This is a genomic window from Thermosynechococcus sp. (assembly GCF_025999095.1).
Lineage (GTDB): Bacteria > Cyanobacteriota > Cyanobacteriia > Thermosynechococcales > Thermosynechococcaceae > Thermosynechococcus.
On record NZ_AP024678.1, the window covers coordinates 2,045,983 to 2,276,668 of the forward strand.

At 54.1% G+C, this 230,686-nt stretch carries 213 protein-coding genes, 5 tRNA genes, 1 other RNA gene and 2 pseudogenes; 125 read left to right on the plus strand and 96 right to left on the minus strand.

The window, feature by feature from the left end:
* Nucleotides 1-79 precede the first annotated feature (79 nt).
* Both petJ and Q0W94_RS10075 read left to right on the plus strand, forming a co-directional pair.
* The gene (gene petJ, locus Q0W94_RS10070) at nt 80-418 is read left to right on the plus strand and encodes a cytochrome c6 PetJ (protein WP_297758576.1); all 339 of its coding nucleotides are present in this window, start codon (nt 80-82) and stop codon (nt 416-418) included.
* Nucleotides 419-621: 203 nt separating this feature from the next.
* Complete coding sequence (locus tag Q0W94_RS10075; protein ID WP_297758578.1) at nt 622-4,683, plus strand: GAF domain-containing protein; 4,062 nt, start codon at nt 622-624, stop codon at nt 4,681-4,683.
* Between the two features lie 8 nt (nt 4,684-4,691).
* On the opposite strand, the gene Q0W94_RS10080 is transcribed toward Q0W94_RS10075, so the two are convergent.
* The 3 genes from Q0W94_RS10080 to rpsF are packed head-to-tail and all read right to left on the minus strand — an operon-like array spanning nt 4,692 to nt 7,610.
* Nucleotides 4,692-5,561: an S-methyl-5'-thioadenosine phosphorylase gene (locus Q0W94_RS10080; RefSeq protein ID WP_297758581.1), complete on the minus strand. Its 870-nt coding sequence runs from the start codon at nt 5,559-5,561 to the stop codon at nt 4,692-4,694.
* Nucleotides 5,562-5,612: 51 nt separating this feature from the next.
* Nucleotides 5,613-7,226 (minus strand): ABC transporter substrate-binding protein, encoded by a 1,614-nt coding sequence (locus Q0W94_RS10085; RefSeq protein ID WP_297758584.1) that lies wholly within the window; start codon nt 7,224-7,226, stop codon nt 5,613-5,615.
* A gap of 39 nt (nt 7,227-7,265) precedes the next feature.
* A complete protein-coding gene (gene rpsF, locus Q0W94_RS10090; protein WP_297758587.1) occupies nt 7,266-7,610 on the minus strand; it encodes a 30S ribosomal protein S6 in 345 nt (114 codons plus the stop codon).
* 115 nt (nt 7,611-7,725) lie between these two features.
* On the opposite strand from rpsF, the gene Q0W94_RS10095 reads away from it, so the two are divergent.
* The 4 genes from Q0W94_RS10095 (at nt 7,726) to pgsA (ending at nt 12,783) form a co-directional block, all read left to right on the plus strand.
* Complete coding sequence (locus Q0W94_RS10095) at nt 7,726-8,535, plus strand: fumarylacetoacetate hydrolase family protein (protein WP_297758590.1); 810 nt, start codon at nt 7,726-7,728, stop codon at nt 8,533-8,535.
* 273 nt (nt 8,536-8,808) lie between these two features.
* The gene (locus tag Q0W94_RS10100; RefSeq protein WP_297758593.1) at nt 8,809-11,043 is read left to right on the plus strand and encodes a glycoside hydrolase; all 2,235 of its coding nucleotides are present in this window, start codon (nt 8,809-8,811) and stop codon (nt 11,041-11,043) included.
* 111 nt (nt 11,044-11,154) lie between these two features.
* The gene (glpX, locus tag Q0W94_RS10105; protein ID WP_297758598.1) at nt 11,155-12,198 is read left to right on the plus strand and encodes a class II fructose-bisphosphatase; all 1,044 of its coding nucleotides are present in this window, start codon (nt 11,155-11,157) and stop codon (nt 12,196-12,198) included.
* A gap of 78 nt (nt 12,199-12,276) precedes the next feature.
* A complete protein-coding gene (gene pgsA / locus Q0W94_RS10110; protein WP_297758601.1) occupies nt 12,277-12,783 on the plus strand; it encodes a CDP-diacylglycerol--glycerol-3-phosphate 3-phosphatidyltransferase in 507 nt (168 codons plus the stop codon).
* On the opposite strand, the gene Q0W94_RS10115 is transcribed toward pgsA, so the two are convergent.
* Nucleotides 12,768-14,438 (minus strand): alpha/beta hydrolase, encoded by a 1,671-nt coding sequence (locus Q0W94_RS10115; protein WP_297758604.1) that lies wholly within the window; start codon nt 14,436-14,438, stop codon nt 12,768-12,770. The two genes, pgsA and Q0W94_RS10115, sit on opposite strands and share 16 nt — an antisense overlap.
* Nucleotides 14,439-14,661: 223 nt before the next feature.
* Here Q0W94_RS10115 and rpiA point away from each other — a divergent pair, with 223 nt between their 5' ends.
* On the plus strand, nt 14,662-15,369 hold the full coding sequence (gene rpiA / locus Q0W94_RS10120) for a ribose-5-phosphate isomerase RpiA (protein WP_297758607.1): 708 nt from the start codon (nt 14,662-14,664) through the stop codon (nt 15,367-15,369).
* A 129-nt stretch (nt 15,370-15,498) separates the two neighbouring features.
* On the opposite strand, the gene Q0W94_RS10125 is transcribed toward rpiA, so the two are convergent.
* The 3 genes from Q0W94_RS10125 to Q0W94_RS10135 are packed head-to-tail and all read right to left on the minus strand — an operon-like array spanning nt 15,499 to nt 19,386.
* Nucleotides 15,499-16,431, minus strand: a complete 933-nt coding sequence (locus tag Q0W94_RS10125) for a 5'-nucleotidase (protein WP_297758610.1) — start codon at nt 16,429-16,431, stop codon at nt 15,499-15,501.
* Nucleotides 16,415-18,289 (minus strand): tetratricopeptide repeat protein, encoded by a 1,875-nt coding sequence (locus tag Q0W94_RS10130; RefSeq protein ID WP_297758612.1) that lies wholly within the window; start codon nt 18,287-18,289, stop codon nt 16,415-16,417. Before Q0W94_RS10130 ends, Q0W94_RS10125 begins: the two co-directional genes overlap by 17 nt.
* A gap of 2 nt (nt 18,290-18,291) precedes the next feature.
* Entirely contained in the window at nt 18,292-19,386 is a 1,095-nt protein-coding gene (locus tag Q0W94_RS10135; RefSeq protein WP_297758614.1) for a glycosyl transferase, read from the minus strand.
* Nucleotides 19,387-19,651: 265 nt separating this feature from the next.
* Between Q0W94_RS10135 and Q0W94_RS10140 the strand changes: the two genes are divergently transcribed.
* On the plus strand, nt 19,652-20,149 hold the full coding sequence (locus Q0W94_RS10140) for an orange carotenoid protein N-terminal domain-containing protein (RefSeq protein ID WP_297758617.1): 498 nt from the start codon (nt 19,652-19,654) through the stop codon (nt 20,147-20,149).
* Between the two features lie 78 nt (nt 20,150-20,227).
* Entirely contained in the window at nt 20,228-20,644 is a 417-nt protein-coding gene (locus tag Q0W94_RS10145) for a nuclear transport factor 2 family protein (protein ID WP_297758620.1), read from the plus strand.
* Here the strand turns inward: Q0W94_RS10145 and Q0W94_RS10150 are convergent.
* From Q0W94_RS10150 to Q0W94_RS10160, 3 genes are all read right to left on the minus strand, one after another.
* Complete coding sequence (locus Q0W94_RS10150; RefSeq protein WP_297758623.1) at nt 20,613-20,987, minus strand: hypothetical protein; 375 nt, start codon at nt 20,985-20,987, stop codon at nt 20,613-20,615. The genes Q0W94_RS10145 and Q0W94_RS10150 overlap by 32 nt on opposite strands.
* Before the next feature lie 90 nt (nt 20,988-21,077).
* Nucleotides 21,078-21,596: a phosphohistidine phosphatase SixA gene (gene sixA, locus Q0W94_RS10155; RefSeq protein ID WP_297758624.1), complete on the minus strand. Its 519-nt coding sequence runs from the start codon at nt 21,594-21,596 to the stop codon at nt 21,078-21,080.
* A 34-nt stretch (nt 21,597-21,630) separates the two neighbouring features.
* Entirely contained in the window at nt 21,631-22,890 is a 1,260-nt protein-coding gene (locus tag Q0W94_RS10160; protein ID WP_297758625.1) for a bifunctional oligoribonuclease/PAP phosphatase NrnA, read from the minus strand.
* Between the two features lie 137 nt (nt 22,891-23,027).
* Between Q0W94_RS10160 and Q0W94_RS10165 the strand changes: the two genes are divergently transcribed.
* On the plus strand, nt 23,028-23,906 hold the full coding sequence (locus Q0W94_RS10165; RefSeq protein WP_297758627.1) for a ChaN family lipoprotein: 879 nt from the start codon (nt 23,028-23,030) through the stop codon (nt 23,904-23,906).
* 6 nt (nt 23,907-23,912) lie between these two features.
* On the opposite strand, the pseudogene Q0W94_RS10170 reads toward Q0W94_RS10165, so the two are convergent.
* A pseudogene (locus tag Q0W94_RS10170) lies at nt 23,913-24,594 on the minus strand (response regulator transcription factor).
* Nucleotides 24,595-24,668: 74 nt separating this feature from the next.
* On the opposite strand from Q0W94_RS10170, the gene Q0W94_RS10175 reads away from it, so the two are divergent.
* Nucleotides 24,669-25,115, plus strand: a complete 447-nt coding sequence (locus Q0W94_RS10175) for a hypothetical protein (RefSeq protein ID WP_297758628.1) — start codon at nt 24,669-24,671, stop codon at nt 25,113-25,115.
* Nucleotides 25,116-25,119: 4 nt separating this feature from the next.
* The gene (locus tag Q0W94_RS10180) at nt 25,120-25,419 is read left to right on the plus strand and encodes a hypothetical protein (RefSeq protein ID WP_297758629.1); all 300 of its coding nucleotides are present in this window, start codon (nt 25,120-25,122) and stop codon (nt 25,417-25,419) included.
* A 9-nt stretch (nt 25,420-25,428) separates the two neighbouring features.
* On the opposite strand, the gene Q0W94_RS10185 is transcribed toward Q0W94_RS10180, so the two are convergent.
* Nucleotides 25,429-26,121 (minus strand): hypothetical protein, encoded by a 693-nt coding sequence (locus Q0W94_RS10185; protein ID WP_297758631.1) that lies wholly within the window; start codon nt 26,119-26,121, stop codon nt 25,429-25,431.
* Between the two features lie 542 nt (nt 26,122-26,663).
* On the opposite strand from Q0W94_RS10185, the gene coaD reads away from it, so the two are divergent.
* A complete protein-coding gene (gene coaD / locus Q0W94_RS10190) occupies nt 26,664-27,170 on the plus strand; it encodes a pantetheine-phosphate adenylyltransferase (protein WP_297758633.1) in 507 nt (168 codons plus the stop codon).
* Nucleotides 27,125-27,757, plus strand: coding sequence for an ATP synthase F0 subunit B (locus Q0W94_RS10195; protein ID WP_297758635.1), 633 nt, complete (start codon nt 27,125-27,127; stop codon nt 27,755-27,757). Before coaD ends, Q0W94_RS10195 begins: the two co-directional genes overlap by 46 nt.
* A gap of 101 nt (nt 27,758-27,858) precedes the next feature.
* Here the strand turns inward: Q0W94_RS10195 and Q0W94_RS10200 are convergent, their stop codons facing one another.
* A complete protein-coding gene (locus tag Q0W94_RS10200; RefSeq protein ID WP_297758637.1) occupies nt 27,859-28,818 on the minus strand; it encodes an alpha-E domain-containing protein in 960 nt (319 codons plus the stop codon).
* 57 nt (nt 28,819-28,875) lie between these two features.
* Here Q0W94_RS10200 and Q0W94_RS10205 point away from each other — a divergent pair, with 57 nt between their 5' ends.
* The 4 genes from Q0W94_RS10205 to murQ all read left to right on the plus strand — a co-directional run bounded on the left by Q0W94_RS10205 (nt 28,876) and on the right by murQ (nt 32,194).
* A complete protein-coding gene (locus Q0W94_RS10205; RefSeq protein ID WP_297758640.1) occupies nt 28,876-29,208 on the plus strand; it encodes a DUF565 domain-containing protein in 333 nt (110 codons plus the stop codon).
* A 403-nt stretch (nt 29,209-29,611) separates the two neighbouring features.
* Nucleotides 29,612-30,640: a pyruvate dehydrogenase (acetyl-transferring) E1 component subunit alpha gene (gene pdhA, locus Q0W94_RS10210; RefSeq protein ID WP_297758642.1), complete on the plus strand. Its 1,029-nt coding sequence runs from the start codon at nt 29,612-29,614 to the stop codon at nt 30,638-30,640.
* A gap of 58 nt (nt 30,641-30,698) precedes the next feature.
* On the plus strand, nt 30,699-31,271 hold the full coding sequence (locus tag Q0W94_RS10215; protein WP_297758645.1) for a glyoxalase-like domain protein: 573 nt from the start codon (nt 30,699-30,701) through the stop codon (nt 31,269-31,271).
* The gene (gene murQ / locus Q0W94_RS10220; protein WP_297758648.1) at nt 31,268-32,194 is read left to right on the plus strand and encodes an N-acetylmuramic acid 6-phosphate etherase; all 927 of its coding nucleotides are present in this window, start codon (nt 31,268-31,270) and stop codon (nt 32,192-32,194) included. Before Q0W94_RS10215 ends, murQ begins: the two co-directional genes overlap by 4 nt.
* Here the strand turns inward: murQ and Q0W94_RS10225 are convergent.
* Entirely contained in the window at nt 32,191-32,487 is a 297-nt protein-coding gene (locus tag Q0W94_RS10225; RefSeq protein ID WP_297758652.1) for a hypothetical protein, read from the minus strand. The two genes, murQ and Q0W94_RS10225, sit on opposite strands and share 4 nt — an antisense overlap.
* A 536-nt stretch (nt 32,488-33,023) precedes the next feature.
* On the opposite strand from Q0W94_RS10225, the gene Q0W94_RS10230 reads away from it, so the two are divergent.
* Genes Q0W94_RS10230 through Q0W94_RS10265 form a run of 8 tightly spaced genes read left to right on the plus strand, consistent with a single transcriptional unit; the run spans nt 33,024 to nt 38,807 of the window.
* Entirely contained in the window at nt 33,024-33,473 is a 450-nt protein-coding gene (locus Q0W94_RS10230; protein WP_297758655.1) for a hypothetical protein, read from the plus strand.
* A 12-nt stretch (nt 33,474-33,485) separates the two neighbouring features.
* Entirely contained in the window at nt 33,486-33,662 is a 177-nt protein-coding gene (locus Q0W94_RS10235; RefSeq protein WP_297758658.1) for a hypothetical protein, read from the plus strand.
* Entirely contained in the window at nt 33,613-34,248 is a 636-nt protein-coding gene (gene menC, locus Q0W94_RS10240; protein WP_297758661.1) for an o-succinylbenzoate synthase, read from the plus strand. The genes Q0W94_RS10235 and menC overlap by 50 nt, the downstream gene beginning before the upstream one ends.
* Nucleotides 34,227-34,478 (plus strand): hypothetical protein, encoded by a 252-nt coding sequence (locus Q0W94_RS10245; protein ID WP_297758664.1) that lies wholly within the window; start codon nt 34,227-34,229, stop codon nt 34,476-34,478. Before menC ends, Q0W94_RS10245 begins: the two co-directional genes overlap by 22 nt.
* A gap of 24 nt (nt 34,479-34,502) precedes the next feature.
* Nucleotides 34,503-35,816 (plus strand): nicotinate phosphoribosyltransferase, encoded by a 1,314-nt coding sequence (locus tag Q0W94_RS10250; protein ID WP_297758667.1) that lies wholly within the window; start codon nt 34,503-34,505, stop codon nt 35,814-35,816.
* Entirely contained in the window at nt 35,813-36,373 is a 561-nt protein-coding gene (locus Q0W94_RS10255; protein WP_297758669.1) for a nicotinate-nucleotide adenylyltransferase, read from the plus strand. Before Q0W94_RS10250 ends, Q0W94_RS10255 begins: the two co-directional genes overlap by 4 nt.
* A complete protein-coding gene (locus Q0W94_RS10260) occupies nt 36,370-37,071 on the plus strand; it encodes an NrtR DNA-binding winged helix domain-containing protein (protein WP_297758671.1) in 702 nt (233 codons plus the stop codon). Before Q0W94_RS10255 ends, Q0W94_RS10260 begins: the two co-directional genes overlap by 4 nt.
* A 17-nt stretch (nt 37,072-37,088) precedes the next feature.
* Nucleotides 37,089-38,807 carry an NAD+ synthase gene (locus Q0W94_RS10265; RefSeq protein WP_297758674.1) on the plus strand — a complete coding sequence of 573 codons (1,719 nt, stop codon included), beginning with the start codon at nt 37,089-37,091 and terminating at the stop codon, nt 38,805-38,807.
* Between the two features lie 122 nt (nt 38,808-38,929).
* Here the strand turns inward: Q0W94_RS10265 and Q0W94_RS10270 are convergent, their stop codons facing one another.
* From Q0W94_RS10270 to murC, 3 genes are read right to left on the minus strand one after another with little or no spacing between them, the layout of a single operon-like run.
* Nucleotides 38,930-40,027 (minus strand): glycosyltransferase, encoded by a 1,098-nt coding sequence (locus tag Q0W94_RS10270; protein WP_297758676.1) that lies wholly within the window; start codon nt 40,025-40,027, stop codon nt 38,930-38,932.
* 5 nt (nt 40,028-40,032) lie between these two features.
* The gene (gene murB, locus Q0W94_RS10275; protein WP_297758679.1) at nt 40,033-40,938 is read right to left on the minus strand and encodes a UDP-N-acetylmuramate dehydrogenase; all 906 of its coding nucleotides are present in this window, start codon (nt 40,936-40,938) and stop codon (nt 40,033-40,035) included.
* The gene (murC, locus tag Q0W94_RS10280; RefSeq protein ID WP_315863124.1) at nt 40,935-42,359 is read right to left on the minus strand and encodes a UDP-N-acetylmuramate--L-alanine ligase; all 1,425 of its coding nucleotides are present in this window, start codon (nt 42,357-42,359) and stop codon (nt 40,935-40,937) included. The genes murB and murC overlap by 4 nt, the downstream gene beginning before the upstream one ends.
* Before the next feature lie 382 nt (nt 42,360-42,741).
* Between murC and Q0W94_RS10285 the strand changes: the two genes are divergently transcribed.
* The 5 genes from Q0W94_RS10285 (at nt 42,742) to fba (ending at nt 47,430) form a co-directional block, all read left to right on the plus strand.
* On the plus strand, nt 42,742-43,773 hold the full coding sequence (locus Q0W94_RS10285) for a Ycf66 family protein (protein WP_297758682.1): 1,032 nt from the start codon (nt 42,742-42,744) through the stop codon (nt 43,771-43,773).
* A gap of 538 nt (nt 43,774-44,311) precedes the next feature.
* Complete coding sequence (locus Q0W94_RS10290) at nt 44,312-44,515, plus strand: DUF2811 domain-containing protein (protein ID WP_011056228.1); 204 nt, start codon at nt 44,312-44,314, stop codon at nt 44,513-44,515.
* A gap of 24 nt (nt 44,516-44,539) precedes the next feature.
* On the plus strand, nt 44,540-45,943 hold the full coding sequence (gene hemG, locus Q0W94_RS10295) for a protoporphyrinogen oxidase (protein WP_297758685.1): 1,404 nt from the start codon (nt 44,540-44,542) through the stop codon (nt 45,941-45,943).
* 2 nt (nt 45,944-45,945) lie between these two features.
* Nucleotides 45,946-46,191 carry a type II toxin-antitoxin system HicB family antitoxin gene (locus tag Q0W94_RS10300; protein ID WP_297758688.1) on the plus strand — a complete coding sequence of 82 codons (246 nt, stop codon included), beginning with the start codon at nt 45,946-45,948 and terminating at the stop codon, nt 46,189-46,191.
* Between the two features lie 159 nt (nt 46,192-46,350).
* Nucleotides 46,351-47,430 (plus strand): class II fructose-bisphosphate aldolase, encoded by a 1,080-nt coding sequence (gene fba / locus Q0W94_RS10305; RefSeq protein ID WP_297758691.1) that lies wholly within the window; start codon nt 46,351-46,353, stop codon nt 47,428-47,430.
* Between the two features lie 187 nt (nt 47,431-47,617).
* On the opposite strand, the gene Q0W94_RS10310 is transcribed toward fba, so the two are convergent.
* Nucleotides 47,618-47,691 (minus strand) — tRNA-Arg (locus Q0W94_RS10310).
* Between the two features lie 113 nt (nt 47,692-47,804).
* Here Q0W94_RS10310 and Q0W94_RS10315 point away from each other — a divergent pair.
* Together Q0W94_RS10315 and Q0W94_RS10320 are read left to right on the plus strand one after the other, a co-directional pair.
* Complete coding sequence (locus Q0W94_RS10315) at nt 47,805-49,466, plus strand: hypothetical protein (protein ID WP_297758694.1); 1,662 nt, start codon at nt 47,805-47,807, stop codon at nt 49,464-49,466.
* A gap of 23 nt (nt 49,467-49,489) precedes the next feature.
* Nucleotides 49,490-49,571 (plus strand) — tRNA-Leu (locus Q0W94_RS10320).
* Between the two features lie 5 nt (nt 49,572-49,576).
* On the opposite strand, the gene Q0W94_RS10325 is transcribed toward Q0W94_RS10320, so the two are convergent.
* A complete protein-coding gene (locus tag Q0W94_RS10325) occupies nt 49,577-51,016 on the minus strand; it encodes a TldD/PmbA family protein (RefSeq protein ID WP_297758697.1) in 1,440 nt (479 codons plus the stop codon).
* A gap of 45 nt (nt 51,017-51,061) precedes the next feature.
* Here Q0W94_RS10325 and Q0W94_RS10330 point away from each other — a divergent pair, with 45 nt between their 5' ends.
* Complete coding sequence (locus tag Q0W94_RS10330; protein ID WP_297758700.1) at nt 51,062-51,697, plus strand: TMEM165/GDT1 family protein; 636 nt, start codon at nt 51,062-51,064, stop codon at nt 51,695-51,697.
* A gap of 46 nt (nt 51,698-51,743) precedes the next feature.
* On the opposite strand, the gene Q0W94_RS10335 is transcribed toward Q0W94_RS10330, so the two are convergent.
* The 6 genes from Q0W94_RS10335 to Q0W94_RS10360 all read right to left on the minus strand — a co-directional run bounded on the left by Q0W94_RS10335 (nt 51,744) and on the right by Q0W94_RS10360 (nt 58,617).
* On the minus strand, nt 51,744-53,261 hold the full coding sequence (locus tag Q0W94_RS10335) for a hypothetical protein (RefSeq protein WP_297758703.1): 1,518 nt from the start codon (nt 53,259-53,261) through the stop codon (nt 51,744-51,746).
* Between the two features lie 439 nt (nt 53,262-53,700).
* On the minus strand, nt 53,701-54,750 hold the full coding sequence (locus Q0W94_RS10340; protein WP_297758706.1) for a SpoIID/LytB domain-containing protein: 1,050 nt from the start codon (nt 54,748-54,750) through the stop codon (nt 53,701-53,703).
* 74 nt (nt 54,751-54,824) lie between these two features.
* Nucleotides 54,825-55,814 (minus strand): glycosyltransferase family 4 protein, encoded by a 990-nt coding sequence (locus Q0W94_RS10345; protein WP_297758709.1) that lies wholly within the window; start codon nt 55,812-55,814, stop codon nt 54,825-54,827.
* Between the two features lie 91 nt (nt 55,815-55,905).
* Nucleotides 55,906-56,853, minus strand: coding sequence for a F0F1 ATP synthase subunit gamma (locus tag Q0W94_RS10350; protein WP_297758712.1), 948 nt, complete (start codon nt 56,851-56,853; stop codon nt 55,906-55,908).
* A gap of 62 nt (nt 56,854-56,915) precedes the next feature.
* A complete protein-coding gene (locus Q0W94_RS10355; protein WP_297758714.1) occupies nt 56,916-57,941 on the minus strand; it encodes a hypothetical protein in 1,026 nt (341 codons plus the stop codon).
* Between the two features lie 91 nt (nt 57,942-58,032).
* Entirely contained in the window at nt 58,033-58,617 is a 585-nt protein-coding gene (locus Q0W94_RS10360) for a GerMN domain-containing protein (RefSeq protein WP_297758718.1), read from the minus strand.
* 152 nt (nt 58,618-58,769) lie between these two features.
* Here Q0W94_RS10360 and Q0W94_RS10365 point away from each other — a divergent pair, with 152 nt between their 5' ends.
* The gene (locus Q0W94_RS10365) at nt 58,770-59,015 is read left to right on the plus strand and encodes a DUF6439 family protein (RefSeq protein ID WP_297758720.1); all 246 of its coding nucleotides are present in this window, start codon (nt 58,770-58,772) and stop codon (nt 59,013-59,015) included.
* Here the strand turns inward: Q0W94_RS10365 and Q0W94_RS10370 are convergent.
* Nucleotides 59,012-59,503 carry a metal-binding protein gene (locus tag Q0W94_RS10370; RefSeq protein WP_297758723.1) on the minus strand — a complete coding sequence of 164 codons (492 nt, stop codon included), beginning with the start codon at nt 59,501-59,503 and terminating at the stop codon, nt 59,012-59,014. The genes Q0W94_RS10365 and Q0W94_RS10370 overlap by 4 nt on opposite strands.
* 273 nt (nt 59,504-59,776) lie before the next feature.
* Between Q0W94_RS10370 and Q0W94_RS10375 the strand changes: the two genes are divergently transcribed.
* Entirely contained in the window at nt 59,777-61,582 is a 1,806-nt protein-coding gene (locus Q0W94_RS10375) for an N-acetylmuramoyl-L-alanine amidase (protein WP_297758726.1), read from the plus strand.
* Here Q0W94_RS10375 and ssrA read toward each other — a convergent pair.
* The 9 genes from ssrA to mrdA form a co-directional block, all read right to left on the minus strand.
* Nucleotides 61,580-61,965: a transfer-messenger RNA gene (ssrA, locus tag Q0W94_RS10380) on the minus strand. The genes Q0W94_RS10375 and ssrA overlap by 3 nt on opposite strands.
* Before the next feature lie 54 nt (nt 61,966-62,019).
* Nucleotides 62,020-63,723 carry a helicase HerA domain-containing protein gene (locus Q0W94_RS10385; protein ID WP_297758728.1) on the minus strand — a complete coding sequence of 568 codons (1,704 nt, stop codon included), beginning with the start codon at nt 63,721-63,723 and terminating at the stop codon, nt 62,020-62,022.
* Between the two features lie 91 nt (nt 63,724-63,814).
* Entirely contained in the window at nt 63,815-64,624 is an 810-nt protein-coding gene (locus Q0W94_RS10390; protein WP_297758731.1) for a TPM domain-containing protein, read from the minus strand.
* A 120-nt stretch (nt 64,625-64,744) separates the two neighbouring features.
* On the minus strand, nt 64,745-64,873 hold the full coding sequence (locus Q0W94_RS10395) for a hypothetical protein (RefSeq protein ID WP_297758734.1): 129 nt from the start codon (nt 64,871-64,873) through the stop codon (nt 64,745-64,747).
* 9 nt (nt 64,874-64,882) lie between these two features.
* Complete coding sequence (locus Q0W94_RS10400) at nt 64,883-65,332, minus strand: SufE family protein (protein ID WP_297758736.1); 450 nt, start codon at nt 65,330-65,332, stop codon at nt 64,883-64,885.
* 112 nt (nt 65,333-65,444) lie between these two features.
* A complete protein-coding gene (locus Q0W94_RS10405) occupies nt 65,445-66,488 on the minus strand; it encodes a 1,9-bis(guanidino)-5-aza-nonane synthase (RefSeq protein ID WP_297758738.1) in 1,044 nt (347 codons plus the stop codon).
* Between the two features lie 471 nt (nt 66,489-66,959).
* Nucleotides 66,960-69,062 (minus strand): M3 family metallopeptidase, encoded by a 2,103-nt coding sequence (locus tag Q0W94_RS10410; RefSeq protein WP_297758741.1) that lies wholly within the window; start codon nt 69,060-69,062, stop codon nt 66,960-66,962.
* Nucleotides 69,063-69,074: 12 nt separating this feature from the next.
* A complete protein-coding gene (locus Q0W94_RS10415) occupies nt 69,075-70,034 on the minus strand; it encodes a M23 family metallopeptidase (RefSeq protein WP_297758744.1) in 960 nt (319 codons plus the stop codon).
* A 77-nt stretch (nt 70,035-70,111) separates the two neighbouring features.
* The gene (gene mrdA / locus Q0W94_RS10420; RefSeq protein WP_315863125.1) at nt 70,112-71,890 is read right to left on the minus strand and encodes a penicillin-binding protein 2; all 1,779 of its coding nucleotides are present in this window, start codon (nt 71,888-71,890) and stop codon (nt 70,112-70,114) included.
* A 137-nt stretch (nt 71,891-72,027) separates the two neighbouring features.
* Here mrdA and Q0W94_RS10425 point away from each other — a divergent pair, with 137 nt between their 5' ends.
* Nucleotides 72,028-72,687: a hypothetical protein gene (locus Q0W94_RS10425; RefSeq protein WP_297758749.1), complete on the plus strand. Its 660-nt coding sequence runs from the start codon at nt 72,028-72,030 to the stop codon at nt 72,685-72,687.
* A gap of 15 nt (nt 72,688-72,702) precedes the next feature.
* Nucleotides 72,703-73,518, plus strand: coding sequence for an imidazole glycerol phosphate synthase subunit HisF (gene hisF, locus Q0W94_RS10430; RefSeq protein ID WP_297762422.1), 816 nt, complete (start codon nt 72,703-72,705; stop codon nt 73,516-73,518).
* Between the two features lies 1 nt (nt 73,519).
* Here hisF and Q0W94_RS10435 read toward each other — a convergent pair whose 3' ends face one another.
* Nucleotides 73,520-75,958 carry a phosphoketolase gene (locus tag Q0W94_RS10435; protein ID WP_297758752.1) on the minus strand — a complete coding sequence of 813 codons (2,439 nt, stop codon included), beginning with the start codon at nt 75,956-75,958 and terminating at the stop codon, nt 73,520-73,522.
* Between the two features lie 246 nt (nt 75,959-76,204).
* On the opposite strand from Q0W94_RS10435, the gene Q0W94_RS10440 reads away from it, so the two are divergent.
* From Q0W94_RS10440 to Q0W94_RS10450, 3 genes are read left to right on the plus strand one after another with little or no spacing between them, the layout of a single operon-like run.
* Nucleotides 76,205-76,891 carry a DNA methyltransferase gene (locus Q0W94_RS10440; protein WP_297758755.1) on the plus strand — a complete coding sequence of 229 codons (687 nt, stop codon included), beginning with the start codon at nt 76,205-76,207 and terminating at the stop codon, nt 76,889-76,891.
* Nucleotides 76,866-78,392, plus strand: a complete 1,527-nt coding sequence (locus tag Q0W94_RS10445; protein WP_297758757.1) for an Eco57I restriction-modification methylase domain-containing protein — start codon at nt 76,866-76,868, stop codon at nt 78,390-78,392. The genes Q0W94_RS10440 and Q0W94_RS10445 overlap by 26 nt, the downstream gene beginning before the upstream one ends.
* Nucleotides 78,385-80,892, plus strand: coding sequence for a GIY-YIG nuclease family protein (locus Q0W94_RS10450; protein WP_297758760.1), 2,508 nt, complete (start codon nt 78,385-78,387; stop codon nt 80,890-80,892). The genes Q0W94_RS10445 and Q0W94_RS10450 overlap by 8 nt, the downstream gene beginning before the upstream one ends.
* On the opposite strand, the gene Q0W94_RS10455 is transcribed toward Q0W94_RS10450, so the two are convergent.
* The 7 genes from Q0W94_RS10455 to Q0W94_RS10485 are packed head-to-tail and all read right to left on the minus strand — an operon-like array spanning nt 80,889 to nt 90,356.
* The gene (locus tag Q0W94_RS10455) at nt 80,889-81,698 is read right to left on the minus strand and encodes a TatD family hydrolase (RefSeq protein WP_297758763.1); all 810 of its coding nucleotides are present in this window, start codon (nt 81,696-81,698) and stop codon (nt 80,889-80,891) included. The two genes, Q0W94_RS10450 and Q0W94_RS10455, sit on opposite strands and share 4 nt — an antisense overlap.
* Nucleotides 81,699-81,703: 5 nt before the next feature.
* Complete coding sequence (gene rpsT / locus Q0W94_RS10460; protein WP_297758765.1) at nt 81,704-82,000, minus strand: 30S ribosomal protein S20; 297 nt, start codon at nt 81,998-82,000, stop codon at nt 81,704-81,706.
* Between the two features lie 42 nt (nt 82,001-82,042).
* Nucleotides 82,043-82,804 (minus strand): nickel pincer cofactor biosynthesis protein LarB, encoded by a 762-nt coding sequence (gene larB / locus Q0W94_RS10465; RefSeq protein WP_297758766.1) that lies wholly within the window; start codon nt 82,802-82,804, stop codon nt 82,043-82,045.
* Nucleotides 82,805-84,271, minus strand: coding sequence for a site-2 protease family protein (locus Q0W94_RS10470; protein ID WP_297758769.1), 1,467 nt, complete (start codon nt 84,269-84,271; stop codon nt 82,805-82,807). It abuts the gene before it with no gap.
* Between the two features lie 25 nt (nt 84,272-84,296).
* The gene (gene htpG, locus Q0W94_RS10475) at nt 84,297-86,225 is read right to left on the minus strand and encodes a molecular chaperone HtpG (protein WP_297758771.1); all 1,929 of its coding nucleotides are present in this window, start codon (nt 86,223-86,225) and stop codon (nt 84,297-84,299) included.
* Nucleotides 86,226-86,262: 37 nt separating this feature from the next.
* The gene (hemW, locus tag Q0W94_RS10480) at nt 86,263-87,462 is read right to left on the minus strand and encodes a radical SAM family heme chaperone HemW (RefSeq protein WP_297758774.1); all 1,200 of its coding nucleotides are present in this window, start codon (nt 87,460-87,462) and stop codon (nt 86,263-86,265) included.
* A 23-nt stretch (nt 87,463-87,485) separates the two neighbouring features.
* Nucleotides 87,486-90,356, minus strand: a complete 2,871-nt coding sequence (locus Q0W94_RS10485) for a UPF0182 family protein (protein ID WP_297758776.1) — start codon at nt 90,354-90,356, stop codon at nt 87,486-87,488.
* An 84-nt stretch (nt 90,357-90,440) separates the two neighbouring features.
* Between Q0W94_RS10485 and Q0W94_RS10490 the strand changes: the two genes are divergently transcribed.
* The 6 genes from Q0W94_RS10490 to Q0W94_RS10515 all read left to right on the plus strand — a co-directional run bounded on the left by Q0W94_RS10490 (nt 90,441) and on the right by Q0W94_RS10515 (nt 96,501).
* Nucleotides 90,441-90,992 (plus strand): peroxiredoxin, encoded by a 552-nt coding sequence (locus Q0W94_RS10490; protein ID WP_297758779.1) that lies wholly within the window; start codon nt 90,441-90,443, stop codon nt 90,990-90,992.
* A gap of 171 nt (nt 90,993-91,163) precedes the next feature.
* Nucleotides 91,164-92,264 (plus strand): glycosyltransferase, encoded by a 1,101-nt coding sequence (locus Q0W94_RS10495; RefSeq protein WP_297758782.1) that lies wholly within the window; start codon nt 91,164-91,166, stop codon nt 92,262-92,264.
* A complete protein-coding gene (locus tag Q0W94_RS10500; RefSeq protein WP_297758784.1) occupies nt 92,261-92,581 on the plus strand; it encodes a hypothetical protein in 321 nt (106 codons plus the stop codon). Before Q0W94_RS10495 ends, Q0W94_RS10500 begins: the two co-directional genes overlap by 4 nt.
* A complete protein-coding gene (locus Q0W94_RS10505; protein WP_297758787.1) occupies nt 92,568-93,470 on the plus strand; it encodes a glycosyltransferase in 903 nt (300 codons plus the stop codon). Before Q0W94_RS10500 ends, Q0W94_RS10505 begins: the two co-directional genes overlap by 14 nt.
* Nucleotides 93,458-95,431, plus strand: coding sequence for an asparagine synthase (glutamine-hydrolyzing) (gene asnB, locus Q0W94_RS10510; RefSeq protein WP_297758789.1), 1,974 nt, complete (start codon nt 93,458-93,460; stop codon nt 95,429-95,431). The genes Q0W94_RS10505 and asnB overlap by 13 nt, the downstream gene beginning before the upstream one ends.
* Before the next feature lie 53 nt (nt 95,432-95,484).
* Nucleotides 95,485-96,501, plus strand: a complete 1,017-nt coding sequence (locus Q0W94_RS10515; RefSeq protein ID WP_297758791.1) for a glycosyltransferase family 4 protein — start codon at nt 95,485-95,487, stop codon at nt 96,499-96,501.
* Nucleotides 96,502-96,686: 185 nt separating this feature from the next.
* Here Q0W94_RS10515 and Q0W94_RS10520 read toward each other — a convergent pair whose 3' ends face one another.
* On the minus strand, nt 96,687-97,496 hold the full coding sequence (locus Q0W94_RS10520) for a lipopolysaccharide assembly protein LapB (protein WP_297758794.1): 810 nt from the start codon (nt 97,494-97,496) through the stop codon (nt 96,687-96,689).
* Between the two features lie 122 nt (nt 97,497-97,618).
* Between Q0W94_RS10520 and Q0W94_RS10525 the strand changes: the two genes are divergently transcribed.
* From Q0W94_RS10525 to Q0W94_RS10535, 3 genes are all read left to right on the plus strand, one after another.
* Nucleotides 97,619-97,846, plus strand: a complete 228-nt coding sequence (locus Q0W94_RS10525; protein ID WP_297758797.1) for a hypothetical protein — start codon at nt 97,619-97,621, stop codon at nt 97,844-97,846.
* Between the two features lie 12 nt (nt 97,847-97,858).
* A complete protein-coding gene (locus tag Q0W94_RS10530; protein ID WP_297758800.1) occupies nt 97,859-98,884 on the plus strand; it encodes an ABC transporter permease in 1,026 nt (341 codons plus the stop codon).
* 72 nt (nt 98,885-98,956) lie between these two features.
* The gene (locus tag Q0W94_RS10535; RefSeq protein WP_297758803.1) at nt 98,957-99,394 is read left to right on the plus strand and encodes a peroxiredoxin; all 438 of its coding nucleotides are present in this window, start codon (nt 98,957-98,959) and stop codon (nt 99,392-99,394) included.
* An 89-nt stretch (nt 99,395-99,483) separates the two neighbouring features.
* Here the strand turns inward: Q0W94_RS10535 and Q0W94_RS10540 are convergent.
* The 8 genes from Q0W94_RS10540 to Q0W94_RS10575 all read right to left on the minus strand — a co-directional run bounded on the left by Q0W94_RS10540 (nt 99,484) and on the right by Q0W94_RS10575 (nt 109,412).
* Nucleotides 99,484-99,570: transfer RNA gene (locus tag Q0W94_RS10540), tRNA-Ser, on the minus strand.
* Between the two features lie 93 nt (nt 99,571-99,663).
* Nucleotides 99,664-102,018: a polysaccharide biosynthesis tyrosine autokinase gene (locus Q0W94_RS10545; RefSeq protein ID WP_297758806.1), complete on the minus strand. Its 2,355-nt coding sequence runs from the start codon at nt 102,016-102,018 to the stop codon at nt 99,664-99,666.
* A gap of 19 nt (nt 102,019-102,037) precedes the next feature.
* Nucleotides 102,038-103,054: an NAD-dependent epimerase gene (locus Q0W94_RS10550; RefSeq protein ID WP_297758809.1), complete on the minus strand. Its 1,017-nt coding sequence runs from the start codon at nt 103,052-103,054 to the stop codon at nt 102,038-102,040.
* An 18-nt stretch (nt 103,055-103,072) separates the two neighbouring features.
* A complete protein-coding gene (locus Q0W94_RS10555) occupies nt 103,073-104,356 on the minus strand; it encodes a nucleotide sugar dehydrogenase (RefSeq protein WP_297758812.1) in 1,284 nt (427 codons plus the stop codon).
* A gap of 1 nt (nt 104,357) precedes the next feature.
* Complete coding sequence (locus tag Q0W94_RS10560; RefSeq protein ID WP_297758815.1) at nt 104,358-105,518, minus strand: glycosyltransferase family 4 protein; 1,161 nt, start codon at nt 105,516-105,518, stop codon at nt 104,358-104,360.
* A 19-nt stretch (nt 105,519-105,537) separates the two neighbouring features.
* Nucleotides 105,538-106,587, minus strand: coding sequence for an EpsG family protein (locus tag Q0W94_RS10565; protein WP_297758818.1), 1,050 nt, complete (start codon nt 106,585-106,587; stop codon nt 105,538-105,540).
* Nucleotides 106,588-107,007: 420 nt separating this feature from the next.
* Nucleotides 107,008-107,256 carry a FeoA family protein gene (locus tag Q0W94_RS10570; protein WP_024124507.1) on the minus strand — a complete coding sequence of 83 codons (249 nt, stop codon included), beginning with the start codon at nt 107,254-107,256 and terminating at the stop codon, nt 107,008-107,010.
* Nucleotides 107,253-109,412 carry a CHASE2 domain-containing serine/threonine-protein kinase gene (locus Q0W94_RS10575; protein WP_297758822.1) on the minus strand — a complete coding sequence of 720 codons (2,160 nt, stop codon included), beginning with the start codon at nt 109,410-109,412 and terminating at the stop codon, nt 107,253-107,255. The genes Q0W94_RS10570 and Q0W94_RS10575 overlap by 4 nt, the downstream gene beginning before the upstream one ends.
* A gap of 405 nt (nt 109,413-109,817) precedes the next feature.
* Here Q0W94_RS10575 and Q0W94_RS10580 point away from each other — a divergent pair, with 405 nt between their 5' ends.
* From Q0W94_RS10580 to Q0W94_RS10610, 7 genes are all read left to right on the plus strand, one after another.
* Nucleotides 109,818-110,858: a LysR family transcriptional regulator gene (locus Q0W94_RS10580; RefSeq protein ID WP_297762424.1), complete on the plus strand. Its 1,041-nt coding sequence runs from the start codon at nt 109,818-109,820 to the stop codon at nt 110,856-110,858.
* 105 nt (nt 110,859-110,963) lie between these two features.
* Nucleotides 110,964-111,233 carry a 30S ribosomal protein S15 gene (gene rpsO, locus Q0W94_RS10585; RefSeq protein WP_024124510.1) on the plus strand — a complete coding sequence of 90 codons (270 nt, stop codon included), beginning with the start codon at nt 110,964-110,966 and terminating at the stop codon, nt 111,231-111,233.
* Nucleotides 111,234-111,238: 5 nt separating this feature from the next.
* Entirely contained in the window at nt 111,239-111,703 is a 465-nt protein-coding gene (locus tag Q0W94_RS10590; RefSeq protein ID WP_297758825.1) for a PAM68 family protein, read from the plus strand.
* 290 nt (nt 111,704-111,993) lie between these two features.
* Complete coding sequence (locus Q0W94_RS10595; protein WP_297758828.1) at nt 111,994-112,566, plus strand: methanogen output domain 1-containing protein; 573 nt, start codon at nt 111,994-111,996, stop codon at nt 112,564-112,566.
* A 28-nt stretch (nt 112,567-112,594) separates the two neighbouring features.
* Entirely contained in the window at nt 112,595-113,605 is a 1,011-nt protein-coding gene (locus Q0W94_RS10600) for a sensor domain-containing diguanylate cyclase (RefSeq protein WP_297758831.1), read from the plus strand.
* Nucleotides 113,606-113,752: 147 nt separating this feature from the next.
* Complete coding sequence (gene petH / locus Q0W94_RS10605) at nt 113,753-114,922, plus strand: ferredoxin--NADP reductase (RefSeq protein ID WP_297758834.1); 1,170 nt, start codon at nt 113,753-113,755, stop codon at nt 114,920-114,922.
* 211 nt (nt 114,923-115,133) lie between these two features.
* The gene (locus tag Q0W94_RS10610; protein WP_297758836.1) at nt 115,134-115,418 is read left to right on the plus strand and encodes a hypothetical protein; all 285 of its coding nucleotides are present in this window, start codon (nt 115,134-115,136) and stop codon (nt 115,416-115,418) included.
* On the opposite strand, the gene Q0W94_RS10615 is transcribed toward Q0W94_RS10610, so the two are convergent.
* Complete coding sequence (locus Q0W94_RS10615; RefSeq protein ID WP_297758839.1) at nt 115,415-116,791, minus strand: isochorismate synthase MenF; 1,377 nt, start codon at nt 116,789-116,791, stop codon at nt 115,415-115,417. The genes Q0W94_RS10610 and Q0W94_RS10615 overlap by 4 nt on opposite strands.
* Nucleotides 116,792-116,919: 128 nt before the next feature.
* Between Q0W94_RS10615 and msrB the strand changes: the two genes are divergently transcribed.
* From msrB to Q0W94_RS10645, 6 genes are all read left to right on the plus strand, one after another.
* Nucleotides 116,920-117,327 (plus strand): peptide-methionine (R)-S-oxide reductase MsrB, encoded by a 408-nt coding sequence (gene msrB, locus Q0W94_RS10620; protein WP_297758842.1) that lies wholly within the window; start codon nt 116,920-116,922, stop codon nt 117,325-117,327.
* 607 nt (nt 117,328-117,934) lie between these two features.
* Complete coding sequence (locus Q0W94_RS10625) at nt 117,935-118,501, plus strand: cell division protein SepF (RefSeq protein WP_297758845.1); 567 nt, start codon at nt 117,935-117,937, stop codon at nt 118,499-118,501.
* On the plus strand, nt 118,476-119,297 hold the full coding sequence (gene proC, locus Q0W94_RS10630; RefSeq protein ID WP_297758849.1) for a pyrroline-5-carboxylate reductase: 822 nt from the start codon (nt 118,476-118,478) through the stop codon (nt 119,295-119,297). Before Q0W94_RS10625 ends, proC begins: the two co-directional genes overlap by 26 nt.
* Before the next feature lie 6 nt (nt 119,298-119,303).
* The gene (locus tag Q0W94_RS10635; RefSeq protein ID WP_297758852.1) at nt 119,304-119,744 is read left to right on the plus strand and encodes a hypothetical protein; all 441 of its coding nucleotides are present in this window, start codon (nt 119,304-119,306) and stop codon (nt 119,742-119,744) included.
* Nucleotides 119,741-120,631 carry a 4-hydroxy-tetrahydrodipicolinate synthase gene (dapA, locus tag Q0W94_RS10640; RefSeq protein WP_297758855.1) on the plus strand — a complete coding sequence of 297 codons (891 nt, stop codon included), beginning with the start codon at nt 119,741-119,743 and terminating at the stop codon, nt 120,629-120,631. Before Q0W94_RS10635 ends, dapA begins: the two co-directional genes overlap by 4 nt.
* A 60-nt stretch (nt 120,632-120,691) precedes the next feature.
* Nucleotides 120,692-122,437 (plus strand): ribonuclease J, encoded by a 1,746-nt coding sequence (locus tag Q0W94_RS10645; RefSeq protein ID WP_297758857.1) that lies wholly within the window; start codon nt 120,692-120,694, stop codon nt 122,435-122,437.
* A 52-nt stretch (nt 122,438-122,489) separates the two neighbouring features.
* On the opposite strand, the gene Q0W94_RS10650 is transcribed toward Q0W94_RS10645, so the two are convergent.
* Nucleotides 122,490-123,788, minus strand: coding sequence for an AMP-binding protein (locus Q0W94_RS10650; RefSeq protein WP_297758860.1), 1,299 nt, complete (start codon nt 123,786-123,788; stop codon nt 122,490-122,492).
* 50 nt (nt 123,789-123,838) lie between these two features.
* On the opposite strand from Q0W94_RS10650, the gene rsfS reads away from it, so the two are divergent.
* The 3 genes from rsfS (at nt 123,839) to Q0W94_RS10665 (ending at nt 127,580) form a co-directional block, all read left to right on the plus strand.
* Entirely contained in the window at nt 123,839-124,258 is a 420-nt protein-coding gene (gene rsfS, locus Q0W94_RS10655) for a ribosome silencing factor (RefSeq protein WP_297758863.1), read from the plus strand.
* Between the two features lie 3 nt (nt 124,259-124,261).
* Nucleotides 124,262-124,636: a hypothetical protein gene (locus Q0W94_RS10660; protein ID WP_297758866.1), complete on the plus strand. Its 375-nt coding sequence runs from the start codon at nt 124,262-124,264 to the stop codon at nt 124,634-124,636.
* 118 nt (nt 124,637-124,754) lie between these two features.
* Complete coding sequence (locus tag Q0W94_RS10665) at nt 124,755-127,580, plus strand: cation-translocating P-type ATPase (RefSeq protein ID WP_297758869.1); 2,826 nt, start codon at nt 124,755-124,757, stop codon at nt 127,578-127,580.
* Nucleotides 127,581-127,585: 5 nt separating this feature from the next.
* Here Q0W94_RS10665 and thrC read toward each other — a convergent pair whose 3' ends face one another.
* Nucleotides 127,586-128,674, minus strand: a complete 1,089-nt coding sequence (gene thrC, locus Q0W94_RS10670; protein ID WP_315863068.1) for a threonine synthase — start codon at nt 128,672-128,674, stop codon at nt 127,586-127,588.
* Between the two features lie 123 nt (nt 128,675-128,797).
* Here thrC and Q0W94_RS10675 point away from each other — a divergent pair, with 123 nt between their 5' ends.
* Nucleotides 128,798-129,412 (plus strand): histidine phosphatase family protein, encoded by a 615-nt coding sequence (locus Q0W94_RS10675; protein WP_297758875.1) that lies wholly within the window; start codon nt 128,798-128,800, stop codon nt 129,410-129,412.
* An 86-nt stretch (nt 129,413-129,498) separates the two neighbouring features.
* Here Q0W94_RS10675 and Q0W94_RS10680 read toward each other — a convergent pair whose 3' ends face one another.
* The 3 genes from Q0W94_RS10680 to Q0W94_RS10690 form a co-directional block, all read right to left on the minus strand.
* Entirely contained in the window at nt 129,499-129,768 is a 270-nt protein-coding gene (locus Q0W94_RS10680; RefSeq protein ID WP_297758877.1) for a hypothetical protein, read from the minus strand.
* Nucleotides 129,769-130,097: 329 nt separating this feature from the next.
* Nucleotides 130,098-130,712, minus strand: coding sequence for a hypothetical protein (locus Q0W94_RS10685; protein WP_297758880.1), 615 nt, complete (start codon nt 130,710-130,712; stop codon nt 130,098-130,100).
* 11 nt (nt 130,713-130,723) lie between these two features.
* Entirely contained in the window at nt 130,724-132,478 is a 1,755-nt protein-coding gene (locus tag Q0W94_RS10690; RefSeq protein ID WP_297758883.1) for an RDD family protein, read from the minus strand.
* A 219-nt stretch (nt 132,479-132,697) separates the two neighbouring features.
* Between Q0W94_RS10690 and Q0W94_RS10695 the strand changes: the two genes are divergently transcribed.
* From Q0W94_RS10695 to Q0W94_RS10710, 4 genes are all read left to right on the plus strand, one after another.
* On the plus strand, nt 132,698-133,750 hold the full coding sequence (locus tag Q0W94_RS10695; protein WP_297758886.1) for an adenosine deaminase: 1,053 nt from the start codon (nt 132,698-132,700) through the stop codon (nt 133,748-133,750).
* A 9-nt stretch (nt 133,751-133,759) separates the two neighbouring features.
* Nucleotides 133,760-134,350, plus strand: a complete 591-nt coding sequence (gene leuD, locus Q0W94_RS10700; RefSeq protein ID WP_297758887.1) for a 3-isopropylmalate dehydratase small subunit — start codon at nt 133,760-133,762, stop codon at nt 134,348-134,350.
* A 376-nt stretch (nt 134,351-134,726) separates the two neighbouring features.
* A complete protein-coding gene (locus Q0W94_RS10705) occupies nt 134,727-135,467 on the plus strand; it encodes an FHA domain-containing protein (RefSeq protein WP_297758891.1) in 741 nt (246 codons plus the stop codon).
* 242 nt (nt 135,468-135,709) lie between these two features.
* On the plus strand, nt 135,710-136,036 hold the full coding sequence (locus tag Q0W94_RS10710) for a 2Fe-2S iron-sulfur cluster-binding protein (RefSeq protein WP_297758894.1): 327 nt from the start codon (nt 135,710-135,712) through the stop codon (nt 136,034-136,036).
* 124 nt (nt 136,037-136,160) lie between these two features.
* Here Q0W94_RS10710 and glmS read toward each other — a convergent pair whose 3' ends face one another.
* On the minus strand, nt 136,161-138,041 hold the full coding sequence (gene glmS / locus Q0W94_RS10715; protein ID WP_297762426.1) for a glutamine--fructose-6-phosphate transaminase (isomerizing): 1,881 nt from the start codon (nt 138,039-138,041) through the stop codon (nt 136,161-136,163).
* A gap of 40 nt (nt 138,042-138,081) precedes the next feature.
* Nucleotides 138,082-138,387, minus strand: a complete 306-nt coding sequence (locus tag Q0W94_RS10720) for a hypothetical protein (RefSeq protein WP_297758897.1) — start codon at nt 138,385-138,387, stop codon at nt 138,082-138,084.
* A gap of 351 nt (nt 138,388-138,738) precedes the next feature.
* On the opposite strand from Q0W94_RS10720, the gene Q0W94_RS10725 reads away from it, so the two are divergent.
* On the plus strand, nt 138,739-140,232 hold the full coding sequence (locus Q0W94_RS10725) for a UDP-N-acetylmuramoyl-L-alanyl-D-glutamate--2,6-diaminopimelate ligase (protein ID WP_297758900.1): 1,494 nt from the start codon (nt 138,739-138,741) through the stop codon (nt 140,230-140,232).
* Nucleotides 140,233-140,273: 41 nt separating this feature from the next.
* Nucleotides 140,274-141,746 carry a helicase C-terminal domain-containing protein gene (locus Q0W94_RS10730; protein ID WP_297758903.1) on the plus strand — a complete coding sequence of 491 codons (1,473 nt, stop codon included), beginning with the start codon at nt 140,274-140,276 and terminating at the stop codon, nt 141,744-141,746.
* Here the strand turns inward: Q0W94_RS10730 and larE are convergent.
* Nucleotides 141,718-142,530 (minus strand): ATP-dependent sacrificial sulfur transferase LarE, encoded by an 813-nt coding sequence (gene larE, locus Q0W94_RS10735; protein WP_297758905.1) that lies wholly within the window; start codon nt 142,528-142,530, stop codon nt 141,718-141,720. The two genes, Q0W94_RS10730 and larE, sit on opposite strands and share 29 nt — an antisense overlap.
* Nucleotides 142,531-142,682: 152 nt before the next feature.
* Here larE and psb30 point away from each other — a divergent pair, with 152 nt between their 5' ends.
* Nucleotides 142,683-142,823, plus strand: coding sequence for a photosystem II reaction center protein Ycf12/Psb30 (psb30, locus tag Q0W94_RS10740; protein ID WP_011057084.1), 141 nt, complete (start codon nt 142,683-142,685; stop codon nt 142,821-142,823).
* Here psb30 and recJ read toward each other — a convergent pair.
* A complete protein-coding gene (recJ, locus tag Q0W94_RS10745; protein WP_399372410.1) occupies nt 142,786-145,113 on the minus strand; it encodes a single-stranded-DNA-specific exonuclease RecJ in 2,328 nt (775 codons plus the stop codon). The genes psb30 and recJ overlap by 38 nt on opposite strands.
* Nucleotides 145,114-145,283: 170 nt before the next feature.
* Here recJ and Q0W94_RS10750 point away from each other — a divergent pair, with 170 nt between their 5' ends.
* The 3 genes from Q0W94_RS10750 to Q0W94_RS10760 all read left to right on the plus strand — a co-directional run bounded on the left by Q0W94_RS10750 (nt 145,284) and on the right by Q0W94_RS10760 (nt 148,681).
* The gene (locus Q0W94_RS10750) at nt 145,284-146,885 is read left to right on the plus strand and encodes an iron uptake porin (protein ID WP_297758912.1); all 1,602 of its coding nucleotides are present in this window, start codon (nt 145,284-145,286) and stop codon (nt 146,883-146,885) included.
* Nucleotides 146,886-146,958: 73 nt separating this feature from the next.
* Nucleotides 146,959-147,699 (plus strand): DUF561 domain-containing protein, encoded by a 741-nt coding sequence (locus Q0W94_RS10755; RefSeq protein ID WP_297758915.1) that lies wholly within the window; start codon nt 146,959-146,961, stop codon nt 147,697-147,699.
* Complete coding sequence (locus tag Q0W94_RS10760; RefSeq protein ID WP_297758918.1) at nt 147,659-148,681, plus strand: RsmB/NOP family class I SAM-dependent RNA methyltransferase; 1,023 nt, start codon at nt 147,659-147,661, stop codon at nt 148,679-148,681. Before Q0W94_RS10755 ends, Q0W94_RS10760 begins: the two co-directional genes overlap by 41 nt.
* On the opposite strand, the gene Q0W94_RS10765 is transcribed toward Q0W94_RS10760, so the two are convergent.
* On the minus strand, nt 148,603-149,712 hold the full coding sequence (locus Q0W94_RS10765; RefSeq protein ID WP_297758921.1) for a hypothetical protein: 1,110 nt from the start codon (nt 149,710-149,712) through the stop codon (nt 148,603-148,605). The two genes, Q0W94_RS10760 and Q0W94_RS10765, sit on opposite strands and share 79 nt — an antisense overlap.
* 144 nt (nt 149,713-149,856) lie before the next feature.
* Between Q0W94_RS10765 and Q0W94_RS12415 the strand changes: the two genes are divergently transcribed.
* The 12 genes from Q0W94_RS12415 to Q0W94_RS10825 all read left to right on the plus strand — a co-directional run bounded on the left by Q0W94_RS12415 (nt 149,857) and on the right by Q0W94_RS10825 (nt 165,275).
* A complete protein-coding gene (locus Q0W94_RS12415; protein WP_399372412.1) occupies nt 149,857-150,039 on the plus strand; it encodes a DUF3417 domain-containing protein in 183 nt (60 codons plus the stop codon).
* Nucleotides 150,040-150,092: 53 nt separating this feature from the next.
* Nucleotides 150,093-150,398: a nucleotidyltransferase domain-containing protein gene (locus tag Q0W94_RS10775; RefSeq protein WP_297758926.1), complete on the plus strand. Its 306-nt coding sequence runs from the start codon at nt 150,093-150,095 to the stop codon at nt 150,396-150,398.
* Nucleotides 150,392-150,868: a hypothetical protein gene (locus tag Q0W94_RS10780; RefSeq protein ID WP_297758930.1), complete on the plus strand. Its 477-nt coding sequence runs from the start codon at nt 150,392-150,394 to the stop codon at nt 150,866-150,868. The genes Q0W94_RS10775 and Q0W94_RS10780 overlap by 7 nt, the downstream gene beginning before the upstream one ends.
* A gap of 7 nt (nt 150,869-150,875) precedes the next feature.
* Nucleotides 150,876-153,341: an ATP-binding cassette domain-containing protein gene (locus Q0W94_RS10785; protein ID WP_297758933.1), complete on the plus strand. Its 2,466-nt coding sequence runs from the start codon at nt 150,876-150,878 to the stop codon at nt 153,339-153,341.
* Between the two features lie 127 nt (nt 153,342-153,468).
* Nucleotides 153,469-155,655 carry an amylo-alpha-1,6-glucosidase gene (locus Q0W94_RS10790; protein ID WP_297758936.1) on the plus strand — a complete coding sequence of 729 codons (2,187 nt, stop codon included), beginning with the start codon at nt 153,469-153,471 and terminating at the stop codon, nt 155,653-155,655.
* A gap of 78 nt (nt 155,656-155,733) precedes the next feature.
* Nucleotides 155,734-158,451, plus strand: a complete 2,718-nt coding sequence (locus Q0W94_RS10795; RefSeq protein WP_297758939.1) for a bifunctional acetate--CoA ligase family protein/GNAT family N-acetyltransferase — start codon at nt 155,734-155,736, stop codon at nt 158,449-158,451.
* Between the two features lie 84 nt (nt 158,452-158,535).
* A complete protein-coding gene (locus Q0W94_RS10800; protein WP_297758942.1) occupies nt 158,536-159,660 on the plus strand; it encodes a 5-(carboxyamino)imidazole ribonucleotide synthase in 1,125 nt (374 codons plus the stop codon).
* A 12-nt stretch (nt 159,661-159,672) separates the two neighbouring features.
* Complete coding sequence (locus Q0W94_RS10805) at nt 159,673-161,208, plus strand: hypothetical protein (RefSeq protein ID WP_297758945.1); 1,536 nt, start codon at nt 159,673-159,675, stop codon at nt 161,206-161,208.
* Nucleotides 161,209-161,210: 2 nt separating this feature from the next.
* Nucleotides 161,211-161,504: a DUF2103 domain-containing protein gene (locus Q0W94_RS10810; protein ID WP_024124554.1), complete on the plus strand. Its 294-nt coding sequence runs from the start codon at nt 161,211-161,213 to the stop codon at nt 161,502-161,504.
* Between the two features lie 3 nt (nt 161,505-161,507).
* Nucleotides 161,508-162,506 (plus strand): ABC transporter permease, encoded by a 999-nt coding sequence (locus Q0W94_RS10815; RefSeq protein ID WP_297758948.1) that lies wholly within the window; start codon nt 161,508-161,510, stop codon nt 162,504-162,506.
* 94 nt (nt 162,507-162,600) lie between these two features.
* Entirely contained in the window at nt 162,601-162,963 is a 363-nt protein-coding gene (locus Q0W94_RS10820; RefSeq protein WP_297758951.1) for a single-stranded DNA-binding protein, read from the plus strand.
* 68 nt (nt 162,964-163,031) lie between these two features.
* Complete coding sequence (locus Q0W94_RS10825) at nt 163,032-165,275, plus strand: transglycosylase domain-containing protein (protein WP_297758954.1); 2,244 nt, start codon at nt 163,032-163,034, stop codon at nt 165,273-165,275.
* On the opposite strand, the gene Q0W94_RS10830 is transcribed toward Q0W94_RS10825, so the two are convergent.
* Together Q0W94_RS10830 and Q0W94_RS10835 are read right to left on the minus strand one after the other, a co-directional pair.
* Complete coding sequence (locus tag Q0W94_RS10830) at nt 165,272-166,342, minus strand: ABC transporter ATP-binding protein (protein ID WP_297758956.1); 1,071 nt, start codon at nt 166,340-166,342, stop codon at nt 165,272-165,274. The genes Q0W94_RS10825 and Q0W94_RS10830 overlap by 4 nt on opposite strands.
* A 167-nt stretch (nt 166,343-166,509) precedes the next feature.
* Complete coding sequence (locus Q0W94_RS10835) at nt 166,510-166,977, minus strand: DUF4079 domain-containing protein (protein WP_297758959.1); 468 nt, start codon at nt 166,975-166,977, stop codon at nt 166,510-166,512.
* A 263-nt stretch (nt 166,978-167,240) separates the two neighbouring features.
* On the opposite strand from Q0W94_RS10835, the gene Q0W94_RS10840 reads away from it, so the two are divergent.
* Nucleotides 167,241-168,173, plus strand: coding sequence for a DUF1517 domain-containing protein (locus Q0W94_RS10840; RefSeq protein ID WP_297758962.1), 933 nt, complete (start codon nt 167,241-167,243; stop codon nt 168,171-168,173).
* A 3-nt stretch (nt 168,174-168,176) separates the two neighbouring features.
* Here Q0W94_RS10840 and Q0W94_RS10845 read toward each other — a convergent pair whose 3' ends face one another.
* Together Q0W94_RS10845 and purC are read right to left on the minus strand one after the other, a co-directional pair.
* Nucleotides 168,177-169,160: a glucokinase gene (locus Q0W94_RS10845; RefSeq protein WP_297758965.1), complete on the minus strand. Its 984-nt coding sequence runs from the start codon at nt 169,158-169,160 to the stop codon at nt 168,177-168,179.
* 13 nt (nt 169,161-169,173) lie between these two features.
* Nucleotides 169,174-169,905 carry a phosphoribosylaminoimidazolesuccinocarboxamide synthase gene (gene purC / locus Q0W94_RS10850; protein ID WP_297758968.1) on the minus strand — a complete coding sequence of 244 codons (732 nt, stop codon included), beginning with the start codon at nt 169,903-169,905 and terminating at the stop codon, nt 169,174-169,176.
* 149 nt (nt 169,906-170,054) lie between these two features.
* Here purC and Q0W94_RS10855 point away from each other — a divergent pair, with 149 nt between their 5' ends.
* The 4 genes and pseudogenes from Q0W94_RS10855 (at nt 170,055) to Q0W94_RS10865 (ending at nt 174,359) form a co-directional block, all read left to right on the plus strand.
* A complete protein-coding gene (locus Q0W94_RS10855) occupies nt 170,055-170,855 on the plus strand; it encodes a helix-turn-helix domain-containing protein (RefSeq protein WP_297758971.1) in 801 nt (266 codons plus the stop codon).
* An 8-nt stretch (nt 170,856-170,863) separates the two neighbouring features.
* Nucleotides 170,864-172,951: pseudogene (locus tag Q0W94_RS12420) on the plus strand (AAA-like domain-containing protein); the annotation flags it as partial.
* Between the two features lie 414 nt (nt 172,952-173,365).
* Nucleotides 173,366-174,088, plus strand: coding sequence for a WD40 repeat domain-containing protein (locus tag Q0W94_RS12425; RefSeq protein WP_399372415.1), 723 nt, complete (start codon nt 173,366-173,368; stop codon nt 174,086-174,088).
* Between the two features lie 7 nt (nt 174,089-174,095).
* Complete coding sequence (locus Q0W94_RS10865) at nt 174,096-174,359, plus strand: hypothetical protein (RefSeq protein ID WP_297758974.1); 264 nt, start codon at nt 174,096-174,098, stop codon at nt 174,357-174,359.
* Here the strand turns inward: Q0W94_RS10865 and Q0W94_RS10870 are convergent.
* Nucleotides 174,356-174,676, minus strand: a complete 321-nt coding sequence (locus Q0W94_RS10870) for an MgPME-cyclase complex family protein (protein WP_297758975.1) — start codon at nt 174,674-174,676, stop codon at nt 174,356-174,358. The genes Q0W94_RS10865 and Q0W94_RS10870 overlap by 4 nt on opposite strands.
* A gap of 132 nt (nt 174,677-174,808) precedes the next feature.
* Here Q0W94_RS10870 and Q0W94_RS10875 point away from each other — a divergent pair, with 132 nt between their 5' ends.
* The 3 genes from Q0W94_RS10875 (at nt 174,809) to Q0W94_RS10885 (ending at nt 179,404) form a co-directional block, all read left to right on the plus strand.
* Complete coding sequence (locus Q0W94_RS10875; RefSeq protein WP_297758978.1) at nt 174,809-175,771, plus strand: Rpn family recombination-promoting nuclease/putative transposase; 963 nt, start codon at nt 174,809-174,811, stop codon at nt 175,769-175,771.
* Between the two features lie 128 nt (nt 175,772-175,899).
* Nucleotides 175,900-176,637, plus strand: coding sequence for a 3-oxoacyl-[acyl-carrier-protein] reductase (gene fabG, locus Q0W94_RS10880; RefSeq protein ID WP_297758981.1), 738 nt, complete (start codon nt 175,900-175,902; stop codon nt 176,635-176,637).
* 25 nt (nt 176,638-176,662) lie between these two features.
* Nucleotides 176,663-179,404: a valine--tRNA ligase gene (locus Q0W94_RS10885; protein ID WP_297758984.1), complete on the plus strand. Its 2,742-nt coding sequence runs from the start codon at nt 176,663-176,665 to the stop codon at nt 179,402-179,404.
* Nucleotides 179,405-179,523: 119 nt separating this feature from the next.
* Here Q0W94_RS10885 and Q0W94_RS10890 read toward each other — a convergent pair whose 3' ends face one another.
* Genes Q0W94_RS10890 through Q0W94_RS10900 form a run of 3 tightly spaced genes read right to left on the minus strand, consistent with a single transcriptional unit; the run spans nt 179,524 to nt 181,772 of the window.
* Nucleotides 179,524-179,880 (minus strand): ribulose bisphosphate carboxylase small subunit, encoded by a 357-nt coding sequence (locus tag Q0W94_RS10890; RefSeq protein ID WP_024124568.1) that lies wholly within the window; start codon nt 179,878-179,880, stop codon nt 179,524-179,526.
* A 30-nt stretch (nt 179,881-179,910) separates the two neighbouring features.
* Entirely contained in the window at nt 179,911-180,291 is a 381-nt protein-coding gene (rcbX, locus tag Q0W94_RS10895; protein ID WP_024124569.1) for a RuBisCO chaperone RbcX, read from the minus strand.
* A gap of 53 nt (nt 180,292-180,344) precedes the next feature.
* Nucleotides 180,345-181,772 carry a form I ribulose bisphosphate carboxylase large subunit gene (locus tag Q0W94_RS10900; protein ID WP_297758988.1) on the minus strand — a complete coding sequence of 476 codons (1,428 nt, stop codon included), beginning with the start codon at nt 181,770-181,772 and terminating at the stop codon, nt 180,345-180,347.
* 412 nt (nt 181,773-182,184) lie between these two features.
* Here Q0W94_RS10900 and ylqF point away from each other — a divergent pair, with 412 nt between their 5' ends.
* The gene (gene ylqF, locus Q0W94_RS10905; RefSeq protein ID WP_297758991.1) at nt 182,185-183,048 is read left to right on the plus strand and encodes a ribosome biogenesis GTPase YlqF; all 864 of its coding nucleotides are present in this window, start codon (nt 182,185-182,187) and stop codon (nt 183,046-183,048) included.
* A gap of 283 nt (nt 183,049-183,331) precedes the next feature.
* The gene (locus Q0W94_RS10910; protein ID WP_297758995.1) at nt 183,332-183,475 is read left to right on the plus strand and encodes a hypothetical protein; all 144 of its coding nucleotides are present in this window, start codon (nt 183,332-183,334) and stop codon (nt 183,473-183,475) included.
* A 21-nt stretch (nt 183,476-183,496) separates the two neighbouring features.
* On the opposite strand, the gene bchI is transcribed toward Q0W94_RS10910, so the two are convergent.
* The gene (gene bchI / locus Q0W94_RS10915; protein WP_200865518.1) at nt 183,497-184,564 is read right to left on the minus strand and encodes a magnesium chelatase ATPase subunit I; all 1,068 of its coding nucleotides are present in this window, start codon (nt 184,562-184,564) and stop codon (nt 183,497-183,499) included.
* A 340-nt stretch (nt 184,565-184,904) separates the two neighbouring features.
* Here bchI and Q0W94_RS10920 point away from each other — a divergent pair, with 340 nt between their 5' ends.
* From Q0W94_RS10920 to rsmI, 3 genes are read left to right on the plus strand one after another with little or no spacing between them, the layout of a single operon-like run.
* Nucleotides 184,905-185,384, plus strand: coding sequence for an RNA-binding protein (locus Q0W94_RS10920; protein ID WP_297758997.1), 480 nt, complete (start codon nt 184,905-184,907; stop codon nt 185,382-185,384).
* A gap of 18 nt (nt 185,385-185,402) precedes the next feature.
* The gene (gene cbiT / locus Q0W94_RS10925) at nt 185,403-186,005 is read left to right on the plus strand and encodes a precorrin-6Y C5,15-methyltransferase subunit CbiT (protein ID WP_297758999.1); all 603 of its coding nucleotides are present in this window, start codon (nt 185,403-185,405) and stop codon (nt 186,003-186,005) included.
* Nucleotides 186,005-186,850, plus strand: coding sequence for a 16S rRNA (cytidine(1402)-2'-O)-methyltransferase (gene rsmI / locus Q0W94_RS10930; RefSeq protein WP_297759002.1), 846 nt, complete (start codon nt 186,005-186,007; stop codon nt 186,848-186,850). Before cbiT ends, rsmI begins: the two co-directional genes overlap by 1 nt.
* Here the strand turns inward: rsmI and cofG are convergent.
* From cofG to Q0W94_RS10955, 5 genes are all read right to left on the minus strand, one after another.
* On the minus strand, nt 186,831-187,790 hold the full coding sequence (gene cofG / locus Q0W94_RS10935; protein ID WP_297759005.1) for a 7,8-didemethyl-8-hydroxy-5-deazariboflavin synthase subunit CofG: 960 nt from the start codon (nt 187,788-187,790) through the stop codon (nt 186,831-186,833). The genes rsmI and cofG overlap by 20 nt on opposite strands.
* A 38-nt stretch (nt 187,791-187,828) precedes the next feature.
* Nucleotides 187,829-188,068 carry a hypothetical protein gene (locus Q0W94_RS10940; RefSeq protein ID WP_297759009.1) on the minus strand — a complete coding sequence of 80 codons (240 nt, stop codon included), beginning with the start codon at nt 188,066-188,068 and terminating at the stop codon, nt 187,829-187,831.
* 11 nt (nt 188,069-188,079) lie between these two features.
* The gene (locus Q0W94_RS10945) at nt 188,080-188,325 is read right to left on the minus strand and encodes a ferredoxin-thioredoxin reductase variable chain (protein ID WP_297759011.1); all 246 of its coding nucleotides are present in this window, start codon (nt 188,323-188,325) and stop codon (nt 188,080-188,082) included.
* A gap of 119 nt (nt 188,326-188,444) precedes the next feature.
* Nucleotides 188,445-189,437 (minus strand): CHAD domain-containing protein, encoded by a 993-nt coding sequence (locus Q0W94_RS10950; protein WP_297759014.1) that lies wholly within the window; start codon nt 189,435-189,437, stop codon nt 188,445-188,447.
* Between the two features lie 204 nt (nt 189,438-189,641).
* Entirely contained in the window at nt 189,642-190,244 is a 603-nt protein-coding gene (locus tag Q0W94_RS10955) for a superoxide dismutase (RefSeq protein WP_297759017.1), read from the minus strand.
* Nucleotides 190,245-190,435: 191 nt separating this feature from the next.
* Between Q0W94_RS10955 and Q0W94_RS10960 the strand changes: the two genes are divergently transcribed.
* The 3 genes from Q0W94_RS10960 to folP are packed head-to-tail and all read left to right on the plus strand — an operon-like array spanning nt 190,436 to nt 194,220.
* A complete protein-coding gene (locus Q0W94_RS10960; protein ID WP_297759019.1) occupies nt 190,436-191,914 on the plus strand; it encodes a phosphoglucomutase/phosphomannomutase family protein in 1,479 nt (492 codons plus the stop codon).
* A 33-nt stretch (nt 191,915-191,947) separates the two neighbouring features.
* A complete protein-coding gene (locus Q0W94_RS10965) occupies nt 191,948-193,381 on the plus strand; it encodes an MFS transporter (RefSeq protein ID WP_297759022.1) in 1,434 nt (477 codons plus the stop codon).
* A complete protein-coding gene (gene folP / locus Q0W94_RS10970; RefSeq protein WP_297759024.1) occupies nt 193,378-194,220 on the plus strand; it encodes a dihydropteroate synthase in 843 nt (280 codons plus the stop codon). Before Q0W94_RS10965 ends, folP begins: the two co-directional genes overlap by 4 nt.
* Here folP and Q0W94_RS10975 read toward each other — a convergent pair.
* Genes Q0W94_RS10975 through Q0W94_RS10985 form a run of 3 tightly spaced genes read right to left on the minus strand, consistent with a single transcriptional unit; the run spans nt 194,217 to nt 195,545 of the window.
* Nucleotides 194,217-194,687 carry a hypothetical protein gene (locus tag Q0W94_RS10975; protein WP_297759027.1) on the minus strand — a complete coding sequence of 157 codons (471 nt, stop codon included), beginning with the start codon at nt 194,685-194,687 and terminating at the stop codon, nt 194,217-194,219. The genes folP and Q0W94_RS10975 overlap by 4 nt on opposite strands.
* 11 nt (nt 194,688-194,698) lie before the next feature.
* Complete coding sequence (gene gatC / locus Q0W94_RS10980) at nt 194,699-194,992, minus strand: Asp-tRNA(Asn)/Glu-tRNA(Gln) amidotransferase subunit GatC (protein ID WP_297759029.1); 294 nt, start codon at nt 194,990-194,992, stop codon at nt 194,699-194,701.
* A gap of 31 nt (nt 194,993-195,023) precedes the next feature.
* Complete coding sequence (locus tag Q0W94_RS10985) at nt 195,024-195,545, minus strand: photosystem I assembly protein Ycf3 (protein WP_297759031.1); 522 nt, start codon at nt 195,543-195,545, stop codon at nt 195,024-195,026.
* A gap of 176 nt (nt 195,546-195,721) precedes the next feature.
* Between Q0W94_RS10985 and Q0W94_RS10990 the strand changes: the two genes are divergently transcribed.
* Both Q0W94_RS10990 and Q0W94_RS10995 read left to right on the plus strand, forming a co-directional pair.
* Nucleotides 195,722-196,576 (plus strand): universal stress protein, encoded by an 855-nt coding sequence (locus Q0W94_RS10990; protein WP_297759033.1) that lies wholly within the window; start codon nt 195,722-195,724, stop codon nt 196,574-196,576.
* A 15-nt stretch (nt 196,577-196,591) separates the two neighbouring features.
* Entirely contained in the window at nt 196,592-197,155 is a 564-nt protein-coding gene (locus Q0W94_RS10995; protein ID WP_297759035.1) for a DUF4129 domain-containing protein, read from the plus strand.
* 102 nt (nt 197,156-197,257) lie between these two features.
* Here Q0W94_RS10995 and Q0W94_RS11000 read toward each other — a convergent pair whose 3' ends face one another.
* Nucleotides 197,258-197,584: a 2Fe-2S iron-sulfur cluster-binding protein gene (locus Q0W94_RS11000; RefSeq protein WP_297759039.1), complete on the minus strand. Its 327-nt coding sequence runs from the start codon at nt 197,582-197,584 to the stop codon at nt 197,258-197,260.
* Between the two features lie 189 nt (nt 197,585-197,773).
* Between Q0W94_RS11000 and psbB the strand changes: the two genes are divergently transcribed.
* From psbB to Q0W94_RS11020, 4 genes are all read left to right on the plus strand, one after another.
* The gene (gene psbB, locus Q0W94_RS11005; RefSeq protein ID WP_024124590.1) at nt 197,774-199,306 is read left to right on the plus strand and encodes a photosystem II chlorophyll-binding protein CP47; all 1,533 of its coding nucleotides are present in this window, start codon (nt 197,774-197,776) and stop codon (nt 199,304-199,306) included.
* A 19-nt stretch (nt 199,307-199,325) separates the two neighbouring features.
* The gene (locus Q0W94_RS11010) at nt 199,326-199,424 is read left to right on the plus strand and encodes a photosystem II reaction center protein T (protein ID WP_011057371.1); all 99 of its coding nucleotides are present in this window, start codon (nt 199,326-199,328) and stop codon (nt 199,422-199,424) included.
* Between the two features lie 147 nt (nt 199,425-199,571).
* Nucleotides 199,572-200,978 carry a histidine phosphatase family protein gene (locus tag Q0W94_RS11015; RefSeq protein ID WP_297759043.1) on the plus strand — a complete coding sequence of 469 codons (1,407 nt, stop codon included), beginning with the start codon at nt 199,572-199,574 and terminating at the stop codon, nt 200,976-200,978.
* 3 nt (nt 200,979-200,981) lie between these two features.
* Nucleotides 200,982-202,247: a dihydroorotase gene (locus Q0W94_RS11020; protein WP_297759046.1), complete on the plus strand. Its 1,266-nt coding sequence runs from the start codon at nt 200,982-200,984 to the stop codon at nt 202,245-202,247.
* Here Q0W94_RS11020 and fumC read toward each other — a convergent pair.
* Complete coding sequence (gene fumC / locus Q0W94_RS11025; RefSeq protein ID WP_297759047.1) at nt 202,199-203,602, minus strand: class II fumarate hydratase; 1,404 nt, start codon at nt 203,600-203,602, stop codon at nt 202,199-202,201. The genes Q0W94_RS11020 and fumC overlap by 49 nt on opposite strands.
* Nucleotides 203,603-203,787: 185 nt before the next feature.
* Between fumC and hisH the strand changes: the two genes are divergently transcribed.
* Nucleotides 203,788-204,411, plus strand: coding sequence for an imidazole glycerol phosphate synthase subunit HisH (hisH, locus tag Q0W94_RS11030; protein WP_297762428.1), 624 nt, complete (start codon nt 203,788-203,790; stop codon nt 204,409-204,411).
* Nucleotides 204,412-204,472: 61 nt separating this feature from the next.
* On the opposite strand, the gene Q0W94_RS11035 is transcribed toward hisH, so the two are convergent.
* Entirely contained in the window at nt 204,473-205,762 is a 1,290-nt protein-coding gene (locus Q0W94_RS11035; protein ID WP_297759050.1) for a PrsW family glutamic-type intramembrane protease, read from the minus strand.
* Nucleotides 205,763-205,992: 230 nt separating this feature from the next.
* On the opposite strand from Q0W94_RS11035, the gene Q0W94_RS11040 reads away from it, so the two are divergent.
* A tRNA-Ala gene (locus Q0W94_RS11040) sits at nt 205,993-206,065 on the plus strand.
* 462 nt (nt 206,066-206,527) lie between these two features.
* Here Q0W94_RS11040 and Q0W94_RS11045 read toward each other — a convergent pair.
* Together Q0W94_RS11045 and chlG are read right to left on the minus strand one after the other, a co-directional pair.
* Nucleotides 206,528-207,463, minus strand: coding sequence for an RluA family pseudouridine synthase (locus tag Q0W94_RS11045; protein ID WP_297759053.1), 936 nt, complete (start codon nt 207,461-207,463; stop codon nt 206,528-206,530).
* A gap of 9 nt (nt 207,464-207,472) precedes the next feature.
* On the minus strand, nt 207,473-208,468 hold the full coding sequence (gene chlG / locus Q0W94_RS11050) for a chlorophyll synthase ChlG (RefSeq protein ID WP_297759055.1): 996 nt from the start codon (nt 208,466-208,468) through the stop codon (nt 207,473-207,475).
* Nucleotides 208,469-208,680: 212 nt separating this feature from the next.
* Between chlG and Q0W94_RS11055 the strand changes: the two genes are divergently transcribed.
* The 5 genes from Q0W94_RS11055 to Q0W94_RS11075 all read left to right on the plus strand — a co-directional run bounded on the left by Q0W94_RS11055 (nt 208,681) and on the right by Q0W94_RS11075 (nt 212,441).
* Nucleotides 208,681-211,614: a CHASE2 domain-containing protein gene (locus tag Q0W94_RS11055; protein WP_297759057.1), complete on the plus strand. Its 2,934-nt coding sequence runs from the start codon at nt 208,681-208,683 to the stop codon at nt 211,612-211,614.
* Between the two features lie 139 nt (nt 211,615-211,753).
* Entirely contained in the window at nt 211,754-212,008 is a 255-nt protein-coding gene (psbE, locus tag Q0W94_RS11060; RefSeq protein WP_011057381.1) for a cytochrome b559 subunit alpha, read from the plus strand.
* 7 nt (nt 212,009-212,015) lie between these two features.
* Nucleotides 212,016-212,153 (plus strand): cytochrome b559 subunit beta, encoded by a 138-nt coding sequence (gene psbF, locus Q0W94_RS11065; RefSeq protein WP_011057382.1) that lies wholly within the window; start codon nt 212,016-212,018, stop codon nt 212,151-212,153.
* Nucleotides 212,154-212,165: 12 nt separating this feature from the next.
* Nucleotides 212,166-212,279, plus strand: a complete 114-nt coding sequence (locus tag Q0W94_RS11070) for a photosystem II reaction center protein L (protein ID WP_011057383.1) — start codon at nt 212,166-212,168, stop codon at nt 212,277-212,279.
* 42 nt (nt 212,280-212,321) lie between these two features.
* Entirely contained in the window at nt 212,322-212,441 is a 120-nt protein-coding gene (locus Q0W94_RS11075; RefSeq protein ID WP_071823295.1) for a photosystem II reaction center protein J, read from the plus strand.
* Here the strand turns inward: Q0W94_RS11075 and Q0W94_RS11080 are convergent.
* The gene (locus Q0W94_RS11080) at nt 212,438-213,334 is read right to left on the minus strand and encodes a carbohydrate ABC transporter permease (RefSeq protein WP_315863126.1); all 897 of its coding nucleotides are present in this window, start codon (nt 213,332-213,334) and stop codon (nt 212,438-212,440) included. The two genes, Q0W94_RS11075 and Q0W94_RS11080, sit on opposite strands and share 4 nt — an antisense overlap.
* 74 nt (nt 213,335-213,408) lie before the next feature.
* Between Q0W94_RS11080 and Q0W94_RS11085 the strand changes: the two genes are divergently transcribed.
* The 4 genes from Q0W94_RS11085 to Q0W94_RS11100 all read left to right on the plus strand — a co-directional run bounded on the left by Q0W94_RS11085 (nt 213,409) and on the right by Q0W94_RS11100 (nt 218,357).
* On the plus strand, nt 213,409-214,443 hold the full coding sequence (locus Q0W94_RS11085; RefSeq protein ID WP_315863069.1) for a ribose-phosphate pyrophosphokinase: 1,035 nt from the start codon (nt 213,409-213,411) through the stop codon (nt 214,441-214,443).
* A gap of 35 nt (nt 214,444-214,478) precedes the next feature.
* Complete coding sequence (purH, locus tag Q0W94_RS11090; protein ID WP_297759068.1) at nt 214,479-216,035, plus strand: bifunctional phosphoribosylaminoimidazolecarboxamide formyltransferase/IMP cyclohydrolase; 1,557 nt, start codon at nt 214,479-214,481, stop codon at nt 216,033-216,035.
* A 9-nt stretch (nt 216,036-216,044) separates the two neighbouring features.
* Nucleotides 216,045-217,139 carry a metallophosphoesterase gene (locus Q0W94_RS11095; protein ID WP_297759071.1) on the plus strand — a complete coding sequence of 365 codons (1,095 nt, stop codon included), beginning with the start codon at nt 216,045-216,047 and terminating at the stop codon, nt 217,137-217,139.
* A 78-nt stretch (nt 217,140-217,217) separates the two neighbouring features.
* Entirely contained in the window at nt 217,218-218,357 is a 1,140-nt protein-coding gene (locus Q0W94_RS11100) for an AI-2E family transporter (protein WP_399372420.1), read from the plus strand.
* 1,252 nt (nt 218,358-219,609) lie between these two features.
* Here the strand turns inward: Q0W94_RS11100 and apcD are convergent.
* Nucleotides 219,610-220,095 (minus strand): allophycocyanin subunit alpha-B, encoded by a 486-nt coding sequence (apcD, locus tag Q0W94_RS11110; protein WP_164920894.1) that lies wholly within the window; start codon nt 220,093-220,095, stop codon nt 219,610-219,612.
* Between the two features lie 196 nt (nt 220,096-220,291).
* Between apcD and serS the strand changes: the two genes are divergently transcribed.
* From serS to Q0W94_RS11125, 3 genes are all read left to right on the plus strand, one after another.
* The gene (gene serS, locus Q0W94_RS11115) at nt 220,292-221,584 is read left to right on the plus strand and encodes a serine--tRNA ligase (RefSeq protein ID WP_297759081.1); all 1,293 of its coding nucleotides are present in this window, start codon (nt 220,292-220,294) and stop codon (nt 221,582-221,584) included.
* Nucleotides 221,581-222,924 carry a UDP-N-acetylmuramoyl-tripeptide--D-alanyl-D-alanine ligase gene (gene murF / locus Q0W94_RS11120; RefSeq protein WP_297759084.1) on the plus strand — a complete coding sequence of 448 codons (1,344 nt, stop codon included), beginning with the start codon at nt 221,581-221,583 and terminating at the stop codon, nt 222,922-222,924. The genes serS and murF overlap by 4 nt, the downstream gene beginning before the upstream one ends.
* Nucleotides 222,925-222,972: 48 nt before the next feature.
* Nucleotides 222,973-223,044: transfer RNA gene (locus Q0W94_RS11125), tRNA-Asn, on the plus strand.
* A 1-nt stretch (nt 223,045) separates the two neighbouring features.
* Here Q0W94_RS11125 and Q0W94_RS11130 read toward each other — a convergent pair.
* From Q0W94_RS11130 to Q0W94_RS11170, 9 genes are all read right to left on the minus strand, one after another.
* Nucleotides 223,046-223,660 (minus strand): hypothetical protein, encoded by a 615-nt coding sequence (locus Q0W94_RS11130; protein ID WP_297759086.1) that lies wholly within the window; start codon nt 223,658-223,660, stop codon nt 223,046-223,048.
* Between the two features lie 119 nt (nt 223,661-223,779).
* A complete protein-coding gene (locus Q0W94_RS11135; protein ID WP_297759089.1) occupies nt 223,780-224,688 on the minus strand; it encodes a MoxR family ATPase in 909 nt (302 codons plus the stop codon).
* Entirely contained in the window at nt 224,681-225,586 is a 906-nt protein-coding gene (locus tag Q0W94_RS11140; RefSeq protein WP_297759091.1) for a bifunctional riboflavin kinase/FAD synthetase, read from the minus strand. Before Q0W94_RS11140 ends, Q0W94_RS11135 begins: the two co-directional genes overlap by 8 nt.
* A gap of 148 nt (nt 225,587-225,734) precedes the next feature.
* The gene (locus Q0W94_RS11145; RefSeq protein ID WP_297759094.1) at nt 225,735-225,995 is read right to left on the minus strand and encodes a 2Fe-2S iron-sulfur cluster-binding protein; all 261 of its coding nucleotides are present in this window, start codon (nt 225,993-225,995) and stop codon (nt 225,735-225,737) included.
* A complete protein-coding gene (locus Q0W94_RS11150; protein WP_297759097.1) occupies nt 225,992-226,987 on the minus strand; it encodes an aspartate carbamoyltransferase catalytic subunit in 996 nt (331 codons plus the stop codon). The genes Q0W94_RS11145 and Q0W94_RS11150 overlap by 4 nt, the downstream gene beginning before the upstream one ends.
* A complete protein-coding gene (locus Q0W94_RS11155; protein ID WP_297759100.1) occupies nt 226,984-227,502 on the minus strand; it encodes a phosphoribosyltransferase in 519 nt (172 codons plus the stop codon). The genes Q0W94_RS11150 and Q0W94_RS11155 overlap by 4 nt, the downstream gene beginning before the upstream one ends.
* A 5-nt stretch (nt 227,503-227,507) precedes the next feature.
* Nucleotides 227,508-228,443, minus strand: a complete 936-nt coding sequence (locus Q0W94_RS11160; protein WP_297759103.1) for a phytoene synthase — start codon at nt 228,441-228,443, stop codon at nt 227,508-227,510.
* Nucleotides 228,427-229,860, minus strand: a complete 1,434-nt coding sequence (gene pds / locus Q0W94_RS11165; protein WP_297759106.1) for a 15-cis-phytoene desaturase — start codon at nt 229,858-229,860, stop codon at nt 228,427-228,429. The genes Q0W94_RS11160 and pds overlap by 17 nt, the downstream gene beginning before the upstream one ends.
* 108 nt (nt 229,861-229,968) lie before the next feature.
* A complete protein-coding gene (locus Q0W94_RS11170) occupies nt 229,969-230,604 on the minus strand; it encodes a chorismate lyase (protein WP_297759109.1) in 636 nt (211 codons plus the stop codon).
* Nucleotides 230,605-230,686: the final 82 nt, after the last annotated feature.

The following is a 230,686-nucleotide window of genomic DNA, read 5'->3' on the forward strand; positions in this document are numbered from 1 at the left end:
GACCTTTGATGAATCTTGCACCCCTTGATTTTTGGGGCTTTATCCATACCCTGACGCATTCCATGAAAGGAGAACTCCATTGAAAAAGCTATTCATTAGTGTTTGCGCGATCGCAATAGCTCTGTTTGTCAGCCTTACTCCTGTGGCCTTTGCGGCAGATTTGGCCAATGGTGCCAAAGTCTTTAGCGGTAACTGTGCCGCCTGTCACATGGGGGGCGGCAATGTGGTGATGGCGAACAAAACCCTGAAAAAAGAAGCCCTTGAGCAATTTGGCATGTACTCCGAGGATGCCATTATCTATCAAGTGCAGCACGGCAAAAATGCGATGCCGGCTTTTGGCGGTCGTCTCACCGATGAGCAAATTCGCGACGTGGCCGCCTACGTCCTCGATCAAGCCGCCAAGGGTTGGGCAGGTTAGGATTGCCACCGTCTGAAAATAACGATTATGAAGGGTGTAGGCCTCGCGTCTACATCCTTTTTTTGTCCTATCTTACTGCCCTACAAATCCTGGAAAGACTGGAAAGATAGATGTTGTGTTTTGTAGGGGATCCTCTCTAGGGCCAGTGCAATTCCTATAATGATGAAAGATTTGCTCCTACGAGAAGGCGGTACACTTGGGCTATGCCTGCTGCTCCATTGCCCGCAAATGAATCGGAACGGCAACGTGCCCTTGAGCAGTATCGAGTCTTAGATACGCCCCCGGAACCGATCTTTGACGAGATTACCAATCTGGCGGCAGCAATTTGCCAAACTCCCATTGCCCTCATTAGTTTGGTTGACCGGCGGCGGCAGTGGTTTAAGTCCAAAGTGGGCATTGATGCCTGTGAAACCCCAAGGGACGTGGCCTTCTGTGCCCATGTCATTCTGCAAGATGAACTAGTGGTTGTGCCAGATGCTCGCCTTGATCCGCGCTTTGCCGATAATCCCCTGGTTACAGGCCCCCCCTATATCCGCTTCTATGCCGGGATGCCCTTGGTGACGCCGCAGGGCTATGGGATTGGTACCCTTTGCGTCGTGGACTACCAGCCGCGGGAGCTAAACCCTGTTCAACAGCAAACTCTTCGCACCCTTGGCCGCCAAGTCATTAATGAGCTGGAAATCCGCCATCACTTAGAGGTTACCCAGCAACAACTGGGCCACATCGAGCAGATGAGCAGTCTCCAAGGGGCGATCCTCAATAGTAGTAACCATGCCATTATTGCCACCCGTACCGATGGCATCATCACCTTGATGAATCGAGCTGCCCAGGAATGGCTGGGGTATAGTGCCTCAGAACTTTTGGGCAAAGCGACTCCCGCATGTTTCCATGATCCCCAAGAGGTGGAACGCTATGCTGAGATTCTCAGTGCGCAATTGGGAGAACCCATTCCTGCGGGGTTTGAGACAGTGGTGGCGCGGGCGCGGCGAGGCTTGGTGGATGAGCAGGAGTGGACATTTGTACGGCGGGACGGCTCTCGTTTTCCCGTCTCCGTTTCGGTCACCCCAATTCATGATAGCCAAGACCAGCTAATTGGCTTTTTGGAGTTGGCAGTTGATATTACTGACAAGAAAAAAATCGAGGCAGAGCTGCGACTGCGGGAGCGTGCCATTGTTGCCAGCACCAATGGCATTGTAATTACCGACTACCGCCAACCAGACAATCCAGTGATCTACGCCAATCCCGCCTTTGAGCAAATGACGGGGTACCGTGCCACGGAGGTGATTGGTAAGAATTGCCGCTTTCTGCAGGGGCGCGATCGCCAGCAGCCGGGGTTAGAAATGCTCCGCAAGGCAATTCGAAAGGGTCAATCCTGCCGTGTGGTGCTGCGCAACTACCGCAAAAACGGCCAGCTTTTCTGGAATGAACTGGCCATCTCACCGATTTATAACGAGTTTGGCGAAATTACCCACTACATTGGCATTCAAAGTGATGTCACCGAACGGCAGCGGGCACAACTGTTTTTACAGCAGCAGGTGAAGCGCACGCTGCTTCTCAATCGCATCACTGAGGAAATTCGCCAGCAAATCGAGCGGGAAAATATCTGCCGTACAGCAGTTCAGCAGGTAGGAGCAACCCTCAATGTCAGTCGTTGCCTTTTGTTTGTCTATCAGGAGAATGCCCCGGCGCCGATGCAACTGGTGGCAGAGTACTGTGCGCCGGGAGTGCCCTCTGTCAATGAGTGCGACCTTGATTTGGCACAGATGCGTGCCCCGTTTCTAGCCTCGGTATTTGCCTCTGATGAGGTATTTAGCTGCGACGATGTGCCAAATGACGATCGTCTCGCCCCACTGCATGCCTACTGCGAAGCCCTGAGTGTGAAATCTGCGCTGATTGTGCGCACAGCCTATCGCAATCAAGCCAATGGTTTACTCATTTTGCACCAGTGCGATCGCCAGCGACGGTGGACAGGTGCGATTAAAAGTCTTGTCAAGAGTGTAGCGGCCCAGGTGGGTATTGGCCTTGCCCAAGTGCAGCTCCTAGAACAGGAAACGCGCCAACGTCAGCAACTGCAACAGCAAATGCAGCGGGCACTGCTCCTCAATCAAATCACCGAGCAGATTCGCCAAAGCCTTGATACGGAAACGGTCTTTGAAACTACTGTGACTCAAATTGGTCAGGCCTTTGGTGTTAATCGCTGCTTGATTCATCGCTATGACCCTGGGCCGCCCCCCCGCATTCCAGATGTGGCTGAGTATCTGCAACCAGGCTACGTTTCCATGAGAGGCATCAGTATACCAGTAGCGGATAACCCCCATGCCTTGGCCGTCCTGAGGGAGGATACTGCCGTTGTTTCCAATGATGTGACTCAGGATCCCCTTTTGGCCAATGCCATACACCTGTGCCATCAGTTCCAGATTCAGTCCATGCTGGCCATCCGTACCTCCTATAAGGGGGTTCCCAATGGCATTATTGGTCTGCATCAGTGCGATCGCCAGCGGCAGTGGACCCCTGAAGAAATTGAGCTTCTGGAAGCCGTGGCAGCGCAAGTGGGGATTGCGATCGCCCAGGCGGAACTCCTACGCCACGAACAGCAGCAGCGACAATTACTCGCTCAGCAAAATCAAGAACTTGAACAAGCCCGCCTGCAAGCCGAACTGGCCAACCGCGCCAAGAGTGAATTTTTGGCGACCATGAGCCATGAAATTCGCACCCCCATGAATGCAGTTTTGGGCTTTACCAACTTACTTTTGGATACCCCCCTCAATGAGCAGCAGCGGGACTTTTTGCAAACCTTGCATCAAGCTGGTGAAGCGCTCCTCACGATTATTAACGATATTCTTGACTTTTCGAAAATTGAATCCGGCAAATTGGTGCTGGAGCAACAACTCTTCGATGTCCGCGAGTGTGTTGAGGACGTCCTCAGTCTGCTTGCCAGCAAAGCCGAGGAGAAACAGCTAGAACTCCTCTATACCTGCACCCCCGAAACGCCAGCGCAAATCAAAGGAGACGTGACACGGCTGCGGCAGATTCTTGTGAACCTCGTGGGCAATGGCATTAAGTTTACCCATGAAGGCCAAGTCGCTGTTCACGTAGGGGTGGTGAAGTGCGCGGGCAAGGATTTTCTGCAATTTCAAGTTCAAGATACAGGCATTGGTATTCCCAGCAATCGCCTAAATCGGCTCTTTAAGCCCTTTAGCCAAGTGGATGCCTCTACGACGCGCGAGTATGGGGGTACAGGTCTAGGGCTAGTCATTAGCAAACGCCTCTGTGAGCTAATGGGCGGCGATATGTCCGTTGAGAGTACCGAAGGTCAAGGCACGACGTTCACATTTACGATCCTCGCTGAGGGAGCAAAACCCTATGTGCCGCCACCGGTTCATCCGGCTTTGGCAGGCAAGCGTGTCTTAGTTATTGATGACAACGCCGCTAGCCGCGAGCATCTCTGCACACTGCTGCAAAACTGGGGCATGTTGCCCATTGGCTATCACGCTCCCCAACTGGTTTTGGAGGCTCTACCCCAATGGGATTTGGCGGTCATTGATTTGAATATGCCCCAAATGACCGGGCTTGAGCTGGCGGAGCGGTTGCAATCTCAGCCGTCCTTTCAGCAACAACCGCTCGTGTTGCTCACACCCCTGAGTTGGCTGGAACCCCCGAGTCACAAAGAACTGATTGCTGCTCACGTGCCTAAACCTATTCGCCACTTGACCCTGCGGCAAACCCTGATTAAGGTACTCAGTTGTGAACCGGGAACCCAGCCCGCCCTGCCTAAAACAGGCATTGATCCTAACTTGGGCACTCGTTTCCCCCTGCGTATTCTACTGGCCGAAGATAATGCGGTGAATCAGAAAGTGGCCTTGCACCTCCTCAAGCGGATGGGCTACCGCGCCGATGTGGCTGCCAATGGGCTGGAGGTGCTTGAAGCTCTGCAGCAGCGTCCCTACGACGTGATCCTCATGGATGTGCAAATGCCGAAAATGGACGGACTAGAAACAACCGAACGCATCTGTGCTCAATGGCCTCCCAGTCAGCGCCCTTGGATTATTGCCATGACTGCCAATGCCCTTGCTGGCGATCGCGAGCGCTGCTTTGCAGCCGGCATGGATGACTACATCAGTAAACCCATTAAAATTGAAGCCCTTGCCGCTGCCCTCAACCGCTGCCGCTGTCTCAATCCCAAGACCACCTATCCGCAACTGTGTGATCAGACGCACTTTGATAGCGACCATGATCATCAGAGTGCTACCCAATCAATGACCTAGAGATATTTCTAGAGATATTTGGCTAAGAGCAAGTGGAGTTTCTCCTTAGTGGCTGTGGGTACTTTGTCAAGGGGAGTGAGGATAGCATTCTGCAAGGCACGGTGGGCCTTAGAGACCGGTGGGTGGGCATGGACACGTTTGACGGTTTCACAGATAATCGCTTGGGCATTTTTGACGTTGCGCTGCAAGTGACCCATAATCATCTCCACCGTTACGGAGTCATGCTCTGGGTGCCAGCAGTCGTAGTCGGTAACGAGCGCTAGCGTTGCATAGGCAATCTCCGCTTCACGAGCCAACTTTGCTTCTGGGAGATTGGTCATGCCAATGACAGTTCCCCCCCAAGAGCGATACAGATTGGACTCCGCCAAGGTTGAGAAGGCAGGGCCTTCCATACACACGTAGGTACCTTGGCGGTGAAGGGTGACATCGGGTAGGTTCAGATCAGCAATGGCATCCGCCAGAAGGCCAGCAAGGGCAGGACAAACGGGGTCAGCAAAGCCAATGTGCGCCACAATACCGTCCCCAAAGAACGTAGAAATGCGGTTGCGCGTGCGGTCAATGAACTGATCCGGAACCACAATATCGAGGGGCTTGACTGCTTCCTGGAGGGAACCCACCGCCGAGGCAGACAGGAGGTACTCGACCCCAAGGGATTTGAAGCCATAGATGTTGGCACGAAAGGGAATCTCCGTCGGCAGTAGATGGTGATGGCGGCCATGGCGTGCCAAAAAGACAACGGGAACCCCAGCAATCTTGCCGCAAATAAAGGCATCGGAAGGATCACCAAAGGGCGTAGTCAGGCGTACCTCTTCGACATCGGTAAGAGCGTCCATCTTGTAGAGACCACTACCGCCAATAATGCCAATTTTTGCAGTCATGGAGATTCCTAAAACAGCAATCGGCAATAGCTTAGCATTAGTTGGACGGTTTTAGATGCCACTGAGGGGATTGAACTGGTACCTGGAGCCCTTAGGGCCATTGGGCCCCGGTGCCGCTTGGACGAGAGGAACCCGATCAAAGGTACCACTGGCGGTTTGCCCCTGAATTTGCACTCCTTGGCGCAGGAGCTGTTGGGTGCTGGCGCGATCGCCCCCTTTGGCCATGGCTTGGGCTAGGGCTTGGGTGGCATCGTAGGCCGTCGTGGTGCGCCAACTAATTTGCCCCCGCCATGCTTGTGCCGCCTGCTGCGCAAAGGGATCACTGGGATTGGTACGCCAAGGCACCGCCAAAATCATGCCATTGATGGCACTATCTCCCTTGATCAAGAGATCGGGACCATAGAGTTGATCACTACCAAAGAGTTGCAGCGGCGAGGTCTGGGTTTGGTTAGCGATCGCTAGGGCAATGGCCTGGTTTACCCGGCTGCGGCTGAGGGCCAAAACCACCACATTGGCTGCCGCTTGACGGGCAGTAGTCATGACGGTATTGGCATTAAAACCAGCGGCGGCCACATCTCTCTGTTGTACCACTTGCACACCAAACCGTGGGAGGGCGGCTAGCAGCTTGTTTTTTAGTTCATTGCTATAGGGGCTGTCGCTGTTGTAAACAAGAGCTGCCTTCCCATTGGGCACTTTTTTCGCCACCGCTGCCGCTAAGGTCTGAGCCGCATTATCAAGGTAGGTATCGAGGAGTTGTTGCCCTTTTTCATTCAGGGAGAGGGTTTGCACTTGCACTGTGCCATTACCTTGGGGGGTAACGTTGGTTGTCAATGGTGAGAGGACCGGCATCCCGACTGGTTCATAAACCTCTAGGGCGGCACGACTGTTGGCGTCGGTGCCGTGACCCACTACCCCTTGGATTGAACTGTTGATTAAATCCTCGGCCAAGCTGGTCACCCCGTTGGGGCTGTTTTCATTGACAATGACGACTTCGAGGAGACGATTAGGCGCACTGGCATTAAACTGTTCTTGGTATTGAGCCACGCCCCGCAGCACTTCCTTGGCGGTATCGGGACTGCTACCAATAGGAACAACGGTGGCCATCGTCATAGGGTTGCCAGCTTGACGAGCACGGGCATTGTTGAGATAAATGCGTGCTTCTGGATCATTGGGATCGAGGGCAACCAGTTCTTGATACTTGGCGATCGCCAGCGCCCAGTCTCCCCGATCAAAGGCAAGGGCGGCCTCCTGCTTGAGGGCGACTCGCTGGGGATTGGGTTCACTGATGAGAATGCGTTCCCCTTGGCTGATGTAGGCGGCGTTGCGGGCGGTGGTTTGGCTCACCAGTTGGCTGCCACTGGTCGAGCCGCCCGGCAGCGATGGCGGGTTATTCTCACGGTTGGTCAAGAACAGCCGATAGCTCAGGAAGCCAATGCCGCCCATGAAAAGTAAAGCCACCCCCAGGGCCACAGCAGCGAGGGGCAGGCGCGATTTTTTACTGCTGTTGGCACTGTTCCCTGGCTCCATGGCCTCACGGGGGAGTCCACACACTGCACAGTCGGGACCAAAATTTTCGTAGGGCGGATGGGCACCGCTGGCATTGGGGTAGGTTCTGCCGTTTTTAGGCACACCGTCGCAGATCCAAGAACTGGGAGATGGTGCCATGGTGCCCCCCTTCAAGGGAATTTGAGTCAGTGTACTGTTTTAGGCACGGGCAAGAACAGGATTTTCCGCTTCTGCCTCTGCAGTTTCAGTCTCTTCTTCGAGGACAATCGTCATGAAGCGCAGAATATTTTCATTGAGGCGCATGGCGCGTTCAAGGGGGGCGATCGCCGTCCCTGGAGCGCTATAGGTCATCAGAATGTAGTAGCCCTCCCGCAGTTTCTTGATCGGATAGGCAAACCGACGCTTACCGCGATTTTGCACCTTGATCTTTGTGGCGCCCTGTTCTTCTAAGAAAGTGCGAAATTGGCTAATGGTTTGTTCCAATTGCTCTTCGCCTACATCAGGACGAATAATATAAAGCGTTTCGTAGTTACGCACGATCATTTAGGTCAACTCCCTTTGGACAAATGGCCTTTTGACGGCTGCAAAAAGCAAGGCTTTATAATTCTAGCACCGCAGTTTGCCCTTCTGGGCAAGGAGAAAAGGGGACTCATTCGCTATGGTGGAACGGTTTGTGCGGGTGCAGACGACGGGGGGACAAATTCATTACGGCACACTGCAACTCAATCGTGAAGTGATTATTTGGGATGCAGCACCGTGGCTCCACGGCCAACCCACTCACCAAGTCCTCAGTCCCGACAGCTACCAACTGCTGGCTCCCTGCTCTCCCTCGAAAATTGTTGCTGTGGGGCGCAACTATGCCAAACACGCTGCGGAAATGGGCGATAGTGTGCCCCCTGAGCCATTGATTTTTCTGAAACCACCGACAACGGTTCAAGCCCCCGGCTGTCCCATTTGGTATCCGCCCCAAGTGCAGCGCCTGGACTATGAGGGGGAATTGGCGGTGATCATTGGTCGCCGTACCCGTGCCTGCCCTGAAGGCGAAGCCCTTGAGCATATTTGGGGCTACACGATCGCCAACGATGTCACCGCTCGGGATCTCCAACAGCGGGAGCAGCAATGGACACGGGCTAAGGGGTTTGACACATTTTGCCCCCTCGGTCCTTGGGTTGTGCGAGAGGTTCCCAGTGATGCGCGGTTGCAAACGTTTATCAATGAGGCGGCGCAACCCGTCCAATCAGCAACAATTGATCAAATGGTGTTCTCACCCGCCAAGTTGGTGAGTTTCATTAGTTATGTGATGACGCTGCTGCCGGGGGATGTGGTATTGACGGGAACACCTGCAGGCATTGGTCCATTACAGGTGGGCGATCGCGTGCGCGTCGAGATAGAGGGCATTGGCAGCCTGCTTTCAGTAGTCACAACACCTGAGACCCCTTGGACCCCCGCCTTGGGTCGCGCCTACTAGGAATAACTGGCTCAACGCCACCAATTCAATGCAAGAGATTCAACCGACTAGAAAACAGGTTAGGCGGGATTGCAGTGCTTCAGAGCTTTCTGTCTTTCTGTAATGGTGAGGAGGAGCGGGCGAGCCATGGCCCATCCCTTTGCAGCAATGACATTAAGATTTTTGCGGCCTTTGACATTTTACGTAACAAAGTGGTAGGGAAAGAAACTCCCCTGAAATACTTGAAATACTAAATACTAGACGAAGAATCCTAAATACGGGGGCAAGTTTGTTGTGGCGTATCCTTTGCATGTAGCCTTCATTTGGCACCAGCACCAACCCCTCTACAAAAGCTGCCGCACGGGTCAATACCTGCTCCCTTGGGTACGGCTCCACGGCACTAAGGATTACTTAGACCTGATCCTCGTCCTCGCCAACTATCCCCGCCTCAAGCAAACGGTCAACCTTGTGCCCTCCCTGTTGCTCCAAATTCAGGACTATGTCAACGGTACGGCTCTGGATCCCTACCTGAGGGCTACACTGACCCCGGTCGAGCAACTCACGGATCAACAGCGCTGGTTTATCATTGAGCATTTCTTTGATGCCCACCACCGCACCATGATTGATCCCCACCCCCGCTATCGTGAACTCTACGAGCAACGGCAAACTCGCGGGAAAACATGGTGTTGGCAAAATTGGCAGCCCCAGGATTATGGGGATTTGTTGGCCTGGCACAATTTAGCGTGGATTGATCCTCTGTATTGGGAGGAGCCAGAGATTGCCCAATGGTTCTCCCAAGGGCGAGATTTTAGCCTTAGCGATCGCCAGCGAATCATTGCCAAACAGCGGGAAATTCTTGGCCAAATTATCCCCCAGCATCGCGCCCTGCAAGAGAGGGGTCAAATTGAAGTCACCACCACCCCCTACACCCACCCAATTTTGCCCCTCTTGGTGGATACCGATGCCGCAAAAGTGGCGGTTCCTAATATCGCCTTGCCCCAACAGCGGTTCCAATATCCCGAAGATGTTCCTCGGCATCTGCGGCGGGCGCGAGTTCTTTATGAACAATGCTTTGGGCGATCGCCCCGCGGCCTGTGGCCGTCAGAGCAATCCGTCAGTCCAGCCATCCTTGAACCAATTGTCGAGCAAGGATTTGAGTGGATTTGTTCCGATGAAGCGATCTTGGGCTGGACAACGGGAACCTATTTTCACCGCAACGAAGCTGGTGTGGTCCAACAGGCGGATGTTCTTTACCAACCCTACCGCCTGACCACGGCCAAAGGGGATCTCAACATTGTCTTTCGGGATCATCGCCTCTCGGATTTGATTGGCTTTACCTACGGTGCCATGGCTCCCGAAGCCGCGGCAGCAGATCTACTCAAACAGCTTGAGGGCATTCGCCAGCAACTCATTGCCTATGAAGACAGCGGCCAGACCACTTTACAACAGCCATGGCTAGTGACCATTGCCCTCGATGGTGAAAACTGTTGGGAGTACTATCCCCGGGATGGCCTGCCATTTTTGCAAGCCCTCTACCGGGGCTTGAGTGCAAGTGAGCACTTTGCCTGTGTTTCTGTGGCGGAGTATCTGCAACAATATCCCCCGCGGGCAGTGATTGCGGGTGCGGCTCTCCACAGTGGCTCTTGGATTGATGGCAATTTCTGTACGTGGATTGGCGATTCGGTAAAAAACAAAGCTTGGGACTATTTAGGGGCGGCCCGCCAAACCCTTGAACGCCACCCCGAAGCGACAGAAACAAACAATCCAGCGGCATGGGAAGCCCTTTTGGCGGCTGAAGGCTCTGACTGGTTCTGGTGGTTTGGTGAAGGCCACTCCTCAAACCACGATGCCATGTTTGATCAGCTTTTCCGTGAGCATTTGATGGCCCTCTACACAGCATTGGGGGAGCCGATTCCTGAGGTTCTCAAGGAGCCCTTAGAAGTTCACGAAGCCAAGGATACCTACCCGCCCCAAGGCTTTATTCACCCTGAGATTGACGGGGGCGGTGATGAGCAAGACTGGAACTTTGCTGGCCGGATTCAAATTGGCGGCAGCCGAGGGACGATGCACCGCCAAACCCTGATCAATCGCCTCTGGTATGGGGTGGATCACCTAAATATCTATCTACGTCTTGATGCCCCTAGCCAGAAACAGCCCTTTGGCCATGAGATCAGTGCCATTCATTTTTGTTGGTACTACCCCAACAGGGTGACGTACAATAGCCCCCTCTCGGATCTGCGCGATTGCCCCGATGAAGCCCCCCTGAACTACCTGTACCACCATCAACTGGTCATTGACTTTGAAAACCAACAGATGACCTTCAAGGAGGCGATCGCCAACTACCAGTGGGAAGAGCGCCCCAGCCATGCCCGCTATGCCTTGGGCATCTGCCTAGAAGTGGCGATTCCCTGGGCGGATCTGCACCTGCATCCCGATTGTGGTCTTCATCTGTTAATTGTGCTGGCGCAGGATGGCTATTACTTGGATCACCTGCCCCCAGAGCAGCTCCTATTTTTGACCACGCCATAGTCTTTGATGGGTCAATAATTTGCAGCCAGAAGTTATTTTCTGAACCCCAAAGTTCTGTAAGCTCAGATAGGAAACCTCTACGGGATCAACTTGTGCAGTTAGGAGGGTTGTGTGGATAACGTCATTGGTTTAGAGATTATTGAAGTTGTCGAGCAGGCGGCGATCGCCTCAGCGCGGTGGATGGGCAAAGGTGACAAACACATGGCGGATCAGGCGGCCGTCGATGCCATGCGCAACCGCATGAATCAAATCCATATGCGTGGTCGCATTGTCATTGGTGAGGGGGAACGGGATGAAGCCCCAATGCTCTACATTGGCGAAGAAGTGGGCATTTGTACCCGTCCCGATGCGGCCCAATACTGTGACCCTGAAGAGCTCATTGAAATTGACATTGCCGTTGACCCCTGCGAAGGGACAAACCTGTGCGCCTACGGTCAACCAGGCTCGATGGCAGTGCTGGCCATTTCTGAAAAAGGGGGCTTGTTTGCCGCTCCCGACTTTTATATGAAGAAATTGGCAGCGCCCCCGGCTGCTAAGGGCAAAGTGGATATTCGCAACTCCGCGACAGAAAACCTGAAAATTCTCTCTGAATGCCTTGACCGCGCCATTGATGAATTGGTGGTGGTGGTCATGAAGCGCGATCGCCACAATGACTTGATTCAAGAAATTCGCAATGCGGGTGCCCGCGTTCAACTGATCTCCGATGGGGATGTCTCCGCAGCTCTTGCCTGTGCTTTCTCTGGTACCAACATTCATGCCCTCATGGGGATTGGCGCGGCGCCCGAAGGGGTGATTTCTGCTGCTGCCATGCGCGCCTTAGGTGGGCACTTCCAAGGGCAATTGGTCTATGATCCCGCTGTGGTCATGACCAAGGAATGGGCCAATCGCACCCGCGAAGGCAACCTTGAAGAGCTGAAAAAAGCGGGCATCACCGATCCCGATAAGGTGTATGAAGCCGAAGAATTGGCCTCTGGGGAAACGGTGCTCTTTGCCGCCTGTGGCATTACCCCCGGCATGCTCATGAAAGGGGTGCGTTTCTTCAAGGGAGGCGCCCGTACCCAATCTCTGGTTATTTCCACCCAGTCGAAGACCGCACGCTTTGTGGATACCATTCACATGTTCGATCAACAGTTGAAGTCGCTCCAGTTGTACTAAGCACTGACTGCGATCAACGACAATGAACTCCCTCCCTGTGGGGGGGGTCTTTTCCATGAGTGCAGCCTGTACAGTGCCATGCCTTTGAACCTCGCCACCACGATTACCTTTGCTCGCCTGTTGATCGTGCCCGTGATCCTAGGTTTGCTCTCCTTCAATGATGGACCGGTCTACCGTTGGTGGGGGGTGGCTCTGTTTCTGGTGGCCGCCCTCACGGATTGGCTGGATGGCTACATTGCCCGCCGTTGCAATCAGGTGACGGAGTTGGGCAAAGTGCTTGATCCGCTGGTGGATAAGCTGCTGATTCTTGTGCCGCTTTTGCTCTGCATTGAGTGGGGAGAGGTGCCTGCCTGGTCAGTGGCGGTGATCCTCTTTCGGGAACTAGGAATTGCCAGTTGGCGGGTTCAGCAAGCTCACATTCAGGGGGCGAACCTTTGGGGGAAAGCCAAAACCCTTAGCCAGATTGTGGCCGTGGCGTTGCTTCTGGCTCCCTTACCTCCTACTTGGCAGGGGGGAATACTCATTGCTTATGGGGGGGCGATCGCCCTCACCCTGATTTCGGGGGCCCTTTATCTTCGCGGTTGAGCGCCAATGCGCCCTGCCAGCACCTCCTGTAACTGCTGCGGATTCATGCGGTCGACCCAATAGGCTTGAAAGGCGGGCTGCGCCACTTGGCTAACAAACGTTTGACTCAAGAAGGGACGCAACTGCTCATTGTGTTGATTAAAGACCCCAAAGAAGGCTGCACTCACCCCCTTGAAAAAGGGCTGTGCCAACTGGGGATTGGGGCCAATGAGATCATTAGGTACTGGCAACACCCCCGCTTCGCTGACGCCCAGGGCCGAGAAGTGGGTACCAGGAACGAGCATGGCAAGATACTTGGGCTCGGCCTGCAACCATGTAAAGGGCAAAATCTGCTCCTCCAGTGGTGGCGCAAAGACATCTTTGCTACCGGAAACAATGAGCACAGGCACCTTGATATTGGCCATACCCCGTTCGCCAATCAGGATACTGCTCACTGGATTGACGGCAATCACAGACTTGACCCGTGGATCCGCTAACGTAGAGGGCGGATTGGCAAGACCGAGACTCCGGCATTGCAGCGGCAGTGAGATATTAAAGATAAACAGATCATTCGCTGCTGCTAAGCAGCGTTGCTTGACAGCATCCCAATCAACGGTACCCCCCGCCGCGGCCAGTACCGTAAAGCCCCCCATTGAGTGACCAAAGAGGCCAACATTGTTGGTGTCAATCTTGAGGGCAGGGTTTTTCTGAACCAAGGTGGCCACGGCATCCACCCCAAATTTCAAATCGAGGGGACGCTGCCCCCAGTCCTGCGGTAAGCCCTGATAGTCCAGGGGAGCTCCTGAGAGGAAACTGCCAATCCGACTGGCATCGGAACCGGGGTGAGTGACTGCTAAAACCGCTAGCCCATAACTAGCCAAGTGCTCTGCTAAGTAGGCAAAGGTCCTGCGATCTGAGGCTAAACCATGGGAAATAACAATCAGAGGCGCAGGCGCCGTGATTCCCTTTGGGACATAAAGATCCGCAGGAATGGCGCCCGTGGCGCGATTGGGATTGGTAAATGTAATCTTTTGCTTTTGCCACTGGAAGGGCCCTTTTTGGGCAGGATAAAGACCACTGGCTGGCAGCGGCGTTCTTGGTTGCAGTTGCGCCAAGCGTTTGATAAAGTCTTGTGCCTGCTGTTGTTGATTCACTGCACGGATAAAAGCACCCACCGCCTTTAGGCCCAACTCACCATTGACTCTCACACCCTTGCCGGGAAAGGCCTGTAGCACTGCAAGTAGGGTAATGCCTGAGGGAGAACCAGCAGCGGTTTTCAGGGCTTCCCCAAGGGCCTGGCCACCATTGACATCATTATCTGCACGAATGACTTGACCGATACGCTCTAAAAAGCTTTGGCCAAGGGGACTGTTGACAAACTGGCTGACGGTGGTGGGTTTTAAGTCCATGCGGGTGGTTAAGCCTTCCCGCAGGTTAGCCCGTTGATCACTGGGGAGGAACTGAATTAAAACTTTCAGATCTGAGCTGGCCTGACCGGTTGTGGCAAATGTGGCAAGGTCGCTCACTTGAATGTTGAAGGTACCAAAGGGTGGATAAACAAGGCTAATTTGTTCGGCAGCAAGTCCAGTCTGTGTCCAAATGGTTGCAGCTGCCCCCAAGAGGGAGAACCACTGCCACTTTTTCTTTATGCCTTTCTTTGTGGGCGCGATCGCCATTTCTAAAACACCTTTGACTCCCGCAACATCACTTACTTACTGTATTATCGTGGTCTACAAACCAGTTTAATCCTCGCTTTGACAATGAAACTGAAGCCTCAATCCACTCCATTAAGGCGAGGATGAAAAAGTACAGGCGAGTCGTGCCGTACCTGACGAGCGCCCTGAGGGAGAGGTTCCATGCTGTGGTATCGTGCTTTTGGAAAAATAAGGGAACCCGCGCATGAGTGATAATGCAATTCAACAGATGAAGCAGGCTGTGGCCAAAGCCGCCGCCGATCGGGTGAAGTCGGGAATGGTGGTGGGTTTGGGGACAGGGTCAACCACGGCCTTTGTTATTCAATTTTTGGGCGATCGCCTGCGCAATGGCGAACTCAGTAACATCGCCGGTGTGCCCACTTCCTTTCAGGCTTCTGTCCTGGCCAAAAAGCATGGCATTCCCCTCGTCACCCTCGATGATGTGGAGAAACTCGACATCGCCATTGATGGCGCCGATGAAGTGGATCCCGCCAAAAACCTGATTAAAGGGGGCGGGGCAGCCCATACCCGTGAAAAAATCGTTGATTCCCTGGCAGAGCAGTTCTTGGTGGTGGTAGATAGCAGCAAACTGGTGCAGAAATTGGGTTCTACGTTTCCCGTACCGGTGGAAGTCTTACCCCTTGCCGTTACTCCTGTCAGCCGTGCTCTGCAGGCCCTGGGGGGGCGGCCAGAACTACGGATGGGGGTAAAAAAAGACGGCCCGGTGGTCACCGATCAAGGCAACCTCATTCTCGATGTTAAATTTGACGACATTCCCAACCCTGCTGAACTAGAGAAAACCCTCAACAACATTCCCGGCGTTGTCGAAAATGGTCTTTTTGTCAACCTTGCCGACGTAATTCTCATTGGTGAAATAGTGGATGGCCAACCCTGTGTGCGGGAAATGCGCTAACCCAAGGCCGTTTGTTCTCTGTCATTAGCGGCGGTCAACAGCAGCTAGTAACGGAGTGTCTCGCTCCCAGACCCTAAGTGCCAGTTGGGAAATCACACCCCCCATCGTTCCAAATAGCTGCCATGGGCCTCAGGTCTGTCCATGGTTGCGCACGCCAAAGGGCACGTGCACAGAGGGAATTGCTCCCGCTGCCGATTCCAGGTGTGTCCGTTGATCGTCGAAGAAAATGTGGGGTTTGAGTTGCCCAAGAATGCGCCCTTTCTCGATACCCCCTAGGAAAAAGGTTTCATCGGGCATGACTCCCCAACTGTTGAGTGTGGTAACCACCCGCTCACTGGCCAGGATATTGCGGGCAGTGACAATGGCAATTCGCAATAGCCTCCGATAGTTAGCATCCTGTTGCTCTTTGACCATCTCTAACTGTTGAAAGGCCGACAGTTTTTTGAAGAGATCACTCAAGGGGCCTGGATTGTGGGGAATGTCTGCCTTTTGCAACTCATGGGCTTGAAACTGCTCTAGATCTCCTTGGCGATAGACTGCTTCGGCCTCATCGTCCGCCAGTACGCCATCAAAGTCAAAGGCAATGCGCAGTTCGGCGTCGTCTTCGTGATCGGTAATGGCAGAGGGAATGACCATCCCTGCGGGATAACCGGCCGCGATCGCCTGCTGCACATCGGTGGCATTGGCAGAAAGAAACAGAGACACATTAAAAGCAGGGATATAGGGGTGGGGAGATTTTCCCCCTAAAAAGGCGGCGCGGGTAATATTGAGACCATAGTGTTGAATTGAATAAAAAACCCGCTGGCCCGTATCGGGATCGTTTCTGGACAGCAGCACCACCTCCACCGGCTCCTGTTCGGGATAGGCGCGATTCAGATTCAAAAAACGACGAATAAAGGGAAAGGCCACCCCCTTGGGCAAGACCTCATATTTCCTTTGCCGCTGAAATTGGCGGTACTTTTCGGTCCCTTCGTTGCGAAAGACCGCGTCGGACTCAGTGAGGTCAAAGAGGGCACTGGAGGCCACAGCAATCACCAATTTACTCTCAATTGGATACCCCATTCCTCGGCGTCCAATAGTGGGATTGAAGGGCAGTGCGCAGTTGGGCGATCGCCCCCGGCCAATCCCCCCGCCGGGGCTGACGAATGAGCCGCGCCGAAGGATACCAAGGCGATCGCGATCGCTGCCAGAACCACCGCCAATCTGCCACAAAGGGTAACAGAATCCACAGGGGTTTCCCCAGGGCACCCGCCAAGTGAGCCACGGCGGTGTCAATCGTAACCACCGCATCCAACGGCTGGATCAAAAGCGCCGTATCCAGAAAATCCCCCATGTAGGGCTGGCAGTCAATCACCCCCGCCTGCCGTAGTTGTTCTGCCTCCGTTGGCGATCGCTCCTTTTGCAGGCTATACCATTGGACGTCGAATTCCCGCAGCAGGGGCAGGAAGTACTCAAGGGGACAAGACCGCTGCGCTGCGGTGCGGGTTTGACTATGGCTGGCCCAGACCAGACCAATCCGGGGTTTGGCCACATTAAACATGGGATGGGCTGGGGAGGCGGGTAACTGAAAATAGGGACTGAACTTGGGAAAGTAGTCTTGATCAATGCCCAAGTAGCCAGGCAAACTCAACAGGGGGGTGTGGTAGTCAAACGCCGGCGGGAGATCCTCAGTACTGATCACCTGAATAGCGGGCAGGGTTTGACAGAGGCGCAGCAAGGGGGGGTAGGCGGCAAAAATCACCCGTTGGGCATGCTTTGCCATCAAGGGCAGCAAGCGCACAAACTGGATGCAATCTCCTAGTCCCTGCTCACTATAGACAAAGAGGGTTTTCCCCTTTAGGGATTGACCTTGCCAGCGGGGTTGCCGATAGCTGCGTAATCCGCCAGTGGGTTGCTGCCACCGCCATTCATATTCCTGCCATCCCTCTCGGAACTGTTCCAGCATCAGGAGAACAAGGGCAAAGTTGAGCCGTACGTCCACTGCCCCCGGGTCGAGGGTAACCGCTTGGCGAAAGGAGTGGAGGGCAGCTTGGGGATCGCCGCTTTCCAGAAGCGCTGTAGCCAAGCCGGCTTGGGCAGTACCGTTGAGGGGATCAACACTGAGACAACGTTGGTAATAACTAATTGCCCCTGCCAAGTCTCCTTCCGCAAGGCAAATTTGCCCCAGTTGTAACAGCGCCTGGGGATGCTTGTGATCCCGCAGCAGCACTTCTTGGTAGCGATCGCGAGCGGCTGTGAGGTTCCCCTGTAACTGGAGGGCATAGCCCAGGTTGTAGTGGGCGGCCAAAAATTCTGGATTAGCATCTAGGGCAGCTTGAAACTGCCCAGTGGCGGCTGCATAGTTCTTCAGTTCTAAATAGGCACTGCCCAGATTGTTGTGGACATCGGCTTGACCCGGTTCAAGGTACAGGGACTGTTCATAGCAAGCAGTCGCTTCTGTGAGTTTGCCCTGGGCGTGCAGGCACAGTCCCAAGTTATAAAGGGTTGTGGGCAAGTCAGGATTCAAGGAGAGGGCTTTTTGGTAACAGGCGATCGCTCGCTCAGTATCCCCCAAGTCCAGATAGGCATTTCCCAAGTTGCTATGGGCTTCCACCCACTCCGGGTGCACTTCAAGAGCACGTTGATAGTGGGGTAAGGCAGCCGCCGGTTGGTGCAGCAGATCATGGAGAACAACTGCCAAGCGATAATGGGAAAGGGCATGCCACGGATCAAGGGCGATCGCCTGCTCGTAGGCTGTCCGCGCCTCAAGGGGCTGTGCCCGTTGTTCAGCAATTAACCCCAATAGATAATAGGCCTCTGGCTGCGGAGTCTGTTCAATAACCTGACGTGCACACTGCTGTGCTTTGCTCCAGTGCTGTTGTTGATACAGTTGCCAAGCCTTTTTTAGCAGCGAGGCGGTCCGCCACCCAAAGATACCCACGGCTATTGTGATGAGCAGTTATTCAAATAATAGGCAACGGCGGTGGCGATCGTAGAATTCCCGTTGAGATCCAAGGGCGTGGGGTCTTGGGGCGGCTGCGGTTCTATTCGCAAAAAATCCCAATGACCACTCAAAAACTCTTCATGGCTGAGGATTTGATGGTAGTGGTGTGCCTGTAATCCCGCTACCAAAAGGGGGCCTTCAGCAAAATCATCACGCCGAATCGTTGCCACCGGTACCCCCAAGCGACAGGCCTCCGCGTAGGTGCCATAGCCGGGCTTGGACACAACTCGACCACAGAGGGGCATCACATCCACCGGCCGCAGTTGACGACCACAGAGCCTCAGTAAGTTTGGCATATTCTCGGGTGCAGCTCCATCAAAAGTGAGAAACTGCCAATCGGGAAACTCCTTGAGGGCTTCGTAGGGAATGGCTTGCAGGCTCAAACCACCAAAGGTCAATAGAGCCGTGCGCTCGCGGGGGGTAGCAAGGCCAAGGCGCTGCCGCAACTCCTCTGGTTGAAAACGCGGTTCGGCTCCCGTTAGGCCCACCGGTTCCTTGCGAGGAAACGCGTTGAGGGGTTCAGCAAAGGGCAGTTGAAACAGGCGATCGCACCCGCTATAAAGATCACTCACCCAATCCGCAATCTCAATAAAATCATCCCCAAAGGAGCGATAGATAAAATCCCAGCCAAAGTTACTGGCCATCCAACAGGGCACCCCGGCCGCGTGGGCGATCGCCACCGCCAACGGCGGAACATCCGCCAGCACCAACTGCGCCCGATTCTGTTGAATAAAGGCCACCTCGGCGCGGATTAACTCAGGGGCTGCCGCCTGCAGGGCTAAGAGCTTGGCATGGGTTGCGGTCAAATCCATCTGCAGACTATCTGCCTGGACCACGCCGCAGTCAAGGGCACGGGGACGGTGAATAAACTCGCCTTCCAGGTTCGTCTGCAACAGCCAATAGGGGGCAGCCGTCACTATGAGCGGCAAAAGATCCGGCACTTGGCGGCGGATCGCATTCACCAGCGCCGTTGTCCGCACTACATGACCAAAGCCATGATTTGTGATTGCCACGTAGAGAGTCGGTCGAGCCACCGGGGTGTTTTTACCAAAACCGATGCAATTTTAACATTTGTAACAACTCGCCAGTAGTATTCCCAGCGTCTTTTTCTGAATCACCCGTCTGCCTCTGGGGACCTAGAATGGATTTAACTCAATCTATTCAAATAAAACATAAGATAGATTTATTGGCGGTATTTATGAATTTATGTTGCTTTCTATAAAGATATGTAACATACTATTGACTAGGAGGCAGAGATAACTTTAGCAACCCGCTAGATATTTAACATCTCTGAAGCATATGACCTACACCACCGATACTCGTTTCACTCCCTCAACACTAGCCACAGCCGTTCAAGAGGTCACCACGCTTTTCAACTGCCTGAGCGTGGATGACAAATTGGGACTGCTGTGGTTCCTCTACACTGAAACGGGTCGTTCAATTACAGCCGCCGCCCCCGGTACGGCTCGCCTACAACTGGCGGAAGGGCTGCTCAATCAGGTCAAAGCCCTCAGTTTTGATGAGCAACTGCAATTCATGCGTGACTTGGTGGCCAATGTGGATACCCCTCTCACCCGTGCCTACGGCGTCTTTAGCCCCAACACCAAGCTCGCCTTCTGGTACCAACTGGCAGAACTGATGAAACAGGGGTTTGTGGTGCCTGTGCCCCCCGGTTATACCCTGAGCCGCGATGCTGATCGCGTCTTTGCAGCCATCAAAGCCCTTGACTTTGGTCAACAGATTACCGTCCTGCGGAATGCGGTGGTTGCCATGGGTGTGGATCCCCTTGCCATCTAATTGAGATGCCATGGGTTACGCAAGGGGGCAACTTGCTCCCTTTTTTTTCTTGATTCAAACCCCTGAGGACCTGAAAATATGACCCATCTTGTTCAAGGGAGCCCCATTCTCACCATTGACGAACCGACCCTGATCGCCTACTTTGCTGCCCTCAATGACGAACGCTACGAGGATGTGGCTAGCCTGTTTGCTGAGGAGGGAGTGCTCTATCCACCCTTTGAGGATCCCGTCATTGGCCGGGGGGCGATCGCCCATTATCTCCACCTGGAAGCCGTGGGTATGCGAGCAGAACCCCGCACAGGAGAACTCCTGAGCACAGAGGGCACAGAACGTCGCTACCGCCTCATCGGTAAAGCGAAACTCCCCCTGTTTAGCGTCAATGTCGCTTGGCAATTTGGCCTCAACCCTGAGAATCAAATCACGTTTGTGAAAGTGGATTTGCTAGCAACCTTGGCGGAACTCCTCAACTATCAGCCTCTGCGTCAGCAGCGCTAGGGTGACCGGAAAACACCTCGGACTCTAAGGCCTCTACGCGATCGCGCAAATTGTGGAGAATGCCAGAATGACTCAGGCGTACCGCTGCTAACTGTTCCCGCAGACGATCGTAGTTCTCGGACAGTTGTTGGCGCAGATAAATCACTTCACGGCTGAGGGCATGGACCCGTCGCTCTAGATTCGCCACCTGTTCAGACAAATGATTTGCTTGGGTATAAAATTTGCAAACAATGTCAACAATTGCCGCTTCAAGGCTAGCCAATTGATGCTCCCGCTGATAGGCATACAGCCAACTAAGAACTTCTGGCGGTAAATGTTCCGTAATTGGCGACTGAGGATTCACGATTCCATCCTTTGGCAGGCTGTATTTCTATTCTGTCGCTTTAGGGAAAGTCGTGGGAGAGGGTCGAAGTATGGGAACAGACGCTTGTAGTCAGGCAAGGTCACGGCCATTGAGCAACAACTTGGGAGAGGTCAGCCAAAAGAGTTGACTATTGCCCAGGGGATCGTTTTCTGGAATCCTCAAGCCAATGATGCCTGCCTTCTTGAGTTCGAGGTGTCCCAAGGCTTGGCCCCAGATCAGAAGTTCTGCCCAGTGACTGAGATTGGGTTCATGACCCACCGCCATTAGGGCACCCTCATGTTCTTGACGCCAGTGGCTGAGCCAACGGAGCCATTCTTGCAAGCTGCCACTTGGAGCTAGCAGGTCAGAAATGATCAGCTCGGAAGCAACCCCCACTTCAAGGAGAATTTCTGCCGTTTGCCGTGCCCGCACCAGTGGGGAGGAGAGAATGAGTTCTGCCTCAATGCCTAAATCGAGTAACCGCCGCGCAATCTGCTGGGTTTTCTTTTCCCCTTTGGCGGTGAGGGGGCGATCGCTATCACTGCCTGCAAACATCTCCCGTGCGACCGCAATCCCGTGGCGGAAAAAAAAGACTGTTAGCGCCGTCATAAAGACCTAAACGTTGACTACTGCGAACAGGGCCTCACTCCGTACCGTGGAGGACATTGTTCTTCGGATTGACGAGGTGGAGGAGCTTCTGCTTAATCTGGGTATCGTAAACGTTCCACTTGAGTTTAGCGTATTCTGGATTCTCATTAAGCCCCGACAAGAAGCCCACGGGAATTTCAAAACCGCCGGCTTGGGAGCGACCACCCCCAAAGAAGCGCCCTTGACTATCCTTACCAAAGGCCTCTTTGATAAACTCATCGGGGTCAAGGGTAATTTTTGTCGTGCGCAGTGAGCCGATAATCAGTTCTACTTCTTCATCTTCGTCGTGGACAAGGCCATAGACAACGGCGGTGTGGACGTTCTCTTCGGTCACCAGAAAATCTGCGGCTTGGGGAATGGCATCGCGGTCTTCGTAGCGGATGTAGCCCACGCCAGAAATTGAGAAATTGTTGTGAATAGAGCGGTTTTTCAGCGATCGCTCGATGACATCCATCACCTGCTTCGAGCGGTGGGACTGCAAAATGGTGTTCAGCAGTGGGTAGTCAATGAAGCGACTCAGAAAGGCTGCTGCTAGAAAGTCCTCTTCTTTGGCCTGTTTGAGGCAATCGGTGTCGGAGCGCAGGCCATGCATCAGAGCTGTGGCACATTTCACATGGACCGGGTTGCTGCTATCGAGGGTGAGCAGCCCTGCTTGCAGGTATTGGGTAAAGATGGTGGCGGTGGCGCGGGTCGTTGGCCGAATATCGGTAAACTCAGCCTGAATGGAGTCCTGAAGACTGTGATGGTCAATGATAGCGATCGCTGGCAGTCCTGCCTCCTGCACCATTGGCAGCAATTGACTGGTGGTGCCTTGGTTGTCAATGAGGACATAGCCGTGGTAGCAGCTACAGTCCCGCTGATCCTTATTTTTAGTTCCCTGCACCGCCCAGCGCACCAGGGGCATTCCCGTCAGCCGCACGAGGGTAATATTTTCCTGATGGCTGAGGGCACCGGCATAGGCAATATCGCACTGAATCTCAAACTGCTCAGCAATCAACTTATAGGTCCATGCCGAAGAGAGGGCATCTGGGTCAGGAAAATCTTGGAGAATAATCAAGTGACGCGTCCCACGATGGCGTTCTAGCATTTGTCGCAGCGCTTCGGCACGGGGGTCACTCAAGCGAACTTCCGCCTTCACTAAATCCGTTTTGGTCGTCTCTGCTTTTACCAGTGCGTTACCATTCAGTTCATGGTGTGTCGCCTCAACGTCACTGACAGCAGATTCACTGACTTCAAGTGGATAGGGAGAGTGCATAGTTGTTTCAGGGTTGGATAGCAAGGTTAAACCCAATGGGGAACGTGCAGAAGAGAATTGTCGTCACTACAGCGTTAACGACTCTATTTCGATCTTGGCAGATATTTTATCGTTTGCCATCCCCCCTTGGGCAGGGTGTGGGTCGCTTCGCGGTGCGGTGGTCTTGGCATCCCTTAGCATTGAGCTTGGCGATCGCCCTCTTTTTCGCAGGACCCCCCAGCGGCAAAGCGCAGCAGGTGTGGCGAGGCACTGAGGCAGTCACCCCACAGCGAGCCTATGGCGAGTGGCAGCGGCAGCACATCCTCTACCTCGGTGAAACCCATGACAGCGTTGCTGACCATGCGGCACAGTTGTTGATTTTGCAGGAATTGCAGCGGCGCCGCCCCCTGGCGATCGCCCTAGAAATGATTCAACGCCCTTTCCAAGCCGCCCTGGATGCCTACATTGCTGGTGAAATCACAGAGATGGAATTGCTGGAGCACACCCAATATGCCCAGCGCTGGGGCTTTCCTTGGTCGCTGTATGCCCCCATTTTTCGCTTTGCCAAGGCGCAGCAGATTCCCCTGATTGCCTTGAATACGCCCACCGAAGTCACTCGCCAAGTGGCACGCCAAGGTCTAGAGAGCCTAGGGGAAGAGGATTTTCGCTATATTCCGCCCCTGGCAGATATTGACTTGAGTAACACCGCCTATCGCGATCGCCTGCAGGAGATTTTTATTGCTGCCCATCAAGGGGTAAGCCACAGTATGAATTTTGACTTCTTTTACCAAGCCCAAGTCCTTTGGGATGAAACCATGGCCAAAGTCGTTGCTCAACATCATCAGCAGCATCCCGAGCGCCTGATTGTCGTGCTGACGGGGCGGGGTCATGTTTATTTTGGGGATGGCATTCCCCGGCGGGTACAGCGACGGCTTTCCCCCAACCTCCGCCAAGCAATTATCCTCCTGAATCCCACAGCAACCGAAAAAGCCAAACCCGGCATTGCCGACTGGTTCTGGCAAAGTGATTCACCCTAGCCTCTCTTAGTCAGCTAGGCCATGTTCAAGGGCAAAGCGCACGAGTTCTGTGCGGCTACTAGTACCCGTTTTCACAAAAAGGCGACTGACGTACTTTTCAATATTGCGAACACTGGTATTTAGTTGGCTAGCAATTTCCTTATTCATCAGACCCTTAACCACCAGTTGCAGGACACTGGCTTCACGGGGGGTGAGATCCAGTTGAATCGGGGGAGCCGTAGGATAACCTTTGCCCTGTTGGAGGAGCATTGCCCGCAGTTCAGCAATTTGTTGGGCTAGGTTAGCCAGATTAGGTTCTGCCTCATCCCGGGCAGCCGCTTGCCGCCGCAGCACGATTTTTAATAATGGCCACCAGTTCCTCGGGGTCAAAGGGTTTGGCCAGGTAAGCATCACAGCCAGCATCATAGCCTTGGATGCGATCGCGCGTCATGCCCCGCGCTGTGAGAAAGATGACGGGAATATGGTTGAGATGGGGCTGTTGGCGCACCTTTTCCAAAAAGGCATAGCCATCCATGTGCGGCATCATAATGTCCGTAATTATCAGGTCGGGTACATTGGTTTCTAGGTACTCTAGGGCAGCTTGGCCATTGGCCACTGCTGTCACCTCAAAGCCACTATCCTCTAAATAGGCTGTCACTGCCTCCCGTACCCCTGGTTCATCATCCACTAGCAGTAATTTTGCTGTCATTGGCTGTCTCCCGTGCCCGTAGGACTTCACTTTATGCTCTAACATAATTGCCAGTATCTAGGTGGAATGATTGAATGGCAATTATTGTGCTGCGGGCGTGGTACCTGCCGCAGTATGAACCCCTCGAACGGCTCGAGCAACGCCCCCACGATCTGCGGCTCAACAAGAGCAGCCTGCTGAAAACGGCCCTGCGGGCTGACTTTCTCGATGACTTGGAAACAGTCCAGCGTTCGGAGTGGTTTCAGCGCTATCGCCTCGGCGAAACGGTGGAATTTTATATTGAGGGCAGTGGTAGCTATACGATTGCCAACATTGATATTCTTAGTCATGAAATCTACTTCATCAAGAGCGATCGCCAGGCTTACTTAGAACCGATTCTCTTTTTCAGTGCCGCAGATAGCTCCAGTAGTGACGAGATTCGCACGGCTCTCAAAGCATTTGTGGCCAATACCCCCAGCCGCTTCCCCTTAGGCGCTGGTCGAACGTCCGCGCTCAGCCACTGCCCCTCTGCGTCTCGATAGTCCTGTGATCAGCCAATTGCGTCGCTCGCTCCTGTTCATTGCCGATGGCACGGCAGTTGAGAATGGCCAGTTGCCCACCATGATTGCGCTGGAATTAGGCTATGCCCTTGCCAGCAAACGCCCCAATCAAATCCTTGTTATTGAGCAGGAGCAGCCAGGCCAGCGGGCACTTCTACCGATTGAAGTGCCCAGTCGTCAGCGTTTTGTCTATGACACTCCCCAAACGCTAGATGCAAACTTGGCAACTGTGCTGCACAGACTTTTAGAACCCTTTGCACTCTTTCGAGGGCAATCCCTCAGATAATTGCTGCCCTCAATGAACGAGATCGTAGAGCAAGTAGGAAGGAATCCCCACTTCTAAAAGAAGGTGAGGAAAAGTTGGCAGCACCCGAGAGCAATGCTGAATGAAATTATGGATCCACTGTTTTAGGGTTTTGGCCTCCTGGTTGGTGAGCAATCGCTCTGGGGGTAAAAAGTTGCGGTTGTGGAACTGCTCCACTTGAATAGGCGCCAGGGAACTGTCACGGGGACGTGTCAACAACCAATAGTTGGTGACAATCATCTTCCCTAGGTAGCGCACTGCTGTTTCTGTAATGCGTTGGAAGAGTTCATAGTATTCGGGGAGTGTGGTGGCTTCTTGGTTCGCGGCAGGAACAGGACGTTTATTATCTGTGCTAGCTAGCTGTTCAAAGAAGGATAACAGCTCTGTAATTGCATCCTGGGATACTCGCAGGTGAAGACCAAGGAGATCAAAAATCCTTTTCTCAATGTGTTGTAGCTGATAGGTTTGATGGGGCTCGTTGGCTTTTATTTTTTGGTGTAGCTGAATAAGAAATTCTAATTGATTCAGCTGTGGATAAGTGAAATGATCTAAATTGATGTGACGCTCTAGCTCTTCCTCATCGATCTTATTTGGAGAGCGATCGCAACCCCCATAGGAGAGAATCGCAGGATGCTCTGCTAGTAAGCGCCGCACATAGTAGCGAATCATGGGAGAAATTTGCATAGCAGGAATCCTCAAACTCAGGACAGTACAGAGCAACGAAAAGCAAAGACGCACGCGACATGAGCATGGTTTCGGGTGTGCAAGGAGTAAAAAAAATTAAAAATATCTTTAAAAAAAATAACTGCTACCCTCAGGGAAATGCCAACCACTTCAGGTTTACAAGTAAACCTAAGGCACTGAAGTTGACTTAAGCTAAGCTTAAATTGAAGGAAAACCCAACTCCATTGGATGAAGTATGCTTCATTTTATAAGGTCTGAAATCTGAGATCGTCAAGTATTCATGATTACATTCTGATTAAAATTCTTTACATCAATTTTATTGATTGCAGCAGCTCCATGTCTGTAGGCGGGTGGGGATCATTTATTGCTCTTGCTTCCAGGGTTGCTTAGCAAAGATACCGTCCGTTTCAGAGAATTTCTGGGCGATCGCCGAGGGTCTGCCATCCAGCCCTGGCATGTGCTGTTCCGAGGAATGAGCGATGATCGTCTGACCCTGATATTGTTTAAACTGTTTAACTTCTCATCCCCCTATTGAGCCACCTATGCTTGCTGTTTATCCCGGCAGTTTTGATCCCATTACCCTAGGGCACTTGGATATTATTGAGCGGGGTGCTCGTCTCTTTAGCGAAGTTATTGTGGCGATCGCCCACAACCCTCAGAAAAAAGCCCTCTTTAGCGTCAGCCAAAGGATCAAGCAAGTACAGGCGGCTACCAGCCACCTAAAAAATGTGCGGGTGGATACGTTTGATGGCCTGACCGTTGAGTACGCGCGATCGCAGCGGGCAAAGGTTCTTCTGCGGGGGCTGCGGGTTCTGTCGGACTTTGAATACGAGCTTCAGATGTCCCACACCAATAAAAGCCTTTGGCCAGAAATTGAGACGGTGTTCCTCACCACGTCCAATGAGTATAGTTTCTTAAGTAGTAGCTTAGTAAAAGAAATTGCCCGATTTGGCGGTAATGTCCGTCATCTTGTACCAGCCAGTGTTGCAAAGGATTTAGAAGCATGCTTTACTCAAACACCAATCCCATCTCAACCACCACTGGAGTAAACGAAACCCTCGATGCCCCCTCTGCTGCACTGCAACTGTTGCAACAACTACAAAAGCTGGAAGAACTCCTGATTCTTGAAGGAACGAAGATTCCGCTGACAGGGCGCAAGCTCATTGATGAAGAGCAGCTCCTTAACCAGCTTGCCCAGATTGAACAGGCGATCCCTGAATCAGTGAGGACGGCGCAACGAATTCTCAATCAGCGTGAGGAGATCATCAAACAAGCCCAGTACCGCGCCCAAGAAATTCTCCGTGCCGCAGAGCAACGGGCTGTCCAAATAAGCGATGAGTTGCGGATTCGCCAGCAGGCAGAACTAGAAGCTCAGAAAATTCGCCAGCAGGTGCAGCAAGAGGTGGAACTGATGCGCCAGCGGGCGCTCGAGGAAATCAATCTGCTACGGCAAAATACAGAAAAAGAACTCGCCCACCTGCGTCAACTGACCCGCCATGAATGTCAGGAGCGGCAACAAGAAGCGGATGCCTACGCCGATCGCACCCTTGCGGAAATGGAACGGCAACTCAAGGAAATGCTAGCGGTGATTCAAAACGGGCGCCAATACCTCAAGCAGCACCAAGCCCACCATTAACCCTAGGAAATTCTCCAACGTCAGTTTGTCAGTGCTTGGATCAGGGGGGGGCGATCGCCCAAGAACCGATACGGCCACCTAGACCCAAGGGAATTCTCACACTAACGGGCTTTCACAGGCTCTAAGGTAAAGAACGTTTGAAAAATTTGCGTATCCACCTCATTCATTTGCTGCTGCAAGTAATCGAGGAACTCGTGCATGCCTTGACTAATAATTTCATCAATTGTCAAATAGTCCAGTTGCGATCGCAGGCGTCCCAGTTGGCGTTCCACAGGCTGGTGCCAACTCCCCAAGGGAGTCCCTGTAATCCTGTAGAGGGATTTTTCCACCTGCAACAGACAAAAGCGAATCGCGCGCGGAAACTCGCCATCGAGAATCAAAAACTCTGCTACCCCTGCGGGTGTAATCCGATGGGAACCGCGTTTACGGTACATCTCATAGGCACTGGCAGATTTCAGGAGCGCAATCCAGCCCAACTCATCAATGGACGTGCCCACATCTTCCACTGAGGGCAACAGCAAATAGTATTTCACATCGAGAATCCGCGAGGTTTTATCGGCTCGCTCCAGTAACCGTCCCATTTGGCCAAAGTGCCACGCTTCATTGTGGCTCATAGTGCTGTCCATCACGCCAGCAAAAAGGTGACTGGCCTGTTTCACTTGTGCCAAAAAGCTGGCAATCTCTAAGCCCTCAGGGGCTTTAGCTGCCTCGCGCACCATGGTGTAGAAGGCATTCACCTGCTGCCACATTTCTGAGGAAATCACCTCGCGAATGGATGTGGCATTCTCCCGTGCCGCCCGCAGACACGAGATGATGGAGTTGGGATAGGTGGTGTCAAAGATGAGGAACTGAATCACATTTTCAGCCGTAGCAGTGCCGTAGTGCTTCTGAAAAAAAGGCAAATCCCCCGTTGTTAGCACGAGGGGATCCCATTGACTGGAAAGACTCGTGGGCAGATCTAGCAGCATATTCAAGTTGACATCAACAAAACGAGCAATATTCTCTGCCCGCTCAATGTAGCGATTTAACCAATAGACCGCATCGGCAACACGACTTAACATATACTGGCAAGCATTCACTCTCTGCCCACTCTAGCAATCTTGGTCGGTCTTGAGTATATGCAGCGAACCCGTCTTAATACCCTGCTTGATCGCCTCGGTGCTGGAATTCAGGAGCAGTTAAAAAATCCGTGGCGACGGCTAGCGACACTGGGTATTGCCTTTCTCTTTGGGGTGTTCTTGGGCTTGGCAATTTCCTCTAGTGCGGGTCAACTGGGCTATTTAGATATTGTTGCCTCAAGCATTGTGGCGATCGTTGCCGAAGTGATTAGTGCCATGTTCTATAGCGATCGCTGGCAGCTGCGGCAAACCCTCTTTGGCGAAATGCTCAATGCCCTGAAGTTTGGTTTGCTCTATGGCTTGTTGCTCGTTGCCTTCCTTCTGGGAAGTTAGTTGCTGATGCAATTGGGAACACCTGAATGAGCATCGCTGCAATTTTGACCGCGATTCCCGACCAGGAAGCGCTCATTGCAGCGGCAGAAACGGGAGACTGGCCAGTTGGATCGTAGAAACCCCATGGCACGATTTGGATTGATGGCTGCTGCCCATAGCTCCCCTTTCTTTGGAGCCGCAGCAACCAAGAGGCTTGGCGATTTCTCTAGCACTGCGATCTACGGGACTTGTCAGCCAACCGGCAAGGGGCAGGAATACCCATTTAGTTCGATTAGGAGAGGCTGGGATTCCCTTGTCACTCCCCTGTTTAAGAAAAAGGCTGTAATTTGAGTACAATAATGGGATGCCAAGGGCAGCTTGCCCTGTTGGTATGGCGTTTACCCTAAGTTAATCACTGCCTGCTATGGTTCAAGAGCGTAGTCTGCCCTCTTTGTCCATTCCCCAAACAACCATTACCCGTGAGCAAGGGTTAATGCTCTATGAGGATATGGTACTGGGGCGCACCTTTGAAGATAAGTGTGCCGAAATGTACTATCGGGGGCGGATGTTTGGCTTTGTGCACCTCTACAACGGTCAAGAAGCTGTCTCTACGGGCGTGATCAAGGCCTTGCGTCCCGATGACTACGTCTGCAGTACCTATCGCGATCACGTCCATGCCCTGAGTGCTGGTGTGCCTGCCCGTGAAGTGATGGCCGAACTCTTTGGCAAGGCCACAGGGTGCAGCAAAGGCCGGGGCGGCTCAATGCACCTGTTTTCTGCCAAGCATAATTTCTTGGGGGGCTTTGCCTTTGTTGCTGAGGGGATTCCTGTGGCTACGGGGGCTGCCTTTCAGACAATGTATCGCCGTCAAGTGATGGGCGATGCCAAAGCTAATCAGGTCACCGCTTGCTTCTTTGGCGATGGGGCCAGCAATAATGGCCAGTTCTTTGAGTGCTTGAATATGGCAGCTCTTTGGAAATTACCCATTCTCTTTGTTGTGGAAAATAACAAGTGGGCGATCGGCATGGCCCATGAGCGTGCCAGTTCTGAAACAGAAATCTACAAGAAGGCCAAGGTCTTTGGCATGGTGGGTGAGGAAGTAGATGGTATGGATGTGTTGGCGGTGCGTACAGTAGCCGAAGCGGCGATCGCCCGTGCCCGTGCCGGTGAAGGCCCCACCCTCATTGAAGCTTTGACATATCGTTTCCGGGGTCACTCCCTTGCGGATCCTGATGAACTGCGCTCCAAGGAAGAGAAAGAGTTTTGGCTGAAGCGGGATCCTATCAAGAAGCTGGGTGCCTACCTCGTGGAGCAAGAACTCGCCACTAGCGAAGACCTGCGTGCTATTGAGCAAAAAGTACAGGCGATTGTGGAGGATGCTGTGACCTTTGCCGAGGAAAGTCCGGAGCCTAAACCTGAAGAACTCTATGACTACATCTTTGCGGATGAGTAATTGCAGCTCAATTCGGTTGACCACATTACAATAGAAAAAACTCTCCTAGAGCATTGGCATGCTGTTGACGCCTCACCTCCTATTTGCTTGGCTGGATGGTCTTTGGGATGGGATATTCTCCACCCAAGGAATTATGATCCTGCTGCTGATGGGCTACGCAGGGGCAATGTGGCTCTTTTTGTCCAGCGCTCCCAAGGTTTACACCATCATGGTCTCGGATCTAGAGCACGCACGACAGTTCTATGAGCAGGAATTGGGTTTACCCATTGCCGATGTGCCCCTACACTACTACTACAACTATGAGCAAACCCTTGGGGTGGCCTCGATGGATCCCCTCTATGTACCCTCAGCCCTGAGCTACAGCAGTTCCAAGCGCCCCAGTCCCAGTGATGGTTTGTGGTACCAACTCAAGAAAAATACCCAACTCCATGTCATTAGTGGTGCTAGCAAGGGGGAACGCAATCGCCAGCGCCATGTCTGCTTTGACCGTGAGTGCCTTGAACTCCTGTTGTTGCGGATTCAGCGGCGGCAACTACGCTACAAAATGCGGAGCGATCGCCCCCTCAATTTCCTTGTTAAGGACTACGACGGCACTGTGATTGAAATGGCAGAAATTTCGGCGCGGCCATGACAAATCTCCAAGAGCTCCCTAGTCGTGGCCATCTCTTGACAGAGCAGATCAATCCCGCCAGTCAAAACCTCGATCAGCTCACCCCCTTGGAACTGGTTGATCTTTTTAATCGGGAAGATGCCCAGACCCTGCGAGCGATCGCCCAAGCCCGCGAGGCCTTAGCCCAAACCATTAGTGCCACAGCAGCCCGCCTCCGCCAAGGGGGACGGCTTTTTTACATTGGTGCTGGCACCAGTGGTCGTTTGGGGGTTTTGGATGCTGCCGAATGTCCACCCACCTTTTGTACACCGCCCCATTTAGTTCAAGGTATTCTCGCTGGCGGTGACGCAGCCCTGGTGCGCAGTTCCGAAGGGCTAGAGGATCGCTACGAAGACGGTGCAGCCGTGGTGGGCGATCGCCAGATCACGGCTCAAGATGTGGTAATTGGCATTACCGCTGGCGGCACAACTCCCTATGTCCATGGAGCACTAGATGCTGCCCAAGAGGTGGGGGCGCTGACTGTGTTTATGGCCTGCGTTCCCGTGGAACAAGTGCAGCGCAGTGCTGACATTGATATTCGCCTGTTAGTGGGGCCTGAACTTCTTGCTGGATCCACCCGCTTGAAGGCGGGTACCGCAACAAAAATGGCACTGAATATCATTTCCACAGGGGTGATGGTGCAGTTGGGCAAAGTCTATGGCAACCGCATGGTAGATGTGGCCGTCACCAATCGTAAACTTCTGGATCGTGCCCTGCGGATTCTCACTGATCTCACAGGAATTGATCGCGCAGCGGCAGCGGCCCTTCTCGAGCGCAGTGGCTACCAAGTGAAGCGTGCCCTGCTTATGCACTGGACAGGCCTGGACGCCCTTGCTGCCCAAGCCCTACTGGCGCAACATAATGGCCAACTGCACGCGGCCAGAAGTGCTGCCCTTGGCCCCTAGATGCCCACTTTGAAGCCGAAACCACGACCATTGCGGGGTTCCTCAAACTGCCTGTACACCCTGGGTTCTGGGCGGGCAGGCACAGGGGAAATCTCTAGGCTGTTTTCAATCTCCGCCATACTACTTACAGGCTGGACGGCATTGGGACTGGCCCCAGGATTGGCGGCCGATTGCAGTGCCGATCGCAACTCGGGACTCACTTGAATCGTGCCAATGGCAGCAGAATCAGCAAAGGCAGGTAAAGCACTCACCATGCTGGCAACCATCGCCCAGGTGAGGGTGGAAAGACGCATAGGGAGAGACCTCAAAGGGGGTAAAACTAGGTATTTATAACCCCTAACTGCGTTGGGAGCATTCTCTATGTGCTCTATTTTAGCGATTGGGTAGGCAGCCTTGCGCTTTACGGTTGGCGCAGCCTCGGTGAGTGTCGGGATGAAAGCCGTGCTGGCTGCGTGGAGTACTGCTAGCTACATGTGCGCAGCAGTAAGCCATCTCTGTTACCAGGGGTGTCTTAGTTTTCGATGTATTTTCGTAGGGTTAATACCGTGACACCTCCCGATGACGCAGTGAAATGCAACTCATACCAAAGCACATTTTTCCACTAGAGCTGATTCATCCTGATTCATTAATGGGGTAACCCCTATGAGACAGGGGGCGGTGGGGCATCCCGCCCTTAAAGCTCAGGAAAGGCCTGATGCAGGGGCAGAGGTCACGCAGAAGCCTGCACTTTAGGCGTCAGCATGGGCGTTGGAAGTATGTCACAAAAATTTCTGCTGATCTCTACCCCTACCCATAGGGTAACGATACAATCAGGACAGCCATTGGGGGTATGAGAAACGTGAATCATACATTTTTAGTGGATGGCGGACGGTGGCTGCTCAAGGGCACCTGGCTAGAGGCCAATCAAGAACCCCTTCCAGTGACGGGGAGGATTCTTGTCTCCTACAGCCAAGATGACTGGTTTTCAATGGCGGCCAAGATCACATTTCCCGATCAAGTTAAGCCAGAATTAGTGTTGCAGTCGCGGGGAAAGTTGGAACTGGATGAGCAGGTGTTTACCTATGTGCTCCAACACAGCCTCTTGGGTCGGCTAGAAGGGGAGGGCTGGATTACCCCCCGTGCGATCGTGCAGCAGTTTATTTTGCTGGGGGATGTCAACCGCTGTACGGGTTTTGAGCACTACTGGCAGTTGGATGCCAATCACTACACCCTTCTTAGCGGCATTCACAACAACCATAAGCTCAAACATTTGCTTGAGGCCACCCTCGAGCGGGTTTAGTGGGGGCTAGGGATGCGCTGGCAATGGCGTATCTATGAGGAACCTCTGCAGGAACCTTTGACAACGGCGCAGGGGATCTGGCGATCGCGCTCAGGGATTTATCTGCGTCTCGAAGATGAACAGGGTCAAGTGGGCTACGGTGAAATTGCCCCCCTCCCCGGCTGGGGCAGCGAAACCCTCGAGTGCTGATATTGCCCTGTGTGAGCAACTCCCTGGCTACCTGACCCCAGAGATCATGGCCACGATTCCAGAGGCGTTACCGGCTGCCCAGTTTGGTTTTGCCACCGCATGGCAGAGTGTGGGGCGATTGCCCTATAGAGCGCGTCCTTGGCCAATCTGCGCACTTTTAGGGAGTGGTCAGGCCGCCCTTGAGCAGTGGCAGCAGCCTTGGCAGCGGGGACAGACCACCTTCAAGTGGAAAGTGGGTGTCCTGTGCCCAGAGGCGGAGCAAGAAATTCTCAAGGCGTTACTGGCAGCCCTGCCCCAAGGGGCCAAATTGCGCCTTGATGCCAACGGTGGCTGGGATGTGGCAACTGCAACCCGCTGGTTGACTTGGCTGGATCGCCATGGGAACGGCAAAATTGAGTATGTGGAGCAACCGCTACCCCCTGACCAATGGCAAGCTCTATTGAGCCTTGCCCAAACGGTGACAACAGCGATCGCTCTCGATGAAAGTGTGGTCAATGCTGCGCAATTGCAGCGTTGGGTCGATCGCGGCTGGCCAGGACTCTTTGTGATTAAGCCGCGTTCTCTTTGGCTCCTCCAGAAGCGCTGAGTCTCTTGTTGCGTCGGGGTTTAGAACCGCAGCAGCTAGTCTTTTCCTCTGCCCTCGAAGGGGCGATCGCCCGCACAGCAATTTTTCATCTTTTGGAAACATGGCAACCCTGTTATGCCCTCGGCTTTGGCGTTGACCGCTGGCGATCGGCACCCCTGCTGACCACCTTGGCTGACTACGACGCAGCATGGCATCGCCTTGCCAATTATGGTAAAACTTACTATAAGTAAAACATCCCTTGACATCCCAGAGCAATGACAGGCTTCACCTTGGCCACCAGTGACTACAGTTTGTTGACGGATCTCTATCAACTGACAATGGTGGCCACCTACGCCGGCGAAGATTTGGCTTGGACACCCGCCAGTTTTGAACTCAGTGTGCGGCGATTGCCCCGCGGCTATACGTATCTGGTGGCGATGGGGTTGGCTCAGGTGCTGGAGTATTTGCAACAGCTGCGGTTTACGCCTCAGCAAATTGATTACCTCAGAGGTCTGGCGGTTTTTGAACGTGCACCGGCAGCATTTTGGGAGCTATTGAGCCAGAGTGAGTTCCGCGGCGATGTCTGGGCGGTTCCGGAAGGCACAGTCGTCTTTGCCCAGGAGCCCCTGCTGCGCATTGACGCCCCCCTCTGGCAAGGCCAGTGGATAGAAACTTGTCTGCTCAATATCGTCAACTACCAAACCCTTGTGGCCACCCGTGCTTCCCGGCTGCGACAGTTGGTGGGGCAAGAGGTGGATCTCCTGGAATTTGGCACGCGGCGCGCCTTCAGTCCCCAAGCGTCCCTGTGGGCAGCCCGCTCCGCCCTAGCGGCAGGATTTACGGCCACTTCCAATGTCCTTGCTGCGCAGCAGTTGGGGGTGGTTCCCGTAGGTACCATGGCCCATTCCCTAGTAATGGCGATCGCCACCCTCAAGGGGACGGAACAGGAGGCCTTTACGGTTTTCTTGCGCTACTACTCTGAAGGGGCACTCTTAGTAGATACCTATGACAGCCTTGCCGCCATTGTCACCCTTGCTGATCGCCAAGCCGCTGGCGAGATTTTGGTCAAGGCGGTGCGCATTGATTCAGGGGATCTCTTGAGCCTCTCCCAAAAAATCCGTCAACTGTTGCCCCAAGTAAAAATCATTGCCAGTGGCGATCTCGATGAGGGGGAAATTCGCCGCCTGCGGGCAGCGGGTGCCTGTATTGATGCCTATGGCATCGGCACGAAGCTGGTTACGGGAGAACCGGTCAACGGTGTCTATAAGCTGGTGGAGATCAATGGTCAGGGGGTAATGAAGATCGCCAGTGGCAAAATGACCCTCCCCGGACGTAAGCAAATTTATCGCCGCCCCAGTGGGGATTGCCTGGCCCTTGCCAGTGAGGAACAGGTTTGGGGTAAACCGCTCCTTGAACCGGTTATGAAGGAAGGGTGCCCCCTTTATCCGCCGGAGTCGTTGCAGACCATTCGCGATCGCCACCGCGCCAGCCTCGCGGAATTGCCAGAGACTCTCTTGGATGTGACCCAGCCCGTGGTTTATTCCCCTGCCCTTGACGCCTTGATCCAGGAGTTACGACAGCGCCCATGACTATTGCCCTCTTTGGTACCAGTGCCGATCCACCAACAGCCGCCCACGGAGAGATTCTCCAGTGGTTGAGCGATCGCTATGACCGTGTTTTCGTGTGGGCAGCGGATAACCCCTTCAAGGGGCAGCAAACCCCCTTGCCCTATCGCCAAGCCATGCTGAATTTACTGGTGCGCAGTCTCAACCGCCCCAATGTCGAGCATCACCCCGAACTCAGCCACCCTTACACCCTCTATTCCGTTGAGCAGGTGAAGCAGCAGTGGCCCCATGAACCGCTTACCCTGGTGATTGGCAGTGATGTCCTTGCGAAGCTACCGCAGTGGTATCAGGCGGCGCGACTCCTTAAGCAGGTAAAGCTCTTGGTTTTGCAGCGTCCCGGCGTTATCCTTGACCCCAAGGACTGGCAAGCCGTGCAGCAACTGTGTCCCCAGATGGAACTGGCAGACTATCGCGGGCCGGCGGTTTCTTCTAGCACCTATCGGCAACAGCGGGATACCCAACAACTCCTGCCAGCGATCGCCCAGTATATTCAGGAGCAAGGACTTTACTCGCACCCATGACGGTCTCCCCTTTGCCCCTGGCAGAATTTGTCGTTGGCGTGGACAATGTCATTTTCTCCGTGGATACGGAGCAAAATCGCCTGCTGGTGCTCCTGGTGCAGCGACAACAGCCTCCCTTTGCCGGTTATTGGAGCCTCCCCGGCACCCTGGTGCGGCAGGGGGAATCCCTTGAAGCCGCTGCCTACCGCACCCTAGCGGAAAAAATTCACGTCAATAACCTCTATCTGGAGCAACTGTACACCTTTGGCGAATCGGACTGGAATCGCACCTATGGCAAACGCTATCTGTCTGTGAGTTACTTTGCCTTGGTGCGCTTTGCCGATGCCGAACTCATTGCTCCCGGGGAGTTGCCAGTGCAGTGGTTTGCCCTGAGTGCCTGTCCTGATCTGGCCTTTGATCACAGCAAAATTTTGGCCTATGGTCACCGCCGCCTCTGCAATAAGCTGGAGTATAGCCCTGTGGCCTTTGATGTGCTGCCGGAGTATTTCACCCTCAACGATCTCTATCAGTTCTACAGCACCGTTTTAGGGGCTAACTTTTCCGACTACTCTAACTTCCGCTCCCGGCTTCTGAAATTGGGTATCTTGCAAGATACGCACCAGAAAGTCATCCGCGGGGCGGGGCGACCGGCAACCCTCTACCGCTTCGATCGCGAGGCCTTTGCGCCCCTGAAGGATAAGCCCCTTGTTTTTGTCTAACTTTTGAGGAATTGTCTATGGCTGTGCATCTGTGGATTGCACAACTGAACCCCACCGTCGGCAGTCTCAGAGCCAATGCAGCAGCGATCGCCAGCGCCGTCCAGGAGATCCGCAGCCAGCACCCTGTGGATTTGGTCATTACCCCTGAGCTGGCCCTCTGTGGCTATCCCCCCAAAGATCTGCTGCTCAACCGCCATTTTGTTGAGGCGATGCAGCAGGAACTGCACCACCTGGCCAGTGCCCTGCCCCCAGAGGTGGCGGTACTGGTGGGAACCGTTTTGCCCAACCCCGATGCTGGCGTCAAGGGTCAAAAGCCGCTCTACAATGGCGCTGCTCTCCTGCAGGCAGGTGAGGTGCAACAGGTCTTTGCCAAGCAGTTGTTGCCCACCTACGATGTCTTTGATGAGTGCCGTTACTTTGCCCCCGGCAGTACAGAGAATCTCTTGACACTGACGACGGCCACCGATCAGCTCAAAATTGGCGTCACGATTTGTGAAGACCTGTGGAACAATGAGCAGTTTTGGGGGCAGCGGTACTACGAGCGCAATCCCGTTGCGGAATTGGTGGCACAGGGAGCGGATCTGATTGTGAATCTCTCGGCCTCCCCCTACTGTGTGGGCAAACCCAAGTTGCGGCAGGCGTTGATTGAGCACACAGCGCGGCAATATAACTGTCCCTTGATCTACGCCAATCAGGTGGGGGGCAATGATGACTTGGTTTTTGATGGCACCAGTTTAGCGGTGAATCGGCAGGGGGAGGTGGTGAGCCGCGCCCAGGGGTTTCGTGAGGACTACCTAGCCGTGCGCTGGCGAAATGGCGATTTGCAACCCACCGCCATGATTGCCGCCTTGGCCAGAGGTGAAGCGGCGGAAATTTGGCAAGCCTTGGTTCTGGGGGTGCGGGATTATGCCCGTAAATGTGGCTTTCGGCAGGTGGTGATTGGTCTCAGTGGCGGCATTGACTCAGCCTTGGTGGCGGCGATCGCGACCGCTGCCGTTGGCAACCAACAGGTGCTGGGGGTGCTGATGCCCTCGCCCTACAGTTCCGCGGACTCAATGACCGATGCCAAGGACTTGGCAGCAAACTTGGGCATTGCCACGCAGGTCTTACCCATTGCCCCCCTGATGCAGACCTACAGCGAGGTGCTGGCTCCCCTTTTTGCCGGCACTCCCAGCGGCGTGGCCGAGGAAAATATCCAAGCCCGCATTCGCGGTACCCTGCTGATGGCGATCGCCAACAAGTTTGGCCACTTGCTCCTTTCCACCGGCAATAAATCAGAACTAGCAGTGGGCTACTGCACCCTCTACGGCGATATGAGTGGCGGTCTGGCCGCCATTGCCGATGTTCCGAAAACCCGTGTTTATGAGCTGTGCCATTGGCTCAATGGCCAGGCAGCGCAGGGTAGTCCCATTCCCGATCTGCCAATCGCTGGCCCCGTCGTAATTCCCCCCCCCATTCTCAGCAAGGCCCCCAGTGCTGAACTACGGCCCGGCCAACGGGATCAGGATAGTCTGCCGCCCTACGACATTCTTGATAGCATTTTGGCACGGATGATCGATCGCCACCAGTCGGATCAAGAAATTGCCGCTGCCGGATACGACCTGAACCTTGTGCAGCAGGTACGGCGCATGGTTCAGCGGGCAGAATTCAAGCGCCAGCAGGCGGCACCGGGCTTAAAAATTACCGATCGCGCCTTTGGTTCCGGTTGGCGGATGCCGATCGCGGCCCAGTGGTAGATTGGCGGCAGCCTCCAGAGTCGGGCGCAAGAAGATGGGCTCACCACCAAAGGAATGATTGAGTCAAGCGCCTTGGGATGGGAAAACGAGAGAATTGGTACAGGCAATCCCCCTGGTCGGCCCTACAAACATTCCGAGCTTGCCAAGGAGAATCCCATGGCCTGGAGTTCTTGGGTCAGGCGTTGGGCCTCTGCTGGATGTTGATCCCATAGCAGGGCAATTGCTTGCCGCAGTTTGTCTAAGCCAGCACTGACCTGTCCTAACCGCAGCAATAGCGCTCCCTGATTTTGATAGGCAAAGGGACAGGTGGGATCTAGCCTTTGGACGCGATCGTAGGTGGCCAGGGCCTCCCCCCAGCGTTTCAGTTGCTTTTGTGCCTCCGCCAGCCGCAAATAGGTTGCAATGGGCATGGCTTCAGGAGGAGAGGTTCTAAGGGCCGTTTCATAGACGTGGATGGCTTCCTGCCACTGACCGCGTTCGGCAAACAGATTGCCTTGCTGATAGCACAGTTCATAGGCAACCACCGGCGGCAGAGTGTTCACTTTAAATCCCTGCGCCAGACAGTACTCAGCTTGATCTAAAGCACCGGCTGCTAAATAGACACCTGCCAATTTACTCCAGAGGTAGGCATCCTCGGGGTGCTGCTCAAGGTAGCGGCGCATGATGCGCTCCGCCCGTTCCTGCTTTTGCTGCCGCTGATCGCCCAGATAGCCACTGTGGACAATGGCAACACCATTGACATGACCAATTTGCCAATGGGGTTCTCGCTGTTGGAGCGCCAAAACGCTGTCATCAATGGTTTCGTGGTAGGGGCGCTGAAAGGAGATGGCGGGATGACGGCGAAAGAGACGCGCTACGGGCGTATAGGGGGGAATGACCCCCAGTTCCTGCCGCAGCAAGGTCACCACCAGCCAGTTGGGTTGTTGGCAAATTTGGGGGAGGAGCGCCGCAAAGGCAGGGGTGAGGGTTTCATCGGCATCCAGCACTAAGACCCACTCAGTGGTCACATACCCTAAGGCAACATTGCGGGCAGCGGCAAAATCATCTTGCCAAGGAATTTCATAGACCCGTGCCCCCCAAGCGCGGGCGATCGCCACCGTTTCATCCTGAGACCCCGTATCCACAATCACGGCCTCATCAACAACGCCGGCAACACTGGCTAGGCACTGGGGTAAGCGTGCCGCCTCATCCCGCACAATCATGCAGAGGGTAATGGCCATAGACCCTAGGCAAAGTCACCAATCAGCTTTACTTCCGGGTGCAACCACACCGCCCAGCGATCGGCCACCGCCGTTTGCACATAGCGGATCAGATGATAGACATCCATGGCTGTTGCACCACCACAGTTAAGGATAAAGTTGGCGTGTTTTTCGGAAACTTGGGCATGTCCAATCTGGTAGCCCTTCAGGCCCGTTTGCTCAATTAGCCAACCTGCTGTCCACTCTTGGGGATTGCGGAAGACACTGCCACAGTTGGGGAAATCGTAGGGCTGTGTCCGCAGGCGATCGCTCAGGTGTTTTTGGGTATCTGCTTTCACTTGGGCGGGATCATGGCCGGGTTCCAACTGCCATGTGGCCTGCAGTACCAGGCGCTGCGTATCCTGAAGGCAGGAAGTGCGGTAGCCATAGCCCAACTCCCGTGCCGACACCACTGCCAAGGTGCCATCGGGTTCTAAAATCACGGCTGAGACCAGCCGCTCCGCGGTACAGCCGCCATGGGCACCGGCATTCATCACCACTGCCCCTCCGACGGTGCCGGGGATGCCAACAACCCACTCCAGACCGCGCCAGCCGAGTTTGGCGGTATGGTGAGCCAACTTGGGCAAGGGATAGCCTGCACCCACCGTCAGTTGTCCCGTCTCTAGATCAGTTGTGAGATAGCGCAGATGCTTAGTGGAGATCACTAGCCCCGGCACACCGCGATCGCTCACCAACAGATTAGACCCTGCCCCCAAAACCATAATCGGCAGTTCCTCCTCCTGTGCCCAAGTATAGGCCGCTTGCAGTTCCGCAATCGTACGCGGTTCCACAAACCATTCAGCACAGCCCCCCACATTCAGGGTCGTAAACTTCGCCAGGGAGACTTGACGTTGTAGGGGGCACTGGGTTTGGGGCAAGCAGGACAAGGTCATAGGGCGATCGCCTCAGTGAGGGAAGCAACACTTAATTGTTCCTGGTCCGCCATGACAGATGGAATCAGTTGATTGAGGTTGCCAGCCCCCAGGAAGATGACCAAGTCTCCCGGCTGCAGCAGATGCGCCAAGCGAGTTTGTACCGCCTCAAGGGTGGGGCAGTAATCCACTGAAGCATGATACTGACGGGCACAGGCGGCAACATCGGCACCACTAATTGTGCCAGGATTGGGTTCGCCGGCACTATAAATATCCGTGAAGATCACGTGATCCGCTGTGGTGAAGCACTGGCCAAAGGCCTCGAGAAAGGTTTGGGTACGGCTATAGCGGTGGGGTTGAAACACCGCCACGATCCGTTGCCAAGGGGCTTGAGTGCCCACTTGGAGGCGGGCTGCCTCTAGGGTAGCCATAATTTCACTGGGATGGTGGGCATAGTCATCAATGAAGCGAATTCCATTCACCTGTCCCCGTTCTTCAAAGCGGCGGCGGGCACCGCGAAACTCTAAAAGGGCCGCCGCAATGGTGGCAAAGTCAATGCCGAGATACCGCCCCACTGCAATCACCGCTAGGGCATTTTGCAGGTTGTGGGCACCCAAAACATTCAGTTGCAAAATGCCAAGGGAGGTGCCTCGCTCCCAAACCCGTGCCGTCGTTCCCTCAGAGGTGTATTGAATATGATCCACACAGTAGTCGGCCGCTGCTTGCCGTTGTAGGCTATAGGTCAACAAGCGCGGATGATGCAGGCGATCGCGGATATTCGGACAATCGGCACAAGCAATAACAATGTCTGCTTGATCAGCAAACTGCTGAAACGTGGCCACCACCTCTTCCAGGGAATTGTAGTGATCGGGGTGGTCAAGTTCAATATTGGTAATGACGCCAATATGGGGATGGAATTTGCGCAGGGAGCCATCAGACTCATCAGCTTCAGCCACAAGGTAAGGACTTTGACCCACGCGGGCGTTGCCCTGCCATGCCGCCACTTCACCGCCGACGATAATTGTTGGATCCAGCCCGGCCTGTAACAGCAAATAGGCAATCATACTGCTGGTGGTTGTCTTACCGTGGGTACCGGCAACGGCAATACTTTGGCTGCGGTCCATCAGCGCCGCCAGTACATCGGAACGGTGAAAGATTGGACAGCCTAAGTGTTGAGCTGCTTGATATTCAGGGTTATCGCTGCGAATGGCGGTGGAGCAAATGACCTGAGGCAGTGGGGTAAAAGGATACATTTCAAGGTTAGCAGCACTCTGGCCAATAAAAATCCGCACCCCTAACTCAGCCAGTTGCTCGGTCAAACGATTGGGACGCAAATCGGATCCAGACACCCTAAAGCCCTTTTTGGCCAGAATGTAGGCAAGGGCTGACATCCCAATACCGCCAATGCCAATGAAGTGGAATGGACGTCCGTTAAACTCCATCACTGGCCGATTTGCCACAAGCAACTCCTTTACTCCGGCAAAAGAAAATCTTTAGAACCAAAATAATAGTATCAATAGACTCAAATCAATGGATTGAATATCAACTTAGGCATGAACTAGGTATAAATTCTTAGGCTAATCATAGCAGGTTACCTTGAAGCTCCATGGGCTAATACTGGCAGATCTGGGGTGAATATGTCACCTTGAGCGAAAAAATTTGTTGCAGGCAGTTTATTGAGCATAGCTCAGCCTAGGGTTGATTTCAGCAGTGGCTCAAGACTTCGACAAAGAATAAACTCTGGCAGAGATAAATTCGGCGGGGTGTATGGTAGAAGGTTGATACCGCCTTGTCGGTGTGCCGTTATCTTGCTGAGGACTGGGAATGCTGACGAATTTGCTAGCTTGGAGTATGGCGATCGCTAGTTTAGGCTTGTATCTGTTGGGCTTCTTCCTGCCGGAACTGTACCGTAGGTTTGATCTGGTGGCCAGTGGCGCGGGATTATTTTTTGCTTTGACCCTGTGGATCTATGGCGATCGCATTGGCGGTGGCTTGCTTTTGGGAACGACAGCCGCAGTGGCTTTAATTCTTTGGTTGGGCGGGCAAACCCTGAGCTATCGCTGGCAACTTACCCACCCCGGCGATCGCACCGATACCCAAAAAGCCCAAGCCCTCTGGCAAAAAGTCCAGTCTCTGCTGCCCGAAGGTACCTTTGCGAAAATTAGTGAGCCACTCAAAGGCCTGGTGAGTCGCTTGGGCAGTGGCTTCCGCAAGCAGCCCGATCGCCCCCAGCCTGCCGTGGATACCCCACCACCACCGATGGATACTGGCAACATCAAAGCAGATCTGTGGACAGCAAGCACCCCCAGTACCGTTGCTGAACAACCCACCCCAGCCACTGAGGAAGCGGCCGCAGTCCCAGCAGACTCTGCCGAAGGTGAACCAACGGTCAGCCCAACTGCAGACACACCGGCTAATCACGAAGGGGCTACCGAAATTACCGCTCCAGCAGAGGCAGAACCCGCAACGGTTACTGCTCCAGAAGCAGCGGTGGCCCGCTCGGAAGAGCCAGCCCCTCCTGAAAAAGGGGTTGAGGCTCCAGAGGCCACAGTGACCGCCGCAGCACCAGAAGAACCCGCATCTCCTGAAACAGTCGTTGATGCTCCAGAACCCACGGCAACCCCTGGGGCAGGGGCAGAACCACCTCTAGTCTCTGAAGCGGCTCCCGCTGCTCAACCCACAGAAACGATGCCTCCAGCGCCGCAATCGCGCAGCTCTGCCGCTGCTCCCCTAGGGGATATTCCTGAAAATAGTGATGCTGAGGACGAGGCCATGGCAGAGGGGATAACCATTGAAAATCCAGAACCTATTCCCCCTGAGGACAGTGACTGGCCCCCGCCCGAAGCCCGTCTGTAAAATCTCACGCCAGTGGGTACAGGGCAGGACTAATCCCTGCAAAAGTTAATAAAGTCAGGAATTCATAACTTTTGCTGCTTTTATTTTCTCTGAAGCAAAGCTTAATAGAATCTTAATTTTCCCCTAACTTTCCCCAAAAATTCCCCAATTTTCCCAGGGTTTTCCACAGATGGGGGCAAAGTTTTCCACAGGACTTTGCGGTGTGACTAGGGTTCAAGACATTTCTGGGGATAACTGCCGCTGCCGCCTTGGGGAAAACGTAAGGAGTGCCAAAAGTCTGGAAATGCCCATTCTGTCGTGGATTGCCATTGCCAAGATGGGTGAAAACAAGGATTGACAGCCCCTAGGATAACCCAGACAATGGAGTTCCACCGATAGAGATGCACTTGCTCTGAAACCTTGGGAGTGTAAGGCTAAATCCCCCTCTGAATCAGCGGTTTGGGGATTTGGTCAGAACTTTTATGGGAGTTTTCCACAGGTTTAGCCAGGGCGAGCTGATTCTGCCTGGAATTTTGTTTTTATTGAGGTAACTGACGGTATGAACGCTCAAGCCACGATTAGTATTCTTGCCGAGATTCCAGAGGAGCTACACGAAACCCTGAAATACTACCTCGAGCGGCATCCCGATTGGGATCAAGATCGCGTATTTGTGGCCGCACTGTCACTCTTTTTGCTGCAAAATGGAGAATGCGATCGCCGCACGGCACGGGTCTATCTCGACTCGTTGTTTAAGCGATCCTAAACACTTTGGAGGGTAGCAAAACGGGTGAGTGAGGTAGATGTCGCAATTGTTGGGGGTGGTCTCAGTGGCCTGAGTGTTGCTTGGCGGTTGCAGCAGAGCGCCCCACAGTACAGTGGGGTTCTTTTAGAGGCCAGCGATCGCCTGGGGGGCAATATCACGACGCAGGCGGCGGAGGGCTTTGTCTGGGAACTGGGTCCCAATAGCTTTGCCCCGACCCCTGCCCTCCTACAACTGATTGCTGAGGTGGGCTTGCACTCAGAGCTAATTCGGGGCGATCGCCACCTACCGCGCTACATCTACTGGCGGGGGGAACTCTACCCCCTCGAACCCACCCGTCCCCTTGCCTTAGCCACCTCAAATTTACTCAGCCCTTGGGGAAAAGTGCGGGCAGCCCTTGGTGCCTTGGGGTTTGTGCCCCCCTATCTAGGCAGTGGGGATGAGTCAGTTAATTCATTTTTCCGTCGCCATTTGGGGCAAGAGGTGGCTGAGCGCCTAGTGGCCCCCTTTGTCTCTGGGGTTTACGCCGGTGATCCCCAACAATTAAGTGCCACGGCGGCTTTTCGTCGTATTGCCCAACTGGAAAAACTAGGGGGTGGCCTCATGGCCGGTGCCCTGCGCCTGCGGCGTCAACAACCTCCCAAACCAAGGCCGCCTGCAGAGGTGCAAATGCGACCAGGGGAACTGGGCTCCTTTAGGGAAGGCTTGGCTGCTCTGCCGCGGGCGATCGCCCAACAATTGAAGGCACCCATTCACCTGCAAACCCCCGTTGAAGCAATCACCCCAGAACCCAGTGGTGGCTATCTGCTGCGCAGTGGTGAGCAAAGGTGGCATGCCCGCAGTGTGGTCTTGGCCACGCCTGCCTATCAAACCGCAGAGTTGGTCGCTCCCTTTCAGCCAGCGATCGCCCGTGTTTTGGCTGCCATCCCCTATCCCACCGTGGCCTGTGTGGTCTTGGCCTACCCCGCGGGACTGGGACGCAGTGTCCGCCCCGGATTTGGCGTACTGATTCCCCGTGGTCAGGGCATCCGTACCCTTGGCACCATTTGGTCGTCCTGTCTTTTTCCCCAACGTACCCCCGCCGGTTGGCAAGTCTTTACAAGTTTTATTGGCGGTGCTACGGATCCTGATTTGGCTAGCCTAAAGGAAGAAGCCATTGTCCAGCAAGTGCAGCAGGATCTGACCCACCTCCTTGATTTACCCGCCGCCAAGGCACGATTACTCGGTATGAAAGTTTGGCGACGGGCGATTCCCCAATATATTGTGGGCTACCCTCAGCAGTGGCAGCAGGTGACCCATGCCCTCAGTCAAACCCCTGGGCTTTTCCTGTGTAGTAACTATGCTGAGGGTGTGGCCTTGGGCGATCGCGTCGAACATGGCAATCGAACCGCGGCTGCTGTTGCTGCCTACCTTTCAGGAGGCCAGTCCTAGGGATGTCGCTGTCGGACTATATGAATGCGGCTCTTGAGCGGGCGGTTTATCACTTCAATGCAGAGGATGGGCTGATTTACGGTGAAATTCCTGACCTTGAGGGGGTCAAGACCAATGGCAAGACCGTACTTGAATGCCGCGAGCGTCTTTCCGAACTCTTGGAGGATTGGATCTATTTCCATGTCTCGCGAGGGATTCCGGTACCAGTGATTAACGGCATTGACGTTCCCATACGCGAGATTTTCTGAGCCTTAGCCTCTTGGGATACCGCTTATCTATAGGAAAGGGTTGTATTCTCAATAGGCCAGCGATCGCTGCCCCGTAACATAAACGAGCAAACATAGCATAAGATTATCGGTAAGGTTAACGAAGCGATACATCCGCTCTACCAAGGAGGATATAACCCTATGGCACTCGTACCCATGCGCTTGCTGCTGGATCACGCCGCCGAAAATGGTTACGGCATTCCCGCCTTCAACGTCAACAACATGGAGCAGATCCAAGCCATCATGCAGGCAGCTCACGAAACCGACAGTCCCGTGATTTTGCAAGCCTCGCGGGGTGCCCGTAAGTATGCCGGGGAAAACTTCCTGCGCCACCTGATTTTGGCTGCGGTGGAAACCTACCCCCACATTCCCATTGTGATGCACCAAGACCATGGTAACGAGCCTGCCACCTGCTACTCCGCCATTCGCAATGGCTTTACCAGTGTGATGATGGATGGCTCCCTCGAAGCCGACGCCAAAACCCCCGCTAGCTACGAGTACAATGTGGCTGTCACCAGTGAAGTGGTCAAAGTCGCGCACTCCATTGGTGTCTCTGTGGAAGGCGAGCTGGGCTGCCTTGGGTCCTTGGAAACCGGTAAAGGGGAAGCTGAAGATGGTCACGGATTTGAAGGTGCCCTCGATCACTCGATGCTCCTCACCGACCCCGATCAGGCTGTGGACTTTGTGGAGCGCACCCAAGTGGATGCCCTGGCGGTGGCCATTGGAACCAGCCATGGTGCCTACAAATTTAGCCGCAAACCCACCGGCGAAATCCTCGCCATCAGCCGCGTGGAAGAAATTCACCGCCGCTTGCCCAATACCCACTTGGTGATGCATGGCTCTAGCTCGGTGCCCCAAGAATTGATTGACATCATTAACCAGTACGGCGGTGCGATTCCCGAAACCTACGGGGTCCCCGTGGAAGAAATCCAAAAAGGCATCAAGAGCGGTGTGCGCAAAATCAACATTGACACCGATAATCGCCTAGCCATTACCGCTGCGGTACGCGAAGCGCTGGCTTTGGCACCCAAGGAATTTGACCCTCGTCACTTCCTCAAGCCATCTATTAAATACATGCAAAAAGTGTGTGCCGATCGCTATCAGCAATTTGGTACCGCTGGCAACGCTAGCAAAATCAAGCAACTCAGCCTCGATGACTATGCGGCCAAATACGCCAAGGGTGAACTGAAGCAAGTAACTCAGAAAACCGTGGTGGTTTAGGAACTCTGCGATCGCTGAGAAACGAATCACTGAGAAACGATAAGTCATGTGAGAGAGGGTGGCTACGGTCACCCTTTTTCGTTTGAATATGTTTGAATGTGAATAAAAAACAATACTTCTATAGCTTCTATATTCTTGTTCAATATTTTTAATATTCAGTATCAATATTCAGTATAGTTTCACTCAACGGGCTTGGAGGGACTCGAACCCCCGACCTGCTGATCCGTAGTCAGCCGCTCTAATCCACTAAGCTACAAGCCCAAGTCAGGAACACTATACTAGCATGAATTTTTCAAGATCTCAAAGGGGGAACAAAAAAGTTGCCCACTGGTGTGCCATAGTCGGGAGCAGAGACCATTGACCCAAATAGATAGATGCCGCAGAAATTCCACCGCTGGTGCTTGACCACTCCTCATCTGCCGCGATCGCTGGTGGCCTTTGCTGTCAGTCTGGCCACCCTTACCCTTTTAGATAGCGGTGCTCAGGTTGTCGTAGCTCACCTCAAACGCACTGCGCCAACCCTCTTTGCTTGGGCAGGCACCTTTGACACCAGTTTTGCCCCAGAGGTGTGGCTCTCGGTGATTGGCCTCACCCTCGGCACCTTAATCATTGTGATTTCCATTGCCGCCCAAAATATTCCCAAGATTACGGAACTGTACATGCAGGACTGGATCAGCCTGATCTATGTCTGGAGCCTAGTTTTGGGGGGTGCCCATATCTTCTACATCAAGGTTTTGCAGGACTTGGGGAGGCAGCCCGTTGGCAGCATTCTCTTGAATTTGTATGGACTGTTGCCCTTGGCCATTTTGACAGTGCTGCCCTACATCTTCTATATCCTTCAGTCCATCCAACCGGAAAGTGTGGTGCAGCAAATTTACCGCCACCAGTCTCGCTACATGAGTCAACTTGCCGTCATCCTCAAGGAGGGATCTCCCCAGCAACCCCAGTTTCTGCGCCGTTGTCAAGCCCACCTCATTGCCGGGCTAAACCAATTGGATGATTTGCTGACCTATGTGGCATTTCCTGGGATGCAGGCAGAAATTATTACTGCTGTCAGTGAGCTTCTTCAGCACTACATCAGTTGCAAGCCGCACTATCCAGCCTATTTCTTTCGCCTCAGTGGCGCGGTGATGGCGGATATTGCCTTCAAGACCATGTTTGATCAATTTAGCCAGATTGAAGAGAAGCATACCTTCTACGAGCAAAAGTGTTTTCGGCTCCTAGGGAATGCCTATGTGCGCTTTTTGGAGGAGGGACAGTTTCCTCTGGCGTCGTTGTGTGGCTCTGAAATGTGCGCGATCGCCCAACGCATTCTCAGTAGGGGCGATGACATTTTGCTGGACTTAATCATTATTCGCTTCAATACCATGATGCGCTTTGCCATTAAACACGGTAGTCGTCACAATGAGGCACGCAACCTCTATAACTTAGCCTTTCACTATCGGCGGTTTATTGAGAGTCTTGTCCATTACCAGCAGACCCACTTCACGCAAAAATGTGTGAATTATCTGCGGGCCTATGGCAATGAGGTGTATACGCTGGCGGAAAGTAGCCCTGCTCTTTACTTCATTGTGGATGTCTTTGCCGCGGAGCTAAAAAAGGTCTTAATCCTTGTCAATGAGCAGCGGTGGCAAGAACCCCTCCAACGGGAACTTCTGGAGCAAATGCTCCGCTTGGATCATCCCCAAGAACTCAAGCAAGCCGAGAGGGACGATCGCCCCTATGGGAAAAGGACAGGTGTCCGCCTTGTGCAAATGGGTCTAGCCCTGTTTTATCTCGCACGGCAGCAACCGCAGTTTGCCCAGCGCATTGTTGAAGATATGGTGGAAGATGCAGCAGTTCTTGGCCTGTCGGGGTTCAAGCGCCTCTTTCGTCAAAATTGCGATCGCCTGCGCCAAGCGGAGCCACGGTTTTGGGAAGACACCGATCGCGGCAATGCCAATTTGTACTATTCAGAGCACACAGCGTACCTAGGTGACCTGGAAGCCCTTGTGGACCGCGCCTGTCAGCTGCTTGAGATTGCTCAGGAGTCTTAAAAATGGTATAGTAGAAAGACTGAGGGCGAGTGGCGAAATGGTAGACGCACTACACTCAAAATGTAGCGGGGTTTCCCCATGTCAGTTCGAGTCTGACCTCGCCCATGGACTCAACCTCCTCCAAACACTTGGATATTGGCAAAGGCACAAACCGGTGAAGCGTGGCCAACCCGAATCGCTTGGTTGGGTTCGCCCTTGCCACAAAAGGGTGTACCAAAGATGCCAACGGTGGAGGCATCGCCTACAGCAATCAAACTCTGCCAAAATTCTGGCGTCGTGCCGCGATAGTTGGGATTGCGTAGTGTGCGGGTGAGGCGGCCATTTTCAATCAGCTTGGCATATTCACAGCCAAACTGAAATTTGAGGCGATAATCGTCAATTGACCAAGAGCGATTGGATTCCATGTACACCCCTGCCTCGATGTTGCTGATAATCTCATCAAAGGATTGTGTCCCCGGCTCGATATTCAAGTTGGCCATACGATCAATGGGGGGACGATTCCAAGAACAGGCACGGGCATTGGCCACACCATCAACCCCTGTGCGCTGCTGACTTTCAAGGCTCCCTAGACCCCGCAGCAGGCGTCCTTCCTTGATCAGATAGAGGCGTTTAGCCGGCACCCCCAAGTCATCAAAGGCATAGCTGGCCAGTTCACCACTAACGGTCGGATCAAACGTCACATTCAAGAGGGGAGAACCATACTGCCGCTGCCCAAAGTCCTCAAGGCGAATAAAGCTGCTGCCGGCGTAGTTACGCTCATCCCCCAGGATGCGGTCCAGTTCCAGAGGGTGGCCAATGCTCTCATGGATTTGCAGCATCATTTGGTCAGGGGCAAGGACCAGCGTTGTGGTTATTTCTGGGCACTCTTGGGCACTGAGGAGTTCAACGGCCTGCTCGCCAATGTGACGGGCGCGATCGCTCAACTGATCAGCACTCAGCCACTCTAGCCCGCCTTGATAGCAGCGGGCTAACCAACCGTGATCTGTCCGTTGCTGCACGACCCCTGCCTCCTGAGCCGTGGCACTCATATCCGTGAGCACTTGATAAAATTGCTGTTCAATTTGACTGCCATCACTGCTGAACCACTGGCTGGTGGTCTCTACGGTTTGGACAAAGGCGCGGGTTTGTATAATCTTGTCACTCACCTTGAGGCTATGGCAAATATCCTTGAGTAGGTGATTCACCTCCGCCGCTGAAAGGTAGTCAAAGGGTTGCTGTTGGGGCGATCGGTAGTGCCCCTTACCCTTGCCCCGGGCGGCTGGTGTAAAGTTAAAGACTCGCCAATGGGCGGCCGTTTTCGCCTGTCGATAGGCCTGCTGAATCGCCCCATGGATGGCGCTGGGGTGCAAATCTGGGGTTGCTGTATAGGCAAATTGACCATCGACAAGTACCTCTACCATGACACCCCGTTGGCGCGATCGCTGGTTCATTTCAGGATGTCCATCCCGAGCACTGCGAGTGGTGACAATTTCCTCAACGTAACGTAGGCCTAGCCAATCGAGGGGTAAATCAATCTGATTCAAAATAGCAGTAAAGTTCGGTGCACTCATGCCAGCGTGGTACTTTAGGGAATGGTAAAGTTTGAATCTTTTCCTATGCTAACGGCTTTTACTGCAGGGCTAACCCTAATCACAATTTCTGAGCTAGGAGACAAGACCTTCTTTATCGCCATGATTTTGGCAACTCGTCATAGCAAGCGGTGGGTCTTCCTAGGATCATGGGCGGCTCTAATTGTGATGACGCTGCTTTCAGTGGCCGTGGGCAAGGTCTTTCAACTTTTACCGCGAGAGTTCACCTTTGCCGCTACAATTTTGCTCTTCACCGTTTTCGGTCTCAAGATGCTGATTCAAGGCTGGCGGATGGGGAATAGTCCCTGTGAGGACGAGTGTGAAGCGGCAGTGGAAACAGTGGAAAAAGCGGAAGCCAATCTCAGCCGTTGGGGCAGTAGCCCTGCTTGGGCAGCATTTGTGGAAGCCTTTAGTTTGACCTTTATGGCCGAATGGGGCGATCGCACCCAAATTGCCACCATTACCCTTGCGGCTGCCAGTCATCCCCTAGGGGTTGCCCTCGGTGCCATTGCTGGCCACGGGATTTGTGCCGCGATCGCCGTCTTGGGTGGCGGCTTGATAGCTGGCCGCATCTCAGAACGGACACTGACCTTGGGGGGTGGTGCTTTATTTTTACTCTTCGCGATTGTCACCGCCTTACAAGGGATGCCCACGCTGTCTTAGGTTCGATCTATCTTGCTCTCAATCAGATGCTCTCAATCAGAAGCACCTATAGGAGACGGCCAGAGGTGGAAAACTCCTGCACCGCAGCACAAATAAACTCCTCAAGGGAGCGCACTCCCGCCTGATCCTCAAACACGTTTGGCAGATTGTTTTGGATTTTGGCGCGAATCCACTGGCGATAGTCAGCATTTTGACCCAGTTCGATCGCTTTTTGAACATAAGCAGATGCATCCGGAGCAATTAACTCGGGTATCCCCAACAGCGTCAGAATAGCAGCTGTATGCCGCCCCCGCATAAAGCGTCCCGGTGTGGTCACCATCGGTACTTGGGCATAGTAGAGCGCTTCTAGGGTTGAATTGCCCCCTGACCATTCTAAACTGTCTAGGAAAATATCCAGACAGTGCAACATTGAGGTGAAGCCATAGAGGTTTAAGGGGCGAGAGAAAAAGCAGTACTCCCGATAGTCAAGATTTTTGGCAGCAAAGGCCCGTTCTAGGCGCTGTTCAAACCGTTGGCGGCTCTTTCTAGTCATAAAGTCGGTAATAAAGACAAATTGGCAATTTCCCACGGCTGCGGCAATTTCTGGATAGATATAGTCAAACTGTGGCAGATACTTGAAGACACTCTGGAGGCAGCCGTAGATAACCGCATCACTTTTGAGGCCAAATTCCTCGCGGGTAATGGGCGATCGCGAGTCCGGCGGCATGGGACTAAAGGCAATCCCCAAGTTTTTTAGCCTAATGAGTTTTTCGGCGTAATACTTTTCGCCATCGGCTGGTTCCATCAGCTCACTACTGAGGAAATAATCAATTGTGGGCAGGCCAGAGGTGTCGGGATGCCCCCAAGACATACATTGAATAGGGGCCAATCTTAAAGCAGCAATCTGAATCACTTCTAAATCCATCCCCAGTTCGGGAAAAATCACTAAATGCAATTGATCAGCACGAATCTCCTCAAACCATTCTTGAGGGGATTTGCTGCCCATAACAAAACGATGACAGTAGGTTTTTGCTTGCTCTGTGCAGCGATCGCTGAAATCCCGCACATAGTAACCGTACATCTGAAATTTTTCTCTATCGAGATGTTTGAGCCAGCCATGGAGCATCAGTTTCCAAACCGTATGCTCAAAAAAGTGACCGGAGACCAACCCAATCCGCAGTGGCTCATTGGCCTTAACCGCTGGCATCTGTGGCCGTTCCCAGGCAGATGGAATAATACTCATCATGACTTCATGGACCATCTGGCCATATTTTTGTTGCAGATCGCGGGTTTCATCCCCCTGATAGGGCAGTAAAAATGTCCCCACCCTCCTCAACCACTGATACAGATATTTTTTCTGATCCAAAGGGAAGCTTTGAAACCGTTGATAGAAATCGGATATCGATTCCCTAATTTTTTGGCGACATTCATTTAGCTCTTCTACATCTTTATAAACGTAGAGGAGATAACTTAGAGATTTGAGAAAATCAATGCCAATTTGCCAGTCGGGTCTGAGTTCAATGGCTCTTGCGTAGGCCCTAAGGCACTGTTGCAAATCACTATCAGCACCACTGAGCAGTGCCAAACGATACCAAGATTCTGCTAGGTTAGGATCTATTGCTAGCGCATGATTGAGAGCGGAGATGGCTGCTTGATAGTTTTTGTCCTTTCATTTATTTAGCGCCAGTTTTTGCCATCCCTGGACAAAGACAGGATGGGTTTTTTGCTCAGCAGTTTGTTGAATAAATTCCTCGATACACCCCATAATTGAGAGCCTAGCGCAATGACGATGGTAGAGGTTCAGATTTAGGCATGCTCTCCCTTGCTTTGGGACACAATCTCACTATGGTTGTAGATTTCTGCCTATCCGCTTTATAGCTTGCCACACGGCGCACCCACTCCGAGCACTATTCTATTTGTGTTTCCTTGGGCTGCCACAGGAGCGGGCACCCTGGCGATCGCCCGACTTAGCACGTTCCTAAGTGAGACTTAGAACAGGCACCCCCTACTGCGATGCAAAATCGTTATTGGGTTCGAATTTGGGACAAACCGGCCCCCGGGTAGTAGGTGCCTAAGATTTGCAAATAGTTATAACCGCGCTTACCCAGTTCATAGGCGCCGGTCTGACTCATGCCACGCCCGCCAAAGACGTCCCGCACAATGTCGTCAGTGGCAGCATACATTGAAACTATAACGCGGCCACTTTTGGTGAGGACAATACCCCGCGTGGCTTGCACTGCCGCTTGAGTGGTTGGCCACTCGGTTTCAATGCCGCGATACACCTGCCAGCGTTCGTCATTTCCTAGATCAAAAAAGCGGCTGGCGGGCTGGAACATTTGAGCAAGGGCGTAGGAACGGGCGGCGATCGCCTGGGCTTTGAGGGTCTCCATTGGCCAGTCGGGATACACCTCTGAACCGACCACACTCACCAAGTACTCTTCTAAGTCCACTTGATTGACAGCTGTGATGGCATTGCCCTGGGCAATGAGGCGCACCACACCGCGATACCACTTATCGCCCACAAAGGTGAATTGGTTATGGGGGCGGACCCACAGGGAGGGAGCAAGGGGCTGGCCATTCCACAGCAGGACACCTCCACGGGCGGTCACCATGACTCCCTGAGAAGGGGCTAACTGGGTCATCACTTGCTGTTGATCATTCGTCACTGCAGTGGCGACTGCGGTACCAACGATTAGTTGCGGTTGATCGCGGGCGATCGCCACCCGCACTTGAGGGGCAGGGCCTTGGCTCGGAGGCACGGGTTGCAGGGCAGGAGAGGCCACTGGGGGCAACATTGCCTTGGCGTGGGTAGAGGCAGCCACGGGTGGCTGGGGGGCTTTCTTGGGGACAGTCGCCAGTAGGGGGTCGCGGCCATCCAAAATTCGCCGCGGTAGAGGTCGTTCGAGCTTAACCGCATTCGCTAAAGGAAGGGGTTCTGACAGCGCAATAGGTGGCGGTGATAAGCTCCGCAAAAACCAGACTCCCAGACCGCCACTGGCGATCGTGGCCATCGTAAAGGAAATGAGCAAGGGTGAGTGTCCCCGTTTTGTCCCTTGGAACAGAACCCAGCTCATTCAGGTGTCATCTCCGCTAGCACCTTGCCTATTGTATAGGGGAGCACGGAATTTGCTATGCAACATTTGTTGATTTAGGACAGCAAGGAAGCGGCGATCCGCTGTAGCCATTGCTCCACCGTATCCCCATAAACAGCTAAGCTATACTCCTGTTCTGCCTGCTGCCGACAGGCGGCCCGATCAATTTGATCAATCTTGTCAATGGCGGCAATTAAAGCCTCGACAGAATCTGGGGTAATGAGAAACCCCGTTTGGCCATGGCGAATAATTTCACTGGGCCCACCACGATTGTAGGCAATGACGGGAACGCCGCAGGCAAGGCTCTCAATGACCACGTTGCCAAAGGCCTCAACCCAACGGGAGGTGAGCAACAGGGCGCGACACCGCCGCAGATGGGCCTGCATTTCTCGGGTCGGGAAAAAGCCCAGGTATTCAATCGGTGCATTGGGGTAGTCAGCTTGGATGCGCTGCCAATAATCTATATCCTGCAACTGCCCCATAATCTTTAAGGGGGTGCGAGTGACATTGACAGCGGCAACAGCATCTTCGAGTCCCTTTTCAGGAGCAATCCGCCCCAGCCAGCAAAGGGTCTCCTCTGGTTCTGCACAAAAGTCATAAAGCGAAAGATCAAGGCCACTGCCTAAACACACACAGCGATCGCCAAAGGGGAAGGTGGCCGCTTGGGTACGGGTATAGACACCAATAGTTCCCGGATACTTGTCAATGACACTGGCGATCGCCTGATCCATGACGTCGCAGACTGAGGCCATACTCACCAGATGCCCCACAGGACGGCTTAAAAACGGCGTCAGGTAAAAGGGCAACCAATCGTAGGCAAAGTTGACAATGACATCAAAGTTCTGTTGAAGCTGCCGCACCCGTGCCCACATATTGGCTAAGACACTATTGGGGGGCAGGAGAATCGGTTGATCGCGGGTTTGATGCTGGGCTGGCACTTGCAGGTTTCCCGCCACTTGTTCAATGGTTGCCGCTACTGGCAAGTGGGAACCCGCGGGGGCAAGGATGTGTATGGTGTGCTGGCGATCGCCCAAGGCCTGAGCCATATTGAGGATCGTCAGTTCAACACCGCCCCCTTTTCCTGTGCCTAGGGGGCCAACCGAAGTGGAGACAAAGAGCAGCTTCAGGGCTCAACTCCTAGCGCAGCGCCTCAGCACCAGCCACCACTTCAAGAATCTCTTGGGTAATGGCAGCTTGACGTGCTTTGTTGTAGGAGAGGGTCAGGGTACCAATCAGGGCTTGAGCATTCTCGCTGGCGTTGTTCATTGCCGTCATCCGTGCTGCTAATTCTGAGGCGGCGGCCTCTTGCAGTGCCCGTAGCAACTGGTTATTCAAGTACAAGGGCAGTAGGGCGTCGAGAATTTGTACCGGATCCTGCTCAAAAATCATATCGGGGGGTAGAGCGGGCAGGGTCGAGGTCACTTTCTCGCGGTTGACTTCCAAATGGGAGGCACGGGTTGTCAGGCGGAAAATTTCATCATCGGCGGTTTCCAGCCCTTGAGGATCTAGGGGGAGCAGGGTTTGGACAACCGGCTTTGAGCTAATGAGGGAGACAAACTTGGTGTAGATGAGCTCCACCCGATCCACCGTTTCCGAAAGGAAGAGGGAAAGCAATTCACTGGCAATTTGACCGGCTTCACTGGCGGAGGGGATCTGCTCTAGGCCAGAATAGACTGCATCAATGGGATAGTCACGGCGCTGGAAGTATTGAGTTGCCTTGCGACCAACAATCACTAAAGTGTATTTGAGGCCCTCCGCTTCGAGTTCTTGGATACGTTCCTTGGCTCGGCGAATGACGTTGGTGTTGTAACCACCGCATAGCCCGCGATCGCCCGTCACCACCAGCAGCGCCACCGTCTTCACAGGGCGCTTTGCCAACAGCGGTAAGTCCACGTCCTCAAAACGCAATCGAGTCTGCAAGCTGTAGAGTACCTGGGCCAAGCGATCGGCAAAGGGACGGCTCGCCATTACTTGCTCTTGGGCACGGCGAACTTTTGCTGCCGCCACAAGGCGCATAGCTTCAGTGATCTTGCGGGTATCTTTAATCGTTTTGATGCGATCGCGAATAGCTTTGAGATTGGCCACGGTAATCTAAACTCCTAAGCAAAGCGTCCCTGCCCTAAGATTTTAGCCTAGAGGGGGATCGCCTAAGCAGTCTTTTCACGGGGGGTTGACCCACCCCTAGCAGCCAGCATTGTGATCACAGGAACCGCCAAGGCAGCAACCGGGGGAAGAATGCGGCCAAGGGGTTGAGGGAGATTCAAGCTGACGCCCAAGGCAGAAACCACGGTTGCCGCAATGCCACTTATCCAAAGCACTGTGTCGCGTCGCCGTTGTTGTCGCTTTAGGCGGTGATTTTCCTGGGCAGCAAGGGTGAGTTCGGTGGGCACAACGGTTGAGGATTGATTGGGCAATCCTTCTAAATTCTGCTGTAGGCTCTGCAGTTCGTTTTGGACTTGAGCCAGTTCCTCCTGCAGGCGATCGCGCTCTTCTTCCACTCGGGTGAGTTGGCGTGTCACCTCCACCAAGCGCTGAGCAAGGTCTGCATTGGCAGACTTCCCTAAGAGTGCTGTATCCTCTAAAGGTGCCGCTGGGGCAGCAGCCAGGAGAGTTTGCACTTGCTGTGCCGAGGCCGCCTTTTCGGTTTGCAGGGCAGTTAGCTGAGCTTGCAGTTCCTGTACTTGGGAAGCTTGAAGTTGTAACGTCGCCAGTTGCTGCTGCAGTTCGTCCTGCTGAATAAGAGCCTGTGCCAGTTCCTGTTCAAGATTTTGCCGCAGGCCGCTCAAGGTGGCATTTTCTTCGCGAAGGCGGGCAATTTCCGCCTCTAGGGGAGCTGTTTCTACCGCTGGGGTTGCTGCCTGTGCCCCTAGTTCTTTCATCTTAGTCAAGAGGGCTGCATGCTCCTGCTGAAGGCGCTCCAGGTCTTGGCGCAGTTGATCTCGTTGCTGTTGCACATGGTTGAGTTCTGCAGTGAGCTCGCTAATTTGCGCCTGTAGGGATTGGTTGTGGGCGATCGCCCGCTGTTGGGCGCTCAGGGTGAGGGACTCCAATTCAGCCGTCAGGGAGTTTAGATCAATACCCTGTGCAGGGGGGCCGTCCAACTCACCCAAATCACTGATGATGCTCTCTAATAGGTCGTCGGGTTGGTTGCTAGGGGATTCTGGACTGGCCATGATCCGGATACCTGCGCAAGTGCTAAGCATTGCTCCAATTATAGCGATCGCCGCCCCTATCCTCTAGGCTAGGGCTTGAACTCGGTGGGTACTATTGGGCGCCCAAGGAAAAAGCTGTTTGAAAGTCTTGGCGGGTCATGGGCTGTGTTACCTCTAGCCCCTCACCCCCTAGGACACGGAGCGGTTCACCAGCAATGGAAATCCAAACTGGTGCCTTGGGATCACTCGCCGTTGCTGTGTACAAGACCTGCCCTAAGCGCGCTTGCATCGAGGCACTCCCCCCGCCCTTGGTAAACTCTGGGGAGAGATCAACATGGATGCCATCGGCTTTGACTTCTACCCAATTGACACGGGTATTTTCCGGAATGCTGGTGGTGACATCTTGGTTGGCAGGTCCTGCCAAAAGCCGCTCCAGACGCGATCGAATAAAGAGTTCTGGCCGTGTTGCCGAGGTATTAATCCGTACGGTTGCAGGCACCAAAATGAGGGTGTCCCCTTCATTTTTCACCCAAAAGATTTGAGTTTCCTGCTGCTGCGCGACTTCCGCCGCATTGGGAACTGGCTCTGCCTGCCGCGGAGGATTCAAGGTTAGCCATGCCGCTGTACTAGCCGAGGCAAGGCCAATAACGGCCAGCCCAATCAATGCGGGGCGGGAGCGGGTGACTTTTGCTGCCATCACGATCTCTCCTTGGCGGGATGCACCTGCCTTTATTCTAGACGTCACCATTCAAGGGTAAGGTTCCATTTCCGGTCGCGTTAGGGGCAGTCGACAACTACTTAAACTAGTTAAACTAGAGGACAATTGTCCCTTTGGATACCGTTTAAGTCATGGTGCAAACGGCTCTCGGTGCAGAAGAACTGGCTACTGCCCTCCTTGATGCGGTTAGGATTGCCCCCAAAGATTGGCATCGCCTCAAGGGAAATCGCCGTGCCCGTGCCCTCGAACAAGCGGCTGCCGCTCTCGTCTATCTTCTCAAGGAAAATGATGCTGAGGCACTGGCGCATCTCCAACAGGCAGTGGGTTGGCTCGATCGCTCCATTAGTGCACCTGCCTGCCCTACACACCACCCTTAGGGGTGCCAGCGTCGCCACTGGGAAACCAGCAAATCGCTGGTGACATGGAGTAGTGCCGATAGCTCTAGGCCAAGGGCGATCGCCAGTCCCCAGCGCCAATCTACTCGCCACCAGTGATGCAGCCATTCCTGTAGTCCCGTGAGATGACCCGTGCAGGCGGCTACGCCAGCAATCAGTCCCAGCCCTAACCCCAGCCAAAAACTGAGATACAGCAAACGAATGAGGGTTCCCACTAGCGGGCCATGGGTCCAAAGGGAGCGGTGGCAAAACATCTTTTGATAGGGCAGCCAAATTATCCGTAGCCAGCCCCAACGGTAGTAGGGTAATGAGACCGTATCTAGATCAGGGCTCAGGAGAAAGCCGCCAATGCCAAAGCTGCTACTGGCAACTGCCCCCCACACCCAATCGCGCGTCAGAGCACTGACGGTAAAGCCAACCATTGGCATAACGATCCATGTCAGGCGATCGTGGGTGCGACCACTGGGCATCCCCTCCTCCGAACACACTTTCCCTGAGAAGCTACGGACAGGTAGGCTGGATCATGCAATGGCAGAACTTATTGCGGACGGTGTGCGTCTAAGGGAGCTTGAAGCAACTAGACTGAAATTTGAATTTGATGCAGAGGGAGCGCGCAAAACTAAATCGCAGGGTGTGCCAGTTCACACACCTATCCCCGATTAAGTATGCTGAGCTCGTTTAAGGGCATGGGTTGGCGAGCCAACTGAACCGTGGGACTGTGCATCGCTGGTGGAGGAAAGGGAATGGAGCAACGGTGGCATTCTTGGCAATTTCGAGCGGTGGTGAGTTGTCTATGGGCACCCACTGCCGCATGGATTATGGCTCAGCCAGCTACAGCCAGGGATCTGCAACTGTGGCGCCTCAACCCTGCCACTAATCAACTGGAAATCCGCACCGAACGGGCTGTTCAGCCCCGTGCTGAGTTGGTCTACAATCCAACCCGCCTTGTCATTGACTTGCCTGGTGTCGTTCTCGGGAGCCCCCAGATCAGTCAAAACTACAGTGGTGCCATTCGCCAAGTGCGGGTTGCCCAGTTTGACCCCCAAACGACGCGGATTGTGGTCGAATATGCGGCGGGTTTTACAATTGACCCGCAGCAGGTGCGCTTTCGGGGAGTCACAGCCAATAACTGGTTGGTGCAACTGCCCACACCCCAACAGCAGACAGTTGCGCTACCGACGCCGCCCCCACCGTCTTCCCCTTCCACCCCTTCGGTACCGCCCACAGAGCCCCTGCAAATTCGGAGTTGGCGTGCCGATGGCACGGGTTTTCTCGTGTTTGCTGATCGCCCCTTGCCCGAAGGCAGTTACACCCTTCGCCGGCCGCGGCGCGATCGCCTTGAAATCCTCCTTAGCAATAGTGAACTCATTCGCAACTTTAGTCCCCGGCGCTTGGAACTGCGCCGCTTTGGTCGGGATCGCATCCGCGCCGAAATCCGTGCCCAGAGCGATCGCCAAGTCCAAATCACCCTCGATATTGATGCCCAAGATGCCGATTGGCAAGTGAGTCCCCGTAATGATGGCTTCGTGATTGTGCCCTCAACCACGGCAATTACCCCGCCGACGGCTCCGCCACCCCCCCAACGACCTCGTGGGATTCCGGCAGCCAGTGCGCAAACCCCCCTCACAACAATCCAGCGCGTTGACTTGGGGGGACGAGAGTTATTAATTCAGGGCGATCGCACCGTTTTCTATAGCGTGGGCTGGGAAGGCAATCGCTATCGCATTCGCCTCCGCCAAGCCCAGTTGGGGAGTGATCTACGGGAACCGTTCCTTGCCAGCGGCAGCCCCCTGAGCAATATTGAATTTCGGCAAGAGGATAACCAAACTGTCTCCATTCTCCTCACCCCAGCGCCCAACTTTCGCATCCTTGGCCCTCGTCCCCTATCGGCTGAAGCGTTTGTTGTGCAAATTCAGGGGACAAATGACTCCCTAGGGAGTACGTCCACCCCTATTGATATTCCACCAACAGTAAGCCCCGAGCCTCCTCCTCAACCCGTCCCCCGCGGTCGTTTTGTGGTGGTCATTGACCCGGGTCATGGGGGGCCAGATGCTGGCGCAGTGGGTATTGGCGGCATTCGCGAAAAGGATATTGTTCTAGATGTTGGTCTTCAGGTGGCCCAATTTTTGCAGCAGCAAGGTGTGCAGGTGATAATGACCCGCACTACAGATATTGATTTAGACTTGGCTCCCCGGGTAGCCATTGCCGAACGGGCACGGGCAAATGCCTTTGTCAGTATTCACGCCAATGCCATTAGTATGGCTCGCCCCGATGTGAATGGATTGGAAACCTACTTTGCCCCCGGACGCTCCAGCCGCCTCGCTGTTGCCATTCACAGGAGTATTCTCAGTTCCTTGAATATTCGCGATCGCGGGGTAAGGTCGGCGCGGTTTTATGTTATCCGCAACACTTCCATGGATGCCACTTTGGTGGAAATTGGTTTTGTCACTGGCGCAGAGGATGCAGCAAACTTTCAGAATCCGACCTGGCGCACGCAAATGGCACGGGCGATCGCCCAAGGTATTCTGAATTTTTTGAATGGGAGATGATGGAGCTGACGGGAGTCGAACCCGTGTCCGCCCTAGCTATTCATCGACTGCTCCTTCACAGGCTTAGCCTTTTTGACCCTCAGGCGGGGACTGTTCCTTATCCCGAACAGTAGGATGCTCTGGTAGAGTCTTTGCTAAACAGCCCACCAGAGAGAACTGCCTAGCGCATCCGTTGGGGTTAACCCGCTGCCCTTAACGGAGTCGGACAACGAGTGCTCGAACCTGTATAGAGGTCTTAGGCTACCGCAGCAGCTTTACGAGCGAAAGGAACGATGTTGTTCGCAGTTACTTTTGACTTGGACTCTGGATTAACGAGAGATAGTCCACTCTCGACCTGCATCACAGCCCAACTTTCACTAGGACGTCGAAGCCGTTTCAGCCCCTTCTGTAGAGCTACTCCTAAATTAGCGCATTTTTTTGGAGTTGACAACGGGTAGTTATTCGAGCGACAGCCGGCCCATGGTTTGCGGTTGAGGACGGGGGGCGGGGCCGGCCGTTGCGATCATCCGCTCCAACTGTTTGCGTGGGGCAAAATACTCTTGCCACAGGGCAGGGGCATCCAGCGTGTCCCCCCCGTGAGTCGTCAAGCGTTGCCGCACGCGGCAGAGAACAGGGGTATTCACACAGGCACCGGCAATAATCACTTGCCCCTTGCTGAGGGCCGGCAGTTCTCTGAGCAAATCTCGACCCGCCGCCTCCACCCCATGTTTGAGGCTCTCTTGATCCACGGGGTTGACAATTCGCAGAATAAACTGGCTCATGCACTGGGAGAGAACATCGCTATCGAGTTTGCCCGGACGCTGGGTAATCAATCCCACCCCCAGGCCAAATTTACGGCCTTCACTGAGAATCGTGCGCAGCACCCGCTTACATTGCGAGGGTTCATGGGCAGGGGCAAAGCGATGTGCTTCCTCAATCAAAATAAAGACCGGGTAGGGGAGGTATTGCTCATCCCGCTCAGAGACGCGGCCTTTTTGGGTATTGATGCGGGCATGGTTGGTTTGGCGCAAAATGGCGGTGGCAATGACCTGCTGCTCTTCAAGGGGAATCTCATTCATTTGCAGAATGGTCACTTGGCCGGGGGTGAATAACTCCTGCGGTGGTAAGTGTTCAGAGGCATGGAAATAGTCGGAGCGCTCCATTTTTTCTAGCTTCCAGGCCAAAGCATCGGCAGAGGAACCCGGCTTGACATTGCCCGCTTCATCTTCAACGCGATCCACATCATAAACCGCTCTAATCAAATCTTGGATACTCCAATGGCCCTTGGGATAGCAGCGGCGTACTTCATCGTGGGCTTTTTTGAGAATGGCCTGCTGGCGATCGCTCATCTGGGGAAGGAGGGTGAGAATATCGTAAAACTCAAGGGCGGAGACCCGAATTTTAATGTTTTCTGGCCTAATGATCTTCACCTGGGGTTGATAGCCATCTTCCCCTTGAAACGCTGGGTGTCCCCTCATTTGGGTCAAAGTGTCGTATTCCCCATGGGGGTCAAGGATTAGCACCGCTGCCCGATTTTTGGGGGACAGCAATTCCTCCACCAACACACCTGCGGTATAGGATTTTCCTGATCCTGTCCCTGCAAGGATGGCCAGATGGGTACTCACCAGTTCTTTGACATCAAGGGCAATGGGAACGGCACCCTCCTCACGCAACAGGAGTGACCCGATATGAGCCGCCCCCGGCGCCCCTGGCTTTTTCCTGTTGAGGACCCGTTGCAGCAGCTCATCCTCGGCTAAATAGACCTTGACACCGGGCACGGGGAGCCGCCGCAAATTATTGAAACCAAAAACAGGATCAAATTCGCCGACGATTTCTACGGTCATCTCATAGAGTTCCGCCGGCTCACAGGTAAAACCAATGAGAGCAGCCACAGCACCGGGATTCAGCTCGTGATCGGCAAACATGCGATCCGGCAGATGCTCGATCAGACGGCAGCTGGTAATTTTACCCAAGACTTGGTGAACAGCACCATCATCGGAGTTTGAGGTCGCACTTGGGGAACGACTCAGCTCGTAATAGACAAATTCGCCCATTCGCACCGGCTGGGCATCGGCAGTAATAAAGATGTATTCACTACTGCTGTCGCCAGGGCCTTTAACAATGCCAACGATGTGGCGCGAGGGAGCTTGGCTACGGTTCATGGTACGGCAGGGGAAAGTAGGGTAATACGGTTATTTCAATCCTAGAGGATTGCTCAACAATAGAGTCTGAAAGGATAGAGTCTGAAAGGGTCTACTCCTCGAGAACAGCTGGGGGAGCACCGGGGGTAGGAATGAAGAAAGCAATAATGGCCCCGAGGGCAAAACCGGCCACATTGCGCAGCAGCGGTAGCCATTCTTGAGTGCGCACTAGAACAGGACCTAAGCCAAAGGCAAAGAAAAGCATCCCCCACAGAGGTGAAAAGAGGAGAATCCACGTCCAAGCCACCTTTTGAGCGGGACGGCGGGGACGGGCCACAAAACCCAAAATAAGACCGCCAAAGATCGAGGTGGCGAGGGTGAGGATCCATTGCTCTTGGGGTAATCCTGGCACAGCACGGCAGCCCCCTTGGGCAAGGCAGGTTTCGATGGCTTGTAGAGACTGCAGAATAGCCTGATCTTCGCCGTTGTCGCGGACAAAGTATTGGTTGCCAAAGCGGGTTTGCAATTCGACCCAAAAGGTGCGCTGGAGGACGCGGTAGGCCGTGTCGCCCACATTAAAGTTCAAAAGATTCCCACCGCGGGTATCCGCCACCAACAGAATACTGCGATCGTCTAAGTCCCAAAAATCGCGTACAGCCAGGCCGGGGGTGCGATCGTACTGGGTGAGGACGCGCAATTTCCAACCGGTCTGCGCCTCAAAGTCGGCGAGTTCGCTGTCAAGGCGTGCCTTTTGAACCGGGGTAAGAATTTGGGCTAAGTCAATAACGTTTGTTGGTTCTGGGGGTAACAATTCAGGATTGTTAAAGCTGTGGGCAGGGGCGATCGCCCCCAACCAGCAGAAGCTAACAAGCACCATGACTAGGCCAAGTTGGCGAAACCAGCGCCGGAGTTGTTGAGGCATCGTAATAAAAATTTACAAATAGAGCATCTTTTTTAATTATCTTAAGGGTACGCTGCGAAACATTGCAATCAGGCTTGCCCCCCTTTCAGGGAATAATGCAGTATTTGTTCAAACTCGCCCCTATCCGGAGACTGCCGTTGCTGCACTGCCGCCTAAGTTTCCCCTTCCCTCTGTTTCAGTGGCCACAGGAATGGGACGCTGAGAAAGGGCCACTAATTCTGGATAAACCTCCATGAGTGGGTTGGGCATCGTGAATCCTCAAGTTGCTAAGCAAGCCTCAGCCAGATGATAGACCAGTGCCTTCTGTTTTATGGTTTGAAAAATATTGTAAAAACCATTGGCACGAGAAGGAATCAGGCTGATATCCAGCCCAGTTTGTCGAATGAAATCAGGCTTTAACTGGATGATTGCGGCGGGAGCCAACCGGTTTAATCCCTTGACCAACAGGCCCACTAATCCCTTCGTCAGTTGGGAGTCGGAATCGCCCTGAAAAATTACCTTGCCCTGCTGCAAACTGGCAGTCAGATACACCTGAGACACACAGCCAGGGACCTTATTTTTTGCCACTTTTTGCTCCGCGGGAAACGGCGGCAGGCCCTTGGCAAACGAGGGCAGATATTCATAGCGCCGCTGCGATTCTGCAATCTGCTGGAAGCGCTGGGCAACCCGCTCCAGGGAGGCAGGCAAGGGTTGGGAGGCGGTCAGCATATCAATCGAGGCGTAGGTCTTAAATAAAAATGATAATTATTCTTACTATATAAAAAGCAGAGGAACTGTGGGAAGTCCTCCGCTGTATGTATAGCCTTAGGACGGGGGACTGCTACACAGTCAATAGATTGGCGGACGGCTGGCTAAACAATTGGGCAAACCGCCGGGCTGGGCGATCGCGCCAACCCCCTTTGCCATAGGCATACCCCGCTATCAGAGGAAAGGCAATCGTTGCTTCCGAAAAGACCATCTGCTCAACATTCTTGTTCACCTTGCCCCAGGAATGGGCCTCCCGCAAGGTTGAGCCAGAGAGCGCCCCATCGCGTTCATCGGCAACTGTCACCTGAATCGCATACTTGTGCATCCTCACATCGAATCCCAGCAGTTCCGCTGCAACAACCGTATCCTGGGCAAAGTTTTTGGGAACTCCGCCGCCAATCATCACCAACCCCGTGGATGGACTCGCCAATTTACATTGGGTTAACTCGCGAAAATCGCGCACTGAATCAATCGTCAGATGGGCAGCCGGTGAATTCCACTGATGATGGACGAGGCCAAAACCTGCGGAACAATCGCTGAAGGCTGGAACAAAAATGGGCACATGATGCTGGTAAGCGGCCAATACCACTGAGGGCCTATCAGTGCCGCGCTGTTCCAAGTAGCGCCCCATTTCTTGGATAAATTCCCGTGAAGAATAGGGGCGTTTTTCCAGCGATGCGGCAATCTCAGCAATGGTCATATCGCAAACCCGCAGTTGATGTTCGTCAATGTAGGTGTCATAGATGCGATCAATGCCGTGTTGCCGCAGCAGCTCGTCATCTGCTAGCGGATCACCGACATAATGGTAAAATCCCAATGCTTCAAAGAAATCTTGATCAACAATATTGGCCCCAGTTGAAACAATCACATCCACCATGTTGTGGCAGATCAAATCATAGACCACTAACTTCAGACCCGCACTAAACAGAGAACCTGCCAGACAGAGGATAATCGCGCAGTCCGGGTCACGCAGCATTGTGTCATAGATTTTGGCAGCCCGTCCCAAGTTGCGTGCTTGGAAGGCCATGTGACTCATGGACTCCACTAAGGGCACCACATCTAACGTTTTAATGTCAATGGGTTGAACAGTTTTTTGTAGCAACAGCTCGCGATTCATGGCTTTCTCCTGAACCTGCTAAAAACACAACATTACCGACGAATTGCTCAGCAAACTGATTACAGGGACTGACTAACAAGCCAGCCCGCTCATACTGGGCGCTTCGCAGTGGTCGTACCAGGAGATAGCCGGATCCGATTGTCGCCGCTTGTCTAAGCGAATCTGGAGATCCCAACTCTTAAGCAAGATCGTGAGTGGATTCACCAATTCTGTTTTTGTACACCCCATTGATAAAACATCTTTCTTACCTTAACTAGATTGAGACCCCTAGAACATCCCCCCTCAGGGGACAATATAATTTCTAGGCCAGTCTAGGCAAGGTGGCTCTATTGCAGTGACTTGAAAATTTGTATCTCAGGCAACATGAATTAGGATTAACGAGCGGTCAATCAGCGATCGCATCCCTACTTGGTTTGGCATCTTGACACTTTCTTGACACTTGATTTCTAGAGTAGGCTTACCTTCTCTAAACTAAGGTGATAATCCCCGGTGCCGGAGTAGGGCTTCTGTACTTGGTTCACGGCCACGGAAGGCTTTGAAGATTTCCATAGGGGGTTGACTGCCGCCAAGGGCAAGCACGGTTTCGCGATAGCGCCGTCCCAGTTCAGCGACGGCTTGCTCATTGTCTAGGCCAACCTCCTCAAAGGCCGCAAAGGCATCAGCACTGAGAACTTCTGCCCAAAGATAACTGTAGTAACCCGCAGCATATCCCCCGGCAAAAATGTGGCTAAAGCTACAGAGAAACGCATCCTCTGGCAGAGGGGGCAAAATAGTTGTTGTCTGTGCCAGGCGATCGCGCACCTGTTGCGGGGTTTCCCCCTGTCCTGGTCGGTAGCGGTGGTGCAGCTCCAAATCCAACAAACTAAAGTGCAACTGCCGCAATAGGGCACTGCCGGCACGATAGGTGCGGGCGGCAACCAGTTTTTCGTAGTAGTGTTCTGGCAGGGGTTCCCCCGTCTGGTAGTGGCGCGCCATACTCAAGAGTGTAGGGCGATGGTAGCACCAATTTTCCATAAATTGACTGGGGAGTTCGACGGCATCCCACTCCACGTTGTTAATGCCAGCAGCGCCCGCCTCATCCACCCGTGTCAGCATGTGGTGCAAACCGTGGCCAAATTCGTGGAAGAGGGTTTCCACTTCACTAAAGGTCATCAGGCTGGGCTTGCCATCCACGGGCGGCGTTTGATTACAGACCAAGTAGGCAACGGGTAAACGGGTCCGCCATTCCCCCCGAAGGCGATATTTGGCGCGACCAAGGCACTCATCCATCCAGGCGCCACCGCGTTTCTCGCCAGGACGGCTATAGGGATCAAGGTAAAAGTGGGCGATCGTTACATTGTTTTCATCTAGAATCGCAAAAAAGCGCACATCGGGATGCCAAACGGGGACTTGGCCATCGGCTGGCACAACCGTCACCCCAAAGAGCCGCTTCACTAGGCCAAATAAACCCTCAAGCACTTGGGGCAAGGGAAAGTAGGGACGCAGTTCTTCATCGCTGAAGTCAAAGAGGGCTTCCCGCTGCCGTTCTGCCCAATAGGGAATATCCCAGTGCTGTAGATCGTTGGCCTCAGGTGCCCCTTGCGCAGCGGCAAAGGCTTTGAGGTCTTCCAGTTCCCGCGCCGCAGCCCTATAGCTGACTTGACGCAGTTCCTCAAGGAGTTTTTCCACACTGGCCACACTGTCCGCCATTTTGCTGGCAAGGCTGAGTTCAGCATAGGTGTTGAATCCTAAAAGCTGGGCCTCTTCGACCCGCAGGGCAAGGATGCGCTCAAGAATTGGTCGATTATCCCACTCACCACTGCTGGCACGGGAGATGTAGGCCCGATAGAGCTGTTCCCGCAAGTCCCGCCGCTGGCTGTGCTGCATAAAGGGGCCAAAGCTGGGGAAGTCGAGGGTAATGTGCCATGGTCCTGTTTCTGGGGTTGCGGTCTCAATGCCATCTTGGCGAGCAGTTTGGGCAGCCAACGCCAATAGACTGGGGGGAAGTCCAGCCACCTCATCGGGTTGGGTGAGCTTGAGGCGAAAGGCCTTAGTGGCATCTAAAAGGTTGTTGGAGAATTGGGTAGATAGCTCTGCCAATTCCAGTTGAATGGCATTGAAGCGCTCCTTGGCGGCACCCGTGAGGCCAACCCCACTGTGTTCGGCATTGCGAATGGCCGCTTCAACAATGCGTTTGCGCGCAGGGGGATTGCTCTGAAATTCTGGACTGGCAGCTAGTGCCTTAAAGCCTTCATAGAGGGGCCGCGATTGCCCCAGACGGGTGTAGAACTCCACCACTTGGGGTTGAACCGCTTCGTAGGCTTGGCGCAGTTCAGGGCTGTTTTTGACGCCCGTTAGATGGCTGACAATGCCCCAGGTCCAATCCAAGCGATCGCTCAGGCGCTCGAGGGGTTCCACCAACCCTTCCCACGTCGGGGTAAAGGATTGCTCAAGGGCTTCTAATTCTTGGGTGAGGTCCTGTAACAGTTGGCGCAGGGCTGGCTCAACATGGCTCACCTGAATCTGATCAAAGGGGGGAAAACCATCGCCCCGCAATAAGGGATTATCGGTGTGAGGGGAAGTCGCAATAACCATTTGGTGTCCTACCTAAGTGCGATTCGACCCCTGACGGGCTTGGGCGATCGCCTGCTTTAATTGGGTCAATGCTAATTGTAACCGCGCTTCTGGTGCAACGGGAAGCAATCCCTGGGCAGTCATTGCCTGAATTTCAAAGTGAAGGTGCGGCCCTGTGGCGTTGCCTGTACTCCCCACTAGGCCGATGATCTCCCCTTGCTTGACCCACTGGCCGGGATGGACAAAACGCTGGGAAAGGTGGGCATAGAGGGTTTGGTGCTGGGCGGGTGGGTGTTGCAAAATAACGGTGAGGCCATAGCCCCCCCGCCAATCGGACTCAATAACTCGCCCCTCAAAGACGGCCAACACCGGTGTACCTTCAGGGGCACCCAGGTCTGTTCCGGAATGGAAGCGGCGATCGCCAAAAATGGGATGGATGCGCCAGCCGAAGGTTGAGGTCATGGGCACCGGGAACGGCAAGGGAAAGAGCATTTGGCCGCGGTTGACGGTCAGCCAACGCAAGGGATTCGCTCCTGGAAAGGGCTGACGTACATAGGCGGGCACAGCCGTTTGGGCAGAGGGCAAAACATTTCTTGGGTTGGCAGCAACCACAGGGCGATGGAAGGCTGGCGCAGAGGGTTGGCGGGTGGCAGTGGGGGTGGAGGGCTGTGGAGCACCTTGGCCTTGGCAAATGTTGCTGGGAATGCTCTCGCTAACGATGGCTTGACAACCTGTGGAGCGCTCTTGGATCACAATGGGGATGGAGCGGGCAGGCTTGAGGTTTTCGAGGGGTTCACTACCGGGGGGTGGATCTACGGGTTCTGTGGAGAATACAAGAGGCTCACTCTCCACGGGTTGCAGCGGATTCACAGGGGGGGGTACAGCGGCTTCCGGTTCTACTGGCAGAGTTTCAGCAACGCTCTGGCGAGTCCCCAAAGTCGTTGTCAGTAGGCCCACGGCCAGCCCTAGAGCAATGGCGCGTTGCTCGATCATGGCTCACTCCATCACACGCACTGTTTTCAATTCTAGGGACAACCTAGGGGAATGACAATCTTCTTGCTGGCAAGGGACTAGCGATCGCGAATCTTCATATAGGCTTGAATCACCTTGAGGACCATGGGGCCACAGACAGAACCGCCGCCGCCCCCTGAGTTTTCGGCAAAGGCCACAACCACAATTTCCGGCTTCTCGGCAGGGGCATAGGCGCCAAACCAAGTATGGTTAGGGCGAGGCGGATCTTCGCCCGTACCACTTTTGCCCGCGATCGCTACCTCAGAAACATTCAGAGCCGCTCCTGTTCCATTAGTTACCACCTGTCGTAGGCCTTGGCGCAGCACTTGTACGGTAGAAGGCTGCAAGTTCAATGATTGTCGCCAGCGCTCAGGATTTTCAGAAGCAATCAGGTGCGGACGCACTTTGTAGCCCCCATTCGCAGGCACGGCAAACATGACCGCCGCTTGAACCGGACTCACTTGCAGCGCCCCTTGGCCAATGGCCGTAATTAAGGTGTCGCCATCGTACCAGCCTTCGCCAAAGGTTTTCCGCTTCCACTGGGGATCCGGGACAAAGCCCGCTGCTTCCCCCGGTAAGTCAATACCCGTTTTGGTGCCCATGCCAAAGCGCCGTGCCCACTCAATCAGGGTTTCAGGGCCAATGCCACGGGCGACTTGACCAAAAAAGGTGTTACTGCTCCAAGCTAAGGCGCCCGCAAAGCCCAAAGGCCCAAAGCCTGCCCGATTCCAATCGTGGAAGGCAAAGCCCCCTGTATAAAGAGCAGGATAGGTCATGAGAACAGTATCAGGGCTGAACTTGCCAGACTCTAGAGCCGCCACCGTTGTCACGATTTTGAAGGTACTGGCGGGGGGAAACCCTTGGAGGGCACGGTTGACAAAGGGAAACTGCCGCCGCTGTAGCTCCTGCCACTGGACTTGGGTCATACGGCGAGCAAACCAATTGGGGTCAAAGGCAGGGTAACTGGCCAGGGCCAGAATCGAACCATCGCGGGGATTCATAGCCACGATCGCCCCCGGGCGATCGCCCAGGGCAGCCTCTGCGGCTTTTTGTAGGTCTAGGTCCACCGTCAGGGTAATGTCATTGCCCGGCCGCGCCACCTTTTGCCCCAAAATACGGATCACCTTCCCTTGGCCATCCACTTCCACCTGCTGACCGCCCCAGGTTCCCCGCAGGACTCTTTCATAGGTAGCTTCCACGCCCATTTTGCCCATGACATCCCCAAGGCGGTAGCCCTGATCTCGATGGGCAGCAAGCTCTTCTTCGTTGAGTTCACCGATGTAGCCAATAATGTGGGCCGCCGTTTCACCGTGGGGATAAAAGCGCAGGGCCTCACGGTCAATTTCGACTCCCGTCAGCAAATTGCGGTGTTCTTCGAGAGCAATAATTTGCCCTTGGTTAATTCCTTGGGCAATGCGAATCAACGACGGGGAGTTCACCCCCGCTTGTTTGACCCGCGCTTCGATTTCACTGGCGGGGATATTGAGCACCCGCGAGAGAATTCTCACCGTCTGCGGCCATTCAGGCTTTTTAGCAGCAAGGGGCCAAAGAAAAACAGAGTAGGAAAACGTGTTGCCCGCCAGAATCCGCCCCTTGCGATCCAAAATCTTGCCCCGCTCTGGCGGTTTGGGAATCAGGCGAATGCGGTTGTCATCGGCCATTTGGCGGTTGCGGTGGCCTTCCACAAGTTGCAGGTAGGCCAAGCGACTGCCAATGCCCCCCAGCAAAAATACGGTCATAATCGAGAGCAACACCAAGACCCGACCCTGCTTGCCAACCTTGCGATCGCAGGCTGGGTCAGTGAGAGGACAAGGAGGGGCTGTTTTCAGGATAGCCATGGGTTGGAGGCGTTGATAACTCAGTCTATCCATTCAGTCTATCCATTCAACTGCCACTCTATCAGATACCGTCAGCTAGAGCTTAAGGCTGGCAGTCCCCTAGAAACCGTCTCGCTATTGCGCTATAGTGCCAATGTATGAAGCGATCGCGCCCTCGTCCCCGGGTCCAACCCCCTGGTCAAAATCTCGACTCCTTTCTCGATGTCCTCACCAACACGGTGGGGGTCATGATCTTTGTCTGTCTTTTTGCCAGCTTGACAGCGAGCATCTCTCCCGCCCTGGTGCGCACCCCCATGGCTCGCGAAACCCGCAAGCAGGTGTATTTCTTTGAGTGTCGCGAAAATCGCGCCCTGCCCCTTGAAAAAGATGCAGCCAGTGAGGCCATCGATCGCCACCTCAGGCAGGTTAGTGACAACCCCTTTGCATCCGTCGATCAAATTCAGCAACAACTGACGTCCTTTCGCTACAGTACCCGCTACTACGATGTACGCCTGAGTCTGGTTCTCCAAGGCGAGAAACCCATTCTGCAAACCCACTTTGAGCCCCGCGATCGCCTGGGTGGGGAGTTTTTCAACACGCTGGAAAAGCCCAGCTCCAACTTTCGCCGTGTTCTTGATCGCCTCTCGCCAGCGCGGTATTCCTTGGTCTTCTTTGTGCGTCCCGATGGCTTTGATTGTTTTCGAGCTGCCCGTGGGATTGCTTGGCGCAGTGGTTTTGATGTGGGTTGGGAACCGATGGGGGAGGGGCGTTCCATTGTCTTTGTCAGTGGCGGTGGTCGCCGTGTTACTGTGCAGTAGCCACAAGGAGGGATGATGCTTGCCAAACGAATTTTGCCCTGTCTGGATGTGAAGGCGGGGCGGGTGGTCAAGGGGGTGAACTTTGTTAACCTGCGGGATGCTGGCGATCCGGTAGAACTGGCTCAGGCCTACAATGCAGCGGGGGCCGATGAACTGGTGTTTTTAGATATTACAGCTACCCACGAAGAGCGCAACATCCTCATTGATGTTGTCTATCGCACCGCGGATCAGGTGTTTATTCCCCTAACGGTGGGGGGTGGCATTCAGTCCCTGACGATGATCAAGGATCTATTGCGGGCCGGGGCCGATAAAGTCAGCCTGAATTCGGCGGCAGTGCGGCAACCCGATCTTGTGAATCAGGCTAGCGATCGCTTTGGTGCCCAATGTATTGTTGTTGCCATTGATGCTCGACGCGAAGCCCATTGTGCTCCTGACAATCCCCGCTGGCAAGTCTATGTGCGCGGCGGACGAGAAGCCACGGGTCTAGATGCCGTAGAGTGGGCCGTGGAAATGGCCAAGCGGGGCGCGGGGGAACTATTAGTGACCAGTATGGATGCCGATGGCACCCAGGCGGGCTATGACCTTGAATTGACGCGGGCGATCGCCGAGCGAGTAGAAGTGCCCGTGATTGCCTCCGGAGGCGCTGGCACCTGTGAACATATTCGGGCGGCGCTGGTGGAAGGCAAGGCGCAAGCCGCACTTCTGGCCTCACTGTTGCACTATGGCCACCTGACGATCGCTCAGATCAAGGACTATCTACATCAGCACCAAGTGCCCGTGCGCCAAGCAGAGCCCCTCCCTCAACCAGCCAGAGAAGGACTAGGGCATTAAGCTAGAACGGCCATGTCCAGTGGCGAAACTCTGGCTTGTCCACACCGTGCTCGTAGGCATAGTTGCGGGCGGCAATTTGCATGTTGCGGAATTTTTCCTTGGCATGGGCACCCGCCACCTGCAGTTCAGGGAGGCGATCGATGGCATCAATGGCCAAACTAAAGCGATCAATCTCATTATTGATGGCCAATTCCAAGGGGGTGTTGATGTTGCCCTTTTCCTTGTAGCCCCGCACGTGTAGGTTACGGTGATTGTGGCGGCGGTAGGCAAGGCGGTGAATTAACCACGGGTAGCCATGGAAGTTAAAGATAATCGGGCGATCGAGGGTAAATAGGCTATCAAAGTCGCGATCGCTCAGGCCATGGGGGTGTTCGGTTTCCGGTTGCAGCTTAAAGAGATCCACCACATTAATGTAGCGAATCTTGAGCTCTGGAAATTCTTGCCGCAGGAGGGCGATCGCCGCCAATGCCTCTTGGGTGGGAATATCGCCAGCGCTGGCCATCACCAGATCTGGCTCACAGCCTTGATCGTTGCTGGCCCATTCCCAAATGCCTACGCCTTTGGTGCAGTGGATAATGGCCTGCTCCATTGTCAGATACTGCAGGTGTAGCTGCTTGTCGGCAACAATTACGTTGACATAATTTTTGCTTCGCAGGCAGTGATCGGCCACCGACAGCAGCGAATTCACATCGGGAGGCAGGTAAATGCGGGTCACCTTGGCACTTTTGTTGCAGACAATATCTAGAAATCCTGGATCTTGGTGAGTGAAGCCATTGTGATCCTGCCGCCACACCGTTGAGGTAATCAGCAGGTTCAAAGAGGCCACATCTGCCCGCCACGACAGATCATGGCAAAGGCTCAACCACTTGGCATGTTGGTTGAACATTGAATCAATCACATGGGCAAACGCCTCATAGGTGGAGAAAAAGCCATGACGACCCGTGAGCAGGTAGCCCTCCAACATCCCCTCTAGGGTGTGCTCGCTCAGCATTTCAATGATGCGGCCCTCAGGGGACAGTTCACCGCCGTCGGCATCCTCATCAAAGTACTCAGCAATCCAAAACTTCTTGCTGGCCTCATAAACCCCATTGAGCTTGTTTGAGGTGGTTTCGTCGGGACCAAAGATGCGAAAATTCGTGGGGTTATTGCGCATAACATCCCGCAGAAAGACTCCCAAGGGACGGGTATTTTCCGCCTCAATTTGCCCGGGCTTGTCAAAGGTGAGGCCGTATTGACGAAAGTCAGGCATTTTCAAGTCTTTGCGCAAGAGCCCGCCATTGGCGTGGGGATTCATGCCCATGCGGTAGGGACCCGTGGGGGCCAAAGCCTTGAGGTCAGGGCGGAGGGTGCCATTTTCATCAAAGAGTTCCTCAGGCCGGTAGCTGCGCAGCCAATTTTCCAAAAGCTGGAGATTTTCGGGATTGGTGTGCACATCCGCTAGCGGAACTTGGTGCGATCGCCACGACCCCTCTACCCTATGGCCATTAACTGCCGCTGGGCCCGTCCAACCCTTGGGAGTGCGCAGAATAATCATCGGCCAACGGGGGAGGGTGGTCACACCCTCTTGGCGGGCAGCCCGCTGAATCTCCTTGATCTTGGTTAAACAATAGTCCAAGGTTGCTGCCATTGCTTGGTGCATAGAGGGGCGATCGCAACCTTCCACAAAACAGGGTTCATAACCCAAACCACAGAAGTAGCTGGCCAAATCTTGGTGGGGAATGCGAGCCAAAATTGTTGGGTTGTTAATCTTGTAGCCATTCAAGTTCAAAATGGGCAGTACTGCTCCATCCCGTGCCGGATTCAGGAATTTATTAATGTGCCATGAGGTCGCCAGGGGGCCGGTTTCCGCTTCGCCATCGCCGACAACCGCAGCCACAATCAAGTCTGGGTTATCAAAGGCCGCCCCACAGGCATGGGAGAGCACATACCCCAGCTCTCCCCCTTCGTGAATTGAGCCGGGGGTTTCGGGGGTGCAGTGGCTACCGATGCCACCCGGGAAGGAAAACTGCTTAAAGAATTTTTTGAGCCCTACCGCATCTTGACTGATATTGGGGTAAATCTCGCTGTAGCTCCCCTCAAGGTAAACCGGCGCCAACACGCCTGGGGCACCATGACCCGGCCCTGCTAAAAAAATAACCTCCTGTTGATATTTTTTGATAATGCGGTTGAGGTGCAAATAGCAAAAGGCCAAGGCAGGACTGGCGCCCCAGTGACCGAGCAGACGTTTTTTAATGTGTTCGGGCTTGAGGGGCTCCCTCAGCAGGGGGTTATCGAGCAAATAGATCATGCCCACTGCCAAATAGTTACAGGCGCGGAAGAAGGCATCCATGGCCTCAACTTCAGCAGCACTCAAGGGCTGTCCTTGAATTGTGGCGCGAGCCAGACCAAAGGGATGGATATCCTCGGTGGGTGGAATAGGACAGGGAGGAGAGCTGACCATACAAAATCCTCATCAAGTCAGTGTGGGTCCTTAGAAAATCAACCTTAACGCTATAGATCAAAGTTCAGCGGCCTGTAAGCAGGGCGCAGGCACCCAACAGTCCTATCCTAAGAGGTCAAAGGGAAGCAACCAGCAAATGGGCTAAATTTTTTAATTATCCATTTCATTCTCGATTGGCCGCTGCCGGTTCTCAATGGCCACGCTGAGCCGCCAGCTAGCCCCTATTGAAGAGGATATTCAAGGGTCATGGATCCCCAAATAAAATCAAAGCAACGTATAGCGGACTACGGTGAAGTTCTAACGCCGCCGCACATTGTCAGCGCGATGCTCGATTTGGTCAAGCCGGAGACTGAGCGGATTGACTCGCGCTTTCTGGAACCGGCCTGTGGAACCGGCAACTTTCTCACGGAAATTCTGGAACGCAAGTTAAGGGTTGTTGAAAAGCGCTACGGCAAGAGCCAGTTGGAATACGAGCGCTACGCCGTCCTGGCGGTTTCGTCGCTGTATGGGATTGACATTCTGGCCGATAACGTCGAAGAGTGCCGCCAGCGGCTGTTCGAGGCGTTTGATGCGGCGTACACCCGCCTCTTCGGGGAGAAGGCAAAAGCACAGTGCCGCGAGGCGGTGCATTTCATCCTGCGGCGCAACATCATCCATGGCGATGCGCTTTCGTTGCAGACGGTCACGGACCCGCCGCAGCCGATTGTCTTTTCCGAATGGTCGCTGGTCAATGGCAGTCTGCTCAAGCGGCGCGACTTTGCCTTTCAAGAATTGCTGCGGTCTACAGAGGAAACAGGACCTTCGCTGTTTGACATGAAGCAAAGCTTTCGGTCGGATATTGGAGAAACGGTCTTCATTCCGGAACCGGTTAGGGAATACCCGCCGGTGCATTTCCTAAAGGTGGCCCATGCCTACGACGAACTACAACCCTGATGTGCTCTCCTGCCTGGCGAACCTCTCCAGCGATGAGGTGTTCACGCCGCCGCCACTGGCCAACCAGATGCTCGACCTTTTGCCGCAGGAACTGTGGAGCAACCCCGATGCCCGATTCCTCGACCCCTGCTGCAAATCGGGCGTGTTCCTGCGCGAGATCGCCAAGCGGCTGGACAAGGGACTGGAGCAACACATCCCCGACCGCCAGGCGCGCATTAACCACATCATGCAGCACCAGCTCTTCGGCATGGCCATTACGGAACTGACCGGGCTCATCTCGCGTCGTTCGCTCTACTGCTCCAAGACTGCCAACGGCAAGTATTCGGTCTGCACCGCCTTTGACACACCCGAAGGAAACATCCGCTATCGGCGCACCGAGCACACCTGGAAGAACGGGCGCTGTGTGTTCTGCGGCGCCAACGAGGAAAACTACGCCCGCGGCGCGGAACTGGAAACCCACGCCTATGAGTTTATTCACACCGAACACCCGGAGGAGATTTTCAAGATGAAATTCGATGTCATCATCGGCAATCCGCCGTATCATCTCAGTGACGCAGGTGAAAGCACTGGATCGTCACCTATTTATGACATTTTTGTAGAGCAGGCCAAGAAGCTTAATCCAAGATATTTAATCATGATCATCCCATCGCGCTGGTTTGCTGGGGGTAAAGGTTTAGATAAGTTTCGGGATACAATGCTGCACGATCGTCGCTTATCGCATCTTGTTGATTACCCAATTGCTTCTGATGTGTTTCCAGGTGTTCGCGTGATCGGCGGCGTTTGTTTCTTTCTTTGGGAACGCGACTACAACGGACCATGTAAAGTGACCACACACATGAATGGCCTAAGCGACTCAATGGTTCGTTCACTGGATCAGTTTGACATTTTCGTTCGATTCAATAAAGCGATTCCCATTTTGGAAAAAGTAATGTCAAAAGGATACCCTTCTTTAAGTGAGCAGGTGTCAAGACAAAAACCTTTTGGTCTCAGAACATTTGTTAAACCTAAGGAGGAGGGCAACGTTACTCTTTTTGCCAACAAAGCAGTCGGCAAGATAAGCAGAAGTGAAATTCCTGCTGGCAAGGATATTATAGATAAATGGAAAGTCTTAATATCAATGGCATATGGAGAAGGCGGCGAGGTACGCGAATATCCGCGAATGATACTTGGTAAACCGATTATTGCCGAACCTCCAAGCGCATGCACGGAAACTTACCTCGTTGTCGGTACCTATGACACTGAGAAAGAGGCGCAAAATCTGGCTGCTTATCTTAGAACGAAATTTCTTCGTTTTTTGGTAGGGCTAAGAAAGAACACGCAACATGTAACCAGAGATAGATTTGCTTTCGTGCCGCTTTTATCGATGAACACGGCCTGGTCTGATGAGGAACTCTACAAACATTTTGGCCTGACCCAAGACGAAATCGCCTTTATCGAATCCATGGTGCGCCCGATGCCGGTAGATGACGAACCGGAAACGACGGAGGAAACCGATGAGTAACTTCTTCCCCCCGCGCCCCAAGGTCGAGCCGAACATCTACGCCTACGAGGACACCAATCCCGAATACGCGGGCTTGCTCAAGATCGGCTACACCACCAGGAGCGTGCAGGAGCGGGTGGCCGAGCAGTACCCCACCCTGCGGCCGGGCGGCAAGCTGCCGTATCGCATTGTGCTTGAAGAGCCGGCCATCCGCAACGACGGCACAGGCTTCACCGACCACGACGTGCATCGCATGCTGCGCATCAACGGCATCCGCAACGAGGGCGGCGAATGGTTCCGCTGCACGGTGGAGCAGGTCAGGGCGGCGATTAATGCCGTGCGAGCTGGGCAACTCTTGGAAGAGCAGCGCTCCCTCAACTTCACGATGCGGCCGGAGCAGGAGGCGGCGGTGGCAAAGACCATGGCCTACTTCCAAAGCTACCGCCATGAGAACGGCAAGCCGCCGCATTTCCTCTGGAACTGCAAGATGCGCTTCGGCAAGACCTTCGCCGCCTATCAACTGGCCAAACGCATGGGCTGGAAGAAGATTCTGGTGCTCACCTTCAAGCCGGCGGTGCAGAGCGCCTGGGAAGAGGATTTGCGCTGCCACGTGGATTTTCAAGGCTGGCAGTTCATCAAGCCCGGCGGGCTGACCTACGAGCAGGCAGATACAAACAAGCCTATCGTCTGCTTTGGCTCGTTTCAGGACTATCTCGGCCGCAATCCGAAGACGGGCGGCATCAAAGCCAAGAACGAATGGGTGCATGCCACCCACTGGCACTGCGTCATCTTCGATGAATACCACTTCGGCGCCTGGCGCGAGAAAGCCAAAGACCTGTTCGAAGCGGAGGACGAACGGGAACGCAAAGCGGCCGAGGGCGAAGCCATTGATTACTTCGATGAGGATATCCTGCCCATCACATCCGACCACTACCTGTACCTTTCCGGCACGCCGTTCCGGGCCATTGCCACCGGCGAGTTCATCGAAGAGCAAATTTACAACTGGACATATTCTGATGAACAGAAGGCAAAAGAGGAGTGGGACGACAGCAACGGCCCCAACCCCTATGCCGCATTGCCGCGCATGGTGCTGATGACCTATCAACTGCCAGACGCCATCCGCGAAGTGGCGATGCAGGGAGAGTTCAACGAGTTCGATCTGAACGTGTTCTTTTCGGCCGAGGGCGTGGGCGACCAGGCGCGCTTCAAATACGAAGACGAGGTGCAGAAGTGGCTCGATCTCATTCGCGGGGCATACCTGCCTACAAACCTAGATAACCTCCGGCTGGGCGCGCAGAAACCGCCGTTGCCCTACGCGGATGTGCGACTTTTGAATGTGCTCTCGCACACCCTCTGGTTTTTGCCGAGCGTGGCCGCCTGTTACGCCATGCGCAATCTCTTAGCCAAACCACACAACAAGTTCTACCACGATTACAAGGTCATCGTGGCCGCCGGCGCCGCCACGGGCATCGGCGTCAATGCCCTCCCGCCGGTGCTGGAAGCGATGGGCGATCCCCTCAAGACGAAAACCATCACCCTGACCTGCGGCAAACTGACCACCGGCGTCACGGTGCGGCCTTGGACGGGCATCTTCATGCTGCGCAACACATCGAGCCCAGAAACCTACTTCCAGGCCGCCTTCCGCGTGCAGAGTCCATGGACGATTCAGAATCCTGACGGAACCTCACCTAACGAAGAGTTAATTCTCAAAGAAGAGTGCTATGTGTTCGATTTCGCGCCGGATCGCGCCCTGCGGCAGATTGCCGACTACAGTTGCCGCCTGAATGTCAACGAGGACGACCCGGAAAAGAAGGTGGAGGAATTCATCCACTTCTTGCCGGTGCTGGCGTATGACGGGAGTTCGATGCGGCAGATTGACGCCGCCGGCGTGCTGGAAATGGCCATGAGCGGCACCACCGCCACCCTGCTGGCCCGCCGCTGGGAGAGCGCGCTGTTGGTGAACGTGGACAATGACACCTTGCGCCGACTGATGACCAACGAACAGGCGATGAAGGCGCTGATGAACATTGAGGGCTTCCGCACCCTCAATCAGGACATTGCAACCATCATTAACAAGTCTGAGACGGTGAAAAAGATCAAGAAAGAGGCCAACGATAGAGAGCTGTCCGCTCAAGAAAAGCGTGAGCTGACCGAACAGGAGAAGGAATTCAAGAGCAAACGCAAGCAAATTCAGGAAAAGCTCATCAAGCTGGCGACGCGCATCCCCATTTTTATGTATTTGACCGACCATCGGGAACGAACACTGCGCGATGTGATCACGCAGTTGGAGCCGGGATTGTTCAAGAAAGTCACAGGTCTGACGGTGAAAGACTTTGAACTCCTCGTCAGCCTCGGCGTCTTTAACAGCGCGCTGATGAACGATGCGGTGTACAAGTTCAAGCGGTATGAAGACCCAAGTCTGGTGTATACCGGCATCAATCGGCATGAAGGGGAAGATATCGGACTGTATGATACGGTGTTGCGCCGCTCCGATGACCGGCTCAATCAATCTTTGGCCTAGGAAAAGGTGGCCATAGGGTCCGCTGGGGGCAGCGGTAGCCGAAAGAGATGACAGGCATTGCGGGTTGTCTGCCATTCTAGCTCTGAAAGGTCACAGTGGCGCAAGCGAGCAACGGCTTCGGCCACAAAGCGCACATAGCTGGGTTCGTTGCGCTTTTCACCCCGCTTGGGCACCGGGGCCAAAAAAGGACAATCGGTTTCAATGAGCAGGCGATCGCTGGGGACCATTTGGGCTGAAGCGTGAATTTGTTTGGCGTTCTTAAACGTGACCGTGCCGCTAAAGCTAATAAAAAGCCCCAGATCGAGAAACCATTCAGTTTCTTCGGGAGTTCCGCCCCAGCAGTGCATGACCCCTTGCACCGGCCCGCGATCGCGCCCAAATTGCTGCAACAGCTCCCGTGCCGCCGCTGCCGCTTCCCGACAGTGGATGATCACCGGTAAGTTCAAGGCCTGGGCCACCTCTAACTGTGCCCAAAAGGCGGCCTCCTGTTGCTCGCGGTTCGTGGCTTTGTAAAAGTCTAGGCCGGTTTCACCAATGGCCACCACCTTGGGTTCACTGCTGGCAAGGCTGGCAATTTTCTCCTTGAGTTCAGGCTGCCACTGCTGAGTATCCAAGGGATGGAGACCCACGGCCATAAACACTTCTGGAAACTGGGCACTCAGGCGCTGGATGGCTGGAAATTCCTGCGGTTCGACACAAGCATGCACCAAGCGCACCACCCCCGCCGATCGCCAGCGCTGGGCCACGGCCTCTAGATCGGCGGCATACTCAGGAAAATTGAGATGGACGTGCGTATCCACCAGCATGGAGATTAGGCGGCAGGTTGCAGTGTTTTGTTGAGGATGCGTGTCAAGCGCGCCTTGCGCCGGGCCCCGGTATTGCGATGGAGAACGCCGCGCTTAACGGCTTTGTCAATTTTGCTAAAGGCTAAGTTAAGCCGCTGGTGGACTGCCGCCAGCTTTTCCGGCGTGGGGTCAGCGCTGTACTCACTAATGGCATTCAAGTAATTTTTAATTAATGTCCGCACTGCCGAGCGGTAGGCCTTGTTGCGCAGACGGTTGCGCTCAGCAATTTGGGCACGTTTAGCGGCAGATTTGATATTGGCCACAGGTCACCTGCTGATCAATCACACGTTAAGAACAAAGAACTATTATAACCGTTGGCTGAGGGAGCGCAAGATCTTGGCCGCCAGCATAGCCGCCCCAAAGCCATTGTCTATATTGACCACGCCAATGCCGGGGGCGCAGGAGTTGAGCATGCTCAGCAGGGGGGCCAGGCCAGCAAAGTTGGCGCCATAGCCAATACTGGTGGGCACCGCAATCACCGGTACCGAGACCAGCCCCGCCACGACACTGGGAAGCGCCCCCTCCATACCGGCAACAACAATGAGCAGGGCCATCGCCTCCAGGCGATCGCGCACACTCAACAGCCGATGAATTCCTGCCACCCCCACATCCCAGAAGCGCTCCACCCCAAAACCGCACAGTTGCAGGGTAATTGCCGCCTCTTCGGCCACAGGTAGATCCGCCGTACCGGCACAGACCAAGCCCACCTGAAGGGGAAACTGCGGCGGCAAAATGGGCGCTGTACTGCAAATGCGCGCTCTTTCAAAATAGTACAGGCCCCCTAGGCGCGATCGCAGGACCTCAAACACCTCCGGAGCAATGCGCGTCGCCATCACACAGGGATAGTGGGGACGCATCCGCTCCAGAATCTCGGCAATTTGCTCGGGCGTTTTACCAGGCCCCCAAATCACTTCTGGGAAACCAGTGCGCTGCTGCCGCTGGTGATCAATGCGGGCAAAATCGCCAACGGGTTCGTAGGCAAGATATTGGAGTCGGCGATAGGCAGTGTCCACACTGAGTTGCCCTTGGGCAACCGCCGCCAAAATCTGCCGCAGTGAATCGGGCATTTAGCCTCCAATTCCCAACCGACCGGCCAGCCCCGGCGCCATTGGAATGAGGGTTGCCGCCATCAGAAACAACAGCAGCAGTCCCAAACTGGCACGGGTATCATCGGGCTCTGTTATTTCATCGAGACTGGGTTGATCCACCTCTCGCTGCAACAGGAGAATCACCAGGGCCCAGTACAGGGCTAAGGGGTTGACAATTGCCACCAATCCCAAGACCAGGAGGGTAATCACCGTAACTCGTCTGGCGGTTTTGCTGCCGTAAATGGCTTGGACAATCCGACCGCCATCCAGTTGCCCCGCTGGCATTAAGTTCAAAGCAGTCATGATCAGCCCCAGCCAGCCCAGAATCACCAAGGGATGCACCATCACCACTTCGCTTTGCAACTGCTGCCCCAAAAAGAGCTTGGCAATTGTCCCCACCAAAATCGAGCCTTGGAAAAAGAGGGTCGGCACCTCTAGGCCCTGAGCCGTTGGCGAAAGAGCCAGGCCAACTACCAACACTAGCAGGGAAACGCTGCCGGCGGCGATCGCCCCCACAGCACCAATATCAAACAGTTGACTGCGGTTGGCAAGGAACGATTCCAGGCGGGTGAAGGCTCCAAAGGTCCCTAACTGCCAAGCCGGCAAAAAGATCGGTGGCCCCAAGCGGGCCCGATAGCGTTTGGCCATCAGCCAGTGACCCAGTTCCCGGACGGCGGCAATGCCAAAGAGGCCGAGGGCAAAGGGGAGCGATCGCTGGAAGAGTCCGGCGCTGGGATTCCCCAGTAGACTAAAGCCCTGCAAAACGGCACTGGTCTCGAGACAGGTGCCCAGGGTGGCCACCGCCAAGAACACCGCCGCTAGCTTCTGAAGATTGCCAGAGCGAATTGGCTCAGTGGCTATTGGCAAGATCACCACCATGGGCTTGCCTTCACCATTGGGGACCATAAAGAGGCGGTAGCGATCGGGCAAAGCGGCCTGGAGGCGTTCTGTAAGCTGCTGATGGACCGCCTTGGCCTCTCCCCGCAAATTCCCCGGACAGATGACGCCCCCTTTATAGGGAAGGTAGTCGGTAGCAAAGTAGGTATCCACACTAAAGATGCTTTGAATCGCCTGCAAATCTTCGGCGGGCAAGGTCGGTTTCTCGGTAGGCGCAGTCGGGGTAGCCGCTTCGCCAGTGGCTGGACCGAGCTCAGAGCGGCCGGAGACAGCCGAGGGCAAAGGAAGGTCTGTGGTGGCCGCCAGCGATCGCAACCAGCGCCCCAGGACAACATAGGCCACAATTGAGAACACTAGCCCAAAGAGAACGGCCGCAAAGTTAAGCCCAATGCCAAAGCTGAGACTGCCAAAGACAACCAGCCAAGGGAGCATGAGGACAAGGGTTTGCAGCCACGCCACAATCCCCAATTTGCCGTAGGGCAGGTTGCGGTACAGTCCCCAAGCCAACAGGGCGATCGCTCCCGCCAATAGACCTACCGTAATTACCATGGGTTACCTCCCGTGTCTGCAAAGGTTAGTGCGTGGCCATCGCCGTCAGTTGGGTCAGAACTTGACTGGCCCGCTCTGTAAATTGCTGCATACCATTGGCATCAAAGGCCCGTTGCGACATCAAAGCCAAATCGTAGATATACTGACACAGCTTTTCCACCAATGCCCCTGTTTCTGAGGTGCCGCTGGGTTGAATAATCGTTCCTTGGTTGAGGCGAAGGAGATTTTGCACCAAGGGATGGGCGGTGTTGACAACCAAGGTATGCTCCTCCGGCAACGGCACATTGGCTTGCTGCTGCATCATTGCCATCATCTCCTGCATTCGCCGACTGCTCTCAGGCAGTAGGATCATCGCCGGCGGCGCATCGGCCTTGAGGGCTTCGGTGCGGATTGTCAGCTTTGGCTTTTTCAGCACAGACTCAAAGAGGGCCTTGATCTGCTCACTGCGGGTTTTGTTGGTGGTGGGGTCAATGAGTTCGCTCTCTTTGCTCTTGTCAATCAGGGTTTCATCCAGCTCCGCATCCACCCGCAGGAACTGGACATTGCTGTAGTTGCGCTCCAGCCACGGTACAAAGTGAGTATCAATGAAACTGTCCATAAAGAGGACTTCAATCCCTTCACTCTTGAGCAGTTGCACATAGGTGGCTTGATTCACCTCATCGGTGCAGTAGTAGACGCGCTTGCCTTGGCGCTCCTGGTTGCGCTCTAGGTATTGTTTGAGGGTGGTGTAGGTTTTGCCATCCACTTGAATGCCCCCCTCAGCGGCCCAAACGTCGTCGCTGCCTTTGGAGGTCAATTCGGCAGTGGTGCGGTAGATGAGAATGTCCTCCACCTGCTTTTTGAACTTCTCATCGTTGATGGAGCCAAATTTAACGAAGGTGCCAAGGTCTTGCCATAGGCGCACGTAGGCAGCGGGGTCTTCGCGATATAGCTCCTTGAGGCGATCGCCCACCTTCTTGGCAATGTAGTCAGCAATTTTACGAACGGTGCGATCGTTTTGCAGGAAACTGCGGGACACATTTAGGGGAATATCGCTACTGTCAATCACGCCCCGCAGGGGCAGCAAAAAGCGGGGAATGATCTCTTCGCAGTTGTCGCTGACAAACACTTGATTGCAGTAGAGCTTAATTTGCCCCTTGGTGACATCAATATCGGGGCGCAGCTTGGGAAAGTAGAGAATCCCATTCACCACGAAGGGGTAGTCGGTATTGAGGTGAACCCATAGCAGGGGGTCTTCTTGGAAGGGATAAAGGTAGCGATAGAACTCCAGATAGTCCTCTTTGCTCAGGCTATTGGGGGCACTCTTCCACGGCGCAATTTGTTTATTGATTTGCTCCCCTTCAAGTTTAATGGGAACGGGTAAAAAGTCACAGTACTTGCGAACCAACTCCCGAATACGGGCTGGCTCTAGATACTCCAATTCACTGTCTTGAAGCGTCAGGGTAACGGTTGTGCCCACAGTGGTGCGCTGGCCATCGGCAAGGGTAAATTCCGTGGAACCATCGCAGGTCCAATGGACAGGAACGGCGCCCTCACGGTAGGAAAGGGTATCAATTTCCACACGCTCAGCCACCATAAAGGCGGAGTAAAAGCCCAATCCAAAGTGGCCAATGATGGCGTTTTCCCCTTCCCCTTTGTACTTTTGCACAAATTCCTCGGCACTGGAAAAGGCCACCTGGGTAATATACTTTTTCACTTCCTCGGCGGTCATGCCGATGCCGTTGTCGGCGATCGCTAACTTTTTGTTTTCTTTGTCAAGGGTGATGGTTACCTCTGGATGCTCGACATCCCCCTGATATTCCCCGGCGCGAGCCAATATCTGCAGCTTTTGGATGGCATCGACGGCGTTAGAGACCAGTTCCCGCAGGAAAATCTCATGATCGGAGTAGAGCCACTTTTTAATGATTGGAAAAATGTTCTCAGTGTGGATTGAAATGGTTCCCTGTTCCAACATGATTCTTCCCGTGAGTGTATTCTTGGTCAGACAACCTCTAGTGTATCGGTAGGGGTTGCCCTTTCTGTTGGCGGAAAACCGATCCCTCCAATGCGTCCCAAAGACTGACAATGACGTGATTAGCCACTAGAAATCCCTCTGGCTGGGTTAAGTGCAGGCGATCGCCCGCCCAAGAAAGCAGCTCTGGAGACATTTTTGCCGCTGCTGCCTGTAGGGCTTCAACCCAGGACGCAGGAAATTCAGCTGCCAAAGCCCTTAAAGAGAGGCCATCCCTGAGGCGCAAGCCCAACATCAGGGTTTCCAACCAGCGATCCCACAAGGAATCTGGACTCCCTTGATTGAGGCTCTCTGGTAAGGTTTGCAGCCATTGATAGTATTCACGGCGGGTACGGGGGCGGCTGAGACGGCGATGTTGGAGATAACTGGTGGCGCCCATGCCAAAGCCATAGTAGGACTGATTGCGCCAATAGACTTGATTGTGACGACAGGCAAACCCCGGTTGGGCATAGTTAGAAATTTCGTAGTGATCGTAGCCCGCTGCTGTTAACATCGCGTGAGCAAGCTGATAGGCGGCAGCACTCTGATCGTGGGTGGGTAGGGGGGCTGCTTCGGGTTGATAGCGTTTGCTGAAGACGGTTTTTGGCTCAATGATGAGGTCATAGATAGACAGATGCGTTGGCTTGAGGGCGATCGCTTGCTCTAGGGAGGATTGCCAGTCCGCCAAGGATTGTTGGGGCAGGCCCGAAATCAAATCTATGCTCCAGTTTGCTACCCCCGCCCTATGCATCATCTCAACTGCACGCTCAACATCGGCCACATCGTGACTGCGGCCACACAGCTGCAGTAGCTCATCGTCAAAGGCCTGTACGCCCAAGCTGACACGATTTACCCCTGCCCGGAGATAGTCCTGCAATTGTTCTAAGTGAAATGTCCCTGGATCCATTTCCATGGAAATTTCTGCCCCTAGGGCAATGCCCATCTGGCGATCGAGGGCTTCCAGCAGTTGGCCAAGGTATTGAGGTGGGACTAGAGAAGGCGTTCCACCACCAAAAAAGATAGTTTGCAGCGGTAGCCCCTCAGTGGGGGTGTGGGCAATTTCTTGACACAGCGCCGCCACATACTCTTGAATCAGGGATTCTGCTAGCGTCGGAGAATCTCCCACCACCGTAATTGGAAAGTCACAGTAGAAGCAGCGGCGCCGACAAAAGGGCAAATGGAGGTATGCAGCTGTAGTCATAGGCGTCTTCACTGGTTTTGGCCCTATTGCGGAAAGAGTTGTTTCAGGGCCTCCTCTAAGGTGGGTGCCATCACAATCCGCTGATTATCCATGACGATGACCCGTGCCAAGGTGGGCAGGCGATTTTGATCGGCTTCGAGGTAAATGGGTTCAACATACAGGAGCGATCGCTCGATAGGAATAATCAAAAGATTGCCCTGCACCGATCTTGACCCTTGGCGATTCCAGAGGGAAATTTGCTGCGAAATGACGGGATCTTGATTAATCCGCGCCTCCATTTGTTCAGGACCAAAGACCAGTTCTTGCTTGGGAAAGACGTAGAGCAGCAGCTTGCCATAGTTCTGGCCATCGGAACGAGCCGCTAGCCAACCAATGAGGTTAGGACGATTCACGGGCGTAAAGGGGACAAGGAGAATAAACTCCTCTGTGTAGCCAATGGGCAGCTTGGTAATGAGATAGTAGGGGGCAACGGCTTGGGGTTTTTCGCGGTAGATCTCCTTGGGAATCTGCCAGAGGTCTTCGCGGTTGTAAAACACCACGGGATCGGTCATGTGGTATTTCAGGAGCTGCTCGGACTGCACTTGCAGCAGATCAATGGGATAGCGAATGTGGCGATAGAGCTGGTGGGGCATCGTACTCAAGGGATGAAAAAGGGTTGGAAAGAGCCGCTGCCAGGTGCGAATCATGACATCCTCGGGCTCCACCACATAAAAGGTGATATCGCCGTTATAGGCGTCCACCACCACTTTCACAGAGTTGCGAATGTAGTTAAACGAGTGATTCCCCGGATCGCTATAGGGATAGTAGCGACTGACGGTATAGGCATCAATCATCCAGTAGAGATAGCTGACCCCCGCCGTGCTCGAGCTAGTAGCAATCTCCTGTTCAGAGCGGGGATCGGCAACGACAAGGTAGGGCTCACTGTCAAAGCGCAGGAAGGGGGCGATCGCCCGCACGCGATCCTGAATCGATCGCCGAAAGAGAACCCGTGAGTCTGGCCGCAAGTTGGGGGTCAACAGGAGTTGCCAATCTCGAAAATAGACACTGTAGACCAAGCGTCGCCACCAACTGGCAATCGGCACACCCCCCGTGCCGTCGTAGTGGTTATAAACATTTTCAGCCCCCCGCGGAAAGTCCAGTTCCGGGACCGCAGAGGGGACAAAGATATAGGTATTGGTGAGTTCACCGTAATAGATCCGTGGGTAGAAAAAGGGAATGCTCTCCCGAATCTGTGGGGGATTGACCAGTAGCTCACCCGTATCGCCAATGTCGCGAACAAAGTATTTGGGCAGGCCGTTGGCTTCCGCCGTATTCACCGGACTCATTGTGAAGCCATAGCCGTGGGTAAACACGAGGTGCTCATTAATCCAGCTGCGGGCAAACTGCTGAACTGCACTGTAGTCCACTTCACGAGCAGCAATAAGGACTTGGCGAATTTCTGATTGGTCTTGATCAGGAGCCAGTTTCAGATAGTAGCGATCCAAAAAGGCCGCTGGAAACCGATAGTAGGAGCGCAGTTGTTGCAGTTGGCGGTTGGTCTCGAGAAGGGGGCGGGTATCCCAAAGGCGAATATTGCGGGTGGTGGCCGCATTGGCAGCAATGATTTCAGCATTCAGGTTATTTTCTGGCTGGAAAGGTTCCACCCGCATTTTTTCAAGGTTAAAACCTTCGCGGGTGTGGGTAATGGTGCGTTGAATGTAGGGGAGTTCCCGTTGCAGTTGGTTGGGTTGAACAATGGCTGCTTCAATGGCTGTGGGTAGGAGCCAATCGACAATCAGGATGACCACCAGATAGCCCAAGGTAAAGCCAAAGAGGCCAGGGGCAATGGGGCCCAACCGCCGCTGCCCTTCTCCGCCCCGTCGAATCGCTGACCAAGCCAACAAACAGGCAACGCCAAAGGCGGAGGCCGAGAGCCAACCATAGAGGGGTAGGCGTATGGTGACATCGGTATAGCCTGCGCCAAAGGCCGCCCCCTTGGTCGAGTAGAGAAGTTTATAGCGCTCTAGCCAGAAGCTAAGGGCCACTGTGCCAAAGACAAAGGCACTTAAGCCCTGTAAATGCCGCCGTTGCGATCGCACGAAGCCGAGGAATTTGCCATGACTGAGACTGTCATTGGCAAGGAGATAGCCCAAGGTCGTTCCCCCTAAGCTGACAACACTGAGGTTCACCAACCATAGGCGCAACAGTTCCCACAGGGGGATTTGAAACAGGTAAAAGCTAATGGAATGGTGAAAGAGCGGCTCAGTATGGGGATCGCTGGCGGCAAAAAGTCCCTTGAGGACAACTGGCCAACTGAGGCTGGCGATCGCCCCCATGGCGAGGCTCAAGAGAATGCCCAATCCCTGAAAGAGGGGTACAGGCAACCACAGCCCCAGTATCAATGCCACTAAACTCAGCCCTCGTAGCCAAGGATTCTGCACCATTTGCAGCGATAGCTCCGCCACCCGCCAAACACTCAATTGCGGCAGCAAAGGGCTGTTAAATGTCATTTCTGAGCGCTGTTGCCACAGTTGTAGGGCGATCGCCCCAATGTGGTAGGTTGCAACAATGAGCAGCCAAGTTAAACCGCCAGCACACAACAAAAGCCGCCACAGCCCCAGCCCCCGATAGGGACTCTCTGCCCTCAGGACTGGATCAAGGGTCACCGTACGTTGCCGCAGCAGCCAGCGTTGCTGCCAGCCATAGAAAAGCTGGGATACCCCGGCAACCGCTAGAAATAGTAGGGCTTGGACACTCCAGCGCTGCCAAACCACCACCAAATAGCCCAGTTGATGAAACCAAAGGCTTTCAGCAATCAGGCGGCACAGCCCCACCCCAAGGGCAATGGCCAGCAGCAAAGCACAGAGCCAGCGCAACCAACGGGGCATGAGCTGTACAACGGAGAGCAACGGCATCAACCTCGAAAATCTCGAAAAATCGTTAAAAGTAGGGTACAGTGCAGCTAGATGCGTTCCTAAGGCCAGTTTAGCGATTTAACTATGTTCTTACGTTCAGTCCTTGTTGCCCTTTTGAGTTTGATCCTGTTTCTTAGCCCATCAGCCCCCAGTTGGGCCCTCGGGGGTGAATTGCCGCCCCTCAATGCCCCAGCACCCGACTTTTCTCTTCCCAGCAGTGTCAACGGTCAGCTCATTTCCCTCAAGGATTATCGCGGTAAGTGGGTGGTGCTGTACTTTTACCCCAAGGACTTTACCTCTGGCTGTACCCTTGAGGCCCAGCGCTTCCAGCGGGACATTGAGCAATTTCATGCTCACAATGCGGAAGTCATTGGCGTCAGTGCCGACTCTGTGGACTCCCACCAAGATTTCTGTGACAGTGAAGGCTTGACCTTTCCCCTCCTCTCTGACCCCGATGGCCGAGTCAGCAAGGCCTATGGCTCTTGGTTAGGCTTTGTCTCACTGCGCCACAGCTTCATTATCGATCCCCAAGGAATATTGCGAGATCGATTTGTTAAAGTGAATCCGGCTACTCATTCTCAAGAAGTTTTAGCGGACCTTAAGAAACTCCAGAGGTCCATGGAGCAAATATTATAAATTATTATATTACTAATTATTTTTTAATATTAATTATTATTTTTTATTATTAATAAATTAACAGTTAATATAGAAGACTGAGACTAGCCCAGTGGCTTGTGTACCTCACCTCAAGGCATAGGGTCCCCAAAATCGCAGGAAAAATGGAAAAAATTAACGGAGTAACCTAGGATGCCCATCTCCCTTCTCCTTCCCAACCTGAACGGTGGCGGAACTCAGCAGGTTTGTCTGCGCCTGGCGCGGGAGTTTGCTTGCTGCGGCCATACTGTCGAATTTGTCCTAATGCAAGCCAAGGGTGAATTTTTGCCCAAGGCCCAACGGAACTGGACTATCCTCGATCTGGGTGTGTCGCGTGGCCGAAATGTCATGCTGCCGCTTATCCGGTACCTGCGTCAGCGACAGCCCGACGCGCTGTTGGTAGCGATGTGGCCCCTGACGGCGATCGCCCCGCTGGCTGCCCGTATCGCCGGATTTCGCGGTAAGGTCTTGGTCAGTGAGCATTGCATGTTATTGGAGGAGTATCACTCGTCTTACTCGTCGTTTAACTGGTTCAGTCGGCTTGCTTTGCGTCCATCAGTTGTTCTAGGCTACCGCCTCGCCTCTGCCCGTGTGGGTGTCTCAAAGGGTCTGTGTACCGAGATGGCAGCGTTGTCCTGGATGTCGCCAGACCAATTTGTTACGATTTATAACCCGGTATACCCTGCAGTTTCTCCCCCGCTCGATCAATTGAGTACTGTCCATGCCCTTTGGGCTACGGAGGGGCCGCGGATCTTAAATGTCGCCAATCTAATCCCAGTGAAAAACCAGGCACTTCTTCTCCAGGCCTTCGCCGCATTGCCAGACCCTGCAGCCCGACTGATGTTGGTGGGGCGGGGACCGGAGGAAGCTGCCTTGCGGGCACTGGCAGTAGCACTGGGGATTGCAAACCGAGTGATTTTTGCAGGTTTTCACCCTGACCCCGCGCCCTTTTACGCCACTGCCGACCTGTTTGTGTTATCTTCCGACTCCGAAGGATTTGGCAATGTCATCGTTGAAGCGCTCTCCTTCGGTCTGCCAGTCGTCTCTACCGATTGCCCATCCGGTCCTGCAGAAATCTTGGAGGGCGGGCGATATGGTCGTCTTGTGCCGCCGGGGGATGCGCTGGCGCTGGCCCGCGCCATGGAAGAGGCGCTGCAGGCGCCAGTGGATCGCGATAGTCTGAAACGTCGCGCAGCCGATTTTGCCCCTGAAGTTGCAGCCAGGAAGTATTTAGAGGTTTTGGAATTGGTATGACTCCTACTCTCTACCTGAGCCGCAATGGGCTGCTCGAGCCGCTTGGTCAAAGCCAGGTCTTCGCCTACCTGCGCGATCTTGCACACGATTACCAGATCACGTTAATCACCTATGAAAAAAAGGAAGACTGGATCGATACTGCGCGTATGGCAGCGATGCGGGCGGAATGTCGGCGGCTGGGGATCCGCTGGTTGCCGCAGCGATTCCAGCCTCACCCCAAGGTGATTGCGCCGGCCTTGTCGATGCTGCGCATGGCCTGGCTGGTGTACCGGGAAGTGCGGGCACAGGGCGTGCAACTGATTCATGCGCGCTCCTAATATTCCGGCAGCAGTGGCGCTGCTCGTCTCGCACCTGACGGGTGTGCCCTTTATCTTCGACATGCGCGCGCTTTGGCCCGAGGAACTGATTACCGCCGGTCGGCTGCGGCGCGGCTCATTTCTGCATCGGGCCATTGTCTGGGCCGAGCACGCCTGCCTGCGCCGGGCGGGCGCGGTGGTGTCCCTGACCCATGCGGCTGTGGAATACCTGCACCATACTTATCCTGAAGCGATGGCCAGGCAACGAGTTGCGGTGATTCCAACCTGTGCCGACCTGGCGCGTTTCGTACCGGCTGGCCGACCGCCAGAGCGGCGGGTGATCGGTTGCCTAGGCACGGTGCTCAGTGGCTGGTTCCGGCTGGACTGGCTGGCTAATTTTGTGGCAGTCGCTGCTGCCCGCGATCCTGAAGTGGTTTTCCAGATCACCACACGGGATGACGCGATGCAGGTGCGGGCTGCCCTGGATCCGGATGGTCAGCTTGGGGATCGCCTGCAGATTGCGCCCGCTTTACCGGAGCAGGTGCCGCAGGTGCTGCAGGGACAGATGGCTTCCGTAATGTTTTTCACGGATGGGCTCAGCAAGCTGGGCAGTTCCCCCACGCGCATGGGCGAGATCCTAGGTTGCGGCCTACCGGTGGTGGCCAATGAGGGGGCGGGGGACATGGCCAGCATTATTCGCGAGCACCGCGTGGGTGTCTTGGCCGGCGGCCCAGAACCCGCAGCGATGGCTGCTGCCTGGGATGAACTGCAAACCCTGCTCCGTGATCCGCAACTTGCTGCCCGCTGTCGTGCCACTGCTGAGAAGGTGTTTTCCTTGGCCTCGGGAACGGCTGCCTATCGGTGTCTCTATGCTGAGCTAACAGAGAAAATTAGGCCATGTGCGGACTGACCGGCATTCTGGACAGCTCCTATCGCTCCCTAGATGAGCTACAGAATCTTGTCCAGAAAATGACTGCCACTCTCATCCACCGCGGTCCCAATGCAGAGGGCATCTGGGCAGAAGACGGTATTGCCCTAGGACACCGGCGCCTGTCGATTCTGGATCTCAGTCCTGCCGGTGGTCAGCCAATGCAATCAGCCTGTAGTCGCTATATCTTGGTTTTCAACGGCGAGATCTACAACCACCTCGATTTGCGTCGGGAGTTGGAGGCTCAGGGCACAGCACCCTCCTGGCACAGTCATTCGGATACCGAAACGTTGCTGGCTGCGATCGCCCACTGGGGCTTGGAGGCAACGCTACAGAAGGCCGCTGGCATGTTTGCAATTGCCCTTTGGGACCGGAAGGAACGGTGTTTGTCCCTTGCCCGTGATCGCATGGGAGAGAAGCCGCTCTACTGGGGCTGGGCCGGATCCGCGCTGGTGTTTGGCTCCGAGCTTAAGGCCCTGCGGCAGCATCCAGAGTGTCGGCCTGCTCTTTGCCCCCAAGCACTCGCGCAGTACCTGCGCTTTGCCTATGTGCCAGCGCCGCGCAGCATCTACTCCGGCATCTACAAGCTGGAACCGGGCTGCATCCTGACTGTTGCCAGTTGCCCGCCCCCGTCACCACCGTCAGAGCCGCTGCGGCCAGGCGATACCTATGGATCTCTGTCGATCCGGCGCTATTGGTCGCTGAACGCGACGATCAAAGCCGGCGCGCAGGATAGGCTCGACGATGAGGCGCAGGCACTGGTCCAGGTTGAGGAGGCGCTGCATCAGGCCGTTGGGCGCCAGATGATCGCAGATGTGCCGCTCGGTGCATTCCTCTCGGGAGGGATTGATAGTTCTCTAATCGTCGCGCTAATGCAGACGCAATCGCCGCGCCCGATTCGTACCTTCACCGTCGCATTCGAGAACCCCGCATTCAATGAGGCCCCCTTTGCCGCGGCCGTTGCCCGGTATCTGGGAACGGACCACACCGAACTGATCGTCACCGAGACCCAGGCGAGTGATGTCATCCCGCTGCTGCCGGAGATGTACGACGAACCCTTTGCGGATTCCTCGCAAATTCCGACCCATCTGGTTTGCCGCGCTGCGCGGTCACACGTGACGGTTGCCCTCTCTGGCGACGGTGGGGATGAGCTGTTCGGTGGCTATAACCGCTATTTCTGGAGGCGGCATATCTGGTCTAAGGTGAGCTGGATACCGTATCCCCTGCGGCGGGGTATAGGGCGGGCAATCACTGCAGTACCCATCGCGTCCTGGGAGAGACTCGGAGCACTGGCTGGGAGGCCTGTGTCGCGCCTAGGTGACAAGGCACACCGTCTTGCCGAGCGTTTGGACAGTGTCCAGACGATGGATAATCTCTACTGCAGCCTGGTGTCAGAATGGCCAGGTGAGCGACTGGTTATTGGTCTGGATCATACTGCGCCGACTCTACTCGACGATCCTCTGCCTGCAGCAGTTGCCCAGGATGCTGTGGCTCGGATGATGGTGCAGGACATGCGCACCTACCTGCCCGATGACATCCTGTGCAAAGTAGATCGGGCAGCCATGGCAATAAGTCTCGAAACCCGTGCGCCCTTCCTTGACCCTGATGTTCTTGCGGTGTCTGCACGTTTGCCAATGCGGATGAAGCTCCGCAATAGCAAGGGGAAATGGGCACTGCGGCAGATCCTGTATCGGTATGTGCCACCGGCGTTGATCGAGCGGCCCAAAACTGGTTTTGGTATCCCGATTGGCGAATGGCTGCGTGGCCCATTGCGCGGTTGGGCTGAAGAACTACTATCTGAGGATGCCCTGCGGCGCGACGGGCTGATCGATCCTATCCCAGTGCGACAAGCCTGGACCGAACACCTTTCAGGCCAGCGTGACTGGACACATCGCCTGTGGATTATTCTGATGTGGCAGGCGTGGCGGGAACGATGGGCATGAGACTGCAAGTGCTGACGCGGTATAGCCGAATGGGAGCCTCTAGCCGGCTGCGGATGATGCAGTTTGCCCCGATATTGGCCGAGCATGGCATCGAAACCTGTTTTAATCCCTTGCTGGACAATCGTTATCTTCGGGGGCTTTATGGCGGAACCTTGTGCTTCGGAGCTGCCTTTCGCAGCTATGCACGCCGACTGCGGGATTTAATTCGGTCCCGGAATGCGGATGTGATCTGGCTTGAAAAGGAGGCGCTGCCGTGGGTACCGGCCCTTGTCGAGCATGCATTAATGCCGAAAGGGGTGCCCGTGGTTACCGATTACGATGACGCACTTTTCCATCGTTACGATCAGCACCACAGTGTCCTTGTCCGCCACCTACTCGGACACAAGATCGACAAGGTCATGGCGCGATCGGCGCTAGTGATGGCCGGCAATCGCTATCTGGCAGACCGGGCCCTGGTGGCCGGTGCACCCTGGGTTGAGACTGTACCGACCGTCGTAGATATCACTCGCTATCAACCGAAACCGCTGGAAGCTCGGCAGGGGGAGGTGGTGATTGGCTGGATCGGTTCCCCCAGCACTTGGAACAACGATCTAAAGCCGATAGTGCCGCTTCTGACGGCCATTGCTCATGACTCTAAGGCACGGCTACATGTGATTGGTAGCCATGCTTTGCCCGATCTACATCCCCTAGTCAACATCATCCCTTGGGTGGAGGAAGAGGAAGTGGCACGCATCCAAGCGATGGACATTGGGATCATGCCCCTAACCGACACGCCTTGGGCGCGCGGCAAATGTGGCTACAAGCTGATCCAGTATATGGCCTGCGGCCTGCCTGTTGTCGCTTCACCGATTGGGGTTAACTGTGAGATTGTGGAACATGGGGTTAACGGTTTTCTGGCAAGTACACCTGCCGAGTGGCAAGAGGCGCTCAAAACCCTTATCGCAAACCCATCTTTGCGCGTCGAAATGGGGCTTGCTGGAAGGCGCAAAGTGGAAAGTCAATATTCTCTTCAGGTTTGGGGCCCCAGAGTTGCCGAATTGTTCTACAGAGTAGGGAAACCTAAAGCCTAATAGCTTCCCAAGGCTGTAGCGCTCTTCTCTCAAGTATTGCTACAGATCCAGACTACGGTTCGTCTTTCTTCAGTTCTGGACAATTGACTAGTTGGACATAGGGAGATATGAGCCAATCTAATGATCTTGGACCGTGGTCTTGGTTTTACGCCTCAGTCGACTGCCAGCCACTTCCGAGGTGTTTTTCAAGGCTGAGCCTTCTGAGCCGCCTGCTGAATGGCATCTTTATACTTGGCAGGAGCTAATTCCACCGCTTTAGCATAGAGGGAAGCCGCCTCGGTCTTTTTCCCCTGTTCCGTCAGTGCCATCGCTTGGGCAAGCACTGGGCGAAAATCGTTGGGATTTTCTTTGCCAAGATTTTGGAAAAGGGTTAGCGCCTCATCATACCGTTTTTGAGTCATATAGACATCGCCAAGGAGGAGTTGCACCGCCGTCACGTCCACGCTCCCCGGTTGGAGTTTATTGGCTTGCTCTGACCCTTGGAGGGTCTCTTCAATCAGACCAATGGCAGCTTGAGGACGATTTTCCTTGAGGTAGAGATCCACCAGAGCCCGCAGGGCATTGAGGTTCCCCGGCGATTTAGCCAGAACCCCTTGAAACGTTTGGGCAGCCCCCTCGCGATCGCCCGTTTGTTGTTGCGCTTGCCCTAGGAGAATGGCATAGTCTGTTTGTTCGGGTCGCTGAGCCGCCAACCGCCGCAGGGGGTCAATGATGCTGGCGATCTCTCCTTTGCCCAGTTGAATCAGCTGCAACCGCGCCAGCACTAAGCCTTCTAATGCTGTGGCATTGTTAGGTTCCCGCTCCAGCACCAATTGATAGCCCCTTTCTTGGGCTTGCAGCTCTACAACTTTGTCCCCAGCGGCAAGACTAGCCATAGGACTTGGGGTAGCTTGGGGTGGCGTAAAGGCACTAGTGAGCAGAGGCATCACAGAAATGGCAATGAAGGGAATCATCCCTAATAGCAACACGAACAGGGTGATCCATTTCTTGCGCATTTTGCCTCCTAACCAACGCTTCCCTTGCCAGTATGATTCTAGCCTAAGGGGCATGGTCATCATTGCCAATTTTCGTTTGGCTTCCCCTTGCTAAAATTTGAAAAATTCCTCGGAGAGCTGCCATGAGTGAACTAACGCCAGAAACCATCAATTGTGCAGAGGCCTGTGTCAATGGCTGTGTTTTGGGCGATCGCTGTCCTAACCGCAAGTACATTGCTGCTGCCAGCAAGTTTATGCATGAGACCCCCCTTGATCAGATTTTGCAAATTGCAGCAGATAGCTATCCGAAGCGCCTCTTGGCCTCAATTGAGCGCGATCGCCAGCGAGCAGCAAACCCAACCCAAGAATAACTCGAGCTGTTGATGTCTCGTCTGCGTGCATTGCTGGGGTACTTGCTCCTGCGACTTTTACTTGCGCCACTCATGCTGTGGACAATTGTCACCGTCGTCTTTTTGCTGCTGCGAGCCACGCCAGGAGATCCCGTGGATGCGATTTTAGGCCCCCGTGCTCCGGCGGCTGTAAAGGAGGCCTTGCGGCAACAATTGGGCTTGGCGCAACCCCTATGGCAGCAATACTTGAATTATTTAGGGCAGCTTCTGCAATTTGATCTGGGAACCTCCCTCACCAGTCAAGGGGAAGCAGTCACTAGTATCATTGCCAAGCATTTTCCGGCCACAGCAGAATTGAGCCTCGTCAGTCTGGCGATCGCCTTTGGCTTAGGAGTGCTCATCGGCAGTCTCGCTGCGGTTAAATCCGGAACTGCTTGGGATATGGCTGGCCGTCTCTTTGGCATCATCACCTATGCCTTGCCCCTCTTTTGGTTCGGGATGCTCCTGCAACTACTCTTTGCGGTGAATTTGCGTTGGCTTCCCTTGGGCAGCCGCTACCCCATCACCGAAACACCCCCCCAAGGCCCCACTGGGCTGTACATGCTTGATGCGCTCCTAAATGGCAATCTTCAGCAACTGGGAACTGCGTTTACCTACTTGCTTCTGCCGGCCCTCACCCTGGCAATTGTCCTGAGTGGCATCTTTGAGCGGATGGTGCGGGTCAATCTCAAGCAAACCCTCGTCGCTGATTATGTCGAGGCCGCCCGTGCCCGTGGCATCCCTGAACATCGCATTCTCATTCAGTATGCCCTCAAGAATGCCTTAATCCCTGTGATTACCGTTTTGGGCTTGACCCTTGCGAGTCTCTTGGGGGGAGCAGTGTTGACAGAGGTCACGTTTTCTTGGCCGGGGCTGGGCCAGCGACTCTACGAAGCCATTACACTACGGGATTATCCGACCGTGCAGGGGATTGTGGTGTTCTTCGCGGTGATTGTGGTCGCTGCCAGTATTCTCATTGACTTGCTCAATGCTTGGATTGATCCTCGCATCCACTACTAACTTTTTGGCGCATACCGATAGAATAAAGAACGAAACGACGTAACAAATCTTAAAGCTAGGAGGTTATGCATCATGGCTTTAGCGGTTGGTACACCTGCACCCCCCTTTACTGCCAAAGACACCCATGGCAATACCATTTCCCTCAGCGACTTTGCTGGCAAAACGGTGGTGCTGTACTTCTACCCCAAGGATGATACCCCCGGCTGCACTAAGGAGGCCTGTAGCTTCCGTGACAACTATGCCGCCTATCAGGACAAAAATATTGTTGTTTTAGGCGTCAGCACCGATGACGAAACCTCACACCAAAAGTTCACCGAGAAATTTAACCTCCCGTTCCCGCTGCTGGCGGATGTTGATAGGTCGATTATCAAAGCCTACGACGTGGATGGGGGCGGCTACGCCAAGCGAGTTACCTATGTGATTGACGGCAATGGCATTATTTCCCATGTCTATACCAGCGTGAAAACCGAGACCCACGCCACCGACATTTTGGCGGATCTTGGCTTGTAGGCCACTCCAATAAAGGCATCATTAATAAACATTAATAAAGTAATAGTGAGGCGGCTAGAGCAGCTCTGGCTGCCTTTTTGTTAATTGAACGGAGAGAGAGGGATTCGAACCCTCGGTGGCATCACTGCCACACTCGATTTCAAGTCGAGCGCATTCGACCACTCTGCCATCTCTCCCAGCATTCTTTATTTTGCATTCTTTATTTTAGCCTTAGTTCGAATGCCAAGGGCCAAGGAGTAGACGGCGACAGGTGAAGGATTAGCTGTTCTTCAGGCAGAGATCCCAGAGATCGAACTCATCTCTAAGTCAGTAGTCTGAGTTTGGAAGTTGCCAAACGCTTGGTTGGCCTTGGCTACATCATTCACCACAATCCCCAGAATCTTTTGCCGTAAACCCAGATCGCAGGCTTTCAGCACTTCGGCCAAGGCCTCCTGTCGTGTTTGCCTTAGGCGCACCACCAACAGAGCCCGCTCTAGTGCTGTCAGCACTCGATATGTATCCGCAGCAGCGAGGATCGCAAGGACATCAACAATCACGAAGTCAAAAGTTTCTTTAGTGCTGTCTAGGAAATCAAACCAGCGATAAGAACTAAACAGTGCCATGGGTTCCTGCTGCGCCTGACCTGCCGTCAATACCCAGAGTCCTTCAGTAGAATTGGCCAAAAGACTAGACCAGTGGGGCAGAGGCATTGTTCCCTGCAACAGTTCCCCTAAACCAGTGACGTTGGGAATGCCAAGAGCTTGATGGAGGCTTGGCTGGTGCAAATTGGCATCCACCAGCAAGACCCGCTTTCCCGTCGCCGCTGCCGCCAAAGCAAGATAAAGGGCAACGGTGGTTTGTCTTTCTTGACCACTGATGCCCATAATTGCTAAGGAGTGGGGTAACCCCAACGCTTCTAACTGCGTCAACAGGAAGTAAAAACTTTCCTTAAAAGCAGGACTTACCCCCGGCAAACGGTGCTGCAACCCCCACAATGTCAACGGTGTCTCTAAACGACTAAAGGCCAGTTGATCAAAGGCCTTGGTCACAGGAATCTGACCCAAAATAGGTAAGGGGGTCTGTTGGCGAATTCGCTCCACCTCTAGAAAGCGATCATCCAACCAATCCACGATCAGGGCAACCAGCACCCCAGAGACCCCCCCAAGCGCCAAAGCGATCAACAATGCTGTTGACAAACGCATGGTCAACTCATACCGCTTCAGATCGCCAATATCGGAAAGAAGCTTCCATGTAAAGTCGCGCTGGGCAATTTGGAGTTGCAGGTTTTGCCGTGTCTGCAATAGCAGTGCTAGGGATTCTAGTGTGGCTGCAAAACGTTGCTCAATTTTGCGGTAAGGGTTTGCAAGGCTTATCAGTCGGGATATTTCTGCTTCAGTTGCTTGAATTTGATTACTCAATTCCGTATCTGCTCTTTTGAGAGCTTCAAGCTCAATTTTTGCCTCTAGGTATTTCTCAATCAGGGAGCCAGAGACCGCACTTTCGTAACCAATTAAGGCTTCAGGGCGAGGAACTTGGTTCCGGTATCGAATCGTCATTTGTCGACCTTGGCGCTTAGCCTGAGCCAGTAGTTGCCGCTTTTTTTCCTCTAGGGCTTGAACTGTGGGCGATCCATCCGTTAACTTGCTCCGCTCTTCCACCAACTTTATTTCCGTTTCGGTGAGTCCCTCCAGTAATTTTTCATAAGTTTTCGAAGCAGCCAAGTTAGAAGCAGCTAATGCCTCATCAGGAGAGAGCTTTAACTGCGCCTTTAGGGAGTTAAATGCTTCCTGTGTAGATTCCAGTTTTACTCTATTTTCGTTTTTTTTAGATTCCAACTCAGTTAGAAGGCTAGCATAGAGCTGAAGTTCACTGATCTGAGAGACTAGAGTTTTAGAAGTCGCAGAAGGTATAGAATCAGGACGTAAAACTCGATTTTGATACCGGAACTCATTGAGTTGACTGTCAAGATCATCAATTTGACTAAGGGTCTTTTGAATTTCTTGGTTAACGTAGCGAAGATTATCTGATATTTGCTCTTGTTTTTGTGTCTCATTAAACTTTTTTAATTCCTCAGCAATGATTTTTAAGGCAGATTCTACCTTTGTTTTATCTTTGTCAATAAAAGTAATATTTACTATTTTTGAGCTACCTTTGCTAAGCAATTTTCGTTCTTCTTGATTCTTACTAATTCTTATGGACTTAAGAAACCTTTTATAGGAATATTTCTCTCGATCTAAATCGGGATTATCTTGAAGAAACTTTTCATAAATGGGTTGGAGGATGGTATCACTACTGAGTATCTGGACTAGTGTTTCTACATCCCCCTCCGTTGATCCTGATTCTAGAGGTAGAGGCAGAGGTGCAAGATCACGGATTAAATCTAACCTTGCCGCTGGTCGAGTACCTAAGGGTTTGATGGGTTCAACTTGCAGCAAAATGGAGTATTGATAGTTCCTCACAAAGAGGTAATAGTACCCCAAGTAGCTAATTGCAACAAATGCACCAACTAATGCAGCAACCGCTGAACGCCGCTTCAAACCTCGCAATAGTTCGTCAATGGTGACTTTGTCAATGGGTCGCGGCTGCCACAAACTCAGTTGTGAAGCTTCAGGGGAAAAGGACAGATGGTTATTTTCACTGGACATGGTGGACTCTCAAGAAATCTTAAAGACGATAGTAGTCACGATACCACTCCACAAACTGTTGTACACCAATCTCAACAGGGGTAACGGGTTCATAACCTGTATCTTCTTTGAGGGCGGTTACATCGGCATAGGTATCAGGCACATCTCCCGGCTGCAAGGGTAAAAAAGTTATGAGAGCCTTTTTGCCAAGGTACTGCTCCAAAAGCTCAATGTAGCGGAGAAGCTCAATGGGACGATGGGCGCCAATGTTGTACACTCGCCAGGGTGCTAAACTGGTGGCGGGATCTGGTGCTTCGCCACACCAAGCAGGGTTGGGGACTGCTGGCCGATCCAAGACGCGCAGAATACCTTCGACAATGTCATCAATGTAGGTAAAGTCACGGCGATGTTTCCCATAGTTAAAGACGGGTAGGGGTTCATTATTCAGGATGGCCCTAGTAAACTTAAACAGCGCCATGTCAGGGCGACCCCAAGGGCCATAGACGGTAAAAAAGCGCAGTCCCGTTGTCGGAATATTATAGAGGTGGCTGTAAGTGTGTGCCATGAGCTCGTTGGCCTTCTTGGTTGCTGCATACAGGCTCAGTGGATGATCAACGTTATCGTGAACGGAAAAAGGTAACTTTCTATTCGCGCCATAAACACTGGAACTACTGGCATAGACCAAATGCTCTACTTGGTGATGGCGGCAAGCTTCTAAAATGTGGAGAAAACCAACGATATTACTATCAATGTAGGCAAAAGGATTTTCTAAGGAATAACGCACGCCTGCCTGGGCTGCTAAGTGGATCACCCTTTGGGGAGAAAAATCTGCAAAGAGCTGGTTTACCCCTTGGCGGTCAACTAAATCAATTTTTCGGAAAATAAACTGACCTGGCTGGCTAGAAGCATTCAGGTGCTCTAAGCGAGATTTCTTAAGGTTGACGTCATAGTAGTTATTCAAATTATCCAATCCAATTACGCGATCGCCCCGCCGTAGGAGTGCTAGAGCCACCCCATGGCCAATAAATCCGGCCACACCGGTTACCAAAACATCCATCACTACCTCCTTGAAAACTTAAAGGCGTCCATCTGCATCTTCCTTGGACAACACCCACTTGACATCATACAGAGCACTTGGGGTTTTTAAGCAACGGCGAATTCCAGCAGCACCCAATTCACAAAATTGACGATGAGCAACTGCAATCACTGCACCATCCCAGTACTCTGGGTACAGCTCCTCAATCAGTGAAATGCCATACTCCTTTTTAGCCAATTCAGGATCAGCCCATGGATCATAAACATCTACTTGAACACCATAGTCTCGCAACTCGGAAATCACATCCGCAACACGTGTATTGCGAAGGTCAGGGCAATTTTCCTTAAACGTTAGACCCATGACGAGCACCCTTGCTTGTTGTGGATGAATTCCTTTTTGGATTAAAAGCTTAATAAACTGTTGAGCTACATAAATGCCCATATAGTCGTTAATTCGTCGGCCGGCTAAAATCAATTCAGGGTGATAACCGTAGGCAGATGCCTGATAGGTTAAATAGTAAGGATCTACACCAATGCAGTGACCACCGACTAATCCCGGACAGAAAGGCAAAAAATTCCACTTTGTTCCTGCGGCTGTTAGTACCTCTTGGGTGTCGATCCCTAAGCGATCAAAGAGAATAGAAAGCTCATTGACTAAAGCAATATTGATATCCCGCTGAATATTCTCAATGACCTTAGCAGCTTCTGCTACCCTAATTGAGCTACATCTATGGGTTCCTGCGGGTACAATTGAGGCATAGACCCGATCTACAATCTCTGCTACCTCAGGAGTTGATCCAGAGGTAAGTTTAACAATCGTAGTCAAACGATGCTCTTTATCTCCCGGATTCACACGTTCTGGACTATACCCTACAAAGAAATCTTGATTAAAAACAAGGCCAGAAGCTTGCTCAAGAATGGGTACACAGATTTCTTCAGTAACACCCGGATAGACAGTGGACTCATAAACAACAATACTGTTGCGGGGGAGAACATTACCGAGATGTTGAGAAGCAGTTTTAAGACATCCTAAATCAGGTACTTTATGATCGTCCACAGGAGTTGGAACTGCAACCACGAAAAAGGAGCATTCTCTCAAGTCTTGGATATTAGTTGTGTAATTTAAATATGAAGCACTTTTTAGCTCTTCAGAACTGATTTCGCCTGTGTGATCATAACCTTTGATGAGTTGGGATACTCGCAGAGAATTTAAGTCATACCCTAAAGTGGGGTATTTTTTGCCGAACTCCACTGCTAAAGGTAGGCCAACATACCCAAGGCCAATCACGGCAATTGAAAGGTTGCTATATTCTATTTGTAGCATTCTACTCTCCTAGTTCTTTCGCAAATAATTGGAGGTATTGAGCATTGATTTTTTTAACATCAAAATCTTCAACGGCCTTTAGGTAGCTATGATATCCCATTGTGTGAACTAACTCTGGTTGATGAACAAATGCTTCCATAGCTTTTGTTAGAGCATTAACATCACGCGGTGGAACTAGAAAACCATTATAGCCGTAAATAACGGTTTCGCGACAGCCTGGTGTATCTGTGGTGATAATGGCTCGGCCAACAGCCATGGCCTCCTGAATACTTCGAGGAATACCCTCTCGGTAGGAAGGGAGGACAAAAATACTGGTTTTGCCAAAATAGGTTTTACAATCCACAAAGCCAAACCATTGAATAATCCCATCATCAATGAACTTCTGAAGATCTTCTTTAACTAAAGATCCAGGATTGGTATCGAAGTCTCCCAATACCCAAAACTCAACTTTTGGATAGTTTGCTTTTAGGCGGGATGCTGCTTGCAGAAACTCCAAAACACCTTTCTCTCGGAGGAGACGTGCAGCTAGAGTAAAGACTAAAGGAGATGTAGGAGCAGGAGAAAAGTGCCACTCATTGAAGTTAACACCAGTACCTTTAATCAAAGCCACTTTATCGCCTGGCAGTTGGCATAGCTTCTTAATTTCAGCACAGTCATCTGAGTTTTGGAAAATTACTTTTGTTACTGATGGCAGAGTGATTTTATAAAGTAAAGCTAGTATATTTCGTATACATTTATCTCTCATCGAATCATTTATACAAAAGAAATATCCCAAGCCTGTAAACACTGCAAATCTTTTTTTAATTCCCAGGAGCTTGGCAGCAGTTAATCCCCAAACAATTGGCTTGGCAGTAAATGCAAGAATACAGAATGGATTAACTTTTTTAATAACACTCACCAAAGATACTAAAGTGCGAATATCATGAAATGGATTAACACTATTCCGCTCAAGGTAGAACTCATCAAAAGATGCCCCTAGTTCTAGGATTGCTCTTTTTTCTTTGTCTGAGGATACAGGAACAATACAGTGAACACTATAACCAGATGTAGTTAAGTCAATAATTAAATCCTTACGAAAGTTAATTAACATAGAAGCTTTATTACCAATGATAGCAAGTCTATAGCTTTCTCTATTATAAATATTAAGTGTTGATTCAGACATAGAATACCTTACAACTGTGCTATACGAATGGATACATACGATAGGGCAGCCAAGCAAAAGCATGATCTGCAAAATTGAGCCAAACCCATAGTACTGCAAAACTATAAGCAATAACAACTATTAGCCACTTGATAAATAGTTTCCAGCTCTTGTCTATAAATAGGTAGGGGAACTGACCAAGAACATAGATCTGAATAGGAATAAAATAAAGGCTGAGACGATCAGCTGCGGTACTGGAGCCAGTTAAGAGCAGCAGTGGGGATAAAATAGCTAACCAAGACATTGATAAATAAACTCTACTTGATAGCCTAAAAAAATTTCTAGCAGTATAGCGCTCCAGTAAAAATATAAGTCCTGGCAAAAAATTCATTAATAATCTGATAAGAGCACCGGAGGATTGCAGTTGTGCTTCAATATAAGAAGTTGAAAATGCCTGGAAAATAAAGTTTAAAGCAACAGTAAATAAAATAAATAAAAAAGATAGACTGATAATATTCAATACTTTTCTGTTCTCAATAGCAGTAATGATTTTTACAGTCAAAGGGATTAAGAGAATAAACACAGCAGTCTTATGCAGTAAAGTAGCCAGAAATAGGTTCAGCAAAAATGCAGTCAGTTTACCTTCAACTAAATAAACTAAGGCAATCATTTCAAAGCCAATTGCGCCGGATTGGCGTGTATATCCCATTGCAACAACAGTAGTTAGGTATGGAAATGCAACTAGTAAACCTGCATAAGAGTTTTTAATTTGGCGACAGAAGCAAAATAGACCAGATGTAAATATCAAGGCAACCACTGAGTTAACAAAGTAGATGTCTTGGTTCAGGGTTCCTGCTAGTTTGTTTATTAAATGATAACCAAAGTCCTTCAAAATTGCTTCTATGCCAAACCAGGACTGAGATTGTGCTTCATCGAATATGCGTAAGTAAGACCCCCAATCAGCACCAACTTCAAATCTTAGGCCAATGAATAAAACATACAAAAAAAACAGAAAAAAACCATACCATCTCGGTACTTGGAGAATCACTGGTATAGCTGTTAGGGCAAAAACAATGAAGTAGGGCAGCATGAAAGAGCCGTATTTACTTTAGCTATCTATATTACTTCAAGTGAGCTTGAAACATTGCCGCTATCTACAGTTTAGCCATCCACTCTTTGTTCTGGCTCTAGGGAACTTGAGTTGCTAAACCTATTCCCACCGAATGGCTAGCCAGTCCTAAAGGCTGCAGATCAAAGCACTTTAGGTGAGCAGCCACGCATTTGCTAACTGTGATCGCATCCTGATTCGGTTCGCTATCAGTATGTGGATAAGACTCGCCACTTCCCCTGCATCCGTGGCGATCGCGACAAAGCACCTCACCAGCCAAGGGTTCCCTGGTTTCCTTGGTACAATTCACCCCATGCCACACCATCAAGCGTGAGGAACAAAAGCCCAATGATTAATGGAATAGGCTGTCGCCAACAATCAAGAATGGGCATTTGACCATCTCTAAGGTGGGCCCAGCGGCTCCACGAGAATGGTGCCAGCATCCCCTGCCCGTATAGCTACATCCGTCAGGGCACCCACCCGGACGGCCAAGGTTTGACTGCAGGGGGCACGACGCAGCGGGGTGACAGTTTGACCGACCGTCAGGCCTACGGCCGCAAGGCGGCGCTGCCAAGCGGCTGTCCCGCCAATAGCAGTGATCCGCGCCGGGGTACCCAGAGGAAGGTCAGAGAGCAACACGGGGCAATTCATGGGCCTAAACGCCGTACCTCTTGAAGGGCTTCTTTTGCCGAGGGGTAGCGATCGCTAAAGTTAAATTTCACCATCTTATTGATCACTGCCGCTAAACCTTCACTGACTCTGACACACCGTTGCCAATCCAGTTCACCCGTGCGCGCATCTCGCGGTAGATCACGGGGCTTAATGCCCGTTAACGCCTGCAGGATAATCATGCCGACAGCATAAATATCACTGCTGAGGGTGGGCTGACCAGAGAGTTGCTCAGGGGGAGCATACCCCATCGTACCAATAACAACGGTACTCCCCTGGGCCTTCTCCACTTCTTGAGGTTGAATTTGCTTCACTGCCCCAAAGTCAATTAAGACCAGTTTGCGATCGCTGGCACGGCGAATAAGATTATCGGGCTTAATATCGCGGTGAATCACATAGTGACTGTGGACAAAATTCAAGACTTCTAAGATTTCCCGCAGGAGTTGGATGGCCTCGGCTTCCGTGTGTTTGCGTTTCAGTTCCTCACTCAGGGAGGCACCATCAATAAATTCCTGCACTAGATAGAATTCCCCATTTTCCTCCACATAGGCAAGCAAGAGGGGAATTTGATCATGGCGTCCTAGCTTTTCAAGGATTTCTGCTTCGGTATGAAAGAGTCGGCGCGCCACCTGCATAAACCGCTCGTCGGTGCGTCCCGGCCGCAGACGCTTGACGACACAGAGGGGGTTTCCCGGTCGCTGGGTATCCTGGGCCAAATAGGTGCAGCCAAAGCCCCCTGACCCCAAAACTTTTTGGATTTTGTAGCGACCACTGAGGAGGGAACGCGGTTTGCCAGTAATTTCTGTGGGTTCTCGCAGGGCTGCATTGAGGGCTGCTGTATCCTCAGACATTAAGGATCGCAACAGCGCCAAGGCTTTTTCTTGCTCCTGCACTTTTTTTTGGAAAGATCTTTGCTCCTGCTGCGCCTGATAGCTGACGTAACCTACCATCCCCACACTGCTGAGCACAAGGGCGATCGCCGGCGGCACCACAGGAATCCAGCCACTCGCCATGACAAAAATGCCAAAGCCACCACCAAAGAGGACAATGAGCCCCCCCACGACCGCGCCTCCCAACCACAGGGGTTGCCGCAGCCACCAGCCAAGGACACTCCCCACGCCAGCCCACAGGAGAATCCAGCCTAGCACCAGCGGCAGCGGCCAATACCAAATGGGACCTTCCCCTTCAAGGGCAGCCCTCAGGAATTGACTCACCATTTGCCCATGAACCACCACCCCCGGCATTTGCTGCGTCACCGCATCACTACCGCTATACGGGGTGAGGAAAGTATCCTTAATACTCGGCGCAGACACACCAATCAAAACCACGCGATCGCGAATGAGGTCTTCGCTCACCCGTCCACTCAGTACATCCGTTAGGGAAACCGTTGGCCCCACCGCGCCGCGTGAGTGGTACTTAAGGAGGGTTTGCATGCCGCGATCGTCCACCCCCACATAGCCACCGGCATCACTGGTAAGGAGGGGAAAATGCACATCATTCAGCGTCAAACCCCTGTCATCGAGTTTGATAGTTTGAGAGGGGTCTTGTTGTAGATAGCGCAGTGCCAACATCAGAGCAAAGGAAAAGGGCGTTGTACACCGCTGCGCCTTGGGATTGCTGATCACAAATAGGTTGCGGCGAATGACACCATCGCTATCGAGGGGAATATCCGCAAAACCCACACGGTCTGGCACCTGTGCTGGGGGAATACTTGGTGGCGGGGGCACCTCGGGTTGTTCCACTGTTTCGCCCGCTGATTTGCACACTGGAATAATGCGTGGGTTGATACGAATCATGTTTTGCAGCTCATCGTGGCCGGGGGGCTGGGGCAAATCACGGAAAATATCCAAGCCAATGGCACGTGGGCTGGCGGCATTGAGGCGGGCGAGAAGTTCTGCCACAGTGGCATCCGGCAATGGCCACGTTTTTTGGGCTTGAATGTCCTGCTCCGTCACCACCACCGTCAGGATGCGGGAATCAGGATCACGAGCGGGTTGCGATCGCACATAAAAGTCATACAAACTCAGTTCCGACGGCTGAAGCAGTCCCAATTGGCGCACACCGATCACCACAGCAGCCGCCCCTAGAGTCGTGGCAAGAACTGGCATCGGCAGCCATTTTGGCCAAGGGTAGGACACGATTTCAACTCCTCGGGCAATTGTCCAGCGGCTCCCCAAGAGCAACGCTAGACCGATTTTAGCTTTATCGGCAGAAAGCCCAGCGCTGTATTGGTGAATGCTGCTCGAGCAACAGGGTATGGCTTTAAGAAGCGGCCAGTGCAAGCACATGCTCGCGCGGTGCTAGATGGGCGATCGCTCGCTCCACAGCCCAGTAATGTAACAAAACAATGTAACAATTTGTAACAAAAATCAGCAATCGCGCGGGGAAAACCCAACCCTTACAATAGGTTTCAGACGTGCTATTTTGCGTTACTGGCACGCCAAGCTCAGCTTTCTTGTGCGGGGATACATATCATATTGGGCATGATTCCTGATAAGTTCAGAAAAACGCCTCTTGGTGGCACGCCTATGGCCTCAATGCCTATGTCCGAACTGCCCTTTTCCCTTGATCAATTGCGAATCCTCAAGGCGATCGCCCTCGAAGGAAGTTTTAAGCGAGCCGCCGACAGCCTCTACGTCTCCCAACCCGCAGTGAGTTTACAGGTGCAAAACCTTGAGCGCCAACTGGATGTTCCCCTATTTGACCGGGGGGGGCGCCGCGCCCAACTCACCGAAGCTGGACAGCTCCTACTGGCCTACGGCGATCAAATTCTCTCCCTGTGCCATGAAGCCTGCCGTGCCATCGAAGACCTGCAAAAATTACAGGGGGGTACCCTGATCATTGGGGCAAGCCAAACCACCGGCACCTACCTGATGCCCCGCATGATTGGGCTATTTCGCAGCAAATATCCCGAAGTCGCTGTTCAGCTACATGTGCATTCCACCCGCCGCACCTGCTGGAGCTTGGTCAATGGTCAAATTGATCTAGCGATTATTGGCGGTGAAGTTCCCTCAGAACTGAGTGAGCAAATCACGGTTACCCCCTACGCGGAGGACGAACTGGCACTGATCTTACCTGTGGATCATCCCTTAGCGAGTGCCGAAACCCTCACCAAAGAAGACTTGTATAAGCTGAGCTTTATTGCTCTGGATGCCCAATCCACCATTCGCAAGGTGATTGATCAAGTCCTTCAGCGCGCCAACATTGACCCTCGCCGCCTCAAGGTAGAGATGGAGTTAAATTCCATCGAGGCGATTAAAAACGCCGTGCAGTCGGGCCTGGGGGCTGCCTTCGTCTCCATTTCCGCCATTGAGAAGGAGTTACAACTGGGGAGCCTACGGCGGATCGGTATCGAAAATGTGGTGGTGAAACGTACTCTATCGCTGATTACCAATCCCAATCGCTACCGATCGCGGGCAGCGGAGGTCTTCTGCCGTGAAATTCTCACTCAATTTGCCACCTTCGCCATCGATACAGAACTGACAACGGCCAAACCGCCCATCTCCGATAGTGAAAAGCCCCTTAAGGAACTGCTGACGATCGCCCCCCTTGAGGAAAACAGCACCAATGTCAGTAATTCTTAGGGCAGAGCAGGACCAGCCCAGGGGCAGAAGAGTCCCCTCACGGGAGTTTATTATTTCGAAAAATCGGAGTATGATAGTAGATCGCGCTGTTCATAACGGATGACCATGGCCCTGCAACACGACGTCAAACAAGAAATTATCAACACCTACCAGATCCACGGTACGGATACTGGCTCTGCGGATGTCCAAGTTGCTATCCTTACAGAGCGGATCAAGCAGCTTTCTGAGCATCTCAAGGTGAATAAAAAAGATCACGCCTCTCGCCGAGGACTCCTGAAAATCATTGGCCGTCGCAAGCGGCTATTGGCCTATATCCATCGCCACGATCCCCAACGCTATCATCAACTCATTGAACGTCTGGGAATTCGGGGTTAAAGACAATGGCAAAACGGTCGGATCTGCCTTTTGAGCCTAAAAAGAAAAAAGGAGCAACCAATTCTGCTAAAGCTCCTGCTGCCGCAGCCGTCCGTTCTAAGGCCCCAAAATCCTCAGCCAAGCAAGCCAAAAAAAGTACAGGTATTCCAGAAATTGTCAGCCAACGGATGGTCACTCGGATGGCAATCTTCTGCGGTACCCCCACCCTCTTGGGACTGATGACATTTCCCCTCAGCTATTTCATTGTCCATGAGGGCTGGTTCAAGTTGCCCAATGTGGTCGTTGTCATTGCTAGTCTCAGTCTTTTTGGCCTTGGGGCCCTGGGGCTAAGCTATGGGATTCTTTCTGCCTCTTGGGATGAGCACGAGCAGGGAAGTTGGCTCGGCTGGCGAGAATTCCGCACCAATTTTGGTCGTGTTGTCGAGAGTTGGCAAGCCTATCAGGGCGAGCGATCGCAAAATGCTGAATAGTCGAACGGGTGCGATCGCTGATTCGCATATGCTGCTCTAGCTAAGTTTAATTCCAATGTCTAATCAAGAAAATATCAAGAATTTTTAGGAATTTTTAGCAATTTGTGTAGATTTTTCATTCTAATCTGGCGATTATTATAACCTTGTAAGTTTATATTGGCCATCAATTCCTATAGTTACCCCCTTTCGCCAATAACTGGGAGCTTCCTGCCAACATCCGGCGCTCTCGGCATGGCCAACAGCAAAGGGTGCTAGAATCGCCCAAACCCTGTTCCCCTCGGAGAATCCCTATGACAGCAAATGAAATGTTCCGAGCTGAGGCCTACACAAACGTGGGAAATTTGCCCATTGACCTACAGTCCTCTAGCTTTCTGCAAAATTTCCTGGGATTAGTGGCAGAGACCCTTGAAGATATTGTTGGGCTGGATGATGCTTCTGGCTTTATTGCCCTTGTGGGACAGCAAATGGGCAATCACATCAACAAGCTTTACACCCAAGCCCTCGGCGATCGCCCCCTTGATGCTAAGACAGTGGCTCAAATTCTTGTAGATCTCAAAAATCGTATTGAAGGGGGATTTTTCCTGATTGAGCAAGATGAGGAGCGCATTATTTTAGGGAATCAGCGTTGCCCCCTTGGCAGTGGTGTGATTGGTCATCCCTCATTGTGCATGATGACCTCAAGTGTCTTTGGCGTCATTGTGGCGCACCACTTGGGCTATGCCAAGGTTTGTATTGAAGCGGCGATCGCCAATGGAGATCAAGGGTGCCGCGTCGTGATCTATACCCAACCCACTGCTGCTGCCGCTGCTGCCAAAGGACGAGAGTATTATCCGGTTGAATCACATGAGGCCGGTCTAAGCTAGGCAAGTAGTTCATTCCAGCGGGGTCAAGATGAGCAATTTTACACTGGATGTTGGCGTATGGATTGATCTGTTGCCGGAGCCAACGCTGGTCATGGATCTCGAGGGCAACATTGTGGCCGTTAACTCCAGTGGCCGTGAATTTTTTGGCGGCAGCGTGCTTGATTGCAACCTTAGGGAACTCGTAGCCACTCCGCCAGAGAAACTCAAAAAATGGCTGCTCCTTTGGCAACAAGCGACGCAAATAGTGCCCGGGACTCTGCGAGACCCCCAAGACCAAAAAATTGAAGTGGAAGCCGTGGGTATCCACCGTTGCCAGCCCCCCTTGATTCTGCTGCGCGTCTTGCGCCAACCTCGGTTTCTACGGCAGTTTATTATCCAACGGCAACAGTTTCAGCAGTTGCAACAGCAGATGGCACAGCAAACCGCTTTGATTGTAGAGCTACAGCAGCGGCAAAAACAACTAGAGGCAGAAAACCACCATCTACAGGAGATCTCACGGCAAGATAGCCTGACCAAACTGGCGAATCGGCGTGCCTTTAAAGCCTGTCTGCCGATAGCTTGGCGGGAATCGGCCACCACCCATACTCCCTTTGCCATTGCCCTGCTGGATATTGACCACTTCAAGTGCTACAACGATACCTATGGCCATCTGGCGGGCGATCGCGCCCTGCAACGGGTTGCCCATGCCATTAAATCTCAGGTGCGGGAAACAGATCTGGTCGCTCGCTATGGCGGTGAAGAGTTTATTCTCCTGTTACGCCAGACCGACCACGATGCTGCCATTTGTGTTCTAGAGCGAGTCTTTAAACACATCCGCAACCTAGGGATTCCCCATGCCAGTTCACCAGTGCAGCCCTACCTCACCGTTAGTGCCGGCATTTGCATTGTGGCCGCTTCCCTTCAGGACTGCCCAATGGCGGAGCTGGTGGCGACTGCCGATGCTGCTTTGTACGCAGCCAAACACTCAGGGCGCGATCGCTATGTGTTGCAAACCTATCCTGGCATGAGTGTGCCCATCTCTCCCAGCCAAGAAATTTAGAGAAACCTCCTGTCGCTGCCGCTGCTAGATATAATGTGGGTGGCCAAAGCACGGCAATCCCGTAGCCGAAACGTGATAGTTGATCGCGGTTGGGGCGTTGTGTTGCAGAATGTAAAGCTGAGTTAATTTTTGGAGATCGTGTAGCCCATGTACAATGTGACGAATTTTGGCAGTCGGATGTTTCGCTACGAAGTGGTGGGACTGCGACAAAATGCCGAAACCGATAAAACTGACTATGCCATCCGCAACAGTGGCAGTCAATTTTTCAACGTTCCCTATGACCGCATGAATCAGTTTATGCAGCAGATTACCCGCTGGGGGGGCAAAATTGTTAGCATTCAACGCCTCGATGGTACGGCTGCTACGGCTACGCCCTTGGCTGCTACCACGGAACCTGCCTCCAATAATGGTGCTGCCCCTGTTAAAGAAAAGAAAGTTGATATTCCCATCAATATCTATCGTCCCAACAATCCCTGCATTGGTAAGGTCATCTCCAATGAAGAGCTAGTGCGTGAAGGGGGCGAGGGAACAGTCAAGCACATTATCTTCGATATTTCTGGGACCGAGTTGCGCTATCTCGAAGGCCAAAGTATTGGCATTATTCCTGCCGGTACCGATGCCAACGGCAAACCCCACAAGCTGCGCCTTTACTCCATTGCCTCGACCCGCCATGGTGATTTTCAAGATGATAAAACAGTCTCGCTGTGTGTGCGGCGCCTAGAGTACAAGGACAAAGAGACGGGGGAAACCATCTATGGCGTTTGCTCCTCCTACCTCAACCAACTGCAACCCGGCGATGAAGTGAAAATCACAGGGCCCGTGGGCAAAGAAATGCTCTTACCCGATGACCCCGAAGCCACGATCATTATGCTGGCAACGGGAACCGGGATTGCCCCCTTCCGTGCCTTCTTGTGGCGCATGTTCAAAGAAAATAACCCCGATTATCAATTCAAGGGGCTGGCATGGCTGTTCTTTGGTGTTGCCTATACTGCAAATATCCTCTACAAAGATGAATTAGAGGAACTGCAGACTAAGTATCCAGATCACTTCCGCCTCACCTACGCCATCAGCCGAGAGCAAAAAACTCCTGATGGCGGCAAGATGTACATTCAAGGTCGTATTGCCGAACATGCCGACGAAATCTGGCAACTCCTCCAGAAGAAGAACACCCATGTCTATATCTGTGGTTTGAAGGGGATGGAGCCAGGGATTGATGAGGCAATGACCGCCGCGGCAGCCAAAAATGGTGCCGATTGGCCAGAGTTCCTCAAGGGCACACTCAAAAAAGAAGGCCGCTGGCACGTGGAAACCTACTAGGGAGATGATCTGGGGGGCGATCGCCCCCTATGTTCATCTCAAGTACGGCGTGGAGCTGTAAGGATAAAATGGAAACAGAGGGAACAGATGGAGCTGTTACCGAGAAACCAATGGCGGGTGTAGGGTCGCTAAAATGTAACCTACGGCAGGTCGAATTATCAAAATTATCAATATTCCCGTATTCTGCTGGGAAGTCATCCAGCGATCGCCTATGATTTATCCTCGCTTTCTGCGCAAAGCCTACCGCAAGGAACCCCTCTCCGCCTTTCTCCTGTTGATGGGAGGGGTTGACTCGACCATCGGCGGCTTGGGGGGCTATAACGGGTTGCTGCTACTGGGTCTGGCTCTGATGGGCAGTGGCCTCCTCTATCGCCTCCGCCAGCGATCGCCCGAACGTCCTCTTCCTGAAAAAGTTCCCCAGTATGCGCTGCCACCCCAATCTTCTCGGCCCTTGCCGATGCTGACCATAAGCAAAAAACAGCCCCCCCTGCGCTAGGCCAAAGCTGAGATCATCGTCTGAAATTTCCACAGGATTTCCTGCCATTCCCGTTCAGGGTGAGAGCCTTTGACAATCCCCGCCCCAGCAAAAAGATGGGCATGGTTGCCCTGAAGGCGGGCAGAGCGGATGCCGACAATAAATTCCCCTTCACCGGTGGGTGTCACCCAACCAAGGGGCGCCGCATAGCCATTGCGATCAAAGGGTTCCAGTTGCCGCAGCCAATGTTGTGCCCGGGCAGCAGGATAGCCCGCCACTGCTGGCGTCGGGTGCAAGGCCGCCACCACTTGGAGAATATGAATTGGTTGAGGCAGGGGTGCCCGAATCAAGGTTTGCAGATGTTGAATATGACTCAATTCAAGGATGCGGGGTTTGGCGGGCACCTCACAGGTCATGCCCAACCGTTGGAGGGTTTGGCAGAGAAACTCCACAATGATCTGATGCTCGTAGCGTTCCTTGGGGCTATGGTAAAGGCCATTGCGCAGGCTTTGATCCTCCTGTTGGGTTTGCCCCCGGGGACGGGAGCCTGCCAAGGCATCGGCACAGAGGACGCCATCGGCAATCTTGACCAAGCGTTCGGGACTGGCTCCCAAAAAGACCTGCTGCCGCTGTTGGCCAACACTGAAGATGTAGGAATTGGTGTACTGCTGGCGCAGGTTTTGCAACGTTCCCAGCCAGTTAAAGCCCTGAGGCTGCTCTAGGGTAAGGGCAGCGGCTAAGACCAATTTTTCGATGTCTCCCGCCGCGAGGAGCTTGAGGGCATGCTTGACCCTGCCAATGAATTGTCCATACTGCTCAGTCAGGGGCGGTAGGGCGATCGCCAGGGGCGGTGGACAGGGGGGCGGATCAGCGAGAATGTGGGCCAGTGCCCGCCGCACCAGTTGCCAGTCTTGCCAGAGGCGATGGGGTGTGCTGGTCTGTAGGGCACAATTGAGGGTGAGCCAAACCTGATCTAGACGCTGAATGACCTGCCAGCGGGGTAAGACCCCCCGGTTAGAGCCTGTGTGATCCCAAAAACTGAATTGACAGAACATACGCGGTTCGGCTGGAGCGATCGCCCACACGCGGCTGAGGGTTTGTTCACTAAAACGCTGCAGTTCCCCAAACCGCTGCTGTCCCTGAACACTGCTGGTCGCCACTGCACCACACGCAGCAACGATCTCCCCCGCTTGCTCAAGGTAAAAATGCTCCCCTTCACCACTGAGTTGCATCAGACCCACCAACAGCATCAGGGGATCAACTGTTGGTAAGGAAATACCTAAACTGAGGAACTGACAATTGGCCTGCTGTGCTGCCTGAATTCCAGCGCTGACCTGAGTATAAAACTCGGACTCAGAGGATAAATCAAACGTAAGGGGCAGCGAAACGGGCATAACCAAACAAGGTCAAGATTGCCCTTACATTTTCCCCTTGGTAGGGAACCTTTGGCAAAAAGACTGGCACTTGCCGATGTCCCTGATTATGCTGAAGAGTAGGATCACGGTCTATTTCTGAGGCAAGTATGGCTAAAGTTGTGAAAACAGATGCGCAGTGGCAAGCCCAACTGACTCCTGAGCAGTACTATGTCACCCGCAAAAAGGGAACGGAGCGCGCCTTCACGGGCTGCTACTGGAATAACAAAAAGCCCGGTCTCTATTGCTGTGTCTGCTGCGGCACACCACTCTTTCGCTCTGAGACAAAGTACGATTCTGGCACCGGTTGGCCCAGTTTTTGGCAGCCCCTTGATCCCAACAATATCCGCATGGAGCGGGATCTTTCCCATGGCATGGTGCGCACGGAAGTCCTATGTGCTGTCTGCGATGCCCACCTGGGTCATGTCTTTGAGGATGGCCCGCCCCCCACAGGACTGCGCTACTGCATTAACTCAGCGGCACTGGCATTTATCCCTGAATCTGCCGCCTCTTCATGAGTCCGGTGATTGAACACCTGCAAAGTCTCAACCGCATTTTGGTCAAGCTGGTGCGGCGGCTGCTGTTTCAGAGGGAGACGTTGAGAAAATTTTCAGGACATTTTCTATAGGGGTGCCGGCAGTCTCAATGGGGCAGGGGTGAGTCTTTACTTTTACTGGAGCGATCGCTAGCCCATTAGTCAAGAGCCAGGGCAAGGGTTTGCGCCAGGGATAAAGCTAACCGCAAATGACTATCCTCTCGCCAACTCAATTTAGCTATTAGGCGGCAAGCCTCCGCCCCAGACGTGAGCATGACCGTGGGGAGGATGTTACAAAATTCTGACCCTTGACAAACCCAAGGCAAAGGCGAGAGACTTAAGGCCAACATCATCTTTTTATCTGGGTTTTGTGTAAAATGGCCAGTTGAAGTTTCCTGTTTTAACTTAACTCTCGTGGACGTTTGTGCATAGGTTCCCTTTTAGCCACGAAACTAAGATTGTTAAAACACGAGAAATACCATCTGGCTTCTACGTTTCTGACCTGTCGCGGCGACAATACCACGGCACTTCAGAAAGGGTTTACAACTCATACATTTACTTACATTTACTAGGAGCAATAGTGAGTCGCTATGTTGGGCAAACTCCGTGACCTGATGGGTCTAACCCCAGAAACTGACCTCTACGATGAGGAATACCCTCAAGGAACGGCACGAACACTAACCACAGAACCGGACGTAGAACCGCTGCCCGCATCGCGGCCAAACCTGGGTCATGACTTTGACACCAGTTCATCCCCCGCGGTTGCCCCTGGTTCAGTGCCGACGGGATCAACTGCCGCCAATGTGATTGGTATGCCTAATGCCGGCCGTTGGTGGGGGGCAGTGGCCGAAGTCTTGGTGATGCAGCCCCGCAGTTTTAGTGAAATGCCTGAGGTGATCAAAGCCCTTAAGGAGCGCAAGTCAGTGGTGCTCAATCTGACCTTGATGGAGCCAGAGCAAGCCCAACGCTCAGTGGATTTTGTTGCCGGTGCGACGTTCACAATTGATGGCCATCAAGAGCGTATTGGCGAGAGTATTTTCCTCTTTACACCAAGCTGTGTCCAAGTGAGTACTCAAGTGGGCGGCGTTCGTCCAAGTGCAACCCCCACCCCCCCGCCCGCTTGGGGTATGGATGCCCAACAACAGCGTAGTGCTTAGGGTGCCTGCTCTTGGGATCATTGGCTGTGGCCGCATGGCGGAGGCAATGCTTTCGCGGCTGCTTGCGAATGGTCTATTGCCAGACCATGTGTGGGTATCGGTGCGATCGCCCCAGCGGCAACAGTACTTAGCCGACACCTACGGGGTTAGAGTAACAACGAACCCAGAAGTAGCGACTGCCGAAACGCTGCTACTGGCGGTCAAGCCACAGGTCTTTGCCGAGATTGAGTCGGAACTCGCGGATACGCCGGTAGCTCAGGAGAGGGGGGTTGTCCTTTCTATCATGGCAGGGATCCACAGTGGGCGACTGCGGCGGCTTTTTCCCCAGCGGTTGATCTTTCGGGCGATGCCGAATACACCAGCACAGGTGGGCGCCGGCGTGATTGCCCTTGCGAGTGACGGTGCGGCCAGTGAACTGGCGGTTCAAAAGATTCAGCATTTGTTGGGGGTGCTGGGGCAGGTGGTGGCTGTCAGTGAAGGGCAAATGGATGCGGTCACGGCGCTGTCTGGCTCCGGCCCTGCCTTTGTTGCTCTAATTGTCGAGGCCCTCTGTGATGCTGGGGTGGCGGTGGGTTTATCGCGATCGCTGACACAGGAACTCGTTTATGGCACAATAGCAGGCACAGTACAATTACTTAAGGAGCGTGGACTGCATCCGGCGCAACTCAAGGATGCGGTCACCAGTCCTGCGGGGACAACCATTGCGGGTCTCGAAGTACTGGAAGCTGCCGGTATGCGTGGAACCCTCATGCAAACGGTAAAAGCGGCCTACGAGCGTTCCCAAGCCCTTAACTAAGTGCCTATGCCCAACTCTGCCCCAACCGCTGATCCCCCCGCCATTGAAGGCTTAGATGCAAAAGTGGTGTTTATTTACTACTTTGCCTGTGTTACTGCCATCACCGCCCTGAGTTTGAGCCAAATTTGCCACTGGAGTCTAGTGTCTCCTCTGCCCTACCGTTGGGGATTGGTCCTGGGAGTTGTGGTGGGGGCGATCGCCGCCTATCGGAATCATACGAAAATGCTGGCAGTCACCCTGCCGCAACTGTTGCGGCTGGAGGCATGGCTCAAGGACCAGGGCTACGAAGTGAGCGAGACCGCAGAGAATTTGACCATTTATCGCTCGCCCCAAAGCTGGCGACGCGGGGCAATCATTCTGGAGAATTTGGGCGATCGCCGGCGCGTGTATAGCCGCGCGGTCACGATTCGGCAACTGCAACGGGACTTGGCTGAGGGTGGACTGTGACTGACTTAGGACGTGTAATTACCGCCATGATTACGCCATTTACCGCTGAGGGCGCGATCGCCTACGATGTGGCGGCAAAACTGGCACAGCACCTTGTGGCCAATGGCTCCGATGGCATTGTGGTTTGCGGCACCACAGGCGAATCCCCCACCCTGACTTGGGAAGAGGAATTTCAACTCTTTCAAACGGTGCAGCAGGCGGTGGCGGGCAAAGCCAAAATTATTGCCGGTACGGGTTCCAACTCCACCCGGGAAGCCGTTTATGCCACGGCAAAGGCCGCAGAACTCGGCCTCGACGGTGCCCTCTTGGTTGTCCCCTACTACAATAAACCGCCCCAAGAAGGACTCTACGCCCATTTTCAGGCGATCGCCAAAGCGGTGCCGGACTTTCCCCTGATGCTCTACAACATCCCCAGCCGCACAGGGCAAAACCTGCTGCCAGAAACAGTCATCCGCCTTGCTGAGTACCCAAACATTGTGGCCATCAAAGAAGCCAGCGGCAGCCTTGATCAAGCCAGTACCCTGCGGGCTGCTCTACCGCCGACCTTTCGCATTTACGCCGGCGATGATTCCCTGACGTTGCCATTACTGGCCGTTGGTGGTTATGGTGTAGTCAGCGTGGCTAGTCACCTTGTGGGCCCACGCATTCAAGAGATGATCCAAGCCTTTGTCCAAGGAGACACCGCCAAAGCCACGGCTATTCACTGTCAACTATTGCCCCTGTTCAAGGTTTTATTTGTGACGACAAACCCGATTCCAATCAAAGCTGCCCTTAACCTCCAAGGTTGGTCAGTGGGTGAACCCCGACTACCCCTCACAGCTGCGAGTGACGCTGTAATTGGCCAGTTGAAAAGCGTTTTAGATGACCTTGGTCTACTGAAGTCTTAAGACAACGCCGGGCATTTCCCAAGCTGCACCTTTTTTGTTCGTTTCACTGTAAGGAGACCTATGAGTCAATCCGTTGCAACTGCTGCCCTAAAAATTATTCCCCTCGGTGGGCTGCATGAAATTGGCAAGAACACCTGCGTTTTTGAATTCCAAGATGAAATTATTTTGCTGGATGCAGGGCTGGCCTTTCCCACCGATGCCATGCACGGCGTCACTATCGTCCTACCTGACATGACGTACCTGCGGCAAAATCGCGACAAAATCAAGGGGATGATTGTAACCCACGGCCATGAAGATCACATTGGTGGCATTCCTTTTCATCTGAAGCAGTTTGATATTCCCGTCATCTATGGCCCGCGCCTTGCCATGGCGCTGCTACAAGGGAAACTGGAAGAGGCGGGGGTTGCCGATCGCACCGAACTTCGCCCTGTACAGCCGCGGGAGATAGTGCGCTTGGGCAAAAACTTCCTGGTGGAGTATATCCGCAATACCCACTCCATTGCCGATAGCTTCTCCGTAGCAATTTATACCCCCCTTGGCGTGATTATCCACACAGGGGATTTTAAGTTTGACTTTACCCCCGTTGATGGCGAGTGCTTTGACCTGCAGCGGCTCGCGGAGCATGGGGAGAAGGGGGTGCTTTGCCTGATTAGTGACTCCACCAACTCAGAGGTCCCCGGCCACACGCCCTCGGAGCGATCCGTCTTTCCCAACTTGGATCGTGCCTTTAGCCAAGCGGCGGGGCGGATTATTTTTACCACCTTTGCCTCTTCGGTGCATCGTCTCAGTATGGCCTTGGAACTGGCGCAAAAGCATGGCCGAGTGGTCTCGGTCTTGGGTCGCTCAATGCTCAATGTGATTGCCCATGCCCGGCAGTTGGGCTATATTCGCTGCCCGGATGATCTCTTTGTGCCCTTGCACATGATGCACAAGTACCCGGATCATCAGGTGATGTACCTCACCACTGGCTCCCAAGGGGAACCCCTGTCTGCCCTGACGCGGATTTCCAAGGGGGAACACAACAAAATTAAAATTCGCCCCGGGGATACTGTCATTCTCTCGGCTCACCCGATTCCAGGGAACACAATTGCCGTGGTGAACATGATCGATCGCCTGATGATGCAAGGCGCCAAAGTCATCTATGGTCGTGAACAGGGCATTCACGTCTCTGGCCATGCCTGCCAGGAGGATCAAAAGCTGATGCTGGCCTTGACGAAGCCCAAGTTCTTTTTACCCGTGCATGGAGAACACCGCATGTTGGTGAAACACGCCCAAACGGCTCAGAGCATGGGTATTCCTCCTGAGAATATGGTGATTGTTGACAATGGCGATGTGGTAGAACTCACCCGTGACTCGATTCGGGTCGTAGATAAAGTCCCCGCTGGCATTGAGCTACTGGATCGTGGTGGCATTGTCAAAGCCCATGTGCTGCAAGAGCGGCAACAGCTGGCTGAGGAGGGCATTATCACCGTGGCGGTGGCGGTGGGTACTGATGGCAGTCTGAAAGCCACTCCCGAAGTTCACCTGCGGGGCGTGGTCACAGCCATTGAGCCACAGGCTTGGCAGGCTTGGGTACATGCCACGGTGGAAACCGCCTTGAGCGATCGCTGGAGTGAATATGCCCGCAATGGCGATGTGGACTGGGCTGGGGTCAAAGCTCACATTGAACGGGAACTGGTGCGACTGGTGCGCCGTGAACTTCAGGGCAATGCCTCAGTCCTATTGCTCCTGCAACCCATCGAAGTCACCCCCACTGTGACCACAGGAATCCGGCGGCGGCGCAGCACGACTTCTGTGGTTGGCTAGGGACCAGAGCCACCCCTTGCCTAGGGTTCTGCATTTGTGGGCGGCGGCTTTCCTAGGAAACATTGGCGAGATGGATGGCAGACAATGGCACTTTTCCCTGAGGGGTACGGGGAATGTGGTCAACCGGCACCCAGCGCTTGGGGCATTTGTAGGCGCTGCACCGCTGCTTGAGCCATCTGCTGAGTTCCTCAGGGGAGGCGTCTCCCACATAGAGGGCAACCACCTGTTCGCCCCAAAGGGGGTCAGGTGCGCCGTAGATGTAGATGTCTTGGACAAGGCCACTGTCAAGGAGTAAAGCCTCTAACTCTTCGGGGTAGATATTCTCGCCGCCACTGATGATTTTGCGGCTGCTGCGTCCCAAAATGTAGAGGCGATCGCCCCGCCATTGAGCGCGATCGTCGGTTGGGAAGATGGCTGAGTGAAACAACGCCGGGTAATAGCCCAGGGCAAGGGAAGCCGCCTGAATCTGAATCTCACCCGTAGGGGTCAAATCAATCTGGGCATGGGGTAAGACTTGACCACAGGAGCGATCGCCCGCCAAAAATTCCCCCTGTCGCTGGGCACAGATCATACCTGCAGTTTCTGTCATGCCATAGGTGAGACATAAAGGCAATCGCTGCGTTGCCGCTTCCTCTAACAGTTGTAACCAGGTGGGACCACCGCCAATAAAAATCCCCTTTAACTTCCCTAACCACGGCAGCGGCTCGCTAAGCACCTGTTGCAGTTGGCGCGGCACCAGAGAGAGCCACAGAGCAAGATTGGCAGGGGGTGGGGTTTGCCGTAAGTCCCGTAAGTGGCTCGCCAGGTAGAGTTCTCCCCCACTCCATAGCGATCGCACCACGGGCATTAGGCCACTGACATGGTACAAGGGCAAAATACTCAGGCAATGAATCGTTGATTGCTGTAGATGACTTTGCAGCCCCATCACCGCCGCTTGCAGGCTGTCCACCGTGTGAATTGCCCAACGCAATCGCCCTTGAGTGCCGCCAGTGGGAATCAGAATCCAGCCCTGGGGCAATGGCTTTCCAGAACCTTGGGGGGTGAGGGGGGGCACCGTTCCCCAAGCCATAAAATTCTGCGGCAAGATTGCTGCCACCTGCTGCCACTCTTGGGACTGCCATTGGGGATTGGCCAGTAACAGGGGCGTGCCTGTGGAGAGTGCTGCTAGAAAACCCCTGAGAAAAGCGAGGGGGTCGGGTTCGGCGAGCACAAGTACCGTTGGCTGCTGCTGTTGGAGTTGCGCCTGATCGTTGGCTAATTGTTCGACGAGGCGGGCCGTAGCCCTGTGCCATTGTCGGTTGTGGGCACACCACAGCCAGTGGGGGGCAATACGCGTAAGGTTTTGTAACAAATTTGTCCTGCGCCTCCCGAAACCAATGGGTAAAATCAAAGGATAAAGGAATGCGTTTAGGAGAGAGCAGCCTGACTATTCAACAGATGCAACGGGTAGCCGCAATTACTGACCCTAGCCTTAAACTAGCATGGACCGCCGCCTATGCCGCCGACGATCGCAAGGGAGTGGACATCTGCCTTTTAGATGTAAGTGGCGTGTCCTACCTCAGCGATTACTTTGTGATCATTACGGGACTCTCAAAAACCCAAGTGCGTGCCATTTACCAAGGGATTGAGGAGGCGGCTCTCGAACATTGCCAACGCCAACCCCAACATATTGAAGGCCAGGCGGAATGTTCATGGGTGCTGATGGACTACGGCGATGTCATTGTCCATGTGCAGTTGCCCAAGGAGCGCCAATACTATAACCTTGAGGCCTTTTGGGGTCACGCCCAGCGCATTCCCTTTGAGTCCTTGGTAACTACCTAGGGAGTGCCGCGGGGGGTAGGCGATTCTTGTTGGCCTGCCACGGGGGGCGATCGCCAGACACAGCGCCATACCGCTTCTTGCTCCATTGACCCCTATTGCCGCCCCATCCCCACCAGTCAGGGCCTGACTGATTTGCTCACGGCTCCTAGTCGAACAGCTCCCCCACCACTGCCCGTTATCCTCTATCAATCGCAACTGGCCGCCGAACGCTACAGGCTGTTGCAAAATGCTAGGGATCCCACAGCAGTACTAACGCGCCCCTTGGCTCTGGCAACCTTAGCACCCTTGCGGCTCCAACATCGTAACCCCGTCGATCAAAAGACTTGGACAACCGACACCCCCTCGTGCAGCTTTGGACACCGCCTGAGCCGCCCCTAAAACTAACGGCGTGCCAGTATTGGTAACACTTTGGTAGAGTGCCAGCCAAATAGACGGAGATAGCAAAATAGATGAAGATGAAAGAAAGCATAAAAATTAGGACATCTGCTCACCTGCCATGACCTCCTCCAATGCCTTGTCCCAGATTGATCGTGAGTCAGTTTGGCATACCCTGAGTGCTGATGAAGTCATTAGCCGTCTGGGGAGCGATCGCCAACAGGGGTTGAGTTTTGCAGAAGTGCAACGGCGACAAGCCCAATATGGGCGCAACGAACTGGTTGACAATGGCCGCCGTCCCCGCTGGCGAATCTTCATGGATCAGTTTTGCAATGTGATGCTGATCATGCTGCTGGTGGTGGCCTTCATTTCTGGCGCATTGGAGATTCTCAAATCCCTCAAAGAGAACAGCATCCCCTTCCCCAAGGACGCAACCGCAATTCTGGTGGTGGTGATTCTCAATGCCATTTTGGGCTATGTCCAAGAAGCCCGTGCTGAGGAGGCTCTGGCAGCGCTGAAAAATATGGCGGCACCCAAGGTGCGTGTCCTGCGCGAGGGCAAAGTCATGGAAATTGACTCCCCGGAGCTGGTGGTCGGGGATATTTTCTTTCTGGAAACTGGGGTAAAAGTGGCTGCCGATGGTCGACTTCTAGAAGCCGTCAACCTGCAAATCCGCGAGGCGGCCCTTACAGGGGAAGCAGCAGCCACCAGTAAAGATGCTGCGAAAGTGTTGCCTACCGATACTGAAGTGGGCGATCGCGCCAATCTAGTGTTTGCAGGCACAGAGGTCAGCCAAGGGCGAGGGGTCGCCGTCGTCACCGCGATCGGCATGAACACCGAACTGGGGAAAATTGCTGCTGCCCTCCAAGGGGTCGAGCAGGAACCCACACCACTGCAAAAACGAATGACCGAGCTGGGAAATCGCTTAGTGGGGTTTTCCTTGGTGCTGGTGAGCATTGTTGTGATTGCGGGGAGTCTGTACGATCCTTCGCTGCTGGGGCATCTCATTGAAGTTTCCCTGAGTATGGCGGTGGCAGTGGTACCCGAAGGCTTGCCCGCTGTGATTACCGTCACCCTTGCCTTGGGAACACAACGGATGGTGAAACGCCATGCCCTGATTCGTCGGCTGCCGGCAGTGGAGACGTTGGGGAGTGTGACAGTCATCTGCTCCGACAAAACAGGTACCCTCACCCAAAACAAAATGGTCGTGCAGGCGATCGCCACAACGTCCTATCGCGCCAAGGTGAGTGGCAATGGCTATGAACCTAAGGGGGACTTTTACGATGCCAATACCGCCGACCCCTCAGCCCTATATGAACGGCAATTGCTCCTTATCGCCGGCGCGCTGTGCAATGATGCCCTGCTCAAACAACACGCAGCCGAATGGGTGATCCTCGGTGACCCCACAGAAGGCTCCCTCCTGCCCTTGGCCGCTAAGGGGGGCATTGATCTGAAAGCGTTGCAAGAAACGGCGAAGCGAGTGGCGGAGTTTCCCTTTGATGCCAATCGCAAGCGCATGAGTACCTTCTATCGCAGTGAGTCTGTTCCTGAGATTCCCGCCAAGGAACCCTACTGGATGATCACCAAAGGGTCACCCGAACTGACCCTGGAACGCTGTCAATGGCGGCAGGTGGGACAGGACATTCAACCCCTAACACTGGCGGAGCGCCAAGAGATTCTCGCTGAAAACGATCGCTTTGCCGCTCAGGGTCTGCGGGTCTTGGGGATTGCCCATCGCTACTGGTCAGAGTTGCCGCCGCCGGAGAGTGTCGAGACCAGTGAGCAGGGGTTAATTTGGTTAGGACTGGTGGGCATTCTTGATCCCCCCCGTCCGGAGGTGCTGGCGGCCGTCGCCACCTGTCGCACTGCCGGCATTCGCCCGATTATGATTACGGGCGATCATCAACTGACTGCCCAGGCGATCGCCAGTCAAATTGGCATCTGTGAGTGGGGCGATCCGACCCTCACGGGTCGGGACATTGAAAAAATGAGTAGCGAGGAATTGGATGCTGTCACTCCCACCGTCAGCGTCTATGCCCGCGTCTCCCCAGAACATAAACTGCGGATTGTCAAATCGCTGCAACGCCACGGTGAAATTGTGGCCATGACTGGCGATGGTGTGAATGATGCCCCCGCCCTTAAACAAGCGGATATTGGGGTGGCCATGGGAATTACGGGGACTGATGTCACTAAGGAAGCCAGTGATATGGTGCTCTTGGATGATAACTTTGCTACCATTGTGGCCGCTACCGAGGAAGGGCGAGTCATTTACAGTAATATTCGTCGCTTTATTAGATACATTCTCGGCTCCAATATTGGTGAAGTCATTACAATCGCCTGCTCACCCCTGCTGGGACTAGGAGGCGTTCCCCTAACGCCCTTGCAAATTCTCTGGATGAACCTAGTCACTGATGGCCTGCCGGCCCTTGCCCTGGCCGTTGAACCGGGGGACCCTGAGGTGATGAAGCGTCCTCCCATTCAGCCCAATGAGAGCATTTTTGGCCGCGGCATGGGTTCCTACATGATTCGCGTTGGTTTGATCTTGGCCATCGTCGGCATTGCCCTCATGGTATGGGCCTATGGCTACACCGCCGAGCACGTCGAGGGGGGTCTAGAGCCGCAGCGTTGGACAACGATAGTCTTTACCACCCTCTGCCTTTCCCAAATGGGTCACGCCCTTGCTGCTCGTTCGAGTACACGACTGACCATTGAAATGAACCCCACTGACAATCTCTTTGTTTGGGTATCGGTTATTTTGACAACGATTCTGCAACTACTGCTGATCTATACTCCACTCCTGCGGCAGTTTTTTGGCACCTACCTGATCTCGGGAACTGAGCTAGCGGTGTGTATTGGCTGTAGCATGCTTGTCTTTGTCTGGGTAGAGCTGGAGAAACTGGTGTTGCGGCTATTCAATAGGGGCCAAGAACTCAAGCTATTGGAATAGGCTCGCTAAAAGCCCATCACCTTGGCCACGGTTTGCTCAGTGGGTTCAATGTGGCGGTGGAAGCGATCGCTCTCCTGCTTGAGGGCGGTTTCTGGATCCTTGAGGCCATTGCCCGTCAGCACACAAACTACCGTGGCACCGCTGGGCACCTGATCTGCCAACTTCAAGAGGCCAGCCACAGAAGCGGCACTCGCAGGTTCACAGAAGATCCCTTCCGCGGAGGCCAGCAGACAATAGGCATTGAGGATTTCCTCATCTGTAACAGCATTAAAGGCCCCTTGGCTGGCTTCCTTGACCGCGATCGCCCGTTGCCAGTTGGCAGGATTGCCAATACGAATGGCCGTGGCAACCGTTTCCGGATGCGTAACAATCTCACCCTTGACCAGCGGGGCAGATCCCGCGGCTTGAAAGCCCATCATCCGCGGCAGGCGATCGCAACGGTTTTGCTCACGATACTGGCAAAAGCCCATCCAGTACGCCGTAATGTTACCGGCATTGCCCATAGGAATGCAGAGCCAGTCGGGGGCATTGCCCAAGCTATCCACCACCTCAAAGGCCGCTGTTTTCTGTCCTTCGAGCCGATAGGGATTGACGGAATTGACCAGGGTCACGGGGTAGGTTTCCGCCATCAGGCGCACAATGGCCAAGGCTTTATCAAAGTTGCCCTCAATGGCAATGACTTCAGCGCCATACAGAAGCGCTTGGGCAAGTTTTCCTTGGGCAACATAGCCCTCTGGCACCAGGACATAGGCGCGCAGTCCAGCTCGCCGGGCATAGGCCGCCGCAGCGGCTGAGGTATTCCCTGTGCTGGCACAAATCACCGCCTCAGCACCTGCTTCCTTGGCCTTGGAAATGGCCATGGTCATGCCGCGATCCTTGAAGCTCCCTGTGGGGTTAAGGCCATCGTACTTGACATAAACTGAGACGTTGCGGCCAATCCGCGCTGCAATTTGAGGCACCGGAATCAATGGTGTATTCCCCTCATAGAGGGTGACCACTGGGGTGCGATCGCTCACGGGCAAAAAGTCACCGTAGGCGTGAATTAGGCCACGCCAAGCAGGACGGATGGGGGGAGCAGAGAGTGTTACAGGCACAGGTACGCAGTCAGGAAATATGAATAAATTTGAGGCTAAGGATAGAGTGCAAGCACACAGTACGATAATTTTAGCCATCAGGGGTTACACTTGCCAATTGCTGCCCTGGGGGAGAGCTACACAATGCGTTTAATTTTGATTCGTCATGGAGAAGCTGTTGGCAATGATTCGGGCGTCATGCTTGGACGGCAAGATGTGCCCCTCACAGAACGGGGACGGCAGCAAGCCCTTGCCCTGCGGGAAAAACTCCCCCGACCGAATGCCATTTACACCAGTCCGCTGCAACGCTGCTACGATACAGCTAGGCTGATGAATCCCTGTCCCGACTTAAAAATTCAAGAGCTAGCGGAGTTGATTGAAATTGATCAGGGAATTTTTACAGGACTGACCTGGGCACAGGCACAGGCACAATATCCCGACCTCTGTGCAGAACTGGAAGGGAGCGCTTACCTGATTCCAGTCGCCGAAGCCGAGTCAATGGCCATGGCTTGGCAGCGGGCAAAACAGGCTTGGAAACAACTGCGACGCCACAGCGATCAGGACTGCGTTTGGTGTGTTAGTCATGGCGGTTTTTTGCAGTGCCTTATTAGTGTTGTGCTGGGGAGCGATCGCCTCTGGGGGATGGAGATTCCCCCCGCCGCTTGGTTCGACTTCTCAGTACGGGTGGATTTAGATGGACGCTTTGAAGCGGAAAATACCCGCTGGTGGCGCATCAATGCCTTCAATCAGTTCCCCTAGCCATCCAGCCGTATTAGGTTGTCAACAAACTGCAATGGGCGCAACTAGGGTAAAGATCGGCGCAAGCAAAACACTGAGGCCCTCAGCTAAGGAATTGTTACCCAGCATGCTGCTTCAAATTCATCAACTAAACGAAAGCGTTGAAATGTTCCTCGGCCGCTTTGGCGATCGATCCAGATGGGGAGGCTAATTAGACCGCGGTTGTCCTTAGTGAGCCAGTGGATCGAGCCGTCGTTGTCACGATAGAGGCGGATGCCATTCACCAGTGCCCAGGATTCTCCTAGACTGAGCCCCCCAAAGCGAGCGATTTGAGCGGGGGTGGAAAGGGCGATCGCCACCCGGTCGGCGAGCTTCACTGTCCCCACTTCCTCCCTGGAATCAATCCGAACAACTACTTTCAAAGTGGAAAAGAATTTCCTCCTCTGAAGGTGTTGCTGGCAGAGACACGCGCTTGGGTATTTACGAGGGGCGATCGATTGCTGCAATCGATGTTTAGCGGACAATCAACCACCCTAGGCAGCAACCGTTGCCGATCTATTCCTGTATTTTTGCCCTTTAGCAAAGCAACTCATTACTATCATGACTAGAAACTATCATGACTAGAAGATGCCAGTTCAATAGCCCAATTGGGGCAAGGAGACATCATCCCTTGGCGTTCTTCTAGGGTGAGGGGCCGCAACACTCTCTAAGGATTGTTGCGCCACTGAAAACTGCGTTTCCATGCGGGCGATCGCGGGGGCAATTCCTGCAAGGAGGCTGTTACATGGTTAAACACCTCCTCCATTACTGGTAGGGGCACTTGATCCTGAACCTCCAAGAGAAGCGCCAGCCGCTGTCCCCCCTGTAGCTGCAGGAAGTACAACTCTTGGTGAATCGGTCGTGGCACTGGCAAATAGCGCACTTCACCGCGCAGGCGCCGTCCCAAAATAGCTCGCTCCACTGGTGCCGATGTGGTGGCAGGGGAGCCCCCCAGTTGGGTAAAGCGCAGCCAATTGCCCAACTCCTGATCCGAGAGACCCCCTAGGACTTCATCTATTTTGGGTAGAGCAATTAGGCTCACCATGAACTCATGCTCTCCCGGGACAGCATTGGCGGGATAAACCACAGCAACACCATTCTCACCAAAAGCGATAGGGGGCGAAAATGGCAGGGGTGTTTCAAAGGACAGCCCCAGCAGTTGATGGCGTTGGGGGACAGGGGCAACAGTCTGAACTGTCGGTTCACTCGCCCGCCCGATGAGCAGGGGAAACGCCCCCAAAAGGGCCAGACTACAACAACCAAGGGTCAGCAGCAAACGCATAAACTTTCACACTAGGGGGATGATTGATGTTGTTGCCGATAGGCAATGTATAGACCCTCTAGGAAGTCTTCGGCGCTCAGGGAGGGCCAGTGGGCGGGATAGGTGGGCAGCAACAGGGGTTCTACTTGTTGGCGCAGCTCTTCAGCCGCTTGATAACGACCCACAGGACTCAGGCGATCGCGACTATTGAGGTAGTTCCGTACTAGGAGATAGTGTTCCGGCATCATCTGTTCCCAGTGGGCGAGCGATCGCAACTCCTGCACCCAAGCCGCCTGTGGTTGCCGAAGGCTTGTCCCTTGGGGTGCGAACCGCGTCGCCTGTTCATCTTGAATCACCAAGGTACCCGCCACCATATCTCCTAGGCGTTTTTCTGATCGAGATAACGTCACCAGAAATGCCCCTATACCCAAAAAAGCAAAATCAACGGATTGCAGCAAACTGCGCAGCGTCGCCTGCCGCAGACCAATGGGGCGGCCATCATCCTGAACAACCCGAATTTCTGCATATCGCTTGCCGGGGGTTTGTCCCTGCCAATAGGTTTCAAAGAAAATGTAATAGCCGTTGTAGAGGGCAAAGATCACCAATAGGTAAATGCCCAAACTCCAAGCTTCAATACTCTGGCCACTGGCGGGTAGCACCCCAATCAGCCACGGGTAAAGGGCATAAAAATAGATGTACCCCGCTGCCAGCGAAAAGAGCACAAGGGTGGTGTAGAGAATCACCTGATCAATGAGCCAAGCTAGAACACGGCTGCCGATTCCCCCAAGGGCAAAGTCCAATTCAATGCTTTCGGGCGTGCGTAATGTTACCCGCCGCAACCAACGCAAGGGGTTGACCGCTTCAGGGCGCACTTGAAACGCTGCTCCTTCATTGCGTACCGGCAGATCCCAGTAGAGAACTGCCTTGATCCCTTGCCACAGGGGCAGGAGCACAACCGCCACAAAGAGGCCAGCAACCGGAATAATCACCACACTATTGAGAATACTGCCAAGGAGATGGGCGGGAATGGTTGCCAGGGAAGCAACAAAAAACACTGTCAGGGTATGCCATGCCTGTCCCTGCGTCAGTTGCCAACTGCGGCGAATGGACTTGAGGGGCGTACATTCCGGTTCAAGAGCCAAGACCACATCAACGAGGGAAAGCCGCGCCACAAAGTAGCTAATGACCAGCAGCGCCAGGAGCACTAGCAACAGGATGCCGAGGAAAAAACTTAAAAAGAAGAGATCTCTTGCGGGTTCAGTTTGAATATTTCGCTCCAGCAATTGCACTAAAGGCGATCCCACCAAATAAAGTAAGTAGCCGATCGCCCCCAAGACCATATAAACCAAAAGCAAAATAAAGCTGACAATCAGAGTAGCCAGCAGATAATTCCACATCTTGGGAAAAATGAAGCCGCGGGCTTCCGATTCCGATTCCTCAAGGGCAGTGAGAGCAGCATAGATACAGCGAGAAAGCAGGGCACCACTGGCCATCAGCCGCGTCCAACCAAAGAGATAAAAAGGCACAGCGACAAGGATACCAATGCCCCCAAGCAAGAGAAACAGGGCAACATTATTGATTGCTCCAGCGAGAATCCCGCCAACAATCAGGGCCACAGCGACGATCAGCACGGCGGCAATGGTGAGCAGAAAAAACCACGCATGGGCAAAAAGGCTCAAAAGAAAATAGCGGTTGCCCCGATGCCGGTATAGTTCCAAAGCAATCGTCACCACATTGCCACTCGAGAGAGAATGGGGAAGCCGTCCTCGCTGTTGAAAAGGCCACATTCGCAATACCCAACCAACTGGCAATCAAAACGATCCTAACGTTTGCACCTAGCGATCCCTGCGGCACTCTTGTAAAATTTGTTAACATTAGAACAATTTAACCCGTCTTTTCTTCGTTCATCGCTGTTTTTGTTCTGTTCTTGATGGCTGAGGTGTGGGCATTGACCCCTCTGGCCAGTGGAGGTATTGGTTGCGTTTTGGCTAGTTCAAGGAGCACGTATGGCACTGTACGCAGAACTACATCGACATTTGGGTGGCTCAGTAGTACCGCGGATCCTTTGGCGGTATTTTCAGCGCAACGATCGCTCCCTTGCGGATCGCTTTCCCGACTATGAGGAATTTGAAGCCTTTTATACTCGCCCCCGCCAATCCCTCGAAGAATACCTCGAACTCCACACCCTAGTGGAGAGTGTGCAAACACCACAAACCTTGCCCTATTTCATTTTTCGTTTGATTCGCGGCGCCTATATTTTTGAAAATTTGGCCTACTTGGAGTTGCGCTATACTCCCTACCTGCGCACGGATCCGCAGCGGTCCCAGAGCGATCGCATTGAGCAGATGGCAGACATTGTCAAAACCGTGGGTCTAGCTTGCCAAGTGCCCGAGTACCCGATTGTGACTAGCCAAATTCTCTGTATGCACACGCGGCTACCCTATGCCGTCAACCGTGCCATCGTTGATCTGGCGGCCAGTTTGCCCCAGTTTGTCTGTGGCATTGATTTGGCCGGGGGGGATAGCGTCTATGGCGATCGCCTAGCGGAATTTATTGACCTCTATGCCTATGCCCGCGATCGCGGTCTGAAAACCACGGGTCACCTCTACGAAACAGTGAATGGCTGCTATCCCGAACTGCTGCCCTACCTACAACGCATTGGCCATGGCATTCAAATTCCGCTGCGCTACCCAGAGCTGCTCAAGGAAGTTGCTGCTGCCGGTCAATGCCTTGAAGTGTGCCCCACCACCTATTTTCAAACGGGCACCCTTGAGAGCTACGAACAGTTGCGGCTGATTTTTGAACGCTGCTTTGAGGCAGGGGTGGATGTGGCCATTTGTACCGATAATGCAGGTCTGCATAATGTGCGGCTGCCCTTTGAGTACGAAAACTTGCTGACCTATGACATCCTGAACTTCAAGGAATTGCAAGCCTGTCAGGAAGCGGCTTTTCGCCATGCCTTTGCTTGGCCCCATCCGCAACCGCCGACCCTGCTCCTGAGTAACCTGCTTCAGAACAATTCCCCTCAAACTGCCCTTGCCGGCTGCGGCATCCAGTAAGATAGGCCTATGAGCAAGATTGAACGCATTACAGGGCGGGGCCTTCCCCTGCGCGGCAACGATATTGATACCGATCGCATTATTCCAGCGCGGTTTCTCCGCTGTGTCACCTTTGATGGCCTCGGAGAACACGTTTTTGCTGACGATCGCCAGGCGGGGCAGCACCCCTTTGACCGGCCTCAATACCAAGGGGCAAGGATTTTGGTGGTGAATGCCAATTTTGGCTGTGGCTCGAGTCGTGAGCACGCCCCCCAAGCGATCGCCCGTTGGGGCATTCAAGCAATTGTCGGCGAAAGCTTTGCTGAAATTTTTGCGGGGAACTGCTTGGCGATGGGGGTTCCCTGTCTGACGGCAGCCCCAGAACAGGTACAGGCGCTGCAAACGCTCTTAGAGAATCAGCCCAGTACAGAACTGACCCTAGACCTGCACGCCCTGACCCTGACGGCGGGGGATCAAGTGATTGCCCTAACCGTGGCGGAAAGTGCCCGACAAATGCTCATTTCTGGTCAATGGGATGCCTGCGGTCAGCTCTTGGCCCATCGTGACAAAATCCACGAAGTAGCAGCGCGACTACCCTATGTGCAGTGGGCCATTCGGTGATGTACTCCCGACGCTCCTGCTGACGGATTGATCTATTGATCTGTTGATACAGTTGATACATTAGAGGGGGTCGCTCAGGGACTTCTACTACTACATCGGGTATTTCCTGAGCTTGAAGGAGGGGATGCCCCATCGCTGATAGTGACTGCCCCATGAGGGAAATTTAGCTAAGAAGCCGCTTAAAATGTGATCAATATCACAGCAACCCTAGGCAAAACCGGCCAAGGTAGAAGTAAGCACGCAATCTAGACCAGTTGTTGAAGTGTCACGTTTTGTAACGTTATGCCTGCCCTAAATGAAGCGGAAGGCGGAAGGTATTGAGATTTGCAGAGGGAATGATTTCTTGAGGGCTATTGAGACACAGGGGAGAGATAGAATGAGCGGCCGGCAGCAGGAACGTCATGTCTTGATTTTGAATACGGTCGGTGGGCGGCGGGCGATCGCCCTTGAGGCAGCGGCCTACTCCCTTGGGCGCGATGAGAGTAATGCCATTGTTATTGATTTTGAAACGGTTTCCCGCCAGCACGCCATTCTCCTGCGGGTCCCTGTCCCCGGCACCACCAGCTATCGCTATCGTTTGGTGGATGGCAATGCCAATGGTAAACCCAGTACCAATGGCACTTTTGTCAATGGCAGGCGCATTAGCAGTCATGAATTGCAACACGGCGATGTCATTCTCTTTGGCCGTAAAGCCAAGGCCTCCTATCTCCTGCTCTCCATGGCGGATACGGAGTTTAGCCAATATCTGCAATCCATTGCTTTCCAAAGCATTAAATCCGATCTGCGGGGTGCAAAGGAAACCCTGGTGGGGGTGGAGCTAAGTGGCGAACTGCGGCGAACCCCCAACCGTGAGTTGGTGGCAGCCGGAGCCACCCAGTTACACCCTGAACTTGAACCAGCAAAAGATACGTTGTCTAGTGAGAGCGACAGCGAGGCAAAGGGAAACCACAAAGAAACCCTCCATGAAAAAGAAAGCCAAGGAGCAAAAACTAACCTCGTGGCTCTAGGGGCGATCGCCCTTGTGGTTGTTGCCATTACCATAGGAGCGGTCTGGAGAGCAGGCCTCTCCCCCAATCAACTGCAGGGATCACCGCCTGCCAGCTCAAGCCGCAACTAGCTTAACCCAGATCCTTACATCGCTTTGATAAATAGTTTCAAAGTATAAACAATCCCGTATAATCGTTGCTCCCCTGAGTCCCTTTGCTAAAATGAAACCAATAATGGAATGCATTCCACAACTACCTGGGAGGTTGCGATCGCTCTCAAACTATGAGTTATAAATCATCAGTTACAAATCATGAGTTAAGCGGACAAACATACAAGGTATCTTAAAATCAAGTCAACGTTAGGAGACACTAAATGACAAAGCGGGATCATAGCAAAGTTTATAATGTAACACTGGTCAACGAAGCAAAGGGCCTCAATAAAACGATTCGGGTTCATGCCGACGAGTACATTCTCGATGCAGCGGAAGCCCAGGGTATTCCTCTGCCCTACTCCTGCCGTGCTGGCGCCTGTGTCAACTGCGCCGGTCGCATCATCAAAGGGACTGTGGACCAGTCAGATCACTCCTTCTTGAAACCCAAGGAGCTGGATGCTGGCTTTGTGCTGCTGTGTGCCGCCTATCCCACATCGGATTGCGTGATCTCAACCCACGAAGAAGACAATTTACTGAACTTAGCTTAGTTTTTGCCTCAACGTTGCTGTTGAGGAGTGGCGGCACGTCAGTTTTACAGGTTTCCCTCCAGCCGAGGGGAGCTGATATGATAATAATTAATTCTTAATTATTAATTCTTAATTCCTGAAGAGGCTACTCAACGGTTACTGACTTGGCAAGATTGCGGGGTTGATCTACATCTAAACCGCGGCGGTTAGCAATGTGGTAAGCCAGAAGTTGTAGGGGCATGACCGTCAGGAGAGGGGAGAGCAGCTCATCAACCTCCGGCACGGGTAAGAGGTTATCAAAGGTGTGCTGGGCTTCGGCCTCGTCAAGGGGGGTAACACCAATAAGGCGAGCATCACGAGCTCGGGCTTCTTGGGCATTGGAGAGGACCTTTTCAAAGACACTGCCGGGCATAGCGATCGTGACCACCGGCACTTTGGCATCGAGGAGAGCGATCGGGCCATGTTTCATCTCACCCGCAGGATACCCCTCGGCATGGATATAGCTAATTTCTTTAAGTTTAAGGGCACCCTCAAGGGCAATGGGAAAATTGATTCCGCGTCCCAAAAAGATAAAGTCTTGGGTTTCAGAAAAATCATGGGAGAGGGTTTCAATGTAGCGTTCTTGGCTCTCTAAAATTTGCTCCATCTGGGCGGGCAATTGCCGCAACCCAGTCACCAGTTCCGCTAACCGGGAGCGATCGCAAGACTGCCGCTGCCACGCCAACTCTAGGGTGAGCAGATAAAAAGCCATCAGTTGGGCAACAAAGGTTTTGGTGGCCGCCACACCAATTTCAATACCGGCGCGGGTATCAATAATGTGGGGCACCAGATGCCCTAGAGTACTTTCGGGCCGATTGGTAATCCCTAGCAAACGAGGTTGGAGAGCGCCATCAAGGCCTTGGCGGCGTTTTAGCTCCATCTCTAGGGCGGCAAGGGTGTCTGCGGTTTCCCCAGACTGGGTGACACCAATGGTGAGGGTATGGGGTAGCAGGGGCGGCGGTGCATAGCGAAACTCTGAGGCGTATTGCACACTGGTGGGAATCTGAGCCAGCTGCTCAAGCAGATATTTGCCCACCAGGCCGGCGTGCCAACTGGTGCCACAGGCAACAATTTGAATGTGCTGTAGACTATCCAGCAGACTGGGAGGGAGAGTTAGTTGCACAGGACTAAAGGGACTGTCTGCATGCCAATCGGCTCGCAAATAGTTCTCTAAACAGGCGCGTACCACCCCCGGTTGCTCATAGATTTCCTTGAGCATGTAGTGCTTAAAGCCCTGCTTTTCCACCATCACAGGGTTCCAGTTGAGGGTGCGGGGGGTTTTGCGCAGTCGCTGTCCTGCAAAGTCATAGACCTCAACCCCAGTGGGCGTCAGCCGAGCCAGTTCGCCATTTTCCAGCGGCAACACCGCACGGGTATAGGGAATGATGGCTGGGGTATCCGAGGCACAGAAAAACTCCCCTTGGCCAAAACCAATCACCAGAGGAGCCTGTTGCCGTGCCACGATCAATTCATCCGGGTAGTCTGCACAGATAACGGCAATCGCAAATGCGCCTTCCAATTGATGTACCGCTTGGCGTACCGCCTCTAGGAGGCCATTGGCGGTGACGGTCTCAGGCAAGGCTTCGGCAATCAGGTGGGGGATGACTTCTGTATCGGTTTCCGAGCGAAAAATGTGCCCCCGCGCCTGGAGCTGCTCCCGCAGTTCGCGGTAGTTTTCAATGATGCCATTTTGCACCACGGCTAGGCGATCGCGACTGTCACGATGGGGGTGGGCATTGTGTTCCTCTGGTTTGCCGTGGGTCGCCCAACGGGTGTGGCCAATGCCGACATGGGCAATAAGGTCCAGCCGTTCAACCTTCTCCACCAGGTTCTGGAGTTTGCCCTTGGCGCGCACACAGAGGAGTTCGCCCTCATTGAGGGTGGCAATGCCAGCGGAATCATAGCCCCGGTATTCCAGCTTTTGCAGCCCTTGGAGTAGGACTTGCGCCGCTTGCTGGGGGCCAATATAACCAACAATGCCACACATAATTTTATAGACCTCGTCATCTGAGAGAAATAGGGGTGCTCTAACGACGGCTGGCAAACTGGGGCAGTTCCACCTGTGGTTGTTGCCGGGGGGGTCGTGAACGGGTAGCAAAGCGTTCTTTGGTCAATTCGGCTTGCCAAGGTTGAATGCCAATCGGTTGAATCGAAGGGCGATGGGAAACTCCTGATATCGTGATCCTGTCTAAGGGTTTTGAGGCGGGTCTGGAGGAAATCTCAACTCCCTGAATTGTCCTGTGCCAGGAGGTTTCGATCTGGCGGCGAGAGTTGGCGATCGCGTGCCATTCTTGCTCATCAATGTTCCACTCTACTTTCTGCCACTCACTCATCACCCAACACCCACACGTTGATGACATGTTGTTATTCGGATTTTTATGAACTAGATTATCGGAATTTTAACAAAAGGCAAGCTTTGGGCAAAAATTGTCACAGGATGCCAGAGAGACAGCCTGTCACTCCCGTCACCTGCTGTGTTGAGCAATTACGCCAATCCACTAGCATCCATGCGGTTTCAGGGCAACTCAAGACACTTCAGAAACTGGCACGTGCCTTGCCAGGGGCTTGACCCCCTCGCAGAATTCCCCATCTGGGGAGCGGGGTAAGTTGTTTTCGTATCTTTTACAGACGAGTGCCGTAGTGCCACAATACCCTAAACAGCCTATCACTGGAGATGCACAGCCATGAACCTGCGGGAACTCCTGACAGCGGCAGCGATTACACCGGGTTTTGAGCATCCTGCCCTCGATCAAGAGGTGACATCCCTGAGTACGAATTCCTGGGAGTGTGAGCATGGCTCGTTGTTTATTGGTATGCCCGGCACACGGGTGGAGGGGGGCAATTTTTGGCCGAGTGCCTTGGCGGCAGGGGCGATCGCCGCGGTGGTGTCTCCCCAAGCCAAACCCGGTGAGGGAGATGCCTGTGTAATTGTGGTGCCCGATATTGAGCGTGCCTGTGGTCGGCTCGCGGCTGCTTTTTATAATTACCCCAGTCAACATCTCAGCCTGCTAGGGGTTACGGGTACAAACGGCAAAACAACCACCACCCACTTGGTGGAACATCTCCTCAACAGTGTCGGCTTGCCAACAGCCCTTTTGGGGACGCTCTACAGTCGGTGGCCAGGACACTGTGAGGTGGCCAGCCATACGACGCCCTTTGCGGTGACCCTTCAGGCGCAATTGGCCGCCGCCGTGGCAGCAGGCTGTCGCTTTGGGGTGATGGAGGTCAGTTCCCATGCCTTAGCGCAGGATCGGGTGTGGGGCTGTCAGTTTGAGGTGGCGGCTTTTACTAACTTGACCCAAGATCACCTAGACTATCACCGCGATTTGGAGGACTATTTTGCGGCTAAGGCCAAGCTCTTTAGCGCTGACTACCTGAAGGGTCGAGCAATTCTCAATGGGGATGATCCCTTTGGCCAGCGACTGGCTCAGCAGTTGTCCCGCGATCGCTACTGGACCTATGGCCTAAGCGAGGATGCCGATTTTCGAGCTGCGAATCTCAACTATCGCATCAATGGCGTGACGGGCACGGTTCATACCCCCCTCGGCAGCGGCACCCTAGACTCGCCGTTGGTGGGACAGTTTAATGTGGCCAATGTGCTGGCAGCGATCGCTATGGCAGCAGCGGTAGGGCTCCCCCTTGACGCGATGCTCGAGGCCCTGCGTGACTTTCCAGGGGTACCGGGGCGCATGGAGCAGGTGCGCCTTGACCCAGAACAGGACATTACCGTTGTCGTGGACTATGCCCACACCCCTGATAGCCTTGAAAACCTGCTGAGGGCGGCTCGTCCCTTTATTCCTGGCAAACTGATCTGTGTCTTTGGCTGTGGGGGCGATCGCGATCGCAGCAAACGTCCCCAAATGGGAGCTATTGCCGCTCGCTTGGCGGATCAAGTAGTGGTCACCTCGGACAATCCCCGCACTGAGAATCCACAGCGCATTCTCGCTGACATCCTTGCCGGTATCCCACCCGCAACAGCGATGATTGTTGAGGGCGATCGCCGCCAAGCTATTCGCCAAGCCATTCTGAGCGCCGCCCCCGGCGATGGCGTGATTATTGCCGGTAAAGGCCATGAGGACTACCAAATTCTCGGTACCGAAAAAGTGCACTTTGACGATCGCGAGGAAGCCCGAAATGCCCTGAAGGAGCGACTCAAACAACCACGGCAGGGGGGCTAACATGCCACAATAGGGGATTGTTGTTCCAAAGCGAGCAGAGTGTGATTGAGGCAGAGGTTCACCAGCAATTACGGGCATTTTTACGCAGCAGTGGCGATCGCCGGTGGCCTCACCATCTCACCTTGGCGCGGTTAGTGGCCCGTGCCCTGCGGCTGCGGCGGGGGTGTTTACTTCAGGTCAGCCAGCGGGCGGTGTTACAACATCGCTATGGCCTGAGTTATCTGTTGCCGCTGCTGTTGTATTCTGAACCTGCCCTGCTAGTCGTCCCCCAGGAGCGACTAACACGACTACTGCACCAAGAAATTCCTGAACTGCTCACCTTCCTTGCCGTCACCAAACCAATTCAGCATAGCCACTGCCCGCCGCCAGTGTTTGAGGGGGTGCTCGTGATGAACCTCGAAGACTGGTGTCGCCAAGCCACGCCCCACCCCAACGTTGTCACGATTATTGATGGCATCGAAGCCTTGCCCCAAATTGCCCAGCAGCAGATGACCTGCACAATTACCACCAGCGATTGGGAGCATTTGAAACTAGCGATTCCCAGTGCCGTTGGTGCCATTCGCCAAGTTTATGCCCAGTTGGTGCAACACCTCTTTCAGCGGCCTCAGAATCCCTATGGCGACTATCTACTCACCTGCACAGAACAGCAACCCCTCCTTGATCTGCTCCATCCATGGCCGCAGTCGCTGCCTCCCCAATGGTCGCAATTGCGGGACTACCTCAACCGCAGTGACACAGTCATCTGGGGACGCCGCCATCCCACGGTAGGCTACTTTACCCTCCATGGCCACCCCCTGAATTTGCGTCCCTATTTTCAGGACATTTGGCGCCAAGCCCCCTTTGTCCTCATTGGCAGCGGACCGGACACAGAGCCGCCCCTGGCCTATGTGCAGCAGGAACTAGGGATTGCGCCCCAAACGACGATTAAATTTGCCAGCGATCGCCACAGTGAAGCCATTACCCTTGCGATCGCCGAAGACTTACCCCTACCCAATACCCCAGAATTTGCCCCGGCGGTTTTGCGGCGTCTCTACGATCTCATTGGCATGATTGGCCATCAACGGGCGGTGATCCTGGTCAGCGATGTGCCCCTGCGGGAACAGTTGGCCACCCAATTGGCTGCCCTCTACGGTTCACGGGTACAGGTGGAGACGACGACCCTTGAGACGAACACGATTTTAGTAACGGGGGAAACCTTTTGGCTGCGTCATGGGGCCCAATTGCCCTGCCCGGCGCTATTGGTCTTGACGACGTTGCCCTTCCCCTCCCCGGAAAAAGCAGTGGTGAGTGCCCGCATTGAATGGCACAAACGGCAAAAACAAGACTGGTTTCGTCAGTATCTCTTGCCCGAGTGCTTGACGGTGCTAGATCGTGCCCTTGCCCCTGTACGTCAGGATGATACCTTGGTGGCCATTTTGGATCGGCGGCTGACAGAGCGCAGCTATGGCCGCGAAATTCTCCAGAGTCTCAGTCCCTACAACCGCATCAGGGATCGCGCCCAAGCGCGGCATTGAGTTTGCCGCTGCGAAAGCCCTCCAGATCCAAAGTGACATAGGTAAAGCCAAGGGACTGAAAGTGATTCACCAGTTGCTCAAGATCCGTCATCGTTACAAAGTCAGCAATCTGCTGTTGGGGCACCTCAATGCGAGCGGTATCGCCATGACTGCGAACACGACACAGTTCCCAGCCCTGCTTGCGCAGGTAGTATTCGGCATTGCCCACCCGTTGTAGCTTGGCAAGGGTAATTTCTTCACCGTAGGGAAAGCGCGAACTGAGACAGGGTTGGGCGGGTTTATTCCACCAGGGCAGCCCTAGGGATTTGGCAATTTCTCGCACTTCTAGCTTGCTAATGCCGACTTCGGCTAGGGGCGATCGCACCCCGCGTTCTTTGGCCGCCGCAATGCCCGGACGATAGTCTTGGAGATCATCAGCGTTCACCCCATCAAGAACATACTCATAGCCCCAAGCCTGCGCCAGTTCCCGCAGGCGATCGTGGAGTTCACTTTTGCAAAAGTAGCAGCGATTCACGGGGTTAGTGGCGTAGTTGGGGTTCTCCAGTTCGTGGGTTTCAATGAGTTCGTGGCGAATGCCAATGGCCGCTGCCTGAATGCGCGCATCCTCTAGATCCGCTGGCAATAGGGAAGGGGACACGGCCGTGACCGCCACAGCGCGATCGCCCAAGACATCCTGAGCAACCTTGGCCACGAGGGTACTATCAATGCCACCGGAGTAGGCAATCAGGGCTCGATCCAGTTGACCAATGAGATCGCGTAAGGCCGCTAGTTTGTCCACGCCCATCACCGACCAATTTTCTGAGAATTCTGCTTCTACAGTGTAGCTTAGGGATGGGAGCAGAAGGCTGAGGCAGCCGTTGCCAAACGCTGCGAGTGCTCCCCCCTGCTCTAAAATAAAATCACAAACTGATAACCGCTGATTACTCGGGAGAACCTATGGGAATTTTCAATGGTATTATTGAGTTTCTTAGCAATATCAACTTTGAAGTCATTGCCCAACTCACCATGATTGCCATGATTGGCATTGCAGGGCCAATGATTATTTTCCTGTTGGCCGTGCGTCGCGGCAATTTGTAAGCCATTTCTTTTTCAAAGCTTTGGCAGTCCCCCACGTTTGCGCTAACCGGGCCAAATCCTTGGCCTGCAGCTGATACCAGCGTTGCAATCGTGCCAGTTCTTCGGTCATGCTCAGGGTGGGGGCAAATTCTTCGCAGCCATAGCCCAGATGGCGTAGGATCGCGACCAGCGTACAGGGGGCAATCCAATAGGTCTGACTCCAGGCTAAAAGATTTACTTTAGTCCCTGCGGTGGCCTTGAGCTCATTTTGAATCGAAAGGATGAGGGTTGGTAGGGGGGCGATCGCGGGTCGTTGGTTTCCGACATAGACGATTTCGGGCTGGGCAATGGCCAATAGCCAACGCAAATGGGTCCAAGAGGGCGGCAGCGACCAGAGGATGAGGGTACGACAGCGATCGCGGGGGCGATCGTAATGAATCCTGGCCGTGGTCAAGTTGGGCGGTACCTCAGGGCGGCCATAGCCATAGAGCAAGACAGGGTCGCGCAACTGCGGTAGGAGCGTTGTCAAAGGTGGTAGGGGTTGCCAACTGGGAAGCGGGTGACTCGGTGGCTCGGGGACGTCCCACGCCAGTGAGGGTTTGATGCCCTTCAGTTCGAGTTCCAACTGGGTTTCGCCATTCCAAGTGTGGGCTGTGAGGTGATAGGCAATATCTACCCTGGTCGGCAACGGCAACAATGGTCCCCAGCGCCAAGCCTTGGCGGTCATCTGCTGCCCATTCTGCTCTAGGGTGAGTTTCAGGTGCTCCCCCTGCTGACCCATGGGCGTTTGTTCGCGGATCTTGACCCCGCGACTGCAGAAAATAGGCTGAGGATTCTCACTGCCAAAGGGTTGCAATTGCTCCACTTGAGTGTAAAAGTCCCAGGTCAGTTGCGCAAAGGAGATTTCGGCATCAAGGGTGACCAGGGGACGCAGATCCTCGGGCTTGAGACAGGTTTGGGCAAAGGCCCGCAGGCGATCGCGCCAAGCTGCTAAATGCTCCGCCCGGAGGCTAAATCCGCCGGCCGCCTTATGACCGCCATATTTCAACAGCAAGTCCTTGGTTGCCTCAAGAGCCTCAAAAACATGGAATTCTGGAATACCGCGAATTGAGCCACGAATTGTCGTCTCATCTTCATAGGTGCCAATAAACACAGGTACGCCGTAGCGCTCCACAAGACGGGAGGCCACAATGCCAATGACCCCATGGTGCCAGTTGGGCTGGACAATCACCAAAACCCACTCCTGTTGGGGATCAAAAGCCGTCTCTTCGAGGTGGGCGATCGCCGCCGCTTCAATCTCGGCACAGAGATCCTGACGGCGACGGTTAGTTGCCTCACAGAGGGCTGCCAGCTTCTGAGCCCGGGCTGGATCATCCGTTGTTAACAGTTCAATCACCACTTGCGGATCCCCAATTCGGCCGATGGCATTGATCCGTGGTCCGAGGCGAAACCCGATGGCGGTGGGTTTCAAAGAGGCCTCCTGCTCAGGCAAACAGCGCGCCATCTGCATCAGCGCTTGGACGCCCACCAGGGGAGAGGTGGGAAGGGTTTGCAATCCCTGCTTGACCCAGCGGCGATTCACCCCCGTCAAGGGAGCCAGATCGGCAATTGTGCCCAGGGTACACAGCTCCCGCAAAGGCCGCACCAGTGGCCGCCAGTTGCCCAATCGCTGTGCCAGGGACACAGCAAGGATATAGGCCATCCCCACCCCCGCGAGGGTATGGTAAGGAGAGGTCGGGGAAACGAGTTTTGGATTGAGAATGGCATGGGCAGGCGGCAGTTGCGGCGGCACATCGTGGTGATCCGTCACAATTACCGTCAGTCCCAGTTCCCGCGCCTTAAGAATAGGTTGGAGGGCAGCAATGCCGTTGTCCACGGTGAGAATCAGTTTGACGCCCCGGTCGTAGCACTCCTGCACAATCCGCTCATTGATGCCATAGCCTTCATGCAGGCGCGAGGGAATTTCATAGTCAATGTCTGCTCCCAGATGGCGCAGGGCACGCAACAGCAGGGCGGTACTCGTCATGCCATCAGCATCGTAATCGCCACAAATAGTCATCTTGTCACCGTGGGCGATCGCCCGTTGCAGCAATTCCACCGCTAAATCCAGGTCAGGAAAGACTGTGTTGGGCGGCGGTAGCTCTAGGGTTTCCGGTTCGAGAAACGCCCGTACGGCTGTAGGGGTTGTGAGACCCCGCCGCAAATAAATTTCCGCCAGCGATGAGGGGCAACCCAGCGCCCGCCTCAAGGCGTCACGACACTCAGGATCAATCGGTGGCAAGAGCCAACGTTGCCGGGGAAGAACACCCATGATGCGGAGGGGGGAGATAGGAAAAGCGACAACCCCAATGCTAACTTGAGCATGGCTTTGGTTGACACCCTGAAAAAGTAGAATGATAATCATTACAAATCACTCCAGTTCTTATTTAGCCTGGGTGAACTCCCCAGGCAGTCTTTTGGTGTGAGGCTAGGAGGGCAGTTATGGCAAAATCCCTAACAGCAGTCATCGTGGGTGCTCTTGGCATCAACGTTTTCCTCCTGAATTCAGGAGTTTTTGCTCAGACACTGAATCCACTGCGGGCAAGTGCCAGCATAGGACAGGTGACCTCTGTATCACAGCTTTCTGATGTACGTCCCACCGATTGGGCCTACCAAGCCCTTGCTGCTTTAGTGGAAAAATATGGTTGTATTGCCGGCTATCCCGATGGCACCTTTCGCGGCAACCGCGCCCTGACGCGGTTTGAAATGGCGGCGGCTTTAAATGCCTGCCTCGATGTAATTAGCGATCGCTTTGCCAGCAAAGAAGATCTCGCTACAGTGCAACGGCTCTCTCAGGAATTTACTGCCGAATTAGCCACGCTTCGCGGGCGGGTAGATCAGCTGGAAGCGCGTACTGCCAACCTAGAAGCTCAGCAATTCTCCACAACCACCAAGTTATCCGTGGATGCCGTGATGGCCTTTCAAGCCGGTGGCAATACAGGCCAAGTAGTTGATCCCGTCACGGGGACTGTGTTTGCCGGGGGGGGCTATAACCCCACAGTGATCAGCCGTGTAGAACTGAACCTGAATACCAGTTTCCGCGGTACCGACTTGCTGACCACAACGCTGGAGGTGGGTAACAATGGCGTAGATACCTTTGGGCAAACGGGGATTGGTACCAACGGCCTCCTTGCCGGTGGTTCTGTGGATTATGGCGGTGTTGGAGCAGCTGCGAATCTATTTCGCCTTTTTTATACCTTCAAGCCCACGGCCGACTTGACAATCGGCATAGGCCCGCAGTTTTACCCCAGTGATATTGTGGATACCAACAGCTACGCTAACGATTCATTCACGGATTTTAGTTCCAACTTTTTTATCAACAATCCCCTGATTGTCCCCTTTGCCGTGAATGATCCCGGCGGCGCAGGGGTGAGTATTGAATGGAACCCAGGAGGAGGGTTCTTTACCCTGCGCAGTGTCTATGTTGCCGCCACTGCCAACGCCCCCGGCGGTGTAGCCACAGGGGGGGGCCTGTTTGGCGATCCCTATCAGGGAACTGTGGAATTGGAGTTTGCGCGCGCCTTTGGGGCCAATGAACAAAACAATTTTGCTGTTCGCCTGCAATACACCAACTCCTCGACCTTGAACATCTCCCAAAATGCAGGTGGGGTCAATGCGGAACTGTCCCTGGGCAAGTTTGGCCTCTTTGGGCGCTATGCCTACTCCGATATGAAGCTCTATGGGGATGGAGCCACCATTAATGGCCTAGGGCCCTTTGCCGTCGAGCCGGGTGCCCTTGTCATTCCTGCCGGTGGGCAAGTGAATACTACGGCGCACACATGGATGGTCGGCCTTGCCTACCGGGATTTGCTCACCGAGGGGTCGCTATTGGCGGCGGCCGTGGGCCAGCCCTTTATTAATTCGTTGCCCTCAGCCCCGCAAGTTAATGATGCCACCCAAACGAACTATGAACTCTTTTTCCGCTATCCCCTGAGCGACAATATTTTAATTACACCGGTGTTTATGGCGATAACCAATGCCCACAATCGCTCTGACAGCAGTCCCCTTTTGCAGGGGCTGATCCGCACCACATTTAGCTTCTAGGAAAAGGCCTCCAGTTGTTGTGAAACGGGCGGTAGGATAAAAAAATGCACAATTATGGAACACTTCAAAGTCTATGCTGCATCCGCGTTTAGCTGCTGCCTTTGAGCAGCGTTCGGCTCTCAAGATCATCAGTGGCCTGAACAACTTTGATCGCGATCGCGTGCGGGCGGTCGTGACCGCCGCCGATCAGGGGGGCGCCACCTTTGTGGATATGGCTGCCGATCCTGAACTGGTGCGCCTTGCAAAGGAATTAACAACGCTGCCGGTCTGCGTGTCGGCGGTGGAGCCCTTGCAACTGCTGCAGGCGGTTGCTGCGGGTGCCGATTTGGTGGAAATTGGCAACTACGATAGTTTCTACGCCCAAGGGCGGGTGTTTAGTGCCGAGGAAGTCCTGGCCTTGACGCGCCAAACTCGTGAGCTGCTGCCCCAGATCATGCTGTCGGTGACGGTGCCCCATACGCTGCCTTTAGATCAACAGGTTGCCCTGGCTGAGGCCTTGGTGGCCGCTGGTGCCGATGTGATTCAAACGGAGGGGGGAACGAGTAGCCAGCCCCACCACGGTGGCACCTTGGGCCTGATTGAAAAAGCAGCACCCACATTGGCAGCCGCCTATGAAATTTCCCGTGCTGTTTCGGTGCCGGTGCTGTGTGCTTCGGGGCTTTCGACGGTGACGATTCCGCTGGCGATCGCCGCTGGGGCGGCGGGTGTCGGGGTTGGTTCTGCCGTCAACCAACTCAATAGTGAAGTGGCCATGGTGGCCAGTGTGCGCGCCCTTGCCGAAGCGGTCAACGCTGCCATTGCCCTCCACCGCTAACCCTGTGGTCAACCCCTCTCGATTGGCGCTGGCCTGTGCGAATCGCCTTTTTGAGACGGCGGACAATCGGGAGCGGTTCCTCCAGGCCCTAATGACCCCCCCAGCTTATCCGGCCACTGTGCTTTGGTGTGGGGAGCCGGCTGCTTCACTACCTTTTGTGGCCTTACCGCCGCTGTCGTGGCAGCCCCCCTGGGTGAGCCGCTTTGTTGCCGGTAGTCCAACGGGTCAACACCCTCTCCATGCAGCCGGTGCCTATTATTGCCTAGATAGCTCCTCGGTGTTTGCGGCGGTTCCCCTACTCACCCTGCCCCAGGAGCCGTCCTTGGTGATAGATGTGTGTGCGGCGCCTGGCGGCAAGAGCCTCTTGGCGTGGCGATCGCTCCACCCTCGCTACCTCATCTGCAATGAGACCATTGGCAAGCGGGTAGGGATGCTCATTGGCAATCTCAAACGCTGTCGCGTCCACCCCGTAGGCGTCACTGCCTGGGATAGCGAAGTGCTGGCCACTGAATTCCAAGGTACCGCCGATGTCGTGATTGTGGATGCCCCCTGCTCTGGCCAATCCCTGCTGGCCAAGGGACAAAAAGCCGACGGCTGCTTTCATCCATTGACCATTCGCCACAACCAACGGCGACAAAAACGGATTCTAGCGGCGGCAACCGCCCTTGTACGCCCGGGGGGATGGCTGCTCTATAGCACCTGCACCTTTAGTCGGGAGGAAAACGAGGATGTGGCGGCTTGGCTCATGGCAAAGTTTCCGCAGTTGCTGCCTCAACCGGTGCCGGCACTAGCGGCCTATCAATCCCATCTAGCGGCATTCCCCTGCTATCGCCTATGGCCCCACCAGGGGGAAGGGGCGGGTGCCTTTACGATTCTCTGGCAACATCAGGGCAAGGGAGAAGCTCATCCCTTACCGGCATTGGCGGAACGTCGCGCCGTTGGCGATCGCTGGCGCTGGCACTCCAGTTCCCAACCGGCATAGGTGATGGCAGCAAAGGCATTTTGCTCTAAACACTGACCAAAAATGCGACTACTGGCGATCGCCGCGCGTCCCATTAATGTTGCTCCTAGAAGCTGCCCTTGGCGATTGATCACCACTTGCCCTAAACTCTGACCCTCAGGACTAAACTGCTGAATTTCCCAGCATTGAATCGGTCCCCTAAGATACTGCTGCGCTTGCCGCCCATTCCAACCCACACGAGCAATGGGCACAGGTAAGGCAATCCACCACGGTTGACGGTAGTAATCCAGGGGCATGGGTTTTCGCTGTAAAATCTGGCGGGCGATCGCAAAGGCCTCAAAGAACGTCAGAGAGGGCAAATGGTATCCCCGCTGCCAGCTGCCACAGGCATAGACTTGGGGATGACTCGTGCGCCCTTGGGGATTGATCCGCAACCACCCTTGAGCATCCCGCTGCAGGTGTTGCACATTCAAAGCAGTCGGATCAGGCGCTTTGCGCCTTCCCAGGAGCGGAACCCCCCAACCGAGACCACTTAGAGCAGCGTGCAGGCGATCGTTGAACCACGCATCTTCTGTCGTCACAACCGGCAGCCCCTCTCCGTCAGTATCAGGGGCGTTGCCAGACCAGTGGTGCCAACAGGCCCGCTCAATCCTGCTGAGGGCGTCCATATCATGAAAATCCATTGCCGCCGGCGCATCAAGGAGCAAATAGCCTCGCGCATAGAGGCGATCGCCCCCCACCTGAAAATGACAGCGTGGCCGCCAAACAAATTCCCCCACCCCTGTGATCAGATCTACCCCCACCAGTTCCAAAACCCTAGGGGCATAGCGTCGCTGGCCGTGGCCTAGGTGGGCTTGAAAGTGTTGCCAATGCTGAGCATCTAACGTCAGCGGCGGAAACTGCGATAACCACCAGCGTTGCCACTGCCATTGCCACTGCTCGTCAGGCGGGGGGATCACCAAGCCAATCCGCCCCAAAGGGGCACACCGATAGGCAATATCCAAAGCCAAGGGACTGGCCGCAACAATCAGCAAATCATAGTCAAAGCGCATAGGCAATTAAGATAGAAACGACGACACTGGCAGCCCCTATGAAGCCCACCCCCACCTTTAACGCTCATTCTCACCGGCGGCAACGTTTGGCACCCCCTGCGGGAACTGGCCTGCAACCTCTACTGGCTGTGGAACCCACAGGCGATCGCCCCCCTTTGCTGCCTCGACCCAACACTGTGGGAGCAAACACACCACAACCCGATCGCCCGCGGGGAAGACCTTCACCCAGATCATCTTTTGACGGCGGTTGCCGACAATGGCTCTTGGGCCCAGGTGGAACGGGTGATCGGCCAATTTCAAGAATATGCCCAGCCTGTGCAGGCGTAATCCTAGCAAACGCGCACCAACGCACCCCCCGGCGAGCGTAGGAGAGAATCAGGTTGCGATTGACAGATCGGCAAGTGCAGCAAATTTGCCAGATAGTGGCGGTGCTGGTGGGAACCGAGGCAGAGGTGTGGTTATTTGGTTCGCGGGTGGACGATCGCCAAAAGGGCGGTGATGTGGATTTGTTGATTCGGCTCTCCCAGCCCATTGAGAATCCTGCCCTTGTCAGTGCCCGCCTCGGAGCCAAAATCAGCCGTGCTATGGGGGGGCGTAAAGTGGATATTGTCCTCTGGGCACCCAATCTGCAGCGGCAGCCCATCCATGATTGGGCCCGCCAAACGGGAATTCGCTTGCAATGCTAAGTCCGCAACTTCAGGAACGGCTATATCACCTTTGCGAGCTAGTGGAGCGAGAAGTGGCACACCTACAGGTGACCGATCAACGCCTCTTTCAGGAACCCTTTACGGCAGCACGGGCGGCCCAGTTGGAGGAAGACATTGATCTTGCAGAGCGCGTAGATGCTTTTGTGGCGCGCTTTGGCCGCCTTCAAGATACCCTAGGAGGCAAGCTCTTGCCCGCCTATCTCGGTGCCTTTGGCGAACCGGTGGCGACGTTTTTGGAAAACCTTGACCGTGCTGAGCGGCTTGGCCTTGTGCCCGATGCAGAGGCTTGGTTTACCATGCGGCAACTGCGCAATCAAATGGTTTATGACTACATTCGAGATGCGGCTGTTTTAGCCACTAGTTTGCAAGCCGCCCATGAGTTTGTGCCTGTCTTAATTGAAACTGCTACTCGGTTGTGCCAACGCATCAAACAGGTGTCCTCCTTCTAAGCGGCCTATGGGATCGCCCCCACCAAAAACGGTTGTTGATCTACCCACCGTCACCCTTACCCTCGAAAGTCAAGGGAAAACGCTGACCTACTCCCTGACCCAACCAGAGCATCGCTTGGGGCGCGATCACCAGTGGGCGGATTTGGTGGTGCCTGATGATCCCCTGTGGTCAGTGATTTCCGGCCGCCATGCCGTTTTTAAGCAACAGGGGGCAACCTACTCCCTCTGGGATGGAGATGGCCACCAACGCCGCAGCACCAATGGCACCTTCTACAACCGACGCCGCATCGGCATTGAAGAGGGCTTTGCCCTCGGGGAAACCCTCCGCCTAGAAATTGGCCAAGACCCGAAAAACAAAGTGCAATTGCTGGTCCAGATCCAGTTTGCGGGAACCGCCAGTCCACCACCCTTACCGCAGCAGCGCCGCCTTGTCCTCAAAACCCTCAAGGAATGGCCGCTGACTTTAGGGCGCCAAGGGAGCAATAGCTATCAGCATTGGCAACTGGATGCCCCCACGGTGTCCCTGCGCCACGCCAGCATTGATCGCACCAGTGCGGGTCTCTACGTTCTGAGGGATTTGGGCAGCAGCAACGGCACCTATGTCAACGCCAAACTCCTAAAGGCCCCCTACACCCTGCGCAATGGGGATCAGATTCGCATTGGGCCCTTTGTCCTTCTCTACCGCCATGAGACCCTAGAAATTACGGATCAGGGCAGTCATCTTCGCATTGATGCTTGGGGATTGGAACGACGGGTAAAAACGCCAGCGGGCGATCGCCCCCTCTTACAAAATGTTTCCTTTGTGGCAGAGCCGAGACAACTTGTGGGTATTGTCGGTGGCAGTGGTACGGGGAAATCCACCCTCTTAAAAGTGCTGATGGGGCTAGAGCCGCCCCAGGAAGGAGAGGTGCTGCTCAATGGTTTGAATTTGCATCGCCATCTTGGCACCTACCGCCACCAAATCGGTTATGTCCCCCAAGAGGATATTGTCCATGCCCGCCTCACGGTGGCCGAAGTCCTCAATTATGCGGCGCAACTGCGCTTACCTGCCGATACCGATGCCCAAAACCGCAGGGCAGCAATTGAGCAAGTTCTTGAGCAGGTGCAGTTAAGGGGCACCGAACAGCAACTGGTGGCCAGCCTCAGTGGCGGTCAGCGCAAGCGGGTGAGTATTGCCGTTGAGCTATTGGCCAATCCCAAGCTCTTTTTCCTGGATGAACCCACCTCGGGTCTGGATCCGGGGCTAGACTTTTTGCTGATGCAGTTGCTGCGGCAATTGGCGGATCAAGAACGCACAATTGTTTTGGTGACCCACGCCACCAGCCATGTGTATTTGTGCGATCGCCTACTCGTGCTTGGTCCCGGCGGGCGTCTTTGCTATTTTGGCCCGGCCGATGAGGCTCGTCAATTCTTTAGTCCAACGGGCGATCGCCCCCTGAATTCTGTGGCTGAAATTTATGCCCTCCTAACTCCCGAAAATAGTGCTGCATGGAGTCAACAATTTCGCCAATCTGCCCACTATGAACGCTACCTTGCCGGCCACCTCAGTATCGGGCCCCACTACGAGAGTACCAGTGTTTTGGGGGCGGAGAGTCGTGCCAATGCCGAAGCACCACCGCAGCAGCCGGCACCACCTCACCTCTACCAATGGCGGGTATTGTGTCAACGCCAGTGGCAACTCCTGTGGCGCGATCGCCTCAGCCTTGTCTTAAATTTGATCGGTGTCCCTATTGCCCTGCTGCTCACCCGCTTTGCCATCGATCGCTCCCCCTTTGTGCCCCAAGATCCCCCCGGTCTGCTGCAAGCGGCTCAAACCCTGCGCATTCTCTTTGTCTTTACCTGTGCCTGTCTTTGGGTGGGACTCTCGGGCTGGGCGCAGGCCTTGATCACAGAGGTGGCCATCTACCGCCGCGAACGCCTTGCCAATCTCAGTCTCTGGGCCTACATGGCAGCCAAACTCACCCTTGGCAAGGGCATGGCTTTGGCACAAACGCTGCTCATTACCCTGGTGGGACTGTTGGCCTTTGGTCTGCCAAAGGGTGCCCTCCTCCCTTGGCCGCTAGGGTTTGGCATCACCACCTTCCTGACCCTAGTGGCGAGTCTCTGTTTGGGGCTTTTGATCTCCGCTGCCGTGAATAATAGCGATCAAGCAAGCAAGGTTTTACCGCCGTTGCTCCTGCCGCAAATTATCTTTGCCGGCGTCCTCTTTAAGCTCACGGGCGTTGCAACGGCTCTCTCTTGGCTGACGATTGGCCGTTGGGCCATGGGAGCCTATGGCGCCCTCATGGATGTCAATGGGATGGTGCCACCGCCTTTGGATTTTGGCCTTTTTGAACCACCGCCCCAGCCCTTTGATCCAACGCCTGTCTATGCCCCCACTTGGGATAATCTGCTGCTGAATTGGGGAATGCTGATTCTCCACAGCCTCATTAACACGGGGGTAGCCACCTATTTGCAGCGCCGCAAAGGCTAGCACCGCCTGTGCAAGCTGCTGCTGTACCTTCCGCATATTTACCTATTGCGATGTCCCCCAATAGTAAGGGAAGATCTAATAAATTAACCAAAATTTTTCCTTCTAAAGCGAGACCCCTGCCGCACCCATGGAGACTGATGTCGTTTCCCTGTACGGGCGCGATTACATTCCCATTGTCGCCCCACCCCTGCCGGCCACCAAGATTCAAACCCACCCCAAAACCGTTCCCGTTCTCAAGGATGATGATGTGCTGCTCATCTGTGATGAGTTGGGGAATATCTGCAATGATGAACAGCAAACGGCGATTACAGGGCTCTTTTGTCAAGATACCCGCTTCCTCAGTCAAGCGGAGTTGCGGGTGGGGGGCGATCGCCCAGTGCTTCTAAGTTTTCACTGTACGGGTAGCCACGCCCTCAAGGTAGTGTGCACCAACCCCAAACAGTCCAACGTACCAGCGGAAGCGTTGGCGATCGAACGATGCCTCGTTGTGCGCGGTGCCCTTTTTGAAACGATTCTGATTACCAACCACCAAGTACAGCCGGCAGTGGTGGATATTCAACTTACCTTTGCCGCAGACTTTCAGGATTTATTTGAAATTCGCCAATACGGTGGTGGTCGCCCCCAGCGGGGACAGAGGTTGCAACCCGTCGGTTGTGAATTACGCCACACCAAGGGACGCGCCGATCTCTGCTTCGCCTATCAAGGTCTTGATGGTGCCCTGATGGAGACCCAAGTGCAGTTCTTGGGCACTCCCCCTGACCGTCTTGATGACACCACAGCCACCTGGCACCTCAAGCTCGAACCCCAAGGCTACCACAGTATTCACTATTGCGTCCGTCCCTTTACCAATGGGGCACCTACGGCACAGGTAGTAGTTCCTTCCTCCCTAGCGGCTGCGGATCAAGCGGCTCGAGAGGAACGGCAACAATGGTGGTCAGACTGTACAGAAATCGTGACCTCGAATCCGCAGTGGAATCGCATCCTGCGGCGGGGGATGGCGGATCTCTATATGCTGTTGCAGTCCTTTGGCCATGGCAAGGTTTTGACTGCGGGTATTCCTTGGTTTGCGACGCTCTTTGGTCGCGACTCAATTATTTCAGCCATGCAAACGCTGATCCTCAATCCGGCGATCGCCCGTGATACGCTGCGCACCCTTGCCCACTACCAAGGCAGGGAGGTCTGTCCGGAGCGCGATGAGCAACCGGGGAAAATTCTCCACGAGCTGCGCTTTGGCGAAATGGCACGCAATCGCGAAATTCCCCATACCCCCTACTACGGCACCGTGGATGCCACCCCCCTCTGGCTGATGCTCTACGGCGACTACTATGCGTGGACAGGCGATCGCGCCACCTTAGAGCAGTTATGGCCCCATGCCCTTGCTGCCATGGCTTGGATTGATCAACAGATGGCTGCCACGGGCTACCTCAGCTACAATCGCCAAGCCGCCAAGGGGATTGACAACCAGGGCTGGAAGGACTCCGGTAACTGCATTGTCAACCGCCGCGGCGAACTTGCCCAGGGTCCCATTGCCCTCTGTGAAGTCCAAGGCTATGTCTATGCCGCCAAAACTCGCCTCAGTGTCATTGCTCACGCCCTGGGCTATGGCGAGTGGGGCGATCGCTGGCAGCGGGAGGCCACCGACCTCAAAGCGCGCTTTAACCGCGACTTTTGGCTGGAATCCGACGGATTCTATGCCCTTGCCCTCGACGGTGACGGTCGGCGGGTGGATAGTCTCACTTCCAATGCTGGCCAATGTCTGATGACAGGGATTTGTGACCCCGAGAAAGCCCAACGGGTGGGGCAACGGCTGCGGCTACCGGATCTGTTCAATGGTTGGGGGATTCGTACCCTGAGCAGCACCTCCCCAGCCTACAATCCCATTGGCTACCACTTGGGGTCAGTGTGGCCCCACGATACCAGCCTGATTGCCTTTGGTCTGCGGGCAATTGGCGATAGTGACTTTGCCCTGACTCTTGTGGATACCCTGTTTGATATGACCTGTCGGCAGCCGGATTTGCGCCCCCCAGAACTGTTCTGTGGCTTCGATCGCCAGACCTATCCCCAGCCCGTACAGTACCCAGTGGCCTGCTCCCCCCAAGCTTGGGCAACCGCCAGCCTCTTCCAGTTCATCCAGATCATGGTTTGGCCACTTGTGGATGCCCCCCAAGGCAAATTCTTGCTCCACCAGCCCCTGTTGCCCGCCAGTATCGAGGAACTCCACATTCGTCATCTGCGCCTCGGCGAGAGTCGCGTTGAGCTGCGGCTTTGGCGCACCGGTGAGAAGGGCTGTGACTGGGAACTCCACACCGCGTAACGAAGCGTAACTTGGCGCGATCGCCCTCGCTAAAGTAGAGGTGGCTCAGTTCCCACCTTCTGGAGCGCGAGTAACAGCATGACCCGAACCACGGCCTACGACATTTGGCGCGCCGGTCATCAGCCCCTGCGTCCCCTCTTTGCCCCCAAAAGTGTTGCTGTCATCGGGGCCAGCGAAAAAGAAGGCAGTGTTGGCCGCACCCTGCTGTGGAATTTGATTCAAAGCCCCTTCGGCGGCACCGTCTTTCCCGTTAACCCACGCCGCAGTTCTGTGTTGGGCATCAAGGCCTATGCCAGTGTGACGGCTATCCCGGAAGCGGTTGATCTGGCAGTCATTGCCACCCCTGCGGCTACAGTGCCAGCGGTGGTGGCCGAGTGCGCCGCCGCAGGCGTCAAAGGAGCCATTATTGTTTCAGCCGGGTTTCGCGAAGTAGGGGCAGCGGGACTGGCTCTTGAGGAAGAGATTTTAACCATTGCTCGTCAGGCGCGGATGCGCATTATTGGCCCCAATTGTCTAGGGGTGATGTGTCCGCCCACGGGTTTGAATGCCACCTTTGCCGCCAGAATGGCGCGATCAGGGCATGTTGGCTTTCTCAGTCAAAGCGGCGCCCTGTGCACCTCAATTTTGGATTGGAGTTTACAGGAGAATGTCGGCTTTAGTGCCTTCGTCTCCATTGGCACGATGCTGGATGTGGGCTGGGGTGACCTCATCTACTACCTAGGCGATGATCCGCAAACCCGCTGCATTGTTATCTATATGGAATCTTTGGGGGATGCGCGATCCTTCCTCTCAGCTGCGCGGGAAGTGGCCTATATCAAGCCCATCATTGTCATCAAAGCCGGACGGACTGCTGCCGCTGCCCAGGCCGCCGCTTCCCATACAGGGGCATTGATGGGATCCGATGCAGTGGTGGATGCAGCACTAGAACGCTGTGGGGTGCTGCGGGTGGAAACCATTGAAGATTTGTTTGACATGGCAGAGGTTTTGGACAAGCAATCACGTCCCAAAGGCCCCCATCTGACGATTCTCACCAATGCTGGCGGCCCGGGGGTCTTGGCTACTGATGCGCTGATTCGGGCGGGGGGCAAACTGAGTTCTCTCTGTGCGGATACCCTACAGGCACTGAATCAAGTGCTCCCCCCCGCTTGGAGCCACGGCAACCCCGTGGACATTTTGGGGGATGCAACCGCCGATCGCTACCTCAAGGCACTGCAACACTGTGAAACGGATGCCAACAGTGACGGCCTACTAGTGATCCTCACTCCCCAAGCCATGACGGATCCCTTGGCGGTCGCCCAAGATCTTGCCACCTATGCCCAAAACCGTCCCAGTGGTGCCAAGCCGATTCTGGCCAGTTGGATGGGGGGCAACACCGTGAAACCAGGGGAAGCCATTCTCAACCAAGCGGGCATTCCCACCTATGCCTATGCCGACACCGCTGCCCGCATCTTTAGCTATATGTGGCGCTATAGCGACCACTTGCAGGCACTATACCAAACGCCCGCTTTGCCCTTGACCACCACCCCCCCGAATCGAGAGTCTGTCAGTCAACTGTTTGAGCAAGTGCGCCGTGAGGGACGGACCCTGTTAACGGAGTGGGAAGCCAAGGCTGTTCTTGCTGCCTATGGCCTGCCAGTGGTGGAAACCTGTATTGCCCGCAGTGCAGCAGAGGCAGTGGCGGCCGCCGATCGCCTCGGGTATCCCGTGGTTCTCAAGCTCTATTCACCAACAATTACCCACAAAACTGATGTTGGGGGTGTCGCCCTCAATCTTCCCGATGCTGCTGCCGTCATCACTGCCTACCAACAAATTGAGAAAAATGTCACCACTGCGGCGGGAGCGGGTCATTTTGCTGGCGTCACTGTGCAGCCGATGATTCCATGGCAAGGGTTTGAGCTCATTGTGGGCAGTTCCACCGATGTTCAATTTGGCCCAGTGATTCTCTTTGGCACAGGCGGACAGTTGGTGGAAGTTTTGGAGGATACAGCGATCGCCCTGCCCCCCTTGAACACCACCCTAGCGCGGCGCCTCATTCAGCAAACCAAAATCTCCCGTGCCTTTGCTGGCGTGCGGGGCTGGCCAGCCCTTAACCTTGCTCTGCTTGAGGATCTGCTCGTACGCTTTAGTCTGCTGGTGGTGGAGCAACCGTGGATCAAAGAAATTGACATCAATCCCCTGCTGGTGGCACCCCCCGATCGCCTACTGGTCTTAGATGCTCGCATTGCGCTCCACCAAGAGGAAAGCATGTTTGTCAAGCCGGCAATTCGTCCCTATCCCAGCCAATACGTCAGTCCGTGGCAGTTGCGCGATGGTACCCCAGTGCTGATTCGCCCCATTCGGCCAGAGGATGAACCCTTGATGCGCCAGTACCATGCCACCCTCTCGGAGCAGAGTGTCTATTTGCGCTATTTCCACCTGATGAAGTTATCGCAGCGGGTTGCCCACGATCGCCTGGTGCGCATCTGTTTTGTGGACTACGACCGCGAGATAGCCCTTGTGGCGGAACACCAGGGGGCCGCGGGTATTGAAATTATTGGCGTTGGCCGCCTTAGCAAGGATCACTTTAGTCCCACGGCGGAGTTTTCGCTGTTGATTAGCGATCGCTGGCAGCGGCAAGGCCTTGGGACTGAATTGCTGCAGCGGTTGATTCAAATCGGCCGCGATGAAAAGCTGCGGGCAATCCACGCCTATGTTCTCAAGGACAACGAGGGGATGATCCGTATTTGCCGCAAACTAAACTTTGAGTTGACTGCCGGCGATGATCCCAGTGTTTGGTTTGTGCAGCTGACTCTCTAGGAGTGGCCTTGAGGGAACATTGCCGTAGGACAATAGTTGCCGTTGAGTCTATTGCGGAAATCGTCGGACAGAGTGGATAAAATAATGCGGATTGGTGTCATTGGTGGGGGTCAGTTGGCTTGGATGCTGGCACTGGCGGCCAAGGAGATGGGACTTTCCCTGTGGGTCCAAACGCCTGCCGCAACGGATCCCGCCGTCGCGGTTGCCGATGGCGTGTGCTATGGGGCGATCGCCGATGGGGCCACCACAGCACGACTGGCTGAGCACGTTGATGTGATTACCTTTGAGAATGAGTTTGTTGATCTGGAGGGACTGCAGCACCTTGAGCAGCGGCGGGGGTGTTTTTATCCCCGCTTGGCTACTTTAGCTCCTCTGCTGAACAAATACCAGCAGCGGCGCTTTTTACAGGCCCTGGGGATTCCTGTACCGGAGTTCACCTATTTGGGCGATCGTCCCCCCAGCCTTCCCTGTGTGATTAAAGCCTGTCGCCATGGCTACGACGGCCAAGGGACGTTTGTCATTAGCGATCGGCAGGCCTGGCAACAGTTTCAGCAACGCTGGCCAGAGATTCCGCCCCAAGGGTTTTTGGTGGAAGCCTTTGTGCCCTATGTTAAAGAACTGGCAATCATGGCGGCGCGATCGCCCCAAGGGGAGATTGCCCTTTATCCGGTGGTGGAAACGCAGCAGGTGGATGGCATCTGTCGCTGGGTGATGGCTCCTGCTGCCATTGCCCCCCAAGTCAGTGAGCAAATTCAGCAGATTGCCCGCCACATCCTGACGGCCCTTGATGGCGTGGGTATCTTTGGCATTGAGTTTTTCCTAATGGCCACGGGGGAAGTACTGGTGAATGAAATTGCCCCCCGCCCCCACAATTCCGGACACTACACCATTGATGCCTGTGTCACGAGTCAATTTCAGCAGCATTTGCGCGCCATTACTGGCCAGCCCTTGGGCAGTCCCGCCCTGCAGGTACCCGCGGCCGTCATGGTCAATCTCCTCGGCTTAGCCGAACCGCAGGTTGACTATGGGGCAAAATGTGAGGCCTTGGCAGCTCTCCCCCACGCGCACCTGCACTGGTATGGTAAACGTCAAACCTATGCGGGTCGCAAATTGGGGCATATCACCGTTCTTTTGGAAGACCCAGCGGCAGCAAGGCCAATCATCCAGCAAATTGAAGCCATCTGGTATAGTACGCCTGTTACTGTGTGATTGTTCCTGCGAATGCGTTTTCACTCCTTTGCGCAGCCATTGGATCGAGCCGCTTTGAGCGTCTTCCTTGGGGCGCTGGTGCTGACCCTTTTGCTTTTATGGGGGGGCGATCGCACCCAGCCCCAAGTGCGGGAATTTTCATGGCAAAACCGCGATGTAGGAGCCGACGATCGCGCCTTTATCCTCACCTTTAATCGGCTGATGGATTGGTCCTCGGTGGCAACACATCTCAAGATTGAGCCACCCCTTGAGGGGAAGGCCAGTTGGTCAGGGCGCCGTTTTGCCTACACGCTGACGCAGCCGCTTCCCTACGGTCAAGCCTTCAAAGTCTCCCTAGCGGATGCCGTTTCTGTGCCCCAAGGGAAACCGATCAAACCCTTTCAGGGGCAGTTTCGCAGCCGCGATCGCGTGCTGGTCTATCTTGGCTCTGGGGCCGAAGAGGGCCGCCTCATCCTCTATAACCTGACGCTGCAACAAAAGATATTCCTCACTCCCCCCAATCTGCGGGTGTTTGATTTTCAGCCCTATCCCGCCGGCGATCGCATTCTCTTTAGTGCAGGCGAGCGGGGCGAGCAAATGGGCTTTGACCCTCAACTGTACACCGTCACCACCGGGCTATACTTCAATGCCCCTGATACCCCCCGCCGTCAACCTCGACCCGTGGGCGAAATTTCCCTGATCCTTGACAACAGCGAATATCAAAATCTGCGCTTTCAGTTGGCCAATGACGGCAGCAAAATTGTGGTGCAACGGGTGAATCGTCTCCAGCCTGCGGATAGCTCCCTGTGGCTCCTCGATGAAAATTTTCAGCCCCGCCGCCTCAACCAAGCCGCCGCTGGGGAGTTTCGCATTGCTCCCGACAACCAGCATTTAATCATTGCCCAAGGGCAGGGATTGGCCATTGTGCCCCTAGAAGCCACCAATGGTGAGAGTAACTTTGACTTTTTGCCCCAGTATGGCATGGTGCTGGATTTTAGCCGCGATGGACGACAAGTGGCCGCCGTAAAGTTTAACCCCAACTTCTCGCGATCGCTCTATGTGGTGGACATTTTTGGCGAGCATAGGGAGTTGCTGACCATCAACGGGTCAATCATTGCTGGTCAATTTGATCCCCAGGGGAAATTTCTCTATGCCATTCTCACCCGCATCGAAGGGGAAGGCAATTACCGCGAAGTTCCCTATCTAGCCCTCCTTGATCTGCAAACTAAAAAACTGTTCAAACTCAAGGATTTTGACCCGCAGCAGGAGCTATACCTGAGCTTGGCACCCGATGGCCGTATATTGGCCGTTGACTCTGTTGAGGGACGCGAAATTCCCAATGAGGTCAATAATCGCGATCTGGACAGCGAAACTGCGCCAGTCAACCCCCGTCCCAGTGACCTGGTAGAACTGCCCACTGCCCCCCCAGGATCACCCCCGCCACCGCGTCAACTGCCTGCCCAACAGCATCAAATTTCGCTTCTCCCCCTAAAATTAGATCAAGATAAAATCGTCGTTGGGATGCCAGAACCTTTGGCACCCGGCTTGCAAGCACGGTGGTTACCTTAACAATGGCAGCAACAACGGGTCGGGTTGTCCTCAATCACTCTACGCACATTGAAGGCTTGATTCCCGTCTTGGAAAAATTAGCCAAAGTGGCGGGGATTAGGACACTGACGCCCGGTGTCATTGCTCCTGTCAAAGGTAAATCCCCCCATCTGCACCTACGGGTTTCGGTGCCCATCAAAGGCGGCTTTAAGGTGATTGCCCGCCGCGGCAAAACCGTGCAGGAAGTCTTTGTTGTCACCCAGCTCAGTGAAGCTGAATTGAAGGCGGCCATTGATGCCGTGCTGGCCTCTAAATAAGCCATGCTCAACTCCATTGGCCAAGGCCTTGGGAATGAAACGAGCCGCCTGATTTTGCGACGCTTAGGGGAGGCCCTGATTACGCTGCTATTGGCCTCGGCGTTAAGTTTTGCCATTATGCAACTGGCACCGGGCAATTATCTCGACAATCTCAAGGCAGATCCGCAGATTTCTTTGGAACGTTTGCAGGAGCTGGAGCGGCAATTTGGTCTCGACAAGTCACCTGTAGAGCAATACTTTCGCTGGCTGTGGCAGATTATTCGCTACGGCAACTTTGGTACGAGTTTTGTTTATCAGCGATCGGTGGCCTCCCTATTGTGGGAGCGAGTACCCGCCACCCTTCTGCTCTCCTTAAGTTCGATTCTGCTGACTTGGGGGTTAGCCATTCCCTTAGGGATTTGGGCAGCGGTGACTCAAGATCGTTGGAGCGATCGCCTGCTGCGGGTCGTCAGCTACATTGGCCAAGGGTTTCCTAGCTTCATTACCGCCCTCTTGCTGCTCTTTCTTGCCCAAAGTACCCCCTTGTTTCCAGTGGGGGGGATGACCAGCCTGTTTTACGATGATCTTCCCTGGTGGGGCAAAATCCTCGACATTGGCTGGCATCTGATTTTGCCGAGTGTGGCGCTCACCCTCACGAGCTTTGCCGGCCTGCAGCGACTGATGCGCGGCAATTTACTGGATGTGCTGCGCCAAAACTACATTCAAACCGCCCGCGCCAAGGGCCTGCCCGAATCACGGGTAATTTATGTCCATGCTCTGCGCAATGCCGTGAACCCCCTGATCACGCTCTTGGGGTTTGAATTTGCCAACCTCCTCAGTGGTGCCTTTATTGCCGAGTTTTTCTTTAACTGGCCGGGTCTTGGTCGCCTGATTTTACAGGCAGTGACGGCTCAAGATACTTATGTGGTTATGGCCAGTCTCATGATGGGAGCAGTGATGCTGATTGTCGGCAACCTCCTTGCGGATTTACTCCTAAAATGGGCGGATCCAAGGATTAGGTGAAGGGGCTCCTTGACCAATCCTGCGGCGTCAATGGTGAATCGGACCGGAAGCAACTCTGTACAATAGAGCAAAGAACAATCTGAGGCAGTCAGCTATGGGTCTAAACGTCGTTCATCTGGTGGGTCGTGTCGGCATTGATCCCGAAGTGCGCTATTTTGAGTCAGGGAATGTGAAGTGTCGGCTGACATTGGCAGTGAATCGCCCCACCAAGGAAGATCAACCCGATTGGTTTAGCTTGGAAATTTGGGGCAAAACGGCTCAGGTGGCTGCTGACTATGTGCGCAAAGGCACGCTCCTGGGCATTAAGGGCAGTCTCAAGTTTGATCGCTGGCAAGACCGCAATACGGGTGCCGATCGCTCCTCGCCCGTGATTTTGGTTGACCGCATGGACATCCTCAGTTCTAAGCGGGATACCGACCCCAGTGCTGTTCCGGCCGGCTATGTGCCAGAAATGTAGGGAAGGGAGATAATCAAGCGACCAGTGCGTCCAATAACTCCAATAATGTTGTCCCGATCGCTGCTGCCATGCCTAATCCTGCTCGAGATCTTTGGCAGTCGGTGACCCAAACCGTCACCCAAGCGGTGCAGACGGTTCACTCTCGCTTTGATTGGCAACAGGTCTCCCTGCGGGAAAATGCCCGCACCCCTGAACTATGGGTGGAGTACCGAGGTCAACGGCAAGTCTTTCCCTTAGTTGGCGATCGCTACATTCTTGGCCGTAGTCAGAGTCGCGCCGACATTGTGATTGAGGCAGAGATTGTCAGTGGTACCCATGCCCGCCTAAAACGGCTCACTCCCACAGGCGTCTTTCAAATCCAAGACCTAGATTCCACCAATGGCATCTATCGCCAACGGCAGCGCCTACAAACCAGTGAACTGCACCACGGCGATGTCATTACCTTAGGCCCCCCAGAAGTCAAAGGCGCTGTTACCCTCCGCTTCCACAATCCACCCCCCCCTTGGGTTCGTGTTCTCACCTACAGCATTGGGGGGGCGATCGGCCTCAGTGGCCTGGTCATGGGATTACTTGCTGCCGAAGCTAGCAAAGTGGCGGTGCGTCCCCTATCCCCCATTGAGCAAGGCCCGATTATTCTCCTCGATCGCCAAGGGGAACTGATCAATCCAGTGGACGATCACCCCCACCGTGAACTTAAGGCCCTCAATGGTTTTTCCCCCTACTTGGTTCATGGGGTTCTGGCCTCTGAGGATGTTCGCTACTATTGGCACTTTGGGGTGGATCCCATCGGCATGGCGCGGGCCATTGTCACCAATCTACTCACACGCCAAACCCGCGAAGGTGCCAGTACTCTCTGCCAGCAACTAGCACGGACCCTTTTTCGCTCCCAAGTCGGTACGGAGGACAGTTTAGGCCGCAAATGGCGAGAAATGGCGGTTGCTCTGAAGTTGGAATTTTTCTACAGCAAAGATGAGTTGCTTTTGGCCTACCTCAACCGTGTCTATTTGGGCATGGGCAATCGTGGCTTTGAGGATGCGGCTCAATTCTACTTTGATAAGCCCGCCAAAGACCTGACGCTGAATGAGGCGGCCACGCTGGTGGGGATTCTGCCTGCACCCAACCGTTTTAATCCTGTGCGCGACTACGATGCGGCGGTGGATTACCGCAATCGGGTCATTTTGCGCATGGTGCAGCAGGGCTACATCAGCAAAGAAGAGGGCGATCGCGCCCGGCGCTCCCGGATTGAAATTAGCCCCAAGGCACGGGACTTGCTTAACTCCCAACGCTTTTCCTACTACACAGACCACACCTATCAAGAACTCGCCCAACTGCTGGGGGAGGAACTGGCTCAGGAGGGCAACCTCATTGTCGAAACCGGCCTAGACCCCCGCTGGCAAGAACTGGCCGAAACCAGTCTGCGCCATTTCATCAGTAGCACAGGCAGCACCTATGGGGTGCAGCAAGGGGCCTTAATCACCCTCCAGCCCAGTAGTGGCCTCATTCGTGCCCTTGTGGGGGGTGTGGACTACCAAAAAAGCCAATTTAACCGTGCTACCCTTGCCCTGCGCCAGCCCGGTTCGACCTTCAAGGTGTTTGCCTATACTGAAGCGCTCATCAAAGGACACACCGCCGGCGAAACCTTTTCCTGCGCCCCTGTCTTCTGGCAGGGACAACAATTCGAGGGGTGTCGTGGCGGTGGTGGCGCTATGGATCTAGCCACGGGGTTGGCTCTTTCTGAAAATCCCATTGCCTTACGCCTTGCCCAAGCCGTGGGTTTAGAAGCCATTATCCGCTTGGCCAGAGCTATGGGAATTACGACACCGCTGCAAGCGGTGCCCGGCCTTGTCCTTGGTCAAAGTGAGGTAACCCTTCTGGAAATGAGTGGGGCCTTTGCCGTGCTCGCCAATGAAGGACAGCGCATTCCACCCCATACCATTGTGTCAGTGCGCGATGGCGGTGATTGTAAACGTGCAAACGACTGGCAGACCTGTCGCCTCATCTATGCGGCCAAGGCGGAAACGCCCCCACAAGTTCTCAGTCCGGCGATCGCCAACGAAATGACCCACCTACTCACCGCTGTTGTGAGCCGGGGGACGGGGCGTGCTGCCGCACTTGGCCCGCCAGTAGCAGGCAAAACCGGCACGACGAATGATGGCCGCGATCTCTGGTTTATTGGTTACCTGCCCACCGCCGATGTTCTCACTGGTATTTGGCTAGGCAATGATGACAATAGCCCCACCCAAGGCAGTAGTGGGCTGGCGGCTGCCCTTTGGGGTGAGTATATGGCACGTCTCCTAACTTACCTAAATTAGTTTTCCTTTGGGAAAAAGCGCACCGCTTCAGCTGCCACTTTCACAGCAGTACCAATGGGAATATCCACAGCCAGGGGCTGGCGGGCATGGAGTTCTTGGCCGGAGGGCAGTTGAATGCAGTAGCGATACTCGCGACCGAGAAACTGGCGATCGCGAATCACAAAGCAACTCGTGGCCTCAGTGTCTGGGTGCAACTGCAGATCCTCTTCGCGGATCATCACTTCCCCTTCCCCCTGAGCTAGGGCTTCCCAAAGGGGAAATGTGCCAACATCCGTGCGCACTTGAGAGCCGTCGGCCCAGGCCGGTAAAAAGTTGGCTTGGGTAATGAACCCCGCTACAAACCGCGAGGCAGGGCAGCGATAGATCTCTTCAGGGGTACCCACCTGCTCAATTTTGCCCTGGCGCATCACCGCCAAGCGATCCGACAGACTCAGAGCCTCCTCCTGATCGTGGGTGACAAAAATGGCTGTCGTGCCAGTTCCCTTGAGGATCCGGCGCAATTCCTCCCGCAGTTGCAGCCGCACCTGGGCATCAAGATTACTCAGGGGTTCATCGAGGAGAATCACGGCTGGCTGGGGGGCGATCGCCCGGGCCAAGGCCACTCGCTGCTGCTGTCCACCAGAAAGTTCATGGGGATAGCGCTTTTGCATTCCCTCTAGGTGCACCAGGGCCAAAACCGCTGCTACTCGCTCCTGAATTTGCGGCTTACTCAGGCGTTGTTGTTGCAAACCAAAGGCAATATTCTCAGCCACCGTTAGATGGGGAAACAGGGCAAAATCCTGAAAAACCATGCCCAAGGACCGCTGTTCTGGCGGTATAAACACATTTGCCCCTACGACACAGCGATCGCCCACCCTAATTTCCCCAGCATCTGGCGTGTCCAGACCGGCAATTAGGCGCAGTAACGTTGTCTTGCCACAACCCGACGGCCCCAATAGGCCCAGAATTTCCCCCTCCTGGACAGAGAGGCTGAGATCGCGAATTGCCGGAAAACGCTCAAAGGACTTGTGTAAATGGGCAACCTGAACAGCCGTTTTCAGCGTTGACAGCAGGGAAAGTGTAGTCATGGGCACCCAGAAAGTGAACCTTCTGCAAGCAGTAAAGCCAAGGAGCACCTACTGCATTAGGAATTATTTGCAGTAATCAGCGCTGCTCCCAATTCTGGCACAAAAGTGCTCACTTGTTGCAGAATTTTGGCAATTGCCACAGTCTCTTTCTGGGTTGCCGTTTCCCCCTAGCTGGCATTGAGAATTCGCTGCACAATTTGTAGACCCGTCACCGCTTGCCAACCAAAAAGGACCACCAAAAACAGATTTAGGGTCATGTGCAAGGCACGAGCCACCTCACTGCCCTTTTGCATGAAGGGGGTTAAGCTCGCCGAAATCGCAACCAATGCTGTCATTGCTAGCCCCACAATCAAGTGCGGCCCGACAAACAGCTTGCCATTGTTAATGTAGGTAACCGCCATCCCGCCAATCGTCCCCATGACCATCAAGGCCAGTAAGATGGCGCCCACTTGGTGGTGTTTGACATTCACCTTAGCTTGGATCAGGGCTTTCTTTTCCTCACCGCTGAGGGTGCGCAGGCGACGGGTTTGTATCCCTAAATACATGGCGTAGAGCGTGAGCGCAAAAAGAATCCACATCAGGACCGGGTGGGCAAAGGTAATCACCGGCTTAAGAGGCGCAGGAATGTCAATCATGGTTTTCGTGAACAGAACGCGGCAGGCAAAGCATTCATCGAAAGTTTGCTTCTCATATCGTAATACAGCCCCTTTCTAAAATATGGCCTACGCAACTAGGGATAAAAGCCTCTCGAATTTTGACCGCTGCAAGCGTGTCCCATCTACGGCAAAAGGGCCTTAGGGTTTGATTGGACCTCACGATTCTGTTCTATGGATAACAAAACGTTAGACTTAAAGCAGGACATCATCCTTCGGTGTGTCAATCCTTGGGAACACAATTTATGATGAAAACTTTTTGGCAACGTCTCAAATCCATTACCGCAATTGTGGCGGTGGGGGTATTGATTGCCCATCTTGTCCTGGACAGTGGTGCCGCCTGGGCAGCCCGCAGTGGTGGACGTGTCGGAGGGGGCTCCTTTAGTCGGCCGGCACCCACCCGTTCCTACCGTGCCCCCCGCAGTGACTACGGCTATGCTCAGCCCGTTCCAGTCTATGGCGGTGGTTTTGGCTTTCCCTTCTTGATTCCCTTTTTTGGTTTTGGCGGTGGCTTTGGCGGCCTATTCACGATCATCATGATCGGTGTGCTGGCCAATATTTTGATCTCCACCTTCCGCAACTTCCGCAACAGTGGCGATGACTCAGAAATCTACCCAGACAACCCCGTGGTCTCCCTGCACACGCTGCACGTGGGACTCCTAGCCCAAGCTCGCGAACTCCAAGAGGAACTGAACCAACTGGCGCTCACCGCCGATACCGAAAGTCCCGCAGGTCTGACCAAAGTGCTTCAAGAGGCAACCCTTACCCTGCTGCGCCATCCCCAATACTGGGTCTATGCCCACGCCAGCAGCCAAGAAACGAGACTACTGCAAGCGGAAACCGCCTTTAACCAACTGGCGCTTGCGGAGCGCAGCAAACTCAGTGCTGAAACCCTTTCCAACTACCGCCGTGAGATTAAGCAGACGGCGATCGCCCCTGTGGTGAGCAATGATGTGGGGGAATACATTGTTGTAACCTTGGTGGTGGCGGTCACTGGACGCTTGCAATTGCCCGCAGTCAATAATGACCTAGAACTGCGGCAAGCCCTGCAACAGTTGGGGGGTATTGGTAGCGATCGCCTACTGGCCGTTGAAGTTCTGTGGCAACCCCAAGCCATTGGCGATACCCTCACTGCCGATGAACTGCTAGTGGCCTATCCACAACTAAAGCATCTCTAACCCCTAGACCCCCTGAGCAGCTAAATGTACCGCGCCCCGTAATCCCACCTCGGGATTCGTAATCACCGCCACGTACAACTGTTCCATCAGGGGGCGGAAGCGTCCCTTATTCACAAATCCTTGGAGAAAGGTGCCATCGGCCATTTTTGCCAGAATTTTGGGGGCAATCCCCCCAGCAATGAGTACCCCGCCTAGGGGTAAACTTTTGAGCGCCAGGTTGCCCGCCTCTGCCCCATAGGCCTCCACAAACATGCGCAAGGCTTCCGCACACAGGGGATCCCCCTCGAGGCCGTATTGGCTCACTACGGCGGCGCGCTCCCCTGCCTTTGCCATGGCTGCTGCCACCCCTGGTGACTCGGAAGCAAAGTTGACACTCTTGAGATAGTCGTAAATGGCCACCAGCCCTGGGCCAGAGACCACCCGCTCCACGGAGACTCGCCCGTAGATTTGCCAGAGATAGCGCAATAGACCTATTTCCTGTTCATTGCGCGGTGGAAAGTCGGTGTGGCCGCCCTCAAGGGGCATCACTTGGTAGCGATCGCCCTGCCAAATCAGCAGGGCTTCCCCTAAGCCAGTCCCAGCTCCCAATAGGGCGATCGGCGCTTGGGCACGCCGCGGCCGCTCCTGCAGGACAACAAAATCCGTCGGCGGTAGCACCAATGCACCATAGGCCACGGCTGCAAAATCATTGAGCAGCGTCACGCAGGGAATCTGTAATACCGTCTCTAATTCGGCACCACTCACCCGCCAACCCAAATTGGTCACCTGAGCCACTTGGTCCATGACTGGGCCGGGAATCCCTACACACGCCCGCTGTGGATGGGCAGGACTTTCCTTGAGAAACGTTTGCAAAAGGGCTATCAAATCAGGGAAATCGCGGCTAGGGTATTTCGCCCTGTGGAGCAACTGCCAATCACTACCTGCTACCTCCCATAACTCGACGAGGGTTTTTGTGCCGCCAACATCAGCGCCGAGAATAACGGTCATTGCCTGCCTCTTGCTAACTCACGCTCTGGGCTAACACTCGCTGCATCACAAGGGCATAGGCATCTTCGATGCCCCCCAAATCTTGACGAAATCGATCTTTGTCGAGGATGCGCTTTTGGGGGTCCTCTTCCCCCTGATGCCAAAGGCGGCAACTGTCGGGGCTAATTTCATCGGCCAAGAGAATCTCCCCCGTCGGACGGCGGCCAAACTCCAGCTTAAAGTCCACTAGGGTAATGCCACACTGGGCAAAAAAGTGACTCAGATGGCCATTCACCACCAGAGCTATTTGCCTCATCTGGACCACTTCCTCCTCCGTTGCCACTTGCAATAAACGCAGCCGATCGGGAGTAAGCAGTGGATCGCCGAGATGATCATTCTTGAGGTAAAACTCCACCAAGGGGGGATTGAGTTCTCGCCCCAAGGGCAAGCCCGTCTGCCGACAGAGGCTTCCCGCCGCCCGATTGCGCACCACTACCTCAAGGGGGATGATCTCTACCCGCCGAATGTGCATCTTGTTGGGGGCCACCTGGGCAATAAAATGGTTAGGGATGCCCTGGGTCGCCAGATACTGAAACAAATGGCTGGCGATCGCGCAGTTCATCACTCCCTTGTTTTGGATTGAGCCGCGCTTTTGGGCATTAAAGGCTGTGGCCTCATCCTTAAATTCCGCCAGCAGAATGTCTGGATCCGCTGTCGGGTAAATAATTTTTGCCTTGCCTTCGTACAAGGGAGGTAACTGAGTCATAAAACAGGTGTTCTTACAAGCCAAATCTAGCCTAGCAAAGGCAGGCCCCCCTCTAGGGCAGGTGCCCGGCTGGTTGCTGTAGCATAATCCCAATGGCTAATCCCTTTTTTGGCAAATTGGCATAGACGGACGGCAGGAGATAGATAGTGATGCCTCACTTCAGTAATGAACAGGCAGAAAAAGTGGCAGAAATTGGTGCCTTCCTCCACGACAAGCGACTCGAACTGGGTCTGAGCCTTGAGGAGTTGGCTGCCAAAACGTTGGTGCGCCAGTCAATTCTTGCAGCCATTGAAAATGGCAGTCTCGAGGAGTTGCCCGAACCGGTCTATATTCAAGGATTTATTCGCCGCTTTGCCGATGCCCTTGGTCTTGACGGCAAAACCATTGCCGCAAGTTTTCCAACGGTCGTTGACCCTAGGGAGCGACCCAATAGTCCCACTGTCTCTAGGGGAGAGATAGGCTGGCAGTTGCGCCCCATTCATCTCTATCTGATGTACTTTGCTTTGGTCGCAGCAGCAGTGGCTGCCCTCGCCTATCTCCTTCGCCCCCAGCCGCAAAGCATTACTGATTTGAGCCCGGCAGCGATTCCTACGGCGTCCCAAAGCCCCACCCCCACAGCAACGGCAACGCCGCCGCCCAGCCCCACTGTACCTGAGAAGGTCGAAGTGAAATTGTCTCTCTCCGATGATGCTTGGCTAGAGGTGGAGGCAGACGGTCGCGTGGTCTATGCCGGTACCTTGCAGGCCGGGACAGAGCGCAGTTGGCAGGCCAAAGAACGCTTGGTGATCCGCACGGGCAATGCCGGTGCCGTGAAGGTGAGTGTCAATAATGGCCCCTCTGAACCCATGGGACAACCGGGAGAAGTCACTGAAAAAGAATTTCTCGCCCATCAGGCCACTTCAGGAACTAAAACCACGTCAACAGCACCGAAGCCGACTCTCTCGAACTAGGTGAGACCATGGATGGTACAACCACCTATCAAGTGGGGGGAAGTTTGCCCACCACATCGGCGGTCTATGTCCGACGGCAAGCGGATGCCGCTCTCTTGGCTGCCCTCACCGCTGGCGAGTTTTGTTATATTCTCAATTCGCGGCAAATGGGCAAATCCAGCTTGCGGGTGCAGGTGATGCAGCAACTGATGACAATGGGGTACCGCTGCGCTGCCCTCGACATTACCAAAATTGGCAGCCAAAATATTCAGCCGGAGCAGTGGTATGCCAGCTTTGTTGGCGCTCTCATTCAGGGATTTCAGTTAACCGATGTGGTGTCGTTGCGCGCTTGGTGGCGCGATCGCCAGCTTGTATCGCCGATTCAACGCCTCAGCGACTTTGTAGAAGACGGTGCTACTTAGCCCACACCCGCGAACCGCTGGTGATTTTCATTGATGAGATTGATAGTCTGTTGAGCCTGCCCTTCTGCCACCGATGATTTTTTTGCTTGGATTCGTGCCTGCTACAACCAGCGGGCGGATTGCCCCGAATATCAGCGCTTAACCTTTGCCCTTTTGGGCGTGGCCACCCCCGATCAACTGGTTCAAGACAAGCAGCGCACTCCCTTTAACATTGGCCGTGCTATTGATCTACAGGGATTTACCCTTGCGGAAGCCACCCCCCTCCGCAAGGGCATTGCCCACCTGAGCGACAACCCCGATCAACTCTTGGCGGAGATCCTCCACTGGACGGGCGGCCAACCCTTCCTAACCCAAAAACTCTGTCGCCTCCTGCAACAGCACGGGTCATTCATGCCAGCGTTAACCCTCCGCCAGCAGTTAGCCCAGTTTGTCCAAGATCATATTCTTCAGGATTGGGAGCGCCAAGATGAACCCGAACACCTAAAGACCATTCGCAATCGCTTGCTGGCCGATGAACAGCGCATTGGTCGTCTCTTGGGTCTCTATCAGCGCATTTTAGAAACGGGGGGTGTTCCCCTCGATGGCAGTAGTGAGCAGCGCGCCCTCGCTTTGACGGGGTTGGTGTGTCAGCGCCAAGGTAAGTTGCAGGTGTTTAACCCCATCTATGCCCAAGTTTTTCATGCCCAGTGGGTTGAGGAACAGTTGGCACAACTGCGCCCCTATAGTCAGGAATTCCAAGCATGGTTGCGCTCTGGCGGGAGTGATAGCTCTCGTCTGCTGCGGGGACAAGCTCTTGAGGAAGCATTGGTCTGGGCCAGTGGCAAAAGTCTCAGTGATCTGGATTATCAGTACCTTTCTGCCAGTCAAGAAGCCAACCAAAGGGCAATTCAAGATACGCTGCTCCTTGAGCGCAAAGAAAAAGAAGCGATCAGTGCCGCCAATCAAATTCTGGAGGCAGCTCGCCGCAAAGCCAGTCGTTTGACCCAGCGGGCTTTCATGGCCCTGGGCATTGTTTCTGTGATTTCCTTGGGGGTAGCGGCAATTTTGGCCAAAACCTACGCCGATTTGCAGGCCAGCCAAGAAAGTTTAGCCCTTGAGCAAACCAGTAACGATCTCCTAGAACAGTTTCAAAGCCAAGAGTTGCCCGCTCTGCTGGCAGGGATTCAGGCAGGACATGACTTAAAACGATTGGTGGGCGATCGCCCTCTGAGTCAATACCCCACCACGCGCCCCCTCTTTGTGCTCAATTTTTTCCTCGATCACATTCAAGCCCGCAACCAATGGCGGAGTGAAAATACCCCCCTGATGGGTGCCTTTTTGACTGCCGACGGTCAGCAGTTGAGCATTAGTGAAAGTGGCCTGGTGGAGTTTTGGCGAGTGAACGGCGAGCGACTCCACGCCCAGTCTTTAAAGATTGGCAATGTCAAGCTGGCACGGATTAGCCCTGCGGGCGATCGCGTGGGTCTGCTCAATGACAAGGGCGAAATTTCCCTGTGGCGTATCGAGCCCCAAAAACTCGTTCTTGAGCGGCGTTTGCCTGCTCTGCCCATCAACAACTTCCGCTTTAGTCCAGAGGGGCAGGAGGTGGCAGCCACCACAACCACAGGGGAGATTCTGCGCTGGAGTCTCACCGGTGAATTACTGGCAACACTGACGACACCTGGCCAGACTATTAATAGCTTGAGTTACGCGCCAAGGGGCGATCGCTTGGCCACTGCCGATGAGGAAGGCTGGATTCGGATTTGGTCCCGTCAGGGGAAACTGCTCCAAGAATGGCAAGTCCAAGCCGATCTTCCCGTTCCCCAGACTAGTTTGACGTATCTTAGCACTGGTCAACTGGCAACGGTGGGCAAAGATGGCACCCTTCGCCTTTGGAACACCAAAGGGCAACAAATCAATCAATGGCGCGTCAGTGCGGCTCCAGTGTATTTTGTGGGCACATCTGCGGTGGGCTATCGTTTATTGACCCTGAGCACAGATAACACCATGCGTCTGTGGCAGCCAACAGGTGAATTGATTGCTGAGTTGAGAAGTCATGAACGCCTGATCAATACGGTCAGCTTTAATCGAAAGGGGTCAGTCCTCCTCAGTAGCGATCGCGGGGGGCAAATGACGCTGTGGTACCTCGATCATTACCGCACGGAACACTGGCTTGCCAATCAAGAAAGTATTTGGACAGTGGCCCTCGATCCTCCGGCAGCCACGCTGGTCACAGGCGGCAAAGATGGCCGCGTCAAGCACTGGCGAAGGGATGGCACCCTTCTCGCCACCACCCCAGTTCTCGATCTCCAAGGCATCAACCAAGTGCTCTTTAGTCCCAGTGGTCAACGGGTGGCGATCGCCACCAAAGGGGGAAAATTGGTAATCTGGAACCTGGCAGATCAGTCCCAACAGACTTGGCAACTCCCCATCAAGGTTCCGCTCTACACCCTGTCTATGGATCCCCAAGGGCGGTACTTGGCGGCAGGCGATGAAAAGGGCACCATTTATCTCGTTAGCCTCCAGCGGCCAGAGAAAATTCAACAGCGCCAAAGTGCAGGTGAAATTTGGAGCCTCAGCTTTCATCCGGCACTCCCCCTGCTCGCGAGTACGGGATCTACGGGCACAATTGAGGTCTGGAATTTTGAGAGCAATCGCCTTGCCTATCGCCTGAGCCCTGGTGCAGGATGGCTTGCCAGTCTTGAATTCAGTGCTAATGGCCAATTCCTCGCGGCGGCTGGTGAAAGCGGCTCAGTCTATTTGTGGTCAATTCACGACCAAAATCCCCCCAGCAATCCCCGTGTGTTTCGTGCTCACCAGCGGAGTATTGTGAGTCTCAGCTCTGAGTCCTGATGGTGAAATGATTGCCACTGCCTCCCCCGATCGCAGCGTGCGGGTTTGGAACCAAAAAGGCCAGCTCATTATGCTGATTGACCGCATTTCTGCCATTCCCTACAGCATTGATGTGAGTGGCCGCGATCAACTCTATGTGGCGATCGGTACTGAGGATGATGAGGTCTGGATTAGCCCGCTGGCCACCCTAGGACAGTTACTAACAAGCGCCTGTGATTGGCTCAAGGACTACCGTCAACAAAATCCCACTGTTGTGCAAGTCTGTCCCTAGACACTTGCCAGGGAGGCAAGGGGATTCGGAACCTCCTCGCTGGTGAATTGCCCCATGAGGACGTACTCCAAGCGCAGCTTTAGCCATTGGATAAATTGCTGATTAGTAGAGATAATGGCTGCGGCAGGCTGCGGACAACGCGCCTTCTGTTCAGCAAACTGGGGTTGCTCTAAAAAGACAGGCTCTGGCACGAGCCAAAAATCAATCTCTTTACCCTGCTCCCGGTAGTGACGCTGCCGCTCGCGAAACACTTCCTCAAGGGGTTCTTCCTCAGTTAAAAACTTTTTGCTTGCGAGAATGTAATAGTACGTTGCCATAAAGATCTATGCAAAACCACAACATATTCTATGCTGTCTCCAGCTTACCATAGGGGGAATCCCTGCTGCCATAACCCTCTAGTTCTGAAGTTTTCTGAAGTTTCTGGTCGGAGCGATCGCTCTAGGGAACCCATGCGCCGCAATTCCCTCTTTTACCAACTATTTGCCCAACTGCCCCAAACCCTCTTTGACCTGTTGGGCAAAGACATCCCTCAGGGGTATCGTTTTGACTCAGTCGAGCTGAAGCAAACCGCCTTTCGCATCGATGGCGTCTTTGTGCCCCCTGACCCTGCGGGCACGGTCTATTTCTGTGAGGTGCAGTTTCAGCGGGATAACACCTTCTATGAACGCTTCTTTGCGGAGATTTTTCTCTATCTGCGCCTGTATCGCTCCACCTTTGCGGACTGGCAAGCGGTGGTGATTTATCCCAATCGGCAAACGGAGCAAGAGTCTTTTGACCCCTATGACCTGTTGGTCCATAGTCCGCGCCTGCGCCGCGTCTATCTCAATGAATTGGGGTCGCCGGAGAGCTTGCCCTTGAGTGTGGGGTTGATGCAATTGATGGTGCTGCCTGAGGCAGAGATGCCGCGAGTGGCGAGGTTACTGGCTGAGCGCACGCAGGGGGAAGCAGCCCCAAAGTCAGCAGTCATAATAGAGTTAATCACGACGATTGTGTTGTACAAGTTCACGGAGCTGAGTCGGGAGGAGGTGTTGCGGATGTTGGGGTTTACCACTGAGGAACTGAAGCGGACACGGTTTTATCGGGAGGTGTATGCTGAGGCGCGGGCAGGAAGGATTACAAGAGGGAAAACAAGAGGGACGAGAAGAAGGACTTCAGGAAGGCTTGCAGCAGGGATTACAACAGGGATTGCAACAAGGCTTACAACAAGGATCACAAGGATGCAACAAGGACAGCAACAAGGAGAAGTGCTAGTTGTCTTGCGCCAGTTAAGGCGGCGGTTTGGGAGTGTGCCTAGCGAGCTTGAAGAACGCATTCGTCACCTCTCTCCCAATCAACTCGAAGCTTTGGCAGAAGCACTTCTAGACTTCACTGACCTAGAGGCAGTATTTGCGTGGCTAAATCGCTCTGCCTAACAATACCGCCTCGATTGCTGATCAATTGCGATGACAGGCCCTAGCCCCAAAAGGGGTAACATCCGCTGTTAAAATTTGTGATGGGTTATCCATACGTGCAGCATTTTTGCCCTTAGGAGAGAACTGATTTGAGCGAAGCAGCCGTTGCCATTGTCACTGGTGCCTCACGGGGAATTGGTCGGGCGATCGCCCTCGAATTGGCAAAGGAAGGAGCCACTGTGGTTGTCAACTACGCCCGTTCTGTTGAGGCGGCCCTTGAAGTGGTTCAAATGATTGAACAACAAGGGGGGACAGCGATCGCGATCGCTGCCGATGTGTCTGTCCCTGAGCAGGTCGATGCTCTCGTAGCCAAAACCGTAGAAACCTATGGCCGTGTGGATGTACTGGTCAACAATGCCGGTATTACCCGCGACACGCTGCTGCTGCGTATGAGCCTCGAGGACTGGCAGGCGGTGATTAACCTGAACCTGACAGGGGTTTTTCTGTGTACCCGGGCGGTGAGTAAACTGATGCTCAAGCAAAAGCGGGGACGGATTATCAACATTGCGTCGGTGGCAGGGCAAATGGGCAACCCCGGCCAAGCCAACTACAGTGCCGCCAAAGCTGGTGTGATTGGGTTTAGCAAAACCGTGGCCAAAGAACTCGCTAGTCGAGGTATTACCGTCAATGCCGTTGCCCCCGGCTTTATTGCCACTGAGATGACAGCTGGACTCAAAGCAGAGGAGATTCTTAAATTCATTCCCCTAGGACGGTATGGCGAACCCACAGAAGTGGCGGGGATGGTGCGCTTTTTAGCCTTGGATCCGGCAGCCGCCTACATTACGGGGCAAGTCTTCAATGTGGATGGTGGTATGGTGATGGCCTAGGCGCCTTGGAGTAGTGCAGCAACCCATGACCAACGCGATTACCCTCCCCAGTCAATACGATCCCAAGCAAACGGAGGCCAAGTGGCAACAGCTCTGGGAAAGCAGTGGTGTCTTTCACGCGGACCCCAACCACCCTGGTAAACCCTATTGCATTGTCATTCCGCCTCCTAATGTCACCGGTAGCTTGCACATGGGGCACGCCTTTGAGCATGCCCTGATTGATGTTCTGATTCGCTATCACCGCATGATTGGCCGCAATGTTCTCTGGCTGCCGGGGACAGACCATGCCAGTATTGCCGTTAGCACGATTTTGGATCAACAGTTGCAGGCGGAGGGCACCAACCGCTTTGCCTTGGGACGGGAGGCCTATCTAAAGCGAGCTTGGGCATGGAAAGAGTCCTCAGGGAAGACAATTGTCGGCCAAATTCGCCGCTTGGGGCTGTCGGTGGATTGGTCGCGGGAACGCTTTACGATGGATGAGGGGCTGTCGCGGGCAGTTCTTACAGCTTTTAATCAACTTTATGAAGCAGGACTCATCTATCGCGGTAAGTATTTAGTAAACTGGTGTCCCTCCAGTCAATCGGCGGTCTCGGATTTAGAGGTAGAAAACCGTGAGGTGCAGGGGCATCTCTGGCATTTGCGCTATCCCCTGACGGATGGGTCAGGGTATTTGGAGGTGGCCACAACCCGTCCGGAAACAATGCTGGGGGATACGGCAGTGGCGGTTCACCCAGAGGACGATCGCTATCGCCATTTGATTGGCAAAACACTGCGCCTGCCGCTTATGAATCGGGAGATTCCGATTATTGGGGATCCCTTGGTGGACCCCACCTTTGGCACCGGCTGTGTCAAGGTCACTCCTGCTCACGATCCCAATGACTTTGTCATGGGGCAACGCCATCGCCTACCGATGATTAACCTGATGAACAAAGATGGCACGCTCAATGAGAATGCCGGTGAGTTTGCGGGTCTGGACCGCTTTGTGGCTCGTAAACAGGTGGTGGCTCGTCTAGAGGCGGAGGGCTTTTTGGTGCGGGTGGAGGACTATAAGCACACCGTTCCCTATAGCGATCGCGGCAAAGTCCCCATTGAACCGCTGCTGTCTACCCAATGGTTTGTGAAAATTCGTCCCTTGGCGGATGCCGCCCTCAAAGCCTTAGATAGACGGCATTCCCCTCGCTTTATTCCGGATCGCTGGGCAAAGGTCTATCGGGATTGGCTAGTGAACTTGCGGGATTGGTGTATTTCACGACAACTGTGGTGGGGGCATCAAATTCCCGCTTGGTACGTGGTCAGTGAAACCGAGGGCGAAGTGCGCGATGATACTCCCTTTGTGGTGGCAATGAATGAGACGGCTGCCCGCGCCAAGGCAATTGCCCAATTTGGCGAGGACATTGAACTCCAGCAGGATCAAGACGTATTGGATACGTGGTTTTCCTCTGGCCTATGGCCCTTTTCTACGTTGGGTTGGCCTGATGATACGCCAGACTATCGCCGCTATTACCCCAACACCACCCTTGTTACTGGGTTTGACATTATCTTTTTCTGGGTGGCACGGATGACAATGATGGGTCAGTACTTCACAGGTAAAATCCCCTTCCGTGATGTCTATATCCACGGCTTGGTGCGGGATGAAAACAACAAAAAAATGTCCAAGTCCGCCAATAATGGCATTGACCCACTGATTTTAATTGAAAAATACGGCACTGATGCGCTGCGCTATAGCTTGGTCAAGGAAGTCGTGGGCGCTGGTCAGGATATTCGCTTGGCCTACAACCGCAAAACCGATGAGTCGGCAACCGTCGAGGCGGCGCGCAACTTTGCCAACAAACTTTGGAATGCCTCCCGCTTTGTGCTGCTGAATCTAGAGGGACAAACCCCCAGCCAGTTGGGAACCCCGCGACGCCAGGACTTGACCACTAGCGATCGCTGGATTCTCAGTCGCTACCATACAGCTATTCAAACCACCCGCGAGCGCATTGAAAGCTATGGGCTGGGAGAGGCGGCCAAGGGACTCTACGAATTCATCTGGGGAGATTTTTGCGACTGGTACATTGAACTGGTGAAACCTCGTTTACAAGGGGAAAACGCCAAAGCCAAGCGCACTGCTCAGCAAGTACTGGCCACGGTGCTCGATGGCACCTTGAAGCTGCTCCATCCTTTCATGCCCCACATTACAGAGGAAATTTGGCACACGCTGCATCAGGTGGGAGATAGTGAAGTTTTAGCGGTACAACCCTACCCGAAAGTGAATCGCCGCGCCATTGACCCTGAGCTTGAAGCCCAATTTAGTCTTTTGATTGAAACCATCCGCACAATTCGGAATCTGCGGGCAGAGGCAGGGATTAAGCCGGCATTGTATATTGCCGCCCTGATTGAGGCAAGTGCTGAGGAAGCATCCATCTTCAAAGCTGGAGCTGCTGATATTCAACACTTGGCTCGCCTCGAGTCCTTAACCATTGGCACTGGGCTGCAAATTCCACAGCAGGTCTTTAGTGGTGTTGTTGGCAAGAGCGAGGTGCTCATTCCCCTAGCGGGGGTCGTAGATCTGGAGGCCTTGGTAACGAAGCTCCAGAAGGAGGGCGATCGCCTCAGGAAAGACATTCAATCTTTAACAGCTCGCCTCAACAACCCTAATTTTGTCAACAAAGCCCAGCCAGAGGTGGTTGCTACGGCCCAGGCACAATTGGCTGCCGCCCAACAGCAACTGGCAATTATTGAGCACCGACTCCAATCCTTGGGTGTCGATGACAAAAGCCAACCCTGACAAGTAAAAAAGGCACAGCCAGCTCTCGTGTCGAGATCGCTGGCCTGTCAAACGCAGCGGGATGACTAGGGGGGTGTTTCCCCCCTAGTCTGCAATTCAACTGTAATGAAATCTCAGCTTTAATAGCGATAACCGCTGTAGCCGCTGTTAGTCTGATTGGGCTTATAGACAATAAAGCCCATCACTTGGCACTGCTTGATATTGTCAAAGGCAACAACACGAATGAAGCAGTTGGGATATTCCGAGCGGCACTGCTGCACTTCATTCAGCACCTCTTGGGCATTAGTGCAGTTAAACAGCGGCAGTTTCCACATTGTCCAGTAGTGGGTTTCGGCATCGGAAGTCTCATTGAACTCCACACAGGGGTGATAGCCCTGATCAATCGCGTACTGGATTTGGCGAGCAATTTGGGCATCACTGAGGGGAGGCAGGTAGGAGAAGGTTTCGTAACGACGCTCTTTAGGCAGTGTCTTCATAGCTTCCTCAATTGGTTCACAGTCAACAAACTATTCAGGGGTTTCTGGGTTGCTGCCCTCAACATTGGCTTCAGAGACTTGGGTCATCCGCTCCAGTTGTTGACAGCGCTGTTGCAAGTTGGCCTGCTGGATGCCCGCACGTAGCATTTCCGGTAGATAGTCCGCCACCATTTCCGCGAGATGTTCGCGTACTGTGAGAATGCGAAAACCGAGATCGGGCTGTTGGCGAAAGAGGGCTTCCAAGTAACGTTCACCATCTTGGACACTTTCTTGACTCGTGAACTGGTGTAGCCAGAGGGATCGCGGTGGATCAGTTTCGGCCAGTTGCCCAATCACGGTTCGCACCGCCTGATAGGTGAGATAACTAATCAGGGTTTTGGTGGTTTGCTTGGCAATGTGCTTGACATCCATAGACCTACGGGGAAATCGTTGCCTTAGCTCCGATTGAACCCCAACTCCACCAGCTAGATCGTGTCTTGCGCTTCAAACTCGAACTTGATTTCTTTCCAGAGTTCGCAGGCAGCAGCCAGTTCCGGACTCCAGCGAGCTGCTTCGCGGATAATGTCGCCGCCTTCGCGCACGAGGTCACGACCTTCGTTACGAGCTTGGATACAGGCTTCCAGGGCAACCCGATTTGCAGTTGCCCCCGGTGCATTCCCCCAAGGGTGACCCAAGGTACCACCACCAAATTGCAGCACTGCATCATCACCGAAGATGTCCACGAGGGCAGGCATGTGCCAAACGTGAATCCCACCCGAGGCCACAGCCATCACACCGGGCATCGAGGCCCAGTCTTGGGTGAAGTAAATGCCACGGGAGCGATCCTGCTCAATGTAGTTTTCCCGCAGCAGATCGACAAAGCCGAGGGTAACGGCTTTATCCCCTTCGAGCTTACCGACAACAGTACCGGTGTGGATGTGATCACCGCCAGACATCCGCAAGCACTTGGCCAATACCCGGAAGTGTATCCCATGGTTTTTCTGACGGTCAATCACAGCGTGCATGGCGCGGTGAATGTGCAGCAGGATGCCGTTGTCGCGGCACCATTTCGCGAGGGTGGTGTTGGCGGTGAAGCCAGCGGTGAGAAAGTCGTGCATGATGATGGGCATTTCCAGTTCTTTAGCGAACTCTGCCCGTTTCAACATTTCCTCGCAGGTAGGAGCGGTGACGTTCAAATAGTGCCCTTTGATTTCACCGGTTTCTGCTTGGGCTTTGTGAATGGCATCAGCAACAAACAGGAAGCGATCGCGCCAGCGTTGGAAAGGCTGAGAGTTGATGTTTTCGTCATCTTTGGTGAAGTCCAGACCACCGCGCAAGCATTCATAAACGGCGCGGCCATAGTTTTTCGCCGACAGACCCAACTTCGGCTTAATGGTACAGCCCAAGAGCGGACGACCATATTTGTTCAATTTGTCGCGTTCCACTTGGATACCGTGGGGTGGCCCTTGGAAGGTCTTCAGGTAAGCCACAGGAATGCGCAGGTCTTCAAGGCGCAGAGCTTTGAGGGCTTTGAAACCAAACACGTTCCCCACAATGGAGGTCAGCATGTTGGTGACAGAGCCTTCTTCAAAGAGATCCAGCGGGTAGGCAATATAGGCGATGAACTGATTGTCTTCACCCGGCAGGGGCTCGATGTCGTAGCAGCGACCTTTGTAGCGATCCAAGTCGGTCAGCAGGTCGGTCCAGACGGTGGTCCATGTACCTGTCGAGGATTCTGCGGCAACGGCGGCGGCAGCTTCTTCAAAGGGCACGCCTGGCTGCGGGGTGACACGAAAGGCCGCTAGAATGTCGGTATCTTTGGGGGTGTAATCAGGGGTGTAGTAGGTCAGGCGGTAGTCTTTTACCCCTGCCTGATACCCAGCTTTCTGGGATTTGGATTGCGTATAGGCCATAGACGTTTTTCCTCTTTAACAGTTACTGTGCCGAATAGAGCAATCTCTACGGGCAACCTTTGCAATGGGTAGTGTGAACGCTACGATTCCCCGAAAATGGGGCAAAATTGAGCAACGCAAAACTCAGCGAGATGATGCAACCATCCGCAAGCCTGTGATATGGTCGTAGGTCTTATGCTTAGCATCAGCTTAGTTGATGCCCAATGCAATAACTTTTGCTTTGGAGATTCTTAATTATTCTATAGGTTTGGGTTATCAATCTTTAGATTTGTTTATAGGTTTCTAATCAGAGGTGCGCAACTATAGTCTTTTATCTATTCAAAAGACACTGATGATTGCCTGAAACCAATTTAATGCCACTCATGGGGGGCGATCGCTCTATTGTTTTTGAAAAAAAGGGGGTGGAATTTCTATGGGTCCGATCATTCAATGGTATCCTGGCCACATTGCCAAGGCAGAACGTGCCCTCAAGGAACAACTGAAACAGGTGGATCTGATCTTTGAGGTGCGGGATGCACGCATTCCCCTTGCCAGTTGCCATCCCCAAATTCGTCAGTGGGCTAGTGGCAAGCAGCGCCTCTTAGTGCTCAATGGAATGGATAGGATTAGCGATCGCGATCGCCAACAGTGGCTGACATGGTTTGAGACCCAAGGGGAAACAGTTTTTTTCACCAATGCGCAGCGGGGTGAAGGGATTCGCCGACTCGAACAGGCTGCGGTACGGGCGGGGGCGGCCATCAATCAACGCCGTCAACAGCGGGGCATGCAAGTAAGAGCCGTGCGAGCTGTGGTTTTGGGGTTTCCCAATGTGGGCAAATCAGCCCTCATTAATCGCCTCTTGCGGCAGCGGGTGGTTGAGAGTGCAGCGCGTCCGGGGGTGACGCGGCAACTGCGCTGGGTGCGCTTGTCCCCTGCCCTTGAACTCTTGGATGCCCCAGGGGTATTGCCCATGAATTTCAAGAATCAGGAGGCGGCGGTAAAACTGGCCATTTGCGATGACATTGGTCAAGCTGCCTACGATCCCTGTCGGGTGGCACCAATGCTTGTGGATATCATGCAACAGTTGGGGCATGCCGATCGCCTTAGGGAGCGCTACGGTCTGGCCCTTAGCGACACCGGTGAGACCTACCTTTATGACCTTGCTGCTAGCCGCTACCATGGTGACTTGGAACGGGCAGCCAGGCAACTGTTGCAGGACTATCGCCGCGGTTACCTGGGGGCGATCGCCCTTGAGCATCCTCCTCAATCCAGAAACAGCACCATAGCATCGTCCTGATGTAGCTTTATGTAGCTATTTCCAAATCAAGTTTTTATGAAAACACTTATCCTGACTGTGGGCAATCAGCAGGTCAGCTGGCGGTGCCGCAATGGAATTGTTCGCAGTTTTGGGGCGGATGGCCCCCTCAACTGGATGAACTGTATCGGGAATTTGGCGTTGCGCCAGGTTTCCATGATCCTGAGGGAAACTACCGCCACAGGGTGCGCTATTGAAGTGAGATTAATATCGCAATGGCCTTGTTCACCGCAATCAAGGGATCAGCTGTGAAGAGTTGACTCAGTTGGCAGATGTTTCCCCAGCGGCATCCCTCGCAGAAATTCATCAAGGGCTGTTAAATGCCCTGCGCGAACTTCTCAAAAAGCAAATGCGTAAAGAACAAATGCCTGAAAAGGGGTGGCGCGATCGCTCTACGAGTGCGGACTAGGGCAATTGCAATCATCGGAGCCTAGGCAGGAATCTCCACACCAAAGACCTCTTGGAAGACTTTGCCCACCTTGTAGCCGGAGTCAATGGACTCTAGGGGATCCTTGCGCAGTCGGTGCCGCAGACAGAGGACAATCACCCGCGCAATGTCCTCAACGGTGACATCTGTGCGTCCCTCAAAGGCAGCCAAAGCCTTGGCGGCGCGGTTAGTGACAATGTCTCCCCGCAGGCCGTCCACATCCAGCTCAGCACACACTTGGGAAATTTTTACTCGCAGCTCGTGGTCAATGGTGACCTTGGGCAATAGGGCTTGGGCGGCGACTAACTTAGCTTGCAGGGCTTCCTGTTGCGCCTGGTATTTCGCCAAAAAGGCTTCGGGGTTTTGATCAAATTGCGATCGCTGTTCCACAATTTCCACGCGCAGGCTTGGATCCTTGACGGTGCGAATCTCAGCGTGCATGCCAAAGCGATCCAGCAGTTGGGGTCGCAATTCCCCTTCTTCGGGGTTACCAGAGCCAACTAGGACAAAGCGTGCTGGGTGACGAATGGAAATGCCCTCACGCTCAACGGTATTCCAGCCGGAGGCAGCGGCATCCAGTAGGACATCCACTAAGTGATCATCCAGCAGGTTCACCTCATCCACATAGAGAATGCCGCGATTTGCCTTGGCCAAGAGTCCCGGTTCAAAGGCTTTTACTCCCTCAGCAAGGGCTTTTTCAATGTCAATCGTGCCGCACACGCGATCTTCTGTGGCTCCCAGGGGCAGATCCACCATGGGTACTTTTTTCTTGATCGTGTGAATAGGTTCACCGGCTGCTACGGCCACCTTCACGGCATCGCTCATGAGATCGGGATCACTGGGGTGACTATTGAAGGGGTCATCGGCAACCACCTCAATTTCTGGCAGCAAATCTGCCAGGGCACGAATGGTGGTTGATTTGCCCGTGCCGCGATCGCCCATGATCATCACCCCACCAATTTTGGGGTCAATGACATTGAGCAATAATGACAGTTTCATTTCGTCTTGACCGACAATTGCCGCAAAGGGAAAAACCGGCCGACGAGGCACAGCAGTCGGAGTCACAGGCATCACATCGCAAAAACAGCATTGATTATTGTGCCACATTGCGTTTGTGCTGCCACAGCAAAATTTTCCGCAAAATCCTAGCCCTAGGTGGAGAAAGCGTGGTACTCTAAGTAGAGATAACTCAAGAGCTAAGTGCGCTCATTGCCTTTGCTCTGCTCCATCGATCAGGGTTCTCAATTAGCAACAATCGTTGTGAACCAATTTAGACATTCCACACCACTAACAGAAGCAGGGTCTTTGCGTGCCATTCTTGGCTCTAGACCTTGGTTACGAGCGGTTTCTCACGCCCGACTGTCCATTTTGCAACCGTGTTGTTTTTAAGCTGCCTAAGGGAGGTTTCTTTATGTCTGTGCGTTTATATGTGGGCAATCTGCCGCGTGATTTGAGCCGCGAAGAGTTAGAAGCCCTATTTAGCCAAGAAGTGGGCGAAGTGGGTACCACTAAACTGATTACGGATCGTAAGACGGGCAAGTGCCGGGGGTTTGGCTTTGTCACCGTCGAGTCCGAAGAAGTGGCGGATCAAGTGATTGAGAAACTCAACGGCTACACCTTTAAGGACAATCCCCTCAAGATTGAAAAGGCCAACGATAAGCCTAAGTCTGAAGCTAAGGAAAAAGAAGAAGCAGCGGCAGAAAAAAACACTGCCAGCAACCGCAGCAATAACCGCAAAAATAACAAAAATAATGGGCGGCGTACTCAAGTCAATTCTGCGCCAGCTGAATATAGCTCTATGGATACGGAAGCTGCTCAACCCGATCCCCGCTGGGCAGATGCCTTAGCACAGCTCAAAGAACGGCTCCTCGCCCAAAGCAGCAACGCTTAAGGGTTTTAGGTTGTTTCTATGACGGCGGATCCCTGGCCATTTGTCACTCCGGGTATCCCCGATAGTCTCTTTGAGCGATTACCAGGTATTCCCCTCACCCAACGGGAAACGCGGTTATTGATGCTCTCCTATTTACGGCTTGAACCGGACTCTTGCCTTTGGGATGTGGGAGCAGGCACAGGTACGATCGCGGTTGAGGCAGCGCGCTTGGCAAAGCGGGGACAGGTGATTGCAATTGAACGGGATGAGGAAGTCGTTGATCTGATTCAGCGCAATTGCGATCGCTTTGGGGTCAAGAATGTCCAGATTGTTGCCGGTTTGGCTCCAGACTGCTTTCCGCAGTTACGTCACACACCGCAGCGGATTTGCCTGGAGGGGGGACGCCCCATCAAAGAAGTTTTACTGCGAGCGTGGGAGTATCTTGCCCCCGGTGGTCGCTTGGTGGCGATCGCCAGTAGCTTAGAAAATCTCTATGCCCTCTCTGAGGGTTTCGCGACAGTCCAAGCCCGCAGCCTAGAGGTGGTGCAATCAGTGATTAATCGTCTGGAAACGCGGGGCGGCCACCAAATTTTTGCAGCCGTGGAACCCATCTTTATTCTCAGTGCAGAAAAAATCTCCTAATGGGCATTGGGCAATTGTGGGTGGTGGGCACCCCCATTGGCAACCTTGAGGACATGAGCACTCGTGCCCTGCGTATTCTCAAGGAAGTGGATCTCATAGCCGCCGAGGATACGCGCCACACTGGTCGCCTGTTACAGCATTTTGGCATTACCACACCCCAAATTAGTCTCCATGAGCACAATACTCAACAGCGAGTCCCCCAATTGCTTCAGCGCCTAGAGGCAGGTCAACAGATCGCGCTCGTCAGTGATGCGGGCCTACCGGGGGTGTCGGATCCTGGTTATGAATTAATTACCGCCTGTATTGCGGCAGCAATTCCCGTGACGCCGATTCCCGGCGCCAATGCTGCCCTAACGGCCCTGATGGCTGCCGGCTTACCGATGGATCGCTTTTGTTTTGAAGGGTTTTTGCCGCCTAAGGGGCGCGATCGCCAACAGCGACTAGCAGCACTGCAACAGGAGAGGCGCACAATTGTTCTCTATGAAGCCCCCCATCGCTTGGTGCAAACAGTAACAGAGTTATGTCAGGTTTTGGGGAGCGATCGCCCTGTTGTCCTTGCCCGCGAACTTACCAAGCGCCACGAAGAATTTTGGCGGGGAACCCTCGGTACTGCCTGCACTTATCTGCAGGAGCATCCCCCCCGGGGCGAATACACCCTGGTTTTAGCCGGTGCCCCTGAACCTTCGCTGGCTGTGAATCCCAATGGTCTAGCCAGGGAATTGGCAACACTGCTCAACCAAGGTCTTTCTCTGACCCAGGCCAGCCGTCAACTGGCGGATCTGACGGGGCTTTCGCGGCGGGAGATCTATCAACTGGGACTCCAGCTTAAACAGGAACCGCCTTAACCTTCTCCTGCAAGGGCGGCGGCAACCAATCCAGAAACTGTGGATAGACTGGGAGCCGTGGCACTAGTTCCCATCCCCAACGGTCTAATTGTTCCCTCAGGGCCGCCAGATCGGGGTGGGGATAGTCTGGATTGACATGGTCAAAGGGAACGATGCCCCCCAAGTCGCGAGCGCCGGCTTCTAGGCACGCCCGCAAGACCTGGGGATCGGTGACTAGATTTGCAGGAATTTGAATCGTGATGTCCTCAGGCAAGAGCGATCGCGCCCACTGTACCACCTGGGGTAATTGATTCAGATCAAAGCGAGGTAGCCGCTCTGTTTGATGCTGACCGGGACTGTGGGGCTGCAAAATGACCTCCTGAATGTGTCCCCAGCGCCGATGGCACTCAGCTATTGTCGTGAGAGTTGCGGCCCAATCTGCAGGGGTCTCACCAATCCCCAAGAGCAATCCCGTGGTAAAGGGAATACCCAGCTCCCCGGCCTGTTCCAGTTGGTGTAAACGAATTTGCGGATCCTTACTGGGGGCATGGCGATGCACGGTGTCCAACAACTTAGGGGTCAACTGCTCCAGCATCAGCCCCATCGAGACATTTACCCCTTTGAGATAAGCCATTTCGGTGCGACTGAGGGGACCCGCATTGGTATGGGGCAAAAATCCCTGATCCAAGGCTAAGGCTGCCAGATCGTAGAGACGCCCTAACCATTGGGAACGCTGGGGACTGTTGGGGGCGACTTCGCCGCTGAGAATGAGAATCTCTCGCACCTGCCGCGAAGACAGTGCCCTTAGCTGCTCTGCGGCTGTTTCTAAACTCAACCAGCCACTGGTGCCGAGGTCCTGCCGAAAATTGCAGTAAGTGCAACGATTAAAGCACTCGTAGGTAGGCACCAGGGTAAAGGCGGGACTGTAGGTGATTCTGCGATGCTTGGAACACTCTGACATGCTTGATGCCCTCCTGCTCCAATTGCAGCCTGTAGTCCTCATTCTGTATAGCGGGCGATCGCGAACACGTAGAGGGCATGGCCTGCCAACAATGCTAACCACCCCAGCGTTACGGTTGGCATGAAAGGCACCGCCGTGGGTTGTACCTGATGCCAAAACCAGCCCCCAGAGTTAACGGCAGCAAAAAGGGCAACATGAACGGCAAAATTCATGCGATCGTCCAAGCGGCGATAGCTCGGATCACGACGATCGGGCTGACGGGGCCAACGGGGAGGCATATAGAGCGTACCTAAATTACTTCCAGCTCATCCGGGTGTAAATGGGCAATGAACTTGGGACTAAACTGCACCTGAATTGGGTAGTTGGGACTAATGGGACGGCCTTGCCAGTCGCTGAGAATAGCGCAAATTTCCCCCTCCATTCCTTGAATATCAAAGGGTTTATTGCGGTGATTGGGATGGTGATAGATAATGGTGGGAGTTTTGACACGTACTCGCAGACCTACGCTTAGGGCTGGTTGCTCCATAACGCTCATTCGTTGTCTGTTCTCCTCGACTGGCAGGGGTTTTCTTTCTATCGTCGCATACGGAATGACAAGGGCGATCGCCCCCTAGCAATTGAAAATCAATTGTTACCATTACCCACCCCCCTCTGTCAGTTGGCAGAGGAGATCAGCGGATGAGCGAAGGAGTGGCCATTGGCGCTCATGGTTGTTAGGGGCATCAGGAGCAGCGAGCGCACTTGATGACGTTTTTCAGGGCTGAGGTATTCCTGCTGCAGACAGCGCCAAGTTTGCCACTGGCGTGTTTGTTCAAGGGCAATCATTTCGGCGAGGCAAGGAGAGGCTTGGCGCAGATTGAGTCCGAGTTGGGTACGGAAAAAGTCATCAAGGACCACGCCATCGTGAAGTGTCCCTAGGAGTTCTTGCAACTGAGCAAAGGCAGCCACCTGCTCGCTGAAGGCGTCTCCATAGACACTGCTAAAGAGTTCCATTTGGTAGCGGACCCGCTTGGTTTGCTTGCGCAGATCATGGAGAACGTCACCCGCCGTTTGCAGCCACTGGGGCGGGTTACTGACTGCCAAGAAGAGGGGGCGATCGCCCTGCCATTCAATGGCCACTTGCCACCCGGGATGCAGCAGGAGTTGACACACCAAGGGCAATAGGATATCTGGGGCAATCAGTTCTGTGGGTAAGTCGGCAATTTCACGATATTGAGGGGCAGCTAGCCATTCCTCTAGCCCCTGTTGCAACTTGCGATAGCGATCGCTGCGCAGCAATTGAAGCGCTTTTTGCAGCAGTTCTGCCCGTTGCTTTTCGAGCTTTTTAATGAGCTTGGCCAGTTGTTGTTGCTCACAGCGGGGCAGGTGAGGGTAATACTGCTCCTTGAGCGCCAGCATCATCACATCCAAATCCCGTACGGGACTGAGGCTGCCGGCGATCGCCCGTACCCGCTGAATGGAAACTCCCTTGGGCAACCGTACCGTATTACAAAACACCTCCAGAGCCGTTCGCAGGCGGCGCAGCCCCACGCGCATCTGATGAATCGCCTCAACATCGCGATCGCGAATCACCCCTGGCTCATGTTTGCTAATTTTGCGGTAGTACTTTTCAAAAGCAGCGTATGCAACATGCCCTAGGGTTTCCATAGGACTCCCTCTTTGCTCAACGCCCAAAGGCATACCATCATCAAACTAACGTTTATTAGCCAAGGTTAGTTTTTTCTTAATCTTAACTTAACTCTATTCTAAAGTTGTGGCTGAATCACTCCTCGACAACAAAAAACCCCGCTCAACTGGAACGGGGAGTGAGTGACGTCATTCAGTAACAGCCAAATCAAAAAATTGGCAATCTTAGGCAGCTGCCAAGTTCTTAGCAACAAAATCCCAGTTCACCAGTTGGTTCAGGAAATTATCAATGAAGTCGGGACGACGGTTTTGGTAGTCGAGATAGTAGGCGTGCTCCCACACATCAATCGTCAGTAGGGGCACTTGACCGTGAACCAAGGGGTTTTCGGCATTGGGAGTTTTAGTTACTTTCAGTGTGCCAGCTTCGAGCACCAGCCATGCCCAGCCACTGCCAAATTGGGTTGCTGCCGCATTTTTGAACTGGGACTTGAATTCGTCGTAGCTACCAAAAGCACTGTTGATTCGAGCAGCCACATCACCCGTAGGCGCACCACCACCACCCGGCTTGAGGCTATTCCAGAAGAAGGTGTGATTCCACACTTGGGCGGCATTGTTGAAGATGCCCACCTTGGCAGCATCGCCATAGGTCATGCGAATGACATCTTCAAGGGATTTGTCAGCGAGTTCGGTATCTTGAGTCAGTTTATTGAGGTTATCCACGTAGCCCTTGTGGTGTTTGCCATAGTGAAATTCAAGGGTTTTCGCAGACATTCCATAGGGCTCAAGGGCACCCGGATCAAAGGGAAGGGGTTCTTGTACAAATGCCATAGTGTTCAATACCTCTCTAAAGGTGATGCAAGTTTAGGCTACTAGAGATCAGTCATCGCCAAAAGGCACCTAGCAGCAGTGCCCATCGCCTAATTAACAATTCGCAATAATTATATCATCCGTCTTTCCCCTTCGGAAAAGGGCTGTGCCGCCGCATGATATGTTCAGAGGGGTTTTGGGTCTTGCGCTCTATGGTTGGTTCTGTCCTGCGCCTAGATCAAGTTTTAATTCCTGAGGATGCCCCAATTCGCTTTGGTACCGATGGTTGGCGCGGCATCATTGGGGCTGAGTTTACCTTTAACCGTCTGCTGCGGGCAGCCAAGGCAGCGGCGGCAGTCCTCTATCAGACCTACGGCGATGGCAGGACGCCGCGGATCATTGTCGGCTACGACCGCCGGTTTTTGGCAGAACACTGTGCAGCAGTTGTTGCCGAGTTACTGGTCAGCCAAGGCTATGAGGTCTGGCTTTCTAGTTGTGCGGCACCAACACCGGCCTTTAGCTGGGCTGTCAAAGCGGAGCAGGCCATCGGTGGACTGGTGATTACAGCTAGCCATAATCCCGGCCTTTACGCCGGACTGAAGGTGAAGGGCGCTTTTGGTGGGTCAGTGTCAACACCTGTCACCCAAGCCATTGAAGCGCAGTTAGCTCAAGGGGAGCCGCCACCCGTGGGTGAGGCCAAAACAGACTATCAAGTCTTTGATCCGTGGCCCAGCTATTGTGCGGCGTTGCGCACTCATGTTGATCCCAGCCCCATTCGGGCGGCGATCGCCGGCGGTAAACTGCACGTCTGTACCGATGTTATGCATGGGGTCGCTGCCGGAGGACTAGAGCGACTGTTGGCTTGGCCCATAGAGGAGTTTCGACGGGAGCGCGACCCCCTCTTTGGCGGCGGCGCCCCTGAACCCATTGGCCGTTATTTAGCCGCTACCCAAGAACAACTGCGCCAACAAGGCAGTGCCACCCCTACAGTGTGTTTAGTCTTTGATGGCGATGCCGATCGCTTGGCGGTCATTGATGGTGAGGGGGTACTGTACACTGCCCAAGAAATGATTCCCATCTTGATTGACCATTTAGCACAGCACAGTCCCTATCGAGGGGCAGTGATTAAGTCTATCAGCTGTTCCGATCTGGTGGCACGAGTGGCAGCCCACCATGGCTTAGCGGTGATTGAAACACCCATTGGCTTCAAGTACATTGGCGATCGCCTACTGGCTGGGGAAGCTGTCCTCTTAGGCGGTGAAGAATCAGGGGGAATCGGCTATGGCCACCATCTCCCTGAGCGAGATGCCCTCCTGTCGGCACTGTACCTATTACAAGCCCTGGTGACCTCCGGCTTAAGCGTGGGGGAATACTATCAGCAGTTGCAGGTAACGACGAACTTTTACAGTGCCTATGATCGCGTTGATCTCACCCTTACGTCCGTGGCCCAGCGGCAAAAACTAGAAGCGCTCCTAGGGGAGCATCCCTTCACCCAGATTTTGGATAGTCCCGTGAGCCACTGGGACACCATTGACGGCTACAAGTTTCATCTGGCCGATGGCGGTTGGCTACTGATTCGCTTTAGTGGCACCGAACCTCTGCTGCGCCTCTACTGCCAAGGGAAAACACCTGAACAGGTACAGCGCATTCTACAATGGGCCAGTCAATGGGCAGTTGCAGTTGCTGGCTAATCGTTAAAAAACAATCAATATGGACAAAGCATCATGCCATTAGACCCATTCAGCCAAAATGCTGCTGCCACCAGCGCCCGTCCGCCCCTTTCCCTATCGACAAAACTTGCCTTTGGCGCCGGCGATCTTGGAACTGCCATCACTGCCAATTTACAGGTGTTTTTCCTGATGGTGTTCTTGACCAATGTGGCTGGACTCAATGCTGGCTTGGCGGGAAGCGTACTCATGATTGGCAAAATTTGGGATGCCATGAATGACCCGATCATCGGCTACCTGAGCGATCGCACCCCCGTGGGCAAGTGGGGACGCCGCCACCTCTGGATGATGGCAGCCGCGATTCCCTTTGGCTTGAGTTTTTTCTTGAACTGGTGGGTGCCGACAACGGATCAAGGGTTGCTTTTTGGCTACTACGTCCTCATTGGCCTATTGTTTAACACGTTTTACACCGCGGTAAACCTGCCCTACACCGCCCTGACCCCAGAACTCACTGAAGATTACAACGAACGCACCAGTCTCAATAGTTTTCGCTTTGCCTTTTCCATTGGGGGCAGCATTGGCTCCTTACTCCTTGCTCAGGTCGTTTTCCAGAACATTCCCGATCCCCAAGCCCAGTACTTGATCCTCGGGGGCATTGCCGCCGTCTTGTCCGTTTTGCCCATCTATTGGTGCGTCTGGGGAACACGGCAGCGGGTGCAGGCGTTTGAACGCCGTATCCCCACGCCTGAGCAGCGCCATTTACCGCTGAAGACGCAACTGCGGCTGGTGTTTAGCAATCGTCCCTTTCTTTATGTGATGGGAATCTACCTGTGTTCTTGGCTGGCGGTGCAAATTACTGCCTCGCTGATTCCCTTTTTTATTGGCGATTGGTTGCAAATGTCCGCCGCTGCCTATACCCAAGTGGCGCTGACGGTTCAAGGAACCGCTATGATCATGCTCTTTGTCTGGAGTGCTGTGAGTCGTCGCCTGGGCAAGAAGGCGGTGTACTTCATGGGGATGAGCCTGTGGATCATTGCCCAGGCTGGTCTCTTTTTGTTGCAACCAGGACAGACAGCGCTGGTATATATCTGTGCAATTCTGGCGGGCTTTGGGGTTGCGACCGCTTATCTTATCCCTTGGTCAATGATTCCCGATGTGATTGATCTAGATGAACTCCAGAGTGGTCAGCGGCGGGAGGGGATCTTTTATGCCTTTATGGTGCTGCTGCAAAAAATTGGTCTTGCCCTCGGTCTGTTCTTAGTGGGTCAGGCTTTGCAGGGGGCGGGTTACATTTCTACTGTCGCCGGGGCGCCAGCGCCGGTGCAACCGCCGTCGGCACTTTTAGCAATTCGCATTGCCATTGGACCTTTGCCAACGTTTTTTCTCATTGTGGGGATGATTTTGGCCTATCTCTATCCCATTACCCACGCTGTCCACCAAGGGATTCTTTTGCAGTTGCACGCCAAACGCCAAGGAGAGACTGAGGCATGAAGGGTTGGTCTGTGGGCGATCGCACCTTTGTGTGGGGAGAGCGCACCTACATTATGGGCATCTTGAATATCACCCCCGACAGTTTTAGCGATGGTGGTGACTTTTTTAATCCTGCCAGTGCCGTTGCCCATGCCCTAGACATGGTTGCCGCCGGCGTTGATGTTATTGATGTAGGGGGGGAGTCCACCCGTCCGGGAGCTAGTGAAGTGCCCATTAGCGCTGAGTTGGCTCGGGTATTGCCCGTAATCGAGGGCATCCGTCAGCAGTCCCAGATTCCCATTTCCATTGATACCACCCATGCGGTGGTTGCCCAGGCAGCGGTGGCAGCCGGTGCCAATATTGTTAACGATGTTTCAGGGGGGCAGGCGGATCCTGAGATGTTTGCCACGGTAGCGGCATTGGGGGTGCCCTATATCCTCATGCATCGGCGGGGAACCCCAGCCACCATGCAGCAATTAACTGACTACGAGGATTTGATCGGCGATTTGCTGCGCTATTTTCAGGAACAAACCCAGCGGGCGATCGCCAGCGGCATTCCCCCAGAACACCTGATGATTGACCCAGGTCTTGGCTTTGCCAAGACTACCCCCCAAAATCTCACCCTTTTGCGAGAACTGCGGCAATTTCAAAGTCTCGGCTATCCCCTCCTGCTCGGTCCATCGCGCAAACGCTTTATTGGCGATGTCCTAAACCTGCCCCATCCTAAAGACCGAGTTTGGGGTACCGCAGCGGTCTGTTGCCATGCCATTGCCCAGGGGGTGGACATGGTGCGCGTCCATGATGTGGCAGCCATGGTGCAGGTGTGTCGGATGGCCGATGTCCTCTGGCGATCGCCCTAGGGGCAATGACCTCGCCCCGGCGCTGGCACACACAACTCCCATTCCGCATTGAAAGGTTCATAACCGAGAGCAACTCCCGCTTGTTCTGCTTGGTGGCGCACCTCCTCAAAGCAGTCAAAGCCATCGGGACGCACGGCAATAATAACGTACTCGCGATCGCGCTGGCGACCTAGATTAGCCAACAAAATCGCCAAGGTGGAGGTGGGCTTGTCAAGGTCTGCTTTGGGCACAAGCACTTTTTGGGGATAAATGATTGCTCCCTCGCGACGGCACTCTAGATAGCGGGGGGTTCGCCCGTGATTTTGGGCATTTTCCCGCGCCAAGATTTGCACATTGGTGCGTTCTCGGCCAAGGCTACTGGCACTGATGACCACCACTAATAGGATCAGGGTGCCAATGGTACAGGCCAAGATCGAGAGGAAGGGAAATAAGTCCAGTTGCAAAGGGTGGGATTGACGCCGCCGCACAGCCTGATGCCTTACATGATTTTGGGCACGCGGAAAAAGTCATCCTCGCGATCCGGGGCGATCGCTAGCAAGTCCTCCCGATTTGGCCAAGGTTCCAACACGTCAGGACGGGTTACATTACTCACCTCAATGGCTCGCGTTGTCGGCGGCACCTCTGTAACATCCAGCTCACTCAGTTGATTGACATAGTCGAGGATGCTATCTAGTTGCTGGGTCAGTGCTTCAATTTCACTTTCATCAATGGCAAGGCGAGCTAAATGAGCCACCTTGCGCACATCTTCTGCAGTAATGACTTTGGTTGCCATTCGTGCTCCCTTAGAAATTGGCGAGAAGTTTTTAGAAATACACATCAATATTGGAGCGGCCAGTGGTTTTCAGCCAGTTCTGCGCCTCAATATAGTTATTGGGGGCCAGTTGAATTGCCCGTTTCCAGTAGTCTGCCGCACGATCAAAGAGCTGTTCGGCCTCCTCGGCGCGCTGCTGCTCTTGTGCCTGAGTCCCCAAGTAGTGGTAGATCACGGCAATATTGTTGAGGGCTTGGGGCATGCGGGGATTGAGTTCAAGGGCTTGGTGGTAGTACTCTAGCGCTTTTTCATGCTCGCCATTGCTGGCATGGATCAAGCCAATATTGTAGAGAATGTAGCTGCAATCGGTGGGGTCTTCCTCTAGTTCTAGGGCTGCCTGGTAGTTCTCCAGCGCCTCTGCATATTCCCCATCCGCTTGGGCAGACATGCCATCGCGATAATAGGCAAAGGCAGTTTTTGACTGCGAACTGGTGGGCAAGACCTTGAGAATGAGGTCAGCCATGACCGTAAAGGTTTTGTCAATAAAATTGTCGTTCCGTTGCGATCGCGGCATAGGGCTTCCTTAGAACGGCCTCTTGCCTAGTGTATCAAAAGCACCACCAGCAATCGCCCCCCTAGCCAATGCCTAAGATTTGTAGCGTTCCGCCAAGAAGCTCCTAAGGCAGCCCTAAGATCGTCCTAGTGGCCCTCCGTGCCGTGATACTCACCAGCTTTGGGAGTTTAAGATTTATGATTGAAAATATTCTATTGGCAGACTCAGGAACTGGACAATCCGAACAAATGCTCAAGTCGCTGATGGAGTTGCCAGCGATTCAACGGGCTGCCATCACCGTTTTGCACGTGATTCCACCGAAAATTACTGCCGAGGAGATGGCCGAACAACGTCAAGCAGGTGCCAAACTCCTAGCGGAAGCTGTGGCCCGACTGCACCTTGACCCCGTCATTAGTGTCAATACGATGCTGCGGGAGGGCGATCCCAAAGATACGGTGCTCCACGTGGCCGATGAAATCAATGCCGACTTGATCATTATGGGATCGCGGGGACTGAAGCGCCTGCAATCCATTCTCGAAAACTCCGTTAGCCAGTATGTGTTTCAACTGTCTTCGCGGCCGATGCTCCTAGTGCGCGATGACATCTACGTCAAGAAAATCAACCGCATCATGGTGGCACTCAATAATTCTGCTGCCGCCAAAGCCTCCTTGGACTTAGCAGTGCGCCTAATGGAGGGGGTCAAGGGCGGCAAACTCATTGTTGCCCACGTCAATCCTGACCTCAAGGGTCACGCCGATACCCCTAGCACTGCTGCCGAAAAAGACCCGCTTCTTGCCGAAGCTGCAACGGTGGCTAAGCAGCGGGGGGTGGAATACCAGTGTGTTCTGACCACCGGCAAACCCGGGGAAGAAATCTGCCGCATTGCGGCCGATACCAATGCCGATCTCCTGGTTCTGGGTTCCCCGGATCGGCGGCCCTCGATCGCCCGCAGTCTACCCGACTTGGATCGCCTTTTGGGCACTTCCCTGTCTGACTATGTCCGGGTCTATGCCGAGTGTCCCGTGCTCTTTGTGCGACAATCGGAGGCGTAGACTGGTCTAGCGGCGGTGACCTTTTTCGATGATTGGCGCTGGCAGAGCGATCGCCAGTGGCAACAACTGCGTGAAGCCCTTGAGTACACCTTTGTCCAACTCTTTCGCCAGCAAATGGAGCCATTTTGGCAAGACCACCCCTCCCTAGGGGCATGGCTACGCTGGCTCCTTCAGGGGGTCTTGCTTATTGGCCTTAGCGTAGGCCTCTATTCCCTAGGACGCCGCCTCTGGCGATGGTGGCAACGGCGATCGCGATCCTCCTCACCAACAGCAATTTCTACCCTTGGGGAGCGACCCAGACCGGTGCGGGAATGGCTGGAACTTGCCCAAAACCTACAATTGGCGGGGGACTATAGCGGGGCCTGCCGTGCCTTTTATATGGCCTTGCTGTATCGGTTGCAGGAGGCAGGCTGGCTGCGGTTTCAGACCCACTGGACCAATGGCGACTACCTGGGGGAATTGGAACGGCTCTTTCAACTGGGGGAGCGATCGCCAACTGTAGGGCAGAGTATCCAGCATCTCTTTCAAGCTCACAGTCGCAGTTACTATGGCGCCGAGCCAGGGATGCCCAAACCCTAGCCAGCTGTCAAGCGGCGTATATTTTCAATTGCTGAGGTGGCTAGAGCAGGCCGCTAATGTCCTACAGACTCTGAAAGACTCTGAAAACGGCCGTTTGATTACCTAGCCCTTTGGCTTTGTCTTCACAGACACTGGCCCATAGACAAGGGTTTGACAAGCCAAACGATAATTTTCGGGCTTACGGCGGAGCTTGCGCTCTTCCACAGGGGTGCGGGGCGAGAGGTTTTCCATGCCTTCGACAATCTCAACAATACAGGTGCCACACTGGCCATAGCCCCCACAATTAAAGAGCTTGCCCTTCAGGGTATAGAGGTCAACCCCCGTTTCCATTGCTTTTATGCGCAGATTCGCACCATCAGCAGCAACAATTTCCTTGTTTTCGTTAACAAACTTAATATTTGTGGCCACGAATTCAGCTTTGCTTGCCATAGGAACCTAGGCTAGTTACCATTCTTAATACATTCTCATTTTGGCAGAAAAACTGCCCAACCGTAGCTGAAGTTACGGGTAAATTGGCCGTTAAACTCTTAGTAGGGAAGCGGTTGTTACCGTGATCCGGCTGCTTAATAAAATTTGTTCATGCAAACGCTAAATTTTTGTATAGGAGGAGCGTAGTCAATGGGACTACCCTGGTACCGAGTCCACACTGTCCTGATCAATGATCCAGGGCGGTTGATTGCGGCCCACCTGATGCACACGGCATTGGTCGCCGGTTGGGCAGGGTCGATGGCTCTTTATGAGCTCGCTATTTTTGATCCCAGTGATCCCGTTCTCAACCCCATGTGGCGGCAGGGAATGTTTGTGCTGCCCTTTATGGCACGGTTGGGGGTCACGGGGTCTTGGAGCGGTTGGAGCATTACTGGCGAAACGGGGATTGACCCCGGTTTCTGGAGCTTTGAGGGGGTTGCCCTAGCCCACATCGTCCTGTCGGGTTTGTTATTCTTGGCGGCCTGTTGGCACTGGGTCTATTGGGATCTCGAACTCTTTCGTGATCCTCGCACCGGTGAGCCTGCCCTCGATTTGCCGAAAATGTTCGGGATTCACCTGTTCCTTGCTGGTCTGCTGTGCTTTAGCTTTGGCGCCTTTCACCTCACGGGTCTCTTTGGCCCTGGGATGTGGGTTTCTGACCCCTATGGCTTGACGGGCAGCGTCCAGCCGGTTGCCCCCGAATGGGGACCCGATGGCTTTAACCCCTACAATCCCGGTGGTGTTGTGGCTCACCATATCGCCGCAGGCATTGTCGGTATTATTGCTGGCCTCTTTCACATACTGGTGCGTCCACCCCAGCGGCTTTACAAAGCTCTGCGCATGGGGAATATCGAAACCGTCCTCTCCAGCAGTATTGCGGCCGTCTTCTTTGCCGCCTTTGTCGTTGCTGGCACAATGTGGTATGGCAGTGCCACCACGCCCATTGAACTCTTTGGGCCGACTCGCTATCAGTGGGACAGTAGCTACTTCCAACAGGAAATTAACCGGCGCGTGCAGGCCTCTCTCGCCAGTGGCGCCACTCTGGAAGAAGCTTGGTCGGCTATTCCAGAGAAACTGGCCTTCTACGATTACATTGGCAATAACCCCGCTAAAGGTGGTCTCTTCCGTACTGGCCCGATGAATAAAGGGGATGGAATTGCCCAAGCTTGGAAAGGCCATGCCGTCTTCCGCAACAAAGAGGGTGAAGAACTCTTTGTGCGTCGGATGCCTGCCTTCTTTGAAACCTTCCCGGTCATCCTCACCGATAAAAACGGCGTTGTCAAAGCCGACATTCCCTTCCGTCGTGCGGAGTCGAAGTATAGCTTTGAGCAACAGGGGGTTACCGTCAGTTTCTACGGTGGTGAATTGAACGGCCAAACCTTCACCGATCCACCCACCGTCAAGAGCTATGCCCGTAAGGCCATCTTTGGTGAGATCTTCGAATTCGATCAAGAAACCCTGAACTCCGACGGGATTTTCCGCACCAGTCCCCGTGGCTGGTTCACCTTTGCCCATGCGGTGTTTGCCTTGCTCTTCTTCTTTGGTCACATTTGGCACGGTGCCCGTACCCTGTTCCGCGATGTCTTCTCCGGGATTGATCCAGAACTGTCGCCGGAGCAAGTGGAATGGGGCTTCTACCAAAAAGTGGGCGATGTCACCACTCGCCGCAAGGAAGCTGTTTAGTCATTCCTAGGGGACTACTATGGAAACCATCACCTACGTTTTCATCTTTGCCTGCATTATTGCGCTGTTCTTCTTTGCCATCTTCTTTCGTGAACCGCCGCGGATCACTAAGAAGTAACTTCTGACCCGTCACTAAATAGGTCTTTAATACTTGCCGATCGCCCCCGCGGTCGGTTTTTTGATGTTTATTTGATCTTCAAGGAGATGAGGGGCGCCGATTCCTGAATCTGTCGCTCCCGGCGCCGCGGTTTCTGGTACAGTCTTTATGGCACAGTGGGATGGCCAAGCCTGTTGTCTGTCAATCGCTAAGGAGAAACCTCTGAGTACCCGAGTCATTATTGTCCGCCACGGTGAAAGCACGTTTAATGTCCAAGAGCGGGTGCAAGGTCACAGTGATGCCTCTGCGCTCACGGAGCGCGGTCGTTGGATGGCAGCCCAAGTGGCTCTAGCGCTGCGGGGTATTCCTATTCGCAAAATTTACACCAGTCCCCTGAAACGGGCAAAGGAAACCGCAGAGGTCATCCATGCTCAGCTCCAAAACCCCGAACTCAAGCCACCCCATGCCCTTGATCTCCTCAAAGAGATTGCGCTGCTAGCTTGGGAAGATCTCCCCTTTGCCGAAGTGAAGGCACAGTTCCCAGAGGACTATCGCCGCTGGCAGGAAGCCCCAGAAACTTTGATGATGAAAATCACCACAGAAACCGGCCAAACCAAGGAGTTTTTCCCGCTACTGGATCTCTACGATCGCGCGGGCATGGTCTTGGAAACGCTGCTAGCGGCTCACGCCAATGAAACGATTGTCATTGTGGGGCATAGTGGCATGAACCGTGCCTTGATCTGCACGGGCCTCGGCTTGGGGGTCAAGGGTTACCTGCGGCTCCAGCAGGCGAATGGTGGCATTAGTGTCTTAAATTTCAGCAACGGCTTGCGGCAACCCGCTCAACTGGAAGCTCTCAATCTCACTAGCCATCTCAATGATCCCTTTCCCCAGCCCCGCTTCAAGGAACAAACGCTGCGCGTCTTTCTTGTCCGCCACGGTGAAACGGACTGGAACCGTGCAGGACGCTTCCAAGGGCAAATTGATGTGCCCCTCAATGAAAATGGCCGTGCCCAAGCGGCGGCAGTGGCTGAGTTTCTCAAGAATGTCCCCCTCCACCATGCCTTGAGTAGTCCACTCCTGCGTCCCAAGGATACGGCCTTGGCGATTTTGCAGTACCACCCCAATGTGCAGCTGGAGTTAGAGCCAGCCCTTGCAGAGATTAGCCATGGGGATTGGGAGGGCAAGTTTGAACCCGAGGTGGCGGCGGCCTATCCGGGTGAACTGGAACGCTGGCGGACCACCCCTGCCCTTGTGCAAATGCCCAATGGCGAAAACCTTGAACAGGTGCGCGATCGCGTAGTCAGGGCCTGGGAACTCTGGCTGAAGCGCTGGCAAACCAATGCTCCCACCCCCCACAATGTCTTGGTCGTGGCCCACGATGCCACCAATAAGGTCTTGCTCTGCCACATTGTTGGTCTTGGCATTGAAAACTTCTGGCTCTTTAAGCAGGGAAATGGCAGCGTCACGGTGATTGACTATCCCCTCAAGGGAGGTCTGCCCCGCTTGCAGGCAGTGAATATCACCACCCATTTGGGCGGGGTACTGGATCAAACAGCGGCGGGAGCGCTGTAGGAGATGGTGTGGCGATTGTTGCGACAGGTGCGGCTGCTGGATCCTGTCAACCGCCAAGACCAACGCGCGGATGTGCTGCTAGAGGAGGATCAACTGGTGGCGATCGCCCCCGCAGCAATTCCCCCGGGTGCCGAAGTTATTGATGCCTCAGACTGGGTTTTGGCACCGCCTCTGGTGGATCTTTACAGCCACAGTGGTGAACCGGGCTACGAGGCACGAGAAACCCTAGATAGCCTTTTGGCCGCCGCTGCTGCCGGGGGGGTGCAGTATTTAAACCTATTGCCCACCACGGAACCCGTGATTGATGATCCTGCCCCTTGGCAAGCCCTACAACGGCAGATACCCCCCACCGCTTGGTCACAGGTACGGGTTTGGGGTGCCCTCACCCAAGGATGCAAGGGAGCAGCCCTAACGAATTTAGCTGAACTGGCGGCCAGTGGTGTGGTCGGTTTTTGTGACGACCGGGGGTTAACCCACTGGCCCTTGGTCCAGCGGGCACTGACCTATGTCCAGCCCCTGGGAAAACCCGTTGCCCTTTGGCCCTTTGACCCGGCCTTGGCAGCCAAGGGTGTGGCGCGCCACAGTGGGGTCGCCACGCGTCTAGGATTGGTGGAGCAACTGGTCTGCTGTGAAACCATTCCGCTATTGGCGATTTTGGAATTGGCACGCACGGTCTCAACCCCGATTCACCTCATGCGCCTGTCAACCGCTCGCAGTGTCGAGATTCTCGCCAAGGACAAACCCGAACAGGTGAGTGCCAGTGTGTGTTGGTTGCATCTACTTTTTGAGGTTGAGGACTTAGCCAACTACGATCCGAATCTCCGCCTTGACCCACCCCTAGGAACGGCCCGCGATCGCCAAGCGTTGATTGAAGGAATCAAAACGGGGATCATTGAGGCGATCGCCATTGACCACACCCCCCTGCTCTACGAAGAAAAAATGGTTTCCTTTGCCGAGGCACTCCCCGGCGCCATTGGCCTTGAATTAGCCCTACCGGCTCTGTGGCAGGGACTGGTTGCCAAGGAGTACCTGAGCGCCCTTCAGCTTTGGCACGCCCTCAGCACGGCACCGGCGCGTATTTTGGGCCTTGAACCACCCCGCCTAGAACTCCACAGTCGCAACTTTGTTCTCTTTGATTCCAGCGTTACTTGGGCAGTCACGCACCAAAGCCTGCGATCGCGCGCTCACAACACCCCTTTTTGGCAGCAATCCCTGCGGGGTCAACTGGTGCCCTTTTCGCCAAGCATCAGCTCTGGTCGTACCCACTGATCAAACTCCTCAGCCGTGAGGTACCCCAGTTCCAGCGCCGCCTCCTTGAGGGTTTTACCCTCACTGTAGGCTTTTTTCGCGACTGTCGCCGCCTTGTCGTAGCCTATGTGGGGATTCAAGGCCGTCACCAACATCAGCGATCGCTCCACATAGGTTTGAATTTGCTGCCGATTTGGCTCAACTCCCACCAAGCAATGGTCGGTAAACGATTGCACCGCATCACTCAGGAGGGCAATAGATTGCAGCACATTGTGAATGATCAAGGGCTTATAGACATTTAACTCAAAATTGCCTTGGCTGCCCGCTATGGCCACCGCCGCATCGTTGCCCATCACCTGCACACACACCATCGTCAGGGCTTCGCATTGGGTGGGGTTCACCTTGCCGGGCATAATTGACGAGCCCGGCTCGTTGGCCGGTAGGATCAATTCTCCTAAGCCACAACGAGGCCCTGAGGCCAGCCAGCGAATGTCATTGGCCATTTTGATCATCGCTGCCGCCAATGTTTTTAGGGCACCACTGAGCATCACTAGGGAATCGTGGGCTGCCAAGGCGGCAAAGGGATTCTCTGCTTTACAAAAGGGATACCCTGTCATTTGGGCCAATTCTGCGGCCACGCGATCGCCAAAACCAGCCGGGGCATTCAACCCCGTCCCTACCGCCGTAGCGCCAATGGCCAGGGGATACAGATGCTGCAGGGCATATTCAATATGGGCTTGGCAGGCGGCAATTTGACTGGCATAGCCAGAAAACTCTTGGCCAAGGGTCAAGGGCACGGCATCCATCAAGTGGGTGCGCCCAATTTTAATAATGTCAGCAAAGGTCGTCACTTTTTCCTGCAATACTCCTTGGAGGTGGCGCAGCCTTGGCAGCAGGCGCTCCTGCAGCGCAATCACTGTGGCAACATGCATGGCCGTAGGAAAGGTGTCATTGGAAGACTGGCTACAGTTCACGTGATCATTGGGGTGGATCGGGGTTTTGCTCCCCTTAGTGCCCCCCGCCAGCTCAATGGCACGGTTGGCAATCACCTCATTCACATTCATATTGGTTTGAGTGCCGCTGCCCGTCTGCCAGATGGAGAGGGGAAACTGATCATCCCACTGTCCTGCAATGACTTCATCGGCGGCTTGAAGAATCCATTTGGCTTTCTCAGGGTCTAAAACCCCCAAATCCCGGTTGGCGATCGCCGCCGCCCTCTTGAGCCGTGCCATGGCATGGATTACCTCTAGGGGCATCCGCTGACTGCCGATGGCAAAGTACTTGAGGGAACGTGCCGTCTGAGCGCCCCAATAGCAGTCCGCCGGCACTGCAATCGCCCCAAGGGAGTCGTATTCTATCCGTGTTTTCGTGGTCATGGTGAGTCATCCTGAGGGTGAGCACTCCTCTCTCATCATTGCAGAAGGAAAGCCAGGGCTACTTGGTCAATTGCCGTAGGCTTTGGGTTGGCGGCAGTGGCCCACTGTGGCCTGGGGAAAGCCAGCGGTGATAATTCCCTCTTACAATAGGGAAAGTTAGCGTTTGGGAGAGGCGCTCTGTGAGCATGCCGGCGATCGCCATCATTGACTACGATATGGGAAATTTGCACTCCGTCAGCAAAGCCCTTGAGGTCGTCGGCGCCCGCCCGTTCATTAGCGATCGCCCCTCGGAGATTTTCGCAGCGGATGCGGTGGTGCTTCCCGGCGTTGGTGCTTTTGCTCCCGCCATGGCTCAGCTTCAAGAGCGAGAACTGGTGCCCGTCATTGAGCAGATCATTGAGCAGGGAATGCCCTTTTTGGGGATTTGCCTTGGTCTCCAAGTGCTCTTTGAATGTAGTGAAGAGGGAACAGAACCTGGCCTTGGTCTTTTTGCAGGCAAAGTTAAACGCTTGCCGTCTGAACCTGGCCTCACCATCCCCCACATGGGCTGGAACCAACTGACCTTGACGCAATCCGCCTCTCCCCTTTGGCAACATCTACCACCGCGCCCTTGGGTCTATTTTGTCCACTCCTACTTTGTTGCCCCTGAGGATCCTTCATTAGTGGCCGCAACGGTGTGCCATGGTCAGCAAACGGTAACGGCAGCGATCGCTCGCAACAATCTATTTGCTTGTCAATTTCACCCCGAAAAGTCCGGTGCTGTGGGTCTGCAATTGCTGCGCAACTTTGTTGCCTTGATCAAAGATTGATGCCTAACGCTCTTGAGTCTTAAATCCATTGACTCCATTGAAGCAGTGACAGCCCGTTGAGCTAACGGTACCCATAAAAGCGGGTGGCAAAGTTTTGCGATCGCGTCGGGGACAGTTGACGTGCTTTCAAAATAGCAGCGGTGAGAAAGACATAGGCGACAATCCCCACCACTGCCAAACCCATCGGGCCAAAACGGGCAGCAGCCGTATTCCAAAGGGCGTGAAGGCCGGCGGCAAGCCCCAGGCCAACGGTGAAAATCAAGGCAGCGCGACGGGGTCGCAAGACACTCAGCCCCACACAATAGCCTAAATAGCCCGTATAGGCCATATGCCCCGTCAATGACCCTAACACCCGCGGAATGAGCACTTGCAGACCGGCTAAATTACCAAATTGACCGGCAATACTCGGGACGTACTGCCCAAGGGTTTCTGTCCACGTAAAACCGAGGCCGGCAGCCGCTCCCAAAAGAATGCCATCTAGGGGTTCCCATACGCCCACCTTTTGTTTCCACGGACTAGGGAGCCATCGCCCCAACCCATAGGCCACGGCAATTGGTAAGGCCTTGAGCAGCTCCTCCATTAATCCGGCACCAATGAAGTTACGGCTGAATAATACCCAAAATGAAGGATGGGGCGGATGCAGTTGGCCGGGTAAGACTGTGCGGAAGAGATAGATCATTACTGGCAACATCGGGCTTTGGAGAATCAAAATTTCCAGCGTCAACGTGCCTAGTAAAACCCATATCGGTTTGGATTTGCCACAGAGTTGATAGATGAAGTAATAGGCAGCACTCCCTAAGTAGAGCGCCAAGATGACTTTGAAGGCATCGGGGGAGCCAGCGGTGGCAAAGAGTAGGATGACCGCAACAACAGTAACCATCCCCGGTACCAGATAGGCCTTGCGTACCCAGTCGGGATGAATCGCCAAAATGGGCAGGAGTTGGGTGAGGGTAAGGGGTTGATCGGGCTGGGTGCTCACGACTTCGGTGAGGGGTAGGTATTCGAGGACAAATTCAGGCCCTCGGCGCCCTAATTGAATACGATCGCCCGCCTTGAGCACAGTTAAGGTTTCCACCCGCTGTTGATTGACATAGGTCCCATTGACACTCCCCAGGTCAGCGATCGCCCACAGGGGAATCGCGCCCCGCCTTTGACAGGTGAGTTGGGCATGGTGGCGAGAAACAGAGGTATAGAGGTGAGCGTCCAGGACAATATGACAAGTATCGGGATCACGGCCAATGATCGTCACATCCTCTTGGGAAAGCCAAAACTGCCCCCTTTCAGGGGAGACTTGTCGCAGCACACCCGCATACTTCAGGGTTGGATTGAGGGGGGAGCGATCGCGATTCATTCGTACCCCTATCCACTGCAAGGGGGACGATGGGAATCCCACAGTCCTACCTGCTTAGCACTCACACCCACTATACACTGGCCGCTTCATACTTCCTTATGATCGGGAGGGCGATCGCACCAGCACAGGGAACGAGAAAACTGGGGTAGCACTTTTGAGTAGAGGTTTACTTCGTAACTAGGAGTTGACAAAGGTCAGTACTTTGGGGGATGATAAAATTCTGTCGATTCGGGGCTATAGCTCAGTTGGTAGAGCACTTCAATGGCATTGAAGGGGTCAGCGGTTCGAATCCGCTTAGCTCCATCAAAGTTAGTAAAAAGTTAGTAAAACTTCTGGTTTTTCCTCATTGCCAGGCATAGTCATTCAGCGAATTCAGCGGCCTTTCGCTACTGTTGCCAAAGGATGAATGCATCAGACCCCCAATTTGAACTCAACCAAGTCTTGGCAGCTATCCAAGGCCTGTAGGCTGCTATTCAGACAATTCACAAAAGCTAGACACCCAAATTGCCACCACGAACGAGTGCTGTCAATACCTTAAAAATTGATGCTCCCAAGTTAAAGGTAAAGCAGCAAATTAAAGCAGCAAATCAAGGTCGTGGAAGCCCAATTGGGACAGCGCACTGACACCGTTCAGGTCACATTGCAGGACATCTCTAAACAGCACACAGGAACTGCTCCGCGGCCATGGGGCTTTCTTGTCGGACTATTGTAGCCACTGGTAGCCACAGTGGGCTTGTTGGCAAGGCTTTTGATATTGGACTTGCCTCAATCTTGATTGAGGGCTTGCTGGCGCAATATTCGCAGTAGTTTTTCTAAATGCCCTGGGAGAGGAGCGATCGCCACCATCTCTTCGCCACTCCGGGGATGCTGCAATTGTAAGCGATAGGCATGGAGAGCTTGGCCAGGAAGCTTCACTTTTAGGGGGCTGCCGCGGCCATAGAGGGGATCCCCCAACAGCGGCCAACCCAAATGGGCCGCATGGACGCGGATTTGATGGGTGCGCCCCGTTTCTAGGCGAAACTCCACAAGCGCACAGTGGCGAAAGCGCTCCTTCACGTACCAGTGAGTAATGGCAGTGCGGCCTTTTTCAGGGGGCACCACCGCCATCTTTTTGCGATCCACCGGGTGACGACCCATGGGCGTCATTACGGTTCCCCTGTCCTCAGGGGGTTGGCCATAGACAACACCAAGGTAGTGGCGCTGCATTTGCCGCGTTTTCAATTGTTGTTGCAGATGCTGGAGGGCAAACTCCGTTTTGGCGACAACCATTACCCCAGAGGTGTCTTTGTCTAGGCGATGCACAATCCCTGGCCGCTGGACACCGCCAATCCCCGTCAAATCAGGACAATGAGCTAATAAGCCGTGAACTAGCGTGCCGTGACGATGACCGGGGGCAGGATGCACCACTAAATCCACGGGTTTATTGAGAATCAGTAACTCCCCATCCTCATAGAGAATACTCAGGGGTAGGGGTTCAGGGACTAAATCCAATGGCTCTGGCGGAGGGAGCACTACCTGCAGTACCTCACCACCACTGAGGGGCTGATTTTTGCGATCGCAAACTTGACCATTGAGGCGTACGTGCCCCCGTTGGATCAACTGCTGCCAGCGCGATCGCGAGAACTCAGGATGCTGCTGGGCCAGGAACGTATCGAGGCGATCGCCCCCCTTTTTGACCTTGAAGGTTAGCGATGTCGTCATGCCCCCCAACTACACTAGCGTATGCCCAAGGGCTAAACCCACCACTAACATCCCCAGTACCAGGAAGGGCTGGGCACTGGCTTGGTACTTCACATCGTTCTTTAGGGGATCCCGCAGGAAGTACATATCCTGAAAGACAATCTGGGGAATAATCAGTAAAATCAGCAGCACAGCATAAAGATTGGCATGGATCGCCATTAGGTAGCCCGCAATCCCCAATTGGAAAATGTCAATCATCAGGACGCAGATCCAAGCGGCCGTGGTAATGCCAAACATCACAGGCAGAGACGCCAAACCCAGCTGGCGATCGCCCTCAACGCTTTTGAAGTCATTGACAATGGCAATCCCCAAGCCCGCCAGACTGTAAATCAAGGTCAAGATCACAATCGTTGGCGTCAATTCACCAAAAAGGGCGTGACCTGCCCACCACGGTAAGGCAATGTAGCTTGCTCCGAGGGCATAGTTTCCCAACCAACCATTCTTTTTCAGTTTCAGGGGCGGTGCAGAGTAAATATAGGCCAAAAAGCCCCCCAGCAAGGCAATTTTGGTCACGGGGAACGTGGGATGGTCAGCCCATAGATCGAGTAGAACCGCTAGAGCCAAACCCGCCACAAAAAGGAAAATAATCTGGGCGCGCACGTGATTCAGGGAAATTGCCCCCGATGGAATGGGACGGTAGGGTTCATTGATCGCATCAATCTCGCGATCGTAGTAATCGTTGAGTGTTTGGGTATAGCCAGCCATCAAAGGGCCCGACAGGAGCATACAGGTGGCTGCCTTGAGAATATCCTCCAGACTCCATGTAAATCCCCCCGAGGAGGCCGCACCACAGACCACCCCCCACATGAGGGGAATCCATGTAATCGGCTTCATCAATTGCAGGCGAATTTTCCAAATATTGGTCTCACCGCTTTTGGCACCCTTCATGCCCAGCAGTTGACGTGCCGCTGCTGTTGTACTTTCTGCAGAGGTTGAAGTCGTCGTTGAATCGGGGGTTTCCGTCATAGTGCTTGTTGTGCTCAGCAATCACCTCAATGATTATAGTCGTTTCACTTGCCTCCACCTAGGGGGATAAGGTGGCCCTGCGGAGTGGGGAGGATGCCAAAAGTTGTCCTGCTCAATTTGCCGATCGCCCGTGGTGTAGGTCAGTATAGAAGCAAAACTCCTTTTGCGGTCTAGAATTTTTCAGCGTCAGTGGAACAGCTCCAATTTGTGCCATGACCCCTGTATCCATTCTTGATCATCTTAAACGGGCTTTACCGGCGGTCATTGCAACGGCGATCGCTACTCTGGGTGCTCTTGGACTGCAAGTGGCCGACCTGCTCGAACCTTTGGAATTGAAAGTTTATGATCAATGGCTGCGCTGGCGAGCGACACCCGCCACTTCCCAGCGACTGCTGATTGTTGAGATTACCGAGGCTGACATTCAAACCCTCAAGCAGTACCCAATTCCTGACGAAGTGCTCATTCAAGCTGTCAATGAATTGCAGAAGTACCAACCTAAGGTCATTGGCATTGATATTTTTCGCGATTTTCCGGTTCCTGATCGCTTCAAATTGCCGACCAATGGGCTGCCTTCCCTCGGACGGCTGATGATAACCCAGCCCAACACCGTCATTGTCTGTAAAGTGGGCAGCGAAGCGGATCCCGGAATTCCCCCCCCCGCTGGACTGCTGAATGATCAGGTGGGGTTTGCTGATATTCCCATTGATGATGATGGCGTGGTGCGCCGGGCTGTTTTAGCAACTCAACCAGAAGCTAGTGGTCGCTGTTCCACTCCTCAATCCTTTGCCCTTGCCTTGGCGCGTCTTTTTCTAGGGGTTAATCCCCAATCCGTTACTCAAAATCGCCTTGACTTGGGAACGGCTCGCTTTCAGGCCCTAACTAGCAACTGGGGGGGCTACAACAACCTAGACGCCACCGGGTTTCAAATCCTGATCAACTATGCCCACCCGACCCAGCCCTATGAAACGGTCACCCTAAGCGAAGTGCTCAGGGGTCAAGTGCTGCCTTCGAAGGTGCGCGATCGCGCCGTCCTCATTGGCGTCACTGGCAGCAGCAGTAACGATAAATTTTTGATTCCAATGCCCCTGCTGGGGCAAACCAACCGCCTTACCCCCGGTGTTGTGGTTCAAGCCGCCATCCTTGAAGATTTGCTAGCAGCGGCTCTGGATAATCGCCCCCCCATTGGTACATGGCCCCAGGGGGCGATCGCCCTTTGGATTCTCGCTTGGTCTGGTCTCGGTGCCCTGATTATCGCCAAGGGACACCGCTGGGTGATTGTGCCGCTGTTGGTTGCTGGGGGACTGGGTCTAAGTGGTCTCACCTTTCTGCTCTTTTTACAGGGGAGTTGGATTCCGCTGGTGGCCCCCCTCGTTAGCTTTGGCAGTGCAGCGATTTTGCTGCTTGGCTATCGCGCTTTGGGTCCTGCTGCATCAATCTCTACCCCCTCTACGCCAACAGCTGTCTCCCGTAGCCCCTTAGGGACTCCCTTGGAGTTAATCACTGAAGGCATTAGTCAATTCACCACACCTGAATCAGCCCCCCTCTCGGAAATTCCCGAAGTCTCCCCAACGGCAGTTTCTCCCCTAGAGACGGATACCAAGGCAACGGTGGTGCAACCGGAAACAGCAATTTCCTTTACCCCCATTGAACCCACCCCGCCCCCTGGGGACAAATCCCCCACAGCACCGACTCTCCTCACCTCCGTCCCGGATCAAATTTCGCCCACAGAAATTCGTCAGACGCCACCACAACCTATTGCCGAGAGGGAAACCTTCTTAGTGGTTCACCCTGATGACGGTGCAACTTCCACCACCCAATTGCCAGAAACCCCTGAACCCACCCCTGTTGATCTTCCTGAAACCCAGGTGGAGATTCCTGCCCCGCAGCCAACGGCTCCCTCAGCGACACCCTTAACACTGCCCCCTGATTTACCAGAAACTCAACTGCCGGTTCCCGCAGCCTTGAGAACCATGCCGCCGACCCCTAGCGTCCCCAGTGTCGATTTGCCTGAAACGCAACTGACGCCACCAGAGCCACCGACCACCCTAGAACTGACCTCGACACCATCCACCCCCTTCACAACCAGTGTGGACTTGCCTGAAACCCAATTGTCAACCCCAGATGCCCCTAGGGGAGAGCGACCGGAAAGACAGCCATCTAACCCTAACCCCTTGACCTCGATGCCTGCGGATCCCACCCCACTTTCAGGGGTGATTCCCCCCAAGACAGTCCCCTCGCCGCCACCTCCAACCACAGAAACGCAAACACCGAGCGGCACCGAACCCAAAACCACCGCCATTTCCGACATCGCCGCAGAACCCAGTGAACCGCTGCCACAAACGGTTGGCGGACGTTACCGAGTCCTGAGTCAACTGGGGCAAGGTGGATTTGGGCGCACGTTCTTGGCGGCGGATTTACACCTGCCGGATCATCCGATTTGCGTTGTCAAGCAATTGGTGCCCTCCCGTCAGGATGAACGTTTTTTGGCCATTGCCCGTCGCCTCTTTCAGCGCGAAGCAGAAACCTTAGCCCAATTGGGTCAGCACCAGCGCATCCCTCGATTACTGGCCTACTTTGAGGAGGGGGGATATTTCTATCTCGCCCAAGAGTATGTGGATGGCGAATCCCTCAAAGAGGAGTTTGAAAAGAAAATTACCCTCTCCCAAGGGGAAGCGGTTGTGATTCTCAAGAGTATTCTGGAAATTTTGCAGTACGTGCATCAGTTTGGCGTCGTGCATCGGGATATTAAGCCCGCCAACATCATCCGCCGCCGCAGTGATCAACAGCTCTTTTTGATTGACTTTGGCGCAGTCCGCCATATCCAGCCAGAGGATTTGCTCCAACATGGCAAATACACGATCTCGATTGGTACCCGTGGTTATGCTCCTAGCGAGCAAATGGCAGGACGACCCGTGATTGCCAGTGATATTTACTCTTTGGGCATCGTAATTGTTGAAGGTCTGACGGGGCTCGCCCCGATGGATTTGCCCTCCGATCCCCGCACTGGTGATATTGTCTGGCGGCCGGGACGGCATCTTTCACCGGAGTTTGTTGCCATTATCAATAAAATGATCAAGTATAACTTTCGCGATCGCTACCAGAGCGCTGTGGAAGTGCTCACTGACCTTGCCAAAGCTGGCCTATAGCCTCAAAGATGGCATGTTCTTGTCTGAGGGAACAGGTGTGGGCTTCTGATGGCCAAAGCTGAATCCTTGTGAAAAAAGGCTGTATGATAGAAAGTAGCGTTTCCTTTTTTAACATTAGACACTTTGGAGGCATCGCAACGTGGCTGGAACGACAGGAGAACGACCATTTTCCGACATTATTACCAGTGTTCGTTATTGGGTGATTCATAGCATCACCATTCCGGCGTTGTTTATTGCGGGCTGGCTCTTTGTCAGCACCGGTTTGGCCTATGATGTGTTTGGCACACCCCGCCCCGATAGCTACTATGCGCAGGAACAGCGGTCGATTCCCCTTGTGACCGATCGCTTTGAAGCCAAACAACAAGTCGAAACCTTCTTAGAACAGTTAAAGTAGGATTGCCATGACCAGTAACACACCCAATCAAGAACCCGTTTCTTACCCAATTTTTACGGTCCGCTGGGTGGCCGTTCACACGCTCGCTGTGCCCACGATTTTCTTCCTCGGGGCGATCGCGGCAATGCAGTTTATCCAACGTTAGGAGGGTGCACCCATGGAACCGAATCCCAATCGTCAGCCGGTCGAACTGAATCGCACCTCCCTGTACCTAGGGTTGCTGCTGATCTTGGTTCTAGCGTTGCTCTTTTCAAGCTACTTCTTTAACTAAATTTCTGCATCTATAACTGAATCTGCTTAGGAGGAATTGATGATGTCTGAAGGCGGACGCATTCCCCTCTGGATTGTGGCTACAGTGGCCGGCATGGGAGTGATTGTGATTGTGGGGCTGTTCTTCTACGGTGCTTACGCTGGTCTTGGCTCCTCTCTCTAGGGATTGGGGTCTTGGCGCGTGCGCAATTGGAGCCAAAGGAGTCCAAGGGTAACCCCCAAAAGCAGCGTTGCTGCAGCAGCGGCATAGCCAAAGTCAAATAACGCAAACGCCTGTTGGTAAATATAAAATACCAGCAGGTTTGTTGTATCCAGGGGGCCGCCACCCGTTACCACATAGACTTGCTCAAAACTGCGTAACGTGAAAATTGTTGTTGTTACAAACACTAGAACTAAAGTGGGTCGCAGCCCCGGCAGCGTAATGTAGCGAAACTGTTGCCAAGCATTGGCACCATCGAGAAGAGCTGCTTCATAGCGATCGCGGGGAATCGTTTGCAACCCCGCCAAAAAGACGACCAAATTAAATCCCAACTGCTTCCAGCTACTGAGCAAAATCAGCACTGGCATTGCCCAGGTGGGATCACTAAGCCAAGCAATAGGTTGCCCCCCGAAGGTTTGCACCAGTTGATTCACAGGGCCGTCGGTTTGAAACAGCCAACGAAACCCTAACCCTGCGGCCACAATTGAGGTCATAGTGGGTAAAAAGTAGGCCGTACGGAGCAAATCCCGTCCCTTGATCCCTTGGTTGAGGCCCACCGCCAAGAGCAAGGGCAGTACCATCGTCGGTAGCACCGTTGCCACTGTGAAATAGAGAGTATTGCCAATCACCTGCCAAAAGTCTGGACTCAGGAGCAACTGTTGATAATTGTGCAGGCCAACCCAACGTGCCCCCTCTTGACTAAAACCACCCGTCGTAAAACTGAGATAGACAAGGTACAAAATTGGCAAAAAAACAAAAATTGTCAAAAATAAAAGCGCAGGTAGAAGGAATAACCAAGCCACCCCTGTTGATGACAAAAAAACATCCCCCAATCCTAGGAATTGCGATCGCCCCATGAGCAGAGATGATGACCTCAAAATTTCGTCTTGCTATAAATTCAATCCTAGGGGAGTAGCTCCCGAAATTGGAAATGATAAGATCAAAATCAAAACGCACGCCAGCTTGGGGAGATGCTGTGATTCACACTGCGCCATTGCCCACGACTACCCCCTCTCACATTTCTGACCATAGTCGTCTAAAGCTGTTTTCGGGTTCTGCCAACATTGCCCTTGCTCAGGAAATTGCCTGCTACCTTGGTATTGATCTTGGCCCAATGGTGCGTAAGCGATTTGCCGATGGCGAGCTGTATGTGCAGATTCAAGAGTCGATTCGCGGTTGTGATGTCTATCTGATTCAGCCCTGTTGCCGACCTGTCAATGACCACCTGATGGAACTGCTGATCATGGTGGATGCCTGCCGCCGCGCCTCAGCTCGTCAAGTGACTGCAGTGATTCCCTACTATGGCTATGCCCGTGCCGATCGCAAGACCGCAGGCCGCGAATCCATTACCGCCAAACTAGTAGCCAACCTGATTACCCAAGCGGGTGCCAGTCGTGTCTTGGCTATGGACCTACACTCCGCCCAAATTCAAGGCTACTTCGACATTCCCGTGGATCACGTCTATGGTTCACCCGTGCTCCTTGACTACCTACGCAGCAAAAATCTAGAGGATATTGTGGTGGTCTCACCGGATGTGGGTGGGGTAGCCCGGGCCCGTGCCTTTGCCAATAAGCTGGATGATGCGCCCCTAGCGATTATTGATAAGCGCCGCCAAGCCCACAATGTGGCCGAGGTGATGAATGTGGTGGGCGATGTTAAGGGCAAAACAGCGGTACTCGTGGATGACATGATTGATACAGCCGGCACCATTTTAGAGGGGGCGCGACTCCTCCGCCGCGAAGGTGCCAAAGCAGTCTATGCCTGTGCCACCCATGCCGTCTTTTCACCACCGGCGATTGAGCGACTCCAAGGGGGCGATTTTGAAGAGGTGATTGTCACCAATACGATTCCTGTGCCAGAAACGCAGCGCTTTCCCCAACTCACGGTGCTCTCGGTGGCTAGTATTCTTGGAGAAACCATTTGGCGGATCCATGAAGATAGCTCTGTGAGCAGCATGTTCCGCTAAAATAGGGGTTCTTGGTTGCCGAGGAGGATTCAGGGATGGGGCGAATTGCCTTGCTCAGCACCAGTAATAAGCAGGGACTGGTGGAGTTGGCTACGGCCTTGGTGCAGGAGTTTGGCTTTACGCTCCTGAGTAGTGGTGGCACCGCAAAGACCTTGCAGGCGGCGGGGATTCCTGTGACAACGGTCTCTGAGTACACAGGGGCACCAGAAATTCTTGGTGGGCGGGTCAAGACCCTGCACCCGAAAATCCATGGCGGCATTTTGGCCCGGCGCGATCGCCCCCAAGACGAGGCCGATCTACAAGCCCAAGCCATTCATCCCATTGATTTAGTGGTTGTTAACCTCTACCCCTTTGCCGCAACGATTGCCCAACCCAACGTCACCCTTGCCGAGGCCATCGAGCAAATTGATATTGGTGGGCCGACGCTGATTCGCGCTGCTGCGAAAAACCATGCCCATGTGACAGTGCTAGTCGATCCCAGTCAGTATGAAACCTACCTTCAGCAATTACGATTATACGGGGAAGCCCAACCTGCCTTCCGCCTAGCCTGTGCCCAACAAGCGTTTGCTCTAACAGCCAGTTACGATCAGGCGATCGCCGAGTATCTCCAGCAAATCAGTGACCCCATGACTGAAAGCGAGATACTGCCGCCAGTCTTTCACCTTAGGGGGCAGCAAAAACAGGTGCTACGCTATGGCGAAAATCCGCACCAGAAGGCAGCTTGGTATGTCACGGGTGCCCATCCCACGGGTTGGGCAGTTGCCGACCTGCTTCAGGGCAAAGAACTCAGTTACAATAACCTGCTCGATTTAGAAGCCGCACGGGCAGTGATCAGTGAATTCCTAGGGGACAGTGACCCTGCTGCCGTCATTATTAAACACACCAATCCCTGTGGCGTCGCTGAGGGCAAAACCCCTGTGGAAGCCTACGAGCGTGCTTTTGCCGCCGATAGTGTCTCTGCCTTTGGCGGCATTGTTGCCCTAAATCGCCCCTTGGATGTGGCCACTGCTGAAGCCTTGACCCGTACCTTTTTAGAGTGTGTCGTGGCTCCCGCCTGTGAGGAAGCAGCGCTGCCGATCCTGAAAACCAAGCCTAAGATGCGGGTGCTCACCTTACCTGAGTTGCATACTGCTCCGACCACGGCGATTCAAACCATTGCCGGCGGCTTTCTGGTCCAAGATATTCACCCCCTCCCCATTGATCCAGAGGCATGGCAGGTGGTCACAGCCACTGAACCCAGCCCAGAGTTGATGGCGGAACTGATCTTTGCCTGGAAGGTCGTGAAGCACGTCAAGTCCAATGCCATTGTTGTCAGTCGCGATCGCCAAACCCAAGGGATTGGGGCTGGTCAAATGAATCGGGTCGGTGCGGTGGAAATTGCCCTTAGGGCTGCCGGTGAGGCGGCGCGGGGGGGGGTGCTGGCCAGTGATGGCTTTTTCCCTTTTGCCGATTCTGTGGAAGCAGCTGCCCTTGCCGGTATTGCTGCCATTATTCAACCGGGGGGCAGTCTGCGCGATAATGAATCTATTGAAGCAGCGAATGCAGCGGGAATTGCTATGGTCTTTACCCACCAGCGCCACTTCCGCCACTAGGAAAGGGCAATGGCAGTGCGGCTTGGCATTATCAGTGATCCCCACATTGCCCTGCCGGAGACAATTCCGACAGATCATCCCCCTTTGTTTCTCTATGAAATTAGCATCCCTGCCTTTGAGGCAGCCGTTACACATCTCCTCGAGCTTGGCATTGATGCTCTGCTGATTCCCGGCGACCTGACACGGGATGGCGAGGTGGCCAACCACCGCTGGCTCAGTACCTATCTGCAAACACTGCCGGTTCCCTGTTATGTGATTCCGGGTAACCATGATGTCCCTGTGCCCTTGGCAGATAACAGCCGCATTGGCTGGGCTGAGTTTCCTCGGTGGTATGCCCATGCCGGCTATGGCAACGCTGGCAAGCATTACTACCAAGCCCTACTTGCAGAAAATCTGCAACTGATTGCCCTCAACTCCAACCAATTGAGTCCAACGGGACAACAGCTGGGAGTTGTCGATCAAGGACAGTTGGCATGGTTGGCGGCTCTATTGGCGCAACCCTTTGCCGGACTGCGCCTGGTGATGATTCACCATAACCTCCTTGAGCACTGGCCACAGCAGAGCCAAAGTCCGATGGGGCAGCGCTATCTCTTGGCGAATCGGGCAGAGCTATTGAACCTGTTGCGATCGGCGGGGGTGGCGTTGGTCTTAACCGGACATCTCCATGTCCAAGACATTGCCTATGAGCAGGGGTTGTTTGACCTCACAACGGGGTCTCTAGTGAGTTATCCCCATCCCTATCGCCGCCTCATCTTGCAGGTGCATTCACCAGAGAGCTGGCAAGTGGCTGTGGAATCCTATCGCATTGAGTCCTTAGCGGCTTACCCAAAATTAAGTGACCTTTCGCGCCAGTGGATGTTACAGCGGGGGACGGGCTTTATGGTCCGCTTTCTGACTTTACCGCCCTTCAATTTGCCAGAAACTGAAGCCAAACCCCTAGCTCAGGCCCTGTCTGACCTCTGGCCAGAGATTGCCCAAGGGGATACCCAAGTGACCCTACCTACTCTACCTGAACCCTTGGCAACCTACTTTGCCCAGTTCAATCACAGGCCACCGGCGGAGTACCCTCACCTGCAAGATAACAATACCGTCTTTTTCATTTAGCTGCTGCCCAACTGCCAAGGCCGTCGTGGGCCAAACCTGCTCTAATAGGGAGTTAAGGTGCAGATTGGACGTAAGGCCGTGACGTTTGGTCAGTGGATTGGCTTGCTGGTTCTAGGGGTGTGTCTCTACATCCTCTGGGAGATTCGTCAAGTATTGCTCTTGGTGTTTTTGGCTGTCGTTTTGGCAACGGCGCTCAATTGTTTACAACTGCGGCTGCAACGCTGGGGACTGCAACGGGGGCGGGCGATCGCCCTCAGTTTGAGCTTGACTTTTCTCACGGTCTTTGGCCTCTTTTGGATCATCATTCCCCCTTTTTTACAGGAAGCACAGCAACTGGGGGTCTTGATTCCCAAGGGCTTGGGACGGGCAGAAGCATGGCTTAACGGAATGGCTCACCTGTTGCCCGGTGAGGGCTTTGATGATCGGCCGATCATTAATCGGCTGATGACCCAATTGGGGCCCTTTCTAGAGCAGATCTTTAACAACTTTTTTGCTCTATTTTCCAATACCCTGGCGGTTTTGCTGAATACGCTATTGGTACTGGTTTTAACTGTGATGCTGGTGCTCGATCCCCAACCCTACCGCCGCGGGTTTATTCGCCTATTTCCTGCGTTTTACCGTTCTCGCATTGACACGATTCTCACGGAAAGTGAACAGGCCCTCTTGGCTTGGCTGGTAGGGACGGGTTTGAATATGGTAGTCATTGGCCTCCTCAGTGGCCTCGTGCTGGCCCTATTGGGAGTGCGGTTGGTCTTAGCCAATGCCTTTCTAGCAGGACTCCTAGAAGCGATTCCCAATATTGGTCCGACCCTCAGTGTAATTCCGCCCATGATCATTGCGGTGATTGATGATCCGTGGCGGGCGGTAGCAGTTCTCATTGCCTATATCGTTATTCAACAGTTGGAGCAGTATTTACTGGTACCGGTTGTCATGGCTAAACAGGTGGCTCTATTGCCCGCTGTCACGCTGGTCTCCCAAATTGTCTTTGCCGTTTTCTTTGGTTTTTTAGGCTTGCTGCTGGCTTTGCCACTGGTGATTGTGGGTCAGATTTGGTTTACGGAAATTGTCCTCAAGGACATTCTGGATCGCTGGCAGCCCAACCCGCCACCTGAAGTGTCAACTGCACCAGCTTTGCCGCTGCCCCTACCGACCCCACCTGCTGCCGCAGCGCCTGCCGCATCTGATGCAATTCCTGAGGATGATTCAGGAGAGCAATAATTTGTTGGGCGACTGTCTGGGGATCAATGGGGCCCACCAGCTCCGGCACGATTTCTTTACCGGCCCAGATATTGGGCCACGCCCTGTGGCCTAGGCCTTGCTTCACCAGGTTCCAATCTATTGCTGGCGATCGCCACAACTGCCAAAATCGTCGCCAGCCCAATCCCTTGGCCACCAGTGCCCAAAACACCAGTGCACTCCAGTGTCGGCCGATCGCCGGCAAGCCCACCAGTAACCCCGCTATACCGTCCCAGGGGTGTGCCCGCCGCACTTGCAGTTGTTGTGCCGGCAAAAGGACAATCATGGGGACATTCAAGGCAGCCAGTTCAGCAGTATTGGCACCAACCGTGGTAACACACAGCGCCACTTGCCGCAGCAGGGGATAATTGGGCAACTGTTGCCACAAATAGACTTTGGTGCCCCGCGGTGTCTCCAGATAGGGTAGGCCTTCCCTTGGCTGGATCAGTGTGGCAGTTGTACCCTCAACGTGCTTGAGTTCGGGGTTAAAGCGAGGATTGGCATAGCAACTGAGGGTGTTGAGCGTCAGGGTCGGTGCCACTGGAATCACACAGTGAATCGGGGGATGAGCAGCCGCTAAATGGTCGGCGATCGCCAAGGAAAGGGGGACCCCCAGCTTCAGCTTATTGGGCTTCGATCCTACCATCAACCCCACAAGGGGAGCATCTGGGGCAAGGCCTAACTGTTGGCGCACATTGGGCAGAGAATCGAGGGCCAGGGTCTGGACATCGGTCATCAGGTCCCCCACCACCGCCACCTTGGCTTTTGTGTTGCCCAGGGGTAGAGGACGCCGCAGCCCCATGCCATCTACCCATCCTTGCCAGCGTGGCTGCCACTCGCAGTAGAGCACACAGCGATAGCCCAAGCGCTTGGCCAACAGCACCGCAAAGAGTTGATCTCCCCCCAAGAAGACCACAACCCCTTGGGAAAACCAATCCCAATTGCTGCGAGTGGTCTTTGTGCGTAGGAGGTGCCAAAATTCTGTGGCTGGCAGGACGCGATCTACCCCTGGATAGCGGCGAGCAATCTCTGCTTCCTGACCACTGGCATGGGGACAGGGAACCATCACCACTGACACCCGCAACCCCTGTTTGACCTGTTGCCGCAGCGTTGTTACAAAGGGATAGACCCAAGTGGCCAGTTCACCGGGACCATTGCTGACAACCACAATTTCAAGGGGAGATGTCATAGGTTCCCTTCCCCTTGAAGGAAAAATTGACTGCCGCCAGTCTCCCTAGGACATTTCTTGAATAATGTAGTCAAAGTAGGGCGCTGCCACTTCAGCATCTTCAGTGCTCAACAGGGCCAAGGAGGCGTCCTTGAGGCAACGCATGGCTTCTGCCATCCCTGTCATCGGCACACCCAGGGAGTTATACATTTCCCGTACCCCAATAATACCCGTGCGCTCAATGGGATCTTTGTCACCAGCGAGGATGCCATAGGTAATCAGGCGCATATACCAGCCATAGTCCCGCAGACACAGGGCACGCTGTTTCTGGCCGTAGGCGTTGCCCCCCGGTGAGATAAAGTCAGGCCGCTTCTGCCACAGTTGCTTGCTGGCTTGCTCTACAATGCGTTTCTCATTTTCGGCCAGAGTCGTGGCAATGCGGAGGCGTTGCTCACCCGTTTGGAAAAAGTCACTAATCGTCTGGAGTTCGCCCGTGGTGGGGTAGCGCAATTCATCGTCCGCTTTAAGAAGAACCTGACTAATGACACTCATATTGCTAACACCGCTTAATACATCCCTCATTTTAGAGGACGGCGACCCCTTGTTGACCCTATCAACACCAAAATCTCGACGGTGGATAGAGGAATCTAGCCGTGTCAATAGTTGACAACAGCAAGGCGGCTCCCCCGCGTCATTCTCCCTCCTTGGTGATAGGATCAATGCGGTTTGCGCTGGTTTTCGTCCACCTGTGATTGATCTCAAACAACTGCGAGAAAATCCCCAAGCCTTTGGCGATCGCCTGCGGCGGCGCGGCGGTGACTTTGACCTCGACCGCATTTTAGAATTGGATGCCCAGCAGCGACAGCTTGAGCAACAGCGATCGCGCCTCCAAGCCCGCAGTAATGAAATTGGTGCCCTCGTCGGCAAAAAGATCAAATCTGGCGTTGCCCCCACTGACCCCGAAATTCAAGCCCTCAAAGCCGAGGCCAACGATCTCAAGCAGCAACTCAGTGATCTGGAGCCCCAGGAGCGGGAACTCAAAGAAGAATTGGAGCGCCTGCTGCTGACGATTCCCAACCCCCCCAGTGAGACTACCCCCATTGGCCGTGATGAAACCGACAACGTTGAGGTGCGGCGGTGGGGGGAGGAGTACAAACCCACCTACCCTTGCCAGCCCCACTGGGACATTGGGACGCAATTGGGACTCTGGGATGTGGAGCGATCGGTCAAAGTGGCTCAAAGTCGTTTTGTTACCCTATTGGGCATGGGGGCTGCCCTGGAGCGGGCCTTGATCCAATTCATGCTCGATAGCCACCGCGAACGCGGCTATGTGGAGGTCTTGCCGCCTTTACTGGTCAATAGTGCCTCGCTGACGGGAACGGGGCAGTTACCGAAGTTTGCTGAGGAGAGTTTTCGCTGTGCCGATGACGATCTCTGGCTCATTCCGACAGCGGAAGTACCCGTGACAAATCTCTACCGCGATGAAATTTTAGCCGCCGATCAACTCCCCATTTACCACTGTGCCTATACCCCCTGTTTTCGCCGCGAAGCGGGCAGCTACGGCAAGGATACACGGGGCCTGATTCGCCTACACCAATTTAACAAGGTGGAATTAGTGAAGTTTGTTCACCCGGAAACCTCTGCTGCTGAACATGAAGCCCTGGTGGCGGATGCCGAGTTCATTCTCCAAGCCCTGAAGCTGCCCTATCGCGTGATTGAGCTGTGTACTGGGGATTTGGGGTTTGGTGCTATGAAGTGCTACGACCTGGAGGTGTGGCTCCCCGCTGCGGGTTGCTACCGCGAAATTTCCAGTTGCTCCAACTTTGGTGATTTTCAGGCGCGGCGAGCCAAGATTCGCTTCAAAGGGGCTAAGCAAAAGGGAACCCAGTTTGTCCACACCCTCAATGGCTCTGGCCTAGCTGTTGGACGAACCATGGCGGCCATTCTCGAAAACTACCAACAACCCGATGGGACGGTGCGGGTACCGGAGGTGCTGCAACCCTATCTGAAGTGCAGCCACCTGGGCGGAGCAACATCGTGAGGACCACCCTAGGGGCGATCGCCCAAGCTTTGGGGTTAGACACGACGCCTCCAGATCTGCCCATCACAGGAATTTGCACCGATTCTCGCCAAGTCGCCGCCGGCAACCTGTTTGTCGCCCTGCGGGGGGAAACCTTTGATGGCCATCAATTTGTCGATCAGGCAGCGGCCGCTGGCGCGATCGCCCTCCTGGTCGAGGCCCCTGTCTCCTCCCCGCTTCCCCAACTGCGGGTGAGCGATACTCTAGGGGCCTATCAACGCTTGGGGCAGTGGTGGCGGCAGCAATGCCCAGCCAAAGTCATTGCCGTCACGGGCTCCGTGGGCAAAACCACCACCAAGGAAATGATTGCCGCTGTCCTCAGTCACTATGGCAGCGTCCTCAAAACCGAAGCCAACTTCAACAACGAGATTGGCGTCCCCAAAACCCTTTTACAACTGGAACCCCACCACCAATTTGCCGTGATTGAAATGGGGATGCGTGCTCGCGGGGAAATTGCCCTGTTGAGCCAGATTGCCCAACCGGATGTGGCGGTGATTACCAACGTTGGGACTGCCCATATTGGCCGCCTTGGTTCGCGGGAAGCCATTGCCCAAGCCAAATGCGAACTTCTTGCTGAAATGCCCCCAGGGGGAACAGCGGTGCTCAATGCCGATAGTCCCCTACTTTTGCCGACAGCGGTGCAGGTTTGGTCGGGGCGCACCCTCACCTATGGCCTGGCGGGGGGCGCCCTACGGGGAATCTACCAACCGCCCCAAACCCTCCATGTGGGCGGACGCAGCTACACCGTTCCCCTGGCAGGGGCACACCATGCCCTGAACTTTCTGGCTGCCCTTGGGGTGCTGCAAGCCTTGGACCTAGCGAGCGATCGCCTGCCTTTACAGTTGACCCTAGACTTGCCCAGTGGGCGCGGTGGTCGCTATCGCCTTGAACCAGATATTCTGCTCCTAGATGAAACCTACAATGCCGGTTTGGAATCTATGGTGGCGGCCTTGCACCTGTTGCGATCGCTGCCTGGTCAGCGACATCTGGCGGTTCTTGGCCCGATGCGGGAATTAGGCGCCTTTTCTCTCTCCTTCCATGAGCAGGTGGGGGCAACTGTTGCCCAATTGGACCTCGATGGCCTCTTAATCCTCGATCAAGGTGAGGAAGGGGCAGCCCTTGCGCAGGGAGCAGGGCGGATTCCCACTCAACAATTTGGTTCCCATGAAGAATTGGTGGAGTATCTATTGCGGGAGTTGCAAGCGGGCGATCGCCTCCTCTTTAAGGCCTCCCATGCCGTTGCCCTTGATCGAGTGATCACGGCACTGCGGCAGCGCTGGCCAAAACTTCAGTCGGGTTGAGACTTGCCAACAGCGGTGAACTACGCTACATTAAAAAATCGGCGATATTCCTCAGTAGCTCAGCGGTAGAGCGGTCGGCTGTTAACCGATTGGTCGCTGGTTCGAATCCAGCCTGGGGAGTTTAATAACTTGAGCCGCGATAGCGCCGGCGAGGCTGGCTGTTATCTTCACTCTTTGGTGCCGGAGCTGTGTCGGCAACGGTGCTAATGCCACGATATTGGGTATTGGGTGGGGCAGCCAGAGGCAGCGGCGGGAGTACTGATGGGGTTGGGGCTGGTGTCGGTGCTGTTAAGCGACTGAGGCTTTGCATTAGGGCATCCTGCTGAATGGGTAGGGCATCGAGGATCTCTAACACGCGAGTCAGATGGGAAACAGCTGTAGCAATGAGACTCGACTGTTCGATGCCGGGCAAGAGATCCACAGCCCCCATACGCAAGGCCCAGCGCCGTTCTACTGCACTAATTTGGGAATCCTGACCCGCCGTAATGACCACAGGCATCCCCGGAAAACGAGACTGTGCCACCTGACAAAAGCGGTAGGGATTGGTGACGGTCATCCCCATATCCAACAGGAGCAATTGGGGCAATGCTAAGCCAGCCGCTTCCATCTCCTCTAGCAACGTAAGGATATCAGCATCAAGGTTTTCCCAAATGACAGTAATGCTTTGACTGCTGAGGATGGTGTGCCAAATTTCTCCCTGCCGTTGGCGGGCCTGTGTCATGAGTATGGTTGTCATAAATGCTTAAATCCTTCGACGGTTGCGAGGGCAATCGCAATGTTAAAAAGACTTAAACACTACAATGACAGGTTGGCGATCGCAGAGATGTTCATAGAGAACAGTCGCACCAACTCTCCCTAGGGAACCGCTACCGTTTCCAACAATTCTGCCACACAGGCACGCCCTGAGCGCCCTGCCGCTGTCATCAAACGATGGGCCAAGACATGGGGAGCCAATTGCTTCACATCATCGGGGAGGACGTAGTCACGACCATTTAGGAAAGCCAAGGCCTGCGCTGTGCGCTGAAGCATCACGGTACCGCGAGGACTGACCCCCAAGGTAATGCAATCGCTGTCGCGGCTTGCCCGCACAAGGGCCAAAATATACTTTTGCAAGACAGAATCTACCCGCACCTGTAACACCTGCTGCCGCAACTGTTGAATCTCCGCCAAGCTCAGGCACGCTTCCAGTTGATTGACCTCTAGGCCCCCCTGCACCCGTTGCAGCATTTGGAGCTCCTCTGCCTCGGTGGGGTAGCCCAAACGAAAACAGAGGGCAAAACGATCCAACTGCGCCTCCGGCAGTGGAAATGTGCCTTGGTACTCCACCGGGTTTTGGGTGGCAATGACGAAAAAAGGCTGAGGCAGGGGGTAGGTGACACCATCAATGGTGACTTGGTACTCTTCCATCACCTCTAGAAGTGCTGATTGGGTCCGCGGCGTAGCACGGTTAATTTCATCCACCAGCAGGATATTGCAGAACACAGGACCTGGGCGAAACTCAAACTCCGCTGTTTTGGGATTCCAGATATTGGTGCCCGATAGATCGGTGGGCAGGAGATCGGGGGTGGCTTGGATGCGCTGAAAGGTGCCCGCCAGCGATCGCGCCAGGGCTTTGGCTAAGAGGGTTTTGCCCACCCCTGGCACATCCTCCAGCAAGACGTGCCCCCCCGCCAGCAATCCCACCAACAGCAGTTCAATGGCTGCTTCTTTGCCCACCATTACCTGTCCAAGGTTATTCACCAGTCGCTGTAGGGGTTCACGCATAGGAGACTACTCGTTCTAAGAGATCAGCCGCTACTTGGCAATCGGCAGCAATTTGCGCCTGTAGGGCAGCCAAACTGGAAAATCTGAGCTCAGGACGAATAAATGCCTCCAGGTGGAGCGTGATCTCTTGGTTGTAGAGATTTCCCTGCCAGTGCAATAGGTGCACTTCCGTCCTGACCTCCTGCCCCCTCACTGTGGGTCGCACACCGATATTCACTACCCCCACCTGCTCCCTGGGGAGAGCTGCCCCGCTGACACGGCAGGCATAGACACCGTAGCGCGGCAATAATTTTTCGGGCGGGAGGGCTACATTGGCCGTAGGAAATCCCAACTGACGGCCCAACTGTTCCCCTTGAGTTACGGTGCCTGTTAAGGTATAGGCGCGTCCCAACAGCTCCCGTGCCAAAGCCACATCTCCCGCGGCAAGGGCGGCTCGTACGGCTGAACTACTCACGCGATCGCTCCCCCAACAACAGGGGGGCACAATATGCACCGCAATGCCAAAGGCAGCACAGAGGGTGCGCAAATCTTCCGCTTTCCCCGATCGCCCCCGCCCAAAGCCAAAATTAAAACCAACACTCAAGACCTTGGCCTGCAACTGCTGTACCAAGATCTGCTCAACAAACTCTAAAGGGGAGAGTTGGGCCAGGGCCTGGGTAAAGGGCAGGACAATCACCTGCTCAATGCCATACTGGTTCAAAAGGGCACGTTTTTCGGCCTCTGGGGTCAGCAGCAGTCGCTCTTCTCCCGTAAAAAATGCTTGGGGATGGGGCGAAAACGTAATCACTGAAGGGTAACAGTCGGGAGGGGCTGCCTCAAGGAGAGTACGGATAACCTCTTGATGCCCTCGATGGACACCGTCAAAGTTGCCCAGGGCGATCGCCGTCGGAGTGTGCAAGGGTAGGCCGCTCTTAAATTGACACAGCAAACATTTTGACACATCTCACCCAAGTGCAACACGCCAGAAAACCCCATTGGAATTTTCTATTCACTGCATAGAATAAATTCTAATTTTCATTTGGTCTTGACCCCTGCCCAAGCTTGCCTCACCAGGTGGGATCCCGAAAAACATAAGCTGTAATGTGGGGGCAGTCGTCTAAAGCTGCAGCGGCGCGATCGCCCGCAATCGTGGCGATACAGGCGCGAATTTCCTCGCCGTCCTCCAGTTCAAGGGTACAGGCACCGCAACTGCCCATGCGACAACCCGTGGGAATCTCTACCCCCGCGCGCGCTGCCACGCTCAGCCAACCTTCACCCGCTGCCGCTTCCACAGACACCTGATCCGGCAGAAACGTTACTCTAATCATGGCTTGACTCCGTGGTACGTTCCCATCAAATACAGTAATGCCATCCGCACTGCCACCCCACTGCTTACCTGCTGATTCACTAAGCTGAACTGGGGATCATCCAGCAAGGCCGAACTCAATTCCACACCGCGATTCACAGGTCCCGGATGCAACACTCGCACATCGGGTCGGCACAGGCGCAGCCGCTCATGGGTAATGCCAAAGTGCTGATGGTATTCCCGCAAACTGGGAATTAAGTGCTGATCCATGCGTTCCCGTTGCAGGCGCAGGGTCATGACAATATCGGCATCGGTTAGGGCGGGTTCCAGTGTCCAGTGGAGGGTTGCCCCATAGTCTGCAAATTCTGGCGGCAAAAGGGTGGGCGGCCCTGCCAAGTGAACATCGGCCCCAGCGGTCTTGAGGCTATAGAGGTTCGATCGCGCCACGCGGGAATGACGAATATCGCCAACAATGGCAATTTTCTTCCCCTGCAACAGGGCGCAGCGGGGCTGACGCGGATCGTAGAGTTGGCAGAGGGTAAACAGATCAAGGAGCGCTTGGGAGGGATGCTCGTGCAGGCCATCGCCGGCATTGAGAACCGCCACTTGGCCGCCAAGGCGATCCATTTCCGCAGCAATCGTATGGGGTACCCCCGACTGCTGATGGCGAATCACCATGAACTCTGCCCCCATCGCCCACAGGGTCTTAGCGGTATCCAGGATGGTTTCCCCTTTGTTGAGGGCTGAGGTGCCGGGAGAAAAGTTGAGAATATCCGCAGAAAGACGTTTGGCCGCCAGCTCAAAGCTATTGCGAGTGCGCGTCGAGCTTTCAAAGAAGAGATTGGCCACAACCCGCGCTTGGAGGGTGGGAACTTTTTTGGTGCGACGATTCAGGACGTCCTGAAAGCTCAGTGCTGTTTGCAAAACAATATCTAGCTCTGCCAGTGTAAAGTCTTGGAGGGAGAGGACGTGGCGACGCTGCCATTGCAGAGGTGGAGTGAGGGTAGGGGTCATGGACAGGGGGTTAGCGCTTGAGCAAGATCGGCGGCTGTCAGTTGTTCGTAGCGTTCAAAGGGTTGATGGATCCAAGGATTTTCGGGCAGGTAATGAACGTAGTAGTCTGGACGAAGGCAAGAGGCTGCTTTGTACCAGAGGACAGCGGTGCGCACTTCCTCCACGGCAAAACCATATTTAACCTCCAGCCAGCGCAGGGTTTTTTGCAATGAAAGACCAGAGTCCACCAAATCATCCACCAAAAGGACATGGCTGCCCAGGGTAGCGGTGGTCATCGTTAAGTCCCGCGCAAAGGTAATGCGACCCCGCTCTTGATTATTGACACCGCCATAGGCGGATACCGCCAGAATTGCCAGGGGTTGCTTAAATAGGCGGCTGAGAATGTCCCCCACCCGCAGGCCACCCCTAGCCAAGCAGAGGATTTGATTGAACTGCCATCCTGACTCATAGATGGCGATCGCCAGCTGTTCAATCGTACGATGATACTCTTCCCAATCCACGTACAAATCTGCCATAGTGCCTAGAAGCTGGCCTTGAACCAAGAAATGGGAATAAAAAGCAGTTTGCGCCAGTCAGAAACAAAGGCGCGCCGATTAAAGACATCGTAATCGTTAGCTTCAATGACATCAAGAATCTGGCGATAGAGCATCAGCGCTGACCACACAGGCCAACGGGCATCCCGCTCAAGGTAGGCAATCCCCACTTCTGCTTCTCGATAAAATTGCCGTGCCCGCTGAATTTGAAAGCGCATTAGTGCCCGCCAGCGATCGTCAATGACGCCGCGCTGTAGGTCTTCTTCGGTGTAGCCAAAGGCAGCCAAGTCCTCTAGGGGCAGATAGATACGCCCCCGCCGCATATCTTCGCCGACATCCCGCAGGATATTCGTGAGTTGATTGGCAATGCCAAGGGCAATGGCCTGATCGTTGAGGGTACCTTTGGCCTGATAGGGATCCACCCAAGGGGCACAGAGGCGATCGCTATAGGGGTCTCCCCCCATCACCCCAAGGGACATTAAGCCAACGGTACCAGCCACGCGATAGCAATAGAGTTCCAACTCGGCAAAGGTTTCATAGCGATTGCGGTGCAAGTCCATCCGCTGCCCAGCAATCATGTCCCGAAAGGGTTGGATGTCGAGGGGATAGTGTTCCAGCGTTGCCGCCAAGGCCAAGTCCATACCATCGTGGGGGCGACCGGCAAAAATGTCTTCAAGGCGGGCTTCCCACTCATCGAGGGTAGCGATTGTTGTTGTTGCTGCCTGCGGGCCATCCACCAGTTCATCGGTGCGCCGACACCAAACGTAAATCGCCCAAATGGCGCGGCGCTTGGCCAGGGGCATCAACAGTGTGCCGAGGTAAAACGTCTTGGCGTAGGTGGCAGTGACCTGACGACACAACTCATAGGCTTCGTCGAGGGAAATCAGGGGAGGGACGTACTCGGCTCTAGGCAGTTGCAGCATTGGCGACAGTCTGAGTAGAGGGTTGGGGGGGCTGGGGGGCGTTGCTCTCTGCGAGCCGCTTCGCGATCGCCTGCGCTGTCAGCTTACCAGAAAGTACGGCACCTTCCATACTCCCTAGGTAGGGCTGCAGGGTATAGCTCCCCGATAGGAAGAAGTTAGGAATGGGCGTGGCCTGATCCGGGCGAAAGGCTTGGCGACCGGGGGTGGCTTTATAGACTGAGCGGGGGGTTTTTACCACCGCTGTTTTCAGCACTTTAGCAGGTTCCGGTAGGTGATTGGGGAAGAGCTTGGCCAGTTCCGCAAGAGTCGCCTCAATAATGTCCTCATCACTGCGACCAATCCACTCCGCGGCAGGCGCCAATACCAGCTCTAGCATTGACTTGTCGGGATCAGCATAGCCCTTGCAGGTTTCGCTCATATCGGCATAAACACTCAGCAGGGGCGATCGCGAGAAGAGCAGGTGATCCACCGTAGGCAATTTGCGATCAAACCAGATTTGGACGTTAATCACAGGGACGCCCTCAAGGCCATTCAGCTTCTGGAAAAAGGGCAGGTCTTGCCACGGCTTCGGCAGCAAGAGTTTAATCGCATCCACCGACATTGCCGACACATAGGCATCGGCAGTCACTTCAAAGCGCTGTTGTCCCTGGCGATCGGCCATCACAAAACTCTGCACCGAAAGGTCCTCCTTGAGAACAATTTCCCGCAGAGCAACATTGGTATGGACTTCGCCGCCCCGTGCTGTCACGTAATCCACAATGGGCTGACACAACCGCTCCGGGGGGGCCCCATCCAAGAAAGCAATTTTTGAGCCATAGCGCTCCCGCAGGAAGCGGTTCATCGCCGTCAGGGGAATCGTGGCTGAAACTTCATCGGGGTTCAGGAAGGTGAGGGCCTTGGAAGCTGCAATAAAAATGTCGGAGTTTACCCGCTCATCGATCCCTTGGCGCCGTAGCCACTCTAGAAGGGTGTACTGATCCATTGCCTCGACGTATTTTTGGCCGCGCACAATCGCTGGCCACAGCCCCAAGGCAAAGCGGAACTTCTGCTCCCACGTCAGCATATCGTTGTTGCGCAAAATGGAGAGCAGCACATTAAAAGGGGAAGGAATATCCGGGACATCAAACCACGAGAGCACCCCTGGCTTTTCCGGTTGGTTAAAAATCAGGGCATGGCGTTTCCATTGCAGGCGATCGCTAATCCCCAATTCCTCTAGGAGTTGCAGCATATTGGGGTAGGCGCCAAAGAAGGCGTGCAAGCCTGTTTCTACCCAATCGCCATCGGCATCCTGCCATGCCGCCACCAAGCCACCAAGAACATTGGCACGCTCAAACACAATCGGGGTATGTCCTGCATCCACTAGATACTTGGCACAGGCTAAGCCCGCTAAGCCACCACCGGCAATTGCAACTCGCATGAATGACGCTACCCTAACTGACGAAGATGAACCCAGTCCCTTAGGGGGACAACAATCTTTTCATATTGTTTCATATTATATTTACAAAACGTTACGGAAACACCTGCCTTAGGCTAATGTTGGGTCTGAATTTGCCCAAGAGGCTGTACTTCCCATCGGGCCAAGGTAACGGCAGAGGTAGGGAGAAAAGACTTCATAGATGAGGGTAATGGGACGGCGCTCGTGCCAAAAGAGGTAATGGCGTCCCCAGAAAGGCCCTGGCTCCCCAAAGGCTGCCGCCAACGTTTCAGAGTGGCCCAGATACACCGCCTGAATGTCCCGATAAAGCTCCACCTTGCGCTGGGCGAGGTTTGTCCAAATCGGCATGGCACGGTTTTGCAAATACTCATCCACGTGGGCGGCTTCCCACCAGGAGGTGGCATAGGCCAAGCGTTGACCCGACGCTGTTCGCAGCCACACTTGCCGCCGTAGCCGTGGGCCGGGAATCAGTTGCAGTTGCGCCGGGGCGCGATCGCCCGCATGCCCAATCGGCGACATATCAATCACATCCACTTCCGTGGTTTCGCCGGTCAGCAGTTGCAGATGACGAGTCGGCGAACCATCCCCAAGAATCAGGATTTGCCACGCCGGCGCTAAAAGATCATGGGGCAAGCCTTGGGCGATCGCCGCTGCATCCCCCTGCCAAAGGGGCTCAAGGGCATACCAAGGGGTTGAGCAGGTGGAGGGCAACAGCGAAACAGTCAAGGCCGTAACACAGTGCTTAACAAAACTTCGTCAATTGTAGCAAGGATTTTCTCTGGGGCTGAGGGTGGCACGAACAGCCAAG

Coding starts and splice junctions, on each gene's coding strand:
- Q0W94_RS10075 (WP_297758578.1), top strand. CDS start 622: ATGCCTGCTGCTCCATTGCCCGCAAATGAATCGGAACGGCAACGTGCC.
- Q0W94_RS10080 (WP_297758581.1), bottom strand. CDS start 5,561: ATGACTGCAAAAATTGGCATTATTGGCGGTAGTGGTCTCTACAAGATG.
- Q0W94_RS10085 (WP_297758584.1), bottom strand. CDS start 7,226: ATGGCACCATCTCCCAGTTCTTGGATCTGCGACGGTGTGCCTAAAAAC.
- rpsF (WP_297758587.1), bottom strand. CDS start 7,610: ATGATCGTGCGTAACTACGAAACGCTTTATATTATTCGTCCTGATGTA.
- Q0W94_RS10095 (WP_297758590.1), top strand. CDS start 7,726: ATGGTGGAACGGTTTGTGCGGGTGCAGACGACGGGGGGACAAATTCAT.
- pgsA (WP_297758601.1), top strand. CDS start 12,277: ATGCCTTTGAACCTCGCCACCACGATTACCTTTGCTCGCCTGTTGATC.
- Q0W94_RS10115 (WP_297758604.1), bottom strand. CDS start 14,438: ATGGCGATCGCGCCCACAAAGAAAGGCATAAAGAAAAAGTGGCAGTGG.
- rpiA (WP_297758607.1), top strand. CDS start 14,662: ATGAGTGATAATGCAATTCAACAGATGAAGCAGGCTGTGGCCAAAGCC.
- Q0W94_RS10125 (WP_297758610.1), bottom strand. CDS start 16,431: ATGGGGTATCCAATTGAGAGTAAATTGGTGATTGCTGTGGCCTCCAGT.
- Q0W94_RS10140 (WP_297758617.1), top strand. CDS start 19,652: ATGACCTACACCACCGATACTCGTTTCACTCCCTCAACACTAGCCACA.
- Q0W94_RS10145 (WP_297758620.1), top strand. CDS start 20,228: ATGACCCATCTTGTTCAAGGGAGCCCCATTCTCACCATTGACGAACCG.
- sixA (WP_297758624.1), bottom strand. CDS start 21,596: ATGACGGCGCTAACAGTCTTTTTTTTCCGCCACGGGATTGCGGTCGCA.
- Q0W94_RS10160 (WP_297758625.1), bottom strand. CDS start 22,890: ATGCACTCTCCCTATCCACTTGAAGTCAGTGAATCTGCTGTCAGTGAC.
- Q0W94_RS10175 (WP_297758628.1), top strand. CDS start 24,669: ATGGCAATTATTGTGCTGCGGGCGTGGTACCTGCCGCAGTATGAACCC.
- Q0W94_RS10185 (WP_297758631.1), bottom strand. CDS start 26,121: ATGCAAATTTCTCCCATGATTCGCTACTATGTGCGGCGCTTACTAGCA.
- coaD (WP_297758633.1), top strand. CDS start 26,664: ATGCTTGCTGTTTATCCCGGCAGTTTTGATCCCATTACCCTAGGGCAC.
- Q0W94_RS10195 (WP_297758635.1), top strand. CDS start 27,125: ATGCTTTACTCAAACACCAATCCCATCTCAACCACCACTGGAGTAAAC.
- Q0W94_RS10200 (WP_297758637.1), bottom strand. CDS start 28,818: ATGTTAAGTCGTGTTGCCGATGCGGTCTATTGGTTAAATCGCTACATT.
- Q0W94_RS10205 (WP_297758640.1), top strand. CDS start 28,876: ATGCAGCGAACCCGTCTTAATACCCTGCTTGATCGCCTCGGTGCTGGA.
- pdhA (WP_297758642.1), top strand. CDS start 29,612: ATGGTTCAAGAGCGTAGTCTGCCCTCTTTGTCCATTCCCCAAACAACC.
- Q0W94_RS10215 (WP_297758645.1), top strand. CDS start 30,699: ATGCTGTTGACGCCTCACCTCCTATTTGCTTGGCTGGATGGTCTTTGG.
- murQ (WP_297758648.1), top strand. CDS start 31,268: ATGACAAATCTCCAAGAGCTCCCTAGTCGTGGCCATCTCTTGACAGAG.
- Q0W94_RS10225 (WP_297758652.1), bottom strand. CDS start 32,487: ATGCGTCTTTCCACCCTCACCTGGGCGATGGTTGCCAGCATGGTGAGT.
- Q0W94_RS10230 (WP_297758655.1), top strand. CDS start 33,024: ATGAGAAACGTGAATCATACATTTTTAGTGGATGGCGGACGGTGGCTG.
- Q0W94_RS10235 (WP_297758658.1), top strand. CDS start 33,486: ATGCGCTGGCAATGGCGTATCTATGAGGAACCTCTGCAGGAACCTTTG.
- Q0W94_RS10250 (WP_297758667.1), top strand. CDS start 34,503: ATGACAGGCTTCACCTTGGCCACCAGTGACTACAGTTTGTTGACGGAT.
- Q0W94_RS10255 (WP_297758669.1), top strand. CDS start 35,813: ATGACTATTGCCCTCTTTGGTACCAGTGCCGATCCACCAACAGCCGCC.
- Q0W94_RS10260 (WP_297758671.1), top strand. CDS start 36,370: ATGACGGTCTCCCCTTTGCCCCTGGCAGAATTTGTCGTTGGCGTGGAC.
- Q0W94_RS10265 (WP_297758674.1), top strand. CDS start 37,089: ATGGCTGTGCATCTGTGGATTGCACAACTGAACCCCACCGTCGGCAGT.
- Q0W94_RS10270 (WP_297758676.1), bottom strand. CDS start 40,027: ATGGCCATTACCCTCTGCATGATTGTGCGGGATGAGGCGGCACGCTTA.
- murB (WP_297758679.1), bottom strand. CDS start 40,938: ATGACCTTGTCCTGCTTGCCCCAAACCCAGTGCCCCCTACAACGTCAA.
- murC (WP_315863124.1), bottom strand. CDS start 42,359: ATGGAGTTTAACGGACGTCCATTCCACTTCATTGGCATTGGCGGTATT.
- Q0W94_RS10285 (WP_297758682.1), top strand. CDS start 42,742: ATGCTGACGAATTTGCTAGCTTGGAGTATGGCGATCGCTAGTTTAGGC.
- Q0W94_RS10290 (WP_011056228.1), top strand. CDS start 44,312: ATGAACGCTCAAGCCACGATTAGTATTCTTGCCGAGATTCCAGAGGAG.
- Q0W94_RS10300 (WP_297758688.1), top strand. CDS start 45,946: ATGTCGCTGTCGGACTATATGAATGCGGCTCTTGAGCGGGCGGTTTAT.
- fba (WP_297758691.1), top strand. CDS start 46,351: ATGGCACTCGTACCCATGCGCTTGCTGCTGGATCACGCCGCCGAAAAT.
- Q0W94_RS10315 (WP_297758694.1), top strand. CDS start 47,805: ATGCCGCAGAAATTCCACCGCTGGTGCTTGACCACTCCTCATCTGCCG.
- Q0W94_RS10325 (WP_297758697.1), bottom strand. CDS start 51,016: ATGAGTGCACCGAACTTTACTGCTATTTTGAATCAGATTGATTTACCC.
- Q0W94_RS10330 (WP_297758700.1), top strand. CDS start 51,062: ATGCTAACGGCTTTTACTGCAGGGCTAACCCTAATCACAATTTCTGAG.
- Q0W94_RS10340 (WP_297758706.1), bottom strand. CDS start 54,750: ATGAGCTGGGTTCTGTTCCAAGGGACAAAACGGGGACACTCACCCTTG.
- Q0W94_RS10345 (WP_297758709.1), bottom strand. CDS start 55,814: ATGGCTCAGGCCTTGGGCGATCGCCAGCACACCATACACATCCTTGCC.
- Q0W94_RS10355 (WP_297758714.1), bottom strand. CDS start 57,941: ATGGCCAGTCCAGAATCCCCTAGCAACCAACCCGACGACCTATTAGAG.
- Q0W94_RS10360 (WP_297758718.1), bottom strand. CDS start 58,617: ATGGCAGCAAAAGTCACCCGCTCCCGCCCCGCATTGATTGGGCTGGCC.
- Q0W94_RS10365 (WP_297758720.1), top strand. CDS start 58,770: ATGGTGCAAACGGCTCTCGGTGCAGAAGAACTGGCTACTGCCCTCCTT.
- Q0W94_RS10370 (WP_297758723.1), bottom strand. CDS start 59,503: ATGCCCAGTGGTCGCACCCACGATCGCCTGACATGGATCGTTATGCCA.
- Q0W94_RS10375 (WP_297758726.1), top strand. CDS start 59,777: ATGGAGCAACGGTGGCATTCTTGGCAATTTCGAGCGGTGGTGAGTTGT.
- Q0W94_RS10385 (WP_297758728.1), bottom strand. CDS start 63,723: ATGAACCGTAGCCAAGCTCCCTCGCGCCACATCGTTGGCATTGTTAAA.
- Q0W94_RS10390 (WP_297758731.1), bottom strand. CDS start 64,624: ATGCCTCAACAACTCCGGCGCTGGTTTCGCCAACTTGGCCTAGTCATG.
- Q0W94_RS10395 (WP_297758734.1), bottom strand. CDS start 64,873: ATGCCCAACCCACTCATGGAGGTTTATCCAGAATTAGTGGCCCTTTCT.
- Q0W94_RS10400 (WP_297758736.1), bottom strand. CDS start 65,332: ATGCTGACCGCCTCCCAACCCTTGCCTGCCTCCCTGGAGCGGGTTGCC.
- Q0W94_RS10405 (WP_297758738.1), bottom strand. CDS start 66,488: ATGAATCGCGAGCTGTTGCTACAAAAAACTGTTCAACCCATTGACATT.
- Q0W94_RS10410 (WP_297758741.1), bottom strand. CDS start 69,062: ATGGTTATTGCGACTTCCCCTCACACCGATAATCCCTTATTGCGGGGC.
- Q0W94_RS10415 (WP_297758744.1), bottom strand. CDS start 70,034: ATGATCGAGCAACGCGCCATTGCTCTAGGGCTGGCCGTGGGCCTACTG.
- mrdA (WP_315863125.1), bottom strand. CDS start 71,890: ATGGCTATCCTGAAAACAGCCCCTCCTTGTCCTCTCACTGACCCAGCC.
- Q0W94_RS10425 (WP_297758749.1), top strand. CDS start 72,028: ATGAAGCGATCGCGCCCTCGTCCCCGGGTCCAACCCCCTGGTCAAAAT.
- hisF (WP_297762422.1), top strand. CDS start 72,703: ATGCTTGCCAAACGAATTTTGCCCTGTCTGGATGTGAAGGCGGGGCGG.
- Q0W94_RS10435 (WP_297758752.1), bottom strand. CDS start 75,958: ATGGTCAGCTCTCCTCCCTGTCCTATTCCACCCACCGAGGATATCCAT.
- Q0W94_RS10440 (WP_297758755.1), top strand. CDS start 76,205: ATGGATCCCCAAATAAAATCAAAGCAACGTATAGCGGACTACGGTGAA.
- Q0W94_RS10445 (WP_297758757.1), top strand. CDS start 76,866: ATGCCTACGACGAACTACAACCCTGATGTGCTCTCCTGCCTGGCGAAC.
- Q0W94_RS10450 (WP_297758760.1), top strand. CDS start 78,385: ATGAGTAACTTCTTCCCCCCGCGCCCCAAGGTCGAGCCGAACATCTAC.
- Q0W94_RS10455 (WP_297758763.1), bottom strand. CDS start 81,698: ATGCTGGTGGATACGCACGTCCATCTCAATTTTCCTGAGTATGCCGCC.
- larB (WP_297758766.1), bottom strand. CDS start 82,804: ATGCCCGATTCACTGCGGCAGATTTTGGCGGCGGTTGCCCAAGGGCAA.
- Q0W94_RS10470 (WP_297758769.1), bottom strand. CDS start 84,271: ATGGTAATTACGGTAGGTCTATTGGCGGGAGCGATCGCCCTGTTGGCT.
- htpG (WP_297758771.1), bottom strand. CDS start 86,225: ATGTTGGAACAGGGAACCATTTCAATCCACACTGAGAACATTTTTCCA.
- hemW (WP_297758774.1), bottom strand. CDS start 87,462: ATGACTACAGCTGCATACCTCCATTTGCCCTTTTGTCGGCGCCGCTGC.
- Q0W94_RS10485 (WP_297758776.1), bottom strand. CDS start 90,356: ATGCCGTTGCTCTCCGTTGTACAGCTCATGCCCCGTTGGTTGCGCTGG.
- Q0W94_RS10490 (WP_297758779.1), top strand. CDS start 90,441: ATGTTCTTACGTTCAGTCCTTGTTGCCCTTTTGAGTTTGATCCTGTTT.
- Q0W94_RS10495 (WP_297758782.1), top strand. CDS start 91,164: ATGCCCATCTCCCTTCTCCTTCCCAACCTGAACGGTGGCGGAACTCAG.
- Q0W94_RS10500 (WP_297758784.1), top strand. CDS start 92,261: ATGACTCCTACTCTCTACCTGAGCCGCAATGGGCTGCTCGAGCCGCTT.
- Q0W94_RS10505 (WP_297758787.1), top strand. CDS start 92,568: ATGCGCGCTCCTAATATTCCGGCAGCAGTGGCGCTGCTCGTCTCGCAC.
- asnB (WP_297758789.1), top strand. CDS start 93,458: ATGTGCGGACTGACCGGCATTCTGGACAGCTCCTATCGCTCCCTAGAT.
- Q0W94_RS10515 (WP_297758791.1), top strand. CDS start 95,485: ATGATGCAGTTTGCCCCGATATTGGCCGAGCATGGCATCGAAACCTGT.
- Q0W94_RS10520 (WP_297758794.1), bottom strand. CDS start 97,496: ATGCGCAAGAAATGGATCACCCTGTTCGTGTTGCTATTAGGGATGATT.
- Q0W94_RS10525 (WP_297758797.1), top strand. CDS start 97,619: ATGAGTGAACTAACGCCAGAAACCATCAATTGTGCAGAGGCCTGTGTC.
- Q0W94_RS10530 (WP_297758800.1), top strand. CDS start 97,859: ATGTCTCGTCTGCGTGCATTGCTGGGGTACTTGCTCCTGCGACTTTTA.
- Q0W94_RS10535 (WP_297758803.1), top strand. CDS start 98,957: ATGGCTTTAGCGGTTGGTACACCTGCACCCCCCTTTACTGCCAAAGAC.
- Q0W94_RS10545 (WP_297758806.1), bottom strand. CDS start 102,018: ATGTCCAGTGAAAATAACCATCTGTCCTTTTCCCCTGAAGCTTCACAA.
- Q0W94_RS10550 (WP_297758809.1), bottom strand. CDS start 103,054: ATGGATGTTTTGGTAACCGGTGTGGCCGGATTTATTGGCCATGGGGTG.
- Q0W94_RS10555 (WP_297758812.1), bottom strand. CDS start 104,356: ATGCTACAAATAGAATATAGCAACCTTTCAATTGCCGTGATTGGCCTT.
- Q0W94_RS10560 (WP_297758815.1), bottom strand. CDS start 105,518: ATGTCTGAATCAACACTTAATATTTATAATAGAGAAAGCTATAGACTT.
- Q0W94_RS10565 (WP_297758818.1), bottom strand. CDS start 106,587: ATGCTGCCCTACTTCATTGTTTTTGCCCTAACAGCTATACCAGTGATT.
- Q0W94_RS10570 (WP_024124507.1), bottom strand. CDS start 107,256: ATGAATTGCCCCGTGTTGCTCTCTGACCTTCCTCTGGGTACCCCGGCG.
- Q0W94_RS10580 (WP_297762424.1), top strand. CDS start 109,818: ATGTCCGAACTGCCCTTTTCCCTTGATCAATTGCGAATCCTCAAGGCG.
- rpsO (WP_024124510.1), top strand. CDS start 110,964: ATGGCCCTGCAACACGACGTCAAACAAGAAATTATCAACACCTACCAG.
- Q0W94_RS10590 (WP_297758825.1), top strand. CDS start 111,239: ATGGCAAAACGGTCGGATCTGCCTTTTGAGCCTAAAAAGAAAAAAGGA.
- Q0W94_RS10595 (WP_297758828.1), top strand. CDS start 111,994: ATGACAGCAAATGAAATGTTCCGAGCTGAGGCCTACACAAACGTGGGA.
- Q0W94_RS10600 (WP_297758831.1), top strand. CDS start 112,595: ATGAGCAATTTTACACTGGATGTTGGCGTATGGATTGATCTGTTGCCG.
- petH (WP_297758834.1), top strand. CDS start 113,753: ATGTACAATGTGACGAATTTTGGCAGTCGGATGTTTCGCTACGAAGTG.
- Q0W94_RS10610 (WP_297758836.1), top strand. CDS start 115,134: ATGATTTATCCTCGCTTTCTGCGCAAAGCCTACCGCAAGGAACCCCTC.
- Q0W94_RS10615 (WP_297758839.1), bottom strand. CDS start 116,791: ATGCCCGTTTCGCTGCCCCTTACGTTTGATTTATCCTCTGAGTCCGAG.
- msrB (WP_297758842.1), top strand. CDS start 116,920: ATGGCTAAAGTTGTGAAAACAGATGCGCAGTGGCAAGCCCAACTGACT.
- Q0W94_RS10625 (WP_297758845.1), top strand. CDS start 117,935: ATGTTGGGCAAACTCCGTGACCTGATGGGTCTAACCCCAGAAACTGAC.
- proC (WP_297758849.1), top strand. CDS start 118,476: ATGCCCAACAACAGCGTAGTGCTTAGGGTGCCTGCTCTTGGGATCATT.
- Q0W94_RS10635 (WP_297758852.1), top strand. CDS start 119,304: ATGCCCAACTCTGCCCCAACCGCTGATCCCCCCGCCATTGAAGGCTTA.
- Q0W94_RS10645 (WP_297758857.1), top strand. CDS start 120,692: ATGAGTCAATCCGTTGCAACTGCTGCCCTAAAAATTATTCCCCTCGGT.
- rsfS (WP_297758863.1), top strand. CDS start 123,839: ATGCGTTTAGGAGAGAGCAGCCTGACTATTCAACAGATGCAACGGGTA.
- Q0W94_RS10665 (WP_297758869.1), top strand. CDS start 124,755: ATGACCTCCTCCAATGCCTTGTCCCAGATTGATCGTGAGTCAGTTTGG.
- Q0W94_RS10675 (WP_297758875.1), top strand. CDS start 128,798: ATGCGTTTAATTTTGATTCGTCATGGAGAAGCTGTTGGCAATGATTCG.
- Q0W94_RS10685 (WP_297758880.1), bottom strand. CDS start 130,712: ATGCGTTTGCTGCTGACCCTTGGTTGTTGTAGTCTGGCCCTTTTGGGG.
- Q0W94_RS10690 (WP_297758883.1), bottom strand. CDS start 132,478: ATGTGGCCTTTTCAACAGCGAGGACGGCTTCCCCATTCTCTCTCGAGT.
- Q0W94_RS10695 (WP_297758886.1), top strand. CDS start 132,698: ATGGCACTGTACGCAGAACTACATCGACATTTGGGTGGCTCAGTAGTA.
- leuD (WP_297758887.1), top strand. CDS start 133,760: ATGAGCAAGATTGAACGCATTACAGGGCGGGGCCTTCCCCTGCGCGGC.
- Q0W94_RS10705 (WP_297758891.1), top strand. CDS start 134,727: ATGAGCGGCCGGCAGCAGGAACGTCATGTCTTGATTTTGAATACGGTC.
- Q0W94_RS10710 (WP_297758894.1), top strand. CDS start 135,710: ATGACAAAGCGGGATCATAGCAAAGTTTATAATGTAACACTGGTCAAC.
- glmS (WP_297762426.1), bottom strand. CDS start 138,041: ATGTGTGGCATTGTTGGTTATATTGGCCCCCAGCAAGCGGCGCAAGTC.
- Q0W94_RS10720 (WP_297758897.1), bottom strand. CDS start 138,387: ATGAGTGAGTGGCAGAAAGTAGAGTGGAACATTGATGAGCAAGAATGG.
- Q0W94_RS10725 (WP_297758900.1), top strand. CDS start 138,739: ATGAACCTGCGGGAACTCCTGACAGCGGCAGCGATTACACCGGGTTTT.
- larE (WP_297758905.1), bottom strand. CDS start 142,530: ATGGGCGTGGACAAACTAGCGGCCTTACGCGATCTCATTGGTCAACTG.
- psb30 (WP_011057084.1), top strand. CDS start 142,683: ATGGGAATTTTCAATGGTATTATTGAGTTTCTTAGCAATATCAACTTT.
- recJ (WP_399372410.1), bottom strand. CDS start 145,113: ATGGGTGTTCTTCCCCGGCAACGTTGGCTCTTGCCACCGATTGATCCT.
- Q0W94_RS10750 (WP_297758912.1), top strand. CDS start 145,284: ATGGCAAAATCCCTAACAGCAGTCATCGTGGGTGCTCTTGGCATCAAC.
- Q0W94_RS10755 (WP_297758915.1), top strand. CDS start 146,959: ATGCTGCATCCGCGTTTAGCTGCTGCCTTTGAGCAGCGTTCGGCTCTC.
- Q0W94_RS10765 (WP_297758921.1), bottom strand. CDS start 149,712: ATGCGCTTTGACTATGATTTGCTGATTGTTGCGGCCAGTCCCTTGGCT.
- Q0W94_RS10780 (WP_297758930.1), top strand. CDS start 150,392: ATGCTAAGTCCGCAACTTCAGGAACGGCTATATCACCTTTGCGAGCTA.
- Q0W94_RS10785 (WP_297758933.1), top strand. CDS start 150,876: ATGGGATCGCCCCCACCAAAAACGGTTGTTGATCTACCCACCGTCACC.
- Q0W94_RS10790 (WP_297758936.1), top strand. CDS start 153,469: ATGGAGACTGATGTCGTTTCCCTGTACGGGCGCGATTACATTCCCATT.
- Q0W94_RS10795 (WP_297758939.1), top strand. CDS start 155,734: ATGACCCGAACCACGGCCTACGACATTTGGCGCGCCGGTCATCAGCCC.
- Q0W94_RS10800 (WP_297758942.1), top strand. CDS start 158,536: ATGCGGATTGGTGTCATTGGTGGGGGTCAGTTGGCTTGGATGCTGGCA.
- Q0W94_RS10805 (WP_297758945.1), top strand. CDS start 159,673: ATGCGTTTTCACTCCTTTGCGCAGCCATTGGATCGAGCCGCTTTGAGC.
- Q0W94_RS10810 (WP_024124554.1), top strand. CDS start 161,211: ATGGCAGCAACAACGGGTCGGGTTGTCCTCAATCACTCTACGCACATT.
- Q0W94_RS10815 (WP_297758948.1), top strand. CDS start 161,508: ATGCTCAACTCCATTGGCCAAGGCCTTGGGAATGAAACGAGCCGCCTG.
- Q0W94_RS10820 (WP_297758951.1), top strand. CDS start 162,601: ATGGGTCTAAACGTCGTTCATCTGGTGGGTCGTGTCGGCATTGATCCC.
- Q0W94_RS10825 (WP_297758954.1), top strand. CDS start 163,032: ATGCCTAATCCTGCTCGAGATCTTTGGCAGTCGGTGACCCAAACCGTC.
- Q0W94_RS10830 (WP_297758956.1), bottom strand. CDS start 166,342: ATGACTACACTTTCCCTGCTGTCAACGCTGAAAACGGCTGTTCAGGTT.
- Q0W94_RS10835 (WP_297758959.1), bottom strand. CDS start 166,977: ATGATTGACATTCCTGCGCCTCTTAAGCCGGTGATTACCTTTGCCCAC.
- Q0W94_RS10840 (WP_297758962.1), top strand. CDS start 167,241: ATGATGAAAACTTTTTGGCAACGTCTCAAATCCATTACCGCAATTGTG.
- Q0W94_RS10845 (WP_297758965.1), bottom strand. CDS start 169,160: ATGACCGTTATTCTCGGCGCTGATGTTGGCGGCACAAAAACCCTCGTC.
- purC (WP_297758968.1), bottom strand. CDS start 169,905: ATGACTCAGTTACCTCCCTTGTACGAAGGCAAGGCAAAAATTATTTAC.
- Q0W94_RS10855 (WP_297758971.1), top strand. CDS start 170,055: ATGCCTCACTTCAGTAATGAACAGGCAGAAAAAGTGGCAGAAATTGGT.
- Q0W94_RS12425 (WP_399372415.1), top strand. CDS start 173,366: ATGACGCTGTGGTACCTCGATCATTACCGCACGGAACACTGGCTTGCC.
- Q0W94_RS10865 (WP_297758974.1), top strand. CDS start 174,096: ATGATTGCCACTGCCTCCCCCGATCGCAGCGTGCGGGTTTGGAACCAA.
- Q0W94_RS10870 (WP_297758975.1), bottom strand. CDS start 174,676: ATGGCAACGTACTATTACATTCTCGCAAGCAAAAAGTTTTTAACTGAG.
- Q0W94_RS10875 (WP_297758978.1), top strand. CDS start 174,809: ATGCGCCGCAATTCCCTCTTTTACCAACTATTTGCCCAACTGCCCCAA.
- Q0W94_RS10885 (WP_297758984.1), top strand. CDS start 176,663: ATGACCAACGCGATTACCCTCCCCAGTCAATACGATCCCAAGCAAACG.
- Q0W94_RS10890 (WP_024124568.1), bottom strand. CDS start 179,880: ATGAAGACACTGCCTAAAGAGCGTCGTTACGAAACCTTCTCCTACCTG.
- rcbX (WP_024124569.1), bottom strand. CDS start 180,291: ATGGATGTCAAGCACATTGCCAAGCAAACCACCAAAACCCTGATTAGT.
- Q0W94_RS10900 (WP_297758988.1), bottom strand. CDS start 181,772: ATGGCCTATACGCAATCCAAATCCCAGAAAGCTGGGTATCAGGCAGGG.
- ylqF (WP_297758991.1), top strand. CDS start 182,185: ATGGGTCCGATCATTCAATGGTATCCTGGCCACATTGCCAAGGCAGAA.
- bchI (WP_200865518.1), bottom strand. CDS start 184,564: ATGCCTGTGACTCCGACTGCTGTGCCTCGTCGGCCGGTTTTTCCCTTT.
- Q0W94_RS10920 (WP_297758997.1), top strand. CDS start 184,905: ATGTCTGTGCGTTTATATGTGGGCAATCTGCCGCGTGATTTGAGCCGC.
- cbiT (WP_297758999.1), top strand. CDS start 185,403: ATGACGGCGGATCCCTGGCCATTTGTCACTCCGGGTATCCCCGATAGT.
- rsmI (WP_297759002.1), top strand. CDS start 186,005: ATGGGCATTGGGCAATTGTGGGTGGTGGGCACCCCCATTGGCAACCTT.
- cofG (WP_297759005.1), bottom strand. CDS start 187,790: ATGTCAGAGTGTTCCAAGCATCGCAGAATCACCTACAGTCCCGCCTTT.
- Q0W94_RS10940 (WP_297759009.1), bottom strand. CDS start 188,068: ATGCCTCCCCGTTGGCCCCGTCAGCCCGATCGTCGTGATCCGAGCTAT.
- Q0W94_RS10945 (WP_297759011.1), bottom strand. CDS start 188,325: ATGAGCGTTATGGAGCAACCAGCCCTAAGCGTAGGTCTGCGAGTACGT.
- Q0W94_RS10950 (WP_297759014.1), bottom strand. CDS start 189,437: ATGGAAACCCTAGGGCATGTTGCATACGCTGCTTTTGAAAAGTACTAC.
- Q0W94_RS10955 (WP_297759017.1), bottom strand. CDS start 190,244: ATGGCATTTGTACAAGAACCCCTTCCCTTTGATCCGGGTGCCCTTGAG.
- Q0W94_RS10960 (WP_297759019.1), top strand. CDS start 190,436: ATGGTTGGTTCTGTCCTGCGCCTAGATCAAGTTTTAATTCCTGAGGAT.
- Q0W94_RS10965 (WP_297759022.1), top strand. CDS start 191,948: ATGCCATTAGACCCATTCAGCCAAAATGCTGCTGCCACCAGCGCCCGT.
- folP (WP_297759024.1), top strand. CDS start 193,378: ATGAAGGGTTGGTCTGTGGGCGATCGCACCTTTGTGTGGGGAGAGCGC.
- gatC (WP_297759029.1), bottom strand. CDS start 194,992: ATGGCAACCAAAGTCATTACTGCAGAAGATGTGCGCAAGGTGGCTCAT.
- Q0W94_RS10985 (WP_297759031.1), bottom strand. CDS start 195,545: ATGCCGCGATCGCAACGGAACGACAATTTTATTGACAAAACCTTTACG.
- Q0W94_RS10990 (WP_297759033.1), top strand. CDS start 195,722: ATGATTGAAAATATTCTATTGGCAGACTCAGGAACTGGACAATCCGAA.
- Q0W94_RS11000 (WP_297759039.1), bottom strand. CDS start 197,584: ATGGCAAGCAAAGCTGAATTCGTGGCCACAAATATTAAGTTTGTTAAC.
- psbB (WP_024124590.1), top strand. CDS start 197,774: ATGGGACTACCCTGGTACCGAGTCCACACTGTCCTGATCAATGATCCA.
- Q0W94_RS11010 (WP_011057371.1), top strand. CDS start 199,326: ATGGAAACCATCACCTACGTTTTCATCTTTGCCTGCATTATTGCGCTG.
- Q0W94_RS11015 (WP_297759043.1), top strand. CDS start 199,572: ATGGCACAGTGGGATGGCCAAGCCTGTTGTCTGTCAATCGCTAAGGAG.
- Q0W94_RS11020 (WP_297759046.1), top strand. CDS start 200,982: ATGGTGTGGCGATTGTTGCGACAGGTGCGGCTGCTGGATCCTGTCAAC.
- fumC (WP_297759047.1), bottom strand. CDS start 203,602: ATGACCACGAAAACACGGATAGAATACGACTCCCTTGGGGCGATTGCA.
- hisH (WP_297762428.1), top strand. CDS start 203,788: ATGCCGGCGATCGCCATCATTGACTACGATATGGGAAATTTGCACTCC.
- Q0W94_RS11035 (WP_297759050.1), bottom strand. CDS start 205,762: ATGAATCGCGATCGCTCCCCCCTCAATCCAACCCTGAAGTATGCGGGT.
- Q0W94_RS11045 (WP_297759053.1), bottom strand. CDS start 207,463: ATGACGACATCGCTAACCTTCAAGGTCAAAAAGGGGGGCGATCGCCTC.
- chlG (WP_297759055.1), bottom strand. CDS start 208,468: ATGACGGAAACCCCCGATTCAACGACGACTTCAACCTCTGCAGAAAGT.
- Q0W94_RS11055 (WP_297759057.1), top strand. CDS start 208,681: ATGACCCCTGTATCCATTCTTGATCATCTTAAACGGGCTTTACCGGCG.
- psbF (WP_011057382.1), top strand. CDS start 212,016: ATGACCAGTAACACACCCAATCAAGAACCCGTTTCTTACCCAATTTTT.
- Q0W94_RS11070 (WP_011057383.1), top strand. CDS start 212,166: ATGGAACCGAATCCCAATCGTCAGCCGGTCGAACTGAATCGCACCTCC.
- Q0W94_RS11075 (WP_071823295.1), top strand. CDS start 212,322: ATGTCTGAAGGCGGACGCATTCCCCTCTGGATTGTGGCTACAGTGGCC.
- Q0W94_RS11080 (WP_315863126.1), bottom strand. CDS start 213,334: ATGGGGCGATCGCAATTCCTAGGATTGGGGGATGTTTTTTTGTCATCA.
- Q0W94_RS11085 (WP_315863069.1), top strand. CDS start 213,409: ATGATAAGATCAAAATCAAAACGCACGCCAGCTTGGGGAGATGCTGTG.
- purH (WP_297759068.1), top strand. CDS start 214,479: ATGGGGCGAATTGCCTTGCTCAGCACCAGTAATAAGCAGGGACTGGTG.
- Q0W94_RS11095 (WP_297759071.1), top strand. CDS start 216,045: ATGGCAGTGCGGCTTGGCATTATCAGTGATCCCCACATTGCCCTGCCG.
- apcD (WP_164920894.1), bottom strand. CDS start 220,095: ATGAGTGTCATTAGTCAGGTTCTTCTTAAAGCGGACGATGAATTGCGC.
- Q0W94_RS11130 (WP_297759086.1), bottom strand. CDS start 223,660: ATGACAACCATACTCATGACACAGGCCCGCCAACGGCAGGGAGAAATT.
- Q0W94_RS11135 (WP_297759089.1), bottom strand. CDS start 224,688: ATGCGTGAACCCCTACAGCGACTGGTGAATAACCTTGGACAGGTAATG.
- Q0W94_RS11145 (WP_297759094.1), bottom strand. CDS start 225,995: ATGATTAGAGTAACGTTTCTGCCGGATCAGGTGTCTGTGGAAGCGGCA.
- Q0W94_RS11150 (WP_297759097.1), bottom strand. CDS start 226,987: ATGACCCCTACCCTCACTCCACCTCTGCAATGGCAGCGTCGCCACGTC.
- Q0W94_RS11155 (WP_297759100.1), bottom strand. CDS start 227,502: ATGGCAGATTTGTACGTGGATTGGGAAGAGTATCATCGTACGATTGAA.
- Q0W94_RS11160 (WP_297759103.1), bottom strand. CDS start 228,443: ATGCTGCAACTGCCTAGAGCCGAGTACGTCCCTCCCCTGATTTCCCTC.
- pds (WP_297759106.1), bottom strand. CDS start 229,860: ATGCGAGTTGCAATTGCCGGTGGTGGCTTAGCGGGCTTAGCCTGTGCC.